A 230,686-nucleotide genomic window follows, 5' to 3' on the forward strand; every position below is an offset into this window, starting at 1 on the left:
TATCGTTCAAGAGTCTGGTGATGAGGGCGAAGAGGTCACACCCGTTCCCATCCCGAACACGGAAGTTAAGTTCTTCAGCGCCGATGGTAGTAGGGGGCTTCCCCCTGTGAGAGTAGGACGTCGCCGGGCTCAACCGCTTTACGGTTTTTGAAATGGTTAGAATTGATTAACTTTCATTTACTAGCAGTTCCTGAACTAGTTTCAAGAGACGTAAAGTCATACATAAAAGGTCCCGTGGTGTAGCGGTTAACATGCCTGCCTGTCACGCAGGAGATCGCCGGTTCGATCCCGGTCGGGACCGCCATTTACCTATAAACGTACCCGATTCCGCGGAGTTATCCCGGAATCGGTTTTTTGTATTGTTATCTTTGCTCCATTATACTTCATGCGGAAATTGGCTTTTCTTGCTTTCTTGCCTCTTTCGTCTGTACACTATATGTAACGTTCCCAGAAAGGAATTTGAATATGCTGAAGGAAATTGTAGTTCATGGCCCGCAGGAGACAGTTCGTCTGGCTGCCGCTTTGGCTTCTCATCTGACCCCTCCTGATGTGGTCACCTTAGAAGGTGATCTGGGAGCAGGAAAAACGACATTTACTCAAGCGCTTGCAAAAGCACTCGGTGTGACACGTACCGTGAATAGCCCTACTTTCACGATTATTAAGCAATATGAAGGCCGATATCCCTTTAATCATTTGGATGTTTACCGATTGGCTGACAGTGACGAGGATTTGGGATGGGATGAACTTTTCTATGGAGATGCCATTTCGGTAGTCGAGTGGGCGCACTTGATTGAAAACGATTTGCCAAAGGAGCGTCTGGCCATTACGATTCGTCATTTGGGCGGCGACTCGAGACAATTCGTCATCCAACCGTTCGGTACTCATTTTGAAGAGATTTGTGAGGCGATAGCGATATGATTTGGTTAGGGATCGATACAGCGAATACCCCGCTTTCTGTGGCTCTTGTGAGAGACGGAGCCCTCTTGGCGGAATATACATCTTCCATGGCACTGAACCATTCGCTGCGTGCCATGAAAGCGATTGAAGAACTATTTGAAAAGACAGATATGACGCCCCAAGCCATCGATGCCATAGCCGTTTCTGAGGGTCCTGGCTCTTATACAGGTGTCCGTATCGGCGTGACCATCGCGAAGACTTTGGCTTGGACACTGGGCAAACCGCTTGTCGGCATATCCAGTCTGCGTGTGATGGCCGGTAATGCCCTCTACTATGGAGAGCTGATTTGTCCATTGGTCGATGCGCGCAGACGGCATGTTTACTCTGCTTTGTACGAGTCGGATGGAACTGGACTGCAACAAGTTAAAGAAGATGGCCATTATGCCATTGAAACCTTGCTGGAATCCATTAAGACGATAGGTCGGCCCGTTCTTTTTGTCGGCACAGATGTCAAGTTGTATAAAGAGGAGATTGAAACGGCACTTGGTGAGCTAGCTTCTTTTGCCCCCCAGCCATTTCAATTGCCACGTGCCTCTCTTTTGATCCATTTGGCAGAGCAGGAAGAACAGGAAGCTGATCTGCATGCCTTTGTGCCGGAGTATCGCCGAGTTGCTGAAGCGGAGGCCAATTGGCTGGCGCAGCAAAAGAAGGGGACGCAGCCGTGATCAATACAGTAGCTTATCGAAAAATGACACGTGAGGATATTCCGTCTGTCGTGGAAATCGAAAAAGAATCCTTTTCCACGCCTTGGACAGAGGAAGTCTTTGAGCATGAAATGACGGGCAATGCCTATGCACATTATATTGTTGCCGAAGAAGAGGATCAGGTCATCGGGCATTGCGGCATGTGGATTGTGTTGGATGAATGCCATATTACCAATGTAGCGGTCCGCAAGCAGTACCGGGGTCGGGGAATTGGAGAAGGACTCATGCGAAAGGCAATTGCATTATGCAAGGCAAATGAAGTCAGGCTGATGACGTTGGAAGTGCGGGTCAGCAATGAAACTGCTCAAAACTTGTATCGGAAGCTCGGCTTTCAAGACGGGGGCATCCGAAAAAATTACTATACCGACGACCATGAAGATGCGCTCGTCATGTGGGTGGAATTCGAATGAACAAAGACCTTTATATATTGGGAATAGAAACAAGTTGTGACGAGACGGCGGCTTCGATTGTGAAAAATGGCCATGAAATCGTGTCCAACGTAGTCGCTTCGCAAATCCAGAGCCAGAAACGATTTGGCGGCGTCGTACCTGAAATTGCGTCGCGCCATCACGTCGAGCAAATTACACTTGTCCTGGAGGAAGCGCTACGGGAAGCTGGATTAACACCTGCAGACTTAGATGCTGTGGCAGTCACAGAAGGGCCCGGCCTGGTCGGTGCTCTATTGATTGGCATCAATGCTGCCAAAGCGTTCGCCTTTGCAAATGGACTGCCGATTATCGGTGTCCACCATATTGCGGGGCATGTGTATGCGAACCAATTAATGCAGCCGATGGAATTCCCGCTTCTCGCGCTCATCGTATCAGGTGGGCATACTGAGCTGGTTGTCATGAAGGAACATGGCCATTTTGAGCTGATCGGGGAAACCCGGGACGATGCAGCCGGTGAAGCATATGATAAAGTCGCACGTGTGCTTGGCTTGCCGTACCCAGGTGGGCCGCATATCGATCGTCTGGCTCTTGAGAGCGACAGTGCGGTTGAATTCCCACGTGCGTGGCTGGAGCCGGATTCCTATGATTTTAGTTTCAGCGGCCTCAAATCGGCTGTCATTAATTATCGGCATAACCTCGAGCAGCGTGGCGAGACAATTGATCCACACCATGTTGCTGCAGGGTTCCAGGAGAGTGTCGTGGAGGTGCTGACGGCAAAGACGCTGAAAGCCGCACGTCAATATAAGGTAAAGCAAGTGATTGCGGCGGGTGGAGTGGCAGCCAATAAAGGTTTGCGCTCGTCTTTGGAAGCTACGTTTGAAAAGGAAGGCATTCCATTTTACGTTCCGCCGATTTCATTATGCACGGATAACGCAGCAATGATTGCTGCGGCAGGATCTTCCATGTTTGAAGCGGGCATTCGCGGGAATATGGAAATGAACGGACGTCCGGGCATGCCATTAACATCATGGAATTCGTAAAAATAAGCACGGAAATTGTCCGAATGTGGCGATTTCCGTGTTTTTTTGTTAGGACGGTTTTTTAAGTTGTCAAGAGGGAACGTTCGTACTTATGCACACTTTGTGGACAACTTGTTCATAACTTTGAAAATAGCAAAAGATCAAGCACACAGTTTTGGATAACTTTGTGGGTAATAAAACATTTTTCTGTGGATAACGTGGATAACTATGTTCATATCCTATAAAATCAATATTTCTCATGTGGAAAAGATTGTGGAAAATGAAAACGTCGTTTCGACAGGATAATCGAAACGACGCTCTTTTTAGGAATATAGCGCTTCAAGTTCTTCTTGCCATACAAGCCATTGCTCTGCCAGCAGATCATGTTCTTCCTGAAGCTGGTCAATTCTTGCTTGCAAGTCCATCAGCTTTACGTGATCGTCTGCAAATTCCGGAATGAGCAATTCTTCTTGTAGATGAGCCATTTCCTCATCTAATGAGGCCATCTTTTTCTCCGCTTCCTCAATGTTTCGTGTCAGCTTGCGCTCTTGGCGCTTTAATTCCTTATCTGACTCGCTACGCCCGCTATTCGTTTGTCCCGTAAGTGGAGTCGCAGAAGTTGATTGCCCTTCTGCGAGCAGTTCGGCCTGCTCCGCTTTCTTTTCGAGGAAGTAATCGTAATCGCCGAGATACTCTGTCGCCCCAGATTCATTCACATCAATCACTTTAGTCGCAAGTCGATTAATGAAATACCGGTCATGAGACACGAAAATGATCGTTCCTGGAAAATCGTCTAATGCGTTTTCAAGCACTTCCTTGCTATCCAAGTCCAGATGGTTCGTCGGCTCATCCAATACGAGTGTATTCGATTTTTCGAGCATGAGCTTGGCCAGGGATAACCTTGCCTTTTCGCCTCCGGATAACGAAGAAACCGGTTTATCCACATCCTCACCCGAGAATAGGAAACGTCCGAGCAAAGAGCGGACATCTTTTTCATTCAAAAGCGGCCATTCGTCCCAAATTTCCTGTAGAACGGTCCCATTACCAATGATCGTCGCCTGGTTTTGGTCATAATAACCGAATTGGACATTCGTGCCGTAACGAATTTCGCCGTCTAAAGCCGGCTGTTTCTTAACAATCGTCTTCAGAAGGGTGGATTTCCCGATGCCATTCGGTCCGATAATAGCAATCCGATCTTCTTTATAGACGTGCAGATTGATATGGCGCGACACGGGGTGATCGCCATAGCCGATCGACACGTCCTGCAAAGCAAGCACATCGTTGCCGCTCTGCCGGTCAATATCAAAAGAAAAGGCAGCGGACTTTTCATTGCCCTCTGGCGCATCCATCCACTCCGTACGCTCCAACTGCTTTCGCCGGCTTTTCGCCATTTTGGACGTAGAAGCCCGGGCGATATTGCGCTGAATAAAATCCTCAAGCTTAGCCCGTTCGGTCGCTTCCCGTTCAAACAGCTTACGGTCCCGTTCATAGTTCTTCGCTTTTTCATCCAAATAGGCACTGTAGTTCCCGGCGTACTTCGTCACTTTTCTTCTTGAGACTTCGTAGACGACGGTAACGATCTGGTCAAGGAAATACCGGTCATGGGACACGATTAGTATGGCGCCCTCATACGAAACCAAATACTTTTCCAACCATCCGAGCGTCTCGATGTCAAGATGGTTTGTCGGCTCATCGAGGATCAGCAGGTCAGGCTTGCTCAAAAGCATTTTCGCAAGAGCCAGTCTTGTCTTCTGACCTCCGGAAAGCAAATGGACGCTCTTCTCATAATCCTCCGGATAAAAACGCATCCCATGGAGTACAGAGCGGCAATCGGATTCATATTGGTAGCCGCCTGAATCCTTAAATTCGATTTGCAGAGCATCGTATTCCTTCATGACCCGCTCATATTCCAAGCTATTTTCGTAAACAGCGGGATCCGCCATTTGCATCTCCAGTTCACGCAGCCGGCCTTCCAATTTCCGCAACGGTTCATAAACGGTCATCATTTCGTCCCAGACCGTCCGTTCTGAATCAATTCCAGCATGCTGTTCCAAGTAGCCGATCCGCACGCCTTTCGGAATGATAATATCACCCGAATCCGCACTCATTTCACCGGCAATGATCTTTAAAAGAGTCGACTTGCCGGCTCCATTGCGGCCTACGAGCGCCACTCTGTCCCGATGCTGGACTTCCAGACGGACGTTGTTCAATATATCGGTTCCAGAAAAGGACTTGGTCAGCCCGTTTACTTGTAAAATGATCATTGAAAACACCTCTATTCCATATAAGTGTAATGGAATGGGAGGAAGGGCGCAATGGTCGGCTTTACAACAGAAGCCAACTACTGTACGATAGAATCGGCTTCCGTTTATTTGAATGGAAGACTAGCATCAAGGGTATCGATTGCCTCCAAGGAGACGATTGGATATTCAGGAGGTTGAAAATGGCTGGCGAAATTCCGAAAATTCCACAGGCGACATCCAAGCGGTTGCCGCTCTATTATAGATTCCTGCAAAACTTTGCGAACGCCGGCAAGAAACGTGTTTCTTCCAGTGAATTAAGCGAAGCGATGAAAATCGATGCCGCCACGATCCGCCGGGATTTTTCGCATTTCGGTGCGTTGGGACGGAAAGGCTATGGCTATGACGTAAACTACCTCGTGAACTTCTTCCGCCGTACGCTCGACCAGGACGAGGAAACGGATGTTGCCTTGATCGGTGTCGGAAGTCTAGGGAATGCATTTTTAAAATATAACTTTCAGAAGAACCATAATACACGGATTGTCGTCGCCTTCGACCCGAAAGCGCCGAAAGACGGGAAAACGCTAAATGGCATCCCTGTTTTCCCGCCAAGCCGGCTCGAAGAGAAGATACAGGAGCTTGGCATCAATCTCGTCATCCTCACCGTGCCTTCCAGGGCGGCGCAGGAAGTGACCGATCGACTTGCGGCTATTGGCATGAAAGGAATTCTGAATTTTACGCCAGTCCGGCTGGCTGTACCTGAGTGGATGCGCGTCCATACAATCGATTTGTCTGTCGAGCTGCAGACACTCATTTATTTCATTAAAAATGACGTAAAAGATTCACAATTGGAATGATGCGTTCCGTGGTATTGGTGACGATTTTCGTGTAAAATAGACATATTACGAAGGAGGTGCCCGAAATGGCCCCAGGTATAGGAAGTTTACTTTTAATCGCAGTTGTGGCATTGCTTATTTTCGGACCGAAGAAATTGCCTGAAATCGGGAAGGCATTCGGTGCTTCATTACGTGAATTCAAGAATGCGACTAAAGGTCTCACATCCGATGATGACGACACGGTGAAGAAAGTGGAAGACAAGAAAAACGACGTGCAATAAGTAAGGATGTCTGTCCGATGAAAGAAAAAAACTTAACTGTCATTGAACATATAGATGAAATTCGAAAACGGCTGATGGTAATCGTCGTTTTCTTTGTTATTGCAGTGATCGGCAGTTTTATCATGGCCAAGCCGGTCATTAAATTTCTCCAAGCGCAGGCACCTGAACAGACGTTCAACGCATTTAATGTCGCCGACCCGATCATCGTTTATTTGAAGGTCGTCGTATTTTTGGCAGTTGTGATCATTTCCCCGATCATCATGTACCAGTTCTGGTCTTTCGTTTCGCCAGGATTGCATGAGACGGAACGAAAAGTGACACTGAGTTACATTCCCTTCACTTTTCTACTGTTCCTTGCCGGCGTCTCTTTTTCGTACTTCATTCTCGTTCCGTATGTGATGAAGTTCATGATTAATCTGTCGGGAGACTTGGGAATCGCTTCAACGTTTGGTATTAATCAATACTTCACGTTCCTTTTCCAAATTATCATCCCGTTCGGCATTGTATTCCAATTGCCGATTGTCATGCTGTTTTTATCGCGGCTCGGCATATTAAATCCGAAGTACTTAGTGAAAATCCGCAAAGTCGCCTACTTTGTCCTGTTCGTCCTTGCAGCTTTCATTACACCGCCTGATATTGTTTCGCATTTATTTACATCTGTTCCGTTGTTCATTTTGTATGAATTCAGTGTCATCATCTCCCGCTTTGGTTATAAAAAGTACTTGAAGGCGGAGAAACAGCGGCAACTGGATGAAGTAAAGGCAGAACAACAGCGGCAAATCGATGAAGTGATGGGCAACTTGGAGAAATAGAAAAATCCCGCAACCCTGTTTTTACGCAGGCAGCGGGATTTTTTTAGTGTTCGAATAAAATCAGCTCGGGGCGCAAGAAGTCTCCTACATGTAAGTTAATGAAGGAATAGTAAGGGACTCTGCGCTTGTCTGTCGGCGAACCGGGGTTCAGCAACAACGTGCGTTTTGCATAGCGGATGAGCGGAATATGCGAATGCCCAAAAACAATGGCATCCAAGGTTTCATCTTCAAAAGCATCGATGGCCCGCTTTTCCGTAGTTCCTTTATCACCATGGCCATGGACCATACCGATCTTAAACTTCCCAGCATGGATGATTTGCTTGTCCGGAAACATAGATTGAATGGCAGGGCTATCGACATTACCGTGCACGCCAATCACTTCCGCTAAGGATTGCAGCTGATCAAGGATGGCGAGATTCCCCCAGTCCCCTGCATGAAGAATGAGGTCAGCTGATGTACACTCCTCCAGAAGACGGGGAGGGAGCGCTTTGGCGTGAGTATCGGAAAGGATTATGATTTTCAAGGGTCCACCGCCTTTCATATGGGTAATTGTAACAAATGGGGCATAGGAATGAAACGGGGGATGATGTAAGATATAGGAAAAGAGAAGGAGGGATCTCATTGCCGTTTTTGTCAATTTGGTCACAGCCGACGAAGACAATTCATTATTTGCTGGAAAAGCGATCTGTGAAACTGACGCTTCTTATATGGTTTCTTGCCGCGGTCGCGAATGCGCCGACCGTTGTACCGAATCTGCTTCAATTATTTGAACTACAAGCAGGTACCGCACTTATCATTTCCTTATTCCTTTCGTTCATCAGCATGCTCATCGGGTGGTTCATTAATGCGGGTGTCTATTATGGGATTGGCCGGATGCTCGGGGGGAGCGGCCGTTATGATGAACTGCTATGGCTCGTACCTGTGGCGACATTGCCGCACATTTGGGTGGCACCAGTCAATTATATCGTATTTGCCATCACCGGCGGACAACAGCCGAATTTCATGTTAGACGGATCATGGACGCCTTATTTACCTTTCATAATCGGCAACTTGATTACTATAGGAGTTGGAATATTTAGCATCGTTGTCACAAGCATGGGACTTGGCATTGTCCACCGTTTCTCGGCATGGCGCGGTTTTGGTGTGATTGCGATTTTCATGGTGATTTTATTTGTGTTCATCTTTGCTCTGGTATTTTTCTTAATGTTCTTCGTGTTTACACCATATTAATGAATCGATAAAACCGGCTCGCATTCTACATATGTGAGTCGGTTTTTTGTCACGTTTGTGATGGATCAATCGCTATGGAAGAGATGAATGCTGATCCGCAGAAGTGTAATGTCTGTGAAAGGAAGCCTACAGCTTTATAATGGATAATTGTAACAAATGGAGTATGGGAACTAAACGGGAGATGATGTAAGATATAGGAAATGGTAGGGGGGATTGTATTGCCTTTATTGTGGATTTGGACAAAGCCGACAAAAACAATTCATTATTTACTTGAAAAAAGGTCCATTAAATTAGCATTGCTTATTTGGTTGCTGATGGCGATTAGCAATGCGCCGACTACTGCGTTAAATGTACAGCAAATGTTTGAGGTGCAACCAGGCAACGCGCTTTTAATTATGAACTTCATTTCATTCTTATTTTTCCTCATTGGTTGGCCCATTTGTGCTGGCTTATTTTACGTAGTTGGCCGCATGCTAAAGGGAAGCGGCAGCTATAAGGATGTATTGTGGGTTCTTCCTGTAGCTTCAATACCACATATATGGTTGGCGCCTGTCAATAATATAATGTACCTGATTAAGAATACACTAGGGTCGGATGTTGCGGTAGGTGGATTGTGGACGATTATGATTACCTCACTTATAGTAGGGGCAATCACGACGGGGGTATGGGTTTACAGTATATTCATAGCAAGCAAGGGACTTGAAATTGTTCATCGGTTCTCAGTGTGGCGAGGATTTAGCGTCACCATGATCATAGCTGGACTGCTGTTCATTATCTTCCTGATCTTGTCTCTATTCGCAGCATTTTTTATATTGTCCCCTATGTAACGAAAACCGGCTCGCAACAAGGACAGTGCGAGCCGGTTATTATTAGTATGGCAGGAGATGAATGAAGGCGTTCTTCATGTCCTGTAGTTTTTCGAGTTTATCCATATTAAATTGCAAGATTGTCACAAAGCCATTCATGAGCAAGTGCGCAAGCATCGAAGTCCAAATCCGTCCTGTATGGGAATAAAGGAAGGCAAAGATGAGACCAGGTGCCAGGTAAATGAGTAAATGTTGCGGCTCTCCGTGAACAAGGGAGAAGATGACTCCACTCAAAATCCCGGCAATCCAGAAGTTTGTTTTCAGATAGATTCCGCCGAACACCACTCTTCGGAAAACAATTTCCTCCAGTAGTGGAGCGAAAACTACGATGGAGAGGATGATAATAGGTGAAGCCTTCGCGATTTCTCCCAGCAGGGCTGTATTGTCCGAACCCGGAGCCACGCCAAACGCTGTTTCGATGATGGCGGCAATCATTTGTCCCGCCATGGCCATGAAAAACCCGAGAAAGCCCCAAAGAATCACTCCACCGATGGATGCCTTCTTTTTAGTTCCTTTGCTAATATCCCAGAACTTTTTATTAAGCGTCGTAAGCCACAGAATAATAGGAGCGGCAATCAAATTTGAAATGAACAATCCCCAGGCAACGCCTTGGAAAGAAGCCTGTTTCTCTGTCATTCCGCCTTCGTGGAAGTAGGTGATAAGCCATTTGCTGAGCGGAATACTGCCGAACTGCATGAGAATATATGTAAGAAGTATAAGCAAGTAAATCTTCCAGTTTTTCATTCATCTCGTCCTTTCTACTCCGTCCATTTTAACTTTTTCGTAGTTGAATGGCAAAGAGAAAAGAATACGAGTATTTTACTTGCAAATCTTGGGCAACTTTATTATGATAATAAATGTATTAGCACTCATGCTTACTGAGTGCTAAAAAGAAGATATTATGTCGAGGAGGTTGTTTCACTTGTTGAAACCATTAGGTGACCGTATCGTAATCGAACTAATCGAAGCGGAAGAAAAAACACAAAGCGGTATCGTACTACCAGATTCCGCAAAAGAGAAACCGCAAGAAGGAAAAGTTGTTGCAGTCGGTACTGGACGCGTTCTTGAAAACGGCCAGCGCGTTGACCTGGAAGTGAAAGAGGGCGACCGGATCATCTTCTCCAAGTATGCTGGAACTGAAGTAAAATATGAAGGCAATGAATATTTGATCCTGCGTGAAAGCGACATTTTAGCTATCATCTAATCAATCATCGATGAATGGCACATAGACAAATGTACGAGTAAAATCAGGAGGGAATTCATAAAATGGCTAAACAATTGAAATTCAATGAAGACGCACGCAGCGCAATGCTTCGTGGTGTAGATATACTAGCGGACGCTGTTAAAGTGACGCTTGGACCAAAAGGACGCAACGTCGTTCTTGAGAAGAAATTCGGTTCTCCGCTCATCACAAACGACGGTGTGACAATTGCAAAGGAAATCGAACTTGAAGATCCGTTTGAAAACATGGGTGCGAAGCTCGTAGCAGAAGTCGCTTCCAAAACAAACGAAATCGCAGGTGACGGTACGACAACTGCAACGGTTCTTGCGCAAGCCATGATTCGTGAAGGTTTGAAAAACGTAACAGCTGGCGCAAACCCTGTCGGTATCCGTAAAGGAATCGAAAAAGCGGTTGCGACTGCGATCGAAGAATTACAAGGCATTTCCGATGAAATTGAAAGCAAGCAAGAAATCGCGCAAGTAGCGGCTATTTCTTCAGGCGACGAAGAAGTCGGTGAATTGATCGCTGAAGCGATGGAGCGCGTTGGCAACGACGGCGTCATCACAATCGAAGAATCCAAAGGCTTCACTACAGAGCTTGACGTAGTAGAAGGTATGCAATTCGACCGTGGTTATGCATCTGCATACATGGCGACAAACACAGACAAAATGGAAGCGGTTCTTGACAACCCATTCATTTTGATCACAGATAAAAAGATTACAAACATCCAGGAAATCCTTCCTGTTCTTGAACAAGTTGTTCAACAAGGCAAGCCATTGCTTCTCATCGCAGAAGACGTGGAAGGTGAAGCACTTGCGACTCTAGTCGTGAACAAACTTCGTGGTACGTTCAATGCGGTAGCTGTTAAAGCACCTGGCTTCGGTGACCGCCGTAAAGCAATGCTTGAAGATATTGCAATCTTGACTGGCGGCCAAGTGATCACAGAAGATCTAGGTCTTGACCTAAAATCTGCTGACATCAGCCAGCTTGGACGCGCTGCTAAAGTGGTTGTCACAAAAGACAACACAACAATCGTAGAAGGAGCTGGCGAAACAGATGCAATCACAGCTCGCGTCGGCCAAATCCGTGCACAACTCGAAGAAACTACTTCTGAGTTTGATAAAGAAAAACTTCAAGAACGTCTTGCGAAACTAGCAGGCGGCGTAGCAGTCATCAAAGTCGGTGCTGCAACAGAAACAGAATTGAAAGAGCGCAAACTTCGCATCGAAGACGCACTCAACTCCACACGTGCAGCAGTTGAAGAAGGTATCGTATCCGGTGGTGGTACAGCCCTCGTCAACGTTTACAACAAAGTGGAAACATTGCTGGAATCTGTAGAAGGCGACGTCGCAACTGGCGTGAAAATCGTCCTTCGCGCACTTGAAGAACCAGTTCGTCAAATCGCGACAAACGCTGGCCTTGAAGGCTCCATCGTTGTCGATCGCCTCAAGCGCGAAGAAGTCGGCATCGGCTTCAACGCAGCAGACGGCGAGTGGGTCAACATGATGCAAGCAGGTATCGTAGACCCAACTAAAGTTACACGTTCCGCACTTCAAAACGCAGCATCTGTGGCGGCTATGTTCCTGACAACAGAAGCAGTCGTTGCCGATATCCCAGAACCACCAGCAGCAGGCATGCCTGACATGGGTGGAATGGGCGGCATGATGTAATAAGGGATATTCTAACCCCTTTTATGCCAACTCAAGAGGTCTCTCATTAATTCACTGAATTAATGAGGGGCCTCTTTTTCGTTTCATTAATATTTCTTCCCCAAGACCGAAACAAGAAGATCCATTAATGGAGAGTGTCAGGCTCTACTATTAGAACCTGAGTAAACTATAACTTTATTACTTATATAATAGTATTTGCGTCACAGTCTAGAGATAGGCGTGTTAGTCCGTATGGGTTATTTTCGGATTTTTTCAACTATATTCATAATCTTCTTGTAAAAAATGGAGTATTATTACTGGTAATATAATTGAAGACTGGAGGGGAAGAAAATGTTCACCTATAGTGAATTATTGTATAATAAAAAGAATTATAGCGTGTCTCTTTCTAACCGCTCGATGAGGCGGAGCCAATGAAAATATTGAGTGTCAGTCCATTTCAAGAGGGGCTTCAACGGAACATAACAATGATAGACAGGCTAAGCACGGAAATGGAAACGATTGACCGTGCCGTGCTCGATCTCGTTGAAATGGAGGAACAGCTGAAAGGAATGGGAGGCAGTGCGATTCGTTCCTTTTACCGGGAATGTCATTTACCCTTTCTTTTTTTCTTTCGGGTGTTTTCAAATCGGTTTAAACAAGTGCTTCTTCAGATGGAAGCTGCACTTCATTCTCTTGAACCTGATCCATCCGGGTACATAGATGAACAATTCCTTGAGGGTGAGCTAGAACAGGGTCTTACGCTAATTGGCCGTCTCACGGCTAGTTTGACGGATGAGGCAAACAGTATTATGGACAAAGTAAGTGATATTGTCGGCCTGCCCCCTTTAGATGATAGTGAAGTACAGGAGGGGGTCATTCACTCCAAACGGAAACGTGATGATACCATCGCCCAACTTTATGAATTTGATGCAGCGCAGACTTTCGCACTGAATGCCATTGAACATGACTTGCTGGCAATGGATAATTGGCTTGCGACTATCGAGGGACTTTTCCAATCAGGAGTGCAAGATATAAACTTCCAGTCGAGCCAATGGAATGTATTAACGTTCGGAAGTGAAATCAGGACGGAACTATTCCCAAAAGTGTTCTTAGACCCTTGGGGGAACGAGCATGAGAAGCTGCTCGGCACGATGCTTACTGCCGCTACTTTTAAAACTCTGGAAGGGAAGAAAGTAAACACGATCGATCAGAATGTGGACGAAAATGTGAAATACCATGTCTATAATAACGGTTTGATTATTAAAGAGTATATGGTAGGCTCAAGCGTTTTCTATGAGGTTGTTCCCCATGTAGAGTATAAGGAAGAAGAGATCATTACAGCTACCGTAGCCGAAGAAAACAACTGGGTGGATGATCTTCAGTTTGGCTTAGATCTGGTAGGGCTTATCCCCGTAATTGGTGAACCAGCGGATCTATTAAATGCAATTATCTATGCCGGAAGAGGGGATACAGTAAATGCAGCCCTTTCTCTCGGGTCAATGCTTCCTGTTGTAGGAACGGTAAGCACAGGTACAAGGATGGGCAAAAGAATAAATAATCTATATGAAGTTAGAAATGTGGTAAGCACAGATAAGATGAAGTCCATCTATACGCCAATCTACCAAGATGTCATCAACAGTCCGCTAAGTAAATCTCAGAATCACCTTGATTTATTGTCTAATAATTATTACCAATTAGGAAAGCTAGATAACGTTGCATTCAATATGGGTAAACCCCCACATCAATTTAATCCATTAACTTCAAAAAGTTATCAATTCAGCACGCCGAATAACTTTACATTCAATAAGCCGTTAGTAAAAACGGATATTTCTGCACCTAGTAAAAGTGGAGTTAGTGATGTTAAGGTTGATACGAAGAATGTAGGTGTTGGGGAGAAGGGGACAGATAAGCCTAAAAAAGAAAAGCCAAAACAACTTCATCACTATGCAACAAATAAAAGTAAAACGTATACTCACCAGCTAGAAAATGTGACTAAAAAGTATGGTCTGGAATTAGACGAAGCTTGGAATAAAGAACTATTGCCTCATCAAGGTAGACATCCGAACGCTTATCATGAATATGTGTTAGATAATATAAATGAATATGATGCTATAGCTCGAGGGGATAAAGAGATTTTTTTAGAGCTATTTGAAGGGCTGAAGAAAGAAGTCAGGGAGAATCCAGATATGCTGTACAAAGAGTATTGGCTAAAGAATAAATAGGTAGGGGATACAGATGAAATATTATAAACTAAGTATAGAAGTTTCAGATGATAATGACATAGTGTGTCATTATAGAGATGATTTCGGCATTCAACAATATGAATTTAAAATTGGACAGACTTTTGATAGATGGGACGGAAGTTTTAAGTTTTATTATGACAAAAGTGAGGGAGACCGCGCTACAGACTATCTTGCGAATGATATGGGATGGTTTGTAGTTTCTAGAAGAATGAAGAATTTGATGGAAACATTAAATACAAAAATTGAGTATTTTCCAGTTGAAGTTATTGAGTTGAACAGTGGAGAAAGTTTAGAAGGATATTTTATTGCTAATATACTTAAAGTCGTTGATGCGCTTTGCTTAAAAGAATCTGATTACCATGAAATGCAGACTAAAAGTGTCGGGACGATATATAATGTACGAAAGTATGCAGTTTATGAAAGTAAAGTTGACAATAGTGATATTTTCAAATTAGGTAATAGACAGGAAATTCCTGTTTTTGTTTCAGATATTTTTAAAAAAGAAGTTGAGAATAATAAATTTACAGGCATGGAATTTCATGAAATTAAAGTTATTTAATTTATGGCGGATTGTGTGAAAGTATTTTAGATGTTTTAAGACCTTGCTCAACTGAACTATACCTTGATGGACTCGACGTCTCTCAAGGTTTTTTATTTTATATTGAGCCATCTTGCTTTGAAAGTGGAGCTATTGCGAAAATATTAGAATTAGATGACCATATTTTAAAGGATGTTCCTTACTATCCATATGATATGGTTCGTTACCAAGAAGATTAAATTAAAAAATGAGTTTATTATGCAACTGATTGGCTGGTGTGAAGACGGTATTGTACCGGTCTCATGCCAGCCAATTTATATAAAGAAAACAACCTAATTTCATTCTGAGTTGAGCTAATTCTAGTATATGATAGGCTCAAGCATTTTCTATGAGGTTGTGCCCGCTGTAGAGTATAAGGAAGAAGAGATTGTTACCGCTACTGTAGCCGAAGAAAACAACTGGGTGGATGATCTTTAGTTTGGCTTAGATCTGGTAGGGCTTATCCCTGTAATTGGTGAACCAGCGGATCTATTAAATGCAATTATCTATTCCGGAAGAGGGGATAAAGTAAATGCGGCCCTTTCTGTTGGGGGGATGCTTCCTGTTGCAGGATGGTTCAGCATAGGCGGGAAATGGGTCTATAAATCAACAACCAAAGTAAAACAAGTTAAAAATGTGGTCAGCACAGATGCGATGAAGTCCATCTATACGCCAATCTATCAAGATGTCATCAACAGTCCGCTAAGTAAATCTCAGAATCATCTTGATTTATTGTCTAATAATTATTACCAATTAGGAAAGCTAGATAACGTTACATTCAATATGGGCACACCCCCACATCGATTTAATCCATTAACTTCAAATGGTTACCAATTCAGCACGCCGAATAACTTTACATTCAACAAGCCGTTAGTAAAAACGGATATTTCTGCACCTAGTAAAAGTGGAGTTAGTGATGTTAAGGTTGATACGAAGAATGTGGAGGTTGCAACTAAGGGTGTGGGTGAAGAAACTTATCAACATCTTAAGGACTATAGTGATAAAAAATATATTACTCGGAGTGTAGAGTATAATGCAGGTAAAGATGGCACAGGATTTACTTACAAAGTATATCAAAGAGAAGATATTTATTGGGATATGGTCCGAACAAAAGGTGCTAAAAAAGGCCGCGGGTTAACGAATGCTGAAGCAGCTGCGAAATATGGTCTTGCTCCTATTCTCGATGATGCAGGAAGTGTTGCAACTTTGCATCATTCACAACAAAAAGGTGTGGGACCATTATATGAAGCTTCTACGAGGTACCATAATATCAGTAATGCTAAAAAGGCTCAGTTGCATCCCTAAAAAGGAAAATTAAACCCATTTTATCCAATGGATGAGACAACTAGAAGTGCATTTCAAAAAGTAGATTCTATTAATTATTGGAAAATACGAGGAGAAGAAGCTTTAGGAGGAAAATAATATGAGCATTTTGCCGCAGAGATTAGATGAAATTTTAGGCGAAGAAATATATAAACGGGAAGATAGCAATCTAGTACAGGATGCTTTAATAAGGCTAGGTGTAAGCGTATCAGATACTTTCCAAGAATTTTATCTCCAGTATGCCGGACCTTTTTGGGAAGAACATGTACCCTTTGAATTACTAGATATAGCAGATGAAGAAAATAATATTGAATCATATACTATTATCTCTAGAAAAGAACATGGTTTTCCTAAGCAATATCTTGTTTTAAGTGAAATGTCAGCAAATGCCGTATTAGTACTGGATACTGAAACAGATAAAGTTTATATAGTTGATTTTGAGGGTGGAGATGAATTGCTTTTAAAAGGAGATTTAAAAGAAACATGGTCTTCTTTTTTTGATTTCTTGGAGGCTTATTTTAATTGTTAATTATTATTCAATAAAAGATAGTTCATAGATACTTAAAACCTTGATTGGTAATATGCCATTGAACTACACCACTAAAAGTTAGAGTTTTTATTACGCAGCTGATTGGCTGGTAAGAAGACGGTATTGTATCGGTCTCCTGCCAGCCATTTTTTTGATCAAACATTTCATACCGAAGAGGGTTATTGTTTAGAGACATATAGTAGGCTCATGCGTTTTCTATGAGGTTGTGCCCCATGTAGAGTATAAGGAAGAAGAGATCATTACAGCTACCGTAGCCGAAGAAAACAACTGGGTGGATGATCTTCAGTTTGGCTTAGATCTGGTAGGGCTTATCCCCGTAATTGGTGAACCAGCGGATCTATTAAATGCAATTATCTATGCCGGAAGAGGGGATACAGTAAATGCAGCCCTTTCTCTCGGGTCAATGCTTCCTGTTGTAGGAACGGTAAGCACAGGTACAAGGATGGGCAAAAGAATAAATAATCTATATGAAGTTAGAAATGTGGTAAGCACAGATAAGATGAAGTCCATCTATACGCAATCTACCAAGATGTCATCAATAGCCCGCTAAGCAAATCTCAGAATCACCTTGATTTATTGTCTAATAATTATCAATTAGGAAAGCTAGATAACGTTGCATTCAATATGGGCAAATCTCCACATCAATTTAATCCATTAACTGCAAATGGTTATCAATTCAGCACGCCGAATAACTTTACATTCAATAAGCCGTTAGTAAAAACGGATATTTCTGCACCTAGTAAAAGTGGAGTTAGTGATGTTAAGGTTGATACGAAGAAGAGTGTGGATGTTGAGACGAAGGGTATAGATAATCCAAAAACAAGGTTGCCTAGAACAGATGGGAAATGGGATGGGGAACCTGGTAATGGGAAATGGTATTCTGATAAACCTGAGGTTAAGAGTGTAACGAATGGAAAAGGTGTAGAGTTTATTGAGGGTAGACCCAACTTTACCCCTTGGAGTAAAGGTTCAATTAAATTTAAGGAAGGAATGTTAGATGGATCTAATAATGATTTTAGTTTAGTATATGAAAAGATTAAGCAATTAAAAGGATTTAAATCACAGAATCAAGCAAAGAACTGGTTAAAGGAAAAAGGCTTGACACCTCATCATAAAAGTCCTACTGAAATTGAGTTAATTCCAACCGATTTACACGCTAATATACCACACATAGGTTCGGCATCAGATTTAAGAGGAGGAAAACCAAAATGAACGAAATGTTAAAGCAATTATTACATGAAATAATTGATTCGGAAATGAATATTCCTAAAAAAGAAGATGCATATAAATCAATTGAAAAAATTGAAGAAATGTACGACATAGACTTACCGTTAGATTACAAGGAGTTTTTACTTAATTATGGAGGATGTTTTATTAAAGAAGATAGAATGTACCAACCAATCGAAGCTACTCCTGTAACACCAAAAGATGGTTTTGATACTATAGGTGGTTTTTATGGTATTACAAATAATGCATATGATATTGAACCGATTATTAATACGTATAAATCTACTTTAGGAGATATGTTAATGCCTATTGCAGATGCAAATGGTGGCGATATAATATGTCTTGGATTAAAAGGTAAATACCGGGGGCGGATTTATTATTGGTATCATGAAGGCGAACTGACTGGAGAAAACGGAAAAGAAAGGTATTATCTAATAGCCAATACTTTTTATGAATTCATTCATAGATTTTCACTTCATGAAAGAACGAATAATGTGAATATGGACGACATCGAGCTCTTTTTAGACGAAGATTTATTAAACGATTAGTATACGAGAAATAAAACATAAACCTGGATTGTGATTAGATTGCTCTAAGGTAGAGTTTTTATTACGCAGCTGATGGCTGGTGTGAAGACGGTATATTACCGGTCTCATGCCAGCCGGTTTTTGTTGATCCCACATAGAAGATTATCTGGCATAAAACTCATTTAATTCCTAAGAGTGTTTAATTTAGTCTATAAGGTTGTGCCCCATGTAGAGTATAAGGAAGAAGAGATCATTACAGCTACCGTAGCCGAAGAAAACAACTAAGTAGTGAGTTTACAATTGATGCTAGAAAATCCCCTTCGAAAGATGACGAAATTAAAGAACTTCAAGATTTTTCGACAATATATATACCTACAGATTATATAAATATAATTCAGCAAGCTTCAGATGTTGAAATTAATATTAGCAATCAAATGTATATCCGGATCTGGGGAGCATTAGGGTGTGGTTTTGGCATCTACTAGAATAGATTCGCAGATTTAGACATTGAAGAGGTAGTATTTATTGCACCATCTCTAACGGAATTGCTGGTAAATAATGAAGGTATTGATATTCTATTAGAGCAATAAATATTATCTTTTATTAAGCAGATTGGTGGTATGAACAAGGTATTATACCAGTCTACTTCTTAAGGATCCAAATAAATAAGGAAGGATGCTAGCTTTGAATAAAGAGGCAGTCATTAAATTAATAAATAACGCACCTAAAAAGTTTTTTGTTGGGGCTTTAGAGGATAGTAAAATTAGTGACATTGAGAAAAGGCTTAATGTAAAGTTGCCAGAAAGTTATAAATGGTTTTTGAGGGAATATGGAACTGGAGGAGTTTTTGGGATAGAGATTTTTGGAGGCGGACTTCGCGAGGTCCCAACTTGTGTAAGAGAAACAGAAGAATGGAGAGAATATGGTTTACCAATGGAGTTCGTTGTAATACAGAACTACGGATCCGGTGTTTATTGTCTTGATACTTCAAGATTAGCCAACAATGAATGTCCCGTTATAGACTGGGAGCAAGATGATGAGGATGGAATAAATGAATATGAAAATTTCTATACATTTTTAGTAGAACAGTTCTCAAAATAATTCACTAAACCATCAGGGCTCGAGAAAATGCATGATATAGAAAGTATGATAACAGAAGAAGGAATAAAAGATCATTTACTAGATTTTTTATGAGTTATTATAACAAGGATTGTTAAAAAAGAGTCGAAAATTTCAAGTTCGAAATACCACACAAATCATTATTTGGTGTAATCAATGCTTCTAATAAAGAAAAGGTATTATCTTAGAAAAAGCAATCCGTGAAGAACTAAATATACAATTCTAACATTTTCCTGATAGTTAGAGTTTTTTTACGCAGCTGTTTGGCTGGTGTGAGACGGTATATTACCGGTCTCATGCCAGCCAATTTTTGTTGATCCAGCATAAAAGATTGTCTAGCATTTAAGAGTGTTGATTTTAGGAGTATATGGTAGGCTCAAGCATTTTCTATGAGGTTGTTCCCCATGTAGAGTATAAGGAAGAAGAGATCATTACAGCTACCGTAGCCGAAGAAAACAACTGGGTGGATGATCTTCAGTTTGGATTAGATCTGGTAGGGCTTATCCCTGTAATTGGTGAACCAGCGGATAGATTAAATGCAATTATCTATGCCGTGCGAGGGGATACAGTAAACGCGGCCCTTTCTGTTGGGGGAATGATTCCTGTTGCAGGATGGTTCAGCACTGGCGGGAAATGGGTCTATAAATCAACAACCAATGTAAAACAAGTTAAAAATGTGTTCAGCACAGATGCGATGAAGTCCATCTATACGCCAGTTTACCAAGACGTCATCAAACACCCCGCTTAGCAAAACGCAATTCCATTTAGGAAAGATGGATGACTTGCCAATGGATATAGGCAAAGCTCAACCTCAATATGAATTATTAGTGGCAAACGGTTACCATTATAGTACGCCAAGTAACTTTACATTCAATAAACCGTATGTAGTGAAGGATATTTCTGCACCTAGTAAAAGTGGAGTTAGTGATGTTAAGGTTGATACGAAGAAGAATGTGGATGTTGAAATTAAGGGTACACTTAATCATAATCATAAGGAAATCAGATTTAGCCAGAATTCTGTAAATGGTTCTCAAGAAATAATTGAAAGTATGGCTAGAAATGGTTGAGTAGGAGATCCAATTGATGTTGTTAGGATGTCTGATGGTGGTCTTACGACTATAGATAATACTCGTGTTGTTGCAGCTAGAGCTGCTGGAATTGACGTTCAAGCAGTTGTTCGTAATGCTGATGACCTATTACCTGAACACTTGATTGAAAGATTCACTACAAGGAAAGGTGAGCCAACTACATGGGGTGAAGCAATAGAATTGAGAATTAGTAAGCAAAATTTATTGAATTTACCTATGCCTTTGAAATCAAACAGGGAAATTGGAAGAGAGAATTAATTCCATTTTATAGTATAGGTAATGGCGACTACTTCTGCCTTCTTTCTAATGAGTGTCCAAACACAGGAGTTTACTATTATTCACATGAAGAAAATACTATAGATAAAGAAGCTAATAACTTTGAAGAATGGTTGAAACAGTTGCCGGCTTTTTTGAGTTAATGAAAAATCTTAATTAGACTGATTGGCTGGTGTGAAGACGGTATTATACCGGTCTCCTACCAGCTATTTTTTTTGATCCAACATATAATAGTACCTAATATAAAATCTTTTTATACCGAGAAGGGTTATTGTGTTAATAAATATATGGTTTGATCAACAAATAGGGCATATACAAAACTAACAGTGACGAAGTAAATCGTATGCCTGTTATCTAATTCTAAGATTTACAGAGCAATCGATTGTCTGTTTAAGGACACGAGTGCTCTTTTGTTTAAGATTAAAATATACAAGTTATCTGCAATATATCGGAAGATGAAGGAGGATTAAAGATGGTATACAGTGAAATTAATGTTTTAGAGCCTTTTTTCGAAGAGATTACTAAGTATGCGAATCATGTTCATTCACTAAATCCTGGTGTAGATATTTATCATATCGAACAGGTAGAAAAAGTATTGAACATTAAATTCCCAAAAATTTATAAGGATTTTTTACAAGTTTGTAATGGTGGGGAACTATTTCTTCCTGGTACTGTACTTTCAGAGATTTATTATCCTGAGTTAGGCTCAAAGAAAAAGGGCGTTTCATACATCAATGAATCATTTCGGACAGACCGTAGACCCCCTGGTATGACAAAAAATTTGTTCATTATTGCAGATCTTAATTATGGTGATTTGATTTGTTTCGATTTAAACACAAGCAATGGTCAAGATGCTGTAGTGGTTCAATGGGACACTGAAAGCAAGTCCATTTCCCGCACTTGGAAGGGTTTTAAAGACTGGATTATGGATGTTCTGAAAGAAGGTTCATTGTTAGTAGATTATGAGGGAAATGAGATAGAATTCGATTTTTAATTGGTAGCAAACTGCAAAAATATATAAAGGTAAATGAAGATATTGTTCGGGGACATAATGTAGGATGCAAGATACTAACTCGGGACCAAGCAGGGGCTTCAGAACAGGCAATTTGGTATCCATAAAGGAGTGGTAATATTTGGAAATATATAACCACATGGAGATAATAGAACGACTAAAATCACCTCGAACTTGGATTGAAACATTAGGAAAATCAAGATGCAAAGCTAAGTGTTGATGAAATCGATTTTAGAGGCTTTGATTTATCAGGATACCCATTAAACCAAGAGAAGGTTTAAAAGATAAGTTAATTAAAAGCATTAATATAGGTACTACATAGAATTCAATAATCTTGTTTGGGGAAAAAGCTAGGGAGTGGATACAAAATAAAAGTCAGGTGTAGAGAGGAGTTTCAATATGAGTGTTTCCATCTATTACACAGCAAGGCGTACACAAAAACTTACTCAAGCGGATCAAGAGGCAATTAATCAATTACTGGTAACGTACTCCGTAGATGAGGAAATAGATGAATATGTAAATGGTGGAGAAGGTCATAATTGGGCAAGTTTTTCTATCTATGATCCAAAAAATCCGACGGAGCCTGATGTGATTTTTGAGGGTTCAACTGAACTGCCGAATAATAGTGAAGACGCCATTTTTGATGGGGTAGATCATTGGGCTTCATTACTTGCAGATATTCGAAATGTTTTAAAAGGTGCTGAATGGCATGTACATATAGATGATCACGACCTTGTTTGGGATGAGGAAAAATTAGAGTATGACTTATATAAATAGAGGATAGTTGAGAGAGGACCCTCAAATGGTATTAGATTGATAAAAGGATGAACGCAATGTTTATTAAGTATGATGTATATGATCTACTCGAACTTTTTCAAAGTGAGCCAGTGAGTGTAACAGGCAATATAGATGATGGAGTGTTAATTTATACTTATAAAGATGATCAAAATTTCAAGGTCATTTTAACTTTAGATGTTTATCAACAAACGAGCAGTTTAAGTATCACATTTAATGATTCTATCGTATTTACAGGTGATTTTAATAATGTAACTAGGATAAAAAGAGATGACAAAACGATGATCATATATGTGGGGGAAGAAGAGAGGATAAAAGTTAAATTTTATAAACAAGTTGGAGTGGAGTTGTTTTAAAAAGCTGGTGAGGGGACGAGCAACGATGACAGCAATAGGAATTGATATTGGCGGTACAAAAATGTTGATGCTAGCTGAATACAATGGTGAAAGAATCTCCAGACCCGTTCCAACGGGAAGAGACTGCACACCCGAGAAGATACAAAAGGAAATAGTACGCTTTCTCAACGATTTGCCTTTTAACGTGGATAGCATAGGCATTGCCGTACCCGGATTAGTTGAAAATGAGAACACGGTTGTTTTGTCAGATGTTCTCCCGCATCTTGCAGGGATGGATACTGATTTTCTACGATTCACTAACAAGCGTGTTTATATGATTAATGATGTAAAGGCAGCCCTTGTACGAGAGGCTTCTTTAGATGACAACCCCGATCTTGTGGTTCTGATGGTGGGGACGGGTATAGCGATGGGCATGAAGCTGAATGGGCAATTTATCAAAGGATGTAAAGGGTGGGCCGGCGAGTTGGGCAGTATGCCGATTCCTACTAATGAGGGCATTCGAAAGTTAGATGAGCTGGCAAGTGGAGCGAGCATTCTCGCGAGAGCCAAGGTCGATGCCAATACAGTACATACGCTGCTAGAGGAAGAGGATGAATCGATAAAAGAAATTATTCATTCAGCAGGTGGATATTTAGGGATAGGCATTTCTACGATTATTCACCTTTTGAATCCTAACAAGATTATTTTAGGTGGCGGAACCCTTCCATACAAAGGCTATTATGAAGCCGCGTTACAAGTTGCAAAAACGAATACTCTTCCAGATCTCTGGGACGCGTGCTCAATCCACAAAGCGCAGGAAGCTCCCTATATGGTTGCACAAGGTGCCATGCTTTTTGCGAGTTCAAAACAGTCAATGTGATTGTGAATCGTAGCAAGTCAGGATGCTTAGTAGAGAAAGGTGAAACTGGATAAAGGGGGATGGCTCATGAATATTCGTGTCTTGAACAAATCCGATGCCAAGCTGTACCAACAAGTACGATTGCGTGCATTACAAGTCAATCCGGAAGCATTCGGGTCAACATATGAGAGAGAAGTGAGATTCTCAATCGAAACTGTTGAAGAGCGAATAAAGCCAGCGATAGACAAATTTGTTTTAGGGGCTTTTGATGAAACCGATTCGCTAGTAGGGATTGTTACATTTATGCGCGACAATAACCTGAAAACGAGTCATAAAGGGAATATTTTTGGGATGTATGTTGCTCCAGAAGTCCGAGGGCAGGGTGTGGGTAAAGCGCTTCTGGTGGAGCTTATTCAAAGGGCGAAAAGCTGCGAGGGGTTGGAACAGATCCACTTGACGGTTGTATCTGCTAATGAATCTGCCAAGAGGTTATATAAATCGTTGGGATTTGAGGTCTACGGTGTTGAACGAAATGCGCTGAAATTCATGGGTGAGTATTTTGATGAGGATTTGATGGTTTTATTTATTGGTGATTGAGCTGGACGAACCTTTCACATAAAAAAGGTCTCTCGAAATTTAGGAGAGACCTCTTTCTATCCTTTGGTGTTGTACTGCGTTATCCATCACATCGTGCTTAATATCTCACTTCCAGCCGTGTGTGCGTCTTAAATAGTTCCTCGGTCGGATCAAAGTAATCTTCCGTATACTTCGGTATGAATGCATTCCCACTAGTATAGCCGGAGCCCCATGTAGGATCCATCGTAAGCCATTTTCCGTCCACTTTCACTTCCACCCAGGCATGATAATCCGTGGTGTAACCATTGAAAGCTGTTCCTACGATATACCGTGCTTCCATTCCGGACGCACGTAGCAAAGCTATAGCAAGGTACGAATAATCTCCACAAATCCCACTCTTCAACTGAAGTGTTTTTAAAGCACTGTCATCCCATTCATTCATTTTATCGTCCCATTTTTTCACATCATAAGAAATGTTCTTAGCGGTGTATTCGTAAACGGCTTTCGCTTTCTCACGATCGGACATCTCGTCGGTAATAAGTTCCCTTGCAAGTGCAATGATTTCCGGCGCATCGGATTGGACGCCCTTGGACGGCAAGAGATTGCGTTGATCTTCAGTGTCCTTACTTACTACCGAAAACTCAGCAATATTTACATAATACAGTTCTTTGCCTCTTGCTTCCGGCACATGGACCGTCACATTATATGTGCCAGCTCCGAATCTCAGAAAGATCTGATCGTCGAATGTATAATTGTCGATTGGAATAACGGAATATGCTAGTTCGTTGTCTTTCTCTATCTCAATAAAGAGGTGTGTCGTCTCCTTGGCAAGGGGGTCATCTTTGTCAATGGTGCCTGAAATGCGATAAGTTAAACCGGCTTCTTCGCCACTTTTAGCGGGTGAGGCAAAATGGACTCCACGCTCATCCGTCGTGTTTTGGATTGGCTCAAATGTGAGATCGGATTGATTGTCGATATAGACCACAGCACCTTGTTGATAATATTTCTCCTGGTTTTCTGGTGGTAGGTAAACTGTTAATCCATGAACTCCTTTTCCGTAAGGTAATGGCACGTCATACGAAAATTCACCATTTTTGACAGAGAGTATATGTGACCAGGATTGTTCGCCCTTGAAGAGTACGAGCATAATATTTTCGGCTGTATCAACCTTTCCTTTAAGTGTAAAGACTTCGTTTCCTTTTACGTACCTGCTATCAGGTGCCTGGAGTGAGAGATCCGCAGCTTGCGCGAACGGGGTGTAGACAATTCCATGATCCGTAGTTGGATTTACATTAATGACAGAGAAAGTAGTCATGTCATCAAATGATTCTTCGAAAATCGTACTGGGGAGCTGGACATTTACCAAGTAATCTCCCTTTCCATTGAACAGCCTCAAGTCCTGTTTAAATGTACCGTCCTCAATAGGTACATAATGAGAGACCAAATCGCCAAGTTCTTTTCCTTCGTTAAAGCCAATGTCAATTACTACATAGTCACCTTTCAATTTTTCATGCTGCTCAATTGTCCCTTCGACTGTCACGACTCCGTTAGATGCTATCTCCCTGTAAATAGGCTGTGTCAAAGATGCGCCTAATTTCCGGGCATAGGGTGACAGCTCCACCGGTTCTTTTTCCAGTTCATCGTTCTTCTTTTTTGCGGCCGCCTCATACGCCGCCCCCTGCTTCTGCTCTTCCGTAATAGCAAACCCGCTCGTGCAGGCGCTCAATATGAATAAACTCACCAAACTGACAAATGCTATATAAAATTTTTTCATAGATGTCAGATTCCCCCTAGTAAGTAATGTATATCAATAATAGCACTATTGCGATAGTTTAAAACAGAGTATTGTCTAAATCGGTGTGAGAAAAGGCCGTCCTGTATTATGCGGTCCTCGTTCAGGTGTATCATTAGAGTTTTGCTTTCATATTCTATAGTTGGAGGTGAAAGAATGCCGAGAGTGAAATACCGTGATGCCGATATTGCTTTAATGGCAAGAATGATGCGGGCGGAAGCTGAGGGTGAAGGGAAACAAGGCATGTTATATGTCGGCAATGTTATTGTGAATCGGGCAGTGGCGGATTGTTTAGATTTTCGGGATGTTCGATCCATCGAGGATGTAATTTTCCAAGTGCAAGGGGGGAATTATTCGTTCGAAGCAGTTCAAAAGGGCAATATGTTTTATCAAAGAGCGAGAGAAACTGAAAAGAGATTAGCCAAGCAAAATCTGGAGTATTGGAGAGAGCATCCAGCGAAATATGCTCTTTGGTACTTTAATCCGTATGCCCCTTGTCCACCGACGTGGTATGGGCAACCTTTTACAGGACAATTTAAGAATCATTGTTTTTATGAACCGGCGGCGGGGACTTGTGATGCTGTTTACAGTTAGTTAAACGAGAGCCTTTTAAACGGGATTACTTTGATTGGTCATGAAGACACATATCCGAAAAAGAGTTTCTCACTTGGGTGGGAAACTTTTTTATATCTCGAAAAAAATTATTTTACTATATTCACAAACCTCCTCAATTTGTGTTAACCTATATTTCGTTATGGTTAACACAAAATTTGAGGAGGGATTTTATGGCGAACTATTTTTGGGTAGTCGGAACCGATACTGATGTCGGAAAAACAATAGTGACGACAATTTTGATGCGTTATTTCCAAACCAAAGGGGAGGTGCTGCCCTATAAGCCGGTTCAGACAGGGCTAATTGAGGAAGAGGACCTCACGTATTACGGCGATACTCAGTTTTATCGGTCCTTCAGTGAAATGGAACTGGATGAACAGGACATCAACAGTTATTCCTTTAAGGAGCCTGCTTCTCCTCATTATGCTGCAAGATTAGAAGGAGCGAGCATTGATGAGAAACGTATCCTTGAGCATATCGAAAGACTGAAGAGGCAATATGGATATGTAATTTGTGAGGGGGCGGGTGGATTGTTTGTTCCGCTAGATGAGAAACGGAATTACTATTTTCATCACCTCATAAAAGAAACACAAATGCCTGTCGTACTGGTGACTCGCACAGCACTTGGAACCATTAACCACACGTTATTAACAGTCGAGGCATTGCAGGCAAAAGGCATTCCTATCGCAGGAATTGTCTGTAATGCATTTGAGGGTACTGAACTTGAAGTCGATAATGTCAATACGATCCGTCAGGCTACAGGGTTACCTGTAATTCTTATTCCGAAGCTGGAAAACGCAGCAGATTTGAAAGAGTTGCAATTAGAGGATGCGGATGCGTTTTTTGAAAGGTTGCGGAGTCTATGATCTCTAATATACAACGAAGGGATTTACGCCATGTGTGGCATCCTTGTTCCCAAATGAAAGATTATGAAGAGTTTCCGCCTATCGTAATAAAAAGTGGGAAAGGCATTTATTTATATGATGAAAACGGCAAATCGTACATAGACGCAGTGTCATCCTGGTGGGTGAATTTGTTCGGCCATGCCAATGAACGGATCAGCCATGCCCTTGCCGAACAGGCTAAACAGTTGGAGCATGTCATTTTTGCAAATTTTACTCATGAGCCTGCGGTGCGTTTAGCTGAAAAGTTAGCTGAAATTACGCCAGAAGGCTTAACAAAAGTGTTCTTTGCGGACAACGGATCCTCAGCGGTCGAAGTCGCCCTGAAAATGAGCTTTCAATATCATAAGCAAAAAAACAAACCGAACAAAACTCGTTTTCTTGCATTGTCCAATGCGTATCATGGTGAAACGCTAGGTGCTCTTTCCGTCGGAGGCGTCGGTCTATACAACGAAGTGTTTCAGCCGCTATTGCTGCAAACAATACGTGCGGAAGGGCCGGATTGCTTTCGATGCCCATTTCAGGAGAGACCCGAAAGCTGCAACACACCTTGCATTTCTGCTATTGAGGAAAAATTGAAGCGGCATCATGAGGAACTGTCGGCTGTTATTATTGAACCGTTAATCCAAGCTGCGGCTGGCATGAAAATGTATCCTCCGGGTTATGTAAGTCGGCTGAAGCAGCTTTGTTCGCAATATGATGTCCATTTGATTGCGGACGAAGTGGCAGTCGGTTTTGGGCGGACAGGGACGATGTTTGCATGTGAACAGGCGGGTATCACGCCAGATATCATGTGCCTTTCCAAAGGACTGACGGGAGGTTATCTGCCATTGTCCGTTGTCATGACGACAGAGGAGATATACGATGCTTTTTATGATGACTATGAAACGATGAAAGCCTTTTTGCATTCCCACAGCTATACGGGAAATCCGCTGGCCTGTAGAGTGGCGCTTGAAGTGTTGCAGATTTTCGAAGATGAGAAGTACATAAAGCAAATTCAGGACAAAGGAGCGTATATGAAGGAACTTGCTTCACAAGTTTTCAGCGGCCAGCCTCATGTCGGCGAATATCGACAAACCGGAATGGTAGGAGCGATTGAATTAATACAGGACAAAGCCACGAAAGAACCATTTCCATCTGAAGAGAGAGTGGGGTATCAAATCTATAAAATTGCGCTTGAAAAAGGGCTGCTCCTCCGTCCGCTTGGCAATGTCCTTTATTTTATGCCGCCCTATGTCATTTCAAAAGAGGAAATCCAGCGCATGATCATGATTGCGAATGAATCGATCCAGCAATACCTTGAGAGAAGACAGGACGAATTGAAGGTGCTGAAGAAGTGAAGAAAAATCTAACCTATTCATTGGCACTTGTCTCGTTGTTCGCTTCTCTAACGGCAGTCGGGGCGTTTATTAAAATCCCATTGCCTTATGTTCCGTTCACGTTGCAAACGCTCTTTGTGTTCCTGGCGGGAAGCCTGTTAGGGAGCAGGAGAGGAGGCCAAAGCCAGCTTCTTTACGTAGTGACCGGTCTGGCAGGTCTTCCCGTCTTCACGCAAGGTGGAGGAATCGGTTATGTCCTGCAGCCTACGTTTGGCTATTTGATCGGATTTGTCGTGGCGGCGTTCGTCGTTGGGTTGATTTCGGAACGTTTTAGGAAACCGAAGGCTTATAAGTTCATTTTTGCCAATCTTGCTGGGTTAGCAGTCGTATATCTCGTTGGCGTCAGTTATTTATATATGGCGCTTAATACGTGGATGGGGATTGACACTAGCTGGGGACAAGCAATTATGGTGGGAGTTGTTTATGGCATTGCCGGGGATGTAATCATTTCCGTTTTGGCAGGATTGTTGACGATGAGATTGTGGAAAGTTTTTTCTTCTATTAGAAAATGAGCTGGTAAGACTGGGTGTGTTTCACTGCCCAGTCTTTTATGCCTTAACCGGTTCAATCCACCAACCGATGCTTCACCGCATACAATGCAGCCTGCGTCCGATCGGCAAGCTCAAGCTTGGCGAGTACATTGGATACATGGGTTTTTACCGTTTTTTCGGTAATGAACAGGGAAGAAGCGATTTCTTTATTGCTCTTTCCTTTCGCAATTTCTTGCAGGACATCGAGCTCCCGCTTTGTTAATTCCTCGACACGTCCTTTGTCCTGCCTGCCTTGATTCGTGAATGTGTTCATGAGATGGGAGGTCGCTTTCGGGTGCAGCTGGTTTTCGCCGTTCATGATTTTCTTCAATGACGTGACAAGCTCATCCGGCTGGATATCCTTCAATTGAAACCCAGAGGCACCCGCTTCGAGTGCAGGAAGGACATGATCTTGGTCGGAAAAACTCGTGAGCATCATAATTTTCATGTCAGGATGTTGTTGTTTGATGTGTTTCGTCGCTTCGATGCCATCCATCTCCGGCATGACGAGATCCATAAGAATCAAATCCGGCAACAGGGAATTAGCGAGCTTAACGGCTTCCTTTCCATTTGCCGCTTCCCCGACGATTTCTAAATCCGGCTGAGTACGGAAAAAGAAGACAAGCCCTTTTCGGACAACATGATGGTCATCGACAATTAAAATACGGATGCTCATTCGCTTTTCCTCCTTCTCATAGAGTGGTTCCTTACAACGGAATCCGAATATGGATTGTCGTCCCGCTTCCAAGCCTGCTCGTTACTTTGAATTGTCCATTCAATGCTTCTGTCCTCAATTTCATATTGCGTAAGCCGAGCGAGAGGATGGGGGAGTTTTCATCATAATGAAAGCCGCATCCGGTATCCTGAATGGTCATCCTTACCTCATTTTCGCCCGCCTGGAAGGAGAGCACGGCTGCATTCGTGCTGGCATGCTTTTTACAATTGGCGAGCGCCTCTTGTCCGATTCGCCACAGTGCTTCCTCGACTTTGCCTGGTAAACTGACGGCCCCGGTCATCTTCGTTTCGATGGAAAGGCCGATCATTTCAGCATAACTGCCGAGAGCGCTCACTAAACCGTTTTCAAGTCCTTGCGGTTTTAATTGCCAGATCAATCCCCGCATTTCCCCAAGAGCTTCCTGGGTCAAGTCTTGTATGTACCGGAAGGTTTGCTTTACATCTTCCTCGGATGTCATCTCCACGCCTGCTCTTGCTGTCAGGCTCAAGGAGAATAGCAGCTGGTTCACGGAATCATGAAGATCTCGTGCCAGCCGGTTCCGCTCGGCAATCAATGCGGTTTCCTGTTCTCTATGCGTGAGCTTGATACGCTTCAAGGCTGTTCCTATTTGGAAAGCGACTGCCTCTAGCAATGCCAATTCATTTTTTTCAAAATGCGTCTTATAGGGAGAGCCGACATTTAAGATGCCGAACCGTTCCTCGCCAGCACGAAGGGGAACGGTGGCATGATAGGTAAGCCCGCATGTGTTGCCGGCCTCCTCTGCCATCGCATCCTCAATGCGTTTACATTCGATAATATTCGTCGCCTTATTTAGTTCATGGTTATTATATCGATTGACGCACCAGCACTTCCCCTGGCACAATCTCAATTTATTATGGTTCAGTAAAGCAGGAGGCAACGCGACATCTGCGATGAGCTCGTGCCTGCCGCGTACATCGATCAAAAAGATCCAGCCGGTTTGCAGTCCAGTGACCTGAAGAAGTTTTTGTAGAACGCCGGAGAGTACTGTCTTCGTATCCGTTCCTTCGTTTAAAAGCTCGGCGATTTCTTTTAAAACGGTGATATCTTCATATGGTGCTTCTCCAGACATTCCATTTCCCTCCAGCCGTCTTAATATACATCCATTATACTGTACTTGCCGTTTGAAGGAACTCTATGATTTCTCGATGGGGTCCTTCGTAAAAAACGGTTTTCCATCCGTTGTGAAGTTGATAGGGGCCTTCGATCTTTTTCATTTTATCCAACCGGCTCATCACTTCCTGAAGATTGGTCACTTCAAAACAAAAATGGATTGTATTCTCGTCTTCTTCTGTTTCAATCAATTCAATCCGGAAATCTCCTGAGGTTAGAAACACAATCGCTTCCTCCATAAAAGTGAATCGGGTTTCTATTTCAAAATCGAGTAGCTGTTGATAAAAGGCGATCGCTTCGTCAAGGTTTCTCACGCCGAACCCGTAATGATGGAAGTGCATACGACCAACCCCCTCAAATAATTAGATTCATGTCCCCGAATTCATGCCATAAGTAGCGTGATTTGATGGCTTCCGCGTAGGCAGCTTGTAAATGATTCTCGGAAACAAAAGCGGACAGCATCTCCAAGTGGCTGGCCTTTGGTTCGTGCAGGCCGGTTATCATCCCATCGACCAGCTGCAAAGGGTAATGGCGGTTAATATATAGATTCGTTACGCCGGACAGCGCGTTCGTCAGCGCAGCACTTTCAAGAGCTCGCACGACTGTTGTCCCGACGGCTATCACTCTGTTCCCGGAAGCCTTTGCCTGCAAAATCTTCTGCATAGTACCCTCGGAAATATGATAGTCTTCTTCATTGTCCTCCGGCGACTGCTCGTAATCGTCATCAAGCAAATAGCTCAATCCCGTGTGCAATTGAATATACTCGATTTCGACGCCTCTTTGCATTAAGGAAAAGAGGAGCTCCCAGCTGAACGCCCGGCCGGCTGACGGCATTTCAACCGATCCAGGATGGCTGCCGAACACGGTTTGGTAGCTATCCAATTCCCATGGTTCCTGAATGTATTCATACCGGATCGGCTCGCCGAGAGAATATATGTCTTGAAACAAATCCGATCCCTTTTTGGAAAACTGAATAGTGGTTAGCGGGGAAGCATCCCGGTTTTCGATAACGGTAGCCAATAAATCCGCTGAAAAATGCAAGGTATCACCGGGTTGGATAGGTCCCGCAATGATCAATGCATCCCATGTATCTTCATTTCTTCGGCGTGCCAATCGGACTTCCACTTGTGCTCCTAATAGCTCTTGCTGCCGTGACCATTTCCCTTGCAAGACGGCAGGTATCGTGCGGCTGTTATTTAAAATGACCAGATCGCCCGGTTGTAGATAATCCAGTACATGATCAAATCGGTCGTGTTGAATTTCTCCCGTTGTCCGATTCAGCACCATCATTCTGACATGATCCCTTCGCAAGCCCCTTTTTTCAGGAGGGTGGGAAGCATTTAGTTCATCCGGCAGGTGAAAATCCAATGATTTGACGGCCATCATGCTTCACCTTCCGGCTGGGATTCCAGACGCTGCCCGTGGATCTCAGACGAATCACTTGAAGCGAGGTGGAGAAACACATCCACGACATCTTCAGGGTTTGCTAATGGATAATCGCAGTCGGGAACGGCTAACCGATGCATGTCTGTGTTCATCTCCCCAGGGTCGACCATATTGACGCGCACATTCGTATGGCGCAGCTCATCCGCCCAAGTCTCCGTGAGTCCTTCCACCGCGAATTTGGAAATGCCGTACGCTCCCCAGCCGGCATAGCCCGTATGGCCAGCTTCCGAAGTGACATTGATGATGGAACCCTCGTTTCGCTCGAGCATGCCAGGTAGGACGCGTCTTGCGACTGAAAATACGGACACGACATTGACCCGCAGTACCTCGGCAAAATCCTCTTCAGGATAGTCAAGAAGCATCGGCATCGGGCTAGGCCCTAAAATGGATGCGTTATTGATCAATACATCAATCCGGCCGAACGCATTTTCCGTCGTGGCAACGAACCGTTCCACATCCCGTGCATTCGATACATCCGCGGTTATCGCCAGCACTTCCGCTCCAAACAGCTCCGCTTCTTTTTTTACCAGCTGCAGATTTTCTGAAGTTCGGGCGCAGATGGCCAGCTTTGCCCCCGCTTTTGCAAAGGCTAACGTCAATGCTCTACCTAACCCTTTTGATGCACCTGTGATCATGACAACTTTATTTTTCATATCAATCTCTCCTTTATTTGCTTGCTATCCAAAGTATATCGATGGCAAGAAATCTTTCCCTCGTAGAAAAGCTTGAACTTTTCTACGACTTTCGATGGAGGAGAGGGGCGGGGAGGCGGATATATTGTGCTATGATGAATTGGATAAATGTGTGTCCTTTTGGAAGATGAAGCAGCTACTTTTATATGAAATGTACAAGCTGTGAACAAACTCTAGATGAAAAGAGTTTGGTTACAGCTTTTTTATTGAACGTAGAGGATAAAAACAAAAAAACATTGTAACGAATTGATAGGTTTCATGATATATAGATGATTTGACTTTCAAAGTCTCAATTTTTCATAGAACAGATTGAACGTAAGTCTGAGAGTGAGAGGAGGTACATAGTGAAAAAAGAAGAGATCTATGAAGAATACGGAGACTTTATTTTTCGATACTTAGTGACCCTTACAAAGGATAGCGAGGCTGCGGAGGAATTAACACAAGAGACGTTTTACCAGGCCATTAAGTCAATCGATAACTTTCGTCCTGACGGAAAAGCGAAATTTTCCACCTGGTTATGCTCCATCGCCAAAAACATGTGGCTGCAAGAAGTGAATCGCCAGAAGAAAAAGAACCAGCTGCTGGGTTCACTCAAGGACGATAGAGTGTCACATACGTTGGAAGAGGAATATTTTCGAAACGAAGACAAAATACATTTCTTCAAACTGGCGCATCAGCTTGATGAAGTGAAACGTGAAATCCTGTATCTCCGGTTATTAGGGGATTTATCTTTCAAGGAAATCGGCTCTATTTTTGGAGAGACCGAAAACTGGGCGCGTGTCACATTCTATCGCGCAAAACAACAAATACGGAAGGGTGATCGGACAGATGAATCATCACGTTTTTAAAGATTTGGTACCGAGTTATATTGAAAACCTGACGAGTGACGAAACGAATCGGCAAATGGAAGAACATATGAGAGTGTGCGAGGATTGCCGTGAATATCTGAATGAAATGCAAGAGGAGTTGTCAGTGGAACAGACGGAGGAACAAATAAAAGAGAAGAGAAATATCGACTATTTTAAAAAGGTGAAGTCGAGAAATAAGAAGAAGATTTTTACGATTGTTGGATCACTGCTAGCTGTCTTCTTGACGATTGGGATTGGCTGTTACATCCTCTTTGTCCATATGTGGATTGCAGATGAAGACGATGTACAGCTAAACGTCAACCAGCATAACCAAACAGTGACGTTATCTTTTCAAACGAAACACGATAATCGGTTTCTCTTGCCAATCGAACACTCCGGAACGGACTATAATATGATCATTGTTTATGAAAAGTGGAATGATTTCTCGGAGGTTTCTACTCTCACGAAAGATGGCAGTAATGTATCATTCACCTTTGTGGATGAAAACACATTGTTACTTTACAACGGGAAAGAACGGAAGCTGACAGAGAAGGATAAACTATATATTAAGTATAAGGATAGAACGGAAGAGATTTTATTGAAGGATCTGTATAAGCCTCAAAACGCGAAAGACTAACCAAGGACTTGTCTCGGTGAAAGGATGTACGATTACAGCAGTTATCAATATACATTGTAAGGGCGTAATGTTAAAATATGTATAATTAATAATATTAAAAGAGAGGCCGCGATGAGAGAAAATATAGTAAGGAATATCGCATTCATAATCAGCGCTTGGTTTAGTGTGGCTATGTTTTTAATTACTGTCATTTTTCGGCTCATGATCACAGTCAACAGCCCTCCAAATTATACAGATGGAGAGGGAAGGTTCTTTGTTTTATTATGCATTCTAACTACCCTGCCCCTTACAATCACAGTACTATCAGCGAAAAAGTACATTTTACAACTCACGCTCATACTCGCCATTATTATGATACTGTTTTCCTTTCGCTTACTTCGTTCGTATATCTACTTCGGATCTGAGAATATCGATTTAGTGATTGATTGGAGTATGCCTATTCTGTTTTTGATTCCGTCAGCGATAGGTTTTGTTGTTTATTTGATTAAAAAAAGATGGGTAACTCACAGGGATTGGACATCAAATTGATTTCCAATCCTTTTGTTATTTGGTAGACAGTTCTTGAACCTGGCGAATAAAAAAACAGACTCGAGAATAAAGGATTCTGCCAATCAATGCGAAATACTAAGGTAGGAACACAATCAGAAGGAGCGATGAGTGATGAAAAAGCACCCTGCTGTACAAATGTATGATTACCATGTGTGGGCGAACAATCGCCTATTTTTTCGATTGAGGGAACTGCCGAAGGAGGTCTATGATCGAAAGATTGAAAGTGTGTTTCCGTCTATCGCGGATACGCTGGTCCATATTTTCATGACGGACACAATCTGGCTAGGAGTAATGCAGGGCAAGGCGATGGATGTCATTCAAGCTTCCATGCGGGAAGCGCAAGAGAAGATTGGCGATAAGCGATTGGATACGATAGAATCACTGTTTGGAGAATCGGCTACTACATACCGGGCATATTTCGCTGAAGTAGGCGACATGGAGAAGGAAGTCTTCCCGGAGCATCCCCAGTATGGCCGGCTGGAAACAAATCTCGCTGAGCTTGTTCATCATGTCGTCAACCATGGCACCTATCACAGGGGGAATATATCCGCGATGATTCGCCAGCAAGGAGAGGCGGGTGTCCCGACGGATTATATTTATTATCTGTATGAAATCAATTCAACGAACTAGCAGGACAAGCGCCATATTGTAATGGCGTTTTTTAATAAACCCTGATCATTGAACTTGTAAAGCACACTCTTTAGAATGTAAACAAGATCTCATCCTAGAAAAAGAAAGGTCGTTTTGCAAGTGAAAAAGAACCGCGCGTTTTCGATGATACTGTTGACAGTGAGCCTAGGGATAGTAACGGCATGCGGGGACACTTCGGAGGAGCCAACTGCAAAACCGGATGACACGTCGCTACAAACACAAAATGAACTTGACTCGATTTCGGACAATGCTTCCAGTGAAGAAGTAGAGTCTGAGACGAAACCGTCCAATGAGAAGCCTGATATGGAAAATAAGGAGCTGACGAAAGAGCAGTACCTTACGAAACTTAATGAGATGGAAGAGGAAGATCGGAACGGAGAAGCGGGTACGACGACTGTAGAGCTTGAGAACCAAGAAACGGAGCGGTTTGAAAAATGGAACAATGAACTGAACCATATCTACGGGTTGCTGCAGGAACAGATCAGATCTAAACAGATGGAACAACTACGAAAAGAGCAGCGGGAATGGATTCAACAACGGGATGAGAAAGCCAAAAAGGCATCGCTCGCTTATCAACGCGGCTCGATGGAATCCTTGGAGTATGTAGCGGTGCAAGCGAGTTTAACGAGAGACAGATGCTATGAGTTAGTGGCGAAGTATATGAAGTAATGTTCCAAATTTTAGTATTGCAGTAAAGGCCGAATGGGCTCGCCGATGTGCGGGCCTTAATGCGTTACCGAAGAAACTGGTTACACACGGTACAGCCGTCAACAATACGGTCCGTCAAATTGCAGGAGCGATCGGGACGGCGGTTGTCATAAAGATTTTTTTATCTGCAGGTAAGGCTGAGAAAAATGGTATAGCCAGACGTACACCTCGACTTACTGGCGTAAGTCTGGATTAATTGGCGTTCGTCTGGAGTGAATGGCGTTCAGTCCGAGTTATTGGCGTTCGTCCGGAGTTATTGGCGTTCGTCTGGCTTTAATGGCGTTCAGACTGAGTTATTGGCGTTCGTCTGGAGTTAATGGCGTTCAGTCCGAGTTAATGGCGTTCGTCTGGAGTTATTGGCGTTCAGACCGAGTTAATGGCGTTCGTCCGGAGTTATTGGCGTTCAGCCCGAGTTAATGGCGTTCGTCTGGAGTTATTGGCGTTCAGCCCGACTTATTGGCGTTCATGCGGTTTAATTGCGGTTCCCCCGAGTTACTGGCGTCTGACTGGGGCATGCGATTGGGAAAAGCCGTTTACAGGTTTTAGGGTCGGGATGTATACAAAGTCGAACATCGGTGTTACGCGTTGTTGATAGACGATAATCAGAAATGAAAGCATACTGAGGAAGGAGGTGTGAAATGTATGATAAGTATGAATTTGAAACGGCTGCGACAGCAGCATCATTTTACACAAGAGGAATTGGCGGAGGAATTGGGTGTGTCCCGCCAAGTCATTGCGAAGTGGGAACGAGGTGAGTCGACACCTGATTTGCAGTTTTGTATCCAACTTGCAGGATTGTATGATGTGACGCTTGATAATCTTGTGAACTACGACGAGCAAAAGGCGGGCGTGTCGGTGCCGCCGAAAGGAAAGCATTTCTTTGGAGCAACGACTGTGAGCGACCGGGGACAAATCGTCATACCGAAAAAAGCACGGGAGCTATTCCGAATCGAAGCCGGCGATACACTTATTATCGTAGGAGATGAAGACCGGGGATTAGCGATTGTTCCGCAACAATACATTCAAGGATTTTTTCCGCCGGGTGTCCTTGTTGATCCAGAGGAGGATACGCAATGAAAGCAATTGAATTGCGGCATCTAACCAAACAGTATGGTGATCAGCTTGTGATTAGAGACGTGTCATTGTCGATCAAAAAAGGGGAATTGTTTTCGCTGCTCGGTGTTAACGGAGCCGGAAAATCCACTCTGATTAAGATGCTGTCGGGGTTGTTGTTGCCGACCAGTGGGAAAGCGGTCATTTTAGGACATGATGTTGTAAAAGAGTCCGATCAAGTAAAACAGGTTATCGCGGTCTCTCCCCAAGAAACGGCAATTGCTCCGAATTTATCTGTCTATGAAAATTTGGATCTGATGGCGGGTGTGCATGGTTTTTCGAAAAGTGAGCGTAAGCGAAAAGTGGCCGACATGATGCAAGCATTCTCCCTTACTCCATATGCGAAGCAGCGGAGCAAGACGCTTTCGGGCGGCTGGAAGCGACGCTTAAGCATCGCAATGGCCTTGATTGGCGAACCGGAAATTTTATTCTTAGATGAGCCGACATTAGGACTGGATATATTGGCAAGGCGCGAACTTTGGCGCGTGATTTCAGAGTTGAAGGGAAAGGTCACTATCATTCTGACAACGCATTATTTAGAAGAAGCAGAGAGTTTGTCAGACCGCATTTGTATTTTGAAGGCCGGTGAAGTCAAGGCCACTGGAACAGCGGAGGAATTAAAATTGCTAACAGGTTCAACTTCTTTTGATGATGCCTTTGTCGCATTAGTCGAAGAGGTGGCGGTATGAGAACAATGATGTTTGCTTCCCGGACTACAAAAGAAATGATCCGTGATCCGCTGACGTTGTTTTTTGGCTTGGCGTTTCCAATAATTCTGTTGCTGTTGCTGACGCTCATTAATCAAAATATCCCGGACGCTGTTTTCTCTATCACCAATCTAACGCCTGGTATCGCGGTCTTTGGCTTGTCTTTCATGACTTTATTCTCTGCACAAATGATTGCAAAGGATCGAGTCAGTGAGTTATTAACACGGTTGTTCACGACCCCCATGACAGCCAAGGACTTCATCACCGGATACACGCTGCCCCTCATTCCCATGGCGATTATGCAGACCGTCATTTGTTATAGTGTTTCCCTGCTGCTCGGGATGGAGCTAACGTGGAAGATTCCAATCGCTATCATAACCATCTTGCCAGTTACTGTTCTGTTTATAGGGATCGGATTGTTATGTGGCAGCCTCTTCAATGAAAAAGCGGTCGCAGCAATTTGCGGGGCGTTGCTCACTAATCTGACTGCCTGGTTATCGGGGACATGGTTCAGTTTAGAACTTGTTGGCGGTTGGTTTGAGAAAATCGCATATGCTTTGCCGTTTGTCCATTCGGTCGAAATGGGGAAAGCCGTTATGCAAGGTAATAATGTTGGTCTGTTGCCTCATCTCTGGTGGGTGCTTGGTTACGGTATTGGCATAACAGTGCTTGCCATTTATGTTTTCTCAAGAAGAATTAAAGAATAAAACACTGATCTACAGGGTGTTGCTACTTGTCCAAAGGCTTTAAAAAAGAGAATCATCAAAGTTATAGGCCTTTACTTTTGTGTGATGTAGTGGCTCACCATACATATCCAAAGGGCAGGTTGTATCGATAACATATATTAATCAATCCAAAATAGAACGCCCGCAAAGCTATTGCAGCGGGCGTTTTTTGTACAAAAAATTCTATTAAGGAAGTTTGAAACTTTTTCTCATAATCTCCGTCTGTAGGTTGCTTACATGATGGCGGGGGTGGTTGTATGAGAAAAATATATAATAGCAGGCATATACTAGTTACTATTCTCTTATTAGGCAGCTTGCTTTTGGTTGTGTTTAGCGATTCTGCGCGATTATCCTTTCTAAATGGATCGCATGGTAAAGCATTTGCACAATTGATACAAGGTGATGCTTCAGTAAAAAAGATGAAAATGGAACGAGTGCTGACGTTGGATAAACGCTTGCCGATTTATATGCGAGGGGAAACACTCGTTCAAATCGGGGAGTTGGAAGCAAATCAGCCCGTAGCAATTGAAGGGGAAGATGAAGCGTACTATTCCATAAGAGTAGGAAAGATGATTGCCTTCATTCCGAAGGGGCACGGCACGGTGGATTCGATGAAATTGCTTGTATCCACGCATGTGGATCAGCTTGCTGCTGTAAAAACCGTGCAACGGACAGACGTGTATGAACGGGCTGACAAGCACAGTAAGCGTTTTTTGCAAATCGAAGAAGGATTCCGGTATCCGGTGATCCAGGAGACAGAAGAGTGGTATGTAATTAAACTGGGGGAGCGGCCGGGGTATATAGCGAAACAGTCCGTAGTGCCAGATGAAGGCTTGCCTGTGCTGGTCTATCACCATATTTTGCCCAGCGACTTGATGACTACGACTGCCAGTACGGTTTCCCTTGAATCTTTCGAACAGCAGATGTCCTATTTAGCGGATCATCGTTTCAAGACACTTTCAGCGGAGCAGCTTTATGATTATTTGGAGGGGCGGCTGATTGTACCAAGCCGATCTGTTGTCATTACGTTTGACGACGGCTTGCTGTCGTCGAAGGAATACGCATATCCTCTCTTGAAACAATATGGTTTCCAGGCGATGCAGCATATCATTTCCTCACGTACCGATCGGGCACAGGGAACGCAGCTATTTGATGCAAACGGGCCACTTCAGTTTTTGACCGTAGCAGAGATGGCAGACATGAGAGACGTTTTCCAATACGAAGCGCATACCCACGAACTCCATGCACTGGAGACGACAGAGGCAGGGAATGTCGGAATTGCACTAGGTCTTTCAAAAGAAACGATTATGGAAGATTTACAGAAAAACAAAGAACACTTGTCGTCCGCCATCACAATCGCCTATCCGTTTGGGCATTATGATGAGGCCTTCCTCGAAGCAGCGAAAGAAACCGGTTTGCTTATCGGATTTACAACAAATGAGGGGTATGCGGATCGACGCACGTCCAATTATGAAGTAAGCCGTTTCGGCATAACAGAGAAAAAGTCGTTCGCTCAATTTGTCCAGTATATAAATGGAGAGATGGAGTAGGAGTAGAGAGACATTCCTATGGGGTATCCGCAACTCCGGCCAGATCCAAACAAAAGTGAAGATGAAGAGACTCGCGGCCCCTACGGACGCTGGTCTTTTTTTAATTCTCCCAAAAATGGTAGGATGGATACAAGGGTACTAGTTGGAAGATATAAAGCTTTTATAAAGTTCCGAGAGATATAGAAAAACGATGATACATTGGAGTCAGGAGGTAAGGCGATGGAGGAACAGCTACTGTTAGTGGAAGATGATGCGGAAATCGCTCGGATTATCCGGGATACGCTTCGGCAGGAAGGCTATACAGTGACTTGGGCGACGACCGGGCTGGAAGGATGGGATGATTTCCAGTGGACTGCGTTCGACTTAGTGCTTGTCGATTGGATGCTGCCGGAAATGGATGGCATTACGCTTTGCCAAAACATCCGATGGAAGAGCGATGTGCCGATCATCATGATCAGTGCCCGGAAGGAAGATGAAGACAAAGTCGAGGGATTGGACACCGGGGCGGATGATTACCTTGCCAAGCCATTCAGCCTGGCGGAATTAAAAGCCCGTGTCGCTTCTCATTTGCGGAGGTGGCGGCGCTACAATGGCCAAGCGCAGGAGATGGAACACTCGTCATTTGCAAATGGATTGAAGGTAGATTGGAAGCGGGAACAGGTATTTTTGAACGGTGAAGAAGTGCTGGTGACCATTAAAGAATTTGAACTGCTTAAGCTGCTTGCCGGGAATCCCGAGCATATCTTTTCAAAGAATGAACTGTATCGTCATGTCTGGCAGCAGTCTGAAATCGGGGATTTGCATACTGTAACCGTGCATATTAAATCACTCCGGGAAAAATTGAACGATCCCGTGAAGACACCGCATTTCATCCAGACTGTATGGGGGAAAGGCTATCGCTTCATTGGTGAGCCGCAATGAAAATCAGGACATGGCTGCTTCTCTCTTTTTTCATCGTCATGCTTTTGCCGCTCGGCGCGGCATATGGCCTCTTCGCCTGGATTAATAACTATCACCAAGACCGCAATGTGGCCGAGCACGTGGATAATTGGATCGAGTTGAATGCGGTGCAGTCTGTCGTCCGGGAGCCTTCCCTCTATAAGAAGGATGCGGATTGGTCGGAGGTCGGACAGCTCGCCACGGATCGGCTTTCGATCACATTGTATACCAGCTCCGGGTTAATGCTCTATTCCTCCAACCCGCTCAAGCAGGGGAATTTGTTATTTGATAAAAAAGAAAAGCTCTATAAAGATTTTTATGAGCTTCAGCAATCCTTCGGCCGATACTCGTATAAGGAACCTGTCTGGGAAGGGAACAACATCGTAGGTGTCTATGAGATTATATGGATCCGGGATGAATGGGTAGCCGGTGTGGAACGGCGGACTTGGTTTGTGACCGCAATCTTTGGAGCCTTTTTCCTTCTGCTGTTTGGAGCTGTCGTCTGGCTCGTCAACCAGAAATTAAACAGGCCGCTTCATCTTTTGATGGGACAAATGAATTCATTTGCAAAAGGAGAGCCTGTCCAAACGATACCGAAACGCCATGACGAAATTGGGGAATTGGCCGATAGCTTTGAATCCATGCGGGCAGAGCTCCAAGAGGCGAACCGGAGGCTTGCGGCGGAACAACAGCAGCGGGAATTCATGATCGCCAGTATTTCACATGATCTGAAGACGCCCCTGACATCCATCCGGGCCTATGCAGAAGCACTGCAGGCAGGCTCTTCAACGCACGACCAGCAAGAATACCACGACATCATCATCGCAAAATCGAATTATATGAGACAGATGCTTGATGACCTGCTCATGTACACATTGCTGCAATCAAACACGTATGAAATGGAACTCGTGCCCGTAGACGGGGAAGAATTTTTCGAAATGCTTGTGTCCGGCTACGAAACGCTTTGCGCGGAAAAGCGAATTGACTTGCTGGTGGCATGTGACGTAACAGGCGACTACATTGTAAATTCCAAGCAATTGATGCGGGTTGTCGACAACCTGATGTCGAATGCCATCGCCCATACGGAGCCCGGCGGAGCCATCGGACTTGCTGCAGTTCAACCGGACAATATACCTGAATGGTGCTTGGACTTTGTAAAAAGTGAATTGACGAGGGATGGGGGCATGTATTTGATTGTCCAAAACGAAGGAGCGGGACTGTCCCAACAGGAAATAGAACAAGTCTTCCAGCCGCTCTATCAAGCCGACCAAGCCAGGACGAAAGCGGGAGAGCGCGGCACGGGTCTTGGCTTGAGCATTACGAAACAAATTATTGAAAAACATGGAGGCATCGTGCGAATGGCCTCTGTCCAGAACATTGGAACAGCAGTCATTTGCTGGCTGCCTGAAAGGAAAGGGGAAGAAGAAAAATGAATTGGATTAAGACAACTGTAACTATTGGTGTCCTGCTGTTTTTTGCCATCGGGCTCGCGGCATGCAGCTCGGAGGAAGGCCAATTTTCACCGAAGGAAGTCATCAATGAAGTGTTGAAGGAAGCAAACGGGCCACTCGAATACTATGGGGAATACGTAATGATTTCGGAAAATGAGTATGAAATAAAAGCGAAGGAATGGGCTTCAGCAGAAGGCAAGCGTCGTATTGAAATGAAATCGGGTGAAAATGCGGAAGTCATGACTGCTGTCAATGACGGCCAGAAACTATCCTTCTACGATGAGGCTAGCAACACGGCAATGATTATGGAAATGAACGAAGATAGTTTGCGCACTTTTAATCATCAATCACCACGCGAGCAAGCCGAAATGCTTCTTGAAACTGTCAAGGACACGCACGACCTCTCAGTAGGGAAAGAAGAGAAAATCGCTGGACGCAAAACGTTTCATATTATCGCGGAACCAAAAGATGACAAAATGATAATCGGCAAATATGAAATGTGGATCGATAAAGAAACATGGATTGTGCTAAAATCTTTCTCCGAAAGCAATGGCGTCTCCCTGACGCAAGAGTACACCCTGATTGATTTCAAGCCGGAAATAACGGACGATCTCTTTGTGTTGGATATTCCGGAAGACGCGACGATCGAAGCGTTTGATGAAGAAAGCATGATTCCAGATGAAACGACTCAGGAAGAAGTGAAAAAGGAACTTGGCGCGTACTATCAAATCCCGGAGACGGAAGACTTGCAGCTCGATCGGATTACCGTCGAGGATGGTTTAGAAGGCCGCCAGGAGTTTTCGTTCGACTATTCAAAAGAAGGTGAACCGGCTTTCTCCGTAACCGTCTTTAAGCTATCGTCGAACGTGACAGACTTCGGAGGTCTGCCTGCTGAAGAAGAAATTACGATTCGCGGACTGAAAGGCTCAAAAATAGATACCAAGGGATTCCGTACATTGGAATGGGAAGAGGATGGCTTGAAATATGTAATCCTGCTGGAAAACCCTACTATTGGGTTTGAAGAAGTGGAAGCATATTTAGATGAAATGGTCGTAGTGGAATGAACATGATTTGAATAATAAGCATAAGTAGGGACACACGCTTGGGGGCGTGTGTTCTTTTTTGTGTCGTGATAGGACTGCGCGAACCTGTTCGAAGTGGCTTAGGTGGCTAATTGAGAGGGAGAACGGAACCAGTAGGAGAGGCTTTCCGCCTCTTATGCAGGCACTTCTTTATTTTGCATGTCGGCAGCCTCTTGTTTTGTTATAAGACACTCTGTTTGTAACTATCGTGGTATAGAACTCGGGGTGAATTGTCAAAGGATTATGCGTGAAAATGAGTAGAAAAAAACTTTTTTCGTCACAAAATAGCCTTTTTTGGTTGCATAGCATCGATAGTTTTATTACAATAGCAAAGTGTTAAACAATTAGGCGCCTAATTATTAGAAGGTATAAATGATTTGGAGAAGTAGAAATTGCTCTGCTATCCACACTAAACGTAAGTGATATCATTTTTCCTTCGATTATTGCAATAGATCGTATTGATTTTTTATTGGAAAGAAAGCCAAGATGAGCTTTTGTTTAGTTCGTTGAAAGTGGGAGTGTTGGCTTACGAGATGGTTCGGTGACGAAATACGGAAAACATGATATCCGTTGTAATGGAGTTGCACGGGAATTACGATAGAGTCTGGAATGAAAGAATATTATATATGAATAGTATTTATAGTTTATGGAAATGAATTAAACAGCCTTGCCGTATAGAGGCAAATAGATTTTTGGGCAATGCCATTAAAAGTTAGTTGAGAAAGGATTAAAACAAATGAAACAATCATCTAAATTTCATTACGCATGGATCATCCTGATTGCAATCAGTTTGATCGTCGGGATTGGCAAAGGGGCTGTCAACAATACGGCTGGTCTTTTCCTGACGGCTGTTACCAATGATCTTGGCATCGGGATGGGGAAATTATCCCTTTACTTCAGTATTTCTGCAGTTGTGACGATGGTCTTCTTGCCGATTGCCGGAAAGCTTATGGCAAAGTATGACACACGTCTTGTCTTGTCCGCCGCTATCGTCTTGCAGGCAGGTGCATATGCTTTATTCGGTTTCATGAGTTCCGCGTGGGGCTGGTATCTATTGGCGATTCCTCTCGCGATGGGCGGCGTATTTATTACCGTTATCGCAGGACCTGTTGTCATTAACCAATGGTTCAGGAAAAGCAATGGATTGGCATTAGGCGTGCTAAGTGCAGTTGGCGGCGGGCTTGGTGCGATTGCACAGCCAATCACTGCAAGTTTAATTGGAAATCTTGGTTGGCGCACTGCTTATATGATCATTGGCGCCGCAGCCATTTTGATTGTCGTGCCGGTTGCCATGATGTTAATTAAACGCTCCCCACAAGCAAAAGGCATTTTGCCTTACGGTGCACAAGAGGCGACAACAATAGAGGGCAAACCGCAACAAGCAGGCGCAGAAGCTGGCATTGACTTGGCGACAGCCAAAAAATCAGTTGCTCTCTATGCACTGATGGTCTTCTTCTTCCTGATTACATCGGTTGCAAGTTTTTCCTTGCATATTCCGAAGTATCTAATCAATCAAGGATTTGATATGACGTTTGCAGGAAATGTAATGGGAACGTACATGCTTGGAATCTTGATTGGCTCGCTCATCCTCGGTTTTTTGGTCGATAAACTTGGATCCAAAATGACTGCTATTTTTGCCATGGTTGCGGGAGCAATCGCAATCAGTCTACTTCTTTTTGCAAACAACAGTACAACAGTCATCACAGTAGCTGTCGGGATTTTCGGATTGGTAAGTTCATGCATCGGTATCGTAGCGCCGGCACTTGCGACGGACCTATTCGGCAAGAAAGCATATAGTGAGATTTTCTCCACTGCTTCGTTAGGGCTTGCCGTGTCCTCCATCATTGCATTGCCAGCATACGGGTTCGTTTATGATGCTACAGGAAGCTACACGTCTGTACTATACGCGCTGCTCATCATGATTGTTGTAAATATCGGTTGTGTCTTCGTAGCATTCGCGAATAAAAAGAAATTGATTGACCGAGGTTTCTGGACGAATTAATTGCATGAACTGTGAAAAGGAGAGGGAATAGATGAGGTTACAAGGGAAAGTTGCCATCATTACAGGAGGCGCTTCAGGCATCGGAAGAGGAATGGCTCTTGCGATGGCGAAAGAAGGCGCGCATATTACAGTAGTGGATGTGAATGAAGAAAAAGGAAATGAGACGCTGAAAGAGTTAAATGAGATCTCAGAAAGCATGCTCATCATCCAAGATATTTCCAAACAAGAAAACATTCCAGGAATCGTCGAAGCAGTCGTGGCGAAATTCGGCAAGCTGGATATTCTAGTGAACAACGCCCATGCGTCCCGCCAAGCGCCGTTCGCAGAAACGACAATGGACATGATGAACTTATCGTTTGGGACTGGCTTCTACCCGACGTTCCATTTCATGCAAGCTGCTTACCCGGAATTAAAAAAGACACAAGGAAAAGTCATTAACTTTGCTTCTGGAGCAGGCCTTGAAGGACAAGTGACTCAAGCATCCTATGCAGCTGCGAAGGAAGCAATCCGCGCCATTTCACGTGTTGCGGCAAACGAGTGGGGTCCAGACGGCATCAACGTCAACATCATCTCGCCAATTGCCTTGACGCCTGGCGTAGAAGCATGGCGAGAAAGCGCGCCGGAAGCATACAATGGCATGATCAACCGCATACCGAAGCGACGTTTAGGAGATCCGGAGAATGATATCGGACGCACAGCAGTCTTTTTAGCGAGTGCTGACGCAGACTACATTACCGGCCAAACGATCATGGTAGACGGCGGATCAATTAAAATAAGATAAGACAACATAAGCCCAAATTAGGTTTTTCCTAAACTGGGCTTATTTTTATAGAAAAAGTTCTGTATGATAAAGGAACTTACATCTGGAAAGTAGGGAGAAGTATGAAGGAAGAAACAATCTTTGAGATCATTCATAACATGGATAAATTCACAAATAACTTAATCATCCAATGGAATAAAACATTCAACGAGGAGTTAGGCGTCTCCCATATTCTTTTGCTCGGTCACTTAATGGTACACGGGAAAAGCCGTCCTTCCGATATTGCAAAAGTACTTGGTCTGACGCCTCCTACCGTCACGCATCTGACAGAAAAACTCGTGAAAAAGAAACTCGCCGTCCGCTCCACAGACGAGGAGGACCGCCGTATTGTATATTTGTCCATTTCAGAGGAAGGCATCGAAATCGTGAAACGTGCCAATTTGGAAGGGCAGATCCTGCGCAAAAAGCTATTCGAAAAATTATCAACCGAGGAGCAGCAGCAAATGCTAAGGATATATGAGAAATTAAATTCGTAAGTACTCATGATGTTGTGGTAAGCTGCAAATGGTTACTCTCCTATTAGGTCATTCAATGAAGAGTTCCCTTCGAATACACATCCCTTGATAATCAAGTATATAGCTTTTTATACTAATATCTGCTTTTAAAATGTGTGTAAAAGAAATATTTAGTTTCTCAGGAAAGGCAAATTTTTTAAGCGCCATCCAGTAAGCAAGCAACAAAAAGAGGTGCTCCGTTTAAAAACGAAGCACCTTATTTATTTTAAAATTCTAGCCCTTTCACCGCATCAACACCGTCTTCGTAGTAATGCTTCTCGGCTTCGATGACGGAGACGAGGTCTGCAAGTTCCCGAACTTCCGGCAAGGCGTTTCGCCCGGTGATAACAAGATGGACGTGCTCGGGTTTATTCCGAATCATGTCTAATACTTCCTCTTTCGGCAGGACGTCGTCAATTGGGAACTTCTCAATGGATAGGGCATTGTTCAATTCGTCTAAGATGACGACATCGTACTCACCGCTCATGACAGCGTCACGTGCTACAGGCCAAGCTTTTCGCAAGGCTTCGCGGTGTTCTTCAGGTGTTTTCGTCCAAGTGAAGCCAATTCCTAATTGTACCATTTCGACACCTAATTTTTGCAGGGCGATTTTTTCGCCGTATGTCCGCTCTGGAGACTTGATGAATTGATAGATTTTCGCTTTCATGCCGCGGCCGGTGCTGCGAAGGGCAATGCCTAGTGCCGCGGTTGTTTTCCCTTTACCATCTCCTGTATAGACGAGCGTGAGTCCTTTTTTATTTTTCCCCATGTTGTACCTCCAATTGTGTATTTTGATAAGCAGTACATGCTTTTATCCAAGTATCTACCATGTCGAGACATGTTGCGAAATGGAATTGAGGGAAACCGGCGACTACGTTTTCCGCCGCGTAGCCATCCTCCTTCGTTCCTCGCATGCCTTTTGTTACATACGCGTACTGTAGCGGTCCGGTCGCTTCGAATGTAGAATAATGGTACTCATGACCCTTCGCCAGTCCGTCCGCAGGGAGCAAGTAGTTCTGGGCACAGCCTTTGATTTCCCGATAGCCAATCGCTTTTAAGGTTGTGTGCACTATTACGTTACCGGGAATGGCACCGGTCATTGGCGTTATTTCGCCGCTGGTCAAAGTGATGGACTGCGTCAAAAAACTAAAACCGCCACCTTCCGCGAATGTAGGCATCCCCCTTTCAATCGCTTCCCGAATGGATTGTTTTGTCCGGTCGCTGTTGCTTACCGCCTTCATAAATTCTTCTGGCAGCCCTCCCCCTATATACAGGCCGCTGCAATTATCCGGCACGGGCTCATCGGCCAAAGGAGAGAACGGTACAAGCTCAGCTCCGTGTGATTCCAGGAGCTCAAAATTCTCCTGATAATAGGAATTAAAGGCAGCATCTTTTGCAACAGCGATTCGGACAATGGGTTCTGCCGAATGGGAAAAGAGCGATTCTTCTTTTGGAAATGAAACCGGCTCTGCTACTGAAATTTCAAGGAGTTTTTCAAGATCCACTGTTTCCGAAATGATGTCGGCGAGATGATTGAAGAACGAATCTAGCTCGCCTCGTTCAATTGAAGGAATCAGCCCAAGACTGCGTTCTGGAATTTCGATTCCTTTTTCACGTTTCAAATACCCGATAACCGGAATGCCGCATTCCTGTTCAATTGCGGTTTTCACAATGTGATAATGTCCTTCGCTGCCGACTTGATTTACAATGACGCCGACGATATTTGGTTCGGATGAGAGCATTTGAAATCCTTTCACGATGGCTGCTGCGCTTCTTGCCATACTAGCGCAATTGACGATGAGCAATACCGGACTCTTCGTTAAGACGCTAATTTCCGCCGTGCTGCCTACATCGTTTTTTGGATCTTTCCCGTCGAAGAAACCCATAACCCCTTCCATGATTGAAATATCGGCATCCCGGCTTGCGTGCGTGAAAATGTCTAATACAGTTTTTTTGCCAAGCATCCAGCTGTCCAAGTTTCTGGAAATCCGCTTCGTCACGGCTGTATGATAGGACGGATCGATATAATCCGGACCACATTTGAACCCTTGTACGGTTAATCCCTTTCTCATGAATGCTGCCATTAGCCCAATTGTCAAAGTCGTTTTCCCGACTCCGCTTCCTGTTCCTGCAATAACGAGCCTATGCTTACTCATCTAACCCCATCCTTTTCTTTTACTGCAAGGACTTTTCTAGTTTCTTCTGAAACTCTACCTTGAGCGATGATAAAACGAATTGTCCAATCTGTTCTCGAGAGATCGCTATTCCAGTTTTGCTATTGTCGCCGTGTCGTTGGTTCGCAGCTATCGCGATACAATCCGTTCTGTCCATTTTCAAACCTATCCCGGCTTGTTGGAATGCTGTCATCTTTGCTTCTGTTGCGGCCATATAAAAATCAATTAATATCTGATCACTTAATGTGGCGTCGATGAAAAGTAGGATATGGATCGCTTCCCCGAAATGGAGGAGTAAGACAACATCCACACCGTCGACTTGCTGTGCGACCAGCGAAGCAGCTGTCCATTTCCCGTGGCACCCAATCCCTAATGCCTGTTCAGCTGGAATGCCGTGTGCCGATATCCATGTTGTTAGAAACTTATGGTCATTTTCCGGAAAGGGCTGATTCACCAAACAAAAATGGTTGAGCCATTGGATGCCATGTCCATAACGGGCATTGGAAAGCGTTCGTAACGATTTGTTAAAGTGAAGTGCTACACTTTTTTCTTTGCGATCGACAGTGAAACTTTCAAAAAAAGGAGTCGAATCGTCCGCGTCCTCAATGAAAGGCGTCATCAGCAACTGGGGTTTAGCGACAATCGGGTGCGCTTGTGTTTTCACATCGACTCCATAAACTGTTTTTAACTGTGTTTCGTTCCGCAATGTATTTACGTCACCCACTTTCAGGAAGGAGCCTTTGTGAAGCAGTGCGACCCGGTCCGCGTAAAGAGAAGCGACGTTCAAGTCATGAAGGATAGCGAAAATGGTCAGGCTTTTCGTGCGTTGCCATTCTTTCAGCATGTTTAACATTTGAAAGGTATGCTTAATATCCAAGTGATTCGTCGGTTCATCCAATAAAAGCACTTCGGGTTCTTGCGCTAGTGCTTTTGCCAATAAAACCCGCTGCTTCTCGCCGCCGCTTAGCGTCCGGAATTGGACATTACGGAATTGCTCGACTCGCGTCATGCTCATTACGTCGTCTATTACTTTTCGGTCTTCTGCAGATAGCCGTTTGATAAGTCCCTTCTGATGAGGGTACCGTCCAAGGCAGACAATTTCCTCAACGGTAAAATCAAATGTCACTTGACTCTCCTGCGCAAGAACCGCAATTTTACGCGCTTTCTCAAGCTTCGTCAGTTGGGCCATTGGTTTTCCGTCGATCAGGATTGATCCGGAGACAATCGGCAGTTGTCCTGTAATTAATTTAAACAACGTTGTTTTTCCGCTGCCATTCGGTCCTAACAGGGCGAAAAACTCACCTTTTTTGATTTCGAGCTGAAGGTCGCGGATGATCGGTGTCTTTCCGTATCCACCTGCGAGATGTTCGACTGTAATCATCGATTTTCCCCTCTTCCAATACGATCTCGAATTAATAGAAACGCAAACACCGGCGCACCGATCAGGGCAGTGATGACACCAATGGGCAACTCTTTCGGAGCAATCACGGTCCTGGCAAGCAAGTCAGCCAATACAAGGAACGAACCGCCGAGCAACATGGATAGCGGCAGGACATTTCGATGGTTAGGACCGGTCATAAGCCGCACGAGGTGGGGGACAACCAATCCGACGAAGCCAATTGATCCTGAAACGGCAACCGACGAGCCCGTTAAAAGCGATGCGCCAATCAAAACGAAGATTTTCCCCCGTTTTACATTAACACCTATGTGATCGGCCGCCTCCTCGCCGAGGGCTAAGGCATTTAGTTCCCGGTAATGGGCAAGCAGAATAATGGCACCGATTATGAGGAAGGGGATGATCAGCTGGACATGGCTCCATCCGCGCATCGCGACACTGCCGTACAGCCAGTAGATGATTTGCGCCATCGCATCACGGTCCCCTAAGGCAATCATCAAGGAAGTGAGCGCTCCGACGAAAGCACCGACAATAATACCCGCAAGGATGATCGTTTCAATCGCCAGGCTTCTGCTGCTTAGCCGGACGAGCCCGAAGACGATGAATAACGTAAGAAATCCGCTACCAATCGCTACGACAGGAAGTGTATATCCGCCCAGTCCCCAAATGGTGTATTGGAAAAATAAAACTGTCACAGCGCCTAGAGCTGAACCTGATGAAACACCGATGGTATAGGGATCGGCTAAAGGATTCCGCAAAAGCCCTTGGAAGGCGGCCCCTGCGAGCGATAGTGAAGCGCCTACTAAAAAGGCTAATAACACACGCGGGACACGGATGTTCCAAATGATCAGTTCTTCATTCTTAGGAACATCTGCCAGCCAGCCGAAGCCGAGTGTTTTCTCTGCAACGATATGTAGAATAGTGGCGATCGGAAATTTTACACTGCTGATAAATACGCCGAGAAGGGTTGCACAAAGTACAACCCCGATACTTGCGATATAAAGCCAACTGATTTTATTCCCCAAAAACTTCTGGATAAATAAGTTTCGCAAGCTGCTCGACTCCTTCAATTAAGCGTGGACCCGGACGTGTGACGGTATCACTGTCAACATCAAATACTTGTTTGTTTTTAACAGCATTGACTTCCTTCCAGCCATCACGTGCCAATACGCCTTCTGCAGGATTGTCGACATAATAGCCATACGTCGTAATAATGACATCAGGATTTAGTGCAACAATTTCTTCTTCCGTAAGTTTTACCCAACCTTCATGGTCTTCCGCGGCATTGGTAGCGTGAATGGTTTCCAGCATTTCATGCATGAATGTATTCGTGCCGGTCGTAAAGATGTCGGGACCAGGAGATACTTCGACCCACACTTTTTTCGACTCAGTGATTTCTTTCGCTTTTTCCTCTATCGCAGCACGGCGATCTTTCATATCCTGAATAATTTCTTCAGCCTTGTCTGGCGTGCCAGTGGCAGTTGCAAGCATTCTCATTGTTTGGTAGGCGTCCTCAAACGATGTGGCGCTGCCTGTCACAACGACTTTGATGCCCGCTTCTTCATATTGTTTCAAAATGTCTTCATGGTTGTCGAAATGGTATTTTGTAACGAATATAACGTCCGGCTGAAGGGTCATGATCAGCTCTGCATCCATATCTTGTCCGCCCACTTTTTGAACTTCGAGAGCTTCCGGTGGGTAATTGCAGTAATCTGATACACCGATAAGGCGATCGCCCGCCCCTAGTGCATATAAAATCTCCGTATTACTCGTTTGAACAGAGATAAGGGTTTCCGGTTCTTTTTCAATGGTTACTTCACGACCGGCATCATCGGTGAATGATGCTGGGAAAAGAGGAGTATCTTGATCTTCCCCTTGGGTTTGGTAGGTTGTTTCTGTAGTCGGTGTTTCCTCTTGAGTTTTGGGAGAGTCAGCCGAATTCGATCCGCAGCCTGCTAAAAGCGCCAAGGATAGAACGAAGATAAGACTAAACAAGCCCCAACGTTTCATCATGTTGTTCAAACTAATTTCCTCCTCTGGATTGTAAACATCAAAAAAGCGCTTTTCCTCGGAAGGAAAGCGCATGAAAAGGAAGATCGGCATGATCCGATCGTTACGGACGGCAAATCTGACACTTCAAGCAATCCCATTCCCGAGGAAGCTGATTATCGAAATAGGCAGGTCTCCTGACTTACGACGTAGCGGAAAGCCACTCCTTCCCATGCTTTTGGCACAGTGGACTCACGTGGTGTTCCTAGTCGATTACAGTGACGGGTTCGTGTTGGACTCTCACCAACTTCCCTCTTCGTCTCAATAGCATGGATGGTGCTGCTTGAGAAACCTAAATCTACTAATATTTTTTTGATGTTATGATTCATGCCAAGTATATAGAAAGTTATATAGTTTGTAAACTTAATTTGAAATAGAAGACTTATGCTTTGGAGGTTGCGTGATGCGGGGATTCCATAAGTTCAAGCTATTTAATACCCCCGATTTTTTCTGGCTCCTGCCGGCTTTGTAAACAAAAGAAGAATCCATCATGTGACTGATCACATGAAGCAACGAAAAGAAGAGAGGATTCAAATGCTGCAGAAAGAAAATTCGGAAAACAAATGATACAATATGGAGAGTGCAAAGAAAACAACGAATACTAAGGGAGCAAGCAGATTGTAATAGAGAGTTGCCACAAAAGGATACTAGAGTTTTTGTCCTTTTACAGATTGTTTATATAAAATCTATACGTTTCGGAGTGTAATACTCCAAGAATCACTAGTGTTTTTTATGATGTGTGTTTTGCTAAAAATGCATTGTCTCTGCTTAAGGTTAATCAAAAGATGTTCTACGCAACAAATGAGAAATGACGAGAAGTATATGAGGAGATATAGCTAGTGTGATGGTGTAACGAGAGCTATCTTACCGTCCGGAAGGGAGAAGTGGAGTTGCAAAGAAAATTTATGGAAATAAGCTTACTAATACTAACCATTTCTTTTTTGAATGGATGCAGTAAAGTGGAAAGGATCCAGCATATCGAAGCATTCTTCACTGAAACATCCGAAGAAAGAGAAAACGGTTTATTTGAAAAGAACGGTTATGTGAGGGTAAATGCGATCACTACAAATGAGGAAGGAAAGAACTATATAAAAACAGACAGTAAAACAATTGAAGACTTTTATGATTTACAGGGGAATTATTTGAATACCGAAGTGAAGCATATAACCTCTACGATATCGAAAGTAACCCAAACTGGGAAAACTAAAAATCGCAACAAGCAACTTCAAGAACCGTCAACGATACTGATTACTGATGAGAATGTAGAGAACTTTCAAGCACAGAATACGATGGTGTTAGAACATTTCAGCTTAACTCCTATGACGGATGAAGAAAAGGAAGCTGTCAAAGAACATGTCTTGTCGATAACGAAGGATTTCTAAGTTACTTGAAAGGATATCATTCTTAAATAAATTCTAGGAGGATTCGAATGAAACTAGGTGCATTTTCAGTAAGTCTACGTGTAAAGGACATTCACAAGTCAAAAGCATTTTATGAAAAACTAGGTTTCCAAACTCTAGGCGGGGATATAACACAAAACTGGCTCATCCTGAAGAATGAAGACACCGTTATTGGCCTATTTCAAGGCATGTTTGAAAAGAACATTCTCACTTTCAATCCAGGATGGAATCAAAATGCTGAAAACCTGGATGCTTTCACGGATATCCGAGACCTCCAAAAGCAACTCAAAGCAAAGGGGGCCAAGCTATTGACGGAGGCGGATGAAACGGGAGAAGGTCCTGCAAGCCTCACAATTGAAGACCCGGATGGAAATCTGATTTTGCTTGATCAACATAGATAAAGGGCTTCTAAACAGTAGCAGAATAAGATAGGTCCTCTTGCATGATCATTCCAATTATGGAAATGCGATTCATAAGAAATTAGAGTGAGAGACATAAAAATTTTGAAACTTTTTTCGAAAAACTCCGTCTGTACGGTGCTTACATAAACAGTGTAGGAATAGGAGGATTTTCATTGAATAAAAACAAAATACTAAGCATGGTGTTGGTGGCTGCAATTATGGTGCCCGCCGTTATCGCACCTATTCAGGCAGAGGCTGAAGTAGTAAGTCCTTTTAAGGATGTTTCCAAGAACAGCCCATACTACGAAATTATCCATGAAATGCGGGATCGTCATATTATTAGTGGCTATGAAAATGGGGAATTCAGGCCGACAGAAGTGATTACGCGGAAACACGCGGCAGCACTCGTCAACCGGGCGGTCAAATTGCCTGCCACAAAGAAGTTCGTTCCATTCAAAGATGTTTCCCCGAAGAACGCCTTCTACAATGACATCAAGAAGTTACAGCAAGCAGGGATCTTCGAGCCGGATGCAAAGGGAAATTTGAATCCAAACCAACCGATTACCCGCGCTGAGATGGCCAAGGTGCTGACGATTGCTTTTGACCTGAAAATAAAAGTGGATCTGGATTTTATGGATGTGCCGAAAACGCATCCTTCCAGCAAGTATATTAAAGCCCTCTATTCGAATGGCATCACGACAGGGGATTTCGGTTTTTATAACCCGGAAAAGCCAGTGACCAGAGCGCATTATGCGGTATTTCTGCATCGATTATTGCATATGAACGATCCAATTGATCCATCTGAACCAGCGCAAAGGATCCGGGGGCAGTTTGCTGGCATCTCAACGGAGCAGCTGGAACGCGACAGCTCTATGGTGGCGCAGGTCATGTTGTATATGCTCATGCAAAAAGTGACAGACAACCCGCCCGACTATCTGATAACAGATGTGCTGGAGGAGGGATGGAAAGAAGTGAACCGGTATTCGGCTGGTCACTCTCTCGGCCAAATGGCGAAAGAAAACATCCTCTACTTAAAACGATTTGCGAAGGAAGGTTCAAAGCAAGAAGCCATTTTGGATAAATGGCTCCAAGGGGATTTCTCACAAATTATCGAAGACTACGATGATCTACGATTCCTTTCCGATCCGGAATATGGAAATTGCGACATCTGCGATATCAAGCTCAACATTCGGACGAAGCGGGCAGAAGAGCATTTTATCCGGACGGTTTATGGAGAAGAAGGATTAAATCGGCACCGGGAACAGTGGGGGACGAAGGGAAAGTAAAGCTAGGTTCATTGTGAATCAACTACAAAGGAGAGGAGAATGAAGAAATGAAGAAACGACTACTTTCGATTGCAGGTGCACTTCTGCTCGCCGGAAGTATGCCGGCAGCCAGTTTTGCCGAAAGCTCGAAAAAGTTTTCTGATGTACCGCCAACGAAGCACTTTGCAGACGCAGTATACGATCTCGCTGACCGCCATATTATTGGTGGCTATCCGGATGGGACATTTAAACCAGGTAATCCGATTACACGAGGGCAGGCTGCCTCCATTATTGCAAAGATGACCAATTTAGATACGGCCAATGTCAAAAACCCTGGTTTTAAGGATGTCTCGACATCGAACGGTTCATACAAAGCGATCGCAGCATTGTCGGAGAATGGAATTATTAGCGGCTACGGCGATGGCCGATTTGGCCCGAATGATCCAATTAAGCGAGGACAGATGGCATCGATTCTCGTCAAAGCATTCGATCTGCCACGTGAATCAGTTACGAATAATCCATTCACCGATATTGAGAATTCACTATCTCACCGAGAGAACATCCTTGCCATTTATGCACTTGGCATTACGACGGGAACAACCCCAACTACGTTCAGCCCGAACGCGCCAATCACGAGAGGGCAGGCTGCGAAGATGCTGAAAGCAACGGAAGAGGCGAAACCGTCCATGCTGACAATCAAGGCGAGTGAGTTAAAATGGACATCCGTTCAGATTGGGCAAACGGACGCGGGTAATGGCGTCTTCAAAGTGTTTAAAGTGGCTGGCAAAGAAGGCTATACCGAGGATAAAATCCAGCTCGTCCCCTTGAAAGAAGGGACTGGTCTATTGAACTTGCTAGGAACTCCGATCAAAGGCTCTACTGTGAAGGATTACAAGAAGTACAATGTGCATGTGAAAAAGGTAAACGGCGAGCTGCAGCTGACGCTGGAAGAGACGGAGGAAATGGCAGCGACGGAAGCTAAATTATATGGCCATCAAGGAAAAGTCAAAACAATCGCCTTGTCAACGATGGAAGGGAAACAGCTGTCCGACCAAGTCCCATTTAAGGAAGACGAATTCTCTACTGTTTCCATATCGATCGATCAACCTGGCCAATATATTGCGACGCTGAAGCTTGAAGACGGGAAAGAAGTCCGATATGGCATTGAGGCACAATCGAAGAAAGAACAAACCTATTACGACATCAAAGTGCTCAAGGAAGAACTGTCAGCCGTGTACAAAGAAATAGCAGAGTACAAAGGTAAATACAAACTTAGTGTGAATTCCGCGGACATTGCAGAAATCACGTTTGACGCGGATACAAATACATTCCACATTAAGGCAACCGGCAAAAAAGCAGGTACCATCTACGTAGACTACGAACAGAGGCTGACCGAAAAGTCGTGCGATGATACGGAGTGCTACTCCTCTGCCTGGTCAGGCCTCATTGTTGGCGTCAAGCAGATGGGGTCCATTGTGAATGTGTTTGTAAAGCGGGACGCGGAGGTTGATCATTAAGGAATAGAGCAATAGTATCTTAAAACACCAGGCACTTATTCAATAGGTGCATGGTGTTTTGCAATTCTCGTACCACACTTGAAAGTTCGCACTGTTATATGAAAAGAATACTAAGATGACGACAGGGTGTGAGACATTGAAGCATGAAGGATACACGACAAGAGATCCGCAATTTTGGAAGATGGTCATGGGGCTCGGGTTCGCGTCGTTTTTTATTTTTGCATCGATGTATGCGATGTAGCTGCTTCTGCCTTTATTCACAAAGGAATTTAATATATAGGTGAAATTCGCGAGTATGGCGATGTCGAAGACGACGCTGGGGTTGATTGCGGGGCTGATTGTCCTCGGTTTCATGTCGGACTGGAAAGGCTGCCATGTCTTCTATATTTCCTTGCTCGGTTTGGTCATTCCGTTCCTTCTATAACATATATTCATTGTCGCATTGCGGTTCATCCAAGGCTTTGCGCTGGCTGGCGTGCCTGCCGCGGCTCTTGCGTACATAAGTGAGGAAATTCACCGGCAGTTCATGAGTATTGCTACAGCGTTGTACATCTCTAGCAATAGTCATGGAGGAATGATTGGCTGGTTTATGACAGGGTACATCGCGGAACAGACATAGTGGCATATGTCGCTGTATTTTCTATCGGGCTTCGGCGTGCTACTCTTTGCCGTCCTGATGTTCATGTTGCCAAAATCGCCACGCATTCCGGCGATAGACCTTCCGGTTTAAACAACAACAACGTTAAAAAGAATGAGACCTGTCCTAGAATCAATCCAACCAGCTGTGCTCGGTATATACCTGTGATATGATAAGAACAAATGTTTCTTGTTAGGAGGCGGTGTATCATGTTAGAGTTGTTTTCAAATCGGGAGATTGCCATGGGGATATGGCTGATTATCTTTCTAATCATTATTATGAAATTTCCAGACGTCAGAAGATCGATTACTAGTTTAATCAAGGTAGGAACAAATAAATATATCATTATCCCATTTTTAATTACCCTTGCTTATTCTGCAATATGGGTTTATATATCAACCACTATCCCTATATGGGAATGGAAGTATTTAAAGGAGATTATATTTTGGGTTTTATTTGTTGGAGTACCAATTTGTTTTAATGCGATAGGTGATAAAAAAGACACTTATTTCAGCGATACAATGAGGAGTAATTTTAAGCTAGTCGTATTTTTAGAGTTCCTAATTGGAACTTACACATTTAATATTATTGCTGAGTTGTTTTTAATACCCATTGCGACAATTTTAGTTTTACTTAATGCGGTAGCAGCAGCAGATGACGCTTACAAGAGTGCTGAAAGACTTTTATCATTCTTGCAGGTGAGTTTAGGGATTCTAATACTTTATTTCACATTTAAGACTGCTATTTATGAATTCGTCACAATGAACAAATTAGATATTCTTGTGGCTTTTATAATACCAATATTAATGACATTTCTTTTTATACCCTTAGCGTATATTTTTGCAGTATATGCTGCGTATGAAATTGTGTTTATCATGATGAAATTTAGATTGCCAAAAGACGATCAAATAAGAAGGAGTGCAAAGTGGAACCTTATAAAGAGTTGCAAACTTTCATGGAAGAGCGTACATGCGTTTAAAATGAATTATTTAGTGAAACTTTATGCAACAATGAAAGAGGATGCTATAGAAGATGTTTTCAAAGACTTTCGCCACTCTTTAAGAATAAAACGACCGTAAGTCTTAAAAAGTTAATAGCCTAATAATATGACGAGTGCCTTAAAGTTCATTAGTCTATTCTATGGAATAAAGGATTGTATTGAAGACAGGAAAATCCGACCATAATCAGTGAAATGAAATTACTATACGACAACTGGAGTAAAACCAATTGCAGCTTGAAGATCATGATGACTTTATACGTGGATGCATTCGACTTTACCTCCATACCGCCCGATAACGGGAACAGCACGAGTGGCAGCAACGACGTAACCGGCATCAGAATTGCCTCCGTAATCCACCACGTCGCGATCCATACCGTACTCGCCAAAATCGCCACGCCCTCCGGCGGATAGCTCTTCCGGTGTAAACAACAACGTTAAAAAGAATAAGAACGGCCCTAAAATCAATCCAATCAGCTGCGAGGGCGAATAACTCCGCGGATTACGTCCACCCCCCGAAATTTCGGCCCCAACCTGTTGCCCGCCTCCCCGGGACACTTCAACCGTGTCAGGCAGTAAAAGAAACGCAACCCCCTACACTTGATCATGCGTGTACCATAAACGACCCCATGTCGATGAGAACAATCAAAAACCCTCCTTTTATGTAATAGATTAAAAATCATTCTATTTGAAGTGTACTATTCTAGTTAAGTTCGTTCTAAGAATGGAATTTTGGCAATAAAGGTTTACCATTTAAATTTTGAAACGTTACGAATTAATTTTGATAAAAATGAACTTTTCAGCGACATGCTGACTCTTATAGGGGAGAGGTGAGATCGTGAAGGTTGTTCAGTTAGTGAAGAAAGCGAAAAAAGGGAACAAAAAAGCGTTGCTGGAGCTGATTATGGCGCAGCAGGATGACTATTATCGACTCGCCCTGACCTATATGGGAAATGCCCATGACGCCATGGATGCAATGGAAGAGATGATTGTCAGCTTGTACGCGAACATGGGCCAGCTAAAAAAGGAAGAGGCGTTCTATAGCTGGAGCAAAACCATTCTGGTGAATCGGTGCAAGCAAATGCTAAAAAAACAGCAGAAAGTAGTGCTCATGGATGAGTGGGAGCCCGCACCTGCAGAAGTCCATAACCCATATGAGCAAAAGGAACAGCGTATGGAACTGCAGGAGATGCTGCTGCTAGTGAATGAACATCAGAAAGAAGCCATCGAGTTGAAATACTTTCATGACTTGGATTACGAAACAATTGCCGGCATGACGAACGTGTCGATTGGAACCGTGAAGTCGAGGATCTTTCAAGGGTTGAAGAAAATAAGAGACCAGTATAGGGGTGAGACCCATGAATGAAATCGAAAAACGATTAAAGGAAGAGAAACAGCGGATGGAATCGGTAACGGCGCCGCCAGAATTGGAAGGGCGGCTCTGGCAGGCACTAGAAGCAGCTCCAGCTCCTGTCCAAAAGAAGCCGAAACCTAAATGGCCAATGGCAGTTGCCACGTTCCTCCTCGTCTGTCTCATTGGCTATAACTACAATGGATTGGCCTATTACGGAAAGAAAATCATCGGATTTGATGATCTCATGAGCGGCACACTGGCCGAACTGAATGACAAAGGAATGGGGCAGACGATCGATAAACAGATGCAACTTGAGGACGGCACAACGTTGAAGATCGATGGCATTATGACAGACGCCAATCAATTAATTCTCTACTACACACTTTCCAACGTGAAAGACATGGAGCACGACATCTCCTTTGGGAAAATTACAGGTTTCTTAACGCATTCCGACAGAGGGAATGGAATGTCGACCTTCAATGAAGAGAAATCGGAAATTAAAGGCCAGCTTTCTTTCGACCCGGTCAGCCCGTTTGCGAAGAAACTGACCTTGGAAGTTGAGAAGTCGACGGATGACGGCCAATGGGTAACGAGCACAATCACATTCCCCTATGATCCGAACCAAGCCATGCAAACCGAAATCAAACAAAAGCTAATGAAAAAAGTGAAGGTCGACAAAGGAACCATCACCTTTAAAACCATCACGGCCACCCCGACCATCACCATCATTAAAGGAACAGTGAACGTAGAAAATCTCGACAGGGTACAACTCCCGTTCGAACAAGTGGCCCTACGTGCCAACGGAAAAGAAGTACCACAAATAGGTACCGGAACGCACACGTCCATAGGCGGCACAAAATTCGAAATCAGTTTCGATGCGCTGCCAAAGAAAGTCGATTCCTTAGAACTAGTCGTCAAGGAATTCGTCGGCTACACAAAAGTCGACGAAACCATTCCATTACACCCGATTCAGGATCAAGCCTTTCAATTGAAAGGAGAAGATCTATGGGTGAAAGACGTGAAGAAAACGGAAGAAGGGGTTCAAATTACTATCGCCTCTGACGTAGATGTCCTCTTGGACGGCGTAACGATTGAGAGCGAGGGAGGGGAGGTTCCTCTGAAAACGACGATTCGTCAAGATTATAAGGAGCTTGACGATGGAAGGATGGTCAAGGAGCGGACGTTGTTATTCTCGACTGATGTTGTGCCGGATACGTTGAGTATTAAGGGGATGCATCATATGAAGCCGGTGGATGAGGTGGTTGAGATTTTGGTGGAATAGCGGAGAGCTTGTAGGCTAGTATGCGGGTACATGTGCCCGAAACATTCATGTTAATTCAACCAATTCGAATGAAAATAAGTCGAGTGTTGGGGAATATGTATAGGGCAATACGCTTTTGAGTTTCTTTGGGAAACAGTCGATGATGCACAAGCTGGGCTACAAAAAGGGAAAACGTTGAACAACTGATTGAGGATAGTAAGAAAATCGGCCGGTAACGGAAAGTCGGTCATCAAAAGTGCCAGGTTCTCAAGAAACAAAAGAACCTGGCACTTTTCCTGCTGATGCTGGGGGATTCAATTTTCTTCAATAAAAACAGGGAAGTCGAGTTCAAAAATCGATTGGAAGGAAGCAAGCTTTGCTTCAGCCTCTTCAATTGTTTCATAAGTACCCAGCTCCATATAAAAGCTGCTCTCCTCTGTATTAAAAGGAACACCGCTTTCACGCAAGTAGCGGATCCCTTCTTCTTCATAGACCCTCTCTTCCATATTGCCAAGTTCATGTCCCAATGGATAAGCGTCCGTCCGAATCGTATAGAAAGGATCGTTCTCTTCATCAACAGGCAGCGGCAGAATACTTACAACCACTTCTGCCGGATCTGCATATTCGCGGATCTGATAATGGACAGGTGAGTTGAACACTATTACAAAACGCCAAGCCGAGTCATCGTGCGTAACAACCCAATAGGCATCTTCAACCAAATCACTTTTTTGTAAAGCTGAAAAATCCCTAGCGTCAAACGCCCGTACGCCGTGCATCGTAAAAGACATGGTGTACGGATGTTCTTGTACGTTCACATTGAAATAAGGGGCAACGAGCTGTGGTTGCTGAGTTGCCGCATCACTTCGCTGCGTAAAACCGATCTGAATATGCTCGACGTGCTCATCTTTTTCTAACGCAATGGTACGAATGTTGACGTTATCTGTAATCGCTCCGCCAGACCCCTTGCCATCTTGGAAAGATACTTCTTTCACTACGATTCCAGTTATGTTCGAAGGCGGTAGCATATCTATAGTTACTTCCGAAGATTTATCTGAAACTGTGCTGCAACCCACGCATAGGAAAAGAACGGATAATAGGGTGAAGATCTTCATGTACCGCGCCCCTTTTTGAAATATTGGAAACGTTTACTAATATCTCTATCTTAGACGTTTACTATATGAATGACAATACGTTTCCTGCCTCCTGATGTGTGGTAGACCGGCAAAAATACATAAAGGAACCACTCAGCTGTCTTGTCGGGTAGTAGAGAGTGTTCAATGAGTAGTGAAACTATGATGCCTGTTGTCTCGTATGAAAAAGTAAAGGCAGAGCGGGGGAGGAGGAGATGAATTGAAGAAAGTAGGTTGCGTACTATGTTTGCTTCTTTTATTGACAATCGTCCGATCACCGGTTGCAAGCGCGAAATCATTTTCAATCGATCAGGTCGATATCAACGCATATGTGTTGGATAATGGTGATCTGTACGTTGAAGAATTATTCACATATACCTTTTCAGGTGCATATAACGGAACCACGCGAACGATCGGGAACGACAACCACGCGGGCGTCCAGTATTTCGAAGGCTATCTTGTACCGATGGATACGGACCTAGCGCATTATGACAATAGCACATTCGCACCGCTACAAGTGGAGCGGGAGGACTTGACGTTCAAAATCCATACCCCTTCCGAGAATGAACAAAAGAAAGTGTTTTATCGTTATTTGATCAGCGGGGCTGCCAAAAAATATCAAGACACGGGGCAACTGTATTGGCGCTTCTTTGACGATCTGAACGATACGGACTTACACAACCTTCGCATTCGATTCATATTATCTGGAGATAAGGATGCGACATTGGCAGGGAAGGCCTATCTTCATAGCTTCACAGGCGAATTAACAAAATCCGATGCCAAAGGATTCGTCTATACGACAGACGAATTGGAGGCCTACCGCAAGGTGGAAATCCGCTTTTTATTCCCTGAAACATTCTTGAAGAATGCCCCCTATACCCGTGACGAGCCCATGTTAGCAGAATTTGCGGCAGAGGAGGCCGCCTATGCGAATTGGATGATGAAAAGAGAAAAAGCCCTTCCGACGGTCGGAGGACTTAACATCTTCTTCTTAGGAACTTCACTTTTCCTATTGCTCATCGCTATTCTGTATCCACGGCGTCTGTACCGGCTATTATTATCAAAACCGCGGATCCATCAACTAGAAGAGATAGACTCGTTTCTTCTAGCGATCATCGAACGAAAAGGGAAAGTCAAACCGGACGCCATTTCCGCGGCTTTGCTGCGTCTTCGCCAAAAAGGGATTGTCACGATGGAGAAGGTTCCGTCAAACGCCATCTACAGAAGTGATGACAACGCTCCGGATTACACATTCCGATTCAAAGTAGTGACGGATACAAGCTCGCTGAATGAGTATGAAAAAGACATGATCGATTGGCTGTTTGATGAGGATGCGGAAGGGACACTCGCTTTCTCATTGGATCAATTCCCGTTCCTGACAAAACAACAGCGCGAAAAGAATTGGCGGCTCGAATCGGATTATTCCAGTCGCTCCAAACAGCTCACGAAGCGTTTCAAAGAGTGGCAGAAGATCGTGCAAAAAGACCCGGACGTAATGACGTATGTTGCCCCCAATCCTGTGCGCAAGTATCTCATGTTGCTCGGCGTTCCTTTGTGGATCGCCTTTGCATGTTTGAATCTCTGGATGGTCAACGAAGACACGTCGGACATAGGTGTCCTGCTACTTCTTGTGATAGCAGGAGCTATCGTTTTGTGGGTAAAGCGAAACTGGCGGATTGCGCTGCCAATCTATTTTGTGTGGGGAATTATTTGCATGGAAGGATTATCGGGAGGCACGGACGACGTGTACGCATTGTTCGCCATCGGCACCATACTACTATCCATAACGGTATTACTGCTGCCGCTGCGTGATATAAAACGGAAAGCGGCCCCGTATTATAAAGGTGCCAAAGCGTTCAAGAAGGACGTCAAGACAGGGGAGTTTGACTTCCAAAGCAGGCACTTGGCGGATAAGTGGTATGAGCATGCCATTTCCCTCGGCCTGTTCATCCCGCTCTTTGTAAAGTACACGAAGAACGTGCCGGAGGACTTGGCCACGCTACCACCAATGACAGCCCACCTGACTGAATTGTTGACCGCATTTCACTACACGCATCATTATTACTACATCCACATGCACTCGTCCTCGGGAACTGGCGGAAGCTCTGGCGGTAGTGGTGGCAGCGGATCGGGCGGTGGCGGGGGTGCGGGAGCGTTTTGAGATTTAGCGTAGGAGAAGAAAAGCTGGATTTATGGGAAACGTTTAGCTAATCACAGTCACATCCGCTTTGAAGAGCGGTTGACTAGGATTATTGAGATGTTTTTCTAGAAAAGAGTAACCACCACTAAATCCCTCGTCAGAGGTAGTAGGCGGTTACTTTTTTTTGTTGGTTAAAAGGACAAGGCTATCGGACAACCGTTCTACATGTTCTCGCAAAGCAGCCACGTCGATTGAGTGGCGTTGATGGAGTTGAAATAGCTTGGTGCAATGGTTTTGTGTATTTTAGTTGAATAGTGGATTGTGTATTATGTTCCCGCAGACTAATGGTCCGGGGGATTTTTTGACCGCCTGGGTCTACTTTTACGCGGAAATGAATTGGTTTTAGAGGGAAAGTTTTTCCTGAAGTAAATAAGTGCAAAGTCATAAAATAAGTACAAGAAGAGTAGCGATTAGTTTGCAAACTCGAAAGAATTATTTCGATTGCAAAAAATATAGGGTATAATTAGGTTACTAGATATAGCACAAATAAAGGGGAGAAATAATGGACATTAACTATAAACCGTTATGGAAGTTATTAATTGACAAAGAAATAACAAAATCAGAACTAAGAGAGAAAACTGGAATTGCACCGAGCACATTTTCAAAAATGACTCGCAATGAATATGTATCTATGGATATTCTGGTAAGGATTTGTAGTGTATTAAAATGCCAGATGAGTGATATTGTTGAGGTGGAATTTGGGATTATCTCATAAGAAAACTAGAACAATTAACAACGTGTCACAGACTTGAATCGCTTGTTAATTCTATGTTTATTAGTTTCAATGTACTTTCACATTAACAAATAAAAGGGCAAGAAAATTAAAAATGAGGTGTAAACATGTTGCGGGATAATATAAATCACAACGAGAAAGTAAAATCAAATACAGTATTTTTAAAGGAATTAAAAGAAAAACTACCAGAGTTTTTTACAGCAAATAGATTCGATGACGAAGGAAACATTGTTGAAGATGGAAAATTTGATTTAGAAAAGTTCCAAAAGATGTTACGAGAGCAAAACATCGAAGAATTAACCAGTGGACATCAATTGAATTTTATTGGGAAGGACTATGCAAAAAAACAAGCTGGTGAATTTGCTAAAACTGTCATTGTTCCAGATCTTGAGCATAACCAACTAGAAGAAAATAAAAATAGTAAGAACTTATTTTTCACTGGCGATAATTTAGAAGTTTTGCGTCATTTGCAAAATAATTATAGTCGATCTATTGATATGATCTACATTGACCCGCCTTATAATACTGGAACAGATGGATTCGTTTATCCAGATAAATTCGAATATAGTGATCAAGAATTAAAAGATATGTTTGGTATGAGTGATACAGAATTGGTACGTTTAAAAAGTATTCAAGGGAAAGCCACGCATTCTGCATGGTTATCATTTATGTATCCACGATTATGGCTAGCTAAAAGGCTTCTTACAGAAGAGGGTAGAATTTTCATTTCTATTGATGATAATGAATCAGCAAATTTAAAACTAATATGTGATGAAATTTTTGGTGAAATATCATTCGTAGGAAGTATCGGATGGGAATCGAAAACAAAATCGCAAAATACAAAAACATCATTTGATAAATTACAACCTAAAATAGAAACAATATTAGTATATTCAATGATTGAAACAAATCATTTTAATTTAATCGTCACTGGAGAAAAAGAATATCCTTTTGAAGATAAACAAGGAAAGTATAGAGAATACGAGTTGGAAGTAATGAGTGCAGATGGTGTGCGTGGCAGAAACACTATGATCTTTGATATTGAAGGAATTAGCCCTCCAAATGGAATGCAATGGAAATTAGGGAGGGACACAATAAAAGCATATCAACAAAATGAAAGTTTAAGCATTCGAAACGGAAAAGTTATTATTAAGATTAGACCAGATGAAGAAAAGACGGAGAATACTGAACCCTTTTGGGGATTTTTCTCAAAGACAATTGGAACAGCAGAAACTGCAAAAAAGGAACTGAATAATTTAATGGGAGTCAAAGGAGTTTTTGACACCGTCAAGCCGTCTGAATTGATAAAGCGTCTTATTTTTCATTCGACCAATAAAGATGGTATTATTTTAGATTTTTTTGCTGGTTCATCTACAACAGCAGACGCAGTAATGCAATTAAACAGTGGTGATACCGAAGGTTCAGGGAAAAGAAAGTACATTATGATTCAAATTCCAGAAAAAACATATGACTTTAATGAAGAAGGTGAAAAAGTGCTACGCAAGGGAAGTGAGGTAGCATTTCGTGAGGGATATATGTCTATCGACGAGGTAAGCCGCGAGCGTATTAAAAAGGCTAGTAAAAGAATTCAAGAAGAAGCAGGATTAGCTTTACCCAAAAACTTTGATGGTGGGTTTAAGCATTATTATGTTGTGACTCCTGAGCAACCGACACTAGATGATATCGAGTCATTTGATATAGAATCTGGATTATTTAAAGATAACAGTGGACAATTAGTTAACTTATTAGAAAGCGGTTTTGATGATATGATTCAACCATTTTCTTCTAAAGGCTTAAAGGTAAGTGGGAATGCAACTGGTGTGGATACAATTGTGACAACGTGGCTAGTCAAAGATGGTTACAAAATGGATGTTCAGGCTGAAAATATTGACCTTGATGAATATACTGCAATTTACGTGGATGATAGCCGCTTGTATTTAATCCACGAAAAATGGAATGCCACACAAACAAAGGCCCTCTTAAATTTAATTGGAACCAATCAACTAAATGTTCAAACCATCGTGCTATATGGCTATTCCTTTAACCTAGAGAGCATTCAGGAACTTGAGATAGGATTAAAACAACTCGATAGCAAAGTTAATCTGATAAAAAGGTATTAAGGAGGTGGGCATCAATATGAAAATACTATTAGAGGAACTCCCCCACCAAGAAGACAGTTTGAAAGCCATTATGAAAAGCTTTAAAGGTGTAGATCGTACTTCCACGGATCCTAATGCAGGAGATGTATATGCCAATCCTTTAATTCAAGGAAGGTATGATGAATTATCCAATATTGATGTGAAAATGGAAACGGGGACAGGGAAAACATATGTATATACAAGATTGATGTATGAGATGCACCAACAGCACGGTATTTTTAAATTTGTAATTGTAGTCCCAAGCCCAGCTATTAAAGAAGGAACGAAAAATTTCATTCAAAGTGATTATGCAAAGCAGCACTTTACCCAATTTTATGAGAACACGAGAATCGAATTAAACGTCATCAATGCGGGTGATTTCAAAGCGAAATCCGGAAGGAAGAACTTCCCGGCGCACTTACTTAATTTCGTTGAAGGAAGCAGACAAAATTCCAATACAATTCAAGTACTATTGATTAATGCAGGTATGTTAAATTCCTCAAGTATGAAGAAAAATGATTATGATCAAACATTAATGGGCGGCGTGACAAGCCCGATAGAAGGAATTCAAAATACCCGACCGATCGTTATTATTGACGAACCGCATCTTTTTCCACGTGATAAGGCGAACTATAAGGCAATAGAAGCTATTAATCCTCAAATGATTATTCGTTTTGGGGCTACTTTTCCCGAGATAACGATAGGTAACGGGAAAAATAAAGTTACTAAAAAGGATTATTATCGTGGAAATCCGCAATTTGATTTGAATGCTATTGAGAGTTTTAATAATGGTTTAGTTAAAGGTATTGATATCTATTATCCTAATTTAACAGAAGAACAGGCAAGAAATCGTTATGTTGTCGATAGTGTCACTGCCAAAGAATTAGTGCTTAAACAAAATGGTAAGCTTTGGACGCTGCGTGTCGGGGATAATTTAGCGGAAGTGGATTCAGGGTTTGAAGGGAATATTGAATATGCAGGTTCCAAATTTTTGAGCAATGAATTGGAGCTTGATAAAGGGATGAGTTTAATCCCAGGTACCTACCGTTCTTCTTATCAAGAGCTAATTATTAGGGATGCCATTGATAAGCATTTTGAAATTGAACAAAAAAACTTCCTTAGAAGTGGTGAAAGGGATAACAATGAGCCTAAGATTAAAACATTAAGTCTATTTTTCATTGATAATATTGATAGTTACCGTCAGGAAGACGGTTGGTTAAAACAAACTTTTGTGCGTTTGTTGAAGGAAAAACTATCACGCCTAGTATCTGAATATGAATATAAACGTTTACCAAGAGAAAAGGAGTATTTGGATTTCTTAAGGGCGACACAAACAAGCTTAAATCTTGGCGACAGTGATCAAAATGTACATGCAGGTTATTTTGGTGAAGATCGTGGTTCAGGTGACGAAGCAATTCAGGAACAAGTAGATGATATTTTAAAAAATAAAGGAAAATTACTCAGCTTTAAAAATGTAAAGGGGGACTGGCAAACAAGAAGATTCTTATTTTCAAAATGGACGTTACGCGAAGGCTGGGATAATCCTAATGTATTTGTAATCGCTAAATTACGTACATCCGGTAGTGATAACAGTAAAATTCAGGAAGTTGGTCGAGGATTACGATTACCTGTCGACGAAACAGGGCATCGAATTCACCAGGATGAATGGCCTTCTAGACTTGCCTTCTTAATTGGTTATGATGAAAAGGATTTTGCTAAACAATTAGTTGGGGAAATTAATCGAGACGTTAATATTGAATTGAATGAAGAAAAACTTACAGAGGATATGATTCAATTAATTGTTAAAGAGAGACGGAAAATAGATCCAGCGTTTACCGATGAAGTCTTACTAGAAAGTTTAGATGAGTTGGGCATAATCAATCGTAAAAATGAATTTAAAAAAGCTATTGAAATAGATGGTGTTCAAAAAGATGGTTTTTTATGGTTGGTTGAACTGTATCCTGAATTGAACACAACACAATTACGGGAAGGTAAAGTAGTCGAGCCACAAAACTCCCAAAACAAAATACGAGTGAAATTAAGAAAAGAAAACTGGGCAAAAGTAAAGGAACTATGGCAGCAATTTTCCAATCGCTATATGTTAGAGTTTGAACGCATTCCTCAAACGATTCAACTCATGGCCGGTGAAATAGTTGGCAATGCAGAATTATATGAGCGAGAAGTGCCTATACAATTGCGAGAATCTGTATATGCTAGCGAAGACAATAAAGGTGTTATTTTGAAAGAACAAGAGAGGGAATATGATCGAACTTACTTACCTGGAATGCCTTATGGAAAGTTTATTAAAGCCATTCATGCGGCAACAGGAATTCCTGTAAAAGATATTCATGGGAATTTACTCTACTTGATGAAATCCGATTTACGAGGAGATTCAAGATATTTAAGTGAAGTGTCGCTTCAAAATATTATACGTGAATTTAAAAAAAGATTTGATGAGGTATTTGCACAAACATATGAATATAAAAAATTGGATTTTCAGGCGCGTACATCTATTTATAATCCTGATACAGATAGTTTTGTAGATGATCTTAATGCAGAAATTCTTGGTGTCAATATAGATCACCAAGCACTTGAAGATAATCGCAACCTATATGAGGTACCGCCAATGAGATACGATAGTGTAACGCCTGAAAGAGAATTGTTGAGGCATAATTACCCTGAAAAGGTAACCGTTTTTGGGAAACTACCTAGAAAGGCTATCCAAGTTCCCAAATATACTGGTGGCTCTACAACACCTGATTTTATTTATCTGATTGAAAAAGAAGACGACACAAGCGTGTATTTACTTGTAGAGACTAAAGCAGAAAACATGAGAATTGGAGATAAAAGCATTATCAAAATTCAGAAGAAGTTTTTTGATAATTTGAAAGAACATGACGTTGAATTTGAAGAAGCGACAAGTGCGCAACAAGTATATTCTGTGATTAGAAAACTAGCTGAAGAATAAGAGGGGAAACATTGTGGAGAAAAGTGGATTTTTACTGACGTTGATTCAAAATGGACAATTGATTAAGACGGGTGCAAAACCTAAACTACCTATTCAAATACCCAAAGTGACGGATGGGATGTTAGATGTTTATCGCATTCCTTTGGAACACCTTTATTATAACGACGAAAATGGCCGTATAGCTTCGGCCATTTCACGTTTGGAAAATCGACCAGCACCGGCAAAGGATATTGACAGCCCTGACTACAATCTTCTAATTGAAAATATGGTTGTAGAGGATAACCCTGCAAAATTAAAACAAACAAAGAAGTCTATTAAGGAGTCTGGACAAAAAGTATTTGGCTATGTTTTAGCAGACGGTCGTGTCATTGATGGAAACAGAAGATACACCGCTTTGAGACAGTTAGCGAAGGAAACAGGTGAATCTTATTTTTTTGAAGCGGTTATCTTACCGTTTACATATGAATTGAAAACTGAAAGAGCTGAAATCAAAAGGCTTGAATTAGCTATTCAAATGGGAACTGAAGAACGCCAAGCGTATGATCCCGTCGATTTATCAGTGGATATTTATCAAACAGTTGTTGTTGATCAATTAATTAGTGTAGCGGATTATTCCAAAGAAGCGAAAATTAATAAAAAAGAAATTACTGATCGTATCGAAACGGTATTATTAATGCAAGATTATTTAAACTTTATTAATGCAAAATCTAATGCCTTCCATATTATTAAGGACACGAAACTTTATACACCGCTTTATGAGCTTTCAAAAAAGCTTTCCAGACAATTTCCTAAAAAGGGGCCTGTTTATGAACAGTCAAAAATTACGACGTTCGCTCTTTTAAGTAAAATGTTATCTGTGGGGGATGATATAGGACGGGATATTCGGGAATATTACAAAAACATCTTAACCACTGGGGAAAATACCGATTTTAATGAGTCGGTTGAGGATACAATTAATGATTTACAAGATAAATTAGAGGAAAATACAATACATTCAGCTGTGGAACTTCGAAGGGCGTTAGAAAAGACAACGCCGGAATTGAGGATTATTAGCTCAGAATTTATTCAGACCATAAATAAACATAATCGCGGGAAAAACATTGAATCTTTTATTGGTGACATAAAAGAAACTTTAAACGTTTTAAAAGACATGGAAAAAGGTGACGGTCTAACTGGTCATCTAAACTTCAATAATTTTAGTAAGGATCAAATTAACGAAATTCGTGAATATTTAATCCAGATAAATTTATTAAGTAAAGAGTTAATTGGGATTTATGACGATGAAATCTAATCCTAAAATGGTTTCCGTAGTTTACGACAACGCGGCTTATTTTCAACTTCTGGATAGTCCTGAAGGATATTTTAAACAAGGCAGAGTGAAGCGCATCTTGGAGCGTTATCGGAGTTATTTTACTAATTTTGATGAGTTGTTAATTGATGGTGCCACCAATTATATATCTTTACAAGAACTCATTGAAAAAGTAAGCAATGCTTTAACAAAAAGTTGTGGAACAACTTTGGATTTGAGCGATGACATCCTGCTACACCTTCAACAAAATAAGTATGCGATTAATGAGCAACGTATAGCTGGGAGCACGATTAAATCTTCCGATGACCGATGGACAGATGAATTGGATATATTTGAACGGTTTTTGGAAAAGGAAATAACTCGTCCGTTAAAGAAAGAGCAATTGCAAGCAAGTTTTTACTTAGCCGCGATGAAAAGAGCTGCAAACTTTTCCGTCCCCGGCGCAGGTAAAACGGCAATGATGTACGGAGCATATGCTTATTTAAGTAGTAAGGATATCGGAGAAGTACGACAGTTATTAGTTGTTTCACCTATTAATGCTTTTGAAGCGTGGCGAACAGAATTCATTGAAGTATTTGGCAGTAAACGTCCTTTAAATTACATGAATTTAAAAGATACCAAATATCAAAATGCGGGCAAGATTAGAACCGATTGGGGAAATAGTAATGTCATTGTTATAAACTACGAAGCGCTTGAAGGCAAATTGGCCGTTTTAAACGAACTAATCGATGAGCAAACAATGATTGTTTTTGATGAAGTTCATCGTGTAAAAGGTATAGGGGGGAGGCGAGCAATTGCGGCCTTAAACCTTGGATTGAAGGCCAGGTATCATTATGTTTTAACAGGAACGCCGATACCTAATAGCTATAAGGATATCTACAATTTTCTACATTTATTATATGACAATGAATACGATTCTTTTTTTGGTTGGGAAGTACGCGATTTAGAAAACCCTAACATCGAAGAAATAAATAATCGTGTTCAACCGTTCTTTTGGAGAACAAATAAAGTTGATTTAATAGTACCTGCTGCCGAACCTGATAAATTAATGATTGTTAAACCATCTGAAAGACAGCAACAGCTAGTTCAAACAATATATGAAAATGAAGGGAATATTTTATCTCTTTATTTAAGATTATTGCAAGCCTCTACAAATCCTGCTTTACTCTTGGAAAGAATCGAATATAGAGATTTAGGATTGATAGATGATGAACTGGACTTATCACAATTGAATGCTTTAAACGATGAGGAAAAGGAACTGGCTAGAAAAAAAGCTTATCAAAAACTTCAGGTAGATTCAATTCCTTCCCAGAAATTCGAAAGAGGGTTACAACTGATTACAGAGTTAGTGAGAGAAGGAAAAAAAGTTATTGTATGGGGAATGTTTGTAAAAACAATGCAAAAGATTCAATTCGAGTTGCAAAGAAAGGGGATTTCCGTAAATTTAGTTTACGGGGGGACTCCGAAAGATGAACGAGTCAATTTAATCAATGATTTTCGCGATGGTGATGTATCAGTAATGATATCTAATCCTAACACATTAGGAGAGTCCATTTCTTTACACCAAACTGTTCATGACGCCGTTTACTTCGAATATAACTTCAATTTAACATTTATGCTGCAGTCAAGAGACCGCATTCATCGACTGGGGTTAAAAGAAGGTCAATATACAAGATATTACTACCTAATGACTGAAGGGGATCGAGCACACGGCGGCTTCATTGATCAAGCGGTTTACAAGCGATTAAAAGAAAAAGAACAAATAATGCTTGATGCAATTGATGGTGAATTGTTAATTCCAGAGGTAACGGATGATTATTTAGATGATGTAAAGAGAATAATTCGAAACTATCCCTGATTAGTATTCCGAATATTGGGGTCTAATATTAACTAGTTGAAGGATTAATATGGTAGGTCTTGTGAAGACAATTACTCAGAAAAAATTGGAGGAACTCCGCTACTTCCCTATATTTGAACTTAATCGGGGTCAATTTCATCCGAATTGAACTTCGTTATTGTAAAACCTGTAAATACGTAATTGAGTGTGAAAAAGTAGGGAATGCCAAGAAACAGAATGGAATGAAAGCTGCTGGACTCACTCCGAGGGTTGGAGCCGTAAAGATAGAATGTATACTCCAAGGAAATAATGGCGCACTTTGCGTTCCGGTATCTTCAACAAATATAGAAATCGTTTATTGACCTTCCAATCTAAACTTGTTATAATTCATCTATTATTTTTTAAAAAAGAATAGAGATACCTTGTATAATTTCAAGAATACGGCTTGAAAGTTTCTACCAGCTACCATAAATGGCTCGTCTACAAGGAATGTGAAATCAATGCAATTTTATATTCCTTTTTGTAGAAAAAACTTTGTCCTAACTAAGGCCAAAGTTTTTTTATATTATTGGGCAATACTAGTATGAACTGGCTGAAAAATGATTCTTGAAACCATGACCATTCATTCTTTAATCTAGCAAATAGGAGATTACAACATGAGAAACTTTTTTAAGTTTGCTGAACGAAATACTTCGTATAAGCAGGAATCACTAGCAGGTGTGACAACCTTCCTATCCATTGCGTATATATTGGTCGTCAATCCACTTATCCTCAGCCAAGCTGGGATGGATAGTGGGGCTGTATTTACTGCAACCGCACTTACGGCGATTATCGGTACACTCCTTATTGGGGTGCTTGCGAACTTCCCAATTGGCATTGCACCAAGTATGGGATTGAATTCATTTTTCACTTTTTCGGTCTGTATTGGGATGGGCATACCATGGGAAGTCGCGTTGACCGGCGTTTTTATTGCAGGCATTATTTTTATGATTTTAAGTTTATTGAAAATCCGGGAGAAGATTATTACTATCATCCCATTGAATTTAAAATATGCGATCGCTGCTGGAATTGGATTCTTTATTACATTTATAGGGATGAAAAATGGAGGGCTTATTATTGCCAATCCTGATACATTTGTTTCGATTGGAAACTTAACATCCGCTACGACCCTGCTGGCCATTTTCGGCTTGGTCATTACGATTGTCATGTTAGTACGTGGAATACGTGGAGGAATTTTTTATGGAATGATCATTACAACGATTATTGGAATGATTGTTGGATTAATAAACACTCCTACAAAAATCATCGGAAGTATACCAAGCTTGGAGCCAACATTTGGCGTCGTGTTTTCCCATTTAGATCAGGTGTTCACCCCTGAATTACTGGCAGTGATTTTCACTTTTTTACTTGTTGCCTTTTTTGATACGGCAGGAGCTTTAATCGCACTGACCAGTCAAGCGGGAATGATGAAAGATAATACTGTGCCAAATATAGGAAAAGCATTGCTTGCTGATTCTACCGCTTGTGCAGTTGGGGCGATACTCGGAACATCCACACCTGCGACGAGTGTTGAATCTTCTGCGGGCATTGCAGTCGGTGGCAGGACAGGCTTTACGTCTGTCGTTATTGCTGCTTGCTTTGCGATTGCTATGTTCTTTTCGCCGATTTTATCTGTTATTACATTGGAAGTAACAGCCCCTGCGTTAATTATTGTAGGCGCATTGATGGCAATGGAAATAAGAAAAATTGACTGGAGCAAGCTGGAAATTGTGATTCCATCCTTTTTCACCATCATCATGATGCCCCTCACTTCCAGTGTGGCAATCGGTCTTGCATTTGGTTTTATTCTTTATCCAATTTGTTTACTAGCACAAAAGCGGTATAAAGAAATTCATCCAATTATGTATGTGATTTGTTTGTTATTTATACTGTACTTTGCGTTTATCGTGTAGCTTTAGGTAAGGAAATTATTATTAAAATACTAAATGCCATAAACCCTTTACTCTTAAAGGTTTATGGCATTTTTAACTACGATTTTGATAGTTCTTGTGCATTAAAGATTCTTTATATAGTTTTAGAAAGTATTTTAAGATCTGATAGTGCCTGCTGCAAGGTTCCTTTTGTAATTTGCTCACTAAAGTCCAATCCCAGGCTTACTGCAGTTTGAGCCACTTCAGGCCTAACACCTGTTAGTATCGTTTTAACTCCTAACAATTTTAAGGTAGAGCTCAAATTAAAGATATGATGTGCCACCATTGTATCGACAATCGCTACTCCGGACAAATCGAGTATTAGGTAAGATATTTTTAATCTCCCTACTTCTTTCGTCGTATTCTCCATCAACATTAACGCCCGTTCCGTATCAATATCTCCGATTAAAGGCAGTATGGCGACATCATTAGAAATCGAAACAATCGGAACAGATAATTCAATAAATGCTTTTCTTGCATTATCGAGATTGACTGTGTAGAAGTTAACAAAGGTCAAGCTAAAACAGTAAACAGCGTAATCCAGCAGTGGGTCTATAATTTTGAATGTTGCTAACAATGTTTTCACTGACATATCATGTGCGATGACCATGTTTTCAATTACTTCATTGATGTAAGTTCGATAAAGCGTCGTATCTTTCAAAGCTTCATCTAATGGTATTCCAAGTTTGAATACATACTCGGATGTTTCATTTGCCCATTTTTCGATCAGCTCATAGGCCATTTCTTTCTTTTCTGGTTTCCCTAAGAATTCTCCAAAGAGATCTACAAAGCTTGCTCTCATCCTTACTATTTCCTCTTCAATATGTGTAGGGATTAATTGTCTTTGATCTTCCGGAACCTCTGATAATCGCACGTCATGAATTTTATGTGCAATCGTAATCTTTTCTTCTTGGAGAGTTTTTCCGAGTAGCTTCATTTCATTTATCACAAGTCATACCACCTCAATAGAATTATATATTAATTTGCCTTTTATTTTATTGTATTCAAAGGATTCCTGCAAACTAATAGGAGTACAAAGGATTGATAGCTCACACTAAAATTGTGCTAATGAATTATCTATCTTAAAGTGATGTACGTGTTAATGTAAAGCTACTATTTCAAAACTTTAAGCGCATTCAGAACAAATAGATTGATTCCTTTCTTTCGTAAAGGTAAGGTGAGAAATAAAGCATAGGAGAGGTTACGATGAAGTATATGAAATTGAATAATGGCATTGAAATTCCGATGGTCGGTAGTGGTACGAATACGTATGGTAAAGAGGGGAACCAATATTCAGGTGCGTTAAGAGAAGATACGCAGGAAGTCGACTGGGCCATTGAAAACGGCTACCGTCATTTTGATGCAGCTCAATTGTATCGTAATGAAGAAGTTGTGGGAACTGGAATACAGAAATCGTCTCTTCCGCGGGAAGATTTCTTTGTCACATCCAAGCTGAATACATTTGACGGTTTCCATGGAGCCGATTGGGCCCATGCGGAAATTGAAAAAAGCTTAGAGAAATTACAAACTGACTATATTGATTTGTTCCTGATCCATAAACCTTGGGATAACGATGCAGAGATGGTGGAGGCATGGACTATTTTAGAAGACTGCTATAAACGCGGTGTGTTTAAGTCAATTGGTGTTTCTAACTTTGAAAAAGAACACCTTGATTTACTTCTTGAGAACAGCACCATCACACCAGCCGTCAATCAAATTAAATCGCAAGTCGGACATTGGAATGACACACTGATTGCTTATAACAACAGCAAGGGGATTGCAACGGTCGCTTGGTCTCCATTAAAAGGAATCGATGAAAATGCCCAACAGATTTTAGAGGAAATCGGTCACCAATATGGAAAAACGTACGCCCAAGTTGTATTGCGCTATCAAATTGAACGAGATGTTATTGTGATTCCGAAGTCTCATAATAAAGAGCGCCAAGCCCAGTGCTTAGACCTTTTCGACTTTGAACTGACTGCCGGCGATCGCGATCGTATTGCTGCTTTGTAATCGATTCCGTTTGCATTGAACCATCCATTATAGCCGTTGCTGCTATGATGGATGGTTTTATTTTGGAGTGGATTTGTACTCTTTTTATGTAGCGGGTCTTCAAGAGAGAATTGAAAAAGAAGTAGATTGCTGGTAATCACGTTTTCATCACTTGAACCATCCATATGAAAATGCCTGATACAGCAGCAATTGCCGCCGTACCAGGCACCCGATTCAAGCTCTGTATGTTAGAGCTAATCCTTTTAAAAAGTTTCTAGCGTATCGATCGAGGCACGGTTTATAATTCTTGTGCCCTTCTTTTCTCAACACAGCGCTTAATTCGCCTTTTGAGATGCTGACTCCTGCCTTCTCTAAAATAGCAAGCATATCCTCACTTGTTAACGCGAGGGCTATCTTCACTTTCTTGAGCAGGATATTATTAACAGATTCATTTGTGACGGCAGCACTTGCCGGATCCGGAAGTTGTTGTCCTGGTTTAGGCTCTTGTTTTCCTCTTTTATAAATAATCAAACCATTTAAAAATGAATCGAGCATTCGATTCGTACACGTCAGCTGCAATTCATCTTCAGCTTCGTCATTTGACTTTGTAAGCAATCGGAGGACATCCTCTTTTGTCACTTCACTGCCACCCAGCTTAAAAATGTCGACCATCTCAGCGTCCGAAAAATTCAATGCATATCGTAATCGAATCAATCTATCATTATTATTCATTTATAGTCCTCCTGTGTAAAATGCTGTATGTGCAAATCAACTTCGTCTAACGTACCGTGATTTTCTCGTGTGGATTGAAACGAGTTAAGCCTTATAATAGCACACTCCAGCCTTCCAGGCATGCGTTGATGCGTGAACAGAGTGGTAACTAAAACTACTCGGCGTTATAAGTCCAAGCCGTTTTTCATTCATCGACTGATGATTACATTTTCTGGAATGCTCTACTGAACAGCTGTCTGATGAAATACGACCAACCATTTGATGGGACAAAGAGTTAGCGGGAATTAATGATTATTAGAATGATTCACCGACCAATTAGAATGTTTTGGATTGGCAGAAGGAAAAGAGAATGGAGCATAGGATGAAGCACGAAGTTGGACGGTCTTCCTCCATAAGTGTTCACTAACAACTCTCGAAAGTCTATCTGGCGTTTCGCTGTTCAAGTTCCAAAAATAATTTGAAACTTTTTCCGGAAATCGGCGTCTGTACGCTGTTAAGAGAATCGCATGACATCATAGGAGGAAGTTGGATGAAGAAGAAACTTTGTAATTTTGTATTGGCAGCGGCACTGATCGTGCCTGTCATAAGTATGTCGGACGAGGCGGAGGCCGCTGTCGCCAATCCGTTCAATGATGTGTCGAAGAACAGCCCGTACGTGGACATCATCCATGAAATGCGTGATCAGAAGATTATTAGCGGGTATCCGAATGGCGAATTCAAGCCGAACGAAACGATCAGCCGGAAGCAGGCGGCGGCTCTCGTCAACCGTGCGGTGAAACTACCGGCGCGGAATAAGTTTGTGCCGTTCAAAGACGTTACCACGAAAAACCCATATTATAACGATATTAAAAAACTGCAGCAGGCTGGCATTTTTGCGCCAGACAAGAAAGGCAATTTGTATCCGAATGAGCCGATCACCCGTGCCGAGATGGCGAAGGTGTTAGCCATTGCATTCAAATTGGACGTGCAGTCGGATCTGCATTTCAAGGACGTGCCGAAGACCCATCCGGCGAGTGAATATATCCGTGCCCTTTATTCGAATGCGATCACTACAGGCGACTTTGGGAAGTATTATCCCGATAAACCCGTTACACGCGCCCACTATGCCGTATTCCTGCACCGGACCCTGCATATGAACGACGCCGTGGACCCGGCGGAACCGGCAAAGCCGCTTCGTGGACAGTTGGGCGCTTTCACGGAAGAGCAACTTGAGAAACGCGGTGATTACCTTGCGTATCAGATGATGCGGCTGCTCGATCAGAAGGTGACGCGCTACCCTGCCGATTCGCTCATGATGGAGAAGATGAATAAAGCGCCATATTGGGATGACCGTGAAATCGATCTGTATCCTGCGGGTTCCGGCTACGGGCAGATGACGAAGGAGAACATTGCGTATTTGCAACGGTTCGTCAAAAAGGACTCCAAAATGGAGCAGATATTGAACCGGTGGGCGGCAGGCGATTTCTCAAAGGTGCAGGAAGAATATATTACACTGAAGGGCATCTATGACCCTGAGTACTATGTATGGTGTCTGGAAGAGCTCTGCCTGAACAGCTCCGATCTGCATGTGCGGACAAAGCGCGCGGAAGAGTTCTTCATCCGTACCGTATTCGGGCAAAAAGGGTTGGAACGCCATTATGAACAGTGGGGGACGACTGGCAATTGATCATGGGTAGAGAGGAATTGGATAACCACCCAGAGTGAATTGGCGTGGAAGGTGGCGACTCGGGGAGGATTAGATAGACAGGTGAGTCAACTAAGAGAGCGCAGCGAACAGTTGGCTCACCGTGGAGCCTCCTGAACACAACCGCCTTAAACACAAATAAACCTGCAGCCCAGTAAAAATACTTCTAAGAGTGCAGGTTTGAACGGTTATTTTTGAGTTTTTTTCCTATTCTTTATCTTTTACTGAGAAGGGAATCTCCTCATCGTTATCGACAATATGAGATTTAATGACTTTATACGTGGTGGAAGTTGAAGTGGATATGGAATCTGTAAGTTTCTTACTACTGGACAAGGCATCGCCAATAATTCTCTCCAGATATTGTGTTTCAGAGTATTCATCAATTGAGGCCATTACAAGGGCGGCACGAAGATAACTTGAATTTTGAGATAACAATTGGTCATTAAAAGATAACTGATGGGATTTTGAAAATAATTTCATGTAGACAGAAATTGTACGAGTGTTACCTTCCCTAAAAGGATGAACTCGCCAAAGTCTCGCCATTAGTTCTGCAAAACAGCTTGTTAAACTGGGGTTGGTATAATCCCAGTTAATTGTAAATGCCCAATCTAACGTTTTGGTTAAACTTTCTTTAATTGACTTGGCGCGGCTATACATTACGCTTTGTCCGTCTAATACTTTTTCTTCCTTGAAAATATCTACAGTACGGAAATCACCAGCCCAGTCATAGAGGTCCCCGAAAAGATACTTGTGAATCAGTCGAATTGCATTTACATCAAAAATGTTGTCTATTTGAAGTGCTGTATCAAAATTCAACAAATTTGCGATCAATATTTGAGCTTCCACCGTAATCAGTTCAGATTCATCTTTTATGCCTAATCGATTTCTCAATACAGGTACGTCACCATATAAATATGGATCCATTTCGTTACTGAAAATCTCCAATATATTTATTCAGAACGGCTTTCCGTAAGTCTGCAGCTGATATTTTTCCATTCTCATACTGATCTAATAAGTCCTTGGTGAATGGAGTAGGTTTCCCGCCATCAATTGCAGCCATTCCAACGGCAAAGTTTACATTTTTGATACGAGTAGAACGATCGGGTTGCATACCATGCATATCACATCACACTCCTCACTAGTATATGTATATTATATCATATTTTGAAATGCTCGTCAGTCTGACCTTCTGCATACTCCTTAGTAATTCTTCCACCCAATCTTCCATGGTATACTTCAATCAATAAACCATCCCAACCACAAGTCGCAAAAGCCATACATAAAACACAAAGGGGGCCCGACATGATCACGACGCAATCATTTTTAGAGACATTCGTCTGCAAAACAGGAGAATCTGTCTATCCTCTCGGAAATCAGGAATGGGATATTCAGAAATGGTCTGCGCGGACATACCGGACGCTTGGGAATGTGCTGGCGCCGGTCGACTATGATTCTATGCCGCCTGAAGAGGTCGCCAAGCTGGGCTTGAAACCGAAGTCTCGCAGGAGCACGCTTCCGATTTCAAATTCATTGTTGAGCGAGGCTTTGCGGAAAGGCTGGCTTGTCCAGGAGGTCCGGTTCAAGGCGGATGGAAAGACGCCATCTTCCATCCATTATCGGATGGGACCAGGGCTATATGAATTTGAGTTGCGGAAGAAAGAGGAGGCGGCTGCGACGGATCAGGAGCTTCGACAAACCTTGCTGCAAGAAATTCAAATTTCGTCGGACGAGCTGCCTTCATTGTTTCTGGCAAGAATGAATGAATTTGCTTCTGCGGCTGTTGACGAGGAAGCATGGTCGAACGAACGGGTGCGGAAGTTCATACATTTTCTGATTGCGTTTCTCCGGTTAAAACAGCGGCAACAACATATGGAATATAAGGAGATCGGGGCGACGTATTACCGGAGGATCGGCGGGTCGAAAGTGTTCGATGCAAATCGGGATGTGTTTATCCAACGTCTTGAGAAATGGCTCGGTGCACCGGTCCATGAGCTCGGGATTGTGAGTACGGGGTCTGTTGTTCCGATGCTTTTCACGGGAGATTTGCAAGGGAAGTTCTCGGCATATCACATAGGTGCCGTGCATGCGACGACGGATCTTGCGGTTGCATTGGACCAGTACTCCACTTCCGCCAACATCTTGTGGCTTGTTGAGAACCGCGCCGTCTTGACGAGGATGGCGACGGAGGTAGAATTCCTGAATGACACGTCTTCGTTTGTCCTTGGTGTGGACGGGCAAATCAGGGGTGCCCATAGAAAACTGATCCGGCAGATTTGCCAGAACTCCAACATTCAACTTGTCATCATCTGGGTGGATGCTGATTTTGCGGGTACGGTCATCGCAAAGGATTTGGCGGATTTGGCAGGGGGGGTAGCTGTTCGGTTTGTTGGAACAGCGGACCAACTATTCACTGATTTGGATGCGTATCAAAAATGGTCGGAAGGCAAAAGTACAGAACAGGAAATGACATTAGGAGGTCCCGCCGAATGGAAAAAGATATGCAAACAGTAGTTTCGATTTTCGGTGCCGATCATCAGCAGCCTGAAGTAACACGCGCCATGCGGGATCTCATTTCGCTGGCGGGTGTGATGAAGGATCTTTCAGGGGAGGCGATATTCGATTCGCCGCTTGAGATGCTCCGTTTCTTGCGGATCATTGAATTAATCCATCAGGAAGCATACGGGCTTGCAGATCCCATTGATAGTGCGGAGACGTTGTATTACCGGTATTTGAACAAGTTCAACGACAACGAGCCGCCGACGAAAGCGAGAGTCGGCCAGATCCTCAATGTCTTGACTGCAAATAACTGGATCAGCAAGCAATCCAGTCACTTCAAGATGATGAGTGTCGGCAAACGGATGATGAATGCGCTGACCCGCCTTGCAAATGATTCCCTCGCGTATTACCTGGAGGATGATATCGGCCGTTCCTTGTTCCAGGCGAGGCGTGACGCGGAAATCAGTGAAGCTTACGATGACAAGGGCGTCTCGGGCGGTAATATCATCGGCAGCATGATCCGGAATGTGCAGGATGCGATCGACTTGCTGAAGGAGCGGGAGCTTGAGCTTCTCGCGGAACGGAATGCGTTGCCTCAGCTGGAGATCATCCACACGCTCATGGAGGATCTCGACCAGAAGCTGCATGACCGTTTGAAGCAGTTCGCCACAATCGAAGACAGCCTTGTCCTCAGCCGGCATGTGCAGCGTGGAACGGCGGCGCTTGCGGAAGGGACGAGCCTTTCGATCGGGATGATCAATAAATATCTCCAGTTCATGAACGTGCAGAAAACCCCTCTTATAACCGCCATTTCACCTGAAAAAGTCCGTGTATTCATCACCAAAATGTTCAATCCGCCTCTCGAATCCGAAATCCCAAATGCGTATCAATTATTCAGCTTCATGGAACAGGGTCAATATGAAGGAGAAGAGCTGGACGGATTGTGGCTTCCTGTGAAGTATGCAAGCCCTCTGTCACCGGCGGGGATCGAGGAAGGGCTTCATTTTCTTGAAAGTTATGAGCCGGTCATCGCTGAGATTGAGGAGGAAGAAGAGGTTGAGTTCGAGGAAGTGCTAATTGACGCGCAGGCGGTCGGGACGGTCATGGACGAAGCGAGTTGGCTTATGACAAAAGCAGCCATCGACACGGAGAAGATTGAGGACTACTTGAAAACGAAAGAAAAAGCGGGTCTGGAAGAGACCGTAATCGCGACGGGTTCGGAGTCATGGGGAGATGCAATCCGTCAGCTTCTAGGCGTGGCGGCACTTGAGGCGAATAAAAAAGTGAAACTTGCGCATGACGAAGATGTACCAGAACTTGCGAAGGAATGGAGGTGGATTGAAGATGACGACCGAGCATACAACATCCGGCGAAGAGATGACCGATAATATGTCCTTGAACAGTCTTCATTCCTTGCGGAGTGTGTTATCGAGCCGAGAAGAGATGGCATTCATGTCGATCCTTTTTTCATCCAGTGCGACGGTGCGTGCGACGAATTTTGGTTTGTCTCGAAAGGAAGTGGAACGGCTGCTTGCCGATGTGTCGGGGGATGATGGGTATTTCTTTTCATTCCTGTCGCGTGTCAATCAGGCGGTCGGCAGGTATTACCGTCTCATCTATGACGAGGAGCGGGATCAGGTGGTCGCAATGTTGAGGGTGCCAGCACGATCTGCGCGCCAGACGTTGTCAGCGGAAGCACTTGCAGTTTTGCTGTTCATGTTTTATCAGCAGGAAGTATTAAAACATGAGTACACATTGGTCTCCCAGCTGCTGGACGCGTTTGGGCACGAAGTAAAGAAAGGGAGCAGGCGCATCCAGCTTGCAATAGATGCGCTCAAGAAAATAGGAGCCGTCATGCCGCACCAAGTGACGGGGCAGGAAGAAGCCTACCGGATCACGGCGATCGGTGTCCATATGTTCTCGGATTCGTTCTTGAGACGCATGGTCGAATTCAGTCATTCCAGCCAGTTGTCGAAAGAGGATGTTATGAAGTTCTTTAACCGTTATAACCTATATGAAGGAGAGGATTTCTCTTGATACCTTGGCGTTTGCAATTCACAGGCATCCGGGATTATGGGCATGAGAAGATGATGCTGGATCAGGCAGAGGAACATGTTTTGATCACGGGGCCGAACGGGGCAGGCAAGTCGACGATCTCCTTCTGCATGGGGGCTGTCCTCCGTTCCGCGAAAGTCGACATTGAAGGGCTGAAATCGCAGAATTTGGCGGAGGACGAGACCTGGCGGGCAGCCATCCATCTTCTATTTAAAAATGAAGGGCCGTCCCGCGTGGATGCGCCGCTTTTCATCGAGTTTCGCTTGATCATTGAACAGCCGCCGAAAGATTTGATCAAACTGCGGTATGAGATACATGACGGCGAGACCTTCGACGAATTGGAACTACGGCAAGCGTTCCGGTCAGGCGATGTGAATAAGAATAATTTCACGGCGTATAAACGAGAACTTGAATTCAAATATAAGATCCATCCCGATTTGTATTACCTCATCTGGTATCAGCAGGAAGTCAATCAATTCTCCGTCATGGCGCCAGAGGAAAGGTTCCGTATCTTCAGCGAAATGCACAAGATCGACCGCATCCAAAAAGACTGGGAAGTATCCTTGGAAATCGTGAAGGAAGCGCAAGAAGCGTTTCGGATGGCAACTACCCAGCAGAAGCTACTTGAGATGGATCTTACCTTGAGGCGTGATAAGAAAGACCGTTTCGAGAATAACCGGATGCGGCTACTGGAAAACGGGAAAGACTACGCGCAAGCTGTGTACGGTCTCCGGACTTTGCTTGTGAACAATGTGAAAGAAGCAGAAGAATATATTAAAGCAAGAGAGCAGGAACTGGAAGCGGAGCAGGACGTTCTGCAGCAGTATGCTGAAGAGCTAGAACAGGTGAGCGAACGGCTGATTGCGGTGAAATCGGACCAAGAGGAGCAGCAGAACTTTCTTGCTGCGCAGGAAGACGAGCTAAGTGTCAAAGAAGAGCAGCTCGGGAAGGCAGAAGACGAACTTGCGGGCTTGCGGAATGAATTGAGTGATCTGCAAGAGGAATATGCGCGTCTTCCGTACACAGAAACGGAGACGAAGGCGAAACTGGCTGAAGCGGAACGGAACTTGGAGCAGTCATCGCAAGAGGAACAGGCGATCAAAGAGCAGTTGGAAGAGGTCGCTAAAGCGATCGAGAAAAACCGTAATGCACATGCCACTGTGAAGGCAGCTGCAGGGCAATGGGAAAAGCAGCGAGTTCAAGCGATGCAGTGGATCGACCGGTATCGTTCCAGCCATCAGCTGCAAGCAGATTTGAAAACGTTGGAATCAAAGACCGACAAAGTCAAAGAAAATATATCGGACGCAAAGAAGGAACTCATGAAGCTGACAGAGGAGTACGAACTGCTCAAAGAGAATCGTGTGCAGTCGAGAAGGCAGACCGAAGCGATCAGCCACTTGAAGAAGCAGGGGATTACGGCATACCCGCTCCGGCACTTCATCAAGCTCGCCGATCATCTGCCAATTGAAAAAGAGCGACTCTTTGACGCCGTGAAATATACGATCTTCTATCAGGCTCCTTCCTGCATGCCGCTAAATGACCTGTACCATGTGTCGCTGGAAAAAGTGGTGCCGGATCGCTCTGTCATCAATCTACCCGCGTATGGCCTTTACATGCGGGAAGGGCTTACTGTTCAAGAAGAGAATCATGCATCCCGCGTGCTCTGGTGGATGGAGCAGTTCTTCCTGAAAGAGCAGCCGCGCATTCTGAAAGGGCTGCTTTGGGATTCACAAGGAGTAAGAGGCCCTGCGGAGCTGAATACGTTCATCCTCAGCAACAAGGCGGTCGAAGAGAGAAGAAAAACGCTAGAGACACTTATTTCCCGGTTGTCTGATGAGGTAGAGCAGTTGCAAGCACGACTCTCGCAGGATACGGATACATTACGTGTGTGGAATGCCGACGTGCAGAAAGTGAAAGAGGCGGAAGCGTTCTTATCTGACGAAGCGAGCCAGCGGTATCGGTTGGAGCAGATTGACAGAATGTCCATCGAGTATCAAGAACTTACGAAGTCCAAAGGGTTGCTTGAGAACGAGAGACAGGTCCACTGGAAAATACAGATGCGTGAAGAGGGAGCGATCAACGAGCTGGGAGGCTATCTCGCGGTTTTTGCCAAGTTTGGACAACAGGCGCAACGGATTGCGGACTTACAAGCGCTCGAGATGTCCGTCAAGCAACAAAACCAAGAGGTGCACGCCATCCGGAGGTCCATCACGAGCTTGAGTAAAACCTTGGATGATCTGTTTGTGTCTTTGCAGAAATACAACCGTTCGAAAACGGAGATCGAGGATCGTTTGACGGCTGCCAAGCGGAACATGGAACACATTAAAATACAGATAAGCGGCAAAAGAGAAGAACGCCTGAGTATGCATAAGGAAGCGGTGGCCTATGAAGAAGAACTGGAGGCGCTCAGAACGCTGATTCCTCACGTTGTGGAGGAAGCACTGAAAGAGTCGTCTCAAGGCGTATCCATGTATGAATGGAATAGCCGTCTGAACAAAGCGAAGATCGGATTCGAGCAAGCTCGCAATGAAAAGGATATCGACCCGCATGCCGTAGAGAACTTCCGGACACTCGAAAGCGAAGTCTTGCGGAAAAAAGACGAACTGGAATCGGCCAAGAACCTGCTCGACGAAAATGAACAGCGCGCCAACCAGAACGAACAGCGGCTCGAAACCGCCATCAACATGCAAGTGACGAAAATCAACCTGCTCTTCCAGGAGTATATGGGTGAATTTCAATTTGAGGGGCGGATCGACTATGAAAAGCTCACGGATAAGAAAGGCAGGCCTGTCTTCAAGCTATTCATCTACGTACGGAAAGAGGGGCACCGTGGCAAGTTCGAGGATGTCAGTATAAAGGCGAGAGGCGGACGAGTCGGAAAAGGCGTCTCGGGCGGCGAAGAATCACTAAGTTCCCTGTTATTCGCTCTGGCGCTGCTTCAGAACCTTGAGAACCAGGCTGGTTTCATTGTCTTAGATGAATTTGACAGTGCATTGGACGAAAACCGGAAATCGACGGTTTTCAGGCTATACGCCGAAAAGCTTGAACGGAAATTAATCATTCTCTCTCCGAAAGCCCATGAAGATCAGTACTATCAACAGTTCTCAAAGGTGTTTATCGTGTCGCATGATCCTAAAGAAGTGAAAAGCAGAATTAGAGGAATTCGATCTGGACAGTCGTGATGGTATTTAATTGAGCATCTGATAGGAATTTTTTCTGGTTTACAAAAAGTAATTACTCTGCTTATTAGGCCGGTAGCAGAGGGTGGCTACTTTTTCTATTGATCTTTGTAATTGATTTTAATCATTGCATCAGGCACCGATCTTTGGGTGCCGAACAGCATAGAGGGCTGAGCTAGAATAATACAAAATGCAGTCCGATACCTGCACCCTTCATGCAAGCAATACCGTCCCATAGCATATAGTGGAGTGGATTCATCTCACAGATACTAAAAAACATGAAGTAGAGGGAATGTAGTATGAATGTTAGATTACAAGAAAATGCCGATACAGTGTATGAGCTTGCTGAGAAGAAGGCCGCGGAATATTTTGCAACACTTTCTGGACAGCTTGCAAATCAGATTTATGCTACTACCTTAACGAAAGATATTCAGGCATGGAAACAGAATCATATCCATCATTATTCACTGTTTTCGCGTGGAAAGAGAAAATCCCAGTCTCACGGATATCACAAATATATTCTATGGCTTAACAGCTCTGGAAAACTTAATAGTTATTTGGATAGAAGCATTTCCTACATTTTTTTACGGGATCTAGGCAAATCGCTTACTTCACCACAAACACAAAACCGGATTCAGCTTATCGTTGATGATTTAAAAGAACATCTTATCCATTCGGTGAAAAATGGCGGGAAAGCAGAGTTGTTCAGTATGGCGGGGTTATATCGTTGGGCACAGAAGGAAGGCGTTGAGACGACCATCATCTGGTTACTGAACAAGTTGAAGTTAGTATCCTCCATAATTCCAGAAGGGATGAATACAGACGAAGCGAAGCGGAAGCTCATTAAGATAGTGGCTGGAGTCGTCTTGCATCAGATAGAAGAGATGGGAGAAGAGATTCCAGATGAAGAGCGGGCCAGGCGATTGGATGGGGCACTCCGTTTGGGCTATTCGTATGGACTGACGTATCCTTTCATTGATGATCTGTTGGACTCGGATGTTTTATCCGGTGAAGAGAAAGGACAATATTCCGATTTGATACGAACCACCCTTGTGACAGGATTTGTACCCGAATTAGAGGGCTGGGCAGGAGAAAACGAGGAGCTGATTCGTTCCATCCATTCGGAGCTTCGGGCTGCTTTTGCTTATATAGAAGGCCATTTACGGCAGGAGACAAAGGCCGACTTTCTCGAGCAATCCTATGTGTTTTTTCATTCTCAGGAAGTGGACCGGGAAAAGAATTTACTTGACGCAACCTATACGAATGAAGAGCTCTATATTCCGGTCATTTTAAAATCTGCTTCTTCTCGGCTGATGGCTCGTTCGGTTCTTAGCGTGAAAGAAGATGACGGGTTTAATAAACGAACATTCTTTTACGGTATCTATAATCAGCTGGCCGACGATTTTGCGGATCTATTTGACGACCTCGAGGCTGGCGCGGTAACTCCGTACACGTATTACATGAAATACCATCAAATGCGGCCGGATCTCATCAATCCTTTTGAACTCTATTGGACGGTCATCTACCATTTGATTCATAACGTGTATGATTCGGATAAGAAGACATGTGACGTCATGCTGAACCGTGCAGTGAATGGATTAAAACGATTTAAAGAACGAATGGGAGACGAAACATACAACGAAGTGATGCAAGTATTTGCAACTGGACATTCTAAATTCGATCGGGTTATCCAAAAGATGGTGCGAAAAGCAGATGATGTCGAGTTCTTTGATAAACTGCTGCGTGATCAAATGATTGCTAATTTCAAAGCTAAAGCCAAAGAAAAGGATGCCTTTTTAGAAACGATTGATACGGTACGCGGCCAAATCAATGCAGCTTTACATATTCCAGAAGACAGAAGCGAATCTTTTTTAGAGGAAGCGGTCATCGAGGCTGCGAATTACAGCCTGCAAGGGGATGGAAAACGACTTCGGCCCATCATGACATGGGTTATGGGCGTTTATGAATATGGGCTTAATCCATCTGCCATCATGCCTTTACTAAAATCATTGGAATACATGCATACAGCATCCCTTATCTTCGATGACTTGCCGTCCCAAGACAATTCGTCCTTCCGCAGGGGACGTCCGACGGTACACCAAGTATATAACACGGCCGTAGCTGAATTATCAGGTCTTTACTTGAGCCAAAAGGCGGTGGAGGAACAAGCGTCCCTCGACCAGTTTGATTCGCAAGCTGTGCTTCGTTTGATCCGCTATTCGGCTGGAGTGACAACGGAAATGTGTAAAGGCCAAGCGATGGACTTGAGTTCAAAAGGCAGGCAATTGAATTTAGATCAGTTGCATACCATGTGCTTTTATAAAACCGGCCTGGCATTCGAGGCTACACTCGTCATGCCTGCAATCTTAGCAGGGAAGCAGGAATCTGAACTGGAAGAGTTAAAACGATTTGCCTATCATGCCGGAATTGCTTTTCAAATCAAGGACGACTTGCTCGACATTGAAGGAGACACGGCTTCACTCGGAAAGCCAACCGGCAAAGATGCCGAAAACAATCATTCGACCTTCGTATCGGTCCTCGGAGCTGACGGAGCCCGGAAAGCGATGTGGGATCATTACTGCACCGCTATGGAGATGTTGCAACAGATGCAACACAAAGCAACCTATTTGGAACATTTTTTAAGTTATATTGTTAACAGGGACAACTGAATGAAGCGCGAAAAAAGCCGGATTGACCGGCTTTTTTACTTTGTCGAATAGTACAAAGGCATTGACTCAAACCACCACCTCATTCATTCCTGAAAAAATAGCGGTTAATAAAAGATTACATCCTTGGACGGACGCCGTTATCGACAGTCATGCTATTCCTACACCAATTCCTTCAAATACCACCGATCCATCGTCGAATGCTCCGACCCATCAAGCGGACGTTCCAGACGCTGGAAGCCGAGTTTTGCATATAGGTGATTTGCCATTTCGAGTTTATCCATCGTCTCCAAATAACAGTGAGTGTAATGTTCCTTGGCAAATGCCAGCGCCGTTTCCATCAGCTTTTTTGAATAGCCCATGCCTTGGGCTTCGGGTTTGATGTAAAGCTTCTGCAATTCGCAAATCGTACCAGTCTTTCCGAATCGGGCAATTCCCACACCGCCCGCCACTTGCTCTTCTTCATCCACCAACACCCAATACTTAGCGTTCGGCTCGTTTTTGTAGTAATCGGCGAGATTTCCGAGCTGTGGATCGAAATAAGCTGTTCCGGGGATATCCAGCTGATAGGATTCCAATGATTCTTTAATGATTCGCTCAATGGTAGCATTGTCTTTCTTCTCAATTTCACGTATTTGCATGATTCATCCTCCGAATAGGTTAATAGGTACCTCAATTATAGCCAGCTCTTGCAGTGGACTGCAATTTCACTTCATTTTAAGAGAAGGCTCTCTACTCATTCCTCAATCGCTTAAAAATCCGATAATGTCCTTTGCCAGGCAGATAGCCTAATCCTCGATTAATGGCTTGCATTGGCGCGTTCGTTTCCTCTGCATCCGTCGTCAAGGTGTGAGCCCCTTCCTTCAGCGCGCATTCAATTGACAGCTGTTTCAGCGCTTTTGCGATGCCGCGTCCTCGATTTGCCTTTCGAACACCCGTGTAATTCGTATACAGCACGCCGGCTTCGTCTGTCGTGAATAATTGAGTCACCCCTATGAAACGATCTCCGTCCCGTGCGATGAAAATCCAGTCGTCGCGCGAGGTATCTTGTGGCAGGAACTCGTTTCGCCATTGTTCAAATGGTGGTAGGCTTCCGTATTGGCCTGGATTATCTTTCGCTGTTTCGACGCACAACTCGTACAATTTTTGTTCCGAATTCTCCCCGCTTACTTCCGCGAATGTGCTGAATTGAATACCTGACCTCTTCACCTGTTCTATGGCGTCTTTCTGTTGCACCGGGTCATAAGAGTGAAGTTCGAGAAGTAGATCAAACACATGCGCATCGAGTTGGAATCCTTTCTTTTTAACAAATGGAAGGGAGGCATCGATCCAGTCATGGACAGTGGATAACAGGATGGAAGCCTGCTGTTCGTTCGCCCAGTTTTCGATATGGGCCAGAATCTTGCTGCCTACCCCTTGTCTGCGATAATCGGGATGCACACAGAACGTACTTCCGACCTGGCCGGGGTCGGTCCATGGAGCACGGAACGCTGCACCATACCCGATGATTTCCCCTTCTTCGTTCTCTGCTACGACTCTCGTTCTGCCGAAGCCGGCCAAGAGGCCATGTTCATTAAGTGTCAGATGGGATGTTGCCGGGACATGCCGATCTTCTTCCTCAAGGGATTGAGCGGTTGTGGAATCGGGTTCAATCGTGTTGAACAGCGCAGCGACATGCGGATAATCATCCGGATAATCATCCGGTACTTTCATGTCTCGAAGACTGGCAATGCTGGCCATTTTATTTGTTTCGTTCATCGTCATAGTGATCTTCCTCTTCTTTGGATTTGGTTTGTTTAGTCATCAATCCATGCACTTGCTTAACTATAATTATAGCAATTTTCCTAGTAATGGCACATCTTGTTTGATTGAAGGGATGGACATGCGAGGAAGTGAATTGCCATGTTCTCATCTAGTATAGAAAAGACGTGCATTCACCAGCCAATTCTCGGCAAAAAGAACGTCTTGTATTCTTTCTCATTTTCTTTGAAACTTTTCCTGAAATCTCTCGTCTATACGGTAATTCCAGGATTAGTATGTAAACAGAGAGGATGGAAAACATTGAAGAAACTAATTGTGTTACTAGTTGCATTGTTGCTTGCGGTGAGTTTGCCAGTAACCGGAACTGCAGCGGGTGCAACGCAATTTTCTGATGTGCCGCAGTCGAAGCATTTCGCGGAAGCGGTGTATGAGCTGGCGGGACGGAATATTATCGGCGGGTATCCGGATGGCACGTTCAAGCCGGGCAATCCAATTACGAGAGGACAGGCCGCAGCCATCATCGCGAAGATGCTTGAGCTGAATACGGATCAGGTGAAGAATCCTGGTTTTAAGGATGTCTCACCGGAGAATGGCTACTACAAAGCGATTGCTGCGCTGGCGGAGAAAGAAATCATTGGCGGCTATGAGGATGGTCGATATGGTCCGAATGATCCGATCAAGCGGGGACAGATGGCGTCGATTCTTGTCAAAGCGTTCGATTTGCCTCGGTATGCTGTAGAGGATAAAGATAACCCATTTAAAGATGTGAAAAATTACTCTTACGTTTCGCATAGCCAGAACATCTTGATTATTTACCATCTCGGCATTACAACGGGAACATCGCCAACGACCTTTAGTCCGAATGCTTCCATTACGAGGGGACAGGCGGCTAAACTTCTCAAGGCGGCAGAAGAGTCAAAGCCACAGATGAAGACACTACAGGCAAGTGAATTTGGTTGGAAGAGAATTGAGTGGTTCAATGATGGGGAGAAAAACCCGGGCGTTTTCAAGGCTGCATTGGTGACAGGACGAAAGACGTCTGCTGGTTACACGGGCGACCGTCTTCAAATTGTGCCATTGAAAGAAGGGACCGGCACGCTTAGCTTTGGAGAAGGAAGTGACTTTTTCCCAGATGACACGAATTTTAAGAAGTACTATGTGCATGTCAAGAAAACGGATGGCGAATGGAATGTGACACTGGAAGAGACGGACGACCATTTTCCGACTGCAGCTGGTCTCGAAATGACGCAGGAGCAGACAAAGCAAGTGGAACAAGTCTCTCTCTCGACGATGGAAGGAGAGCCGCTGTCAGATAGCGTGGCATTCAAGTATTGCAAAAAGGGCATGATTGACAATCTTTGCATTGATATTGATAAACCGGGCCAGTACATTGCCACTGTACGCTACAAAGGCGGCGAGAAAAACCGGTATGGGATTGAGGTAACAGAAAAAACGGCTCATTTCTATTATGGTATCCGGACGTTGCAGGAAAGGACATCTCACTTGGTTGACTTAAGTAATGATAAGTATTACTCCGTGAAACCTGGACATAAAATCGGAAAGCATATTATCCCGAAAGATTCCGAGCAGATTGCTGTCGTTACAAGGGAGAAGGGCACTAATATTTTCCGAGCTGAAGCGAAGAAAAGCGGTAATTTCATAGTGGAATTCCCGGATGACCGCGTGAAGGTCTACTCTGACGGCCATGTTTTCTTTGAAGGTATTGCAATTGATGTACAGCAGCTGGGAACCATTGTATATGTAACGGTTAGGCCGTATCTCCATGATTACTGGATGTGATGGAGTACTTGCTAGACACTTACTTCATTAAACTGTTGTAATTCAATAATAGAGGTTGGCCAAACTAAATGTGGCCAACCTCTATTTATGTTTTTATTCGAATGTCACGTCTTACAATGTCCGTGTAATGGTTAATTTTCTGTACATCGCAGCAATCTCCGGGTGCTCCCTTGTCCATGCTTCACTTACAACAGGGGGGATCTTGAACTGCTTCACCATTTCATTCATCAATTCGGCCAGCAGGATCCCCCTTCTAGGTTGATCGGCATGGATGATTTGTTCATATGCTATCTGATAATCGGCCAATGATTTCTTAGCTGCCAATGGAACTCCTCCAAGGTTATTGTTATTTTCTGCTTATCTTCCATCAAGTTCTGAAGAAGATAAGTTAGGATTCATTTAGATACTTTGATTTTATCGGCTTCCCGGCAAGGCATCAATCCTTAAGTGGAAGGAGGAATTAAAATATTCGAGAAGGGATGTACCTCCCTTGATGTATCAACGCCTGCAGGGGACATTCCCCGTGCGGGTGTTTTTATGCCATAATCATTCTAGGTACAAGTTACATAAAAGGAGGCATAGGGATGACGAACCATTCCCAACAGATCCTCTCACTCATAGAGGATTCCCAAGACTTCACCACGTTGGACAATCATTTTAATCGGTTTAATCCTTTCAAGATCCTGCAAGTGGACAACTATGAAATCCGCCATTCCAATGTGTTGGCGTGGTTGCTGGATCCAAGGCAAAATCATAATTTGGGATCGTATTTTATTAAAAAGCTATTGGCAAAGGTTTTTGTCAATCCGGCTAATTACGAGGACGAGGATAAGCTTTCCAATTATAATGTGCTGGAGCTGTGCAGCCATTCGTATCATGATCTCGCCGTTTACAAAGAACTTGCCACATCCAACCGGAAACGCATTGATGTGCTGGCGGTTTCGGCTGTGAATAAAACCGTCGTGTTAATTGAAAACAAATACTGGGCGAGCGAATCGGAAGGGCAGTTGGAGGAGTATATTGAGTTTGCGCGTTCTACCTATGAAGGATATCGAATTATCCCGATTTTTCTCACGCTGCTAGACGAGGAGCCGACCCACGAGGATTATTTGATGCTCGGTTATTCCGATGTGCTGGGGATCTTGCAGAACTTGCTGAGTTCCCAGGTCAACTATATGAATTCGCATGTGCATTCGTTTCTTTCCTATTACGTGGATATCTTGGAGGATCAGCTCGTTCAGAATGAGGAATTGAATGAAATCGGCATGGCGCTTTATAAGAACCATAAGGAAGCGGTCGACTTTTTGTATCAGCATGGACAGGCTGCGAATTTCAGAGAAGTGGAAGATTCGGATGCGGTACTACATACATATGTACGTCATAAGGAGACCATCGATTTTATAAAGAAGGTTGGGGACAGTCTTCTGAAGGAAGCTTTCTTGCGGTTTGCCCGTAAGATGAACTGGCCCGAGCATTTAATTACGGCGCATTTCCGGGTTCCTCATTTTCTGGAACAATCGTGGTACGATCATTTCGAGGAAGAGGATTTGCGTAAACCATGGTGGATGAACCGGGGGCTGATTGCTTGGTTTGAACGGGCAGATGATCGGATGAAGCTGCGCGTAGAGGTTGGCCCGCTTGAGCACGGAAAACGAGTGAAGCTACTGAAGGCACTTCAGGTGAAGGGAATAGATGTGAAGGAGCAGGCGTTTGAAGAGGGACGCCAATACACGCGGATATATATGGATGCCGAGTGTCCGGCCTCATGGGATGACGTGGATTCGCTTATTCAAACGATGGAGCGGTTGTATGAGAAAGAGGCATTTCAGGTTGTATTGAAGCAAATTGCAGAGGCTCTTCACATGGATACAGAGCAGGAGCCGGCTGCTCTCCCAATGCCTGAAGCACCATTGACCAAGGCGTTTCAGTCCTTTGCAGTGGAACAACATATCCAGCCTGACCATTTCTTCGTTCATCCGAGCCTGCCATGTTTTATTGAACCGGAATGGACGAACTTTCCCGCGAACTATGAAGTGACCGAAAGATATTGGCTCGGCCATCCGCTCATCGCCTGGTTCAGCAGAAGAAGTACCGCAGTCCGTTTGATTGTCGAAGTCGGGCCGTTGCCGTCTGAAAAGAGGAACGCCTTCCTGCAGAGACTTGAGGAGCAAGGCATTCCGGTACGGGCGCTGGCTTATGAAGAGGGAAGGAAATATACCCGAATTTATTCGCGTGCGGTACCGGTGGAGAATTTGGAAGATGCGGATGAGTTGAAAGGGGCTATGGAGCAGTTAGTTCGGAGCCGAGAGTTTCAGATGTTGCGTGGGCAGGTTGAGAGAGCGATTGAGAAGTTAATCTAATATGGTTACGTGTTTTAAAAGAGTGCGAGTCCTGCGAGGATTCAGCACTCTTTTTCTTTACTGATTTTAGGGGAATGAACTTCTTCTTTAATAAAAGGAACTTATTTCATATTATATGATACTATTGAATTAATTAATCTAAGTGCCTATTGGGGGGATTTCATGAAAGTTGAAAATAGTATGATGGCAGAGTTTTATGAGGGGTTTTTTGTTGCCATTAAGTTGTTTCTTGCTTCAAGTGTATTTCCTTTCCTCGTCATATTCATCATACTGTCAGTGTTGATACAATGGAAAATGCCGGTTATCAAAGGAACAGTAGGGGAGTGGAAGGTCAAGTCAAAGCTCCGCAGCTTAGGTGATGGATATAAGGTTTTTCATAATATCTATATTTCAAACGGGGAACATGGACTGACCCAAGTAGACCATATTGTGACATCTGCATACGGCCTATTTGTTATTGAAACGAAGCATTACAGTGGTTGGATTTTTGGTGATGAATATAAACCGTTTTGGACACAAGTGATCTATAGACGGAAATCAAAGTTTTACAATCCGATTCGGCAAAACTACGGACATATCCAGGCCATAGCAGCATACATAGGAAAAGAAAATACAGAAGATATCCACTCCGTCATCGCATTCTCATCTAATTCCACTTTTAAATTCAACAAGAAATTTACAACAGCTCATGTAATACAGTTTCCCGAATTAATAAGAACGATTTCACACTACAAAGAACATCGAATTGGCGAAATGGAACTCAAGCACATCAATGACAAACTAACTGAACTGTCCTCAATAGAAAAGCAGGATAAGAAAGAGCGTAAAGCTGAACATATGAAAAAGGTGAGACAAGTAAAGAAAATCAGGTCAGTGGAACCTATAAATATGGCTAAAACTCAAAAACAGGGTGCTGCAGACAACCCGAAAAGGTGTCCCAAATGCGAAGGACATCTAACTTTAAAGTCAGGCAGGTATGGAAAGTTTTATGGTTGCAGTGGATTTCCGGGTTGTCGGTATACGGAGAAGCTAGGATAGATTTTAACCAAAATTTGAGACTGAGCCAAAGCTCAATCTCAAAGTGTTCCAAATTGACAAACAATCCAATGGCCATGCCGATTAAGACTGCAGCTATTAATTCCCATGGTTTACTTTTCAATTCAAAAGGAGAAAATGAAATGGCTAAAGGCGATGCATATAAACAATTAGGAGAGTACTTGAAAAGAAGCAATAAAAAACGAATTATACTTTCTTTTGAACAAATAGAGGGTTTAATTGGTCGAAGTTTACCCCAGTCAGCATACAAACATCCTGAACCTTGGTGGTCAAATAATTATGATCATTCCCAGGCGATTGCTTGGATGGATGCAGGCTATGAAACCGATTTTGTTACTGACACATATGCCCTGCACAAAATAATATTTTGTAAAATTACTATGTAAATGATTAGATGGATAACAGTGCGCTTCATTTATTGGTATAGTTTGGAAAGTAATTCTGTGTAAAGATTTTTCACGAAGAAAGCAGGCAGAAATCATGAATGAAAAACAGCAGCTTATTGATGAAGTAAAGAAATCTTTAAACGGTTTTGGAATTGGTGATTTTTATATGGGGCCAAGCTTTCCGAAGTTACCCTATTATGAGCACTTTAGTGACTCGGACAAGGATGTCAGACGGTATTCGTTTACTGTGTTTGTGATTTATTTAGGAAGTTGGGAAGCAGGGTGTAGTTATCCGTTTCATAATAGAAAAGCAGAATTGAGAAAGTATATGAGAGCTTTCCTAGATTCCCATGAGGATTTAAAAAGAGATTTTCCATGTTTAACTGAGTATGGTATTCGGTTTATAAAGCATTTATTAAAAGAATCATCAGCTGAGTATATCTCTGAATTTCAAAAATTTGATATTGGAGCTTCCTTGCGTAATGAATTGAAAAGAGGAGTTCTTGCCACTCATACGGAAAAGAAGTATGCAATGAAGGATTTTCTACAAGAAATACGGGTAGAGCCATTTAACTTGTCTGATAATAAATTCAAATAATTTCTGTTGGGTTCTGGAGTACATTTTTGACCGGATACAATATAATCTATACTTTTACGTCCTTTCCTGATGAACGTAATAATAGTTTAAAATAGAAGTGAATGATTCGGGAGGATGATTAAGATGGCACTGAAAGAGTTTGCATCTAGCTTGTTACTCATAATCAGTTGGTTGTTATTTGCTTTAAGTGCCTACGCTCTTTATTGGTCGATCGTAATTCCTGGACTTGCAATTATTCCTTTTGTGATTTTAATCATTTCTGCTTCGTCATGTATGTATGGGTCAAAGAAACTTGGCGTTAGAAAGAGAGACTAGGTGATGACTTCTGGTTAACTTATTACGATACCAGGCACTGTTCGAGTGCCTGGTACTTTTTTAATTATGAATCAAAATCTGCTCCACATAATTCTCAATACGACTCGCTTGGCTAACAGAGCCTAATTCCGTAAATAGTTGAATGGCCTTGCGCATGGTGGCAAGCCCCTCTTCTTTATTTCCCAATCGCCATTCATAGGCGCCTTTCAGATGGATTAGGTTTGCCCGCTCAAATAATTTGTTCTCAGGGAGCGCGATCTTGTTCAGATAGGTAAAGAACTCGGCCAGTTCATCCTTAAATTGCATCTCTCTGGAGAAATGATGGATAGGTCCCAATAGATATATGATGGTATTCATAAGAATGGTGCCGATGATTTCATTCACCTTTTGGTATTCCTGGTACCGGATGCTTTTTTCGTATGCGGTACGAGAAAGATGGAGCACCAATTCTGGCTCCAGAAATAGCATCGTTGCATTATAGAGCAAAAACTCATAATGGCCCCACACTTCAACGCCAAAGAAGTAATCGGATAGCTTTTGAATGTCCTCTTCTTGTATTTCTTCCTCACCCATCGTTTTGTTGTCGATGATGCTTTCATACACATCTAACATCAAGACATGATATCGGTACATGTCCACGCCGGATTTCTTCCACTTTTTCATTTCCTGCGCTCTTAATTTCCGTAACCCCGCTGAATCGCTCTGCTTATATGCAAGGCTGACCGCTTTGAAAAACTGTTCGAGCCGGCTTGGCTGGAATTCATTGTGTACGAATAAAAACTCATCAAAACTCATCATCAATTTTTCCAATATCCTCGAAAACAGCCCAAGGGTTATATCAGAATCGCCCCGTTCAAATTTAGACAGGAATGAGATCGAGCAAATCCCCTCTGCCAATTCCTTCATCGTCAAGCCTTTTTGTTCCCTGATTTGCCGTAGTGTTTCCCCGTATGCTCGCATTTGTCTCCCTCAATTCCACTATATGAAAATTAAATAAATCCCTTTAAAGATTCACTATACAATGACCTTAAGATAATTCCATTATACAGAAGGAGGCGGCTACAATGGCTGACGCACATTACATTGTTAAAAACGGTACGATTATAGATGTGGAAAATGGGGGAACTTTTCTCGGGTCGATTGAAATTAAAGGGACGAAGATTAAGAGGATATACAAGGCGGGTGAAAGTTTGCCAGAAAGCATTCAAGTCATCGATGTGACTGGGAACTATATTATTCCTGGTCTGATCGATATGCATTGTCATATCCAAGAGAGATTTGCACCTCATTTCTTGGCGTCCGGTGTGACGACGGTACGAAATCCGGCGAGTAATGTGTTCATGATCGAAGACTTGATCAAGGCTCCGTTGGATGCGCCGACGCCACGTGTCTTTTCCGCAGATCGAATGATTGACGGGGAACCTGGCCTTTGGGGGCCGACAAGCTTTGGGAACATGGTTACGGAAGATCCGGAAGAAGCTAGACAGGAAGTGAGAAGACAGGCCGCTGTAGGTGCCAAATTTATTAAGGTCTATGGCTTGGCGAATAAAGAAGTGATTGAGGCAACTGTGGATGAGGCGAGAAAATTTGATTTAGAAGTGGCCTGCGACTTGATTCATTCCCAAAAAGTAAGCGCGTTGGAGGCGGCGAAGCTAGGTGTGACATGGTTTGAACATGCTTCTGGATTTGCACAGGCGATCTATCCAGGGTGGTATCCATCTGCTGACCAAGGGGAATGGAGCCATATCAATTGGGAACAGCCCGATGAGGAGAAGATTAAAGATCTGTGTGAGCAGATGCTGCGATATAATGTGAAAATCTGTCCGACACTTGTCCTGATGGATCAGGCGAATCTGTATCCAGATATCTGGCATCCGAACAATGCGATAACCAAATCACTTGAAGAACATGATATTTTAATGAGCCATTGGAACACTATGGAGGAGCATGCAGAGTTAATCAAACAGCAGCTTGGCCAACAGCATACACTCACAAAGATGGTCGCAAAAACCTATTTTGACCTGGGCGGCACGGTTGTTGCGGGGACCGATACGCCCGCGCTCCTCTACACCTTCCCAGGAATGGCGCTCCATCGAGAGTTGGAACTGTTCCATGAGATCGGGATGACTGAAATGGAAGCGCTCCAGGCGGCGACAATCCAAGCGGCCCGTTCCATCAAACTCGACAACATGGGAGCAATCAAAGAAGGGTACATCGCCGATTTGCTCGTGTTGAATGAAAACCCGCTGGATGCGATCCAGCATACGAAAAGTATCCATCGCATCATGAAAGGTGGAAAAATGTACACCCAAGAAGAGATCCTGCAGCATGTTCCAAGCAAAGAGGTGGTAGAGAAGAAGATGGCAGCATTCCAAGAGAGGTGGGATGCTGTGATGGGGCAGGTGGAAATGGTTGATTAAATAAGCTTCCGCAACTAAGAATACGTAAGCGCCTTAGGAAGCTAATAAAAGTGATGAAGAGCCAAACGGAACATACCCGTTCGGCTCTTCCTATTTGTCAGCACCCTTACAAGATCGCCTCAGCAATAATACGGTCGAGCTTCCGAATATCCACTTTTCGATTCAAGTTCAACTTCAGCTTTCCAGCCTTTGTCCACAATTCTATTTCCGCGTTCATGTCGAGCTTCCCAGCATTCTCTGTCGAATACATATGGATCGAGCTGAACGGAATTGTGTAGATCTCTACTTTTTTACCCGTCAGTCCTTGCTTGTCCGCGATGATAAATCGTTTGTTTGTCACGACGGCAACATCGCGAATCGTTTTGTAGGCGACTTCCGCCGTTTCCCCTTCAATCAATAGTTCCGTAATTTCATTCGGCACAGGCACTTCCTCCGTGAACGTCCATGCCATGATGGCTGTTAGATCGGCCATATCCACCACTCCTTTTTCATTATCATCCCATAGGAGTAAATAAAAGTATAGAAGTAAACTATGGTAGTTAGTCGGTTGATAGAAAGACAATTTTGCATGACGCAGATTTTCATCAAAACCTTCCATCCGTAGAATGGACAAATGGTATTTCATTAGTTATCATAATGACGATATCGGACTTTTGGTAATAGACTGGATGCCATTCTATTAGAAAAGAGGTGTCTTTATTTTTTTCATTCTTCATGAGGGGAGCACCTATTAGTTTTATAGGTTGGGGTACCACCGTTTCTCGGAGGATTACCACCGACTCAGCGAAGTTTACCACCGTCTCGGAGGAGTTTACTACCGAGCTAGGGGAGTTTACCACCGACTTAGGGGATTTACCATCGCCTCGGAGGTTTACCACCGACCTAGAGGAGCTTACCACCGACTTAGAGGAGTTTACCACCGACCTAGAGGAGCTTACCACCGACCTAGAGGAGCTTACCACCGACCTAGAGGAGCTTACCACCGACCTAGAGGAGCTTACCACCGACCTAGGGGAGTTTACCGCCGCCTCGGGGGGGTTACCACCGACCTAGAGGGGTTTACCACCGACCTAGAGGAGTTTACCACCGAGCTAGTGGAGCTTACCACCGCCTCGGGAGTTTACCACCGACTCTAGTAACAATACGCCATACTGCTATCCATACATAAACCTGAAAACCCTGAAAGGAGGGGGCTACATGTACACAGACATTCAAGAGCCGTCCAAACAATTGGCGAAGGAAGTAATCAAAGTATTGCGGTACAGTTCCATCATCAGCCATCTCATAGAAGTGGCGTTTTTAGTCGCCTTTTACTTGTTGTCCCGGCATTTTTCGTGGGGTAGCTGGTCAACCTGGGTGCTGTGGATTGCCGCTATTCTAATCAGTATTTCCGCCATTTGGGGCATTGGCTTGCGGCCGTTATTTATTTACCGGAATACGCGTTATGAGATCAATGAAGACTTTTTGCAGATTAAGACGGGGGCATTTCATGAGCATCATGAGTTGGTGCCGATGACGAAGATCCAAGCGGTGTCCACTAATCAAGGGCCGATATTGAGAAGATATAACTTGTATTCAGTTGCTATCCAAACGATGGGGTCTACCCACGGCATTGTGGGTCTGCCGAAACAGATTGCACTGGATTTGCGGAATCAAATTGCTTATTTTGCCAAGATCCGTGAGGTGGATGAAGGATGAACATGAAGCGTTATCATCCGCTCACTCTCGTTTTTGACTTGTTTATGTTTGTGAAAAACATGGCGATTTTTGCAATTGTTCTTTTTGTCGTGAACTATGGATCAAAGTCTTTTCTATTCGTTTGGGGACGGCGGGTCTTTGCTGGCATCGTTGTGCTGACGTTACTGCGCCTCGTGTTCAAATGGCTGACAAACCGTTATGCAGTGGATCATCAGGCTTTTTATATGAAATCTGGTCTTTTTACCAAAACAGAGCGAACGGTCTATTTTGATAAAGTACAAAATGTACAGCGCCGTACTTCCTTTATTCATAAACTCTTTCGAATGACGTCAATCACCTTTGAAACAGCTGCAGATGCATCGGATTCCAATGTGGAGTTCAAGATGATCACGAAGCGGGAAGCAGACCGGCTGGAATCACTTGTGAAAGCACAGCATGAAGAATTGTCAACGGAGAACGAGCAGCAATCTGCGGTTCGAGAAGTTGAGTTACGCACGATTCATTTCTCACCGACCCATCGGGATATCATAAAAGCCACGTTTACGTCATTCAATTTTTTAGTACTCATCGCATTGGCGGCTTCTATATTTTCAAAACTAGATACAATATTTGATCTGGAGGATAAGGTGGAAGGATGGGTCCTTTCCGTACTGACCTCCGGCTGGCTTATTGCCGGCATTGCGATTATCCTAATGGCCGTTTCTGTGCTGGCGGGGTTTGTTTGGACGTATATTAAATACGGAAAATATGAGATCGCCTCTGATGAAAAGCGAATTATGATCCGGAAAGGCTTGATTGACGAAACTGAATTTACCATCTTAAAAACGCGCGTGCAGGCAATCGAGATAACCCAGTCGTTGATTAAGCGTGTGCTCGGACTCGCTGAAGTCAAGCTGATCAGTGCGGGCGGGTTAGGAGAGGAAGAGCAGGAGATCAGCACGCTGTATCCATTCCTTCCTAGGGAACGAGCCTATTCAATGATTGAAGAGATGCTGCCGGGCTATAAAGTGTTACGAGAAACGAAACGCCTTCCCTTGAAGTCTCTGTTAGTCCGTCTTGCCAAGCCATATTGGTTTTGGCTCATCGTCACGGCAGTTCTTGCGTATTTTCGTCCGGAGCCGTGGTGGATTGTTTCGTTATCATTGCTGGCAACAGCGGTAGTTATTCGAATCGTAAATTATTCCAACACAACATACGCGATGACGGATGGGTTTATTCAAATCAGTGCAGGCGTACTTGAAAAAGCCACCTATCTCTCACGAAGAGATAAGATCGTTGAGGTCAAGGTGAATCGAAGCAAACTGCAGAAATGGACAGGCCTTGCGACAATCGGCATCGTTAACCGTGCCAAGCCGGTTCGGCACGAGATGCTGGAAGATGTGTCCCTTCAGGAAGCTGGCCGATTTTACTCCTGGTATGCGGGACGAGTCACCGAAATAAAGACAAAGTGAAAAGCACGGGGTGAATTTTGGAGAGTGGGATGCTAGGATAGCTAAATGGGGATATTAGAAAGAATGAAATACGAAAGAAGGAACCACGTATGACAAAAAGCATCGAAGAAGTAGCGATCCGCCATGCTCGACCTGAGGACGGAGCAGCCATTGTTGAGTTTTATAATGAAGTCGGCGGGGAAACGGATTATTTGTCTTTCGGACAGGGGGAGTATCCTCAAACTGCCGATGAAGTCGTTCGTTCGATTGAAGGAATGGATAACTCAAGCGGAAACTGCATGCTTCTCATGATGGAGGGGGAACGGATTATAGGCATCGGAACGATCCATTCCAGTCCGAAATTCCGATTTAAGCATGTAGGTGTCCTCGGTATTGTCATCCGTCTATCCCATTGTGGCAATGGACTTGGCCGCCAGTTGATGAATGCTTTGATTGATTGGTCAAAAGGAAATGGTGTGACGAAGAAAATTACCCTCGTCACGCGCGCCGACAATGACCGTGCGATCGCGCTGTACGAAAAACTTGGGTTTCAGCAGGAAGGCATCTTCCGTCAGGAATCGTTTGATGGAGAGCGGTATTATGACAGTCTTTCCATGGCGCTTTTCTTGTAATGGGGAGTTTTTAGAAGGAGTTTCTGATTCGGATTGTAGAAGTTGAGGAAATCATTCAGTGTATGCATCCTTCGCATGATCTTGCCTAATCAAAAGAACTAAGAGAAAAAGCCAATCCACTTAGCGGATTGGCTTCAGAGCGTAGACAAAAGCATATTAATTTGTTGTGGCGTATAAAAATAATATACACCCGCTACTTACATTTAGATTCCTAGTAAAGTTGATTTACGCTTCTGGCGTCGCTTTCCGGGGGGCGGGCGGTGAGCCTCCTCGTCCGCTGCGCTCCCTGTGGGGTCTCACCTGTCCCGCTGATCCCCCAGGAGTCGACGCCTTCCGCTCCAATCAACGGATGTTCTGCTAACAAGGTATGTTGTTAATAATTAATATGATAGACCTCGTATAAAAGAAGTTTAGAGAGTCTTCATGTATTTACTCAACAATTAAGAAATTGTATTAAAGGCAGGGAGCGCAACGAAGACTCCTATGGGAATAGCTTGAGCTGAAGCCAAGCCCATGGAAAGCGAAGTTGCGCTCACTGCCGATTGGTATATGCAATTCTATTCATCTCAAAGTGACTTTGTCTACAGTCTGAAGCCAATCCACTTAGCGGATTGGCTTTTCGTTTATACTAGGCTCCATCAGTTGTTCTTACTTTCATTGAAGTGGAATCGAAACCTCATATTCTTTCAGCATCTTCAGTTCATGCATTTCGAACGTAACAAGGGTAAGTGGACCATCAGCTTTATTGAACTGTTGTTCATAAATATTCGGCCGGATGCGCTCTGGAAGTGCCTTCTTGGATGAGGTTAAATTGTTGCCGTCCTCGTCTTCCAGCCAAAGTGTGTTGTACTGGAAAGACCCATCAAATGGAAATTCACTGTCGGCTTCAAATTTCAGCACCATCCCGTCGTCCTCATGTCGGATGGAGTGCACGATAATCGAGCCCATCTCTCCTTGATCGACTGTGAGTGGTAGATGATCCGGTAGTAGTTCTTGTTCAATTTTCACAGGGGCCCCTGTATTAACAGGCATGAGGTACGGACTGACTGTCAATGCTTTGACGTCATCAGATAGCGGTTCATAGCGGAATTCCATCTCAATTATATGTCTGCCATCCTTCGAGTCATCCCCTGTACCATAAGCGTCGAGTAATGTGAGTGCATTTCCCTGTTCATCGAGTAAGTTGAACTGTAGAAGGTGATCATCGACCATCATAAACGAAGAAGCATCCGGGGCAGAGATAGACAATGACAGCTTCGTGCCTGCGGGACCAATCTTCACATCCTTTACAGTAATGATCTGGTCCTCGTACGTTACGGTTTCTCCAGACGAAATAGTCTTCACAGCTTCCTTTGCTTTCTTCACAGGTATTGTGAAATTCCATGAGCCTGACACGTCGCCTATATGCCGTGCCCCTATCTTCAGTTCAAATGAATCTGGCAGGCTTTCCACCGCGTGGATGTTGATAACCCCGGCATATTGTGTGTCGCCTAGTTGCTTTCCTGTCCTGCTGTCGCCAAAATTGATTTCCTTGCCGTCTACGAATAATTGCAATTCCCCTAGCTGGTCAATTCGGCCGGGCTCATTGGTACCTTCTTGAAGGTAACTTAGGGACAGACGAGTTCCGTCATAGTAAACATCCTCGATTGTTAGGCTAATTCCCTGATCCGTGACAGTCTGGCCAATGCCTTGCGAAAGCCCTCTTTCACTGGCAATGACCAATCCTAAATCACCAGCGAACTCGAAAATGGAATCGAAGACAGGCACCGACGACAGCATCCTCGCCATGGCGGGGGAGACGAACGCTGAACCGACTGTCAGGAATACCGCAGCGGTTGCGGCGATAAAGAAGGGATAAAGCTTCTTAGATGGTCTTTTCTGTTGGTCTTTCGCTTTACCTATTCCTTTTAGAATGGCCAGATCCAATTTTCCTTCCGGCACCTCAATTTTCTCAATTGCTCGTTTGACCTCGTGTCTTGGTTCATTCATTGCTGCAAACCTCCTTATATGTCATTCTTAATTGGTTGATGGCGCGATGTAGATTTGTCTTTACCGTGCCTTCTGGACAATCCAGCACATCCGCGATTTGCGGGACAGTTAAATCCTGATAGAATCTCAGTAAGATGACCGTCTTGTATTTTTCCTCCAACTGCCCAATTGCTTCTTGTAAATCGAGTGCATCTTCCCGAGACGTAGGGGTTGCGGCTTCGATCCTTTCCAGCGTGTCCTTTTCGATGGGTATCACTTTGCTGTTTTTTTGAATGAAATCGAGTGCGTTGTTAATTAGGATTCTTGTTAGCCATGTTGAAAAATAGGCTGATTCCTTTACACTCACGACTCCCCGGTAAGCTTTATAAATCGTCTCTTGCACGATATCGAGAGCATCTGTTTCATTTCGTACGTAAATAAACGCCATACGATATAATTTTTCCTTTTCCACTTCAATCAGTTTCAAGAAAGCCTCTTCATCGCCTGCCTGGGCTTTCTTCAGTAGTTTTTCATACTTCATGAGGCCACTCCTTTCGTCCGGACACCAGTTAGACCCGCAACGGACTGTTTTCGTTTCAAAAGAATTTGGTTATTCTCTGCCAAAGTGATTACTTCAAGTATCTGGCTTTTTACTTCCTTAATCTATTGAATAGCATCTGATGTCAAATCAACGTATCGCCAGTGAACATTACTTGAATTGCAATTCCAAAACATTTAAACGTTAAACCTTTTTGATATAATGAAAGAAGTAGTACATCAAAAGGACAGGTGATCATAATGGAGCGTTTACAGGACAAAGTAGCTATCATTACGGGAAGTGCGGCAGGCATCGGGAAAGAGATTGCCAAAGCGTTTGCGAAAGAGGGCGCGAAAGTCGTCATTGCTGATTTCAATGAAGAAGCGATGAAGGAGACGGTGGAAGAATTTAAGGAAAACGGGTTTGCGGTGCATGGTGTTGCGGTGAACGTAGCAAAGCGGGAAGAAGTGGAGCGCATGGTGCAGGAGACGATTGAAACGTTCGGCAAAGCGGATATTCTCGTCAATAACGCGGGTGTTGGCGACAATATGCAGGCAGCTGCAAATGTCGAGGATGCGACATGGAACCGTGTAATGGACATTAATGTGAACGGTGTCATGCATGGACTTCGCAGTATCATCCCTCATTTCATTGAAAACGGGGGCGGCACGATTTTGAATATGGCTTCGATTTCCGGTTTGACGGGCGGCCGCGGCGGCCTTGCATATACAGCAGCAAAGCATGCAGTTGTGGGGATGACGAAAAACGTGGCATCTCAGTACGGACCGCAAAACATCCGCTGCAACGCGATCGCACCTGCGAATATCGATACAGGATTCGCGCAGACGATGACGAACGTCGATCCGTTTGGAATGGAAGTCGCTATTCGCGGACTTAAGCTGCTGCCGAAGTCTGGACAAGTTCAGGACATTGCCAACATTGCTTTGTTCTTCGCATCCGATGAATCGGCTTATATTAACGGTGTGGCGCTGGCTGCAGATGCGGGCTGGAGTGCATATTAAGTTCAGCTAGAAAAAATGAAAGCTTTTCGGAAACCGGAAATGTTCGGTTATCCGGGAAGCTTTTTATTATAATGAAAGTACATTTAGATTAAGAAGTGTCATTTCATTTCAAGGAGGTATGGAATTTGAAAATTAATAGAATAGATCATGTGAGTATAAACGTACATGATCTGTCAGCAGCGAAAGCGTTTTTCGTTGATTTAGGGCTCGAGGTGCAAGCGGAATGGGAATTGGATGGGGAACAGTTGGATCGGATTGTTGGACTGACAGATGTGAGAACGGCGTGTATAGGTTTGGGGACGTCGGATGGTCAGACGTGGATCGAACTCGTCAAATTTTATTCGCCGCCGGACGAACAAAAGATGCAGCAACCATTAGCCAATACACTGGGCATCCGACATATTTGCTTTTCTGTCGAGGATATTGAAGGTATGATTACAAAGCTGAAAAAGAAGGGCACGGAAGTCTTTAGTGAGATCGAGCAATATGAAGAAAGCTATAAATTATGCTACGTTCGTGGTCCCGAGGGCATTATTTTGGAACTGGCAGAGAAAATTAAGTAAACAGATAAAAAGACACTTGGCGACTAACAGGCCAAGTGTCTTTATCTGCGTTCTGCCTCCTTGTCCCAATTATTCTGCAGGCAAAAAAAGGAACAGACAGCTGTCTCTCTCACTAGGGCGAGTCTGCAAGTTGCTTCGCCGACTCTCAAATTTCCTAAAAAAGATTTGAAACTTTTTCTGAAAAACTCCGTCTGTAGGGTGCTTAGATGTTCGGAGTGACTTTATTATGGTTTAATTGAGGAAATATGCCGGTATGGCGTGACAGAAAAATAGGGACCTGCCATGGCCATAGAAATGAGTGAGTAACGAAAATGCATGAAATGGAGCAAGTGATGAATGAGCATACGCGCTATTTGGTGCGGATTGCTTATTTGTATGTGAAGAATTGGTCAACTGCCGAGGATATTGTGCAGGAAGTGTTTGTGACTTATTTTCAAAAGAGCGACCAGTTTCGCAAGGATGCGTCTCTCAAAACATATTTGACAAAAATGACGGCCAATCGGTCAAAGGATTATTTGCGTTCATGGAAGCATAAGAAAGATGTTCTTCTCAGCGCAGCTTTCTCTACTACTAAAGGGGCGGAAGATGAATTGCTTGAACAGGAGCAGCTGATGTCTCTCCGGAAGCATCTTTTCCAGCTACCGCTGAAGTACCGCGAGCCGTTGATTTTATATTATTACGACGAGCAGTCCATTGCGGAAATCGCGAGTTATTTGGAGCTGAATGAGAATACCGTGAAAACGAGATTGCGGAGAGCGAAACAGCAGCTGAAGGAGTTCTTTGAAGAGGAAGACGAGGAGGTGATGAGCAATGAGTGATATGAAACGCAAATTGGATCGGATGATGGGAGATACATCCGAGCAGGAAAGGCGCATTAAACAAGGTGTGCAAAATAGATTACGGCCGTCTGCCAGAAAGTCTTCGTGGAAGGTGGCGATGGTCTCCATAGCGCTTCCGGCCGTCGCGCTATTCCTATTCTTTTCAATGAATTCAGCCAATCTGTTTTCTTCTGACCAGGGGCCAGGAACGCCGTATGATCCGTTGGACGATTTGGCTCAGATATCCGCCTTCCAAAAAAAGCAGCAGTTATCTGCTGTCGACGTTGAGGAATTTGCCAAGTTGCCGAATTTTGATGAAGTGGATGGCCTGTATTACGTGGATCCCGAACCTTTCATCAGGAAAGGAAGTTCTGAAACGTTCCATACAGTTATTGAGCGCAAAGCCGATATATACGATCGTGCAGCCTACCAGGCGGGCGATGTAGTGCGGACGATGACCGATACGACAAGTCATTTGCCGACGTATAAAGATGTTTATTATGAAGTGGTTGCGGTACCGGGAGACCGGGTTAAGTTGCAGGACGGGGTGCTGAAGATTAATGGAAAACCTCTCCAATCCGAACTGATGGATCGTTACAAGGAGCAGAACGTGCGAATTGCAGGGGGCTATGATCAAGTGTTGAATGCACGGGAGTATCTGCTGCTGAACCATTTCCCGGCGGCTCGGACAGTTCAGGGAGCGACCATCACGCCTGTACATAAAATTTATGGACAAGTGGCCGGCATCGCAACAGAAGAGCGAACGACTTCGATATATATGGATTATCTGGCAGGACAGCAGGATGGCGTCTACTCGCCCGAGCAATATTTTGATCTCTATTTGTATGATGCGCTGCTGGGTGACAAGAGATGGCCGCAGCCAACTGCATTTGCGAACACAACCCGGTTAGGTGAATTGTTTGTGGAGGCGTCTTATCGGAACGCGACGCAAGCTGGCGATCATATTGAAATCCGCTATCAGTATGGACGGGAAGGTGTCGCGGATCGCACGTTTTCTATGACGCAGGATCCAGGCTCTGGTCAGTGGATGATCGAACAATAGGAAAGGAACCGGAAAGGGGGTGGTTGTCGTACTGGCTTCCGAGTGTCAGGATCTTTTGTAAACCAGTTTGGCGCTGTCCAGTAGAACAAGCCGTCAACCAACCGCTCATGATATGGGCGTGTCAACCTGGTTTGCAACGTTTACTTGTGTGATTCGTAACACGATACGCAGTATTTCGTTAAGGGAAGCTGCTCATGGGAGTTATGTTACGATAATTCGCAGGAAGCCACGCAGTCTGCCTTGCAAGGAACATTGGAATAGTTGTATGTCCGTTAAGACATTGGATACTTGAGAACCTCATACCACGGTTTTATGATAGTCCGCCGGCTTTGTTCATGAGAAATGGAACAAGCTGGCGGAATTTTTGTTTGGTTCAAACTGAATTGGGGGAGCCGCCGTAGTAATGAAACTAAATTATTCCGCACGATTAAAGCACGCAAAGACCTGAATCATTTCCGCGAATTCTTTCACCTTTCGATTTACCCTACCCGCGCATAAATCACCGGTACCCGCGCATAAAACTCGCCAGGCGCGCATACCCCCTCCGAATTCGCGCATAAGCCTGCTCCACCCGAGCATAAGAAGCTGACACCCGCGCATAAGTCACCGGCAGCCGCGCATACCCTCTCCAAATCCGCGCATAATCCTTCACTTCCAAGCTTGCTCTGCCTCCAGTTCAGCGGGCAGACTAGCGGCAGTCCTCTTGTTCCAAAAAAACGAACGTACAACTCTTCGTGAAGAATATTTGCCTGCCCTGAAATATCAGCTTTTGTACGCTGCCGAATGAACTTTTAGCAGGAGAAATGTAGCATTTGAACTGGTATCTCCTACTACTTTCGATGCGAATTCCCCTCTGTTTGTCAGGATTTTCTATTGTAAAATATCGAAATTAAGATAAAATAATAAACTATGTTCAAGCTACGAATCATGTCGAAATGAAAACGGATTCATACTTGAATACAACATTTATTCTGATTATAGAAAGCGAAGTGTTTCAACATGTATGACATCTATGAGAGTTTTATTGGCAGTTTCAGTACGTGGTTGTATAGTTACATTCTCATCATCTTGTTAATTGGTGCAGGTTTGTACTTCACAATCCGTACAAAGTTTGTCCAGTTTCGTTTCTTCAAAGAATCCATCAAACTGGTAGCGGAGCCGAAAGAAGACAAAAACTCGATTTCCGCATTTGAGGCACTGATGGTATCCACTGCTTCCCGTGTAGGTGTCGGGAACATTGCAGGGGTTTCAACTGCAATCGTGTTAGGGGGCGCAGGCTCTGTATTTTGGATGTGGATGATCGCCATTATCGGAGGCGCTTCGGCATTTATTGAAAGTACGTTGGCTCAAATTTATAAAGTTCGTGATAAGGATGGAGGCTCGTTTGGTGGGCCGGCTTATTATATCCAAGCGGCGCTGAAGAGCCGTTTCTTAGGCGTTGTCTTCGCAGTTGCCTTGATTTTGACGTATATGGGCGGTTTCAACATGGTTGCCGCTTTTAATATTTCTTCTGCATTTGAAGGTTTTGGATTTTATAATTCTTCTACGCCATTGATTGTTGGTGCTATTTTGGCGGTTCTTACAGGATTGAGTATTTTTAGAGGCGGCAAAACGCTGAGCAAGATTACAAGTATCCTCGTACCTGTCATGGCGATTTCTTATATTGTTGTGGCATTGGTCATCGTAGTGACTCACTTGAACCTTGTGCCAAGCATGTTTGTCTCCATTTTTGAACAAGCATTTGATTTTAAATCCGCATTTGGTGGTTTTGCAGGTTCTGCAATTATGTACGGTATTAAACGCGGTCTTTATTCAAACGAAGCGGGGGTAGGTTCTGCTCCGAACGCTGCGGCGTCTGCAAGTGTATCTCACCCGGCAAAACAAGGACTTGTACAAATGCTATCTGTTTTCATCGATACTTTGTTAATTTGTACAGCTACAGCTTTCATGCTTTTAAGCTCAGGGGTTACACCGACAGAGGAATTGAAAGGTGTGCCATTTGCGCAGGCGGCAGTTTCTACGACATTTGGTGATTTCGGTATTTGGTTCATTACTTTTGCGTTATTCTGTTTCGCATTCACATCGATTATCGGGAACTTCTTCTATGCGGAATCGAATCTTAAGTACCTGAACAAGAAGAATGTAGGGAAAACAGGGCTCATGATCTTCCGTTTAGCTGCTGTCGTTATTGTATTCTTCGGAGCACAGCTCGACTTCTCCATTGCGTGGGATACTGCAGATGTTTTGATGGGGATTATGGCTTTGATCAATATTCCAATTATCTTGATTCTCGGACGCACAGCCTTCAAATGTTTGGATGATTATACGAAACAGAAGAAGGAAGGCAAAAACCCGGTCTTCAAAGCGAAATCAATCGGGCTTAAAGAGAAAACAGATTTCTGGAATTAAATTCGGATTAGAGGGTTTGTACCATGTATCCATTGGTTTGTGTGAATAAAAAACATCTGCTTGAAAATGTCCGTGCCGTTACGGCACTTTGTGCAGAGAGAAATATAGAAGTAACCGGTGTAACAAAAGTGTTTGGCGCTGATCCGGAAATTGCACGTGTTTATGTGGAAGGCGGCGTGAAGCGGCTTGGTGATTCTCGAATCGAGAACTTGAAGCAGCTGCAAGGCGTAGATGCGGAGAAATGGCTGATTCGCCCGCCGATGCTGTCGGAGGTCGAAGATCTAGTTGCCTTTGCCGATGCTTCACTGAATTCGGAGCTTGTAACCATTCAGGCGATTAGTGAAGCCGCGATGAAAAAGGGCACACAGCATCGTATCATTCTTATGGTCGATCTTGGCGATATTCGGGAAGGCTTTATTGATCATGAAGAGCTCCTCGAAGCAGCGGCAGAGACTGAAAAGATGCCGGGCGTCCATCTGTACGGCATTGGTGTGAACCTGACTTGTTTTTCATTCGTTCAATCCGATGAAGAAAAGATGGGGACGCTTGAGAAGTTAGCGGCTGCCATTAGTGAACGGATCGGCAGAGAGTTGGAAGTGGTCAGCGGCGGGAATTCGGCTACGCTGGATCTGATGTTGAGAGATGGCATTCCAGCCGGCGTCAATAATTTGCGGCTGGGCGAGTCCCTTCTATTCGGCAAGGAACGGGCCAAGTATACGTATTTGCCCGGAACTCACCGAGACGTTTTCACTCTTCAATGCGAGATTGTGGAAGTGAAAGAGAAGCCTTCTATGCCATGGGGAGAAATTGGTGTTGATTCGTATGGAAACACGCCGTCTTTCATTGATAGAGGTTTAAGAAAAAAAGCGATTTGCGCAATTGGAAAGCAAGACTTTGACGTGGAAACATCGACAGCCACCGATCCTGGACTTATTGTACTGGGAGCCAGCTCCGACCATCTGATGGTAGATGTGACGGACAGCGAAAAAGACTACCAGGTCGGGGATCTCATCGAGTTTCAATTAGGGTATTTTTCCACGATGCGAGCCTTTACTTCCAAGTATGTGACAAAGCAATATATGGGGTAAGCGGAAGACACCAGACGACAAGTGAGCGTCTGGTGTCTTTTATGGTGGAATGCCTTACAATAACCTGCACGTAAAGTTCCAAGATAGTGGAACATACCTGCAGGATTTTTGTATAATAGGAAGGCTGGCACTTGCCATGAACGTAATTGTGCAAGGACAAGTCAACTAGGAGAGGGTTTATTATGACAAACGATAATTTCTGGCTCTATTTACCGAAGCCGTTTTTTATATTGGCACCTATGGAAGATGTGACGGATGTGGTGTTTCGCCATGTTGTAAGTGAAGCGGCGCGTCCGGATGTGTTTTTCACAGAGTTTACGAACACGGAGAGCTTTTGCCACCCGGAAGGGATTTTCAGCGTTCGCGGCCGTTTGACATTCACAGAAGACGAGCAGCCGATTGTGGCGCATATTTGGGGGGACAAGCCGGATCATTTCCGTGACATGAGTATCGGGATGGCGGAGATGGGCTTTAAAGGCGTAGACATCAATATGGGCTGTCCGGTGCCGAACGTCGCATCGAAAGGGAAGGGCAGTGGATTAATCAATCATCCGGAGACGGCAGCCGCAATCATTCAGGCCGCGAAAGCAGGCGGATTGCCGGTCAGCGTGAAAACGCGTCTGGGCTACACGGAAGTGGACGAGTGGCGGGATTGGCTGACGCATGTGCTGAAGCAGGATATCGCCAATCTGTCGATCCATCTACGGACGCGAAAAGAAATGAGTAATGTCGATGCGCACTGGGAATTGATTCCGGAGATTAAGAAACTGCGGGATGAGATCGCACCGCACACCATGTTGACGATCAATGGAGATATTCCGGACCGCGAAAAGGGCATGGAACTCGCATTGAAGTATGGTGTGGATGGCGTCATGATTGGGCGGGGGATTTTCAAAAACCCGTTCGCCTTTGAAGTGGAGAAGCGGGAGCACAGCCCGGAGGAATTGCTGGATCTATTGCGGCTGCATCTTGATTTGTTTGATAAATACTCAGACGAACTGGAGCCGCGTCCATTTAAACCGCTGCGCCGCTTTTTCAAGATTTACGTGAAAGGATTCCGGGGAGCGAGTGAGCTGCGTCATCAATTGATGGATACGAGCTCGACGGATGAAGTGCGGCAGATGCTTGCGGAGTTTCAATCTAAGGTCAATCTGGCAGAGCAAACAGAAGAATAATTAACATACAAGAAGCCAGGCACTGCATGAAGGACAACTCATGGAGTGCCTGGTTTCTTTATCACGTTGAAACTTTGCCGGCCTCAATTCGTATCCATTACTACGGAGGGAGGGATGAGATGAAGAAGAAACGCGTAGCAGTGACAGAAGCCGATAACAAAAGAAGACAGCGGGTGTCGTATGGCATTCTAATTGTCACTGGTGTTCTTATTTTGCTGGCAGCTGGTTTTATTACATGGAATTGGTTTATTGAAAAAGATTTATATCGAGCGTTCGTCATCAATTTCATTGGCACGTCTCTTCTCATTGCAGGAGGGGTAGCCCTTTGTACATTTTTCCTCCATCTCATTACCATCATCGTCTTTAAAAATCCGCAACGTATCCCAAAGTCTTCGGTTGCCAAGTTTGCGGTTGGCGGGATCTTTACGTTATTCTTTGTCACCTTTCTTCTCTTGTGGGGTGTCAATGAAGCGAGAAAGTCGGCTGAGGACATCAAAGCGTATGCAAATGCTGACTGGCAAGTGAAGGACTTGGTTGTGACGGATGTCTATAGGGGATCGAATCCGGCTAAAATCATCCTTATTGATACGACGGAAGGTGAAATGGTCCTCCATTGGGAGAGGTTTAGGATCCAAAAAGGACAGACTTACCGTTTTACTTATTTGGATGCGACAAAAACGATTATTAGTGTTGATTTGATTCAAGAATAACGAAATGCCAGGCACATGATTCAGTGCCTGGCATCTTTTATATCTTCCCAATGAAGCGGAGCTTATTAAACTTGAACGTTTTAGTTATTGAAACAAATTAATAGTCGTAATAATGATCGGCATCGCAAATACGTCTATGAGAAACGCGCCAACGATTGGAACGACAAGGTACGCTTTGCGCGAAGGTCCAAACCTTTCGGTAACGGCTGCCATATTAGCCATGGCATTCGGCGTCGCGCCAAGTCCGTGTCCCGTAAATCCGGCTACCATAACAGCGGCGTCGTAGTTTTTGCCAAGCAGGCGGAACAAGACGAAAATGCCAAACAAGACAATAAAGACGACTTGTACAAAGACGATAACGAGCAACGGTAGAGCAAGTCCAGCAACTTCCCAAAGCTTGATGCTCATGAGAGCCATGGAGAGGAAAATACCTAATGTAATGTCTCCAATCAACCCGACGCTCTTCATATGAATAGCCTTTGGGTTGAACTTATCGACAATATTCCGTACGATGACGGCGACAAACATAGCGCCAACATAACCCGGAAGAACAAATCCGGTAGCAGAAGAGAACAGGTCACCTAAATATGTGCCAAGTGCCATACAGAACGTGATTAACAAGATTTGCGTAAAGAACGTGTTCGTTTGGATTTCCGCCTCATCTTTTTCAACGGAGAATTCTCCAGCTGCGTCTTCTGTTTCTGTTGGCTTCAAATTGTACTTAGAGACGAGAAATTTGACGACAGGCCCACCAACGAGTCCGCCGGCTACAAGTCCAAATGTCGCGGCTGCTACCCCGATGGAGAGAGCCGAATCAATGCCGAGATCTTCTACTGTTTGGCCAAACGCAGTAGCAGCGCCGTGTCCGCCCTCCATGGAAACAGCCCCTGCCATCATTCCGATAAGTGGATGAATGTTAAAGAGAGAGGCCATGGAAACGCCGATGACGTTTTGCATAAGGGCCAAAAAGCCGCAAGCGAGCCAGTAAATAATGAGCAGCTTCCCGCCAAGCTTAACGAGTTTAAAGCTTGCCCCAAGTCCGACGGTCGTAAAGAACGTCAGCATGAAAAGGCTTTGCAGAGATGTATCTAATGAAAACGTAACAAGTCCAGCTGCTTTACAAATAGTTGCGAGAATGGCGAAAAGGAGCCCCCCGACAACAGGAGCCGGTATGCAGAACTTCTGCAGTACACCAACTTTATTAACTAATAAACGGCCTAATACAAGCAAGGCGATGGCTAAGAAGATGGTCGTTACTTGGTTCAATTCAATTGTCATCTATTCATTCCTCCCTAAAAAGGCCATGATGGCTTCATTTACAAAATATGCACCGAGTTTAACGGTACGGTTGTTTTCATCTAGAAGCGGGTTGACTTCCGAAATATCGAATGAAAGCGCATTCTTTTTGGAGGTAACGGTACGAATGATAGTGCGAACGACGAAAGGATCCAGCCCGAATGGAGAAGGAGCACTGACACCTGGTGCAAACGCAGCGTTTAATACATCCGTGCACAATGTCAGCATGACATAGTCGTGATTTGCTATGAATGACTCCAACGTGCGAATGGTGTCTTCCATTGAGTTATTCGTCATATCCTCTTCATGCACATACGTGACACCGAGCTGATCCGCTGTATCGAACAGTTCTTGCGTGTTGCCGTAGCGCTGAATGCCGAGCACTAAGTAATCGCTGTTTTCATCATGCTCCAAAATTTGCTTAAACATCGTTCCAGATGAAGGCTGTTCATCATAGGAACGCAAGTCGAAATGCGCATCGATATTAATGATACCGAGTGTCGCTTCGCTTCCAATGAACTTTCGAATTCCAAGATAGTGGCCGTACGCTGTTTCATGTCCGCCGCCAAGAACAATCGGAATGGAACCGTTCGATAGCACCTCTGCTACAGCATCGCCTAACTCGCCTTGTGCTTCTTCCAATTTTTCACCTTCACAGATGACGTTACCCATGTCCGCAACGCTTTTTCTTTCATCCATCCGCAAAGGCAATTTCGCAAGCTCAGCACGCATTGCATTCGGTCCAGCAGCTGCACCTAAACGTCCTTTGTTCCGACGAACGCCTTCTTCGCATACAAAGCCGATGAGGGCACATTGTGAATCCGCTTTCTTTACACCTTCAAATTCAATGACTTGATGATAACGGAAACTTGCTCTATTCGAATCATGGTCAGTACGTCCTGTCCAGATTGTTTTATCCACTTTACTTCGCATTGTATATTCACATCCCTTTCAAAGGCTGAAAATTCCTTCTTGAATCAATTATAAATGGTATACTTATAAATACTAATATGAAATTTCTATGATACGATAGCTTGAAACTATAAATAGGTAGGCGAGAAATGAAAATGGATTTGAAACAGTTAACGTATTTTGTCACAATCGTCGAGCAGAAAAGCTTTTCGAAAGCTGCGAGTGTTCTTCATATATCTCAGCCCTCTCTCAGTAATGCCATAAAAAATCTGGAAGATGAGGTAGGATTTAAATTGCTGGAACGCAATACACGGAACATCGGGCTAACAGAATCTGGACAGCTGCTATACGAACGAGCACTCCACATCTTACTGGATATGAGTATTTTGGAGAAAGAAATGCAAGAAGCGGGTCTAGTCGGGAAAGGGGAGCTACGGCTGGGGATGATCGAGTCTGTGAAACATTGGATCCCGAAAGTCTTCCGAAAGTATGAAGAAAAATTCTCCGAGATGAATCTGTTTCTAACAGAAGTGCTCAGCGGGGAAGACGTAAAACGCTCCTTGAGGCAATACAACTGCCATGCGATTATTACGAATCAATTAATTAATGAGGATGATATTCAAACGATGCCCCTATACAAGGAAAAGCTCGTACTCGTCCTGCATGAAACCCATCGGCTTGCCAAACGGGATACCATTGAGTTGAGTGACTTAGTAGACGAACCATTTATTATTACGAGCCTGGGGTTCCAGACGAGGGAAAATGTCTTGGAGACGTTCATGGCTCAAGACATTTCTCCTTATATTAAGTTTGAAGTGGAACGCTTCGAAACTGCCTTGAGTCTGATCCTCGAAAATCTTGGGGTTTCGCTGATTCCTGAAAATTACTTGGCGGACCGCCATAATGCCAGTCTCGTCCATAAAACCATCGCCTCGCCTTCGCTGGAGCGGACGGTCTATTTAACCTACTTGAAAGACCGATATATGGCGCCAGCAATTGAAGCTTTCATTGAAGAAACCATTTCCTTTTTTCGCTGAGGGTTCGTAGCCATACGCCTGAAATCGCCAAGAGGCCAACTAGTTTGATACAATTAAGTTTCGAGTTAAATTATGGTAGTTCTGCAAAGGCATATGACGGGATCAATTAAGCCAAAGGAGGGGTTGGATGTTACAGCGAGTCATTCAACAATTTAAATTGAATGTGGTCTCAATTAACGGGGTTGAAGATTCCCATAGTTCAACAGTATATCGATGCGAGTTGCATAACGGTGAAACTATCTTTTTGAAACTACCTTACACAAAGTCGAAGTGCCAAATTGAGTTGGAAGCCTATGGAATTTTAAAAGATAGAGTTTCCATTCCTCAGATGTTGGATTATTGGCCAGGTGATGAAGAGTGTCCCGGTGCATTCGTTTTATCTGAATTAAAAGGGCGGCCGCTAACAAATAACGATGCTCCCACAATAGCTTATCAGGTTGGGATTCTTCATGCTTCTATGCATCAAATACAACCGCCTGCTGCCTGTAAATTAACCGGTATCCAAAATGAATTTCCGAACTGGACCCATTTTGTGGAACGCCTATTTTATAGTTTTGCAGAGGATGTAAAGAAAGTTTTGAATGAAAATTTATACCGGCAGGCCATTGAGAAGTTTGAGAATATGAGGCTCCAGCTTCCACCTTCAGATGGCCCAAGTTTTGTGCACATGGATTTTCGGCCGGGCAATATAATTGTGGATGAAGATAAAGTGTCAGGCATACTAGATTTTGAAAGTGTTCGTTTTGGCTCTACAGAAATAGATTTCACTAAACTGTATCGTGATTTTTTGAGCTTCGATTCTACTTTGTATCAGGCCTATCAAGAAGGGTATAACACCGTCAGACCATTGATTGATCTAGAAGCTGTGTTGCCTTTTTATCGATTTACAGATGCTTTTAATAGTATTGGTTGGTGTAAACGCCGTGGAATTGAAAAGCATGCTTCCTTTTTTGAAGAAAATCTTTCAATTCTCAAGAAAGCACTACTATAAATCACAGAAAGCTTTAGCGAGGGGAGACTCAATTGAAAGTCAGGCTATCGGCGTATGATGAACATTGGAGTAGAATGTTTGAGGATGAGGTTCGATTTTTAAGTAAAGTGTTCGGGGATGAAATAATCAGGTTTGAACATTTCGGAAGTACCTCTGTTAGGGGTATGTCCGCAAAGCCTGTTATCGATATGATGTGTCTAGTTAAAGATATTGAAACAATTGATCGGTTCAATGACGAAATGCGTTTGCTTGGATATGACGTGGCTGGAGAATGGGGCATTCAAGGCAGGCGATTATTTCGCAAAGGTGGAGAGAACCGAACACATCATATTCATGTCTACCAAATTGATAACCCCCAAATTAAACGACATTTAGTTTTTCGGGATTATTTGAAGAACCATCCCGCTGAAGTGGAACGATACAAATGTTTGAAAGAAGAATTGGCTCAAAGATATGATGATACGGCACTATACAGTAAAGCAAAAAAACCTTTCATAACTGAAATGGAACAACGGGCATTGAAATGGTTTGAAGGACAGGTAGAATAGGGTGATAACACCTGAAAAGCGAGTTTGCGGGGTACGTCTATAACCAAAATACTCCTCGTCTCTACCTGGCATTTCGGTCTGGTGAAGCCAACTAGACTCCGCTATAATAGGTCAGTGCTCCAATTTACAAAACAGGTGAAGCCTTGTATAACGGCAGCCGATGAATAGAGAATGACAGATGTTTAGGAGGTAATTATGTATGACCGTTACTATAGGAGAAACGTTAGTCGCAGATGTCCACCGTCTGGATAAGAAGGGGAACGGACAGGCCGTACTTTGGCGGGAGAGCGAGCAGGGCAGCAATCCGAAAAAGCTGAAGCTGACGATTCCGCAGACTTTGCCGGGCGAAACGGTACAAGTAATTGTGGACCAGCCGGAAAAAAGAAGACGAAAGGCATTGCCAGATGCGATTTTGAATGCAAATCCAGAACGCGTTGAAGCACCTTGTCCGCATTTCGAGCTTTGCGGGGGCTGTGTTTGGCAGCATTGGTCGTATGAAGGCCAGCTGAAGCATAAAACGGGACATGTTCAAGAGGCGCTGGAAAGTGTCGGATTAGATCCGTCTCTCGTGCAGGACACAATTGGCATGGAGGAACCTTGGCATTATCGCAATAAAATGGAGTTCACCTTTTCGCCGGAAGGGGATCTCGGTCTCCATGAACAAGGTAATTTCCGCAAGATCATTCCGCTTGAAACCTGCCTGATCGCAGGACGGAATATGGTAGACGTGACGATGGAAGTAAGCAAATGGGTAAAAGAGCATCAGCTGAATGGTTACAACAAAGACACACACCAGGGGCTGCTTCGTCATTTAATGGTCCGCGAGTCATTCGCGACAGGCGAGGTCATGCTGGCATTGTTTGCAACGGAAGCGCCAGACGGGGATCTCTCGAAAGCAGCGGAGGATCTAATTGCTAGAATTACGGCAAACTATTCGAACGTGAAAAGCCTGCTTTGGCTCGTCAACACCGATTGGGCGGATCGTACGCAGTCGGAAGAAACGTTTGTCTTAACAGGAAGAGACTTTATTTACGACGAACTGGGAGGCTATCGCTTTCGTCTATGGTTTGATACCTTCTTCCAAACGAACCCGGTTCAAGCGCAGAAACTCGTGGATTTAGCGCTCGAGATGGGCAAACCCCAGGAAGATGAAAAGATGATTGATCTATTTTGCGGCGTCGGAACGTTCTCCTTGCCATTTGCTGCTCGCGTCAAGGAGCTCGCTGGTATTGAAATTGTGGAGACATCGATTGAATCCGCAAGAAGGAATGCACTTGATAACGATTTGCACAACACGACATTCCTCGCTCGCGACGCTCGACGGGGCATCGACGAAGTGCATGAAAGCTGGGGTCTCGCGGATCTCTTGCTCATCGACCCGCCGCGTAGTGGAGCCGGCGGCAAAGTAATGCGCCGAATCGGACGCGCCCAGCCGAAACGGATTGTCTATGTATCATGCAACCCGGATACATTCGCAACAGACGTGGCGGAATTACTGCCGTTTGGCTATACGCTGGAGACGGTGCAGCCGGTAGATTTATTCCCGCATACAGTGCACGTTGAGTGCGTAGTATTGATGTCAAGGATGGAGAAATAAGACTGCTCAAAACAATGATAAATAAAGGATTTCCAAGGTTGGAGGATTTTCTGCCCGATGTCTGGCATTGCCTTTTAACCTTGGAAATCCTTATTTTTGTTTATGAGGAAATAGGTCAACTGTAAAAAATGGGTGTAGGGTTGAGTTGACAGGTTAGATTTTTTATTGGGGTTGAGGAGATAGGATAGATGTATAAAAAACAGGCTTAGAGGGTAAAGTCTGTATTTTGACTTTTACATATAAATATTCGAGAAATCAAAATAACTATTGAAAAGTCGAAAGTTGTGTGGTATAATTAATAATCGTATGACTTTACCATGTAAACGAGAGGTGCAAAATGGGAGTTAACTATAAAAAACTCTGGAAGAGACTGATAGATGAAGAGTTATGTGTATCGGATTTGCATCTTGCCACTGGCATTGCCCCTAGTACATTTTCCAAGATGCGTAAAAATGAATACGTCTCTCTTGATGTACTGGTGCGTATTTGTAATGAGTTAAATTGCCAGTTGAGTGAGATTGTTGAGGTTGAGCTCGACAATCGGTCATAAGTACAACAACAAAATTTAAAGCAGAGGAAATGAGTTATGGCTGATTCTATATTATATAATGAAGACTGTATACGTTCTATGAAGCGTCTCGCTAATGGTTCTATAGACCTTATATTAACTGATCCACCATATAACTTAGGTAATTTCATGAAAGGTAGAGATACAAATCTAAAAAAGATGCGTGATAACTTTTTTGGTGATGCTGGTTGGGACGATCTAAGTTTTGAGGATTGGGAAAAATCAATGGATAACTTTTTCGAAGAATCCGTTCGAGTGCTTAAAAAGGGTGGAGCTATGATTGTATTCATGGCTATTATTAAGGTAGAGAGTATTATTAAAATAGCAGAACGACATGGACTATATTATAAGACTACTGGTATTTGGCATAAATTAAATCCTATGCCACGTAACATGAATCTACATTTTGTTAATTCGACTGAAGCGTGGATTTATTTTACATATAAGAAGAGAACAGGCACATTTAATAATGACGGCAAGGTGCTACATGACTTTATTGAAACAGGTGTTGCGGCAAACGGAGAAAGAAAGTTTGGTAAACATCCAACGCAAAAACCAGTACAATTGATGGAGTTTTTTGTTAAAGTGCTAACCAATGAAGGAGAGACAGTTCTAGATCCTTTTATGGGTAGCGGTAGTGTGGGCGTGGCTGCCAAAAAAAACAATAGAAATTTCATCGGTGTAGAAATAAATGAAAATTATTTTCAAATTGCTACACGGCGTATTCAAGAGGTGAAAGAATGAAGCCGACAGTGATTGATTTGTTTGCGGGTGTTGGTGGTCTTTCACTTGGGTTTGAAATGGCCGGATTTAACGTTGTGCTCGCAAACGAATATGATGAGTCTATAGCTAAAGCATATGAATTAAATCATCCAGGTACAAAAATGATTGTTGAGGATATTACAAAATTACCTATTGAAAAAACATTTTATGAGTATCGTAAAAAGGTGGACGTTATTATTGGGGGACCACCATGTCAAGGCTTCTCCCAGAAAGGACAAAGAAAGACCATCAATGACGAACGGAATTTTTTGTTTAAATACTTTGTAGCTGTTGTTGATTTTGTCCGCCCTAGATACTTTATAATGGAAAATGTACCGAATCTTCTAACTGCTGAGAATGGCTATTTTAAGGAAGAAATTATTGAGTTATTTGAGGGGTTAGGGTATAAGTTGTCAAGTGACACACTTAATGCCGCTGATTATGGTGTTCCTCAAAACAGAAGGAGAGCTGTAATTATTGGTAAACAAGGGAATTCTGCAATAGAAATGCCTAAACCGCTTAATTATAAAGTTACAATTTGGGATGCGATCAGTGATCTTGCGTACTTAAATTCAGGTGAAGGTGTAGAATGTGATATATATAGGTACCCGCCGCAAAGTGAATATCAACGTATGATGCGCGAAGGTAGCTACCATCTGTATAATCATAAAGCGACCAAACATTCAGATCTGGCAATAGAGAGACTAAAAATGATTCCTCCAAATAAAGGTAAAGAAGTATTACCTGAGGAACATTTAACTAAATCAATCTATAGTGGAACTTGGACTAGAATGGTCAAGGATGAGGTTTCTGTAACTATAACAACTAGATTTGACACTCCTTCTTCTGGTAAATTCACTCATCCATTTTTACATCGAGCAATAACTGTGCGAGAGGCTGCAAGAATTCAATCGTTTCCTGATACATTTCGTTTTATCGGCACAAAAGGTTCACAGATGAAACAAGTTGGAAATGCTGTTCCGCCATTGCTTGCTAAAGCTATTGCAACGGTTGTTATGAATGATATAACAGGAGGATAAAAAAATGTTGAGACCAGATAATATGGTGAAATATCCTGAAGTGGATTTAAAACTGGGTATTAAATCTTCTTTACCAAGTGTAAAGGCTACCTTGGGATTATTAATGATGTTTTGGAAAGCATCAAATAATCCAGATGAACTTGCATATTCGAAAGCGGCAGGTAATTCAATAGAAGTTTCAGATGATCTAGGTGCTAGATTGATTGAAAAGTATAGCCCTATTTATTCTTCTGTTGGAATTTCTGATGAACAATTTCTTGAACGTGTGAATGATAACCAGTTGTTCAAATCACAACTAGAGTCATTGATTGTTGCCTTTGAATTGATTTGGCGAGTTGCAAAAATTAAGTTTGACAACGATATGCCTGCATCATCTGAGAGAACTGGTGGTAGAAGGTATCCAAAAACGCTCTTATTCACAAAAAATATGGATATTCTTGATGCAGTACTATCTTCTGATGATGAACAGTATTCAAAAGTCCTCTTGTCATGGATAGGCTTTAATATTACAGTTGAATCTAAATTTGAAGCTACTTTGTTACAGTTGCTTGTTTATATATCCGAGGAAGCGGTTTACAAACTAGCTGATGGTGAGCAAGATATCATTTTTAATATGAATAGTGTATATTTGAAGTTGCTTGAAGAGCAAGATTCTGCAGTAGATATTAATGATAGTAAAGAAGCAAAGGGTTCGCTTCGTATATTAAAATCTGCACTTTCAGACAAATTAAATCCATTTTTGACATATAGCAATGCCAACGGAGTTGCTATTAAAGATGGATTAGAAGATAAGTTGAGAGCATATCAGAAAAGGGTCGATGCATATCTTAGTTTATCAAATACGAAATATGTTTTAGAGCCAGAGGTTGTTGACACAGAAAATTTATATACTCAGGAAGGATTAAATGAATATGCTCACGAAGTAGCAAGGGAGACGGGGGGTAGGAATATACTTCTTTATGGTGTTCCAGGTTCCGGAAAAAGTTATACAATAGAGACTAATTACTGTAATGACTTTAGTTTAATGGAACGAGTGGTCTTTCATCCAGACTATATGAATACTGATTTTGTAGGACAGATTCTACCAACCGTTAAAGGTGAGGGTGACGAAAAAGAAATAACTTACGATTTCACACCTGGACCTTTTACTAGGGTACTTAAGAAGGCGATAAATGACCCAGGGAAACATTACTATTTAGTGATAGAAGAAATAAATAGAGGTAATGCTCCTGCAATTTTTGGAGAAATATTTCAACTGTTGGATAGGGAATCTGATGGGACAAGTTCTTATAAAATAACAAATTATAATATTGCAAGTGAAGTATTTGGAAATAAAGAAACTCCAGTTTTCATACCATCAAATCTAAGTATTCTAGCAACAATGAATACTGCAGATCAAAATGTGTTCACTTTAGATACGGCATTCCAGAGACGATGGGATATGAAAATGATAGAAAACGATGTAACAAAAGCAGAACATGCTAAAACAAAAATTTTAGATACCACAGTAACTTGGGAGAAATTCAATACAGTTGTTAATGAACAAATAATTACTAGTGGAGCTACTACTTTATCATCTGAAGATAAACGCTTAGGATCGTATTTCGTAACAGAAGATGTCCTAAAATATTTTACTATGGAAACAGATAAAAACGAAATAGCAGAGAAATATAACATCGATCTTGAAAATGGTCAGGAACTAGAAAGAAAGATTAAAGATTTAAACTCTAGGTTTGGGGATAAAGTTATTAAATATCTGTGGGATGATGTGTTCAAATTTAGCAGAGATGATTTATTTGAGTCAACCTATAAGAGTTTAGAGAAAGTATTATACGACTTTAACAGATATGACGGCGATAGAAGATTCGATATTTTCAAACAAGATATTAAAGATAACTTATTCTCAGGAAATAATATAGAGGAAACTAGAAATGAGTAATGAATTTAAAGAGGTCATTTTATCTAAGTCTTTAAGTGAATACTGTAGAAATGCTACAAATCAAGAGGGAGATACATTTGTTGGAATAAAATCCGAAATTGTAGGTGATAGGCATGAAATAAGTGTCCACTTTCCGATAGGTTATAAAATATCTGAAAAGGAAGAAGATGTCCGAGATGAGATTTTAGACCTATTTAGTGTGCTACAGGCATATAACGATAAACAATCCAGAGTTTCTCAGATTACAGCCAACCAAGTTCTAAAAACTGTGAGGTTTCCTGTTCAAGCTTATCTTAGAGTTATTCATTATTATTTGCAGCATGATTACTATAAAGAGAACGAGGAAGTATATGTGCCGGGCATGTCTGGCCCTGTTAACATGAGAGAAACCATAAGCAAAATAAGGCCTATAGTCCAAAAGTCTGGATTTGTATTTCCTAATTTAATGATACGAAAAAATAATGATACAGATAAGCACTTAATAACTGAAATTAATAAGTTTTGTGTTTATGAAAGTTTCATAAAACTAGGATGGATCTATAAATATAAACTTCCCCAACCAGCTAAGGTGAAAAATCCCAATTTAAAAGTGTATAAAAGTATATTGCAACAAAAATTAGAGCAGGCTAACAACGATACTATTAAGCAATTATTTCAAAGTATGCTAGCTATAATTGATTTTAGAAATAGCGCAGATGATCCAGAAGAGTTTTATTTTGGAACTAATAATTTTGAGTATATATGGGAGAAGCTGATTGATGAAACTTACGGTATACGTAACAAAAATGATTATTTTCCGAAAACAAGCTGGAGGTTAAATTTTGGTGAAAGATATAATCCGGCACTAGAACCAGATAGTATCATGATAACTAAAGACCACATATGTGTGCTAGATGCAAAATATTATAAATATGGCCAATCAGGAAAGCATAGTGATTTGCCAAGATCAACCGATATCAATAAACAGATAACTTATGCTGAATATATAGCCGAAAACAGTAAATTTAAAAAAGAACGTGACGAAGGTAAAGTTGTATTAAATGCATTTCTTATGCCTTTTAGCAAAGTTAGTAATATTTTTGGTACCAGCGATAATTACTTCTCTATAGGAGAGGCAGTAGCAGAATGGAAAGATTCCACTAAGGATTATGAACGTGTTCAAGGTATACTTGTAGATGTAAAAACATTAATTGCAAATTCCACTAGGCCTAATAGGCAAGAGATTAAGAATCTATCAAAAGCGATTGAAGAAAGTCTAAAAAAGAATAAAAGAAAAGGGAGTGAAAGATGAGATGTATCAATCACTCCCTTTTTTTATGTTTATAATTTCTCTGTGAAACAGCATTAGTGCAATAAACACAACAATATTTTTTTATTGAATTGGTTCTTGAGACAAGAAAAAACTGGCCACAATTAATATTTTGACATGCCCTATAAGATTCTTGTCTCGAGTCTAAGTAAAATAAAGAAAGGTACATTGCGGAGAGCAAAGAGGGGAGGTTCCAATTGGGTTGCATGGTTTCTACATTATAAACGGGTCTAATTTCTGACAAATGATAGTTAAGTTCTCTTTCAATTAAGAACTTAGTTTTTTACCTAAGGCTTCAGTCAAAATCATGGATTCTTTTGCTTCTAGTTTGGTATAGCATTCATCGTGGAAAAGCATGTCTAAAGATACAAATCCCAGATTGATTAGAGATACCTGTTGAATAAAATGAAATAGAAACTCTATGATTAACCTTTCGTTATTGGTAAAAATAGGAGAGTCTTTTATTACATATGCTTTAAATATTTGCCTAGCAAATTCTAAATCTTGTTGGTCATCTTCTAAAAACTCATCATAATCATATACATTTATGTCATGGTAGCCGTTTTCTGAAATAGAGTCTTTAACCCTATAAACTATGTCATTCCCCCCATCACTCTTTGGTATATGAACTATATTATCTCCTTCCATCAAATTGACTTTAGTAGCACTTTTAATTTTATTTAGTAGTGCATTGTCAATTGAAGTATATACAGTTTCACCGTTAATTTTTATTTCTCGATTTTCTTTAAGCAATAAATACAGCACTGAATTTAAGAATTTCTTGTAATTGATTTTTCTGGAGTCCTGGGCATTTAATAAGTTTATTAAGGCTTCAAGATTATCCTTCAAATAGATTATATCATCTATATTTACATTAACATATTGGTCATAACCACTTAAGTCAAATAAAAACCCATACTTATTAAAAAACGACATGACAGAGTTTATGTCGTTTTTCTTTATGCCCAAAAATTCGCCTAGAATATTATTTTTATAGTTAACTCGTTGCTTTTTTATTTCTTTTAAGCCTTCGCCATAGATATAAGCAGCTCTAAAGTTTTGTGAAATATCATTTCTAATTACCAAGCTTTTAGTTTTATATCCTGTGTGTAAGTCAACTGTCTCATTGTAATCAGTGATACATTTGTAGCTTTCAAAAACAAATGCACTTTTAAAGGTATCAGTTATGGTCATGAATATATCCTCTAAATAATAATGGGAAAATTTATAATATCTAATTACTACTAGTAAATTATACCACAAATAAATTATAAAAGTAATTACTTAAAAAATAAGTAATGAGAAATATAGAATATTCTAACAGTAGACAAAAAAATGAGAGAATATTTCCAGAAAGAAAACACGGGACAACTCCCCATTTGTTCTTTCTAAATTGAGATAGTTTTTATCTCTAAAAAAATATCGAATGCCTGATTTGCAATAAGGGCAGAGGATACATATTGTTTCGCTCCAATCCGTAAGGATTGTTGCGGTGCAATAGAAGTACCTTACCTTATTGCGCTCATTTTCAGGATAAAAAGGTCTGTGTACTTCTGGTACAGGCCTATTTTTGTATCCTTTGCCGCCAATGCAATCCGGCGGAAAGGATGCAAAATGAAAATTAGAATTCAGCACGAAAACAAATCTATTTATCTGGAGGTACCAGACGAGGACTTTACCTTAATGATTGAGGCGGATTATGAGGACAGGCTATCTTCTGCAGAGGACAAAGAAACTGTGACTCGGTGTTCTCCACAGGAGATAATGGACGAACGTTTCAACAAGCCGGAATACAATAACTGGCACAAATTTGACAGACACAGAGGTATGCCAAAGAAACCATTCCGCAAGGATGACCAAGAGGTTGATGAAACCGACCATATGGACTACTTCCCTGATTACTCAGATGAAATGGCTAGAGAGAAAGAAGAAGAGTATGAACATATTTGTGAAATTATCCGCAAGGCTCTCAAGGAAAAACAAGCAGAGCTACTGATAGCTATAGTCTTGGATGGTGTTTCGGTAACAGAGTATGCAGAACGTGAGGGAGTAAGTGTAAGTGCCATTTCCCACCGTTTAGATACAGCTAAAAAGAATTTCAAAAAAATCTATCCCAAATCCTCAACTTTCCCCTCTTACCATGGCTAATAGTTAGAGGGCAGCACATAAACGCTCTCGGAAAGAGGTGAATACATGAAGCACAACTTGAAAATCAGTGTTTCAAAAAAACCACAGTCTGGCGGGATTGTTTCCTGTCGAAACATCACCATTAGGGAGCGTTTCCTTCGCTTTTTACTTGGTGATAAGCAGAAACTGACCATCCTTGTTCCGGGTGACACCGTACAGGAACTCGCCATCAGTGAGATTAAGGAAGGAGGAATGAGCCATGAGCAAGATCAAGCTACTCCTTGATGTGGTTTCCGATATGCGCTCTTTGGCAGACAGCATACAAGCGGTTGCGGATGTAATGGCGGGCAATGAACTTGTCCAAACAAAAGAACCGGCTACAACTGTAAAAGAGCCTGAAACAAATAAAAAGGAAATCACTCTGGAGGAAGTCAGAGCAAAACTCGCTGAAAAAAGCCAAGCCGGTCTTACTGCCCAAGTAAGAGAAATAATCCAAAAATACGGTGGCTCTAAATTAAGCGAAGTTGACCCGAGCTATTATGCAGATATGTTAAAAGATGCGGAGGGACTTGGTAATGAGTGATCATGCAGTTCTTTCCGCATCAGGAGCCCATAGGTGGCTGAATTGCCTTCCGTCTGCACGATTGGAACTGGAATTTGTAAATAACGAATCCAGTGCAGCTGCCGAAGGCACCGCCGCCCATGCTCTCTGCGAACATAAACTTAAAAAAGCACTTCATATGAGAAGTAAGCATCCTGTCTCAATTTATAACTCCGATGAGATGGAAGAACACACTGATGCCTATGTGGAATTTGTAATGGAGCAGTTGGAGCTGGCAAAGCAGAGTTGCACAGACCCTTTAATACTAATCGAGCAGCGTCTTGATTTTTCCTGCTATGTTCCACAGGGGTTTGGAACCGGTGACTGCATCATTATTGCTGATAGGAAACTTCACATTATCGATTTCAAGTATGGCATGGGAGTATTGGTAGATGCGGTGGACAATCCACAGATGAAGTTGTACGCACTGGGTGCTTTGGAAATTTACGATAGTTTGTACGACATCGAGGAAGTTTCCATGACCATTTTCCAGCCACGTAGAGAGAATGTCAGCACATGGACAATACGGGTAGAGGATCTAAAAGCTTGGGCTGAAAAAGAACTAAAACCAAAGGCTAAAAAAGCTTATAACGGCGAAGGCGAGTATCTTCCGGGTGAGTGGTGTACTTTCTGCCGAGCGGCTGTTAAATGCCGTGCTAGGGCTGAAGAGAAACTGAAATTGGCACAATCGGAGTTTAAACTACCTCCTCTACTTACGGACTCTGAAATTGAGGAAATTCTATCTAAACTATCCGACCTTACGAAGTGGGCAAATGAAATCATTGCATATGCCACTGATGCAGCTGTTAATCACGGTAAAGAGTGGCATGGTTTTAAGATTGTTGAGGGCAGATCTGTCCGTAAATACAAGGATGAAGATGCTGTGGCTGAAGTAGCCAAAGCAAACGGTTATAAAGATATCTTTCGTCAGAGTCTCATTCCCCTTACGGAAATGGAAAGGCTGATGGGCAAAGCAAAATTTGAGAAGATTCTCGGTGATCTCATATATAAGCCACCGGGAAAGCCGACTCTGGTCCCGTTATCGGATAAGCGTCCGGCTATGAACGTATCAAACGCAATAAACGAATTTAACGAAATAACGGAGGAATGTGAATATGAATAATAAAAACAGAACGAAGGTTATTACTGGTGTAAATACACGTCTCAGCTACTTCCATGGCTGGGAACCGGTATCCATCAATGGTGGGGCAGAAAAGTATAGTGTATCGGTATTGATTCCTAAATCGGATAAGGAAACCATTAATGCCATCAATGCAGCAGTTGATGCAGCTATTGAAGAGGGCATTGCAAAGTTTGGTGGTAAAAAGCCAAATAAGGCTGCCATCAAGCTGCCACTTCGAGATGGTGATGTAGAACGAGATGATGAGGCTTATAAAGGACATTATTTTGTAAATGCCAACAGCACTACTCCGCCTCAGATTGTAGATAAAGCAGTCAAGCCCATTCTGGATCGCAATGAGGTATACAGTGGTTGCTATGCAAGAGTGTCACTTAATTTTTATGCTTTCAATTCTAACGGCAACAAGGGTGTGGCCTGCGGACTTGGTAACATCCAGAAGATTAGAGATGGAGAGCCTTTAGGCAGCAGAACCACAGCGGCTGATGATTTCACCACAATTGAAGATGATGATTTCCTAGCATAACAGCTAAAGTATGAATACAAACGGGGTGGTGGAAGTTGTTCTTCTGCCACCCTCGTTTGCATTGGAAAGGGTGGTAATACATGAATTCTATTTCAATTGATATTGAAACATTTAGTAGTGCCAATCTTCAAAAATGTGGAGTTTACCGTTATGCCGAGAGTGATGATTTTGAAATTCTACTATTTGGTTATTCGGTGGATGGCGGTGAAGTACATGTGGTTGACCTTGCCAGTGGGGAGGAAATCCCCGATGAAATTATAAACGCACTTATGGATGATTCCGTTACCAAGTGGGCTTTCAATGCAATGTTTGAGCGTGTGTGTCTATCAAAATGGCTTAACCTTACTGAATATCTTAACCCCGCATCCTGGAAATGTTCCATGATATGGTCGGCATATATGGGATTACCTCTTTCTTTGGAGGGAGTCGGTGCAGTTCTAGGTTTGGAGAAACAAAAGCTAACAGAGGGTAAAGACCTCATCAAATATTTCTGTACACCTTGCTCCCCTACAAAATCTAATGGTGGTCGAGTTCGTAATTTACCAGAACACGACATGGATAAATGGGAGCGGTTTAAAGTATATAACATTCGCGATGTGGAATCCGAGATGTCAATACAACAGAAATTATCCAAGTTTCAAGTACCAGAGAACATCTGGGAGGAATATCATCTCGACCAGGTAATCAATGATCGTGGCATTGCCATTGACATGACTTTCGTAAAACAGGCTGTAGAGATGGATGAACATTCTCGTGAAAAGCTAATGGCTACGATGCAAGATATAACTAATTTGGAGAATCCAAACTCTGTACAACAAATGAAAGACTGGCTTGCCGACAATGGGCTAGAAACAGATACCCTTGGTAAAAAAGCGGTTGCTGAGATGTTAAAGACGGCTCCTGAACCACTAGGCACTGTTTTGGAACTTCGCCAGCAGCTTGCAAAATCATCGGTGAAAAAATACACGGCAATGGAAAATGCGGTATGTAGTGACGGTCGTGCAAGAGGAATGTTTCAGTTTTACGGGGCCAACAGAACTGGGAGATTCTCTGGCAGGCTGATTCAGTTGCAAAATCTCCCCCAAAACCATATGCCCGATTTGGAACAGGCTCGTGCTTTAGTTCGAAGCGGAAACTTTGATGCTCTTACTTTACTCTATGATTCAATCCCAGAGGTACTGTCGGAACTTATCCGTACTGCTTTTATACCGCGAGAAGGTATGAAGTTCATTGTGGCAGATTTTTCAGCGATTGAGGCTCGCGTCATTGCTTGGCTTGCAAGTGAAAAATGGAGAATAGATGTATTCCAAAACGGCGGTGACATCTACTGTGCCAGTGCCTCTCAGATGTTTAATGTACCTGTTGAAAAGCATGGTGTGAACGGTCACCTTCGTCAGAAAGGGAAAATAGCCGAACTTGCCCTCGGTTATGGTGGATCTGTTGGAGCATTAAAATCAATGGGTGCTTTGGAGATGGGAATTGAAGAAGAGGAACTTCAGCCCCTTGTAACGGCTTGGAGACAATCCAATCCCAATATCACAAAACTTTGGTGGGATGTTGACCGTGCAGTAAAAACTTGTGTTAAGCAAAAAACTCCTACAGAGACACACGGCATTAAATTTATCTATCAAAGTGGAATGCTCTTTATTGTCCTCCCCTCTGGTAGACGGCTTGCCTATGTGAAACCTCGTATGGGAGAGAATATGTTTGGCGGTGAGTCGGTTACTTACGAAGGGGTCGGTGGGACGAAGAAATGGGAAAGAATCGATAGCTATGGACCCAAATTTGTAGAGAATATTGTTCAGGCAATCAGTCGTGACATCTTGTGTCATGCCATGCAGACATTAAAGAATTGTTCCATTGTGGCTCATGTACACGATGAAATTATCATCGAGGCAGATATGGGGACGTCACTTTCCGCTATCTGTGAACAGATGGCTAAGATACCAACATGGGCAAATGGCCTGTTGCTTAGTGCTGATGGTTATGAGTGTCAGTTTTATCAAAAAGATTAAATTAATTGGTAATCGGATAATCGTGTGGGAGGAGGTTAAAAGACCTTCAATTTTTAAATAATGAAAACAGGATAGCACTTATTTTATGACCGGTACGTGCTATCTTGTTTGTTTAATAAACGCTCCATTTTTGTGGAATAAAGGGTTAAAATTCTAATCTTGAAGAAATATAGTGAAAGAACCGATTTTGACTCCTCTCTCTATAAAGTTAATGGCTCTGTTAAAGGTTGATGTTGAAAATTGATTACCTTCAAAAAAGTGGTTATAATAAGAACAAACATTCTTATTTGGAGGGTCCAAAGGATGAGTAAAGCGTTTAGCAATTTATTAAAACATATCGATAAATTATCGCATACAGATAAAGAACGAGTGTTTCAATGGGTAAAACACTATGTTGAACCTTCTTTAACTGTTGATGGTCGCTTAATCGATGAAATGCGGGAAGTACGTTATAAAGAAGGTTTTGAATGCCCTCATTGCACTTCAGAACACATTAATCGATTCGGTAAAGTTAATGGTCGCCAACGATATCGCTGTAAGGCTTGTCGTAAAACGTTTATGGATACTACAAATACAATTCTTTATCGCACTCGAAAAGGTAATGAATGGATTACTTTTGTTGAATGTATGTTTAAAGGATATTCCTTGCGTAAATCAGCAAAAATTGTGGGCGTTACTTGGGTTACATTATTCTATTGGAGACATAAGCTGTTATCAGCTCTTAAACAAATGGATTTTGAACAATTTGATGGTATCGTTGAAGTGGACGAGACTTATTTTTTGTATTCTCAAAAAGGTCAACGTGGCATTAGTGAACGTAAACCACGTAAGCGAGGCGGTAAATCAACACTAAGAGGAGTTAGTAAGGAACAAGTCTGTGTTCTAGTTGCTAGAGACCGAACAAAAGCAACAGTTTCAAAGGTAGCCTGTATGGGGCGTGTTGTTAAAACCAAAGTTGATGGTATGATTGGGTCTAAACTAACACCTAATAATGTACTTGTAACAGACGCTTGGAGAGCCTATAAAACCTATGCAGATGAAAGAGGGATAGAACATTATCGGGGTCTGTCAATAATTTTGTGTAAACTCATTTATAGAGAATCTCCCCCGAGGGGGAGATTGGCCCTCACGGTAAATGCTGACCAATCCGGTCCGGAAAGAAGACAGAGAGCTGGAGAAGCATTTGCCCCCAATTTTGGACCCTGCCCGTCCATTTGCGGGTGACATCCATTGTGACCAGATACAGCATCTTTAGGAGCGCTTCGTCGGTCGGGAAGATGCTCTTGCCCTTGGTTACCTTACGAAGCTGACGGTGATAGCTCTCGATCATGTTTGTCGTATAGATGAGCTTACGGATTTCTGGTGGATACTTAAAGAACGTAGCCAGCTCGTCCCAGTTGGTACGCCACGATCGGATGATAAGGGGGTACTTAGCCCCCCACGTTTCTTCAAAACGATCCAGCTCCACAAGCGCCATTTCTTCCGTTGCAGCCTTGTAGATAGGTTTGAGATCCGCTGTCACTTTCTTGAGATCTTTGTAGGATACGTAGCGCGTCGAATTGCGGATTTGGTGGATTATACACTTCTGGATTTCAGTCTTCGGGTAGCAAGCCGTAATTGCTTGGGAGAAGCCGGTTAGGTTGTCGACACAGGTGATAAGGATATCTTGAACGCCGCGGTTTTTGAGATCGTTCAGCACGCTCAGCCAGAACTTCGCAGACTCGTTCTCACCGATCCACATGCCCAGAACGTCCTTATTGCCGTCCAAATCGATGCCGATGACCATGTAAGCCGCCTTGTTCACGATCGCGCCGTCCTGCTTCACTTTAAAGTGGATGGCATCAAGAAAGACAACGGCGTAGACGGCTTGCAACGGGCGATTCTGCCACTCCTTGATGAGGGGAACTATCTTGTTCGTTACGTTCGAGATCATCGTTGGCGAGACGTCAACGCCGTACAGTTGGTGCAGATGATCCTGAATTTCACGGGTGCTGACACCCTTGGCGTAGAGCGCGATAATCTGATCCTCGATGCCCGTTACATTCGATTGGTGCTTCCGAACGACGAGCGGTTCAAACTCGCCTTGACGATCCCGTGGAACTGCGATTTCCTGTTCACCATATTCGCTTATGATCTTCTTCTTGCTCTTCCCGTTGCGACTATTGCTCGTCTGCTTGTTCTGCACATCGTGCTTCTCGTAGCCCAGATGCGTGTCCATCTCGGCCTCGAGCATCTCCTGCAACGTTTCTGCAAACAAGTCCTTTAAAGCATTCTGTGCATCCTGAGCGGTGACAAGGTTATTCTCCTTGATAAACGATCTAAGCTGCTCCTTCGACCATAATCCCATATGTGCTCCCAACCTTTCTATTAATTCCATTTTAATAGGTTTGAGAGTTTACACAATTTATTCTACAGACTCCATTATCGCATTAAGTCTGACGATGGAAAACACGTTATTAAAGGCTTATACCATATCCAAAATGTAAATGGACTCCATTCACGTTTAAAACATTGGATACATCGTTTTAAAGGTGTTGCTTCTAAATACCTTGATAATTACCTTGCTTGGTTTTTATTTGTAGATAGTCATAGCAATGAAAGTACAAAACACAATATCAAAGAATTACTTTTGACATCCTTTGTTTTTGAAATGACAGAAACCTATCGAAGTTTAAGGCTATCGAAATTCAATATGTAATGCTTATTTGACTGTTAGGGTGACTAAATCAAAATAGAGTTCTGGCAAATTTTTGCGGATTTACAACGTTAAACAATAAAGTTTACAAACGACACTTTGGGAATATTTTTGAAGGTGTTTTAGTAATGCATCGAGAAAAAAATATCACAATAGCTCTCAATTTCAAAAGGTAGAGTGCTACTGTGATTTTTATTTAACTTGATTTTACAACTGGTTCCTCTTGATTTGAAAAGTTTAAAATCACAACGCCCACGATAATTAGTAGAATCGCAGACACCTTTAACAATCCTAATGGTTCATCCCAAATAAGGAATCCAACAAAGGCTGTAAGAGCTGTACCTACACCCGCCCACACCGAGTAAGCAACGCTTAGCGACATTCCTCGTAAGGTTAACCCTAAAAATGTGAATGATAATAAATAACCAGCAACTGAGCCTATTGATGGTAATAAGACTGTAAATCCTTCTGAATATTTCATCATTGTTGTGCCAAATACCTCTGTAACAATCGCTAATACTAAATATATATATTTTGCCACGAATACAACCCCTTACTTACTTAAATTTAGCAGTACAACACCTAAAATGATGATTGCAATACCAATTAGTTTTTTTCTGTCAAATCCTTCTTTAAATATGACGACACCTATCGTAGCAGCTAAAGCTGTACCGACCCCTGACCAAATGGCATATGCTACACCAATCTCAAGTTCTTTTAAAGTTAAAGATAGAAAATAAAACGCTGCTGCATAGCCAACTGCAACACCAATGTATGGACCATAGTTCTTTGTCATACTTGTCACTTTTAACATCGCACTTCCAAAGGCTTCAAAAAGAATTGCAATACCTAATAAAACATATGTCATTTCCTTATTCTCCTTCTGCTAAACGGTATAATTTTTGCTTGATTTCATCCATTTCGACCGCTGTTAAGGGTGCGATTGTTGAAAATTTGTTGTAATAAACACCATCGATTGTTAGACGAATTAAATTGATTGTTGTCTCATCTAATTCATCTTTTTTCAAATGTTCTAGGATGTTTTGGTAAATGTCCTGCACCTGTTTATTTTCTAAAAATGGTACAACCATCGAACCAACATATAAGTCGCTGTGTTTACTTAAATCATTGAAGCATAACTCAATGAATGCTTTTGTATAACGATTTCTTGTTTCTTTTTCAACTAGAATAAAGAATTCCTCCGAAAACTTTTCGTAAATATCTTGCACTATGCCTTCAATCAATGCTTGTTTATTTGGAAAATGATACAGTAGCCCACCCTTACTTGTGTTCGCTTTTTTTGCAACAGCATCAAGTGTTAGAGCATTTACACCTTCTTCTTGCAATAATTGAATTGCACTATTTATTAGTGTTTCGCGTTTTTCTTTTGCTTTTTGACTCATACAAAACCTCCTTCTCCAATCTCTATAATACCGTCTGGACGGTCTTTTTTCAAGCCTTTTAAATCATCCGTATTCAAAATAACGTTCCCAAATCAAAGTTTAGGGACAGTTTAAAAAGGCACGAACGTTGATTTAACATCGTTTCGTGCCTTTTCTTGTGAACATTGTTTATACCGTATTTTATACAGATGGCTCAAATTGTTGATGCAACTGTATTTGTACTTGATGGGTATTTTCGCTATCTTGCATAAAATTGTGTATATTCCTTATTGTTGTAAATACATATTTCTCTTACTATACCTAAAATGGGGGAACCACAATAAATCAAGTTCCCCCAATTATTTATTTAAAAAACAACAATTAAATTTAACAGAGCCAAGTTAATAATAAATCAAGGGGTAAGACTAAATCTATTAAAAACAAATGGGACAATAATTGATACATCGACCGATTAGCTTAATTGATTTTATTGCAGAGTGTCTCTAAATGATAACGAATAACTTCCTTCACCTTTTCTGGAGAGTATACATCAGGTCTTAATAAAGCATGAATCGACAATCCCTCTATTAATGCCGTTAACCTACTCTTTTCTAATTCTGCATTCATTGAATCTGATAATACGCCTTTTAGAGCTAAGATTTCAATCATTGAATTTGCTAATTCATATGTACCGTCCGTCATTTCATCTTTTTTGTCCTTTATTGTATCACTTGTAAGTGAACGTAATGCAAGAATCCACCAAACACTCGTTTCAATTTTCTTTTCTTCATCTATTGGTACTAGCTCTAATAAAACTTCTTCTACTGCCTGCACTGGGTTTTCTGACCATTCTTTATTTTGAGAACGTTTTTTCCCTTCTTCTAAGTAGTAATTCATAATAAATAATAACATTTCATCTTGAGTTGAAAAATAATGTCTTAACGCACCAGAAGACATCCCTGCCTCAGCTGCAACTCTTCGTATAGACGCTTTCTCAACCCCTTCTTTCCTAATAATATTCCATGCAGCCTCAGCAATTTGTTTGCGCTTTTCATCATGATCAACAATTTTTGGCATTATAAAAATCACTTCCTTTATTTAGCACAGTGTGTTATTATCTTTTTATAGCACGGTGTGTTAAATAGATAATACCACAACATTTAAAGGAGGACTAGTTTGTTTGATCGAAACTATTGAAGCATTGATGCCTTCTTCATCATTAGACATTTCTTCAGCATTAATGATTATTTCTTTGTGTGCTTTAATTGATATTTTAAGTCCCGGTGTACTGACTGTAACAGCCTATTTATTACTGACACAACCGAATCAGTTATCTTCTCGTTTATTTGTGTTTTTATTCATCACGCAGTTAGGCTATTTCATCACGGGTTTATTACTCTACTTTGGTGGAAATTCATTATTGAAGAGAATAGAACAATTGTCTCAGTTTGACTTTATCAATTGGTTTTATATCCTACTTGGAGCAGTTCTTGTTCTAATAAGCTTCAGTAAACCAAAAGAGACTACAAAAAAACGTTTAATTTCATTTATCCCCAAAAATACAACAATTAAAGGGATGATTATACTAGGAATCATTGTTTTCCTAATTGAATTTGTAACGGCATTGCCTTACTTTTATTCAATCTTTTTAATGAATCATCAAACAATTGAGACTACACCTGCTATCTTAATAATAATTGGATACAATCTAGTAATGGTGCTTCCTTCTCTATTACTGTTAGGGGTTAATATTATATTTAAAGAAAGATTGCAACAATTTCTTATTAAAATCAGGTCAAAATTAAATGAAGCTCCAATCTCTTCGCTCTTGGTAGCGACAGGAGTCATAGGTGCAGTTTTTTTTAATATCGGTCTTAGAGGCATTTTAAATTAGAAAAAATATTAAAGAGGTGTTCATCATGAAAGAAATTATCAGTGGTCTCAGTCTACTTTTTATTATTCAGGGAATAGGCGGATTAATCAATCATTTGACTAATGGGGGAAAAAGTTGGTTTTTAGTAAATTATATTGATGCGTTTCAAGGGTTTGAAATCGTTTTGGACATTGTATTTATTGCAGTTGGTGGAATCATAGCTTTAGCCACTCGTAAAATAACATCAAGTAAAAGCAATAAGTGAATGATGTAAAATAAAAAATACAGAGTGAGAATTTCTCGCTCTGTATTTTTTATTTTAATTGATTCTCCTCGAGGCTCTACCAACCTTACTCATCCAGGTCATAGATAAAATATGATACCAAAATGATTGTTTTCCTCTTCTCTTATTAGCTCCAAATCCTATAGGCCTATTACAGTTTACGTTACCATTTTTTGTTCATCAATCTAGTCCGTTTGTAAAAGTAGAAAATTACTGAATCAGCTTTTAAATCTATTTTACATACACAAATTTCGAACAAAAATCCGGATGTATAATTTATTTTTTCAAAATCCTCAACAATTATTACCTCCTGTGGCTATTAGGTAGAGGGGTTTCCTCTCTGACTATATTGCAGGAGGTAATTCGTATGGACGAATTAGTAAAAATCAATTATGAAAATCAACGACCAACCGTACTCGGTCGTGATTTACATGAAGCCTTGGAAGTAAAGACCGCTTATAAAGATTGGTTTCCAAGAATGTGTGAGTACGGATTTGAGGAAGGATCAGACTTTAGCTCATTTTTGAGCGAAAGTACTGGAGGCAGACCAAGCATTGACCATCAGTTAACAATTGACATGGCAAAAGAGCTATGCATGATACAGCGTACTCCAAAAGGGAAAGAGTGTCGCCAATACTTTCTTGAAATAGAAAGAAGATGGAATTCCCCAGAAGCAATCATGGCAAGGGCACTTCAGATTGCCAATCAACAGCTAACTCAAGTAAGGAAACAAAATAAAGTGCTTGAAGGTACGATTGCCGTTCAGAATCAGCAAATTGCAGAAATGAAACCGAAAGTCTCCTATTACGATGTAGTTTTAAATTGCAAAGACCTCATTTCCACCTCAGCAATTGCCAAAGATTACGGCAAGTCAGCTATTTGGATGAATCGCTATCTTAATAAAAAGGGTGTCCAGTTTAAACAAGGCGGCATCTGGCTTTTATATCAGAAGTATGCGGAAAAAGGCTACACCAGCACCAAGACACATAGCTATCTTGGCAGTAACGGCCAGCAACATACAAAGGTCCATACATACTGGACTCAAAAAGGCAGACTCTTCATTTACGAACTGATGAAGGCAGACGGTATTTTGCCACAGATAGAAATGGAGGGTGTGTAATGGGAATCAACAAATTCAATCATGAAGGATACCATGATCCAACTCCCCATGAAGCACTGACCAACATAATGAAAAAGGAAAAGGCAGAGAAAAAATCTGCCTTTAAGCCGCTTGTATATATCTGTTCTCCCTATTCCGGTGATGTAGAAGGAAACATTAAAAAGGCTCGCAGTTTTTGCAGGTTTGCTCTAGACCAAAACTGTATCCCGATTGCTCCCCATCTTATGTTTCCTCAGTTTATGGATGATGAAAACCCAGAGGAACGGGAGCTTGCCATATTTATGGACATCGTGCTTATGGGCAAATGCTCCGAGGTGTGGGTGCTGGGCAATACCATCTCAACCGGTATGGCGAGGGAAATTGAAGTAGCCAAGAAACGCAGACAAACGGTTAGATATTTTAGTCCGGAGCATGAGGAGGTTGAAAGCTTATGAAAATTGCAGTGGGCAATAGCCGGATGGATAGAAAATGGAAAAACAAAGATATCTCCTGGGAGGATTTTTGCTCCCGTGTAAAGACGACGCAACGCACCACGGAAACAGTAGAAGAATATCGGAAGTTAAAAAGAGGTCAACAAGATGATATCAAGGATGTAGGCGGCTTTGTCGGAGGACATTTAAAAGAAGGAAGGCGAAAGAAGGGCAATGTTCTGTGTCGTTCTTTGCTCACCCTTGATATGGATTACGGTAGACCAGATATTTGGGAGCAAATCAGTATGCTTTTTGATTTCAAATGTTGCGTTTACTCCACCCATAAGCACACACCGGAAAATCCAAGACTCAGGCTTATTGTTCCCCTTGCTCGTGAGATCAGCGAAGAAGAATATGCAGCTGTTGGACGTATGGTGGCAAAAGAAATCGGTATTGACCTTTTCGATGATACGACATATGAAGCCCATCGCCTTATGTATTGGCCATCCACTTCCTCTAACGGTCAATTTGTCTACGAAGAGCAGGATGGAGCATTACTTGACCCAGATATTTATCTTTCAAAATATGAAAACTGGCGAGATACAACAACTTGGCCCGTATCAAGCAGGCAGTCTGAAGTTATTAATCGCAGTCTTAAAGAACAAGCAGATCCTCTTTTAAAGGAAGGTGTGGTAGGAACTTTCTGTCGCGCTTATTCCGTTCGTGAAGCAATAGAGAAATTCTTAGGTACAGTTTATGAAGCATCTGCTATGGAAGGGCGCTATGACTATATTCCAGCTGACAGCAGTGCGGGTGTGATTATCTATGATGATAAATTTGCATACAGCCACCATGCCACCGATCCAGCAAGCGGCCTGCTCCTCAATGCTTTTGATCTAGTTCGTATTCATAAATTCGGCTCTTTAGATGATAGAGCTTCCACTACTACGGCTCCTGACAGGATGCCGTCTTTTGTGGCAATGTGCGAGTTTGCTATAAAAGATGAAGCGGTAAAAGCCGAGTTCGCAAAGGAAAGACAGGTCCAGGCTGAAGAGGAGTTTAGTGATGAGGATTGGCAGACAGGTTTGGAACTAGATAAGCAAGGTCGGATAAAAGACACACTGGATAACATCGTCTTGATTATTCGGCATGATGAGGAATTACAACATATCGCTTTCAATTGCCACCGTGATGGGATCGATGCCAAAGGTGGTCTGCCTTGGGAACAGATCAAGGCTGGTTGGAATGATTCGGATAACGCGCTTCTTAAGGTGTACTTAAGCAGTAAATACGGAGTCTATTCCCCTACCAAGACCAAAGATGCTGTGTTAGCTGTAGCGTCAGAACGAGCCTACCACCCTGTTAAGGAGTATCTCGACTCACTGCCAAAATGGGATGGTATTAGCCGAGTAGAAAATCTACTTATTGATTATTTCGGTGCAACAGATAATTCCTATACAAAAGCAGTGATTCGTAAAACGATGGTTGCAGCGGTGGCCCGCATTTATAGACCTGGTACAAAGTTTGATAGTGTTCTAATCTTAAACGGGCCTCAAGGTATCGGTAAGTCAACCTTCTTTGCTAAGCTTGCCGGAGATTGGTTTTCAGACAGTTTGACCATTACGGACATGAAAGATAAATCAGGTGCTGAAAAACTTCAAGGATATTGGTTGTTGGAACTCGGTGAGCTTGCAGGAATGCGTAAGACGGATGTGGAGATTGTGAAGTCCTTTATTTCGAGGGCTGATGATAAGTACCGTGCCAGTTATGGTGTCAACGTGGAAAGCCATCCCCGTCAATGCGTAATTGTAGGTTCTACCAATGCAGAAAGCGGATTTCTTCGTGATATAACAGGTAACCGCAGATTTTGGCCAGTCCGCATTAGCGGTAACGGTAAAAAGAAAGCGTGGCAGATGACCAAAGGGGAAGTACAGCAAATTTGGGCAGAGGCTCTAGTTCTTTACGAGAAGGGCGAAAAACTCTACCTTGAAGGTGAAGATGTAACCATGGCAACCAGTGAACAGGCAGATGCTATGGAAACGGATGAACGAGAAGGACTGGTTCGTACCTACTTGGATACGCTCTTACCTGATGATTGGGACACGATGTCTTTGTACGAGCGTAGAAATTTCCTCGGCGGTAGCGAATTTGGCGGCGGCACCCGTGTTGGAACAGTAAAAAGGACCCTTGTCTGCAATATGGAAATTTGGTGTGAGTGTTTCGGTAAAGAGGCATCAATGCTAAAGCCTTCAGATTCCTATGCCATCGGTGCCATTATGAGAAAGATCAGTGAGTGGAACAAGTACACTGGGAACAAGAATGGTGTTGTAATGTTTCCTGTCTACGGAAAGCAACGAGCTTATTCCCGAGTCGAGGAACAACGCTAAGTTGTACCTTACCTTGTTCCCATACTTGTTCTTTCCCTAAAGTTAGCAATGATAAGGAAAATCAACGGTTCGGAACAAGTGGAACAAGAAGTAACCTATTTATTTATAAATAGTAAAAAGAAGTAATAGTAGCCTGTGCGTACACGCATACACGCGCGTATAGGAAAATTGGTTCAAAGTTGTTTTCTTGTTCCGGCCTTTTTATATGGGAGGTATTTATGCTTGAAAAATATATCGAAAAGAAACTGGTGGCTGAGGTAAAAAAGATGGGAGGCATCGCTGCGAAGTTTGTTAGCCCAGGTTTAGATGGAATGCCAGACCGCCTAGTGCTTTTACCGCATGGGAAGATGGCATTTGTGGAATTAAAGGCTCCCGGAAAGAAACCCCGCCTGTTACAGATTAGAAGAATAAAGCAATTACAGAAGTTAGGCTTTGCCTGCTATGTCATTGATGATGTTAAGCAGATTGGAGGGATGCTGGGTGAAATACAATCCTCATAAATATCAGACCTATGCAACGAACTTCATTCTAGAGCATCCCATTGCTGCGGTGTTTTTAGAAATGGGTCTTGGCAAAAGCGTCATTACTCTAACGGCTATATTCGACCTATGTCTTGATCGTTTTGAAATTGGAAAGGTTCTGGTCATTGCCCCACTTCGAGTAGCTAGGGATACTTGGCCAGCTGAGATAAATAAGTGGGAGCATTTAAAAGGACTCAAGTTTTCGGTAGCAATCGGTACAGAGCAGGAGCGATTGGCGGCTCTAAGGAAACCTGCAAGTGTCTATCTTATAAACAGAGAAAATGTTGACTGGTTGGTAAATAAAAGTGGCATACCTTTTGATTATGACATGGTGGTCATTGATGAGCTTTCATCTTTTAAGTCCTATGGAGCAAAAAGGTTTAAAAGTTTACTAAAAGTAAGACCAAGGGCAAAACGGATTGTGGGTCTTACGGGTACACCTTCCAGTAATGGATTAATGGATTTGTGGGCAGAGTTTCGTATTCTCGACATGGGTAAGAGACTCGGCAGGTACATTACTCACTACCGCAATTCCTTCTTCACACCAGATAAACGCAATCAGCAAATCGTATTTTCATATAAACCATTGCCAGGTGCTGAAGATGCTATATATCGGCTCATTTCGGATATTACCATTTCCATGAAGTCGATAGATTTTCTAAAAATGCCTGAATGCGTGATCAATGAAGTGCCTGTGTATCTAAATGAAAAAGAACAATCAGTATATGAACACTTTCGTGAAGAGATGGTCCTTGAGTTTGGCGATGAAGAAATAGATGCCATGAATGCAGCTGTCCTTTCAGGCAAACTTCTGCAAATGGCAAACGGTGCTATCTATGATGATGATAAAAACCCCCATATTATCCACGACCGCAAGCTAGATGCTCTTGAGGATTTAATTGAAGGTGCTAACGGCAAACCTGTGCTTATTGCCTATTGGTATAATCACGATTTAGAGCGTATTAAGGCAAAATTTAATGTCAGAGAAATTAAAACTTCCAAGGATATTAAGGATTGGAACAACGGTGATATTTCTGTGGCAGTTATCCATCCTGCATCAGCGGGACATGGTCTCAACTTACAAAGTGGAGGTTCAACGCTTATCTGGTTTGGACTTACTTGGAGTCTAGAACTCTATCAACAAACAAATGCGAGACTTTGGAGACAAGGACAAAAAGAGACAGTGGTAATCCATCACATCATTACTAAAGGCACAATCGATGAAGATGTGATGAGAGCCTTGAAACGAAAGGAAAAGACACAATCCGATCTTATTAATGCGGTCAAAGCAAATCTTGGGAAAGCGAGGGATGTTGTATGATGGATGCATTTGAAAAACTGGCAAATGCCATTATTCTACAGGCGGTCAAAGATTATCGTTTTGCTCTGAAAAGACTAGCAAAATACCCTCGCAATGATTCTGCTAGATATACGAAATGTGAGATTGAGCGTTTCTTTCATTCTGAATTGTTCAATGTCCTTACCTCTCTCAACCCTGACATGTTAATTCAACAGCTACAAGAGGAGGTGGTGCGATGATGACAGCTAAGGAATTCTTAAAACAGGCTTACCGTTTGAATGAATTGATTAACTCAGACCTTGAAGAGTTGCAAAACTTAAGGGATTTATCAAGAAGTGTTTCATCCCCTGTGCTTGATGAGAAAGTCAGTCGAACCAAGAGTACTGACCCACCCTTTGAAAAATATGTGATTAGGATAATAGATTTGGAACAACAGATACAACATGAGGTTGAACGATTAATAAAGCTGAAATCAGATATCCGTGAAGCGATTAACCAGATGGAAAACGTGGATGAGAAGCTGCTCCTTCGCTACCGATACATTAACTTTCTTAACTGGGAAGAAATCTGTGTCAACCTTAATGTTTCTATGAGAACCGTGCATAGACTCCATTCATCCGCTTTGCAACATTTAAAGGTTCCAAAATAAAAGTTGGCACACTTTGGCACAGTTTGGCATAAGATGACACTGTTTGTCCGTAGTGAAAGTTATATAATGGTAGTATGGAATATTAATAAACAGAAGCCTTCACGGGAGCATTTCTCCTGCGAGGGCTTTTTCTATGGGAAAAAGGAGGTGCAGTATGCCAAAGAAACCTAAGCGACCGTGCTCTTACCCTGGTTGCCCAGAGCTAACCGACAAGCGCTTTTGTGAAGAGCATAGCAAGAAGGAAGCTGCACGGTATGAGAAGTATCAGCGTGATCCAGCAACCCGTAAACGTTATGGTCGTGCTTGGAAAAGGATACGTGACCGTTACATTGCAGCCCATCCTCTTTGTGAGGAATGTAAAAGACAAGGAAAGCTGACCCCAGCAGCCGAAGTGCATCACATTCTTCCTCTTGCAAGAGGAGGGACTCACGATAGAAGTAATCTGATGGCTCTTTGTACACCTTGCCACTCTGCAATCACTGCAAGAGATGGAGACCGTTGGGGAACCCGGTAGGGGGAGTCAAATCTCCACAGCTTTTTCTTTGTGTAACGGGCGTGGGGCAACGCGTGAAAATTCGCGGTTTCAAACGGGGTAATAGACCCATCGATGAAAAGAGGTGAGTGAATGGCCAAAGATGGAACAAATCGAGGCGGCGCCCGTATAGGCTCCGGTCAAAAGAAAAAACCACTTGCTGACAAAATTGCAGAGGGAAATCCCGGTAAAAGAAAGCTTGAAGTTGTCGAGTTCAAGAATACTGCTGACCTGAAGGGGCAGGAAATGCCAAAGCCAAGGGCCATGCTCTCCGCAGTGCAAAAGGATGGGAAAACCCTAGTAGCGAGTGAAATCTATGAAATTACATGGAAATGGCTTGAGGAGCGAGAATGTGCCCATTTGGTACTTCCACAGCTTCTAGAACGGTATGCCATGAGTGCGGCCAGATGGATACAGTGTGAGGAAGCGGTAACCGAATTTGGTTTCCTAGCCAAGCATCCAACAACCGGCAATGCAATTCAAAGTCCTTATGTAGCAATGAGCCAAAGCTTTATGAGTCAGACAAACAGGCTATGGATGGAGATATATCAAATCGTTAGGGAGAATTGTGCTACAGAGTATTCTGGTTTAAACCCACAGGACGATGTGATGGAGCGACTGCTATCTGCCCGCAGAGGAAAATAAAGATGAGGAGATATGTAATGAGTAAAAGATATTTAACAGCTGAAAGTGTATGTGCTGGACATCCTGATAAACTATGCGACATCATAGCAGATAGCATTTTAGAAGCATGTTTACGTAAAGACAAAGCATCACGTGTCGCTTGTGAGGTAATGGCAACCAAAGGGAAAATTATCGTGGCGGGCGAAATTTCCTGCAGCGAGAAAATAGACATCCGATACATTGTTAGGAATGTCCTTAAAGAGATTGGATACAACCCTCTTAAATTCTTAATTTATGTATTCGTACACAAACAAAGTGTAGATATTGCAACTGGCGTGGATACTGCACTGGAAGTAAGGAATGGAATAAATGAACAGTATGGTTCAATAGGTGCTGGAGACCAAGGAACTGTGTATGGCTATGCTACAAAGGAAACAGGAGAAATGCTTCCCCTACCCCTTGTACTATCTCACAGAATCGTAAAGAGACTGGATGATTGCCGCAAAGGGAAACTGATAAAAGGGATTCTTCCCGATGGTAAAGCACAGGTAACAGTAGAATATGAAGATGACACTCCAGTGAGAATAAAGACGATTGTGATATCGGTACAGCATGATAAGAACAAAACACAGGAAGAACTTAAGGCAGATATCCTTAACAATGTCTTGTGGCCGTGCTTTGAGGACTTCCCTTTTGATGATGAAACAGAACTTCTCATCAATCCATCTGGTCAGTTTGTTCTTGGTGGTCCTGCTGCGGATACTGGCTTAACTGGTAGAAAAATTATGGTTGATACTTATGGAGGACTTGCACCCCATGGAGGTGGCGCTCTTTGTGGCAAAGACCCCACCAAAGTTGACCGAAGTGGTGCTTATATGGCCCGGTACATTGCAAAACATATCGTCTGGTGCGGTTATGCAAAGAGATGTGAAGTTAGTATATCCTATGCCATTGGTAAGGCAAATCCTGTAGCCTTTTCTGTAAATACCCTTGGCACAGGTATTGTTTCTGACGAAATACTAACCCTTGCTGTACAGGAGGTTTTCAACTTAAGACCTGCGGCAATCATTGAGAAGTTGCGTCTAAGGAATGTGATTTACTCTGATACAGCTGTTTATGGTCACTTTAATAGTTGTCTATTCCCGTGGGAGGATGTAAATAAGTACAGTGAATTTAGAAAGGCGGTGGAAAAGTATGTTGATAGAGAAGATAAAAACTAAACAGCTCATCCCCGCTGAATATAACCCAAGGAAGGATTTAAAACCGGGTGATCCGGAATATGAGAAACTTAAACGCTCCCTTGAGGAGTTTGGATATGTAGAACCCGTAATATGGAATAAGACCACAGGCAGAGTCATCGGAGGTCATCAGCGTTTGAAAATCCTGCTGAGTATGGGCATGGATGAGATAGAATGCGTAGTTGTTGAAATGGATGAGCAAAAGGAGAAGGCGCTGAACATTGCACTAAATAAAATAAGTGGTGATTGGGATAAAGACAAATTAGCACTTCTCATCACGGACTTAAATGCTTCAGACTTTGATGTGTCTTTGACAGGTTTTGACCCAGGAGAGTTGGACGATCTTTTCAAGGATTCCCTTAAGGATAATATAAAAGAAGATGATTTCGATGTAGACGGCGAGCTGAAAAAGCCCGCTGTTTCGCATTTAGGGGATATTTGGCTACTTGGACAGCATCGATTAGTCTGCGGAGACAGTACAAAGAAAGACACCTTTGATGTCTTGATGGATGGGAAAACTGCTAATTTGGTAGTTACAGACCCTCCATATAACGTCAACTATGAAGGAACAGCTGGAAAAATCAAAAATGACAATATGGCTAACGAAGCGTTCTATGATTTCCTGCTTGCAGCATTTCAGAACACCGAAGCAGTAATGGCGAAGGACGCTTCTATTTATGTATTCCATGCGGATACGGAAGGACTCAATTTTAGAAGAGCATTCTCTGATGCGGGGTTTTATCTTTCAGGCACTTGTATTTGGAAAAAGCAGTCCCTTGTTCTCGGACGCTCCCCTTATCAGTGGCAGCATGAACCTATTCTCTATGGGTGGAAAAAGAAAGGCAAGCATAACTGGTATTCAGATCGAAAGCAGACCACCATCTGGGAGTTTGAGAAACCGAAGAAAAACGGTGACCATCCAACCATGAAACCAGTGGCACTAGTGGCATATCCTATTTTGAATTCAAGCCTTTCTAATTGTATCGTACTTGATCCCTTTGGTGGTTCAGGAAGTGCATTGATTGCCTGTGAGCAGACAGATAGAATCTGTTACACCATTGAACTAGATGAAAAGTACTGCGATGTCATTGTGAAAAGGTATATTGAGCAAGTTGGAAACTCAGACGGTGTGTTTCTTTTAAGAGATGGTTCGAAAATAAGATATTGTGACCTGCCAGACGTTGCTACCGCCGATTAATGGAACAGTATTTTCTACAGAAAGATGCTCTATATGACTTGATATTAACAGCCTTTAGAGTGATATATGTATGTACCGAAAATTGAAAGGCGGTATAAAAAATGCAGATAAACTATAATGTCACAGGAGAAAAAAGAAAAGAGCTAGTCAATGCAATCAGCCAAAAACTGAATGCTCCTGCAAGATATCTTGGAGCGCCTACATTTGCATATGAGGTGGCAGATTACAACATTGACAAAAACGGGGTGGTCAGAGGACCAGATAATTCTGAACTGGTTAATGATCTATTAGGCCTTCATGACTTTAAGGCGGTTACAGTAGAATTTGCCACACCACTTCCAGCAGCAGAGCCTGTTCTTGAAAATATTCAAGTTCCCAATGAAGCGGCTCTTGGGGGTAGGGTAAGTCCAAATAGTGATTACGAAGAACCTCCCGTATACAGGGAATCAAATGAAACCGAAGAAGCTATTAGTTTGATTATTCAAATGCCGAAGGAGGGTTTTAGCGAAACCGCACTTGATAACCTAAAAGGATTGGTAGAAAGCAAAGAAATCCTTATAAAGAAAGCACTTGATACTGACTCTATTCCCATTATCGTAAATGAGGAATTTGTAACCTTCCCTTGGTTCCAAAGTGAATGCTCCGCAGAAGAGGTTAAAGCTTATACCCACTTTGTAACAGCACTTTGTGAAATGGCAAAGAAACAGACCCGCGTCAACTCGACTGAGAAATCAGTGGAAAATGAAAAGTACGCTTTCCGTTGTTTCCTTCTAAGACTTGGCTTTATCGGGCCAGAATACAAAACAGAACGAAAAATTCTCCTCTCAAAACTGTCGGGTAGCTCTGCCTTCAAAAGCGGAAGTGCCAAGCATGAGGAGGTGAGTGAATAATGAATATCATTCACCCAGAAATGCTAAAGCAACTTAGAAGTTATTACACTCCAGGAACTCGTGTCATGCTACTTAAGATGAATGACCCTTATACCAAGCTTCAGCCAGGAGATAAAGGTACGGTTACTAGTGTTGATGATATGGGAACTATCCACATAAGTTGGGATTCAGGCAGTTCCCTTGGAGTGGTCTTTGGAGAGGATTTATGTAAGAAAATTGAAGAGTAAACAAACACATTTTAAGCCCAATATGGCAGTAAATATGTAGATTTATATTGCAGAAATGTCTTGCTATATAAGCCTTTTAGAGTGATATATGTACATGCCGAAAGGACAAACACACTTTAAAAGGAGCGAGATACGATGTTAAGTGCAAAATTCGGGATTGAGATTGAATTTACCGGGATTACAAGGGAAAGGGCGGCTAGAGTCGCTGCAGAGTTTTTGCAAGGCATTTACAGTGAAGGCGGGACATACTACGACACCAAGAAGGTAAAAACTCCAGATGGTCGAGTGTGGAAGTTTATGTACGATGGGAGCATCAATTGCCAAAGAAAAGAAGGTAGAAGAAAAGTAGCTGCAGGTAGAGATTATAGCGTTGAGTTGGTTAGTCCAATCCTAACCTACCGGGAGGACATTGAAACTTTGCAGGAGCTAGTAAGAAAGCTTCGCAAAGCTGGATCCTTTACAAATACATCATGCGGAATTCACATTCATCTAGACGGTGCTGAACATACCCCACGAAGCATTCGAAACTTTGTAAATATCATTGCAAGCAAAAATGACTTGTTTTATAAAGCACTTCAGATTGCACCGCAGAGAATGAATTACTGCAAAAAGATGGACAGCATTTTGGTTGAGAAGATGAACCGTAAAAAGCCTAAAACGATGAGACAAATTGAGGACATTTGGTACGAGGGCTACAGCGAGAGCAGAAGCACTCATTATCACAACAGCCGCTACCATTTCCTCAACCTTCACAGCTTTTTTACCGGAAACCATACAGTTGAACTTAGAGGATTCAATAGTGAGCTTCATGCAGGAAAGATAAGAAGCTACATTGTTCTAGCACTTGCCATTAACCATCAAGCCTTGACGCAAAAGTGTGCATCAGCAAAGAAACCGCAGGTGGAAAACGAGAAGTTTGCCATGAGGACCTACCTAAACCGGATTGGTTTCATTGGAGATGAATTTGCAAACTGCAGAGAGCATTTGACCGCAGCACTTTCGGGTTCAGCTGCATGGCGGTTTCGGGCGGCCTGAGCTGCCCCTAACCCACAAAGCTGAGAAGGAGGATTACAATGAAGAATAAATTATACCTTGCCTATGGCTCCAACCTTAATCTAAAGCAAATGGCCGACAGATGCCCCACAGCGAAGGTGGTAGGAGCAAGCCAAATCAATGACCACCGCCTATTATTTAGAGGGGCACACGCGAGCGCTGTGGCGACAATCGAGCCTTTTGAGGGTGGCAACGTACCAGTTTTAGTGTGGGAGATTACACCGACCGATGAAGCGGCACTTGACCGTTACGAGGGATGGCCGTTCCTTTATCGAAAGGAAACAATAAAAGTGAAGTTGGGAAGCAAAACCGTCAAGGCGATGGTCTACATCATGAATGATGGTAGACCGCTTGGACAGCCGAGTTGTTATTATTACAGTACAATTTTAGAAGGCTATAAAAGTGCGGGCTTCGATGTGGATATCCTGCGCAAGGCGACAACCGATTCAGTCGAATCGGAGGAGGCAGTCAATGAATGAAATAATCAAGGAACAAATCCTTTCCATTCGAGAAAGCGGAGTCACAAATATGTTTGATGTGGACCGGGTACAGTATGAGGCAAATGAACGAGGGTTTTATGAATTGGTAGTCTATTTAATAGACCATAAAGCGGAATATGCCCATTTCATACTGACGGGGGAAGTGGATGAAAATAAGTAAACAAAATTAAACAGGATAATGAGAAGGGCTTCATCTATAGGATTGAGGCTCTTTTCTTATGTCCTTTTCCATAAAAGGGGCGGTGTTTATGCGGAAACTGAAGAAATATAAGCCGACCGCCTTTATAGCTGAAGGGTCATATTACGATAAGGACGCTGCTGATTACGCTGTGGCTTTTATCGAAGCACTCTCCCATACGAAAGGTTCATGGGCAGGTAAGCCTTTTGAACTTATCGACTGGCAGGAGCAAATTATCCGTGATTTATTCGGTATCTTAAAACCTAATGGATACCGGCAGTTTAACACGGCTTATATAGAAATACCTAAAAAGATGGGAAAAAGCGAGCTTGCAGCAGCAATCGCTCTTCTCCTCACTTGTGGAGATGGTGAAGAACGAGCAGAGGTATACGGTTGTGCCGCAGATCGCCAGCAGGCATCAATTGTATTTGAAGTAGCAGCCGATATGGTGCGGATGTGTCCGGCACTGAATAAACGAGTGAAGTTGCTGGCTTCAACTAAACGACTGGTGTACCTGCCGACCAACAGCTTTTATCAGGTATTGTCGGCTGAAGCCTACTCAAAACACGGCTTCAATATACATGGTGTTGTTTTTGATGAACTTCATACTCAGCCAAATAGGAAACTATTTGATGTTATGACAAAAGGGTCTGGTGATGCGAGGACCCAACCGCTATATTTTCTTATCACCACTGCAGGGACGGATACTCAGAGTATCTGCTATGAAACACACCAAAAAGCGGTTGATATTATTGAGGGCAGAAAATACGATCCTACTTTTTATCCCGTAATCTACGGTGCCAAAGAAGAGGATGATTGGACTGATCCTAAAGTATGGAAGAAAGCAAATCCAAGCTTAGGAATTACAGTAAGTATCGATAAAGTTAGAGCCGCTTGTGAAAGCGCAAAGCAGAACCCTGCTGAGGAAAATAGCTTTCGACAACTGCGTCTGAATCAGTGGGTTAAGCAATCTGTCCGTTGGATGCCAATGGCAAAGTGGGATGCCTGTGCGTTTCCAGTAAAACCAGAGAGCCTTGAAGGTCGAGTATGCTATGGAGGACTTGATTTATCATCCACCACTGACATTACAGCCTTCGTGCTGGTGTTCCCACCGGAGGATGAAACAGATAAATATACCGTTCTCCCATATTTTTGGATGCCGGAGGATAATATTGACCTCCGAGTCCGAAGAGACCATGTACAATACGATCTTTGGGAGAAACAGGGATATATTCTAACTACAGAAGGCAATGTAGTGCATTACGGCTACATTGAGCGGTTTATTGAAGAACTTGGCGAAAAGTATAACATTCGAGAAATTGCATTTGACCGTTGGGGAGCAGTTCAAATGGTTCAGAACCTTGAAGGAGCAGGCTTTACTGTCGTTCCATTCGGTCAAGGCTTTAAAGATATGTCACCGCCAACCAAAGAATTAATGAAATTGACATTAGAAGAAAGAATAGCGCATGGTGGACATCCAGTGCTTCGATGGATGATGGACAACATCTTTATAAAAACTGACCCAGCAGGTAACGTTAAACCGGATAAGGAAAAAAGTACAGAGAAGATAGATGGTGCGGTAGCGACCATCATGGCACTTGATCGTGCTATCCGTTGCGGCTCAGGTAATAGCGGAGATTCAGTGTATGACGAGAGAGGTTTGATTGTCTTTTAAGGCTTAATGGTTAACACAATGTTTATATTCGGAGGTGACGCCTATGAATCTAATAAAAGGACTGTTTCGGTCAAGGGACCAACCGCAAAACCGTGTGGGTAGTGCATTTTCCTTCCTGTTTGGTGGTACGTCATCCGGCAAAACAGTGAACGAGCGTACTGCAATGCAAGCAACAGCAGTGTATGCCTGCGTAAGGATACTAGCTGAAGCGATTGCAGGACTACCACTTCATGTATATAGATATCGTTCTGATGGAGGTAAAGAAAAGATTCCTTTCCACCCGCTGTATTACCTTCTTCATGATGAACCAAATCCAGAGATGACTTCATTCGTGTTTCGAGAAACACTGATGAGTCATCTTTTGCTTTGGGGAAATGCCTATGCACAGGTGGTCAGAAACGGTCGTGGGCAGGCACTGGCGCTTTATCCCCTACTCCCCAACAAGATGGAGGTTAGTCGAGCAACAAATGGTGAACTGGTCTATACCTATTACCGTGATACGGACGAAAGTGGTCTAAACCCAAAGGGTGGCTATGTCACACTCCGTAAAGATGAGGTTCTTCACATTCCTGGCTTAGGTTTTGATGGACTCATTGGCTATAGCCCAATCGCTATGGCGAAAAATGCAATCGGTATGTCACTTGCTACTGAAGAGTACGGTGCGGCATTCTTTGCCAATGGTGCTAATCCCGGAGGTGTGCTGGAACACCCAGGAGTAATCAAAGATATACAGAGGGTCAAGGATAGTTGGAATAGTGCCTACCAAGGCACAGGAAATGCTCACAAAATTGCTGTGTTGGAAGAAGGCATGAAGTTTCAAGCCATTGGTATCCCGCCGGAACAGGCGCAATTTCTTGAAACACGGAAATTCCAAATTAATGAGATTGCGAGGATTTTCCGAGTACCGCCTCATATGGTGGGTGATCTTGAGAAGTCTAGTTTTTCCAATATTGAACAGCAGTCTTTGGAGTTTGTAAAATACACCCTCGATCCGTGGGTGGTGCGATGGGAACAAAGTCTCCAGCAATCGCTTATTTTGCCTTCTGAGAAAGCTTCACTGTTTATCAAGTTCAATTTGGACGGTCTGCTTCGTGGTGATTACCAAAGCCGAATGAATGGCTACGCTACAGGTCGTCAAAATGGCTGGATGTCAGCCAACGATATCCGTGAACTGGAGGACATGAACCGTATCCCAGCTGAGGAAGGTGGCGATTTATATCTGGTTAACGGAAATATGACGAAATTGGCTGACGCAGGAGCGTTTGCCAAAACCGAAGGAGGTCAGTAAATGAAGAAGTTCTGGAATTGGGTGCGAGATTCTGATGAAGGGCGCACTCTCTATTTAAATGGAGTGATATCCGAAGAAACGTGGTGGGGTGATGAGGTCACACCTAAGATGTTCAAAGATGAACTGCTGGCTGGCACCGGTGATATTACAGTGTGGATTAACTCTCCTGGCGGGGATGTGTTTGCAGCAGCTCAGATTTACAACATGCTTATGGACTATACAGGAAAGGTCACTGTAAAAATTGACGGGCTTGCGGCAAGTGCAGCTTCTGTTATTGCAATGGCGGGTGGAGATGTATATATGTCGCCGGTATCCATGATTATGATTCATAACCCTTCGACCATTGCCATCGGTGATAGCGAGGAAATGCTGCGAGCTAAAGCTCTATTAGATGAGGTTAAGGAAAGTATTATTAATGCCTATGAGTTAAAGACTGGTCTTTCCCGAACAAAGCTTTCTCATCTGATGGATGCAGAATCATGGATGAATGCAAACAAAGCCATAGAACTTGGTTTTGCAGATAAGATCATGTTTATGGAAAATGAAACACCGGATTTGACGGATAGCCTTATCTTTAGCAGGATGGCGGTTACTAACTCTCTTATTAGCAAATTACCTAAAAAACAAAAACGAAAAACAGGTACACCTATAGAGTCGCTGGATAAGCGGCTTTCTTTAATTTCTCACTAATTTAAAGGAGGAAATAACAATGAGTAAAATTCTAGAATTGCGCGAGAAACGTGCTAAGGTATGGGATGCGGCGAAAGCATTCCTTGATTCGAAACGTGGCGGTGATGGATTGTTATCCGCAGAGGACACAGAAACCTATGAAAAGATGGAAGCCGATGTTGTTGCACTTGGTAAGGAAATAGAACGTTTGGAACGTCAGGCGGTTATCGACTTAGAACTTTCCAAAGCCACTAGTAACCCTATTACAAACACTCCATTCAAAGGTGTTGAAGAAAAGACGGGTCGTGCATCCGCAGAGTACAAGAAAGCATTCTGGAATGCTATGCGTACTCGTGCAGGGGAAGGCCTTGACCCGGTTGTAAAAAATGCTCTTAAAATTGGCACAGATTCTGAGGGTGGATACTTAGTTCCTGATGAGTTTGAGAGAACACTTGTCGAGGCTTTGGAGGAGGAGAACATCTTCCGTAGACTGGCTAAAGTTATTACCACCGCTTCTGGCGATAGAAAAATTCCAGTGGTAGCATCTAAGGGCACAGCCTCATGGATTGACGAGGAAGGTGCAATCCCAGAAAGTGATGATAGCTTCGGTCAAGTATCTATAGGAGCATATAAGCTAGGTACGATGATTAAGGTTTCTGAGGAACTTCTAAACGATAGTGTATTTGAACTTGAACCTTATATTTCTAGGGAATTTGCAAGACGTATCGGTAACAAAGAGGAAGAAGCGTTCTTTACTGGTGATGGATCTGGAAAACCGACAGGTATACTTGCTTCTACAGGTGGTGCCCAAATTGGTGTGACTACTGCAGGTGCTACGGCAATTACTATGGACGAGGTACTTGATCTGTTCTATTCATTAAAGGCACCTTACCGTAATAAGGCTGTATTCGTTATGAACGACGCCACTGTAAAAGCAATCCGTAAACTAAAGGATGGTCAAGGACAGTACCTATGGCAACCTTCCTTACAGGCAGGTACACCGGATACTATCCTCAATCGACCATTGTATACTTCTGCATATATGCCAACTATTGCTGCAGCTGCGAAGAGTATCGCATTTGGTGACTTTAGTTATTACTGGGTAGCTGATCGTCAGGGTCGTGTATTTAAGAGGCTTAATGAACTTTATGCTGTTACTGGCCAAGTAGGCTTTGTTGCTACTCAGCGTGTGGATGGAAAATTGATTCTACCTGAAGCCATAAAAGTACTTCAGCAGAAAGCTTAATGGAGGTGCATTATGAGCTATAACACTAAGAATTACACCGAACAAGGCGGAGAGAAAACTGTTATAGGCGGAACGCTTGAAATCAAGGAAGGAGCCTCGGTAACGGGGCTCTCCGCCGATCCACTACTCGTGGCAACAGAGGAAACTCTTGGCGGTGTAAAAGCTACTGCCGCAGGTGAGGGTGACACCGTCGAAGTAAAAATTGGTGAAGATGGTAAGCTGTATGCTCCAGCATATCCTACCGATGCTACGGAGTCAGTCTCTGGGTTGGTAAAAATGGCTGTAAATCAAGCCGACAGCATAGCCGAGGATACAGCCACTCTTGTCACGGATTTTAATGCTCTGCTCGCTAAACTAAAAGCGGCTGGGTTAATGGCAGCAGACGAAGAATGACCGGAGGGAGGCGGACGGCATGACAACTGATAATCTTCTACCTAAAGTAAAAGCAAATCTGATCCTGACGCATGACGCAGACGATGGACTTCTGCTGCATTACATCAAAGCCGCCGTCTCTTATGCGGAAAGTTATCAGCATGTTGCTGAGGGTTATTACACTGAAAACATCATGCCCCCAACAACTGAACAGGCAGTAATCATGCTGTCGAGTCATTTCTACGAAAGCAGAGATGGCTCGACGGCTGGTTTCTTCGCCGATAGCGTACAGGCGGGGCAGCAGGTTTGGAACACGGTGAACCTACTTCTTAGACTAGACCGGAATTGGAAGGTGTAAATTATGAGTTTTGGAAAGATGAACACCTTTATTGATATCATCAGTACAGAGCCTATTAAAGACAAGGATGGTTTCGCTGCTATAGGCGATAACATACTTGCTAGTGTACGTGCCTACAAGGAAGATCGGCATGGCAGTGAGCGGTGGGCGAATAGAGCATCATTTTCTTCTGCAACTTCCCTATTTAGGTTTAGGAAAATTTCTGGCCTTAGGGTGACAAATGAAATGGTCATCGTTTGTGATGATGGCAGATATCAGATTTTAAGTGTTGATGATGTAAGAAAACGAGGCATGTATGTCGAGGTTTTAGCAGAAAAGATAGAACCAACTGTGAGGTGATGGATATGGCAAAAGTAAATATAAAGATGCCAGAAGAATTCCTTTTAAAGGTATCACGATTAGCTGACCAGACCGATGTAATTCTTCCTAAGGTTTTGGAAGTTGGCGGTGAAGTGGTACTGGATAAAGTTAAGGGAAATTTAAGTAAAGTGATTGGTAAGAACACAAAATATCCATCCAAAAGCACTGGTGAGTTGCTATCTTCACTGGGTCTTTCTGGAGCAAAGCAAGATAGAAACGGAAACTTCAATGTAAAAGTTGGCTTTGCCGAGCCACGTTCTGATGGTGAGAGCAATGCTAAAATTGCCACAATCATTGAATATGGTAAGCATGGTCAGCCTGCAAAACCCTTCCTAAAGCCTGCGAGAACTGCATCTAGGAAACCTTGCATCAATGCGATGATCGCAAAGCTAGAGGAGGAGATTGATAAAATATGAATATCTTAGAGGAGCTAAATACACTTCTGACAGCAATACCTATCCCCGTAGAAACCGGGGTTTTTTCAGGTTTGGCACCGGATGAGTACGTGGTGATACTCCCACTTTCGGATGTTTTTGAAGTTCATGCGGATAACCGCCCTGGCTTTGATGTGCAGGAAGCACGGATATCACTATTTTCCAAGAGAAATTACTTAGAGAGAAAGAGGCAGATTACAACGGCTTTGTTAAACGATGATTTTACAGTGACTGAGCGTAGGTATATTGGTCACGAGGATGATACTGGATATCATCATTACGCCATCGACGTGGCGAAAAACTATGGAATGGAGGAATAACATATGGCAACTATCGGTTTGGATAAACTGTACTATGCAAAAATAACCGAGGATTCAAATGGCGAGGAAACCTATGGTGTGCCTTCGGTACTCGCAAAAGCCATTACTGCCGAACTTTCGGTAGAATTGGTGGAAGCAATTCTGTATGCCGATGATGGTGCTGCCGAGGTTGTGAAGGACTTTAACAGCGGTACACTCACTCTCGGTGTAGATGACATTGGCCCGACGGTCGCAGCAGATCTAACTGGTGCGTCCACCGACGACAACGGGGTATTAATTTCTGCAAGTGAGAGTGTAGGTACACCTGTTGCAGTGGGGTTTCGTGCGCAAAAGGCCAATGGAACATACCGATATTTTTGGTTGTATCGTGTTAAGTTTGGACTGCCAGCAACCAACTTACAGACAAAGGCGGATTCCATTACCTTTTCTACACCTACTATTGAAGGAACAGTTATGCGTAGGAACAAGCTGGATGGGTTGGGCAAGCACCCATGGAAAGCAGAAGTCACAGAAGGTGACCCCGGTGTTTCATCGTCCACCATAACAGGCTGGTTCACTGAAGTTTATGAACCCGTATATACACCTGAACCATAGGAGGAGAAATGATGCATAATGAGAGAAGTGCCACAATCAACATAGGTGACAAAGAATATGAACTGGTTTTAACTACACGTGCAACAAAGGCAATTGCTGGTCGTTACGGTGGTCTTGAAAATCTTGGAGAAAAACTGATGAAATCAGAAAACTTTGAGATGGCACTGGACGAGATAGTTTGGCTCATCACGCTGCTTGCAAACCAGTCCATTTTGATTCGAAACCTAAAGAATAAGAATGCACCAGAAGAATTACTGACAGAGGAAGAAGTAGAGCTTCTTACCTCACCGCTTGACTTGGCGGCATATAAAACTGCAATTACCGAGGCGATGTTCAAAGGTACAAAGCGAAATGTCGAAAGTGAGGAGGAAGCTCCAAAAAACGTGGAAGTCGGGTAACGGACGATGAGGTCTTTACCCGACTTCTTTATTATGGAACAGTTCAGATGGGCATGGAGACAGAGGAATTCTGGCTTATGCCAATTGGGCTGTTTTTTGATTTATGGACTTGTCATAAACAATGGCATGGTATCGAAAAGCCAAAGAAAACACGGACCATTGACGATATTATCCCACCAGGTATTTAGGAGGAGGTGAAGGCATGGCAGATAATTTTGGTTTAAAAATAGGTGTTGAAGGCGAGCGTGAATTCAAGAACGCACTGCGAGAAATCAATCAATCATTTAAAGTATTGGGCAGTGAAATGGCTCTTGTAACGAGTCAGTTTGATAAAAACGATAAATCCATTCAGTCAGTTACCGCTCGTAATGCTGTTCTAAATAAGGAAATTGACGCACAGAAGGAAAAGATTTCTACTCTTAAGGCTGCCCTTGATAATGCCTCCTCCTCTTTCGGTGAAAATGACCGCCGCACCCAAAACTGGCAAATCCAATTAAACAGGGCTCAGGCTGAACTGAATCTTATGGAGCGTGAACTTGAACAGTCCACAATTGAAGCGGATAATCTCGGTGAAGAGTTAGAGGATTCAGGTAAAAGTGCAGAGGATGCTGGTGGCAGGTTTGAAAAGCTTGGCGGTGTACTCAAGGGAATTGGTGTGGCGATGGGGGCGGTTGCTGTTGCAGCCGGAGCCGCTGCTATTAAGTTAGGTAAAGAAGTAGTCACTCAATTTGGAGAGCTGGAACAAAACCTAGGCGGATCAGAGGCGGTTTTTGGAGCATATGCTGCATCGATTCAGAAAACTGGTGAGGAAGCCTATAAAAATCTTGGTGTTTCCCAAAGTGAGTATCTTGCGACCGCCAACAAAATGGGTGCATTGTTACAAGGTTCTGGTATACAGCAACAGAGGAGTCTTGAGCTAACTGAAAAGGCCATGCAACGTGCGGCAGATATGGCATCTGTTATGGGTATTGATATGTCCTCGGCATTAGAGGCAGTCACTGGGGCGGCAAAGGGTAACTTTGATATGATGGATAACTTAGGTGTTGCGATGAACGCTACAAACATCGAAGCCTACGCTCTTGCAAAGGGTCTGGATTTTACTTGGAATACTGCAACACAAGCGGAAAAAGCCGAAGTAGCAATGCAAATGTTCTTTGAGAACACAGAGCAGTATGCAGGTAACTTTGCAAAAGAATCAACCGAGACAATCTCCGGTTCTATTGGGTTACTACAGGCCGCACTTGGTTCATTTACAGCTGGACTCGGTAATGCCAATGCTGATATGACGAATCTGACTGAGAATCTTGTGGAGGCTTTTGAGGCAGTTGTTACTAATATCGTACCGGTCTTGGAAAATATCGTAGCCGCCTTGCCAACAGCGACAGGCGCAATATTAGCGGCGGTTGCAGACTTGCTACCAATGCTTCTTGAATTGGTTACAAATATATTCGCGCAAGTACTGGAAACAATTTTGAGCCTTTTACCCGAACTTATTCCAGCGACGGTAAGTGCTCTAATGACGATTGTCGGTGCATTAATTGATAACCTTCCACTGCTAATAAATGCAGCAATTGAATTAGTAACAGCACTTGTGGAGGGAATCGGCATAGCGTTACCACAACTCATCCCTGCGGCAGTTTCTGCAGTTATGCAGATTGTCCAAGGATTGATGGATAACCTACCACTCATTTTGGATGCCGCTTTGCAGTTGATTATAGGATTAGCACAGGGATTGGTAGAGGCAATACCTCAGCTTATTTCTGCCTTACCGGTCATCATCAAAGCAATAGTGGATTTTATCATTGCATCTATTCCACAGATTATTGATGCGGGTATTCAATTATTGACCTCACTGGTCACAGCTTTGCCTACCATTATTACAGCAGTTGTGGAAGCAATTCCGCAAATTATCGATAGTATCATCAGTGCTGTTATAGGGTCGATTCCTTTGATTATTGATGCAGGTATCCGGCTTCTAATATCACTCATACAGGCATTGCCACAGATTATAACTACTGTTGTAGGTGCTATTCCCAAGATTGTTAGCTCGCTGGTCAATGCCATTATTGGTAACATCGATAAGATTATCTTAGCGGGTGTACAACTGTTTGTGGCACTGATTGCAAATCTGCCAAGGATAATCGTGGAGATCGTAAAAGCCGTACCGCAGATTATCTCTGGACTGGTTAGGGCCTTTACTGGCTATATCGGTCAAATGGCACAAGTGGGCGGCAATTTGATTAAAGGGTTGTGGAAGGGTATATCAGACGCAGGTGCATGGTTATGGGGTAAAATATCCGGGTTTTTCGGAAATGTTGTATCGAGGATAAAAGACTTTTTCGGTATCCGCTCCCCTTCAACTCTATTTGCTGGAATTGGCCACAACATGGGTGAAGGTATCGGTGTAGGTTTTGAGGATGCAATGACAGCAGTTTCAAGGGATATGCAAAATGCAGTACCAACTAGCTTTGATTTTAATTACAGAGGTGTATCTGGGCAAGGGAATGCTACAGGTGCAAGTATTACTCAAAATATTTCAGTTGTGACACCTAAGGCTCTATCAGAAAAAGAACTAGCACGGGAGTTTAAGAACCTATCCCGTAAACTGGCACTGGAATTGTAAGGGAGGTACGGCAATGGAACTAACATATACAAATAGAGATGGAGAGAGCATTACGCTTAAGCAAAGCCGACCGTACTTTCTTACGAAGGTAGACGGCACTGGCAATATGCGTCAAACCGTCAACACTTTCAAGGCGCCAGATCAGGATGGCGCTTTTTATATTTCCTCCACGTTAGATATGCGAAACATAACGATTGAAGGTACGGTTGTTGCTGATACTCCCGATGAAGCCTTTAAAAGGAGGCAACGATTCCTTAAAATATTCAGCCCAAAGCTACTAGGGACCCTTCAATACCGTGACCGACAGATATCCTGCGTGGTGGAGGAGGCAGGTTTTAGTGTTTCTAATCGGCAACGAATACCAAACTTCTTTGTCAGTCTACTCTGCCCATCCCCTTTCTTCGAGACATTAAATGAGGTGCGAGAGGAACTGGCATCATGGATACCGCTATTTGAGTTTGAATTGGAAATTCCTATGAGTGGGATGGAATTTGGAATGCGTCAGCCAAGTCAAATCATTACGGTGGAAAATATCGGTGATGTGTCCTGCGGATGTGAAATTGTATTTCGAGCTCTGGGTACTGTTACGAATCCTGAACTCTTAAAGATAGACACTGGTGAATACATTCGGCTTCTTACGACAATGGATGCCGGAGACGAGCTGCGTGTATATACTCATTTCGCCGGAAAGCGTGTAGTAAAAGTGGAGGGTTCTTCGATTACAAATGCTTTTTCGTTATTAGATACCACTTCGGCGTTCTTTCAACTTTCCGCTGGTCTTAACACACTGCGCTACGATGCTTCAGTCAATATGGAACTGTTAGAGGTTAGTATTTACTTTCGTCCGCAGTTTCTGGGGGTGTAAAAATGGAACTGTATATCTACAACTCAAACCGAGAGCTTGCGGGCATTGTGGAATCCTTCGAGTACTTGCGCTGGACGAGGCGCTATTCCCAGTGTGGCTCATTTGAATTAAAAGCGATTGCAACTCCGGAGAATACAGAACTCTTAAAGGAAGGGAATATCATCTGGAAAAATGATGATGAGGAAGCCGGGATCATTGAGCATCTGGAACTTTCTCAAACCGAGCATGAAATTATTACTGCAAGTGGTCGCTTTGCAACTTCCTTCCTTTCCCGCCGCATTGTATGGCAAACGGAGAAACTCTCTGGTGACATTTCTGTATGTGTAGAGCAGCTGATAAGTAATAATCTTATCAATCCTTCTGATGTAGCAAGGAAGATTTCGAACATAACCTTTTCTGCTCCAAACTTAAATGTTCCCATTAGCACACAGGTATCGTACCGAAATTTGATGGATGCTGTGACGGAACTATGTGTTGCATCGGATGTTGGCATTAAGACTGTGTTCACTCCTGCTACAGGGGTTTTTACCGTAGTGTTATATATGGGAACGGAATCACAAGCTGTATTTTCTAAGGAATATGAAAACCTTACAGAACAGATTTATACAATAAGTGCTGGAGATTATGCCAACACCGCCCTTGTTGGTGGTGAAGGAGAAGGTTCAGACAGAACTTTTGTTGCAATTACAAGTGGCTCTGGTGAGACAAGGCACGAAATGTTTGTGGATGCTAAGGACTTGCGGGCAGAAGACTTTGGTTCAGAATACATTGATACACTAATCTTTCGAGGTCAAAGTAAGCTGAGTGAGCAAGCCATACGCTATTCATTTGATACATCTATCAATCCACACGGCAATTTAACATATAAAGTAGACTTCGATCTTGGGCAGACTGTCAAAGTCATTTCCAAAGCCTGGGGTGTATCCATGACGACGCGCATCACCGAAGTCGAAGAAACCTATGACGCAGATGGACAGAGCATCAGCGTAGTGTTCGGAAAAGCGGAGTTGACAATCGCCCAAAAAGTCCGCTCTGAGTTAAGTGAGGTAAAAACAGCAATATCCGCTCCAACGGGCATATCTGAAATTGCACAGGCTTTAGGAGCCGTGGAGGATACGCTAGTAACAGTTGAGGAAACCTTAGGCGACTTGACGGAGGTAGATTCAGAGATTCAAGGAGACAACGTTGCATCTACTATTAACAATCTATATGGAAAATTACCTGCACTGGAGATTAATGTGGGTGGAGGTACTATATCGATTGGCCAATATGCGTTGTACCATATGAACCCTGGAGATGCCTTTTATTTCACTTCATGGAGCGGAAATAAGTTTAGTGACCAGCCAAGTGACGATGGGCATGTCTTTTTGATAAAACATAACGGTGACGATACGGGAAATGGCTATCAGAGGGCAATGGGTTTCTTCATTTCTCGCAATACCATGACATTCTATGTGATTTCCGTTTTCGTATTTGATAATCCTTCTGGTCAAGCAAACTGGCTTAATATCAATAACGAACCTGTAACTACTGCAAGAATTGCAAACGGAGCAGTTACAGGTTTAAAAATTGCAGACCGTACAATTACTGCTACTAAACTGGCTTCTTCCTTTAGCGATTATTCAACTACAGAACAAAACACAGGGCGACTATGGATAGATGGCAAGACGATTTATCGTAAACAGATAAATCTCGGTTCCCTTACAGATACAACACCAAAACATGTACCTCATGGTATAGCAAACCTCAGTACTGTTGTCAGTTTATCCGGCTTTGTCACGAACGGAAGTGTTTTCTTGCCACTGCCCCTTGCTCGGTATAACAACTTCGAATCGCAAATTGGTCTCTTCGCAAATAAGACCGACATTGTAGTCGAACCAGGCAATGATAGAACCGCGTATACAGGCTATGTAGTAATAGAGTATACAAAAACGATATAGAAGGAGGAGTGATTAATGGAGAAAAGTGGATTTTTCAATTCATCCGATGGGGATAGAGTCTATGATGCAACGGACTTCGCTGCATATTTTGGAAGCCTTGTTTCGAATGGTGTATTTTATGCGACACCAACAAACCTACTGGTATCTCCTGGGATTGGATTAGCAGTAACCATAGCACCAGGCAGTGCATGGATTAATGGTTATAGATATGAAAACACAGATGATTTAAACAAACCTCTTGCTACAGCAGATGGGAGCAATCCACGCATAGACCGAGTTGTGGTTCGCCTAAGCCAAATTACAAGAAGTATTCAGCTTGCCATTGTTACTGGTACTCCAACAGCATCGCCCATAGCCCCAGAACTGACAAGAACAAGTGATATCTATGAACTTGGTATTGCTGATATTTTAGTACCTTCTGCTGCTACGTCGATTTCAGCAAATAACATTGTTGATACCCGATTGAATACTAGTCTTTGCGGGTTGGTAAACTCGCTAGTTTCTGCGGTTTATGAATAGGAGGTGAATATAAGTGGCGGATATTAACGGCGTTACTCTGCAGGCGGGTTCCAGCCCAGCCGTTTATTACACGATTACTTATACTAAAAGTCGACCTAATAATAGTCAAATGACATACAACTTCACCATATCCGCTGCGTTGGGTTCATCAGGTTCCTTTATCCGTAGTGGTTATGCATTGCTTTGCACGATGACTGTAAATGGATCTTCTTCACAGGTGCGTATTAAAGCAGCGGACGGCGATAACTGGGAAGGGACCACACCAAGGATCAGATATGTTTCGGTGACCTGTGCTTCCACTACAGGTAATGCAAACCAGCCAGTCACATTTAAAGTAGTATCTGATGGACGATTGTCATTAACCTCAGGTGTGATTACCAATTCAAGCTATACGGTATTAAGCTCTCCATTGCTCACTACAGCTTGTGGAGCACCAACAACTTGTACGGTTTCTCCAACACTTGCAGAAGGGAATGTGACTCTTTCTTGGAGCGGGGCTTCTGGAGGTATTAATAATACGATTTCCAGTTATGAGATTCAATATAGTGATTCCGCCGATAACATCACATGGGGTGCATGGACTGCCCTGTCTACGCTGACCACCACAGCAACAAGTGGTAGTGTATCTGTTGCATCACCTCCTACCCGAGGTAATTACCGTAGATTTCGGGTGCGAACCCGTGGTTCAGCAGGTGCTAGTTATTACTCTGGCTGGAAAGTATCCACAAACAGCGTCCGCAGAAACACTGTACCAAAGCCAGCAACCACCGCTGTTGCCTCCCCTGCAGCATATAGTGATGAAACGATTACACTGACTTGGAGTGGAGCATCAAGTGGTACGAGTCCAATTAAGGGATACCAAATTGCCAGCCGTACTTCAACGGATAATAGTACTTGGAGTGCGTGGAATGTGTTGACTACGTTGACATTGGCGGCAAGTGGTGGCAGTTATAATCCAATAGTATCGAGGACTTCGGGAACATATACACAATTTGGTATCTGGACAATTGATTCATTGGATGTTTATTCAATAGAGAAAATCAGCAATAGCATTTATTGTAACGTCACAGCTTGTACAGCACCGACCCTTTGCACGGTAAGTGCAACATTATCCGAAGGAAATGTTACTCTCTCGTGGAGTGGGGCATCTGGTGGTGCAGGTAATGCCATCACATCCTATGAAATACAATATAGTGATTCACCCGATAACAGCAACTGGGGTGCTTGGTTGGCATTGGCTATCGTCAATACTTCAGCAACAAGCAGTATTTTAAATGTCAGTCCACCTACCACACGTGGTCATTATCGTCAGTTCCGAATAAGAACCCGTGGTACGGCTGGAGAAGATTTTTACTCAGACTGGGCTATATCAAGCAACACTGTTCGTAAAAATATACTGCCGATCCCGCCGACTACTTTTTCAGCAAACCCTCCTATATATGAAGCTAACACAATAAATCTTTCATGGAGTGGAACAGTACCTGGGACCAGTGCCATTAAGCAATATGTCATACAACAGGCTACATCGACAGATAGTGTGAATTGGTCGGCATACGAAGCACTGGCAACTATTGTTTCAAACAATTCTTCAGGTAACCTTCAGGTAAATGCCACACAGATAGCCGGTAGGTATACCCGTTATCGAATAAGTGTTACGGATGCACTTGATGCAGTTTCTGCTTTTGTAGTTAGCAACACGGTAAAGAAAAACAGCCCACCTGCAGCACCGGTAGTGGACTGTCCAATGTCTGGTAATTTTACTTATAACACCACACCACGTTTTATGATCACAACAGGTATTGAACCAGATGGACAAACACAAATAGTGGAGGTAAGGATTGATTCTGGTCCATGGCAAAACAGCGTAGATAATCCTGAGAGGTTTTCCATAAGCGGCTACCTTGGTAATGGGGTCAGGACCGTTTACCAAGCTGAACCGCTTTCAGTAGGAAGCCATACAGTTACTTTCCGTTGTCTTGACAGTGATATCGAATCGGCAAGCGCAGAAGTTGTTCGTACCTTCACGATTTTAGCATTACCTTTTGAAATCATCATTGCTAATGTAACACACGTAAAGGCATCGCATATTCAGACGCTTCGAACTGCTATAAACAGGGTGCGTAGCTATTACAATCTGTCCCCTGCAACTTGGAAAGAAGAGATTATCGCAGGAAAGACTACAATTAAGAATTGGCCATTTCATATCGTTGAAATACGTAAAGCAATAGATGAGATTATTTTGATGATTAATAGTTTTGATTCTTCCCAGGTATTCGATATACCACCTGTCACGTGGTTGCCTATCGGTTCAGGACGACCCAAGGCAGACGTAATGCAACAAATTCATGACCTAATAAAAATAATGTAAAGGTAACATTCAGCGCTCTTGTAATTGCAGGGGCGCTTTTCTATATGGACATACACGAAATGGAGGTGTCTTGAATGAAAGAAATTTGGAATTGGCTACAACTGGCTATTGCAGCTATAGGTGGATTTCTTGGGTGGTTTCTCGGAGGTTATGATGGATTTCTCTATGCATTGATAGCCTTTATTGTCATCGATTATGTCACGGGAGTACTCTGCGCCATTATAGATAAAAAGCTGTGTAGCGAAATCGGTGCTAAGGGAATTTTCAAAAAGGTACTCATCTTTGCAATGGTAGGTATCGCTCATATTATCGATACACAAATTTTAGGAAGCATTGGAGACAATAGTGGCGCTTTGCGCACAGCAGTAATCTTTTTCTACCTTAGTAATGAAGGAGTATCTATTTTAGAGAATGCTGGTCATATTGGACTGCCCATCCCAGAAAAATTAAAATCGGTTCTTCGGCAACTACATGGACGTGATGAAGAGCCACGTAAGCCAGGTGATGGAATATGATTGGCTCAGAATGTCTAATTAGAGGTGATTATAATGAATTTACGTAAACTAATACTTACAAAAAACGCTTGTTACAAGGCGGGCAGAACTATAAAACCCAAGGGTATCATGGTTCACTCGACCGGTGCCAATAACCCATGGCTCAAGCGATACGTTGGCCCAGACGATGGCTTGCTCGGGAGGAATCAATACAATAACCATTGGAATCAAGATAAACCTGGAGGCCGTCAAGTTTGTGTCCATGCCTTTATTGGTAAATTAGCAGATGGTTCCATTGCTACCTATCAAACATTGCCTTGGAATCACAGAGGTTGGCATGCTGGAGGAACTGCAAATAATTCTCATATTGGATTTGAAATCTGCGAGGACGGTTTGACCGATGCCTCGTATTTTAATGCAGTTTATAAGGAAGCTACGGAGCTTTGTGTATATCTTTGCAAACTCTATGGGTTTAGTGAGAAAGATATCATCTGTCACAGTGAAGGCTATAAACTGGGCATTGCCAGTAATCATGCGGATGTGATGCATTGGTTTCCTAAGCATGGAAAGAGTATGAATACCTTTCGAGCAGATGTGAAGAAGTTACTTATCACAGAAAATAAACCATCAGAGCCAGTGAAAAAGAAATATTATCGTGTGCAGATCGGTGCATATTTGGACAAAGCAAATGCTGAGGCACAGCTTGCCAAAGCTAAAAAGGCAGGCTTTAAGGATGCATTTATTAAGTATGACTAATCAATTGGCAAGCTAAAAAGCGGTGCTCCTAGAATTTCATCGGGTTCCCAAATAAAATATTAAACTATTAGATTTATCCAGCCTGTGGGGGTTCTTCCCTTGCAGGCTCTTTTTTTATGCTCTGATTCACGTTAAATTTTACAAATCCTCAACTTCGACCTGTTCCCACGGCTATTAGGTAGGAGGTGTTTCCTAGTGAATCAGCACGAGGATAAAAAAGTTACAAAAATTTCAGACGAGATTATAGACAAAAGTATTGAATTAAAGAGGGTATCACAGGAACAGCTACAGCGTGAGTTTGATTATATCCAGGCAGAAAACATGCTAAGAAAGATGCTCGGAAAAGGCTTAATAACAGAGGTGGAATTCAACAAGATAGACGCTCTAAATCGCCAAACTTTCTCCCCCTTTTTAGCGGAGATAATGCCATGAAATCGTTGATATATAAGGGTTTCAGAGGTAATATGTGACCTACCAAGAAGGAGGTGAGAGGATGAAAAAGATAACGAAAATAGAAGGAAATACGGCCAATTCTTTTATTAAGCCAAAAATACGAGTAGTTGCCTACTGCCGAGTTTCTACAGGCAGTGATGAACAACTTGTCAGCTTGCAAGCACAAAAGGCCCATTATGAGAGCTACATAAAGGCAAATCCAGAATGGGAATACGCAGGCTTGTATTATGACGAGGGAATCAGCGGCACGAAAAAGGAAAACCGCTCTGACCTACTTAGAATGTTATCAGACTGTGAAACTGGAAGAATTGACTTAATCATTACAAAGTCAATTAGCCGATTTGCGAGAAATACTACAGATTGCTTGGAGATGGTTCGAAAACTGATCGACCTTGGGGTTCATATCTATTTTGAGAAGGAAAACATCAATACGGGTTCAATGGAAAGTGAATTGATGCTCTCCATTTTAAGTGGACTTGCTGAAAGTGAGTCAATTTCAATTTCTGAAAATACGAAATGGGCAATTCAAAGACGATTCCAAAACGGAACCTTTAAAATTTCCTACCCACCGTATGGATATCAAAACATTGACGGTCAGATGATAGTAAATCCCAAGCAGGCTGAAGTTGTAAAGTATATTTTTGCAGAGGTATTATCGGGCAAAGGCACACAGAAGGTTGCTAATGATCTTAATCAAAAGGGTGTCCCTTCAAAAAGAGGAGGTCGTTGGACGGCTACTACTATTCGAGGGATTCTAACCAATGAAAAATATACTGGCGATGTTATTTTGCAAAAGACTTATACTGATAGCCATTTTAACAGGCACACCAATTATGGTGAGAAAAATATGTATCTAGTAGAAAACCACCATGAGGCAATTATCAGCCATGAAGATTTTGAAGCTGTAGATGCCATTCTCAATCAGAGAGCAAAGGAAAAAGGCATCGAAAAGCGCAACAGTAAATATCTAAACCGATATTCTTTCTCTGGCAAAATTATCTGCTCGGAATGTGGCAGTACCTTTAAAAGACGGATTCATTCATCTGGTCCAAGAAAATACATTGCTTGGTGCTGCAGTAAGCATATAAGCAATATAACGGAATGTTCTATGCAGTTCATTCGAGATGAAGATATAAAGACTGCATTTGTTACGATGATGAATAAACTCATATTTGGTCAGAAGTTCATATTAAGACCACTTTTGCAGGCGTTACGTAACCAGAACAATGCAGCGAGTTTTCGTAGAATTGAAGAGCTGGAAACTAAAATTGAAAACAACATGGAGCAGAGCCAGGTACTGACAGGTTTAATGGCCAAAGGGTATCTGGAACCTGCTCTGTTTAATAAAGAAAAGAATGCACTGGAGGCAGAAAGAGAAAGGCTTCTTGCCGAAAAGGATCAACTTACTCGTTCCGTCAATGGCAATTTTGCAAAAGTAGATGAAGTTGACCGTCTGATTAAGTTTGCCACTAAGTCCAAAATGCTCACAGCTTATGAGGATGAGTTGTTTGAAGATTACGTAGAGAGGATTATGGTCTTTTCACGGGAGAAAGTAGGTTTTGAATTAAAATGTGGAATCACATTGAAGGAAAGGTTGGTGAATTAGATGGGTCACACACCCTATGGATATAGAATTGAGGATGGAAAGGCTGTTGTGGATGAAAAAGCTTCTGAGCAGATAAAAGAATTATTCTCAGGTTACTTGGCAGGCCTTTCTTTGAAGGAAGCTGCTAAAAAAGCTGGGATAGATTGTTATCATGGCACAGCAGGTAAGATGTTACAGAACAAGCACTACCTTGGCGATGAATTTTACCCTCCCATTATTGATGAGGAGACCTTTGAAAAAGCCAGGGTGGAAAAACGAAAAAGAGCAGAAAAGCTCGGAAGGATATGGGAACCTAAAGATGTGCCGGAAACGACCTACCCTGTAAAGTTCAAAGCAAAACCTCTAGTGCAAAAATATGAAGATCCATACAAGCAGGCCGAATATGCCTACAGTTTAATAGAAAGTGAGGTGTAACAAGTGGCAGTGAGTAGGAATGTCACAGTAATTCCGGCAATTAAACGAATCGGAAACAATAATAATAATAGTGAAAGCAAACCCAAAACACGAGTAGCTGCTTACTGTCGTGTTTCAACGGATAGTGAAGAGCAGGCTTCAAGTTATGAAATTCAGATTGAACATTATACAAACTATATTAAGAAGAACAAGGAATGGGAATTGGCAGGTATTTTTGCGGATGACGGTATCACAGGTACAAATACCAAGAAGCGTGAAGAGTTCAACCGTATGATTGAAGAGTGTATGGCAGGAAAAATAGACATGATCATCACAAAATCCATCAGCCGATTTGCCAGAAACACGTTGGATTGCCTTAAATACATTCGTCAATTAAAGGATAAAAACATCGCCGTATTCTTTGAAAAAGAGAATATTAACACCATGGATTCTAAGGGCGAAATCATGCTGACCATTATGGCTTCTCTTGCCCAACAGGAGAGCCAATCCTTAAGCCAGAACGTAAAGCTAGGTATTCAGTATCGCTATCAACAAGGTGAAGTTCAGGTCAACCACAAGCGTTTCCTTGGGTACACCAAGGACGAAAACAAGCGACTAGTCATCGACCCAGAGGGTGCGGAGGTTGTTAAACGGATTTATAGAGAGTACCTTGAAGGAGCTAGTCTTTTACAAATAGCAAGAGGACTAGAAGCAGACGGTATTCTTACAGCGGCAGGCAAAGCTAAATGGAGACCAGAAACACTGAAAAAGATATTGCAGAATGAAAAGTACATCGGTGATGCCCTTCTACAAAAGACTTATACGGTTGATTTCCTTTCTAAAAAACGGGTCAAGAATAACGGCATCGTTCCCCAGTATTATGTAGAAAACAGTCATGAGCCGATTATTCCAAGGGAGCTTTTTATGCAGGTTCAAGAAGAAATGGTTCGAAGAGCCAACCTGCGTGGCGGTAAAGGCGGTAAAAAGAGAGTCTATAGCAGCAAGTATGCTTTATCGAGTATTGTGTACTGCGGTCATTGCGGCGATATTTACCGACGGGTACATTGGAATAACCGAGGATACAAGTCTATTGTTTGGAGATGCGTCAGCCGATTGGAGGAAAAAGGGTCTGAATGCATGGCCCCAACCATAAACGAGGAAACATTGCAGACAGCAGTGGTCAAGGCCATTAACGAACTTTTGGCTAACAAAGAACCCTTCCTCTCAACCTTGCAGAAAAACATAGCTACTGTATTTAATGAAGAAAATGATAATGCCACTGACGATATTGATGGCAAATTGGAAGAATTACAGCAACAGCTTCTTATACAAGCAAAATCAAAGAATGACTATGAAGAAGTGGCTGACGAAATTTATCGACTTCGGGAGTTAAAGCAAAATGCACTTGTAGAGAATGCAGAGCGAGAAGGGAAAAGGCAACGAATCGCTGAAATGACTGATTTTTTGAATGAGCAATCCTGTGAGTTGGAGGAGTATGATGAGCAATTAGTAAGGCGACTTATTGAAAAAGTAACGATATATGAAGAAAAGCTCACTGTAGAATTCAAATCAGGTGTGACGATTGAGGAAATGATATAGATTATTGGGTCAACCGCAATTAAGGAAAATATCGCCCTTTGGCGGTTTTTCCTGCTTTTATATTTTTTATATTGAATATATCACCTTATTGTGTTAAAATGTACGATGATACAAATAAGAATTTAGGAGGAACCGAAACTATGACAGCCTCAATGCGTTTAAGATAAGCTGGCAATAAAAAAGGCAGAATCTATCCCCGATGATAGGCTTTTTTGTTGTGCTTATTTATACGATATTGAGCATTCATTAGTTACGGTGAGGATATAGGCTATTTAACTATACCTTTATTTAGCTATGTCTTTAATATGAATGTTTCCAAGTTGTATGTATGCAGACCAAAAGCCACATTGTGGATTTAGGCCTGCATTTTTTATTGCCTAGAATGCTATTCAAAATAGAAATTCAAGCAAAATAATATGCAGGAGATAATATAAATGGAAAACAACAACAATTGGAAACTTAAGTTTTATACAATATGGGCAGGGCAGGCAGTATCATTAATCACTAGTGCTATCCTGCAAATGGCGATTATTTTTTACCTTACAGAAAAAACAGGATCTGCGATGGTCTTGTCTATGGCTTCACTAGTAGGTTTTTTACCCTATGCGGTCTTTGGACCTGCAATTGGTGTATTAGTGGATCGTCATGATAGGAAGAAGATAATGGTTGGTGCTGATTTAATTATCGCAGCAGCTGGGGCAGTGCTTGCTATTGTTGCATTGTATATGGAGCTACCTGTCTGGATGGTTATGGTAGTATTGTTTATCCGCAGCGTTGGAACAGCTTTTCATACCCCAGCACTCAATGCAGTTACGCCACTTTTAGTACCAGAAGAGCAGCTGACGAAATGCGCAGGCTATAGTCAGTCTTTGCAGTCTATAAGCTATATTGTTAGTCCGGCGGTTGCAGCATTGTTATATTCTGTTTGGGAATTAAATGCTATTATTACCATCGATGTATTAGGTGCTGTGATTGCGTCTATTACGGTGGCAATTGTACGTATTCCTAAGCTGGGCGATCAAGTGCAAAGCTTGAAACCAAATTTCATAAGAGAAATGAAAGAAGGAATTGTCGTACTGAGACAAAACAAAGGATTATTTGCCTTATTACTCTTAGGAACACTATATACGTTTGTTTATATGCCAATTAATGCACTATTTCCTTTAATAAGCATGGAATACTTTAATGGAACACCTGTGCATATTTCTATTACCGAAATCGCTTTTGCATCTGGAATGCTAGTAGGAGGCTTACTATTGGGGAGATTAGGAAGTTTCAAAAAGCGTGTACTACTAATAACAGGTTCGTTTTTTATAATGGGGGCCAGTTTAGCCGTTTCAGGAATACTTCCTCCAAGTGGATTTGTTATATTTGTAGTTTGCTGTGCAATAATGGGGCTTTCGGTGCCGTTTTATAGCGGTGTGCAAACAGCTCTTTTTCAGGAGAAAATTAAGCCTGAATATTTAGGACGTGTATTTTCTTTGACCGGAAGTATCATGTCACTTGCAATGCCAATTGGGTTAATTCTTTCTGGGTTCTTTGCTGATAGGATCGGTGTAAATCATTGGTTTTTACTATCAGGTATTTTAATTATTGGCATTGCTATTGTTTGCCCCATGATAACTGAGGTTAGAAAATTAGATTTAAAATAAACAATATTGGAGGGATATTTATGTATCTTATTTTCATGTAATTCTTCCTGCTTAAATCGCAGGGTTTTCCCTGCGTACAAGCAAATGAAAACATGCGATTATAGACAGGAGGATAATGTTATGGAATTGATATTAAAAGCAAAAGACATTCGTGTGGAATTCAAAGGACGCGATGTTTTAGATATAGATGAATTAGAAGTATATGATTATGACCGTATTGGTTTAGTGGGAGCAAATGGTGCAGGGAAAAGCACTCTACTCAAGGTACTTTTAGGAGAATTAACTCCCCCAGGATGTAAATTGAATCGTCTGGGTGAACTTGCCTATATCCCTCAGTTAGACGAAGTAACTTTGCAGAAAGAAAAAGATTTTGCACTTGTAGGAAAGCTTGGTGTTGAACAATTAGATATACAGACCATGAGCGGTGGTGAAGAAACAAGGCTTAAAATAGCACAGGCTTTATCAGCACAGGTTCATGGTATTTTAGCGGATGAACCTACGAGCCATTTAGACCGTGAAGGAATTGATTTTCTAATTGGACAGCTAAAATATTTTACAGGTGCACTGTTAGTTATTAGCCATGACCGTTATTTTCTTGATGAGGTAGTAGATAAAATATGGGAACTGAAAGATGGCAAAATCACTGAGTATTGGGGAAACTATTCTGATTATCTTCGCCAGAAAGAAGAAGAACGCAAGAGCCAAGCTGCAGAATACGAACAATTTGTTGCAGAACGTGCCCGATTGGAAAGGGCTGCAGAGGAAAAGCGAAAACAGGCTCGTAAAATAGGACAGAAGGCAAAAGGTGCTTCAAAGAAAAAAAGTACTGAAGGCGGAGGGCGTTTAGCTCATCAAAAATCTATAGGAAGTAAGGAAAAAAAGATGCATAATGCCGCTAAATCCCTAGAACATAGGATTGCGGCCTTAGGAAATGTAGAAGCTCCAGAAGACATTCGCAGGATTCGTTTCAGGCAAAGTAAAGCATTGGAGCTCCACAATCCATATCCTATTATCGGTACGGAAATTAATAAAATATTTGGAGATAAGGTATTGTTTGAAAAAGCATCTTTTCAAATTCCGCTTGGCGCAAAAGTAGCATTAACTGGTGGTAATGGAACCGGAAAATCAACTTTAATCAAAATGATCTTAAACCATGAGGATGGAATATCTATTTCACCTAAGGCAAAAATAGGCTACTTTGCACAAAATGGTTACAAGTACGACAGTAATAAGAAAGTATTGGAGTTTATGCAGGAAGATAGTGATTACAATGTTTCAGAAATTCGTTCAGTGCTAGCCTCGATGGGGTTTAAACAAAACGATATTGGGAAAAGTTTATCTGTTTTAAGCGGCGGAGAAATTATAAAATTGTTGCTAGCTAAAATGCTTATGGGCAGATATAACATCCTACTAATGGATGAACCAAGCAACTTCCTTGACATACCAAGCTTAGAGGCTTTGGAAATTTTAATGAAGGAGTATGCTGGAACTATAGTGTTTATCACCCATGACAAACGGTTGCTTGATAATGTGGCTGATGTGATTTATGAAATTAGTGATAAGAAAATAAATCTGAAACATTAAACGTAAGGTAGTCGCTGGTCAGAATAGGCTTCTCTGGCTGGCGGCTTCATTGTTAAAGTAAAAAGACTTTTTTCTTTGGCAAACATTACATTAATGAATATTAAAATAATTTAAATAAGGGAGGTTGGTAACAAACCCTTTACCAAGCAACGCAAGAAAGCGTGAACTAAGACTTTGGGCAATGACAATTGAAGATATATATTTAGGTTGGGAGCAAAATGCAATCGTTAATATTAATAAATGGAAAGAGCAATTAATGAAAAACTTTTAGACTCGGGCCTTTCTACCACGGCGGAAAAGGGAACTTAAATCCGAGGCACTCTTAAATAGAGTGTCCCTTTCGTAAATTGAGTGGTTGCTTGGGTCGATATGTTCCCGTCTACCGATAGCTCTAAAAATGAAGTAGATATGTTTCCGAGAACAGGCATACTCAAATGACATTCATTCTGTCCTCTCGAGTCATGTGGAGTGTGTGGCGTTGCTAAATTTAAATGAAACAAAACAGGATTAACAAAACATATCCTCCCGAAATTTTTTCGGGGGGATTTTTTTCTACTTAAAAAGGAATGTGTTGTTTTGGCTTGCACCGCAAACCCCCTATAATAACAATCTTCCGCCGCCGACATCTTCGCTGTATGTCGCTCGCTTTTTGATTTACCTTTTCAATAGTTCCTGCTGTATTGGTTCTGCAGGATTGTATCCTAATTTAGGAATAGTGACAAATACGGGATAAGAATATGAAAGTAAAGCGAATTTTATTTTGCTTGCAGTTGAATATGTTCACTTTGATCATCCCAATCAATTGTTATAGTGATTACATCTTCCGAAGTAAATGAAGGGCTGTTTGAACTCAAATCTTTGTTTTTATATCGTCCTTCAATATCCATGGTAACGTTTCTTGCACCAAATGAATTACCATCAGTCGTATTGGTATGAACTGTATAATTAAACGATTCTACCGGTTCTGTTCCTTTATAATCAATTTGAAGCTGTTTTTCTTCGGAACCATTTAGAATATCCACCACTAATTCTACTGACCAGTTTGTACTAGAACCATTGAATTGAAGGGATGAATCTTCGCTTTGACATGCTGCTAGTAGTAAAGTCAGTGCAGTGAGTATAAAGAACTTTTTCAAGTCATTCTCCTTCCCCCATAACAGAACGCATGGATTGTTTTAATGTCAGCCCTAGGTAAACCTATTGTTAACTATAGCATTATTCTAAAAACAGTCCGGTATTTCCTTCACAGTTTTCTTCAAAAACATAACTAAATGAAACGCTGGTCCCTTCCTTATGTTTCAACTCTTTCCTCAGATGCTAATGGGTATTTCAAACGAAAAAAGATCGATCTATATTCGTACTGTTTTCTTCAGAGTTATAGTACTAGAAAAGTATGGAATCTATATAATCAATATGGCATAATTATTTGTATTATATTAACTTTTACGAAAGAGGTATTTTATTGAAAATAAAATTTTTATTACTACTGAAAGGGAACGATACTGAATCCCGCCTAGAAAAAAGGAGGAGCATATGACGCGAAACGAAGTTGTCCCAACTTGTGATGAAATTTTGCTTTCAACCATTTCAAATTTATATGGGTTGGAAGAATATCAAACTGAACTGATTTCCCCGCACGAGGGAGGGAGAAATGTAGTTTATAGCTGTGAAAAAGAGGGGGAAGAAACAAAAATAATTAGGGTTTCTTGCTTAAACGATCGAAGCCTGGAGGATTATCTCGCTGAAGTAGAATATATGAAATACCTATTCTATCATGGTGGCAGTGTATCAAATGTTGTCAGTTCATTGGATGGGAATATGGTGGAACCAATTCACTCTGAAGGCAAGACGTTCTTTGTCAGTGTATTTGTAAAAGCTAAAGGAAAATTGTTAGTGGAAAACAATTATAGATACCGGGATGGCGTAGATATAACGGAGTACTATTATAATTGTGGCAAGGTCCTTGGTAAACTCCATCAGTTATCCAAAGAATATACTCCTGTTCATCGCAGATATGATTTTTTTGACAAATACAATGAAGCCTACATCGATGAGCTGATTCCCGCCACACTGCCCTTGCTTAAGACCAAACTGAAAGAACTGATTCAATCAATGAAAAACATCAGCCGAACTAAAGAAAGTTACGGTATGATTCATTTTGATTTTAATGACGGGAATTATTCGATTGACTTTGATACCGGGCGAATTACGGTGTATGACTTTGATAATTCCTGTTTTGGCCATTATATGTATGACCTTGCTGATCTTTGGACCCTAGGGGTGGGGTGGATCCAATTCGAGCCTGATCATCATAAACGTAGAAAGTTTATGGAGGATTACTTCAAGGTCATTCTTGACGGGTATAGGTCCGAAACTGAAATTACTGATGCTTTGCTACATGAGTTGCCAGTATTTATTAATGCAACAATTATGGAGAATATCCTAGATGCGTTTCAGGTAATGAAGAATAATAAAATGAATCCAGTGTGTGATGAGGAGTTACTGTATCTTATCAAGTGTGTGGAGGAAGACATTCCGTACAGGGGTTTCTTCGATGAGATCTATTCATGCGAGGCACCCTTTGAAATTGAAGAACAGAATGTATAAATAAAGTGGCGCTATAAGTAACGCACAAGCAAAAAAAAGCAGAGGCATCCGAGAATTGCTGGTGAATTCTTCGGACTACCTTCTGCTTATTTGATTACTTGGGTATGGAATCATCTTCATTGAGGTTCAAAAAACGACTCACGGTCTTTACATAGTCACTCTTCGGATACTTTTTATATAAATCGCTCGCCAAACGAATCGGATCGCCGAAAAAGTACCGTTCGTATTGGGTTTGTCTTGTTCCGAATGAACTCATCGTCAGATCCCACGCTAACCGAAAGATTTTGACCCGTTCCTCTGCGGTCTTCGTGGCTCCTTGGAGATATAAATGGAGGTCACTTCGTATGGCCGAATGAAAGGCGTTTTCGGTTGGCAGGTTAATCATTCCGCTTGCACCGATCAGCTGGATAATTTCGCTGAACCGAGGATAGATTTTAGGAAAAATGGTTCCTGCAACTTGAAGCGGGAAAATTTCAGGGCGCATATACCCCCATTCATCTACCGATGCATTGTTCTCCGACTTCTCCAACAAGGCTCTCATTGTTTCGAGTCCCGTGATGATTTCTGACATCTTTTCTTGAATATGCGGATATTCGCTAATTTTGATTGTTTGGATCAAATGCTCAGCAATCCCTAGGATGAACTCTGTTTTAACAATTTGGCGAGTGACAACCTGGTGCTTGGCAAAAGGATGGAACGAGCTTTGAGTCGGAAACTCTTCAGCTGCTATGGCATTGTTGTAATAAAATACTCTATTCCAGGGTACTAAGACATGATCAAAGACAACTATGGAATCCATCTCCTCAAACCGCGAGCTTAACGGGTGATCAAAGGAAGATGTACCGCCTAGAAAGCTGTCCCTGCAAATAAACTTCAGACCTTTCGTATTGGAAGGGATTGAAAAAGCGAACGCTTCGTCTTCATTAAATAGAAACTTCCCAACGCTGAATACTAATACCTCATCTGTTAATCCGCCTTGCGTCGCTAGCAGGCGAGCCCCTTTAATAATGAGTCCCTTTTCATTTTTCTCAATTACTTTTGCAGCGATGGGCTCATCGGTATTTTCCATATAGATCGCTGAACGATTCACTTGTGGAGAAATGAAGGTGTGAGTAAAGGATAAGTCATTTTCCCGGGCCATTTCATAAAATGCTTGCAGGTGATTTGGGAAACAGTAGTCTTTATTAATGAAAAAAGAGGCTGAGGAAGCAAAGCTCATAAGCACCGTGTTTAAATAGTCTGGGGTTCTCCCCATAATCCCGCCTGAATACCGAGCCCAATGTTCCATCATTTTTCTTCGTTTGAGTAGGTCCTCTTTCGTTTTTGGCTGCAAATAGGAAAGGCCAATGCGTTCTCCGGATTCCGCTGAAATATAAGTCATTTCATCAATGAATCTCGGGTCAAGCTGCATATCATAAAGAGCCGCTTTTGACTGAATCAGTCCCTTGAAGGCGGGATGTTCAGAGACCGGCCCCTCCACTTTTTTACCGTCATACCAAATCTCATTATGTAGCTGATTTAATCGGTTTATATAATCTTTCCCGTTAATTGCTCCCATATTTCACTCCCCAATTTTAAACAAATGAACAAGATTTTATAAAGTTAATCTATGTATATAGAGCTTGTACATATACCTTTGTTGCAGATGCTGGCATTTCGCCACATTCTATATTAGTTGAAGTTCACGGTTTTACAGAGGGGTGATGTAGAAGAAGCCAAGCAACGTTTCCTGTGCCTATATGCGCGGTTTACCGTCTGGTATGCGTTTCTCGGGTTGATAATTGCGCGGTTGTTTGGCTGTTATGCTCGCTTTGGCTGGTTTATGCGCAGCTGTGCGAGATTATGCGTGCTTGGTTATGTTTAATGCGCGGCAGCTGTACGAAGAGCTGTAAATGGAGTATTCTTTGTATGAGCTGCCAATCCGTGGTAAATGGGTTGGTGATCATAGGAGGGCTGGAAGGGGAGGAAATGGGATGGAGCAATGGCTAAATGTCCAAACGTTGATTTGGCTCTTTCCGATTGTGTTTGTGCTTCATGATTTGGAAGAAATCATACTGGTTGAAAAATGGATGGTTAAAAATTCAAATGTTTTTTATGATAGGTTGCCCAAAAAGTTGGCTGATCGGGTAATAAAACAGTTTTCCATGACAACGGCTCAATTTGCCGTAGCGGTCGTTGTTATTTTTCTATTTGTCAGCAGCTCCACTTATATGGCAAGTCAATATGTGAATGAAGGGCCGCTTGGCAACATTTATTTTTTTACCATCATGATCACTGTTTTCTTCGTTCATGTTTTTACACACATTGGCCAGTCCGTTCTTCTCAGATCCCTGACACCTGGCGTGGTTACTTCTATTTTCATTGTCCTTCCTTACACGTTGATTTTGTACATATCCTTGTTTGATCATCAAGTGATTACTTGGAACACCATTTATATCAGCCTGCCTTTCATCCTATTCATCATTCCAGTTGTGCTGTTTGCTCATTGGGTTGGGAAAAAAGCAGTCTAGAATTGCGGTATTGACAGACAAATAGAACTTTTTATTTCGCCGTAATTTCCAGTAGTAAAGGACCATGCTTTTCTGCTACACTATAAAAAAATACTTTAAGCCGGTCCTGTGAGGCCGAAAAGAGTAGCTGAATAGCCGTGTTGATTTGTACTCGGGATGGTGGATGGAAGATCGTCTGCTGAGTTCAAATGTCGATATCTTGTTTATTCATGCCCTTTTGTCCTTGCAGACGGAAGGGTATTTTATTTTGCCTACACCTAGAGGCAGCTCTTTTTAAACCGGTTCTGTGAGGCCGGTAAGGGGAATTGGATCAATCCATTCTTTCAAAAAGAGGCGCAGTACATCTTGAGTACACTGGAGGAATACGGAATGGATTATCGGAAGAAGACGGTAGTGGCGTCTGTTACAGGTTTGACGCTGGAAGGCATGGACATTATGTTTATCTCGTTTGCCATGTCGTTGATTATTGCAGAATTTCACATTGACCTTGCAACAGGCGGGTTGATTTCATCTATTACGAATATCGGCATGCTTCTCGGTGGAGTTGTGTTTGGGATATTGGCGGATAAGTATGGCCGCGTTAGAGTGTTTACGTATACGATTATATTATTTGCAATCGGCACAGCGTTGACAGGACTTGCGACAAGCATTGAGCAAGTGTATGTATTCCGGTTTATCGCGGGAATCGGTGCAGGCGGTGAGTATGGAATCGGGATGGCGCTTGTAGCTGAGGCGTGGCCGAAGAATAAGCAAGGCCGTGCATCTTCTTATGTTAGTGTCGGCGCGCAATACGGCGTCATTTTGGCAGCGTTGCTCAGCGCGATCATCTTGCCGACTTTAGGATGGAGAGCGCTATTCTTTGTTGGTGTTCTGCCTGTCATCTTCGCGTTTATCGTCCGCAAGAATTTGGATGAGTCGCCGGAATGGATTGCTGCACAGAAAATGAAAAAGACGGCAAAAGCGGATAAAGGAAAGCTTCTTCAGTTGTTTGAAAATCCAAGAACAACATGTACAACACTTGCGTTGATGCTCATGGCGACAGTTCAAATTGCAGGCTACAACGGCTTGATGATTTGGCTGCCATCCATGCTGCAGAAGTCACAAGGCTTATCGGTTTCCGGTTCTGCGCTTTGGACAATCAGTACAGCAGTCGGCATGATTATCGGGATGCTGACGTTTGGCCGGATCATGGACCGGTTTGGGGCGAAGCGAGCGTATGGCATGTTCTTACTTGCTTCTGCTTGCGCGGTGTTTCTGTATGCCAGTGCGACAGGGGCTGTCATGGTGCTCTTAGGCGGAGCCATTGTCGGTTTCTTCTCCAACGGAATGTTCGCAGGGTACGGCGCGTTGATCGGCAGCTTGTATCCCGTTGAAATCCGGAGCACAGCGACAAACACGATTTTCAACATCGGACGGGCAGTCGGCGGATTTTCCCCGCTCCTGGTCGGCTATATTTTGCAAAGCTACGATATGAAAGTGGCAATGCTTTACCTAGCAGGCTTGTATTGTATCTCCTTCGCAGTCATGCTGACGGTAAAGAGAGCAAATGCGCAGAAGGTTACCGAAGCGGTTGCTTAACAAATAAAAATGCCAGGCACTCATCATAAGATTTGAGTGCCTGGCGTTTTTTATTTCAGTTCTAAAGTAAGGATTGTAAGGACCAAATATTGTGTAGCTATAGCGGCCTTCCTATATTCCAGGAAGGCCGCTATTACGTTAACATCTTACATATTTTCGCTTAAAACCAAGTCTTCCCTTCTCCACATCTTTTTGTATACTCTCATAAGGATTCAGCAGGCTAGGTTTTTTGTTCTCCCGTTTGATTTCTACAATACCGACTTCCTTTGCCGTTTCGAGTGCCTTTTCATGCAAGGGTACATAAGAAATGCCAACTGTATTGAGAAAGTTATTCATAGATGATTTCGTCCGTTCAGGGGAATCGTGAATCGTCTCTTTCACGATATCGAGCATCTTAGAGATTTTACTCTCCGAAAATTCATGGTCCTTCCGGTTCCCTAACAGCCAGCAGTAACAGCTCCAGCCAGCTGACATTCTGAGTTCATCGCCGCTTGCGATCCATCGGTCTGCAACCTCTTGTGCAATCTCCGATTCAGATAAAGTGACCGCTACGACATAGTCAGAAAGCATATAAAAATACGCGCCGTCGATCCATCGATTATAGTCCGCCTCTGTCATGCCATTCGGGTCTGCGATAATGCCTGCGAAGTACATGGCATCATAGTTTCCGGTCGCATACAGTTCTTCAGCTAATGGCTGATTGATTTTTATTTTCTTGGCGATCGGCTTCATTGCCCCGGTAGCTACGCCGAAAACAGGCTCATGTGCCCCGTTGGATAGATATATTTTTTTCGTTCGCTCCTTGCCGAGGGCTTCCAGCTCCTGCATCACAGTCTCAAAGTCCAATGCCCACACTCCCTTTCTAACAGTTGCTCCCGATTATATACGTACTATTTTATCATTAAGAATGGCGAAATGCGTACACGTCAAGCATAATAGTGATACGTAATAAGAGAAAAAGGAGCATATCGCATGAAAAACAATTTATCAACTGAAGAAATTGGGGAACTGCTTCAAACATTGCAAGCCCGTTTTGATCAAAACAAAGAGCGTCATGAGGAACTGGAGTGGGCGGTGGTCGAAGCGAGATTGAAAGCAAATCCCGAAAAACTGGGGTCCCTTTATGGAATGGAAAGAACCGGCGGGGAGCCGGATGTAGTAGGGCAGGACCCAGCATCAGGCGAAATCATTTTTTATGATTGTTCGAAAGAAAGCCCTACGGGTCGCAGAAGCCTTTGTTATGATCGCGAAGCGTTGGAAGCACGGAAGAAAAATAAACCGGAGAACAGTGCGATGGATCTGGCGGCTGCCATGGGGATCGAAATCCTTTCGGAAGAGGAATATCGGGAACTGCAGGAACTTGGGGCATTTGATTTAAAAACATCAAGCTGGGTACAAACTCCACCGGCGATTCGAAAACTGGGCGGGGCGCTATTCTGTGATCGTCGCTACGATACGGTCTTTGTTTATCATAATGGGGCGGACTCCTATTATGCTGCAAGGGGCTTCCGTGGTTCGTTGAGAGTGTAAATTAAGGCTGAATGGATTGGGGGAAATCATGAAAAGGGCTTTTCTTGGGGGAGTTGTTTTATTCATAAGCCTGGGATTGTTGAGTCTTTTCTATTACAGATATGGTAGTGTCGCCTATGTTTTAAAAGACGAGGGCTTCTCGAAAGAAGATATTTTACAGCAAGAAAAGTATGCTGTGCTGAAAGATGAAACGGGAACGCTTTTCATGGTGGCCAATTCAGACAGGATCGGACTCATTTATTCCAAATCAAAGAAATGGGGCATTCGGGAAGAAGGGGTTACCAGTTCAGTAGCAGAACGGCCGGCCGCTGAACAAATCATTACAGTAGCATTTGCAAGACCAACAGAAGAGCTGGGCCGTTTTGAAAAACATAGCATCGTCGCTTATTATCTAGCGAATGATGAGAAATTGGATATAGGCAGTCCAGACGATTTTGATTTGACTGTTGATTATTTCTCGGTTAATAATCGAGTTTTATTAGTGGCACATGCCGTAAGTACAGATCGTGGTAGTTTAGGATCTGATGATGTAATGGCGTATTTAGAATCCTATGGAAGATAGAAAGCTCTTACTTTCATTGATTCAGGAGTGATTGGATGAACGACCTAGCAAAGAGACAGCAGCGATGGAGCCGGGAGAAATATCGTGTCATGTTTCATAGCCAGAAGCATTATAACGAAATTAGAGAAGTCTTGAAGCAGGGAACGGACATAGAGCGGTTCGATCAACTCATTGAGGAAGCGGGAAAGATCAATCCGACAAAGGGCTCCGTCTGTAATGCGTATCAGCATATGTGGGGCTACTTCAAGAAAAAAGCGACTGAGGAAGAAAGGGAGGCGTACAGTTCGAAGCTGGATGCCTTCATGGATGGTAAATTGGGCAGTGACGATTTGCTAGCTTATTTGAAGCGGCTTGCTGTCAAATATGAAGTAGAGTATTTATTGCAGAGCACGATTTTGATGTAAGGATAGGCGGTTGTGGAAATGAGTGTGTGCGTGGCGTGTGCGTCGGTGGTAAATGGCCACAAACTATAATAAGCCAATAAAAAGAGTTCAATGGCTGCTGTGTCAATGAACTTTTTATTATTGGCATGTAGGGAAGTAATAGGTGTTTTTGATTGGAGTTTACCACCATTTTCGATGATAATCCCAAATGAATTATCCTATAAACAGTGTATCAAGGATGCAATTAAAATGAAAATTACGTCAATGAAAAATCATGTTGTTATTCCGTCACAACATCGGTTAAATAAACTGAATAGTGTATTTCGGTTTATTGTGAAATTAAGATTTGAAAAATACTTAATCAATAACTTTCCGTGAAGATATTTAATGATACGACCGCCAAAATAGTTATCAGTAGGATTGAAAAAGCGAAAACTTTACTTGACTTCCAATTGAATATCATTGAAAAAGTTGCGGCTATAAGAAGCAGAATCTGTCCTAAGTAAAAAAGAATAATTATCGCTAGTGATACACTTAATATCAATAAAAACATTGATATAACAAAGAGACCTGTAGTAGCTATTCCTTTTAAGAAAGAGTCTTTTTTTGATTGATTATTACTGTTCCTATTAGTATTTTTTACATATCTGAGAACAATATCACCTATCATCAAAATAAAAAGTAGTATGTAGACTTCTATATTTTCAACTCTCATAATTCACCATCCGATTATAAGAAAAACCACGTTACAGAGTTATAACGTGGTTTTAAGTTTTGTATACCTGAAATAAATGTTACTTCATAATACATTGGGCATAATAGACGGCTAATGTTACGCTCAATGCTGCTACATTAGTTCTAACCCCTCTTTTAATAATTATTTCTGCAGCTGTCCTATATCTTGCAGCCCTCACTGCTTCGTATGCTGAAACAATTGCGTTAATAGTCAAGAAATCTCCCCAGTTGTCAGCTAACTTTTTTTCAAAACACTGCTTAGTTTTTTGCACGGTTTCCCAGTCTTCAGGAAACTCACCGCCTGGATTTAGTTTTATTTCCATGTCGGGTTCTAGACTGCATTCCTTTTGATAATCATTAACTAGTACCTTAACTTCATCTAAATCAGCTGAAGCTCCATATTTTTCTTCAATTAAATCAAAATCTACAGAAATGAGTTTCCCAGATTCATCAAAAATTATCGCTTGCTCTAATACAAAGTCGATAGTCTCCTCTAAATCGTTTGAGAGTTGATTCTCATCTACAAGCCTTTCTATATCAGAAATGTTCTTCATCGGTTTTTTAAAACCCGCCTCAGCAATAGGAGCTGATATTGTGCCTATTGTGAAGAAAAATAAAAAACAAGAAATAATAAACTTCTTCAAAAAAATAACACCTTCCAAATATTATGAATTGTGGCCACGTCGCAATACTAACATTAACAAAATTATTATCAAGTTCTTAACGGTTAATATCTTATAAATGATAAAAAAGTAATTTAAATCCTGGGGTTAAAAGTACTAGATTTTAATACTTAAATAAAAATATTACTACTAAATAACTTTTTGATTTTAGTAAAAGGTTGATATCATGTTGTTATCATTTATCATTCCAACTTAAAGTCAGAGGAATGTATCCGGGTTTCGGTTCGGAATATTTATAATAAAAGAAAAAAAGGAGCTGTGGAGCTTGCGAACTCTTTAATGGCGACGGATTTCCAGAGTGTCCATATGGTACACTTATAGAAATTTAAGATTATGAAAATAGTAGAAAGGAGGACAATCTATGAAAGAGACCAAAATCATTTCTCTAACACCGTTTGCCGATTTGGCGGAAGAGATGCAATTGTATATGCCTGTCTCCATTTCCATCGGACCGCGCGGCGAGCCATGTTTGTTATTGACGAAAGAACGTCCGCCGCTCCATCAAGGCATGTTTCCGCAGACGGTTACGGAGGAGGCATATGACTACAAGACCGTGATATTGCGAAAGGCGGATAAACAGGTTCTTCATCTGCCAAACGAGCATTGGAATTACCATTTTGTGCAGCCGTTAGATCAAGATCAGATCCTTCTTGCAGGGGCACGGTCGGAATATCACAGCGCAGATCATATTGAACAGAATGCGCGTGTGTGTACGATGGAGGGGGAGTGTCTCCGATCGTTTTGCTTGGGGGACGGAATTGAAGATTTGTATGCTGCGCCGGACAATTCCATTTGGACGAGTTATTTTGATGAAGGGGTATATGGGAATTTTGGTTGGGATACCCCGATCGGCAGGCATGGATTAATTCGTTGGGATGATATGGGGAGACAGCTGGAGCACCATAATTCCTCTGGGGATCATCATATCAGTGATTGCTATGCGATGAATGTCGTGTCAGATGAGGAAGTTTGGTTTTATTATTATATGGATTTTGAACTAGGGGTTCGCAAGGCGGGGCAGACCGTCTATTACAAGCCAGACGTGGAAGGTGCCAGCCACTTTGCCGTATATGGGGAGAGACTGCTCATGAATGGCGGCTATGGCGACCAAGAACAATTTTTTGAATTGGAGCGGGACGGCTCGCGCTATGTGACGAAACGGCTTGTCCAGTTCCGCAAACCGAACGGTGCCCCGCTTCGTCCGCAAGCTACGAGCAATCGGGGCAGGCAGCTGTTATTCTTGGACGGCACAGAATTATATCGGTATGAGGTGGGGAACTAAACCTCAGGCATAAGTCTATCAGTGAAAGAGAACAGAAAGGGGTGTTGGATTGTGAATCAAACCGAAATGCTTGATTTATTCGATAAGGAACTTCGAAAGAATTTACGATCACCAGGCAGTCGGCGGGAGGAAACAGAACATGTCGTTCGGCATGTATCGCTGAATGGGGAGAGAGGTTTCATCAGTTCATCCAACGTGAATGAAGAGAATGCCAAGCGGGTCATCCGGGAGGAAATGAACTATTTCCGGCAACTGGGTGTTGGGTTCGAGTGGAAAGTGTACAGCTATGACAAACCCGAGAACTTGGTCGAGTTATTGGAACAAGAGAACTTTGCCGTTGAGCCGCGGGAAGCTCTGATGGTGATGGAAATCAAAGAGAATCATACTTTTGTCAGTTGGGGCGATTCGTCGCATCTCAGAGAAATCGTTGATGAGACGGGCATACGAGAGATGATTGCATTAATCGATTTCATTTGGGATGATTCGCATGAAGAGCTCGGGAATCGTCTTTGGCGGGACAAACAGAATGATCCGGAGTCGCTGTATATATACGGAATGTACGATGGAGATCGGCTCGTCAGTGCAGCTTGGATGTATTTCGAGGACAACTCGTCCTTCGCAAGTCTATGGGGCGGGTCTACACTCCCTGACTATAGGGGTAGAGGCTATTATACTGAGTTGCTGGCGGTACGTGCTAAAAAGGCATTCGAGAGGGGATATTCATTCCTCACGGTGGATGCCAGGCCCACGAGCCAGCCGATTTTAGAGAAACACGGCTTTTCGCGCCTCGCGTATTGTTACGGCTGTCAATCACCTGAGTTAGAATAAAGGTTCCATTCAAAAGAAGTGGAATGATGGGGGATAGGGATGGAATTAGTTATTATCCGACATGGACAATCAGAAGCCGATTTACTCGGTGTACACGAGGGGCGAGCGGATTTTCCCTTAACAGAATTGGGGAGGAAACAAGCCGGAAAGATGGCTGTCTATCTTGCGGAAAATCTTCCGCCGGATTTGATTCTCGCCAGTCCGCTGAAAAGGGCAAGTGCCACAGCCCGGATCTTGCAGAAAACGATTGGATGCGAAATTCAATATTATGATGAACTCAAGGAATATAACAATGGCGTGTTGGCGGGATTATCGAAAAAAGAAGCGGCAATTACGCATCCCTTGCCTAAAGGGGGAAGGCCCGCCCACATCCCTATTCAAGACGGGGAATCAGAACTGGAATTCCGCTATCGGGCGGAATGGATGCTCCATCATGTTTTATACGAATATCGGGATGTCCGGCGGATCGCCATCGTGTCTCATGGGGGACTCATTTCTAATCTAATCAAAGCATTTCTCCATCAGCCGAATGGCAAGTTCGCATTCTCCACAGGCGATACTGGAATTCATTTGCTTGAGCAGCAAGAAGATATGCGTTTTGTGCGGTTTCTGAATCGGCAAGATCATTTGTTATAACTGCATAACCAAAAAGGGCACATGCGAAAAGCGTATGTGCCCTTGTAGTAGATCCTTAAAAATAAATGGTGGATGAATCATGGATGGTAATCCATTTTCCATCTCTAAATTGAATGAATGGATCTTCCCCGCTAATTTGTAGTTTTCCATCATGATAAAAGGCGGTCTCGTTATAATCAAATGTGCTGCCATTACGCTCAATTGTAATAAAGATATCATGCCAGAAAGAATGTCCATCTTCATATTCAATATCCTCTATTTTAAAATCCACTAGTCTATATTTTTCTTTTTCCAAGTTCTTTGTTTTAGAAAGACGGCCTTCGCTTCTTTAATGGACAGTGAAGTTTCTCCTTCTGAAGGATCTTTGTCAAACAAATATAGCTGCATAAAAGCTTCTTCATAATCTTGGTCTTTTAGAGCTTTGTAATATTTATTAATACTGTTCTCAGCTTGTTGTTCTAGAGGATTATTGCAACTGGCCAAAATGAAAACTACAGTTACTAACATAAGTATTTTCTTCCTCATAAGACCTCCAATTTTTAATTTTCCTTTAATATACATCTTTTGGAGACAGGAAAATTTAATAATTGTGTTTATCGGATAACTTTCCGCCTGATCGCATAAAGTGAAGTGGAAGAATCATGTATCACACTGGGGGAATCATATGAAGACAATCTTCTATGGCCTTCTGCTTCTTGGGGTCTGTTTGCTGGGTGCTTGTTCATACGACAGTGAAAAGGCGCTCAAAAACGGGGACGTCATTAATATGCATGGGCCGATCTACAATTTTGTTCACTTTGAGGAGTTTATGGAGCGGGTCGAGGCAGAAGACTCTGCCTTCGTACGGATAGCGAATTTTACCCTAGAGGGCAACCCGACTTTATACACTGTGTCCTTTGATGGAACGAAGTTTGATTTGGAAATTGATCGATCGAAGAATAAGGAACGGGGGGACAAGCCAGCAAAAGAGAGCTTGTCCTGTTCAGAACTAACGCGTGAGGAAGGACAGCAATTGTTTATGTACTCGCTGCAAGGCTGCGAGTCAGACTCCAGCTTTACCTTGCTGAATATCTTAAAGGAGCAAGAGCTGGACCATGAGCATTAGGCTGATCAAAGCTTATTATGCTAATGCGTTTTGATAGGCCATCTTCTTTCTCTTATGGAGCATTTCCATTCTTGCCACGAAAAAAAGATAGCAGTATGATAGAGGATGTAGCCCGGGAAGAGACAGGGCGAATCATCGGGAGGTGATGTGAAGATGGCAAGACAAATGGCATTGCCAGCTTCAACAAGGACTCATGCAAAGCCAGAAGATGAAAAGGCGATACTTTGCATGGGGCGAACGATAGGTTAATCGCTTGATGGGAGTTTCTCCATTTCTGAACGGAAGGCTTTGCGCTTTGTTTTAGAACAATCAAAACAGAGGAGCTGACAGAAATGAAAAGAGAACCCTTTATTCGAAACGATCAATTCAATTTAATTAAACGGCAAGTACTTCACTTGGTGAATGGCCATGCAACGGTGAATGACCCACATGTAATCGACGCGATAGAATCACTTTCGGTTGAAAAAGTGGTCGAATCGTTCCCCGTGTTGACGGATGTGCAACGGGAGATTCTCAACCAAATGGTACAAGTCGCAGATAAAGAGACGGCCGAACAATACCTGATGGAGTTGGAGAAATGCATCATTCCATTTCAGGAACCTTCGGAGCAAAAGTTGAAAAAGCTTTTCCCGAAAGTGAAGAAGATGAAGCTGCCAAAGGAAAAATTGAACTTTCGACGAATGACATTTATTAGTTTTGACGATATTGGAACAAAAAAGAGATATATGGTTGTGCCGACTTCGAAGGGCCTGGTTGGACTGACAGGCACGTATGAAGAAACAAAGACCAAGCAAATTTGTTCCATTTGCAACCGGCTCACACCTGTTTGTATGTTTATGACGAAAACAAAAGGCGAGAGCATCGGTACCTATACGAAAAAAGGAAATTACATTTGCCAAGACGCGGATGATTGCAACCAGCATGTACAGTCGCTGGAAAAAATCGAAACGTTTGTTGAAAACATAAAATAAGTAAGCTTGGAAGCCCCTTGCCACATGTTCATATGTGGCGGGGGTTTTTGTTTTTCGAAAAGTATGACATTTATTCTCTTGACGTTCAAGTTAGTTGAAGGTGTATGATCGTGAAAAGGAGGGAGATGGGTTGGAGCAGTTCATGACAATTCAGGTGTTTTCGCAAAAAGTCGGTATTGCAAAAAGTGCAATCCGCTTTTATGAAGATGTCGGCTTGCTTGGGGAAGTGAAACGGAATGCGAGCGGCTATCGGCTGTATGAGGAAAGTCATATTGAAAAGGCGAGATTGATTACGAGTTTGCGCATGGCAGATATACCCATTGAAGAGATTCAACAGTATTTCAACGAAAAGGATAATAAAGAGCGCCAACGCATGATGGATGAATGGATTGGTACACTCCGCTCCAGACGCGAGGTGCTAGACATGAGTCTGCGCTATTTGGAGAGTGGCCCTTTCCAAGAAAAGATTTATTTCTTGGAAAAAACTGAAGAGACGATTATTTGGTTCTCAGAGACAGCGCCCATCGGCAAATTTGGTGAAGCCTTTAGGTTAAGAAGCCAAGAAGTGAAAAAGCGAAACATCCCGATTCTTAATAGTTATTTGCAATATGAATCAGGTTCGGAATTGATTCAGGCGCGAATCGGATTTGCCGTGCCAGAAGAGGTGCAGGTTGCAGAGCTGTTTGAGGAAGGAGTGGTTGAGAAGCGATCGGCGTTTCTTTGTATTGTGATGCCACATACGCAGGGGTTTCAAAACATTATGTTAGGATATGAAAAGATGGGGCATTATGCAGTTTCGCATGGTTGGCGCCCTGCTGGCCCTTTGCTGGAGTGGTATCGAGGTGGAGATTTGACGAGGGTGGAACTTTTGTTGCCTGTAGCACAAATCAAGGGGAGGAATGGTTGGGGATGAAGAGAAAGCTGATTGTACGGATTGTCGACTTACAGGGGGATGCCTACCACATTGGAGTTTTGCAAGGAAAAGAAGTCCTAGCGTCTCCGTTGCGGGATCAACAAGATTTTCTTCATTTCATGGCACGCGAAGCGAATGTGGAGGAATCCAAGGCGGAACTCCAACGCTTGGCGCCAGCCTATTTACGTGAACTGGAAGGGATGGGGGAAGGACTGGGAATGGATGTAGATACAGCGATTCACTTGTACTCTGGGTATGATATAGCGTTTCCTGAGATGGGATGTACAGTTTTGGCTCAAGACAATTTATATGTTCGTAATTATGACTTCAGTCCTGAACTATATGATGCAAGGCTCGTATTCATGAAGCCAGAGAATGGTTTTGCTAGTGTCGGTTTGAGTCAACAAATAACAGGGCGGCTGGATGGAATGAACGAAAAAGGGCTGGTCGTCGGTTTGCATTTCGTGAACAGCGGCTATCGGGGTAAAGGTTTCATGGCTACCACAATTGTTAGAATGCTATTGGAGCGGTGTGCTACTATCGGCGAGGCATTGGAGCTGATAAAGAGAATACCTCATGGATACTGCTACAATTATTCGATGTTAGATTCAAGCGGACAGACGGTAATCGTTGAAGCAACACCAGAAAGACAAGTGGTTCGTTCTGCGAGTAGACTTGCCTGTACGAATCATTTTGAGTCTCAAGAGTTGCAAGGGATGAACAGAGGAACAGCTGCAGGTTCTCTGCAAAGGAAACAGCTTGTGGAAGAATTTCAGAACCATAACATAACACCCAATACTGCCTATCAAAAATTTAATGACAGGACGTCACCCTTATTTTTCGAAGATTATCAAGGATTCTTTGGAACACTGCATACGGTCGTTTATTCGCCGAAGGACTTAACCGTGCTCCTTGGCGTAGGGGCGGATTGTCAGCCGAGTTTATTTTCTTTAAATGATTATTTAGCTGGTAAGCAGCCTTTGCCAGAAATGATTTGCGGCAGCATTAATGTCTGATACGTGGGTCAAGTGATCAAAGCCTATAAGTTTGCTTGAAGCGGAATAGTGTGTGTGGTAGCCTAAAGTTTATCTTCCTAAGCTAATTTCCTATCAAGAAAAGGAGGCGTCTGATTGAAATTGTTACTCATCGCCATCGGAATTCTCATAGTACTTTTCGTCACCATGATTATCTTCATCTCCAAGCGCTATCAAAAGGAACTGAGAAGTGCAGAATGGTATGATGAATTTCAATATGAATTCGAATCCGTTGATTGTCCTCATAAGAAGGCAATTAAACTATCGGACACAAATTGGAAATTTCATTTCACAATGAAGAAGGAGCAGAGTGCCACGGTCAAAGCAGGCCCAGCTTCTGTCACGGTCCATAAAACACGCTATAACTTTTATTGCGAGGAATGCGGGAAAAAGCAATGGTTTCGGCAAACTAACTCGGTTCGGGACCATAAAGGCTTGTTTCAATTGCGGCTAAAATATTTACTGATTATGGGCACATCAATCATGCTGTTCTTCATGGTCTCCATGGGACTGATCTTTAATGTGTTTGTGAAATAAAATAATAGAAATAAGCCCTTGGAACGCTTCACAGTGAAGTTTCCAAGGGCTTATTCGATGGTCAATCAACGATAGTGATTTTATGATCCGGAAGTTTTCCGGTTAGACAGGAGTTTCTCAACAAATCCCTGTTGGATGTGTGCTATTCAATTGTGTTAGTTGAACAATCTTACTTTTTCAATGAACCAAATAGTGAGCTGTATGCAGAAATAACTTGCTGGTAATATCCAACTAACTTGTCCCATACCGTTGTTTGGACAGCTTCTGTGCTTGGAACTTCAATTGCATCTTCTGTATCCACAGGTGTTTCCGTTACGCTGTCATCAGCAGTAGCTTCATCGTTAGCTGGTGTTTCAGTGGCGTTTTCCTCAGCATCCGGCTTTTCAGCAGTAGCTTCATCGTTAGTTGGTGTTTCAGTTGCATTTTCCTCAGCATCCGGCTTTTCAGCAGTGGCTTCATCGTTAGCTGGTGTTTCAGTGGCGTTTTCCTCAGCATCCGGCTTTTCAGCAGTAGCTTCGTCGTTAGCTGGTGTTTCAGTTGCATTTTCATCATCAGCTTCGCCGTTAGCCGGAGTTTCAGTTGCATTTTCATCGTCAGCTTCGCCGTTGGCCGGAGTTTCAGTTGCGTTTTCATCAGCAGCTGGCTCTTCAGCAACGACTTCATCGACAGCCGGCTTTTCGTCAGCGTTTTCCTCAACATCCGGCTTTTCAATAACGATTTCATCGTCTGCAGGTGTCTCAACTACACTGTCCTCAGCAGCTGGTTTGTCAGCCGCCGCTTCATCGCCAGCCGGCGTTTCCGTATTTGCGTCGTCAGCAGGGACTTTCTCATCCTCTCCTTTTGGCACTTCGATACCTAAATGGTCTTGGATGAGTAGGTTATAATAATCAATTAAACTTACATAATTTTGTAAGATGGTTCTATATTCATTGACATGCTCGTCTGATATAATAGAGTTGGTTGATGAGTCAGTTGTCGAAGTATCTTCATTGATATTTTCGTCAGCTGGCTTTTCTGTTTGATCTACAGCTTCTTCAGCCGCAGGAGTATCGGCAGTCACATCTTCGTCCGCCGGTGTGTCCGCAGCTTCTTCTTCATCTGCAGGCGTATCAGCAGTTACTTCCTCGTCTGCAGGAGTTTCCGCTTCTTCTTCATCTGCAGGCATATCGGCAGTTACTTCATCGTCTGCTGGAGTGTCCGCAGCTTCTTCTTCATCTGCAGGCGTGTCGGCAGTTGCCTCATCGTCTGCAGAAGTGTCCGCAGCTTCTTCTTCATCTGCAGGCGTGTCGGCAGTTACTTCATCGTCTGCTGGAGTGTCCGCAGCTTCTTCTTCATCTGCAGGTGTGTCGGCAGTTACTTCATCGTCTGCAGGAGTTTCTGTAGCTTCTTCTTCATCCGCTGGGGTATCAGAAGTTACCTCCTCGTCTGCCGGAGTGTCCGCAGCTTCTTCTTCATCCACAGGTGTGTCTGCAGTGGCTTCATCGTCTGCCGGTGTTTCCGCAGTTTCTTCTTCATCCCCAGGAGTATCCGCCGTTACCTCATCGTCTGCAGGAGTTTCCGCCGTTTCTTCCTCATCTGCTAGGGTATCAGAAGTTACCTCGTCGTCAGCAGGAGTTTCCGTAGCTTCTTCTTCATCTGCAGGCGTATCCGCTGTTACCTCATCGTCAGCAGGAGTTTCCGTAGCTTCTTCTTCATCCGCAGGCGTATCGGCAGTTACTTCATCGTCTGCAGGTGCATCTGCCGTTACATCCTCATCACTTGGTGTATTCGTAGCTTCTTCATCATCTGCCGGTTGATTCGGCTCCTCTTCGTCTGGTGTTGCGGCTACAAGGTTCTTGTTAGCGATGGTGCGCATGAATTTACCTTTTTCAGGGGAGCCGGGAATGCTGGTCGCGTAATGGGACACTTCCGCTCCGTGATTCTTAAACTCCTGATCCTGTTTTTCAGCCGCAAAAGCTGAGCCGCCTGCACCAAAAACAGCTGCAGTTAGCATGGAAGTGGACATGACAAATGGCAAGATCTTTTTTGTGCGTTTTTCTGTTGGGTTCGTTTCTTTAACCAAGAATAATCAAACTCCTTTTCACATTTTTTGGATCTGGACGATTACATCAAATGAACAGCTCGGAATCAGTATGTCGGTATATCTATCTGCCTCCTTCGACTGCAAGCTGAGAATCTGGGGTCATGTTCGGCTAACCAACTTGCGCAGCAGTGCCCCTTCTGCCTGTACATAACGATACCAAATGAAAATGACAGTGGTGTGACAACCAATTAACAAGTAACGGAGGAAATATTAACCGTTGTAATAAAATCAGAAGACAAAAAAAGGATGGGATCTAATCTATTGGATGGTGTAATGCCAATTTATTCCTCGCTGATATTGTAGGTCATGAAGGCAACGCATTACTTTTTGATGGCAGGAGAAAGTGGTCAGAATGATCTAGCAGTTTGTATTACAACGTATTACAATCTGAAGGCAAAAAATAATCCATCCTCGAGAGGGTACTCGAATTGGATGGATTACTTTCGTAAAGGGGCATGTGGCTGAATACCAGAAACTCAGTCTGAACGCCAGAATATCCGGGTGAACGCCAGAAAGCCGGTCTGAACGCCAGAATATCGGGACGAGCGCCAGAAAGCCATTCTGAACGCCAGAATATCGGGCCGAACGCCAATAACTCGAGCCGAACGCCAATAACTCGGGCCGAACGCCAATAACTCGAGCCGAACGCCAATAACTCGGGCCGAACGCCAATAACTCGAGCCGAACGCCAATAACTCAAGCTGAACGCCAATAACTCAGGCCGAACGCCAATAACTCCTGGTGAACGTCAATAAATCAAAATGAAAAAACCATTAAAAGTGGTATCCTCCCCTCCAATTACTCCTGTTCTACGGCCTTCTTCTTCCGAAACAGATCGTAGACATTGATCCAGGCGGTAATCGGGATGACGAGGGCGATTCCGGTGCCGGCGCACAGGATGAGTGCTAGTTCAGAGCTGAATATTTTGGAGTTGACTATGTCGCCGAAAGAGTAATGCAAGTCTTTAAACCAGATGAGCAGCGCCAAGTAGCCGCCGAAGAATGCGAAAAATAATGTGTTGGTATCCGTGCCTAAAATATCCCGGCCGATATGGACGCCTGATGCAAAAAGTTCTTTTTTGCTGATAGCCGGGTTATGGCGAAACATTTCATGCATGGAGGAAGCGATGGAGATGGCGACATCCATGACTGCGCCAATGGTGCTCATGATGATGACGGACACGCCAATTTTCATGAAGTCGACGCCGATGTAAAGGGACAGTCCGCTGAGGGCTTCGGTCTCCTCTTCGCCGAACCCTTGGATCATTAGGGTTTCCGATACGATGACAATGAAAAACAGCAAGATGCATATGGTGATCATCGTAGAGAGGAAGGCTGTCACTGTTTTCCGGTTCACTTCATTAATATAGAATAAATTGATGCATCCGATCAGAATACTTGCGATGAAGGTAATAAGAATTGGATTAACGGTCGGGCTGAGCATGAAAAACATCGCAATGAAGAGCACGCCAAAGTTGAGAAAGAGCGAGATGAATGAGCGCACGCCATTTTTTCCACCGATCAGTACCATCAATAACAATAGAATGGCTCCTAGCCAAGTGATTGTGTTCATACGCCCGCCTTCTTTCGTTTAATGAAAAATAGGGTGGTGTACAGGCCAATCGGAATGGTAAGAACAATGCCGATGCCGCCTGCTAATGCACGGGCAATCTCGAGCGAGAGATTCATCGACAGGGTATAGCCGAGAGCGGAGGCGTTCCGTAAAAACAAGATGAGCATTGGGATTGACCCGCTTATATAGGCGAAAAATAAGATGTTTGTAATAGTACCCATAATATCTCGCCCGATGTCCAGACCTGACTTTTTAATGGCTTGGACAGAGATGTCCGGGTTCCGTTCATACAGAGCGAACAGAGAGGACGACATCGTGATGGCGACGTCCATAATGGCGCCGAGTGAGCCGATGAAAAGGCCGCCCATAAACACGATCTTGTAAGGACGCGTTACGAATTGCATTTCCTCGTATCGCAAACCATTGCCTGATGTGAGCCAAATGACTACAAACGTGATGGCCAGCGAAGCGAACGTCCCGAGCAGTGTCGCTACGATGGCAGCATATGTTTTTTCGGTGAAGCCGCTGACGAACAACAAGGAGATGGCAGTAAATAATAAAATACAAATTCCGCACACAACGAGCAGATTAACTGAAGAGTATTTTACGTACACATCCAGTGCGAAGGATAAAATCAGTACATTGATTACGAAACTTGCGATGGCAAACAATCCTTGCCGTTTGCCGACGATCAACAATGCAAGGATGAAGATCCATGCGAGGAGAACAACGTACTTGTCCCGTTTGACATCCATGATGATCGCTGGGGATTTTATTTTTCCTGCTGGATCCTTTTCCAGAAGTACGAATAATTCATTGCCTACCTTGTATTCTTGGTCAAATGCGCCGGAAGCGGAGTACTCGTTTACCAATTGAATTGATTGCCCTTTTTCTTCTCCATTTTGCAGAACGGCGACGAGCTGCTGTTTATATAAAATATCTTTGTTTTGAACTGGATCTTTTATGTTTGTTTCTTCCAGTAAAGTAGCCTGAACGACTTTGGCGATCGGACGGTCATAAAAAGAGTAATTGTGATTAACGAATAGGATGGAAACGATAAAACAAATGAACAGGACAGCGTAAAATGAAATCTTTTTTCTCCCGGGTTTATTGCGATTAGGCAAAAATCCATTCAAAAGGGGACACCTCCTTGGGGTCTGCGTGAACCGTTTGTACGCACGGGCACCGACTAAAAGGATAGACCATATGGTTTTCTTCCGTCAAACGTTAGAAAGAAGAGAAGGGGATTGCTCATGAATTCAATCTTTCTAAAATCCTTCTTTTGCGGTACAGCATCTTCCCGGTTTCTGCAAGATCTTGCAAGGCAGCACGATTTGTGAAGGCGCCGAAGACAAGTCCTGCAATGGGAATCATTTGAAACAGCTTCTTCCAGCCGAATTGATCCCGGTAGGAAAATACGACTTCCCGCCATCCTTGCAATTCTGAAAGGACTTCCCGCTTCATCTCATCTTGCGAATCAAATTGGGAGAGTTGAGCCAAGATAGCTTCCTTTCCGACGATGTCAGCCGCAACGAATTGCATGCATTTGACGACAAATACACGTTCCTCTTTATCATTTGGATCAAAACCGTAACAAATGGCGATGTCCTGCAAGGTTTTAATTTGCAGTCCAAGCAATAGCGGGATATCGATGGATAAGGTAAAGATGCCTCCGACACCTGTGCTCGCTCCTTGAAGAGTCGCTATCTTTTTTCTGTTTACCGTAATTTTATCTACCGCATCATCCATAGTAGCGATAGGTAAATGCTTTACCTGTTCCAGTGTATCCACGGACAGATTCGGATAATAAGAAGGGAGCTTTGAAACGGAGCTTAAATAGCTGCCCCCGGTTTGAATATATTGCCCAAGTTCGTCAAGCAGCGTTCCGATTTTCGTTTGAATGAAAGCGGGTGTCCATTTGTCCAAAAGTTTAAATGGGAGCCTGCCGAGCTTCTCCCAAAACCATAAATCCTTCTGATCCTTTTCCCAGTCCTCTATTTTTACTAACTCATTTGCCAACCACTCTTGTGATTCAGTCACTGCGCACTCCTCCGATTTCTATGAATAATAGTAATACGTATTTGCTTTCGTAAAGGTTCATTTTCATTAAGAGAGGGCAAGAGAAAGTAAATAAAAGGACGCCATGGGGAAATTAATGTTATAGTTAGCAGGTGAATTTTAAAGTTAGGCGGGTGAACAGCATGATTGAAGTGAAAACATCTACGATAAGTGATGGAGAATTTAACAGGGGAGTATTCGCGACTTGCGATATTAAAAAAGGGACCTTGTTGCATGAAGCTCCTGTAATTGCTTATCCAAACGACCAACATCAACATATTGAACAAACGATATTGGCTGATTATGCTTTTGAATATGGCATTAATCATACCGCCATTCTTCTTGGTTACGGAATGCTTTTCAATCATTCCTATCAGCCGAATGCGACCTATGAGATTCGATTCGACAAGCATACGTTTGATTTTTTTGCGTATACGGATATTAAAGCGGGCGAAGAGATTTTGATTAATTACAACGGTGACGAAGAAGATCAAGAAAAATTATGGTTTGACAAGGAGTAAGCTGGTGTTCTGAATGAATGCTGCTTCGATGTAAAGCTTCTTTATGAAAAAACGTCAACTTCATTGTATAAGTTGACGTTTTTCTCTGTCTTGCTGCTCAGGCTGAAAATAACGAAGACAGCCCTTTTTAGCGAAGAAAATTAGTACTCTACACCGTGCCGAGTGTGCGTTTTAAATGCTTCCTTATTCGGTTCAAAATAATCCTCACTATAGTGTGCTACAAATTTATCCTTTTCAATGTACCCCGAACCCCATGTGGGATCCATAGTCAGCCATTCGCCATCTACCTTTACTTCTACCCAAGCGTGGCGGGAATAATTAAAGCCGGCTCCTGCAGTCCCTGCAACATAACGTGCTTCCATGCCGCCTGCTCGAAGCAGGGCAATAGCAAGATACGTGTAATCTTGGCAAATCCCTGTTTGCAATTCGAGCACTTTCAATGCACTATCATCCCACTCAAATTCGCTATTCTTCATCTTATCCACATCATAGGCTATGGATTTGGCAGTATACTCATAAACTGCTTTGGCTTTTTCTCGCTCTGTCATCGATTTCTTCATCAGGTCATTGGCAATTGAAATGATTTTCGGAGAATCAGATTGAACCCCGCGAGATGGCAATAAATCACGTTGATCCTCCGCTGTATTGGTTACGGAGAACTGAGCTACATTATAATAATAAAACCTGTCGCTATTCTTTTCTTTTATTTCTGGAACACTTACAGTTACTTCATATGTTCCTGGACCGAAACGTAAATAAAATTCGTCATCAAATTGATAATGTTCGACTGGAATCACGTCGAGTGCCTCTTCGCCATCCTTTTTCGTTGAAATGTAAAGATGCGTTGTTTCTTTTGCAAATGGAGCATCTGTATCGATGGTTCCCTTTATTCGATATGTCAAATCGGTTTCTTCACCACCATAAGCAGGAGAGATGAGGTTGACCCCACGTTCTTCATAGGTGGTCATATAAACGATAGGCTCTGTCACAAGGTCTGACTCGTTATCGATATATAGGACGGTACCATCCTGGTAATAGTTATCTCTTTCCTTGTCCGGAACATAGACTTTTAATTTGTGTACGCCTTTTCCATAAAATAAAGGAATATCATATGAGAACTCACCATTTTTAATGGGGATAATATGTTTCCAAGTTTGTGTGTCCTTTGTGAGTTCTATCATAAGCAGATTTTTATCTTCGTTAATAGGATCGATTGTTCCTGTGAGTGTAAAAACTTTATTCCCCTTCATGTATCCACTATCCGGATCTTTTATCTTCAACCCGGCGTCTTGAGCAAAGGGAGTAAACGTCATGTCTCGTTGTATCTTTGGATTTACGTTGAAAACTTTGAAGTCTGCTAGGTCATAGTAGTAATTAGATTGAGTTCTACTTGGAAGGAGTACAGTTACGCGATATTCTCCTTCTCCATTAAAGAGCCTTGCCTCTTGTTTGAATATCCCATCTTTTATTGGAACAAAGAATTCTTGGTAGGGGTCTGTAATGGAGTCTCCCAAAAACTGAATCTTGATCCATACATAGTGTTCTTGTAATTGCTCATGCTGTTCTACACTTCCTTCAATCGTGACAAATTCATTGACTGCAAAGTTAGTATGAGTGGGTTCTGCTAACGTCGCACCCACTTCTTCGGCATAACTTGTCAATTCCAACGGTGTGGATTCAAGTTCTGTATTTTTCTTTGTCACCGCAGCCTCAAATTCATTTTCCTTCTCGTTTTCCTGCTCTTTCTGTTGCTCGGCTGTTGGTTGCGTATCCTTTTCAGGAGGTGCAGACTCCTTTGTACATGCCCCTACTAATAGTAAAAAAAGGAGTGAGATAAGCCAACCGCGAGCTTGGCGTTTAGACATTGGATTCCTCCTACGATATTTATAGATAGACTCATTATATCAGTATTTTCAATTTAATTCTCCGAGAGATTAGTTTGGTATCTGTGAGATGGAAGAAGATAAACGTTTGAAAAGAAGAAAAGCTTATAATTCACAAATTATTCAAATGTAAGCGTTTGAGTTTGAATGAATTGTGAATTCCTTCACAAGGGCATTTATTTTCGAAAAAAAGGGTGTATGATGAAGATAGCAAGTGACATTGACAACAGGTATCCATGAAACGCAAATAACTATACTCTAAAAGGAGCGAACTATCATGTGGGTTATCACATTGTTCGAGCAGAAAAGCGTACGGATCTATGAATATGCACAAAAAGTAGAAGCTATCCAAGCCATGAAGCATTTTGGCAGAAACGCCATCTTGTCTTACACAAATTAAAACCGAGCGAGCCGCAACGAATGTAGTTGCGGTTTTTTGTTTCTAGGGAATGAAATTTATTGCGGATGGTCTATCGGCTAAGGGATCAGAATAATTGAAGAAGGAGTGTTAGTAAAGAAAAAATGGAGGGAAGGCGGAGTAAAAGAAATCTGCAAGTCCCTCTTCATTAGGCGTACAATTTGAATAGAATGACTGGTGTCTGCTCTTTTCTGGCACATTGTCATCTAGAGTAAAGCTCCCGAATAATTGTGGCATTTTTGGAGAAGTAAGACGTAATTATTTCTTCAGAAGGTACCCTAGAAACATGAAAAGGAATATTCTTCTTTTGAAGGAAGTGGTCAATTTCTTGAATTACTGAAATCTCTCCTTCCAACGTGCCTTGCCAAAGATCGATCTTTTTACCGTCATTCAGATGAAGAATGTATTTTCCGTTAAACGTACTGCGATGATTCGACTCCCGAGTGATTGAATAGCTAATCTCTACTGCTTTGACCCCGTCATTCCAAGAATATTCTTTGGACGTTAAGCTCCAAAATGGATTGAAAGTAAGGTGTTCGTCCTTAATGACAATGGAATTGGTGAATGCTAGATAGAGAAATGGCAAAGTAATCAGTAGTGGAACCCAGGTAAGCTGAATTACACCGAGTGCGTTCACTTTAAATTCTTGAAAGGATTTCATAAGGAAAGCCTTCTTGATAAAAATATAAATTCCCCATGTCGTGATTCCGAAGATGAGGGCACTGATAAAATACACCCAATAAGCACTTGCTGGCGTGCCAAAATAGATTGCTTCTTTTGCACCGTTCACTTGCCGGTTAATAAAATAGAAAATAAAGAACCAAATCACAGCAAATGTCCCAAACGAAAGAAAGAACATCCACCACTTTTTCTTCTCAGACTTCTCTTTTTTCAATTGTCATCACCTATCATTGAATTTGACATGAGTTGCTTTATTCAGCAGCAGCTAACTTCTAATTGCTATCCTAACGCAATAGCTATACAGCTTCAATAGCTCTCGTAAAGCTTTAGATCAAGACGGAATTAACCATAATTAGGGTAAATGGATGGCCACCAAAAGAGAGGACTCGAAATTTCTGTTATAATGAGCCCGATACATAAGCAAATCAGTTCTTTGCAGTTCGGAGGGATACAATGATTTTTTTACGAAACCGGCTTCTAGGATACGGAGTGGACCCGGCTTGGGCTGACCTGCTCGCTGCGGTACTCCTCGTTTTGATTGTTACACTGCTTTGCATTCTGGCCAATTTCATTTCAAAGCAGGTAGTCATCCGATTGATCACCCACTTTGTGAGAAAGAATAAATTCCGTTGGGATAATGTGCTGTTGGAGCGGAAGGTGTTCCATAAGCTGTCTCATTTTGTGCCTGCGATTATTGTCTATTATTTTGCGTCCGCCTTCCCAACCTATCAGAAGGCAATTGAAACATTGGCGATCACCTATATGATGATTGTGGCATTCAGCGTAATTAATCGTTTGTTGAGTGTCTTTAACGATATTTATCAAACGTATGAGATATCAAAATCCAAGCCGATCAAGGGCTATATTCAAGTAGCTAAAATTATTGTGATCATTATTGGCACCATTTTGGTCATTGCCAATCTGGTAGGAGAAAGCCCGATAATTCTGCTAAGCGGAATCGGGGCGCTGTCGGCTGTGTTCATGTTAGTATTCAAAGATTCACTATTAGGGCTAGTGGCGGGCGTTCAGTTATCCGCGACGGATATGGTCCGGGTCGGGGATTGGATTGAAATGCCGAAGTACGGGGCCGATGGGGATGTCATTGATATTTCATTGAATACGGTGATGGTGCGGAATTTTGACCGCACGGTAACGATGATTCCGAGCTATGCGCTTATTTCGGACTCCTTCATCAACTGGAGGGGGATGCAAGAATCCGGGGGCAGACGCATTAAACGTGCATTGTACATCGATACATCCAGCATCATGTTTTGCACTGACGAAATGATTGAGCATTACAAAGGCATTCACTTCTTGAAGGATTATCTAGTAGAGCGTGAAACCGAAATCAAGGAATACAACCGGATCAATCAAGTGGACCGCAGCAACCGGGTCAATGGGAGAGCATTGACGAATATCGGGGTATTCCGTGAATACATCCAGCAATATCTCCGGCGGCATCCAGGCATTCATCAGGAAATGACATTAATGGTCCGTCAGCTCGCGCCGGGAGAGAACGGGCTGCCGATTGAAATTTATGCGTTTGCGAACAGCACCCAATGGACGTATTATGAAACGGTGCAAGCCGATATTTTCGATCATTTATTTGCCGTCGCCGGTGAATTCGGATTGCGCGTCTTCCAAAACCCGACAGGCAGCGATTTCAAATGGCTTCCGGAACGGGCAGAGAAAGTAGGGCCAATCCACGAAGGAGAGTAAGGAGTGTAACGAAGATGTTCTGTAGGTAGGGAAAAGAGTTGCAAGTTAAAAATGAATCAGTTATTCTTTCCTTAGGGAAACTTTTTCTATTGTGTATCCATTCCTATTCCTATATTGAAAACTCCCAGTTGTGGTGGCCGGGAGTTTTCGTGTTTTCTCAAGAGTTTTCAGAAGGCGAATTATTATATTATATGCCTTTTATTAGTCAAAAAAAGCCATCATTCTTCCTCCGATAAATTCTCCTTCATCTGCAGCAGCATCCGCCGCATCAGCAATAATTCCTCCGGCACCATGCCGCTGAACATCGTCTCTTCGTGCTCGCGCCAAATACGATGGACCGGCTCCTCCAATTGCCTGCCCTTCTCAGTAAGATACACGTTGGAAATGCGGTGGTCCGTGTCGTCGGGCTTCCGATAAATGATTTCATCTTGCTCCAGTTTGCGGAGCATATTGCTGATCGTTGAAGCTTCGGATCCGGTTTTGTGCTTCAACTGGGATTGGGTAATGCCATCTTGCTCCCATAGATGAGCCAAGGCCAGTTCTTGGCCGATATGCAATCCAATCTCGCGGAGTGCTTGGGTATACCGTTTTCTTGTTTGGATTGCAATCGATTGCAGTAACAGCCTGATTTCACTTTCGATCATGGGAAGCGTCCCCCTTGTCACTTAGTTGGTAGGCTAATTATAGCAGACTTTAATTTATCTTTGTATCATCAGTTAAATAAATAAGTTGACTTAAAATTTCATATCCTGTTTAATTAGCATGCTAACTATTTTTTTGTAGTATGTGAACTAATAATTTTTGGGGGTTTTATGAATGAATCGAATGTTGAAGCCGACGATCATCTCGATCGCAATGGCGACTGTTATGGCTGGAGCGGCGATTTCGCCGGCACTCGGGCTGATTGCGGCTTATTTTCCCGATGCGGATCCTGTCCTGATTAAACTGGTATTGACGATTCCGTCTCTCATGATCATTCCGTTTTCGTTCTTTTCGAGTTACTTGACGAAGAAGATTTCAAAACGATCGATTGTCCTGATCGGGCTGGCAATTTATGTGGCAGGCGGTGTCGGCGCACAGCTTGCGAATACGATCGGCGTGCTGCTAGCGTTCCGCTTAGTGCTTGGTGCAGGTGTTGGACTTGTGATGCCGCTGTCTTTCACACTGATCAGTGATCATTTCAGAGGGAAAGAAATGACGAAAATGATGGGCTATAATACAGCGTTTAGTAATGTGGGAGGGATCATCACAATGCTGCTGGCTGGATACTTGGCGTCTTTCAACTGGCGGGTGCCGTTCAATGTGTATTGGCTGGGTCTCGTGATTTTCCTTCTTGTACTATTCTATTTGCCGAAAAATAAGCCGTTGAAGCCGCGTAGCGGGGAAGCGAAAGCGAAAATGCCGCTATCTGTATACGGCATTGCACTTGGAGCATGCGGCATCATGCTGGCTTATTATGCAGTCGCAACGAATATGGCGTTATACTTAGTGCAGAGTGAGCTCGGGAGCTCGCAGACAGCGGGATTAGTCATGTCGTTTACTACGGTCGGAGGGATGATTACAAGTTTGATTCTCGTCCGATTGCAAGTCGTATTTAAAAAATTCCTCATGCCAGTCGCGTTGCTCGCGATGGGTGTCGCTTTTGGAGTGCTCTCCATGAGCCACTCGATCCCTGTAATTTTAATAAGTGTTTGCTTTGTCGGGTTCGGGCAAGGTATCGTCTTTCCGCTCATCAATGACAAAGTGCTGCGGGGAGTCGACCGATCCCTTAGCGACCGTGTGATTTCAATTGTATCGAGCATGATTTATATCGGGCAATTTCTATCACCGGTTGTGCTGGATTCCATTGGGAGAATGGCGGGCGTTGCGTCCATCCGTTTCCAATATAGTGTAATCTCAGGAAGTCTTATCGTTTCTGTTGCCATCATGTTGTTTGTGCTGCTAATGAAAAAGAATCCGGCTATAGCGCGGGACGCTGAGACGCAGTCTTCATAAATAGTATCGACCTTTCCTCATGGAGGAGAGGTTTTTCTTTGGAAACACTCTCCTTTCATTGGTAAACTACTAGCATATTGGACGACATGCTGGCGTTCTTCAAGGGGGTTGGGAATTATTTCTACAAAGATGACACAATTGCTAACGGGGATTGGCTGCTTGCTTCCTATTTTTGCGATAGGCTTCTCCATATATGCATTCATAAAAGGATTTGGCTTTATCGGATTTCTTCTTTCTGTTTTGATTTTTTTTATTGGACTTGGATTCCTCGGACATTCGAAGTCAGTAGAGGATCGTAATATAGAAAAACAAAAGGAAGCCCTACTTTCATTAAATAGAGAAATAGCAAATGTGGAAAAGATGCCGACGATCATCGCATCTGATGTATTGACGAGACTTGCCTTAGATTATGAACATAAGCGTGTCTATGTATGGATTGCAGAAGATGATAATGGACAACCGTTGAAAAAACCAAAGATCGGGATGCGGTATAAGCTGCTTACCTATGTATTCTCAGATGTTATAGCGGCGGCAGTAGTGGAAAATCGTTCAGTCGAAATGTCCACATGCAAATCTGTGAAAGAGCCTTTGCATACATTCATTGCGGAGCTTCCTCCCATTCAGATGAGTGAAGGGCAAAAAAATCATGTAAAACTCTTGGAATTGGTGATTCAACTGGCAGATGAAAAGTACCCATTCATCCCAATCCATTTTTTCAATGAACCTTACAATCCACTATCCAAGAAATTGCCTAAATACAATGTGCTCTTGAAAGACATGCACTTGTGGTATGCGGATTTGGAGGGGATTATTAATCAAAGCGGCACGCCTGCTGAACAGCAAGTATCAGGGAGAACGGCTAGTGTCCCGATTAAGAAAGATGTGGAGTCGAAGGAAGTAGCCAGTATCCCGATCAAGAAAGAACCAGAGCCGCAGTTCATGGCCAGTGTGCCGCTTACGAAAGAGCGGAGGCCGCAGGAAGTAGCAAGCGAACGCCTTAAGAAAGAGCCGGAGCCGCAGGTCATGGCAAGTGTTCCTCTTAGGAAACAGTCGGTGCGGCAGGAAGTGGCAAGTAAACCGCTTATAAGACAGCCAGAACCAGTCGGAACGGTAATTGTCCCGAAAGAGCCGGAGTCACGGAAAATGGCAATTAACCCACTTAAGAAAGAGTTGGAATCTCAGGAAAGGGCAAGTGCCCCTCGCAAGAGAGAGAGGGATTTGCAGCAAATAGAAGTCCCTCTTAAGAAGGAGCTGGATTCTCAAGAAATCAAAAAGGTAGAGCCACTACAGGAACCTGTGAGACGAGAAGAAACAGTTCAAATGAAAGCAATGGGACCAACAACAACATCTGTGAATACAGAACCAGAAGAAACAAAAGAAGAAGCGGAGTTATCCTATTTCGAACGGATTGTTGCTGAGAACCGAAGACAATTGAGGGGAGACCCGGGAAAAAGAAAATGAGCTGGATGGAAAGTGCAATCACAACTCCAGTGCGGAAGGCATAAAGTAAGGCATCATTTAAAATTGGGTGGGAAGCTCGAATGGTGACCAATACACAAATGCAAAGTCCACGAATTATCGCTTTCGCGCGGGGGGATGTCAGCGGAGACCGGATTCCCGACAATGTCTACATCACGGGGGTGCCTCAGAGTGATGCCGCGATCATCCGGCAACTGACTCTGGTCATCCAGGATGGGGCGACCGGGTATCTATATAGGATGCCTCTAAAGGAAAATTTGGGGTATGACCCGTCTTTGTTTTTAGGAGATTTTACGGGCGATGGGGTAGATGATATTTTCATTACCATCCAGTCGGGCGGCAGCGGAGCCACGACTTTTGACTATATCTATTCCTTCATTTCAAACATGCCCCGTCTTTTGTTTGATTCAGACGTGGTTAATTCGCAGTACCAGTACGAGGTAACATATCAAGATCAATACAAAGTGGAAGTCATCAGCCACTTCAATAAAACCAAATATCTTATCGATTTGTCGTTGCGAGATCCGGAATACTTGAATGAAATTTATGATGCGAATGGTAAGTTAAAGATGCCAATCAGCGGTTGGGTGGATCCTATCAGTGGCTTATATCCAATCGACTTTGATGGAAACGGCGTATTCGAGCTTTATGCCTTTCAAAAGATAGCAGGACGCTACCATGCGGACGGTCTCGGATATATCCAAAATATATTGAAATGGAACGGCCAACAATTTGGGCTCCAAGATCAGACCTTGGCCATTTACGGTTCTTCATTGTAGAACTTTTACAGCCCCCTTCTCTGAGGGGGTTTTTGTATGCCGTGGAAAGCAAGTTCACAGCTTTTAGTTGGCAGAATTGCTAGACTAGTTATAGTACAAGCAAGGGGGAGAAGGATATGGTAGAAACATTGAGCTGCAGTAAAGTCATTTATTCATTTAGCAAAGAACATGCACCAGTCATCCGAGTGAAGCCGGGAACGACCGTGGAGATCGAGACCTACGACTGTTTCCAAAATCAAGTACAAACCGCCGATACGAAAATTGAGGGAATTGACTGGGACGCTATCAATCCAGCGACAGGACCGATACATATTGAGAGCGCCATGCCGGGGGATCTGCTAAAGGTGACAATCGAAAAATTAAAGATTGGAGAGCAAGGCGTCATGGCGACAGGCCCTGAGTTAGGAGTGATGGGACATCGGCTGGAAGAGCTGGTTTCAAAAATCATCGCGATCCAAGATGGCAAAGCCCATTTCAATGAAAAGCTCGCGCTCCCGCTGAATCCAATGATCGGCGTCATCGGTGTAGCGCCAGAAGCGGAGGCTATTTCTTGCGGAACTCCAGGTCGACACGGAGGCAATATGGATACGAAGCTCATTACAGAAGGAGCAACCCTCTATTTCCCGGTATTTGTGGAAGGCGCATTGTTTGCGCTAGGGGACTTCCATGCCGCGATGGGAGACGGAGAAATCGGGGTATCCGGAATCGAAGTGCCAGGCAAAGCAACCGTGACACTTGATGTTGTGAAAGGCCATTCGATTGCCCATCCATTGCTAGTGAACGATGAAGGATTCACCTTCCTCGTGTCCGCGAAGACACTAGACGAAGCAGTGAAAGTGGCCGTGGAAGAGACGGCGGATTTCTTGGCAGCCCGCATCGACCTCAGCCTCGCCGAATTGACGATGCTGCTCAGCGCCGTCGGCCAAGTCCAAGTGAGCCAAGTCGTCGACCCACTTCTGACCGTCCGCTTTTTCGTGCCGCATCAGGTGCTGGAGGCGTACGGTGTGAGATTATTTGAGAATGAATGAGTGGACTGGCAGACGTTAGTGAAGAGTGGCGGGTGCTAGTTGTGGATTTCCTGGCGTTTGGTTTGATAATCTGCCGTTCGTTTTGATATTCTGGCGTTCGTGAGAATTAACAGGTGTTCACTCGAACTGTCCGTCAATCTGTCCGTTTCTAATTAAACTAGTAAATGAACAATAGCAATTAATACAACACCTCTTGGTCTTTAATATGCCAAGAGGTTCTTTTTATGATCAACCCTTATTGGTAACTATTATCTTTAAATCAAACTATTTAATTATGCGAATTTGTGAAAAATGGTACAAAAGCTACATATTTCTTTAGAAAATCACTGATTTTTGGAGATTAGTTCCTCTTTTTTTAGTGGTAGACCTGTGGAAACTCTTGCATGTTGCGGGGAAATAGAACGCGGTCTATGATTGCAGTCCTATCTAGCTTAAAACTATTGTTGCATAATTTTGACATTAGAGACGCTACATGATATTTATGAAGATAACTATTTAAAATTTGAAACTAGGATTAGTTTGTAATAGAGAAGGATGGCTTGCACAATGGAAGCGTCACTTCTGGAAAATCCGTTACGTTCGATGAATGACCACCATAGGTTTGTGGCAGAGGGGTATAGGCATGTTGAAAACCATGACCTCCCACAAAACCAGTTAGCGGAGAACATGACGTACACAATAGGGAGATCACATTATGAAAAAAAGGCATGTTTTTTGTTCGGCAATATTGATTCTTTTATTAGGGGCGTGTACAGGAATGAAGGAAGAAGAGAAAAATACGAACAGTACGCAAGATAAAGAGACGGGTGCCCAGACGGATGTTGCGTCAGCTGAACATGAGGCGCTTCAGGACCACTATACTCGGACGTTCCTCGTTTCGGATCAAGAAAAGGAAGATGGATTTTACGAGATGAGGACGTGGACGGATGCTTATTCCGTTTGGATTCCGGTGTCCGCAACATTGGATGAGACGTATTACATGAAACGTGACGATGGGTGGGAGCAGTTCCTTTATTCCTGGATTGACGAGAAGGCCAACATTTCGTATGGCGTGCAAGGTCAATTTGAGGATGGCGAGGGAGCTGAGTCTGGTTTAAGGCAGTTGACGAGGTATATGAAGTTTGAAGGGGACTATGATAAATCGGAAGACGATCATCATACGTATTATTTTGGAAAAGCTGTTACGGAGGTTGGCGGGAAAGATGGCAAGGAGAAAGTTCCTGTTTATTCCTATTTGGCTTTCATCGAGGACAAAGAAAGTGAAAAGACGTTGTCCCTCATCTATGAGCACAATTGCAGTGATTGGACCAATACCTGCAAGGCCGATACGAAAGAAATTGAGGATCACTTTTGGAAGATTGTCAAATCCGTTAAGTTTGATAAGTAATTTTCGACCGGGAAAGGGGTGGTAGGTGATGGCGGAGAAGGATGAACAGCGGGAGGTTCTGGATTCTGAGATTCTCAAGGCACGAATTACTAAATTAGAATATGGAGAAAAGGATAAGGACGGAAATTTTGTTCCGATTTCCGAGGAGGATATCCGAAGGATCTATATTGAGGAAACGGGTCAAGAACCGCCCAAAACAATCAATTTGTATCATTCGGATGGCATCATGAGTTGTAAAGCAAGGGATAGCGGCTTCGATGGAACGGTTATTCACTTTTATGATCCGGACAAAGGGATTAATCAAAGTTATACCATCACCAGGGGTTCGGAAGGTTCTGAGATTGGCGGCCGATCCGACGGCAAGCCGATGGACTGGAGCTATAATGGCATTGGTATTTTTACTGGAAAGGTGAATGACCAGCTTCAGGATGCAATGGAATTTGAAGAATGGGCGAACAAGGAGATCAATCAATTTGTAGATAAGCAAAGCGGAAAAAAGGAGATCCCCTCTTTGAAAAAATATGGACTCGGCCATTCCCTGGGCGGCAATCATATTCAGATGATGTTGTTGCTTGGTGTCCCGTTTGACAATGTTGTCGTCATGAACGATGCGGCACCTACTGTGTACCAGCTGGCAGCCAATGATCCTGCATTTTTTAAAGAGATACGCGCAGAGTTCGGGTTGAAAGGGTATAAGATTGAGGATCTGTACGACTTGGACCCAAAGAAACTACAAGATTTCGCACTGGAACATTACAAAAACATGGGCGAGAAAATCCACCATGTCACATCTGAAGAAGATGCTCTTTATCCCCTTAATCTCACAAGAGGCTTCATCCGCCTCGGCACCGAAGATATCATCGATACGAATCCTGACTTGGCCAGCCTTCATGATGTGCTAGGCAGGATACCCGATAAATCACTGCAGTCCCTCCAAAAATATCTTGCAAAAGCTGCCCCTTATTACGAGGAGGCAGGGATGGACGGTCTCTTTCATTTTGCCACAGGAATTGACAACAAATTTTTAGAGAACTTGAGTCTGTTATTGACCGGCGATCCGGAAGTAGAGTTAAAACTTGATTTAAAAAATATCGCCAAATATTGGTTAGGCGATCGAAATAAAAAGATGGTAGTCCGAGCTACCGCTTTTGAAGAAATAAAAGCCCATCTTCCGGTAATCAAAGAGCGACTGGAAGAATTGGTGAAACAACTGCCAGTCCTTATTACCATTGCGGATTCTATGAGTGGTGAAGAAGGGAAACGGATTTCTGACTATTTACGGAGAGTTCAAGAAAAGTCGGAGAATATCCTGAAGCTGATTGCTGTGATCAGCGAAGCCGATCTCACTTCATTGCGAGGTTTCATTACAGCTTGGAAAGCATTGAAAGCCCTCATCAGCCAGTTGCAAGGTTTAGCGGAAGATATGTATCTACTATGGGAAACGGGCAAGGATCTGATCAATGCGCTAGGAGGTTCCTTCGAAGCTCATGGCCTGGAAGCGTTGATCAATGGCTTAGCAGATCCGTCACGACAATATGCCGGCAAGGATTTGATCATGACAGCGAGTGGTGGAGGAGCCGAAAAAATTGAGATTAATATTTCGTCTGCCAGCCGGTTATATCGTATGGGAATTACGAATTACGAGGAGAAAAGGTTGTTGCTGACCCAGATTCAACGCACCTTTGTGGAACGGTTTGAGCAACCGTTCGAATGGAGAAAGCGGGATTTGATGAATAAAATCAGTGAGATGGAGTCCAATCCTCATGCCTATTCTTACCTTCTCGGCAGCAGTGACCGTGAAATGGTCAGCATTTCGGTCAATGAAAAAATTCCGCCCATGCCTCCCGGAATCGTCAATGACATTGATGGAATTCAGAGCTTTTTCATGGAGGATATAGAAAAGGGCAGACGCCTTTTTGAAAATATGAAAAATGGAATCATCGAGTTCTTCGCGGAAGATGAACTTGTGGCGGCCATTTTCGAACTAAGCTGACAGGGAGGGTACCATGGGACAAATCTATATGGATTTTAAGTTTTTAGAGGATGAGGACATGATTCCGAGCGGTGAAGCGATCAATGCACTACTGGATCAAATGGGTGCCTTATCCACACAACTTAAAATGCAAGTCGAGGAAGAGCTGAACTATGCGAAAGGGGAGATTGTGGAGACATCCATTCGGGAAGTTACCTCTCAAATGACAAAGCAGCTTCTGGCCATTCATTTTCAACAAATGTCTGTCGCCAATTCCACGCTCCAGTATGACATGGTGTATAACGCGATGGGTACGCAGCCAATTACGATTACGTATCGGATTCGCAAGCCGGATGAGATTGGCATCTAATAGCTGAATAGACGAAAAGCAACCCTTTCGCCTGCGAAAGGGTTATTGTTATTTGATAAATAAAGCTGAGACACTCATGATGAATACTATTTTATCAAAAACCGTCTTTTCCCTTCGATGGTCGATAGGTGATAAGATTCAGGATCCTTGACGAAACGTTTGAGAAGATCAAAGGCCTCTTCGTCTGTCAGTTCTTCGGGCACACTGATCCCACGGAAAGCGACAGAATCGATTTTTGCATGAAAGTCATGGCGGAATTCAGTATCGCCCACGTAAAAGAGTGCGATTTTTCCTTTCCAGTCAATATCGTACGCTTGTCCCTCCGCCTTTTTGAAGCGGATTGTATGAAAGGCGGTCGCGTCATGGCCGAGTAAATAAATATCGAATGCAGTGCGTTCGATATCCAGTTCTTCTTGTTCCTCCTCATTCAGATGATCCACTTTGTAAACGGCCCCGTCCAAATGGGCCCAATCAAAAGGTGATTCGTCACATCCTACACGAAAGCCTTTGAAATCCCACTCCTCTGAAGACAATGTGCAGCTATGATAGTTATTCCAGACGATCTTGGCTTGCCAATCTCCTATTTCCTCGTTTTCGTCGTCCTCGTCCTCTTCCTCATCCACGTCTTCCTCGTAATAATCTGCAGTTTCCAAATGCAAATCAAAGTAGAGACCCGCTCGGCCGTCCGTTTCCTCCTCATCCACTTTAAAATGGGCTCCCCATTCGAAATGAATGATCCGATGACCGTTTGGCCAAGGATTGTCTGCAAAATAGATTCGATTCATGGTTTTCGCTCCTTTCGTACTTCATACGTCGCTCTGGGCTTTACCACCGATTTTAAAGGGTTTACCACCGACTCTCAAGGGTTTACCACCGATTCTCTGGGCTTTACCACCGATTCTCGAACGTTTACCACCGACTCTCAAACACTTATCGTAAGCGTTAAAGGAAACACCTTAGGTCTACTTTGTTAAGAAGGCATAACATAGACAACTTGAAAGGAAAGGGGAGCTTTTCAATAGAAGAGTTGGCCATTTTTACCATTCCTCTTTTGGTCCTGTTTCAACCTAATTCAATAATAATTTTACACAACACGATATTAATTTATTGTAAAACGATAAATTATAAGGTAAACTCATCTCATATTAACCAAGTGAGGTGCTTGTGATGAAACGAGGTTCCACTCTCTTTTTAAAAATCGCCGTTATTTTAATGGGCATACCAGTTCTTGCGCTATGTATCTTTTTTGTTCCTCATATGGCGGATTTTGCGGCAGAATTATATCCGGATCATGGATACTTGAAGTATTTGGTCCTCATCGATCTGTATGCGGCGGCCATTCCGTTTTACTTTGCTCTTTACCAAGCGTTTCGATTGTTAGTGCTGATTGACAGAAACTTGGCTTTCTCGGATCTAGCTGTTCGCGCTTTAAAAAATATTAAATACTGTGGCGTTGCCATCTGCTTGATCTATATCATCGGTCTCCCCCTGCTTTATTTGATTGCTGAAAAGGACGATGCCCCTGGCCTGATTGTCATAGGCATGGTCATTGCTTTCGCATCCGTAGTGATCTCAGTGTTTGCGGCTGTCCTTCAGAAGCTGTTGAAAGAAGCCATTCATATCAAAACAGAAAATGATCTGACGGTCTGAGGTGAATGATATGACAATTATTATTAATATCGATGTAATGTTGGCGAAACGGAAAATGAGTGTGACGGAGCTTTCCGAAAAGGTCGGGATTACGATGGCAAATTTGTCCATCTTGAAAAATGGCAAGGCAAAAGCAATCCGGCTGCAGACACTGGAGGCGATTTGCAAGGCGCTCGATTGCCAGCCGGGCGACTTACTGGAGTATCAGCCGGATGAGGAGGATGCAAATGATTAGGGGAGTTGCTTTCAATCCCACTAAAGGAAACCGTCTAAGCAGGGCGATCCGGCAGCTTGTTCGTTTTGGGTGGGAGCAGGCGATGTCTTGTTTGTTCCCGGTCGTCATTTTCGGATCGCTGGCCGCTACTCAAGTCATTCCACTTCCTTTCTTGCCGAGATATGACTGGCTGCTGCTCATCTTCCTCCTCATGCAGTGGTGGATGGTGCGATCGGGTCTGGAAACTAAGGATGAGTTGAAGGTCATAACGCTCTTTCACTTAATTGGACTAGCCTTAGAAATATTCAAGGTGAATATGGGGTCATGGTCGTATCCGGAAGAAGGCTATTTTAAAATACTGGGCGTGCCTTTATATAGCGGATTCATGTATGCCAGTGTGGCCAGTTACCTATGCCAGGCCTGGAGGCGATTGGAAGTAAAGCTGGTAAAATGGCCGCCGTCGTTTCTAGTCATCCCATTAGGAGCGGCAATCTATTTGAACTTTTTCACGCATCATTATTGGGTGGATATCCGCTGGTGGTTAGCCGGTTTGGTCATTGCCGTCTTCTGGCGCTCGTGGGTGACGTACGAGGTGAATGGAACGTCATACCGGATGCCTATCGCATTTTCATTTATATTAATCGGCTTCTTCATCTGGGTCGCTGAAAACATCGCCACTTTTTTCGGGGCATGGCAATATCCAAATCAAACCGAAGCATGGAGTCTCGTCCATTTAGGGAAGGTCAGTTCATGGCTGTTGTTGGTCATTGTTAGTTTTTTAATCGTTGCAACGCTGAAACGAACGAAGGAAAAGATTGCAAGATAGCAAACACCCCCTCAAGCACATGACTTGAGGGGGTGAACTTATACATTGCGCCCTATTCTTGTCAGCTCAGCAATATCCTTTATTGCCATAAATGCAATTTGGAGAATGGCGAGGACAGTCAGTAAGCGATATACAAAATTCTCATAGAGCGAGATCCAGTCTAAAAAGAAGAGGTTGCCTGCAATCTTCTTTGCAAAATTACCTGCATCATTTAGATTCAATTCTAAAAATGTTCCATCTGTAACAATGAAAATACCTTGTGCTGCAATAAATCCACCGATGATCAACAGCCATTTTTGCAGGGGGGATCGTTTTGCGTGTTTCATTGTTTACCTCCTTAATTTTATTACAGGAATTCCTTCGCCTTGTAGATCTGTAAGGACACCACCCAAGAGAGGGCATAACAAATGAGCGAACCTAATGCCAGCAAGGCCCAATACATACCGATACCGATGGAATGGATGAAAGATGTGTTCTCAATTAAATACTTATACACATAATAAACAGCATACACCCCAGCGATGGCGGTGGCGATGTACAGAATAACGAATGTGAAAATCGTTTTCTTTTGCGCAAACTTATAGACTAACGGAAAGAATAGGCTGGCGGATACCATCATGACGACAAAACTGCCGATCACTTCTTCCCAAATCGCGAGCCGGGAGAAGGCGGAACTCCATTCTCCGTTAGTAATTCTGGCAATTGCCATCACAGCTCCGGTTACCAACACTAACACGACTAGCAAAGTGGAATAACGCGCGCTCACTATTTCTTTACGAGTAAAGGGCAAAGAGTTCCAAAGCTTATTCCCATGGGCAAGTTCGTCAAAATGAAATGTATTCATGGTGACAATAGCGGTAATGATAGCCACGACAAACATAACGTCTTTGTTAAAAACCATAAAAAACAACAGCATGGCAAAATAGAGCAGCCACGATAATTTATGAATCGCCAGATCCTTTTTAATTAACAACAGCAACATTCTTACCTCCTTGCATGTAGTACATGATGTCCTCCAGGCTTGCTTTTTCAATGACAGCTTCGGTGCCGAAGAGGGATTCTGCTGCATCGAAATTTGCTGATAACCCTTCAAAACCCGTGTTGGTTCTTTTTATGGCGAGGAAGCATTGTTCTGTATCGCGGTCGAGCAGCTCGATGCCGCCACGGACGACTGCATAGTTTTCTTGGAGCTCGTGTATTTCCTTCGAAAAAACAATTTGCCCTTTTTGGACATACGTAATATAGTCTGCGATAGATGATAAATCGCTCATAATATGGGTCGACAGGACGATCGATTTTTCCCCATCCAGCATGATGTCCTGCATAATATCAAGAAATTCTCTCCGGAAAACGGGATCTAGCCCTGCAGTCGGTTCATCCATGATGAATAGTTCGGCTTGGTGGGAAAGTGCGATGGCAAGAGTGGCTTTCACTTTCATTCCCTTTGAAAAAGATTTCAGTTTTTGTTTCAACGGCAGCTCAAACGAGTCGCAATACTGGTGGAACAAGGCATCATCCCACTTGGAATAACAAGGGGCGATGAGCTTCTTCTGATCGTGCAAGGTCAATTCATCGTACAGTACATCTTCGCTGAAGATAAACCCGATGCGGTCTTTGATGCTTTTCTCGTGTTTGGCATAGTCCATTCCGAACACTTGGACCTCGCCGGAATCAGGCTTCAGCAAGTTCAAAATCATTCGCATGATCGTCGATTTTCCGGCACCATTCGAACCGATAATACCTGTAACGAACCCTTTTTTTATTTGCAGGGATACGTCTGAAACGCTGAAGTGATCATATGATTTGTTCACATTTTTCAACTCGATTACATGTTCCATTGTTATCTACTCCTCGTATAGTATCGTAATCCATTCCTTTAACTCTTTTAGAGAAAGTCCAATTTCCTTGCTATTCGCAATTACTTCTATCAACTTCTCTTCCACGGCGGTCAATTTCTTCTCTTTGATCATGTCGACATTTTGCTCTGCGATGAAGGAACCCTTGCCGATAATCGAATAAATATATCCCTCTTTTTCAAGTTCTTCATAGGCCCGTTTCGTTGTGATAACACTAATATGCAAATCCTTAGCCAGCTGCCGCATAGAGGGCAGGGCATCGCCTTCCTGCAATTCACCTGACAACACTTTTTGCTTTATCTGATCTTTAATTTGATTGTAAATCGGCTCTTTGGAGCTGTTGGAAATTAAAAGCTGCATGCCGGACCTCCTATCATTCTTGATATATAAAATTATTCTTGTGTATATACATTATATACAATATATACACATTGTCAATTGAGTTATTTCATGTTGACCATAAAAATCTATATAACTATCTGTAGAGTAGAGTTCACAATAAAATCGTTTGCGAATGGCTTTTTTGATGAAGGAAATAAGCGGACTTTCCAGTGCTTTTGATTCTTATTGAGAAATTAAGTTGACAATTGAGAATGAGAACGGTTATCATTTGTTTAATGAAATTGAAAATCATTATCAATTGGAGGAGAACGAGATTGAAGAAGTTATTCGGTGTTTTATTAGTAGGAGCTTCACTGGCATTAACGGCTTGTACGTCTGATAAAGGAGAGACTGAAAAGGCTGATCAGGTGTCCGCTCAGGCGGAAGAAGAGCAACAAGAGACATCTAACGAAAATACATATGGAGTGGATGAGAAAAAGCTCGAAGAATTGATGAAACAATTCCCAGAGACAGAAGTGGACAGGATTATTACGACGTCAGTGCCGTTAGCGGAATTGTTGAATCTGCTGGATATTACACCGGTTGGCGTTCCGACTTCAACAAATCCTTTGCCAAAGGAGTTTGATTCAATTGATCAGATCGGCTCCCCAATGGCGCCTGACTTAGAGGTAATTACAAGCCTGCAGCCGGATTTGTTGCTGGGCGCAAAGTCACTACAGAGCTCCTTGGATGAAAGCCTGAAAGGGATGAATTTACAAACTGCTTACTTGCCTACAGATTCATTCGATGACTTAAAAACGAGCTTTTCCGCATTAGGAACCTATTTCAATAAAGAGCAAGAAATGCATGCGGTATTGGATAAGTTGCAAAAGAAAGAAGAGGAACTGAAAGAAAAAGGAGCAGGCAAGGAACTGCCAAGTGTCATGCTGATGATCGGCACTGCGGATTCCTTCATGGTCATGAATGAAAAGTCGTATATCGGCAGCCTGATAGATAAATTGGGCGCTGAGAATATTGCGACCACCATCCTGCAAGCGAAGGATACCTATTCGGCCTTGAACTTGGAAGATGTAGTGGCAGCGGACCCGGATCTCATTCTAGTATTGGCTTCAGGCGATCACGGGGCATCCGAGGACATGTTCAAAAAAGAAGTGGAGAAAAACGAAACATGGAAGAAGCTTTCGGCTTATCAGAACGACAACATTCATATTTTGGATTATGAAGTGTTTGGCGTAACGTCCATTCAAAATGCCGAACGTGCTTTGACGGATATTGCCACATACTTCTATGAATAAAGAGAGAGGGCTGTAAGGAATGATGACAAAGGCTCGAAACGGGATGACAGTTAGCGTTACATTCGCACTGGTTGCCGTGGCTGCTATCCTTGCGATCGGTGTCGGGAGCGTGACAGTCCCTGTGCCTGACATCTTGCAAACGCTGTTCAAGACGGCTGCAGATGCCGTGAATGACACGATCATCTTTAACATCCGGCTGCCGCGCGTCCTATTGGCGATGATCATTGGAGCGAACATTGCAATCTCCGGTGCCATCTTGCAAGCAGTGATGGGCAATCCACTCGCCGATCCAGGATTGACAGGAGTAACAAGTGGAGCTGCGGTTGCTGTGCTAGTCATTATGCTGGCCTTTCCGGAGTATCTCGGGTTCGTCCCGATTGCCGCATTTCTCGGCGGGATTTTGGCTGCGACCGTTGTTTATGGATTGGCATGGCGTAGACGAGGGATTTCGCCGATTACGATTATTTTGGCAGGAGTCGCCGTGAATGCATTATGTGGAGGTGTTGTTGGATATCTGTCCATCATGTATAGCGACCGGCTGCCATCCGCTGTGCAGTGGATGAACGGAAGTTTAGCTGCAAAAGGCAATAACGTCGTATGGATGGTGCTTCCTTATTCCATTGTTGGCTGGATCCTTTCCTTATTTGCAATCCGAAAAGCCAATGTCATCCGGCTCGGTGATCAGGTGGCCATGAATCTCGGTGAGAACGTCAACCGGATCCGCATCTGGTTATCGGTACTTGCTGTATTTTTGGCTGCCATCTCTGTTGCCGCCATTGGAATGATCGGTTTTGTAGGCTTGATTGTACCGCATATGGCTCGATTTATTGTCGGGTCGGATTATAAGTATTTATTGCCGATGAGTATGGCACTCGGGGCACTTGTCTTATTAGTTGCTGACACAGGAGGGCGTACGTTGTTTGCGCCGCTTGAAATTCCCGCGGGGATTGTCATGGCTGTCATCGGCGGGCCGTATTTTTTGTATTTGATGAGAAGGAGTGTTTTCTAATATGTTGCAAGTCGACTCCATTTCCATCCGTTATGAACGGAAGACGGTCATTCATGATTTTTCCTTCTCCGTGAACAAAGGGGAGATCGTCTCCATTATCGGTCCAAACGGTTCGGGAAAATCAACCTTATTGAAAGCGATTGCCCGTCAGACAACAGTTAGTGAAGGGAAAATTGAATTGGAAGGTATCAATGTCAAATCGATGCATCCGAAGCAGACAGCGCGCAAATTATGCATGCTGAGCCAGAGGAACGTGGCGCCTGACGATATGACGGTAGCTGATCTGGTCGCCTACGGAAGATATCCCCACAAGAAATGGTTTGAGAAGCTAGGGAAAGAGGACGAAGAAATCATCGGATGGGCTCTCGAGAAGACTCATCTATCAAACTACAAAGAACGGCGAGTGGTCTCCTTGTCAGGCGGAGAATCCCAGCGTGCATGGATTGCGATGGCACTGGCACAGCGGCCGAAAATCCTGTTGCTCGACGAACCAACGACCTATTTGGACATATCCCATCAGCATGAGGTGTTGGAGTTGGTGCAGGAGTTGAATCAAGAGATGGGGATGACCGTCATCATGGTGCTTCATGACTTGAATCAGGCTTCCCATTATAGCGATCGCATCGTTGTAGTCAGGGAGGGGAGGAAGCAGATGTGCGGCAGTCCTTCCCAAGTAATGACGACAGACATGGTTCGCGATGTATATCGGATGAATTGTGAAATTCAGTGTGATTGCAAAGAGAAAAAGCCGCGCATTCATTTGCTGCATACGGCTCGATTATAAGGAGGACATGGGAAATGGTAAAAACAATTGATTTGGATAAAAACAAAGAAAAATATATGGCATTCATAGAAGACAGGAAGAATCTCATTTTGGCTACGTTAGATGAAGACGGAATTCCGTTTACGAGCTGTGCGCCGTTCATTCAAAAAGACGGCAAGCTTTACATCTATATAAGCCAAGTGGCAGAGCATTATCGTTTTATGGAAAGCGCAGAGATGGTGGATGTATTCCTTGTGGCGGATGAGTCTTCCGTTGCGAATGCGTTTGCGACTGAACGTGCTAGATGGAGATGCGTCCCTCGTAATATCGGAAATGAAGGGCATGAGGAGATTTTCGCTGTATTCAACGAGAAGTTTGATTCCAAGATGTTGAATATGCTGAGAGGTCTTGATTTTTCTTTATTCGAACTGACACCAACAGAAGGCCGCTACGTCGTTGGTTTCGGTATGGCTTTCGATGTCAGCCTCGATGGAACGAAATTCAAGCATGTTGTTGTTGACAAATCAAATAAACCGGGGGCATAAGCTGATGACAGATCAACTACAAACATACAATCAGGCACCGGTACTTGCAATGTGGAATGCACTTCGCCAACGGTTCGTCAAAACTGCGGAAGGCCTGACAGAAGAGCAACTGGATTTGGCACTTGGTGATACAACCATCCGTTTTTTACTGCACCATACGGCGGAAGTTGAGTTCTTATTCGCAGAATGGTTTTTAGGAAAGAAGCAACCGGCAAAGCTTCTGCCTTTTCGGACAAGGGCCGAATTGCTCGCATTGCTGCAGGCTTCCGATCAGCATGTGATGGAGGCGATCCGCGATTTACCGGAGGAAAAGTGGACCATACCAGTTGAGTCTCGCATGGGTGCTTCTACGCCGCTCGAGGCAATCGGCAGGCTTATGTACCATGCTGGTATTCATGCGGGGCAGATAGCATTGATTAAAAAACAGCATGATATAGGTGTTTAATACATGAAGAAAACAGGAAGCCACATTAATGTATTATGGCTTCCTTTTTCATTACATATCACCTTCTACGGCTGCTTCGGCACATGAAAGAAGATAGTCGTTCCTTTATTCACATGGCTTTCTATAACCAATCCTTTTCCGAACAGCTGGATCAGACGTCGGTTTGTATTCGCAATCCCTATGCCGTGCTGGTGGTAGTTCGGTTCTGTTAAAAGTTCCGTTACTTTGTGTGCAGGCATGCCGACACCATCGTCTTGGATCGTGATCGTAGTGAATTGCTCGTCATGAGTAACCGAAATTTTGACGGTTCCCCCTTCTGTCTTCTTGAGCACTCCATGATTGACCGCATTTTCCACGATGGTTTGGATGGAGAGGGGAGGGATGTAAATTCCGTGGATGTCCTCCATATCCCAGATGATTTGCAGCCGGTCTCCGAACCGTTCGCTTTCGATAAACAAGTACGAACGGACCAAGTCGATTTCATCTTTTAGCGGAATCAGGCTTTGTGTATTGGCCACGTGGAAACTTCGATTCAAATAGTTTCCGAACTCATGCAACAGTTCCACCATGCGGGACGGATCCAGCTCACCGAGCGACGCAATTGTGTTCAATGTGTTATATAGGAAATGCGGTTTAATCTGTGCCTGTAAATAGGCGGCTTCCAGTCTGAGCTGTTCTTGAATCGCTTTGTTTTGCGTTAAGAGCGCATGAACACGGGCTTTCAGTTCAATAGCATTTGCGGGCTTCGCTACATAATCGTTTGCCCCTGCCTGAAAACCGGCGTAAATATCCATTGTCTGGTTGCGTGCCGTCAGCAACAGGATCGGCAGTTCTGCGATTGTGTAGTTCTTTCGAATTTCCGCACACAACTCATAACCGGACATTTCCGGCATCATGACGTCAGAAATGATTAGATCGTACATTTCGGTTCTGATCAAGCCGAGTGCTTCCGAGCCACTTTCGGCTGTTGCCACAGTATATTGCCCTTCGAGAATACTGCTGATTACTTTCAGGTTGACTGGATCGTCATCGACAATCAGGATAGAACCTCCCGATGGAGCGTCTTGTTCTGCAGCCTTTTCGTTGGTTGCTTGGAAAGATGCCTTATAGGAATTAACTTTTGCTGGCAAAATCGTTTCCTGTTGTACGCCTTCCGATAAGGGGATCGTGAACGTGAATGTAGTTCCTTTTCCGAACTCGGATTCAACGGTAATCCTTCCACCATGCAATTCCACTAATTGCCGGGAAATCGTTAAGCCAAGACCAATTCCTTCTTGACCTGTGTCCGTGGCTTGTTCATACCGATCGAAAATCCGGTCCATCACGTCTTTCGTCATGCCCATTCCTGTATCTTCAATTGAAATCGCGGCTTCTTTTTGATTATGGCTGGCACGAATGGTTATCCTGCCTTCATCCGTAAATTTCACCGCATTATGGAGCAGGTTAAATAAGATTTGGACGAGCCGGCTTTCATCCGCATAAACGGAAGGAAAGTTTGTCGGAATGGTGGAAGTGATCGTCAATTTACTCGTATTTTTAATGAAATGAACCATGTCAATGACCCCGGACGTCAGGTTTTGGATATCGAGTGGCTTCTGATGTAATTTGATTCGACCATCCTCCAACTTATCCAATTCAAGCAAGTCATTCAGCGTATAGGACATCCGATTCCCGATTTGCAGAAGGAGTTCAAGATTTTGTTTCTCGCGCTGGGAAAGGGTCGACGAATTATCTTCCAGTATAGAATGCGCGATATTGAGAATTCCGTGCAATGGATTGCGAAGTTCATGCGACGTATTCGCAAGAAAGATATCTTTTTGGATATCCGCTTTCGCTAATTTCCTATTTTGCTCATTGTTCAAGCGGATGACCATCATATGTCTTCGGAATAAAAGCAAGGCGATCACCATGATTGAGACGAGATAGTCGAACGGGTAGTACGGAATATTGACGACAGCCGTTTTTATGGCAGTTCCCCAGGCGCCATTTGAAATGAAACAAAGAATATAGAATAAGATGAAAATCCCATCGACATTTCCTTTTCGGATCGATGAAATGGTCGGAATAATAAGCAGTACGGCAATAGAAATACTATAGATCATCAAAAACCCTTGCATCGGTGCTGTATATAAAAGTGACGTTGTCAGCAATAGGACGGCAATGGGGATGAATAATATGTACAGGATGTTTGAAACCTTCGACTGGATGTGAAAAAGAACATTTATGAATTTCAAAGTAACTATCAATAGGCTGATGAGCAATACAAAGAGCACTTTTATGTACAGATCGTTGACAATGGGCAGCTGGAGCAGTACATGATCGTCAATTAAAAGAATAAAGCCGTTCAATGCTAACAAGAGACTGAAGTAGAGCAGTTCTTTTTCGTAGTATCCTTTTCCAATGAGGAAAATGGCCAATGCATAAATGCTATGCAGGAAAAATATCATACTCACGAGCATCTGGATCCCTTGCGAGAAGGACGCCTCTTTGACAATAGCTGTCTGAAGACCAAAGCGGATGGAATCATTCAAACCGCCAGACTCGAGATTATCAAAGTTGGATACTTGGATCACAAGGTCGATCTTTTTGTCCGTCGTTGAAAAAATAGCCGTCATGGGCCCTTGTTTTTTTATTTTTTTTTCAGGCTGTGAGGCTGCGATATTCTCTTTATTAATTAACTTTCCGTTGACATAGATACTTGCGAACGTTTCAAATCCACGCAATTGAATGCCATAGATCGTTTCCTCCTGTTCCGGAAGAAGAATGGTCAATTGATAGGAGCCGTATTCGATTTCAGCATCCCGTGAAGAATCCAAAATCGTGCTCCAATTCTGCGGTACTTGGATATATTTTGGTTTCTCGTCTTTTAATGTACTTTTTGTAATGAATTCCGAAGGGTGAAAAATCCACTCCCCATTCAAAGAGACTGTTTTATTGTCTTTCAAGGTCTCTTCCCGAAGATCGGCAACCCCTTTAACAGCCGTTTGATGTTCAGGTGCATTGAAGTACAAAAACCAACCTATTCGTAAAGCGATTAGACAAAATACAAAACTGCTAATTGTGAGTACAATATTCCGAGTCTTCATCCGGCTTGTCATCATCAAAGCTTGTCACCCTTCAGTCCACATATTTCCTAACTGGAACCATTGTCTCAAAATGCTTGCATTTTCACAATGTGATTCATGGTATCTTTTAGTATACTATGCCACTTTTAAGTGCGTACTTCCTTTTTAAGCTGCGTTCCGGCATACTATGTATAGGCGATAGATGGCAGGGAAATGCTATCGAGAGCCTAAGTTACAAACAAAGGAGTTCAGCAGCATGACAATCAAAGTAAAAGCGATTATCGGAAGCACAAGCCCGACCTCATACAACTTGAAATTAGTTGAATACCTCCGCACAAAATATGCGGGCCAATTGGACATCACACCTGTATTTATCAATGATGTCGACATGTTCTCAGTGGCTAAAGAAAGCAATCCATCTGAGTCTGTAAAAGCATTTATGGAAGATGTGCGCGATTCTGATGCTGTTCTGTTCGCAGTGCCAGAATACAATTTCTCTATACCAGGTGCATTAAAAAATGCCGTGGACTGGTTGTCCCGCAGCAATTTTGCCATTAAAGACAAGCCGGCGTTTATCATCGGTTCGTCCATGGGTGTTCTAGGAAGCGTGCGTGCGCAAATCCACTTGCGCGAAATCCTATCTAATCCGATGCTTTCTCCGGCTATCCTGCCGAATAACGAAGTGTACATCGGTTCTGTTCATCAAAAGATGAATGAAGAAGGCGAATTGACAGATGCTGCAACGATCGATTTCTTAGACAGCGTTGTTCAGAACTTCATTGCGTTCTACAATAAAATGAGTTCTTTGAACTGATTGAAATAGGAAGAGCCATCCCGTCTTGAAAAAGACAGGATGGCCTTTTTTATGGCAGTATTGATTGAAGATCCGTCAGATCATTGATGACCCGATCCGCGTGGACCAGTTCTTCCTCTTTAGCAAAATCAAACCGGCATCCAATTGAAAGTAATCCGTTGTCTTTTGCTGCATAGATATCAGACAGCCGGTCTCCAATCACAGCTCCATCTTTGATTTCATATTTCTCAAGAATGCTTCTGACTAAATCACTCTTGTTCAAGGAATCGACTTGCTCTATGCTACACGTTTCCGTCACCCATTCATCCAAGCCATAATAACGTATAATAGCCTCCAAATAGTCCGGCAATCCGTTGCTTGCAATAAAAATGACAATCCCATTCTCTTTCAGGTAGCCAAAAACTTTCTTGACGTCAGGATAGAGAGCCCCTTT

The 230,686-nt window shown here is 42.9% G+C and carries 233 protein-coding genes, 1 tRNA gene, 1 rRNA gene, 4 pseudogenes and 2 riboswitches (1 of these 241 cut by a window edge); of the genes and pseudogenes, 183 read left to right on the forward strand and 56 right to left on the reverse strand.

All coding sequences use genetic code 11. The features are described 5' to 3' along the window. Window positions 1–13: 13 nt before the first annotated feature. The 6 genes from rrf to tsaD all read left to right on the forward strand — a co-directional run bounded on the left by rrf (window position 14) and on the right by tsaD (window position 3,090). Window positions 14–129, forward strand: a 5S ribosomal RNA gene (rrf, locus tag ACSW3C_RS12275). 99 nt (window positions 130–228) lie between these two features. After that, window positions 229–304 (forward strand) — tRNA-Asp (locus ACSW3C_RS12280). 161 nt (window positions 305–465) lie between these two features. Next, window positions 466–918: a tRNA (adenosine(37)-N6)-threonylcarbamoyltransferase complex ATPase subunit type 1 TsaE gene (gene tsaE, locus ACSW3C_RS12285; RefSeq protein ID WP_486562897.1), complete on the forward strand. Its 453-nt coding sequence runs from the start codon at window positions 466–468 to the stop codon at window positions 916–918. Then, window positions 915–1,622, forward strand: coding sequence for a tRNA (adenosine(37)-N6)-threonylcarbamoyltransferase complex dimerization subunit type 1 TsaB (gene tsaB / locus ACSW3C_RS12290; RefSeq protein ID WP_486562898.1), 708 nt, complete (start codon window positions 915–917; stop codon window positions 1,620–1,622). The genes tsaE and tsaB overlap by 4 nt, the downstream gene beginning before the upstream one ends. Continuing rightward, on the forward strand, window positions 1,619–2,071 hold the full coding sequence (rimI, locus tag ACSW3C_RS12295) for a ribosomal protein S18-alanine N-acetyltransferase (RefSeq protein WP_486562899.1): 453 nt from the start codon (window positions 1,619–1,621) through the stop codon (window positions 2,069–2,071). Before tsaB ends, rimI begins: the two co-directional genes overlap by 4 nt. Continuing rightward, window positions 2,068–3,090, forward strand: coding sequence for a tRNA (adenosine(37)-N6)-threonylcarbamoyltransferase complex transferase subunit TsaD (tsaD, locus tag ACSW3C_RS12300; protein WP_238080748.1), 1,023 nt, complete (start codon window positions 2,068–2,070; stop codon window positions 3,088–3,090). The genes rimI and tsaD overlap by 4 nt, the downstream gene beginning before the upstream one ends. A 302-nt stretch (window positions 3,091–3,392) precedes the next feature. On the opposite strand, the gene ACSW3C_RS12305 is transcribed toward tsaD, so the two are convergent. Further along, window positions 3,393–5,333: an ABC-F family ATP-binding cassette domain-containing protein gene (locus ACSW3C_RS12305; protein WP_486562900.1), complete on the reverse strand. Its 1,941-nt coding sequence runs from the start codon at window positions 5,331–5,333 to the stop codon at window positions 3,393–3,395. Window positions 5,334–5,384: 51 nt separating this feature from the next. Here ACSW3C_RS12305 and ACSW3C_RS12310 point away from each other — a divergent pair, with 51 nt between their 5' ends. The 4 genes from ACSW3C_RS12310 (at window position 5,385) to tatC (ending at window position 7,238) form a co-directional block, all read left to right on the forward strand. After that, a complete protein-coding gene (locus ACSW3C_RS12310) occupies window positions 5,385–5,510 on the forward strand; it encodes a hypothetical protein (protein ID WP_269135946.1) in 126 nt (41 codons plus the stop codon). A 2-nt stretch (window positions 5,511–5,512) separates the two neighbouring features. Beyond that, entirely contained in the window at window positions 5,513–6,166 is a 654-nt protein-coding gene (locus ACSW3C_RS12315) for a redox-sensing transcriptional repressor Rex (RefSeq protein WP_486562901.1), read from the forward strand. A gap of 65 nt (window positions 6,167–6,231) precedes the next feature. Further along, on the forward strand, window positions 6,232–6,426 hold the full coding sequence (gene tatA / locus ACSW3C_RS12320) for a twin-arginine translocase TatA/TatE family subunit (protein WP_238080751.1): 195 nt from the start codon (window positions 6,232–6,234) through the stop codon (window positions 6,424–6,426). Window positions 6,427–6,443: 17 nt separating this feature from the next. Then, on the forward strand, window positions 6,444–7,238 hold the full coding sequence (gene tatC, locus ACSW3C_RS12325) for a twin-arginine translocase subunit TatC (RefSeq protein WP_486562902.1): 795 nt from the start codon (window positions 6,444–6,446) through the stop codon (window positions 7,236–7,238). Between the two features lie 43 nt (window positions 7,239–7,281). Here tatC and ACSW3C_RS12330 read toward each other — a convergent pair whose 3' ends face one another. After that, on the reverse strand, window positions 7,282–7,761 hold the full coding sequence (locus tag ACSW3C_RS12330) for a metallophosphoesterase family protein (protein ID WP_486562903.1): 480 nt from the start codon (window positions 7,759–7,761) through the stop codon (window positions 7,282–7,284). A gap of 98 nt (window positions 7,762–7,859) precedes the next feature. Between ACSW3C_RS12330 and ACSW3C_RS12335 the strand changes: the two genes are divergently transcribed. Both ACSW3C_RS12335 and ACSW3C_RS12340 read left to right on the forward strand, forming a co-directional pair. Beyond that, window positions 7,860–8,468, forward strand: coding sequence for a Yip1 family protein (locus ACSW3C_RS12335; protein WP_486562904.1), 609 nt, complete (start codon window positions 7,860–7,862; stop codon window positions 8,466–8,468). 218 nt (window positions 8,469–8,686) lie between these two features. Beyond that, window positions 8,687–9,295 (forward strand): YIP1 family protein, encoded by a 609-nt coding sequence (locus ACSW3C_RS12340; protein WP_486562905.1) that lies wholly within the window; start codon window positions 8,687–8,689, stop codon window positions 9,293–9,295. Window positions 9,296–9,337: 42 nt separating this feature from the next. Here ACSW3C_RS12340 and ACSW3C_RS12345 read toward each other — a convergent pair whose 3' ends face one another. Beyond that, window positions 9,338–10,078: a CPBP family intramembrane glutamic endopeptidase gene (locus ACSW3C_RS12345; RefSeq protein WP_486562906.1), complete on the reverse strand. Its 741-nt coding sequence runs from the start codon at window positions 10,076–10,078 to the stop codon at window positions 9,338–9,340. Between the two features lie 178 nt (window positions 10,079–10,256). Here ACSW3C_RS12345 and groES point away from each other — a divergent pair, with 178 nt between their 5' ends. From groES to ACSW3C_RS12445, 20 genes and pseudogenes are all read left to right on the forward strand, one after another. After that, a complete protein-coding gene (gene groES, locus ACSW3C_RS12350; RefSeq protein ID WP_207958873.1) occupies window positions 10,257–10,538 on the forward strand; it encodes a co-chaperone GroES in 282 nt (93 codons plus the stop codon). Between the two features lie 62 nt (window positions 10,539–10,600). Next, a complete protein-coding gene (gene groL, locus ACSW3C_RS12355; protein ID WP_486562907.1) occupies window positions 10,601–12,226 on the forward strand; it encodes a chaperonin GroEL in 1,626 nt (541 codons plus the stop codon). Window positions 12,227–12,636: 410 nt separating this feature from the next. Then, window positions 12,637–14,427 carry a T7SS effector LXG polymorphic toxin gene (locus ACSW3C_RS12360; RefSeq protein WP_486562908.1) on the forward strand — a complete coding sequence of 597 codons (1,791 nt, stop codon included), beginning with the start codon at window positions 12,637–12,639 and terminating at the stop codon, window positions 14,425–14,427. Window positions 14,428–14,440: 13 nt separating this feature from the next. Continuing rightward, entirely contained in the window at window positions 14,441–15,007 is a 567-nt protein-coding gene (locus ACSW3C_RS12365) for an imm11 family protein (RefSeq protein ID WP_486562909.1), read from the forward strand. 116 nt (window positions 15,008–15,123) lie between these two features. Further along, window positions 15,124–15,225: pseudogene (locus ACSW3C_RS12370) on the forward strand (PoNe immunity protein domain-containing protein); the annotation flags it as partial. A 355-nt stretch (window positions 15,226–15,580) separates the two neighbouring features. Continuing rightward, complete coding sequence (locus ACSW3C_RS12375; protein WP_486562910.1) at window positions 15,581–16,330, forward strand: hypothetical protein; 750 nt, start codon at window positions 15,581–15,583, stop codon at window positions 16,328–16,330. 118 nt (window positions 16,331–16,448) lie between these two features. Beyond that, window positions 16,449–16,877 carry an SMI1/KNR4 family protein gene (locus ACSW3C_RS12380; RefSeq protein WP_486562911.1) on the forward strand — a complete coding sequence of 143 codons (429 nt, stop codon included), beginning with the start codon at window positions 16,449–16,451 and terminating at the stop codon, window positions 16,875–16,877. A gap of 226 nt (window positions 16,878–17,103) precedes the next feature. Next, the gene (locus tag ACSW3C_RS12385; RefSeq protein ID WP_486562912.1) at window positions 17,104–17,448 is read left to right on the forward strand and encodes a hypothetical protein; all 345 of its coding nucleotides are present in this window, start codon (window positions 17,104–17,106) and stop codon (window positions 17,446–17,448) included. Between the two features lie 26 nt (window positions 17,449–17,474). Then, a complete protein-coding gene (locus ACSW3C_RS12390) occupies window positions 17,475–18,110 on the forward strand; it encodes an HNH endonuclease family protein (protein ID WP_486562913.1) in 636 nt (211 codons plus the stop codon). Beyond that, window positions 18,107–18,673 carry an SMI1/KNR4 family protein gene (locus tag ACSW3C_RS12395; protein ID WP_486562914.1) on the forward strand — a complete coding sequence of 189 codons (567 nt, stop codon included), beginning with the start codon at window positions 18,107–18,109 and terminating at the stop codon, window positions 18,671–18,673. Before ACSW3C_RS12390 ends, ACSW3C_RS12395 begins: the two co-directional genes overlap by 4 nt. A gap of 663 nt (window positions 18,674–19,336) precedes the next feature. Then, window positions 19,337–19,753 carry an SMI1/KNR4 family protein gene (locus tag ACSW3C_RS12400; protein ID WP_486562915.1) on the forward strand — a complete coding sequence of 139 codons (417 nt, stop codon included), beginning with the start codon at window positions 19,337–19,339 and terminating at the stop codon, window positions 19,751–19,753. 385 nt (window positions 19,754–20,138) lie between these two features. After that, window positions 20,139–20,519 carry a hypothetical protein gene (locus ACSW3C_RS12405; RefSeq protein ID WP_486562916.1) on the forward strand — a complete coding sequence of 127 codons (381 nt, stop codon included), beginning with the start codon at window positions 20,139–20,141 and terminating at the stop codon, window positions 20,517–20,519. Window positions 20,520–20,559: 40 nt separating this feature from the next. Then, window positions 20,560–20,838: a hypothetical protein gene (locus ACSW3C_RS12410; RefSeq protein WP_486562917.1), complete on the forward strand. Its 279-nt coding sequence runs from the start codon at window positions 20,560–20,562 to the stop codon at window positions 20,836–20,838. A 27-nt stretch (window positions 20,839–20,865) separates the two neighbouring features. Then, window positions 20,866–21,117 (forward strand): hypothetical protein, encoded by a 252-nt coding sequence (locus ACSW3C_RS12415; protein ID WP_486562918.1) that lies wholly within the window; start codon window positions 20,866–20,868, stop codon window positions 21,115–21,117. After that, window positions 21,063–21,278: pseudogene (locus ACSW3C_RS12420) on the forward strand (SMI1/KNR4 family protein); the annotation flags it as partial. The gene ACSW3C_RS12415 and the pseudogene ACSW3C_RS12420, both read left to right, overlap by 55 nt. Window positions 21,279–21,607: 329 nt before the next feature. Continuing rightward, window positions 21,608–22,129, forward strand: coding sequence for an SMI1/KNR4 family protein (locus ACSW3C_RS12425; protein ID WP_486562919.1), 522 nt, complete (start codon window positions 21,608–21,610; stop codon window positions 22,127–22,129). 417 nt (window positions 22,130–22,546) lie between these two features. After that, window positions 22,547–22,924, forward strand: coding sequence for a hypothetical protein (locus tag ACSW3C_RS12430; protein ID WP_486562920.1), 378 nt, complete (start codon window positions 22,547–22,549; stop codon window positions 22,922–22,924). A 56-nt stretch (window positions 22,925–22,980) separates the two neighbouring features. After that, entirely contained in the window at window positions 22,981–23,298 is a 318-nt protein-coding gene (locus tag ACSW3C_RS12435; protein ID WP_486562921.1) for a hypothetical protein, read from the forward strand. A gap of 25 nt (window positions 23,299–23,323) precedes the next feature. Beyond that, entirely contained in the window at window positions 23,324–24,157 is an 834-nt protein-coding gene (locus ACSW3C_RS12440; protein ID WP_486562922.1) for an ROK family protein, read from the forward strand. Window positions 24,158–24,223: 66 nt separating this feature from the next. Next, window positions 24,224–24,733 carry a GNAT family N-acetyltransferase gene (locus ACSW3C_RS12445; protein ID WP_486562923.1) on the forward strand — a complete coding sequence of 170 codons (510 nt, stop codon included), beginning with the start codon at window positions 24,224–24,226 and terminating at the stop codon, window positions 24,731–24,733. Window positions 24,734–24,830: 97 nt separating this feature from the next. Here ACSW3C_RS12445 and ACSW3C_RS12450 read toward each other — a convergent pair whose 3' ends face one another. Then, entirely contained in the window at window positions 24,831–26,486 is a 1,656-nt protein-coding gene (locus ACSW3C_RS12450; RefSeq protein WP_486562925.1) for a transglutaminase domain-containing protein, read from the reverse strand. A 174-nt stretch (window positions 26,487–26,660) separates the two neighbouring features. Here ACSW3C_RS12450 and ACSW3C_RS12455 point away from each other — a divergent pair, with 174 nt between their 5' ends. From ACSW3C_RS12455 to ACSW3C_RS12470, 4 genes are all read left to right on the forward strand, one after another. Then, window positions 26,661–27,098: a cell wall hydrolase gene (locus tag ACSW3C_RS12455; RefSeq protein ID WP_486562927.1), complete on the forward strand. Its 438-nt coding sequence runs from the start codon at window positions 26,661–26,663 to the stop codon at window positions 27,096–27,098. A gap of 191 nt (window positions 27,099–27,289) precedes the next feature. After that, entirely contained in the window at window positions 27,290–27,982 is a 693-nt protein-coding gene (gene bioD, locus ACSW3C_RS12460; RefSeq protein ID WP_486562929.1) for a dethiobiotin synthase, read from the forward strand. Continuing rightward, window positions 27,979–29,358 carry an adenosylmethionine--8-amino-7-oxononanoate transaminase gene (gene bioA, locus ACSW3C_RS12465; protein WP_486562930.1) on the forward strand — a complete coding sequence of 460 codons (1,380 nt, stop codon included), beginning with the start codon at window positions 27,979–27,981 and terminating at the stop codon, window positions 29,356–29,358. The genes bioD and bioA overlap by 4 nt, the downstream gene beginning before the upstream one ends. Next, window positions 29,355–29,909, forward strand: coding sequence for a biotin transporter BioY (locus tag ACSW3C_RS12470; protein WP_486562932.1), 555 nt, complete (start codon window positions 29,355–29,357; stop codon window positions 29,907–29,909). Before bioA ends, ACSW3C_RS12470 begins: the two co-directional genes overlap by 4 nt. Before the next feature lie 52 nt (window positions 29,910–29,961). Here the strand turns inward: ACSW3C_RS12470 and ACSW3C_RS12475 are convergent, their stop codons facing one another. From ACSW3C_RS12475 to ACSW3C_RS12495, 5 genes are read right to left on the reverse strand one after another with little or no spacing between them, the layout of a single operon-like run. After that, complete coding sequence (locus ACSW3C_RS12475) at window positions 29,962–30,603, reverse strand: response regulator (protein WP_486562934.1); 642 nt, start codon at window positions 30,601–30,603, stop codon at window positions 29,962–29,964. A 31-nt stretch (window positions 30,604–30,634) separates the two neighbouring features. Continuing rightward, a complete protein-coding gene (locus ACSW3C_RS12480) occupies window positions 30,635–31,753 on the reverse strand; it encodes a GAF domain-containing sensor histidine kinase (protein WP_486562935.1) in 1,119 nt (372 codons plus the stop codon). Between the two features lie 34 nt (window positions 31,754–31,787). Beyond that, a complete protein-coding gene (locus tag ACSW3C_RS12485) occupies window positions 31,788–32,135 on the reverse strand; it encodes a VOC family protein (protein WP_486562936.1) in 348 nt (115 codons plus the stop codon). A gap of 13 nt (window positions 32,136–32,148) precedes the next feature. Further along, window positions 32,149–33,177 (reverse strand): S-adenosylmethionine:tRNA ribosyltransferase-isomerase, encoded by a 1,029-nt coding sequence (locus tag ACSW3C_RS12490; protein ID WP_486562937.1) that lies wholly within the window; start codon window positions 33,175–33,177, stop codon window positions 32,149–32,151. Next, entirely contained in the window at window positions 33,177–33,893 is a 717-nt protein-coding gene (locus ACSW3C_RS12495) for an SDR family NAD(P)-dependent oxidoreductase (protein WP_486562938.1), read from the reverse strand. Before ACSW3C_RS12495 ends, ACSW3C_RS12490 begins: the two co-directional genes overlap by 1 nt. Window positions 33,894–34,276: 383 nt before the next feature. On the opposite strand from ACSW3C_RS12495, the gene ACSW3C_RS12500 reads away from it, so the two are divergent. The 15 genes from ACSW3C_RS12500 (at window position 34,277) to ACSW3C_RS12570 (ending at window position 48,190) form a co-directional block, all read left to right on the forward strand. Next, window positions 34,277–34,780: an RNA polymerase sigma factor gene (locus ACSW3C_RS12500; protein WP_486562939.1), complete on the forward strand. Its 504-nt coding sequence runs from the start codon at window positions 34,277–34,279 to the stop codon at window positions 34,778–34,780. Continuing rightward, window positions 34,761–35,417 (forward strand): zf-HC2 domain-containing protein, encoded by a 657-nt coding sequence (locus ACSW3C_RS12505; protein WP_486562941.1) that lies wholly within the window; start codon window positions 34,761–34,763, stop codon window positions 35,415–35,417. Before ACSW3C_RS12500 ends, ACSW3C_RS12505 begins: the two co-directional genes overlap by 20 nt. Before the next feature lie 660 nt (window positions 35,418–36,077). Then, window positions 36,078–36,596, forward strand: a complete 519-nt coding sequence (locus tag ACSW3C_RS12510; RefSeq protein WP_486562942.1) for a DinB family protein — start codon at window positions 36,078–36,080, stop codon at window positions 36,594–36,596. Window positions 36,597–36,716: 120 nt separating this feature from the next. Beyond that, a complete protein-coding gene (locus ACSW3C_RS12515; RefSeq protein ID WP_486562943.1) occupies window positions 36,717–37,286 on the forward strand; it encodes a lysozyme inhibitor LprI family protein in 570 nt (189 codons plus the stop codon). A 255-nt stretch (window positions 37,287–37,541) separates the two neighbouring features. Then, window positions 37,542–37,742 (forward strand): hypothetical protein, encoded by a 201-nt coding sequence (locus ACSW3C_RS12520; RefSeq protein ID WP_486562944.1) that lies wholly within the window; start codon window positions 37,542–37,544, stop codon window positions 37,740–37,742. Between the two features lie 225 nt (window positions 37,743–37,967). Next, entirely contained in the window at window positions 37,968–38,402 is a 435-nt protein-coding gene (locus tag ACSW3C_RS12525) for a helix-turn-helix domain-containing protein (RefSeq protein ID WP_486562946.1), read from the forward strand. Continuing rightward, entirely contained in the window at window positions 38,399–39,127 is a 729-nt protein-coding gene (locus ACSW3C_RS12530; RefSeq protein WP_486562948.1) for an ABC transporter ATP-binding protein, read from the forward strand. Before ACSW3C_RS12525 ends, ACSW3C_RS12530 begins: the two co-directional genes overlap by 4 nt. Next, window positions 39,124–39,852 carry an ABC transporter permease gene (locus tag ACSW3C_RS12535; protein ID WP_486562950.1) on the forward strand — a complete coding sequence of 243 codons (729 nt, stop codon included), beginning with the start codon at window positions 39,124–39,126 and terminating at the stop codon, window positions 39,850–39,852. The genes ACSW3C_RS12530 and ACSW3C_RS12535 overlap by 4 nt, the downstream gene beginning before the upstream one ends. 275 nt (window positions 39,853–40,127) lie before the next feature. Next, window positions 40,128–41,420, forward strand: coding sequence for a polysaccharide deacetylase family protein (locus tag ACSW3C_RS12540; protein WP_486562952.1), 1,293 nt, complete (start codon window positions 40,128–40,130; stop codon window positions 41,418–41,420). 219 nt (window positions 41,421–41,639) lie between these two features. Next, window positions 41,640–42,341, forward strand: coding sequence for a response regulator transcription factor (locus tag ACSW3C_RS12545; protein WP_486562954.1), 702 nt, complete (start codon window positions 41,640–41,642; stop codon window positions 42,339–42,341). Then, complete coding sequence (locus tag ACSW3C_RS12550) at window positions 42,338–43,792, forward strand: HAMP domain-containing sensor histidine kinase (protein ID WP_486562956.1); 1,455 nt, start codon at window positions 42,338–42,340, stop codon at window positions 43,790–43,792. The genes ACSW3C_RS12545 and ACSW3C_RS12550 overlap by 4 nt, the downstream gene beginning before the upstream one ends. After that, window positions 43,789–44,874: a LolA family protein gene (locus ACSW3C_RS12555; RefSeq protein WP_486562958.1), complete on the forward strand. Its 1,086-nt coding sequence runs from the start codon at window positions 43,789–43,791 to the stop codon at window positions 44,872–44,874. The genes ACSW3C_RS12550 and ACSW3C_RS12555 overlap by 4 nt, the downstream gene beginning before the upstream one ends. 754 nt (window positions 44,875–45,628) lie before the next feature. Next, window positions 45,629–46,894, forward strand: coding sequence for an MFS transporter (locus tag ACSW3C_RS12560; protein ID WP_486562960.1), 1,266 nt, complete (start codon window positions 45,629–45,631; stop codon window positions 46,892–46,894). A 31-nt stretch (window positions 46,895–46,925) separates the two neighbouring features. Further along, a complete protein-coding gene (locus ACSW3C_RS12565) occupies window positions 46,926–47,675 on the forward strand; it encodes an SDR family NAD(P)-dependent oxidoreductase (RefSeq protein ID WP_486562961.1) in 750 nt (249 codons plus the stop codon). Between the two features lie 101 nt (window positions 47,676–47,776). Then, a complete protein-coding gene (locus ACSW3C_RS12570; RefSeq protein ID WP_486562963.1) occupies window positions 47,777–48,190 on the forward strand; it encodes a MarR family winged helix-turn-helix transcriptional regulator in 414 nt (137 codons plus the stop codon). A 244-nt stretch (window positions 48,191–48,434) separates the two neighbouring features. Here ACSW3C_RS12570 and ACSW3C_RS12575 read toward each other — a convergent pair whose 3' ends face one another. The 5 genes from ACSW3C_RS12575 to ACSW3C_RS12595 are packed head-to-tail and all read right to left on the reverse strand — an operon-like array spanning window position 48,435 to window position 53,788. After that, window positions 48,435–48,977: a cob(I)yrinic acid a,c-diamide adenosyltransferase gene (locus ACSW3C_RS12575; protein WP_486562965.1), complete on the reverse strand. Its 543-nt coding sequence runs from the start codon at window positions 48,975–48,977 to the stop codon at window positions 48,435–48,437. Then, entirely contained in the window at window positions 48,964–50,364 is a 1,401-nt protein-coding gene (locus ACSW3C_RS12580; protein ID WP_486562967.1) for a cobyrinic acid a,c-diamide synthase CobB, read from the reverse strand. The genes ACSW3C_RS12575 and ACSW3C_RS12580 overlap by 14 nt, the downstream gene beginning before the upstream one ends. Window positions 50,365–50,383: 19 nt before the next feature. After that, window positions 50,384–51,763, reverse strand: a complete 1,380-nt coding sequence (locus ACSW3C_RS12585) for an ABC transporter ATP-binding protein (protein ID WP_486562969.1) — start codon at window positions 51,761–51,763, stop codon at window positions 50,384–50,386. Then, window positions 51,760–52,830 carry a FecCD family ABC transporter permease gene (locus ACSW3C_RS12590; protein ID WP_486562971.1) on the reverse strand — a complete coding sequence of 357 codons (1,071 nt, stop codon included), beginning with the start codon at window positions 52,828–52,830 and terminating at the stop codon, window positions 51,760–51,762. Before ACSW3C_RS12590 ends, ACSW3C_RS12585 begins: the two co-directional genes overlap by 4 nt. Continuing rightward, window positions 52,793–53,788, reverse strand: coding sequence for an ABC transporter substrate-binding protein (locus ACSW3C_RS12595; protein WP_486563378.1), 996 nt, complete (start codon window positions 53,786–53,788; stop codon window positions 52,793–52,795). The genes ACSW3C_RS12590 and ACSW3C_RS12595 overlap by 38 nt, the downstream gene beginning before the upstream one ends. A 149-nt stretch (window positions 53,789–53,937) precedes the next feature. After that, a riboswitch (cobalamin riboswitch) is annotated at window positions 53,938–54,138 on the reverse strand. A gap of 648 nt (window positions 54,139–54,786) precedes the next feature. Between ACSW3C_RS12595 and ACSW3C_RS12600 the strand changes: the two genes are divergently transcribed. The 6 genes from ACSW3C_RS12600 to ACSW3C_RS12625 all read left to right on the forward strand — a co-directional run bounded on the left by ACSW3C_RS12600 (window position 54,787) and on the right by ACSW3C_RS12625 (window position 60,126). Further along, on the forward strand, window positions 54,787–55,209 hold the full coding sequence (locus tag ACSW3C_RS12600) for a hypothetical protein (RefSeq protein ID WP_486562973.1): 423 nt from the start codon (window positions 54,787–54,789) through the stop codon (window positions 55,207–55,209). Window positions 55,210–55,256: 47 nt separating this feature from the next. Next, window positions 55,257–55,628: a VOC family protein gene (locus ACSW3C_RS12605; RefSeq protein ID WP_486562975.1), complete on the forward strand. Its 372-nt coding sequence runs from the start codon at window positions 55,257–55,259 to the stop codon at window positions 55,626–55,628. 173 nt (window positions 55,629–55,801) lie between these two features. After that, the gene (locus ACSW3C_RS12610) at window positions 55,802–56,914 is read left to right on the forward strand and encodes an S-layer homology domain-containing protein (RefSeq protein ID WP_486562977.1); all 1,113 of its coding nucleotides are present in this window, start codon (window positions 55,802–55,804) and stop codon (window positions 56,912–56,914) included. A gap of 47 nt (window positions 56,915–56,961) precedes the next feature. Further along, window positions 56,962–58,410 (forward strand): S-layer homology domain-containing protein, encoded by a 1,449-nt coding sequence (locus ACSW3C_RS12615; RefSeq protein WP_486562978.1) that lies wholly within the window; start codon window positions 56,962–56,964, stop codon window positions 58,408–58,410. A 280-nt stretch (window positions 58,411–58,690) separates the two neighbouring features. After that, window positions 58,691–58,834: a hypothetical protein gene (locus tag ACSW3C_RS12620; RefSeq protein WP_486562980.1), complete on the forward strand. Its 144-nt coding sequence runs from the start codon at window positions 58,691–58,693 to the stop codon at window positions 58,832–58,834. A gap of 422 nt (window positions 58,835–59,256) precedes the next feature. After that, complete coding sequence (locus ACSW3C_RS12625; RefSeq protein ID WP_486562982.1) at window positions 59,257–60,126, forward strand: hypothetical protein; 870 nt, start codon at window positions 59,257–59,259, stop codon at window positions 60,124–60,126. Between the two features lie 49 nt (window positions 60,127–60,175). Here ACSW3C_RS12625 and ACSW3C_RS12630 read toward each other — a convergent pair whose 3' ends face one another. Continuing rightward, window positions 60,176–60,433 carry a hypothetical protein gene (locus tag ACSW3C_RS12630; RefSeq protein ID WP_486562984.1) on the reverse strand — a complete coding sequence of 86 codons (258 nt, stop codon included), beginning with the start codon at window positions 60,431–60,433 and terminating at the stop codon, window positions 60,176–60,178. Between the two features lie 449 nt (window positions 60,434–60,882). Here ACSW3C_RS12630 and ACSW3C_RS12635 point away from each other — a divergent pair, with 449 nt between their 5' ends. Together ACSW3C_RS12635 and ACSW3C_RS12640 are read left to right on the forward strand one after the other, a co-directional pair. Continuing rightward, window positions 60,883–61,410, forward strand: coding sequence for an RNA polymerase sigma factor (locus ACSW3C_RS12635; RefSeq protein ID WP_486562986.1), 528 nt, complete (start codon window positions 60,883–60,885; stop codon window positions 61,408–61,410). After that, entirely contained in the window at window positions 61,403–62,680 is a 1,278-nt protein-coding gene (locus ACSW3C_RS12640) for a DUF4179 domain-containing protein (protein ID WP_486562988.1), read from the forward strand. The genes ACSW3C_RS12635 and ACSW3C_RS12640 overlap by 8 nt, the downstream gene beginning before the upstream one ends. A 293-nt stretch (window positions 62,681–62,973) precedes the next feature. Here the strand turns inward: ACSW3C_RS12640 and ACSW3C_RS12645 are convergent, their stop codons facing one another. Then, window positions 62,974–63,771, reverse strand: a complete 798-nt coding sequence (locus ACSW3C_RS12645; protein ID WP_486562989.1) for a hypothetical protein — start codon at window positions 63,769–63,771, stop codon at window positions 62,974–62,976. A gap of 238 nt (window positions 63,772–64,009) precedes the next feature. Between ACSW3C_RS12645 and ACSW3C_RS12650 the strand changes: the two genes are divergently transcribed. The 7 genes from ACSW3C_RS12650 (at window position 64,010) to ACSW3C_RS12680 (ending at window position 76,926) form a co-directional block, all read left to right on the forward strand. After that, window positions 64,010–65,950, forward strand: coding sequence for a DUF2207 domain-containing protein (locus tag ACSW3C_RS12650; protein WP_486562990.1), 1,941 nt, complete (start codon window positions 64,010–64,012; stop codon window positions 65,948–65,950). A 541-nt stretch (window positions 65,951–66,491) separates the two neighbouring features. After that, on the forward strand, window positions 66,492–66,704 hold the full coding sequence (locus tag ACSW3C_RS12655; protein WP_486562991.1) for a helix-turn-helix domain-containing protein: 213 nt from the start codon (window positions 66,492–66,494) through the stop codon (window positions 66,702–66,704). A 125-nt stretch (window positions 66,705–66,829) separates the two neighbouring features. After that, a complete protein-coding gene (locus ACSW3C_RS12660) occupies window positions 66,830–68,842 on the forward strand; it encodes a DNA methyltransferase (RefSeq protein ID WP_486562993.1) in 2,013 nt (670 codons plus the stop codon). A 16-nt stretch (window positions 68,843–68,858) separates the two neighbouring features. Beyond that, a complete protein-coding gene (locus ACSW3C_RS12665) occupies window positions 68,859–71,828 on the forward strand; it encodes a type III restriction-modification system endonuclease (RefSeq protein ID WP_486562994.1) in 2,970 nt (989 codons plus the stop codon). Between the two features lie 13 nt (window positions 71,829–71,841). Beyond that, a complete protein-coding gene (locus tag ACSW3C_RS12670; RefSeq protein WP_486562996.1) occupies window positions 71,842–73,119 on the forward strand; it encodes a hypothetical protein in 1,278 nt (425 codons plus the stop codon). Next, window positions 73,109–74,995, forward strand: coding sequence for a DEAD/DEAH box helicase (locus ACSW3C_RS12675; RefSeq protein ID WP_486562998.1), 1,887 nt, complete (start codon window positions 73,109–73,111; stop codon window positions 74,993–74,995). Before ACSW3C_RS12670 ends, ACSW3C_RS12675 begins: the two co-directional genes overlap by 11 nt. A gap of 381 nt (window positions 74,996–75,376) precedes the next feature. Further along, a riboswitch (purine riboswitch) is annotated at window positions 75,377–75,477 on the forward strand. Window positions 75,478–75,630: 153 nt separating this feature from the next. After that, window positions 75,631–76,926, forward strand: a complete 1,296-nt coding sequence (locus ACSW3C_RS12680) for an NCS2 family permease (protein WP_486562999.1) — start codon at window positions 75,631–75,633, stop codon at window positions 76,924–76,926. A 112-nt stretch (window positions 76,927–77,038) separates the two neighbouring features. Here ACSW3C_RS12680 and ACSW3C_RS12685 read toward each other — a convergent pair whose 3' ends face one another. Next, window positions 77,039–77,893 (reverse strand): STAS domain-containing protein, encoded by an 855-nt coding sequence (locus ACSW3C_RS12685; RefSeq protein WP_486563001.1) that lies wholly within the window; start codon window positions 77,891–77,893, stop codon window positions 77,039–77,041. Window positions 77,894–78,150: 257 nt separating this feature from the next. Between ACSW3C_RS12685 and ACSW3C_RS12690 the strand changes: the two genes are divergently transcribed. Beyond that, complete coding sequence (locus ACSW3C_RS12690) at window positions 78,151–78,957, forward strand: aldo/keto reductase (protein WP_486563003.1); 807 nt, start codon at window positions 78,151–78,153, stop codon at window positions 78,955–78,957. 213 nt (window positions 78,958–79,170) lie between these two features. Here the strand turns inward: ACSW3C_RS12690 and ACSW3C_RS12695 are convergent, their stop codons facing one another. Continuing rightward, complete coding sequence (locus ACSW3C_RS12695; RefSeq protein ID WP_486563005.1) at window positions 79,171–79,668, reverse strand: YehS family protein; 498 nt, start codon at window positions 79,666–79,668, stop codon at window positions 79,171–79,173. 529 nt (window positions 79,669–80,197) lie between these two features. Between ACSW3C_RS12695 and ACSW3C_RS12700 the strand changes: the two genes are divergently transcribed. Then, window positions 80,198–81,334, forward strand: coding sequence for an S-layer homology domain-containing protein (locus ACSW3C_RS12700; RefSeq protein WP_486563006.1), 1,137 nt, complete (start codon window positions 80,198–80,200; stop codon window positions 81,332–81,334). Window positions 81,335–81,559: 225 nt separating this feature from the next. Here the strand turns inward: ACSW3C_RS12700 and ACSW3C_RS12705 are convergent, their stop codons facing one another. Together ACSW3C_RS12705 and ACSW3C_RS12710 are read right to left on the reverse strand one after the other, a co-directional pair. Next, the gene (locus ACSW3C_RS12705) at window positions 81,560–82,276 is read right to left on the reverse strand and encodes a Fic/DOC family protein (protein ID WP_486563008.1); all 717 of its coding nucleotides are present in this window, start codon (window positions 82,274–82,276) and stop codon (window positions 81,560–81,562) included. Between the two features lie 4 nt (window positions 82,277–82,280). Beyond that, on the reverse strand, window positions 82,281–82,472 hold the full coding sequence (locus tag ACSW3C_RS12710) for an antitoxin VbhA family protein (protein ID WP_486563010.1): 192 nt from the start codon (window positions 82,470–82,472) through the stop codon (window positions 82,281–82,283). Window positions 82,473–82,654: 182 nt separating this feature from the next. Here ACSW3C_RS12710 and ACSW3C_RS12715 point away from each other — a divergent pair, with 182 nt between their 5' ends. From ACSW3C_RS12715 to ACSW3C_RS12735, 5 genes are all read left to right on the forward strand, one after another. Beyond that, window positions 82,655–83,863, forward strand: coding sequence for a hypothetical protein (locus tag ACSW3C_RS12715; RefSeq protein WP_486563012.1), 1,209 nt, complete (start codon window positions 82,655–82,657; stop codon window positions 83,861–83,863). Further along, a complete protein-coding gene (locus ACSW3C_RS12720) occupies window positions 83,839–85,236 on the forward strand; it encodes a hypothetical protein (RefSeq protein WP_486563014.1) in 1,398 nt (465 codons plus the stop codon). The genes ACSW3C_RS12715 and ACSW3C_RS12720 overlap by 25 nt, the downstream gene beginning before the upstream one ends. After that, window positions 85,193–85,885 (forward strand): hypothetical protein, encoded by a 693-nt coding sequence (locus tag ACSW3C_RS12725; RefSeq protein ID WP_486563016.1) that lies wholly within the window; start codon window positions 85,193–85,195, stop codon window positions 85,883–85,885. Before ACSW3C_RS12720 ends, ACSW3C_RS12725 begins: the two co-directional genes overlap by 44 nt. Next, window positions 85,882–89,085 (forward strand): AAA family ATPase, encoded by a 3,204-nt coding sequence (locus tag ACSW3C_RS12730; RefSeq protein ID WP_486563017.1) that lies wholly within the window; start codon window positions 85,882–85,884, stop codon window positions 89,083–89,085. Before ACSW3C_RS12725 ends, ACSW3C_RS12730 begins: the two co-directional genes overlap by 4 nt. A gap of 296 nt (window positions 89,086–89,381) precedes the next feature. Beyond that, window positions 89,382–91,751 (forward strand): polyprenyl synthetase family protein, encoded by a 2,370-nt coding sequence (locus ACSW3C_RS12735; RefSeq protein ID WP_486563019.1) that lies wholly within the window; start codon window positions 89,382–89,384, stop codon window positions 91,749–91,751. A gap of 158 nt (window positions 91,752–91,909) precedes the next feature. Here the strand turns inward: ACSW3C_RS12735 and ACSW3C_RS12740 are convergent, their stop codons facing one another. Beyond that, on the reverse strand, window positions 91,910–92,389 hold the full coding sequence (locus ACSW3C_RS12740; protein ID WP_486563020.1) for a GNAT family N-acetyltransferase: 480 nt from the start codon (window positions 92,387–92,389) through the stop codon (window positions 91,910–91,912). 91 nt (window positions 92,390–92,480) lie between these two features. Beyond that, window positions 92,481–93,512 (reverse strand): GNAT family N-acetyltransferase, encoded by a 1,032-nt coding sequence (locus tag ACSW3C_RS12745; RefSeq protein WP_486563021.1) that lies wholly within the window; start codon window positions 93,510–93,512, stop codon window positions 92,481–92,483. A 297-nt stretch (window positions 93,513–93,809) separates the two neighbouring features. On the opposite strand from ACSW3C_RS12745, the gene ACSW3C_RS12750 reads away from it, so the two are divergent. Further along, window positions 93,810–95,309 carry an S-layer homology domain-containing protein gene (locus ACSW3C_RS12750; protein ID WP_486563022.1) on the forward strand — a complete coding sequence of 500 codons (1,500 nt, stop codon included), beginning with the start codon at window positions 93,810–93,812 and terminating at the stop codon, window positions 95,307–95,309. Window positions 95,310–95,420: 111 nt separating this feature from the next. Here ACSW3C_RS12750 and ACSW3C_RS12755 read toward each other — a convergent pair whose 3' ends face one another. Further along, complete coding sequence (locus ACSW3C_RS12755; protein ID WP_486563024.1) at window positions 95,421–95,633, reverse strand: hypothetical protein; 213 nt, start codon at window positions 95,631–95,633, stop codon at window positions 95,421–95,423. Between the two features lie 260 nt (window positions 95,634–95,893). Here ACSW3C_RS12755 and ACSW3C_RS12760 point away from each other — a divergent pair, with 260 nt between their 5' ends. The 4 genes from ACSW3C_RS12760 to ACSW3C_RS12775 all read left to right on the forward strand — a co-directional run bounded on the left by ACSW3C_RS12760 (window position 95,894) and on the right by ACSW3C_RS12775 (window position 99,709). After that, complete coding sequence (locus tag ACSW3C_RS12760) at window positions 95,894–97,669, forward strand: PDDEXK-like family protein (RefSeq protein WP_486563025.1); 1,776 nt, start codon at window positions 95,894–95,896, stop codon at window positions 97,667–97,669. A gap of 162 nt (window positions 97,670–97,831) precedes the next feature. Beyond that, window positions 97,832–98,707, forward strand: a complete 876-nt coding sequence (locus tag ACSW3C_RS12765; protein ID WP_486563026.1) for an NERD domain-containing protein — start codon at window positions 97,832–97,834, stop codon at window positions 98,705–98,707. Between the two features lie 140 nt (window positions 98,708–98,847). Beyond that, entirely contained in the window at window positions 98,848–99,111 is a 264-nt protein-coding gene (locus tag ACSW3C_RS12770; RefSeq protein WP_486563027.1) for a DUF7662 domain-containing protein, read from the forward strand. Between the two features lie 94 nt (window positions 99,112–99,205). Continuing rightward, window positions 99,206–99,709 carry a hypothetical protein gene (locus ACSW3C_RS12775; RefSeq protein ID WP_486563029.1) on the forward strand — a complete coding sequence of 168 codons (504 nt, stop codon included), beginning with the start codon at window positions 99,206–99,208 and terminating at the stop codon, window positions 99,707–99,709. Between the two features lie 375 nt (window positions 99,710–100,084). On the opposite strand, the gene ACSW3C_RS12780 is transcribed toward ACSW3C_RS12775, so the two are convergent. Then, the gene (locus ACSW3C_RS12780) at window positions 100,085–100,984 is read right to left on the reverse strand and encodes a helix-turn-helix domain-containing protein (RefSeq protein ID WP_486563031.1); all 900 of its coding nucleotides are present in this window, start codon (window positions 100,982–100,984) and stop codon (window positions 100,085–100,087) included. 104 nt (window positions 100,985–101,088) lie between these two features. On the opposite strand from ACSW3C_RS12780, the gene ACSW3C_RS12785 reads away from it, so the two are divergent. Then, window positions 101,089–102,444, forward strand: a complete 1,356-nt coding sequence (locus tag ACSW3C_RS12785) for an amidohydrolase family protein (RefSeq protein ID WP_486563033.1) — start codon at window positions 101,089–101,091, stop codon at window positions 102,442–102,444. A gap of 106 nt (window positions 102,445–102,550) precedes the next feature. Here ACSW3C_RS12785 and ACSW3C_RS12790 read toward each other — a convergent pair whose 3' ends face one another. Then, window positions 102,551–102,916 (reverse strand): PH domain-containing protein, encoded by a 366-nt coding sequence (locus tag ACSW3C_RS12790; protein WP_486563035.1) that lies wholly within the window; start codon window positions 102,914–102,916, stop codon window positions 102,551–102,553. A gap of 725 nt (window positions 102,917–103,641) precedes the next feature. Between ACSW3C_RS12790 and ACSW3C_RS12795 the strand changes: the two genes are divergently transcribed. The 3 genes from ACSW3C_RS12795 (at window position 103,642) to ACSW3C_RS12805 (ending at window position 106,204) form a co-directional block, all read left to right on the forward strand. Next, window positions 103,642–104,142, forward strand: a complete 501-nt coding sequence (locus ACSW3C_RS12795; protein ID WP_486563036.1) for a PH domain-containing protein — start codon at window positions 103,642–103,644, stop codon at window positions 104,140–104,142. Next, a complete protein-coding gene (locus tag ACSW3C_RS12800; RefSeq protein WP_486563037.1) occupies window positions 104,139–105,593 on the forward strand; it encodes a PH domain-containing protein in 1,455 nt (484 codons plus the stop codon). Before ACSW3C_RS12795 ends, ACSW3C_RS12800 begins: the two co-directional genes overlap by 4 nt. Before the next feature lie 89 nt (window positions 105,594–105,682). Continuing rightward, window positions 105,683–106,204: a GNAT family N-acetyltransferase gene (locus tag ACSW3C_RS12805; RefSeq protein ID WP_486563038.1), complete on the forward strand. Its 522-nt coding sequence runs from the start codon at window positions 105,683–105,685 to the stop codon at window positions 106,202–106,204. 654 nt (window positions 106,205–106,858) lie between these two features. Here the strand turns inward: ACSW3C_RS12805 and ACSW3C_RS12810 are convergent. Continuing rightward, the gene (locus ACSW3C_RS12810) at window positions 106,859–108,193 is read right to left on the reverse strand and encodes a DUF4179 domain-containing protein (RefSeq protein ID WP_486563040.1); all 1,335 of its coding nucleotides are present in this window, start codon (window positions 108,191–108,193) and stop codon (window positions 106,859–106,861) included. Next, window positions 108,186–108,713 carry a sigma-70 family RNA polymerase sigma factor gene (locus ACSW3C_RS12815; RefSeq protein WP_486563041.1) on the reverse strand — a complete coding sequence of 176 codons (528 nt, stop codon included), beginning with the start codon at window positions 108,711–108,713 and terminating at the stop codon, window positions 108,186–108,188. Before ACSW3C_RS12815 ends, ACSW3C_RS12810 begins: the two co-directional genes overlap by 8 nt. A 257-nt stretch (window positions 108,714–108,970) precedes the next feature. On the opposite strand from ACSW3C_RS12815, the gene ACSW3C_RS12820 reads away from it, so the two are divergent. The 8 genes from ACSW3C_RS12820 (at window position 108,971) to ACSW3C_RS12855 (ending at window position 117,558) form a co-directional block, all read left to right on the forward strand. After that, complete coding sequence (locus ACSW3C_RS12820) at window positions 108,971–109,732, forward strand: glucose 1-dehydrogenase (RefSeq protein ID WP_486563042.1); 762 nt, start codon at window positions 108,971–108,973, stop codon at window positions 109,730–109,732. 125 nt (window positions 109,733–109,857) lie between these two features. Further along, entirely contained in the window at window positions 109,858–110,295 is a 438-nt protein-coding gene (locus tag ACSW3C_RS12825; RefSeq protein ID WP_486563045.1) for a VOC family protein, read from the forward strand. A gap of 311 nt (window positions 110,296–110,606) precedes the next feature. Continuing rightward, complete coding sequence (locus ACSW3C_RS12830) at window positions 110,607–111,113, forward strand: sigma-70 family RNA polymerase sigma factor (protein WP_486563046.1); 507 nt, start codon at window positions 110,607–110,609, stop codon at window positions 111,111–111,113. After that, complete coding sequence (locus tag ACSW3C_RS12835) at window positions 111,106–112,176, forward strand: S26 family signal peptidase (protein WP_486563047.1); 1,071 nt, start codon at window positions 111,106–111,108, stop codon at window positions 112,174–112,176. The genes ACSW3C_RS12830 and ACSW3C_RS12835 overlap by 8 nt, the downstream gene beginning before the upstream one ends. A 999-nt stretch (window positions 112,177–113,175) precedes the next feature. After that, entirely contained in the window at window positions 113,176–114,585 is a 1,410-nt protein-coding gene (locus ACSW3C_RS12840; RefSeq protein WP_486563049.1) for an alanine/glycine:cation symporter family protein, read from the forward strand. A 23-nt stretch (window positions 114,586–114,608) separates the two neighbouring features. After that, complete coding sequence (locus ACSW3C_RS12845) at window positions 114,609–115,673, forward strand: alanine/ornithine racemase family PLP-dependent enzyme (RefSeq protein ID WP_486563052.1); 1,065 nt, start codon at window positions 114,609–114,611, stop codon at window positions 115,671–115,673. Between the two features lie 182 nt (window positions 115,674–115,855). After that, complete coding sequence (locus ACSW3C_RS12850) at window positions 115,856–116,848, forward strand: tRNA dihydrouridine synthase (protein ID WP_486563072.1); 993 nt, start codon at window positions 115,856–115,858, stop codon at window positions 116,846–116,848. Between the two features lie 119 nt (window positions 116,849–116,967). Beyond that, entirely contained in the window at window positions 116,968–117,558 is a 591-nt protein-coding gene (locus ACSW3C_RS12855) for a hypothetical protein (protein ID WP_486563074.1), read from the forward strand. Window positions 117,559–117,642: 84 nt separating this feature from the next. On the opposite strand, the gene gltS is transcribed toward ACSW3C_RS12855, so the two are convergent. Together gltS and hutG are read right to left on the reverse strand one after the other, a co-directional pair. Next, on the reverse strand, window positions 117,643–118,836 hold the full coding sequence (gene gltS / locus ACSW3C_RS12860) for a sodium/glutamate symporter (RefSeq protein ID WP_486563076.1): 1,194 nt from the start codon (window positions 118,834–118,836) through the stop codon (window positions 117,643–117,645). Continuing rightward, window positions 118,837–119,787 carry a formimidoylglutamase gene (hutG, locus tag ACSW3C_RS12865; RefSeq protein ID WP_486563077.1) on the reverse strand — a complete coding sequence of 317 codons (951 nt, stop codon included), beginning with the start codon at window positions 119,785–119,787 and terminating at the stop codon, window positions 118,837–118,839. A gap of 134 nt (window positions 119,788–119,921) precedes the next feature. Here hutG and ACSW3C_RS12870 point away from each other — a divergent pair, with 134 nt between their 5' ends. The 9 genes from ACSW3C_RS12870 to ACSW3C_RS12910 all read left to right on the forward strand — a co-directional run bounded on the left by ACSW3C_RS12870 (window position 119,922) and on the right by ACSW3C_RS12910 (window position 129,539). Then, entirely contained in the window at window positions 119,922–120,803 is an 882-nt protein-coding gene (locus ACSW3C_RS12870; protein ID WP_486563380.1) for a LysR family transcriptional regulator, read from the forward strand. Between the two features lie 127 nt (window positions 120,804–120,930). Further along, window positions 120,931–121,794, forward strand: a complete 864-nt coding sequence (locus ACSW3C_RS12875) for an aminoglycoside phosphotransferase family protein (RefSeq protein ID WP_486563079.1) — start codon at window positions 120,931–120,933, stop codon at window positions 121,792–121,794. Window positions 121,795–121,826: 32 nt separating this feature from the next. Beyond that, the gene (locus ACSW3C_RS12880; protein ID WP_486563081.1) at window positions 121,827–122,342 is read left to right on the forward strand and encodes a GrpB family protein; all 516 of its coding nucleotides are present in this window, start codon (window positions 121,827–121,829) and stop codon (window positions 122,340–122,342) included. A 199-nt stretch (window positions 122,343–122,541) separates the two neighbouring features. After that, on the forward strand, window positions 122,542–123,939 hold the full coding sequence (rlmD, locus tag ACSW3C_RS12885) for a 23S rRNA (uracil(1939)-C(5))-methyltransferase RlmD (RefSeq protein ID WP_486563083.1): 1,398 nt from the start codon (window positions 122,542–122,544) through the stop codon (window positions 123,937–123,939). Between the two features lie 337 nt (window positions 123,940–124,276). Continuing rightward, the gene (locus ACSW3C_RS12890) at window positions 124,277–124,489 is read left to right on the forward strand and encodes a helix-turn-helix domain-containing protein (protein ID WP_046058007.1); all 213 of its coding nucleotides are present in this window, start codon (window positions 124,277–124,279) and stop codon (window positions 124,487–124,489) included. 36 nt (window positions 124,490–124,525) lie between these two features. Continuing rightward, window positions 124,526–125,251 (forward strand): DNA-methyltransferase, encoded by a 726-nt coding sequence (locus ACSW3C_RS12895; protein WP_082076433.1) that lies wholly within the window; start codon window positions 124,526–124,528, stop codon window positions 125,249–125,251. Beyond that, window positions 125,248–126,309 carry a DNA cytosine methyltransferase gene (locus tag ACSW3C_RS12900; RefSeq protein ID WP_046058008.1) on the forward strand — a complete coding sequence of 354 codons (1,062 nt, stop codon included), beginning with the start codon at window positions 125,248–125,250 and terminating at the stop codon, window positions 126,307–126,309. Before ACSW3C_RS12895 ends, ACSW3C_RS12900 begins: the two co-directional genes overlap by 4 nt. 4 nt (window positions 126,310–126,313) lie before the next feature. Beyond that, a complete protein-coding gene (locus tag ACSW3C_RS12905) occupies window positions 126,314–128,248 on the forward strand; it encodes an AAA family ATPase (protein ID WP_046058009.1) in 1,935 nt (644 codons plus the stop codon). Then, window positions 128,241–129,539: an LlaJI family restriction endonuclease gene (locus tag ACSW3C_RS12910; protein ID WP_195923629.1), complete on the forward strand. Its 1,299-nt coding sequence runs from the start codon at window positions 128,241–128,243 to the stop codon at window positions 129,537–129,539. The genes ACSW3C_RS12905 and ACSW3C_RS12910 overlap by 8 nt, the downstream gene beginning before the upstream one ends. A gap of 285 nt (window positions 129,540–129,824) precedes the next feature. Here ACSW3C_RS12910 and ACSW3C_RS12915 read toward each other — a convergent pair whose 3' ends face one another. Continuing rightward, entirely contained in the window at window positions 129,825–130,751 is a 927-nt protein-coding gene (locus tag ACSW3C_RS12915) for a hypothetical protein (protein ID WP_486563085.1), read from the reverse strand. Window positions 130,752–131,171: 420 nt separating this feature from the next. On the opposite strand from ACSW3C_RS12915, the gene ACSW3C_RS12920 reads away from it, so the two are divergent. From ACSW3C_RS12920 to ACSW3C_RS12950, 7 genes and pseudogenes are all read left to right on the forward strand, one after another. Continuing rightward, window positions 131,172–131,705, forward strand: a complete 534-nt coding sequence (locus tag ACSW3C_RS12920; protein WP_368975108.1) for an RNA polymerase sigma factor — start codon at window positions 131,172–131,174, stop codon at window positions 131,703–131,705. A gap of 45 nt (window positions 131,706–131,750) precedes the next feature. Next, complete coding sequence (locus ACSW3C_RS12925; protein WP_368975110.1) at window positions 131,751–131,969, forward strand: hypothetical protein; 219 nt, start codon at window positions 131,751–131,753, stop codon at window positions 131,967–131,969. Next, the gene (locus ACSW3C_RS12930; protein WP_368975111.1) at window positions 131,944–132,267 is read left to right on the forward strand and encodes an rRNA biogenesis protein rrp5; all 324 of its coding nucleotides are present in this window, start codon (window positions 131,944–131,946) and stop codon (window positions 132,265–132,267) included. Before ACSW3C_RS12925 ends, ACSW3C_RS12930 begins: the two co-directional genes overlap by 26 nt. Next, window positions 132,260–133,408, forward strand: coding sequence for a DUF2800 domain-containing protein (locus tag ACSW3C_RS12935; protein ID WP_368975113.1), 1,149 nt, complete (start codon window positions 132,260–132,262; stop codon window positions 133,406–133,408). Before ACSW3C_RS12930 ends, ACSW3C_RS12935 begins: the two co-directional genes overlap by 8 nt. Next, window positions 133,401–133,949: a DUF2815 family protein gene (locus ACSW3C_RS12940; protein ID WP_044036310.1), complete on the forward strand. Its 549-nt coding sequence runs from the start codon at window positions 133,401–133,403 to the stop codon at window positions 133,947–133,949. Before ACSW3C_RS12935 ends, ACSW3C_RS12940 begins: the two co-directional genes overlap by 8 nt. Window positions 133,950–134,029: 80 nt before the next feature. After that, the gene (locus tag ACSW3C_RS12945) at window positions 134,030–135,964 is read left to right on the forward strand and encodes a DNA polymerase (protein WP_340704917.1); all 1,935 of its coding nucleotides are present in this window, start codon (window positions 134,030–134,032) and stop codon (window positions 135,962–135,964) included. Window positions 135,965–136,267: 303 nt separating this feature from the next. After that, window positions 136,268–137,026: pseudogene (locus ACSW3C_RS12950) on the forward strand (IS1595 family transposase); the annotation flags it as partial. Window positions 137,027–137,090: 64 nt separating this feature from the next. Here ACSW3C_RS12950 and ACSW3C_RS12955 read toward each other — a convergent pair. Beyond that, window positions 137,091–138,311, reverse strand: a complete 1,221-nt coding sequence (locus tag ACSW3C_RS12955) for an IS256 family transposase (RefSeq protein WP_340704918.1) — start codon at window positions 138,309–138,311, stop codon at window positions 137,091–137,093. A gap of 72 nt (window positions 138,312–138,383) precedes the next feature. Here ACSW3C_RS12955 and ACSW3C_RS12960 point away from each other — a divergent pair. Continuing rightward, window positions 138,384–138,662 (forward strand): annotated as a pseudogene (locus tag ACSW3C_RS12960) (IS1595 family transposase); the annotation flags it as partial. Window positions 138,663–138,855: 193 nt separating this feature from the next. On the opposite strand, the gene ACSW3C_RS12965 reads toward ACSW3C_RS12960, so the two are convergent. The 4 genes from ACSW3C_RS12965 to ACSW3C_RS12980 form a co-directional block, all read right to left on the reverse strand. Then, window positions 138,856–139,200: a DMT family transporter gene (locus ACSW3C_RS12965; RefSeq protein ID WP_082169273.1), complete on the reverse strand. Its 345-nt coding sequence runs from the start codon at window positions 139,198–139,200 to the stop codon at window positions 138,856–138,858. A 12-nt stretch (window positions 139,201–139,212) separates the two neighbouring features. Beyond that, a complete protein-coding gene (locus ACSW3C_RS12970; RefSeq protein ID WP_340704919.1) occupies window positions 139,213–139,527 on the reverse strand; it encodes a DMT family transporter in 315 nt (104 codons plus the stop codon). Between the two features lie 4 nt (window positions 139,528–139,531). Then, window positions 139,532–140,062, reverse strand: a complete 531-nt coding sequence (locus tag ACSW3C_RS12975; protein WP_340704920.1) for a TetR/AcrR family transcriptional regulator — start codon at window positions 140,060–140,062, stop codon at window positions 139,532–139,534. Window positions 140,063–140,518: 456 nt separating this feature from the next. Continuing rightward, window positions 140,519–141,118 carry a TetR/AcrR family transcriptional regulator gene (locus tag ACSW3C_RS12980; RefSeq protein WP_015926218.1) on the reverse strand — a complete coding sequence of 200 codons (600 nt, stop codon included), beginning with the start codon at window positions 141,116–141,118 and terminating at the stop codon, window positions 140,519–140,521. 103 nt (window positions 141,119–141,221) lie between these two features. On the opposite strand from ACSW3C_RS12980, the gene ACSW3C_RS12985 reads away from it, so the two are divergent. From ACSW3C_RS12985 to msr(D), 43 genes are all read left to right on the forward strand, one after another. Beyond that, on the forward strand, window positions 141,222–141,935 hold the full coding sequence (locus ACSW3C_RS12985) for a GAP family protein (RefSeq protein WP_015926217.1): 714 nt from the start codon (window positions 141,222–141,224) through the stop codon (window positions 141,933–141,935). Between the two features lie 25 nt (window positions 141,936–141,960). After that, a complete protein-coding gene (locus ACSW3C_RS12990; RefSeq protein WP_000658732.1) occupies window positions 141,961–142,179 on the forward strand; it encodes a hypothetical protein in 219 nt (72 codons plus the stop codon). 385 nt (window positions 142,180–142,564) lie between these two features. After that, window positions 142,565–143,317: a phage antirepressor Ant gene (locus ACSW3C_RS12995; protein ID WP_000344037.1), complete on the forward strand. Its 753-nt coding sequence runs from the start codon at window positions 142,565–142,567 to the stop codon at window positions 143,315–143,317. Next, a complete protein-coding gene (locus ACSW3C_RS13000) occupies window positions 143,317–143,751 on the forward strand; it encodes a DUF7768 domain-containing protein (protein ID WP_000512442.1) in 435 nt (144 codons plus the stop codon). Before ACSW3C_RS12995 ends, ACSW3C_RS13000 begins: the two co-directional genes overlap by 1 nt. Beyond that, entirely contained in the window at window positions 143,748–146,114 is a 2,367-nt protein-coding gene (locus ACSW3C_RS13005) for a virulence-associated E family protein (RefSeq protein WP_340704921.1), read from the forward strand. The genes ACSW3C_RS13000 and ACSW3C_RS13005 overlap by 4 nt, the downstream gene beginning before the upstream one ends. A 218-nt stretch (window positions 146,115–146,332) precedes the next feature. Further along, window positions 146,333–146,614: a VRR-NUC domain-containing protein gene (locus tag ACSW3C_RS13010; RefSeq protein ID WP_044037705.1), complete on the forward strand. Its 282-nt coding sequence runs from the start codon at window positions 146,333–146,335 to the stop codon at window positions 146,612–146,614. Continuing rightward, window positions 146,595–147,956, forward strand: a complete 1,362-nt coding sequence (locus tag ACSW3C_RS13015; protein WP_340704922.1) for an SNF2-related protein — start codon at window positions 146,595–146,597, stop codon at window positions 147,954–147,956. The genes ACSW3C_RS13010 and ACSW3C_RS13015 overlap by 20 nt, the downstream gene beginning before the upstream one ends. Next, on the forward strand, window positions 147,956–148,174 hold the full coding sequence (locus ACSW3C_RS13020) for a hypothetical protein (RefSeq protein WP_340704923.1): 219 nt from the start codon (window positions 147,956–147,958) through the stop codon (window positions 148,172–148,174). The genes ACSW3C_RS13015 and ACSW3C_RS13020 overlap by 1 nt, the downstream gene beginning before the upstream one ends. Then, window positions 148,171–148,584, forward strand: a complete 414-nt coding sequence (locus tag ACSW3C_RS13025) for a DUF1492 domain-containing protein (RefSeq protein WP_042357512.1) — start codon at window positions 148,171–148,173, stop codon at window positions 148,582–148,584. The genes ACSW3C_RS13020 and ACSW3C_RS13025 overlap by 4 nt, the downstream gene beginning before the upstream one ends. A 254-nt stretch (window positions 148,585–148,838) precedes the next feature. Then, window positions 148,839–148,961: a hypothetical protein gene (locus ACSW3C_RS13030; RefSeq protein ID WP_486563397.1), complete on the forward strand. Its 123-nt coding sequence runs from the start codon at window positions 148,839–148,841 to the stop codon at window positions 148,959–148,961. Between the two features lie 14 nt (window positions 148,962–148,975). Then, window positions 148,976–149,098: an HNH endonuclease gene (locus tag ACSW3C_RS13035; RefSeq protein ID WP_268761089.1), complete on the forward strand. Its 123-nt coding sequence runs from the start codon at window positions 148,976–148,978 to the stop codon at window positions 149,096–149,098. Window positions 149,099–149,209: 111 nt separating this feature from the next. Then, window positions 149,210–149,761 carry a P27 family phage terminase small subunit gene (locus tag ACSW3C_RS13040; RefSeq protein ID WP_042357509.1) on the forward strand — a complete coding sequence of 184 codons (552 nt, stop codon included), beginning with the start codon at window positions 149,210–149,212 and terminating at the stop codon, window positions 149,759–149,761. A gap of 17 nt (window positions 149,762–149,778) precedes the next feature. Beyond that, complete coding sequence (metK, locus tag ACSW3C_RS13045) at window positions 149,779–150,960, forward strand: methionine adenosyltransferase (protein ID WP_340704924.1); 1,182 nt, start codon at window positions 149,779–149,781, stop codon at window positions 150,958–150,960. Then, window positions 150,935–152,176 (forward strand): site-specific DNA-methyltransferase, encoded by a 1,242-nt coding sequence (locus ACSW3C_RS13050; RefSeq protein WP_340704925.1) that lies wholly within the window; start codon window positions 150,935–150,937, stop codon window positions 152,174–152,176. The genes metK and ACSW3C_RS13050 overlap by 26 nt, the downstream gene beginning before the upstream one ends. A gap of 101 nt (window positions 152,177–152,277) precedes the next feature. Next, window positions 152,278–153,066 carry a virulence protein gene (locus ACSW3C_RS13055; protein WP_340704926.1) on the forward strand — a complete coding sequence of 263 codons (789 nt, stop codon included), beginning with the start codon at window positions 152,278–152,280 and terminating at the stop codon, window positions 153,064–153,066. Then, window positions 153,066–153,293 carry a DUF4314 domain-containing protein gene (locus ACSW3C_RS13060; RefSeq protein WP_340704927.1) on the forward strand — a complete coding sequence of 76 codons (228 nt, stop codon included), beginning with the start codon at window positions 153,066–153,068 and terminating at the stop codon, window positions 153,291–153,293. The genes ACSW3C_RS13055 and ACSW3C_RS13060 overlap by 1 nt, the downstream gene beginning before the upstream one ends. Window positions 153,294–153,428: 135 nt before the next feature. Next, window positions 153,429–154,328 carry an amidoligase family protein gene (locus tag ACSW3C_RS13065; RefSeq protein ID WP_340704928.1) on the forward strand — a complete coding sequence of 300 codons (900 nt, stop codon included), beginning with the start codon at window positions 153,429–153,431 and terminating at the stop codon, window positions 154,326–154,328. Window positions 154,329–154,366: 38 nt separating this feature from the next. Next, entirely contained in the window at window positions 154,367–154,825 is a 459-nt protein-coding gene (locus ACSW3C_RS13070) for a gamma-glutamylcyclotransferase family protein (protein WP_340704929.1), read from the forward strand. Next, the gene (locus ACSW3C_RS13075; RefSeq protein ID WP_340704930.1) at window positions 154,818–155,006 is read left to right on the forward strand and encodes a DUF5049 domain-containing protein; all 189 of its coding nucleotides are present in this window, start codon (window positions 154,818–154,820) and stop codon (window positions 155,004–155,006) included. The genes ACSW3C_RS13070 and ACSW3C_RS13075 overlap by 8 nt, the downstream gene beginning before the upstream one ends. Before the next feature lie 88 nt (window positions 155,007–155,094). Continuing rightward, window positions 155,095–156,699: a terminase large subunit gene (locus ACSW3C_RS13080; protein WP_340704931.1), complete on the forward strand. Its 1,605-nt coding sequence runs from the start codon at window positions 155,095–155,097 to the stop codon at window positions 156,697–156,699. A gap of 43 nt (window positions 156,700–156,742) precedes the next feature. Next, window positions 156,743–157,987 carry a phage portal protein gene (locus ACSW3C_RS13085; RefSeq protein WP_340704932.1) on the forward strand — a complete coding sequence of 415 codons (1,245 nt, stop codon included), beginning with the start codon at window positions 156,743–156,745 and terminating at the stop codon, window positions 157,985–157,987. Continuing rightward, the gene (locus ACSW3C_RS13090) at window positions 157,988–158,677 is read left to right on the forward strand and encodes a head maturation protease, ClpP-related (protein WP_340704933.1); all 690 of its coding nucleotides are present in this window, start codon (window positions 157,988–157,990) and stop codon (window positions 158,675–158,677) included. It begins immediately after the preceding gene. Between the two features lie 19 nt (window positions 158,678–158,696). Continuing rightward, on the forward strand, window positions 158,697–159,902 hold the full coding sequence (locus ACSW3C_RS13095; RefSeq protein ID WP_340704934.1) for a phage major capsid protein: 1,206 nt from the start codon (window positions 158,697–158,699) through the stop codon (window positions 159,900–159,902). Between the two features lie 12 nt (window positions 159,903–159,914). Next, window positions 159,915–160,295 carry a head fiber protein gene (locus tag ACSW3C_RS13100; RefSeq protein ID WP_340704935.1) on the forward strand — a complete coding sequence of 127 codons (381 nt, stop codon included), beginning with the start codon at window positions 159,915–159,917 and terminating at the stop codon, window positions 160,293–160,295. Between the two features lie 19 nt (window positions 160,296–160,314). Next, window positions 160,315–160,632 carry a head-tail connector protein gene (locus tag ACSW3C_RS13105; RefSeq protein ID WP_340704936.1) on the forward strand — a complete coding sequence of 106 codons (318 nt, stop codon included), beginning with the start codon at window positions 160,315–160,317 and terminating at the stop codon, window positions 160,630–160,632. A gap of 3 nt (window positions 160,633–160,635) precedes the next feature. Further along, a complete protein-coding gene (locus tag ACSW3C_RS13110; RefSeq protein ID WP_340704937.1) occupies window positions 160,636–160,971 on the forward strand; it encodes a head-tail adaptor protein in 336 nt (111 codons plus the stop codon). Window positions 160,972–160,976: 5 nt separating this feature from the next. After that, on the forward strand, window positions 160,977–161,408 hold the full coding sequence (locus ACSW3C_RS13115) for an HK97 gp10 family phage protein (protein ID WP_340704938.1): 432 nt from the start codon (window positions 160,977–160,979) through the stop codon (window positions 161,406–161,408). Further along, window positions 161,405–161,746, forward strand: a complete 342-nt coding sequence (locus tag ACSW3C_RS13120) for a hypothetical protein (RefSeq protein WP_340704939.1) — start codon at window positions 161,405–161,407, stop codon at window positions 161,744–161,746. The genes ACSW3C_RS13115 and ACSW3C_RS13120 overlap by 4 nt, the downstream gene beginning before the upstream one ends. Before the next feature lie 3 nt (window positions 161,747–161,749). After that, complete coding sequence (locus tag ACSW3C_RS13125; RefSeq protein ID WP_012102978.1) at window positions 161,750–162,340, forward strand: major tail protein; 591 nt, start codon at window positions 161,750–161,752, stop codon at window positions 162,338–162,340. An 11-nt stretch (window positions 162,341–162,351) separates the two neighbouring features. Further along, window positions 162,352–162,738, forward strand: a complete 387-nt coding sequence (locus ACSW3C_RS13130) for a hypothetical protein (protein WP_340704940.1) — start codon at window positions 162,352–162,354, stop codon at window positions 162,736–162,738. 202 nt (window positions 162,739–162,940) lie between these two features. After that, window positions 162,941–165,361, forward strand: coding sequence for a phage tail protein (locus ACSW3C_RS13135; protein ID WP_340704941.1), 2,421 nt, complete (start codon window positions 162,941–162,943; stop codon window positions 165,359–165,361). A gap of 13 nt (window positions 165,362–165,374) precedes the next feature. Continuing rightward, entirely contained in the window at window positions 165,375–166,226 is an 852-nt protein-coding gene (locus ACSW3C_RS13140; protein WP_340704942.1) for a phage tail family protein, read from the forward strand. A gap of 2 nt (window positions 166,227–166,228) precedes the next feature. Next, entirely contained in the window at window positions 166,229–168,166 is a 1,938-nt protein-coding gene (locus tag ACSW3C_RS13145; RefSeq protein ID WP_340704943.1) for a siphovirus ReqiPepy6 Gp37-like family protein, read from the forward strand. Window positions 168,167–168,181: 15 nt separating this feature from the next. Next, on the forward strand, window positions 168,182–168,685 hold the full coding sequence (locus tag ACSW3C_RS13150) for a hypothetical protein (RefSeq protein WP_340704944.1): 504 nt from the start codon (window positions 168,182–168,184) through the stop codon (window positions 168,683–168,685). Between the two features lie 13 nt (window positions 168,686–168,698). Beyond that, a complete protein-coding gene (locus ACSW3C_RS13155; RefSeq protein WP_340704945.1) occupies window positions 168,699–171,053 on the forward strand; it encodes a phage tail protein in 2,355 nt (784 codons plus the stop codon). 74 nt (window positions 171,054–171,127) lie between these two features. Further along, entirely contained in the window at window positions 171,128–171,568 is a 441-nt protein-coding gene (locus tag ACSW3C_RS13160; RefSeq protein WP_340704946.1) for a phage holin family protein, read from the forward strand. 33 nt (window positions 171,569–171,601) lie between these two features. Beyond that, complete coding sequence (locus ACSW3C_RS13165) at window positions 171,602–172,303, forward strand: N-acetylmuramoyl-L-alanine amidase (protein WP_340704947.1); 702 nt, start codon at window positions 171,602–171,604, stop codon at window positions 172,301–172,303. Between the two features lie 195 nt (window positions 172,304–172,498). Next, entirely contained in the window at window positions 172,499–172,735 is a 237-nt protein-coding gene (locus tag ACSW3C_RS13170) for an SHOCT domain-containing protein (RefSeq protein ID WP_486563087.1), read from the forward strand. A gap of 61 nt (window positions 172,736–172,796) precedes the next feature. Continuing rightward, window positions 172,797–174,362 carry a recombinase family protein gene (locus ACSW3C_RS13175; RefSeq protein ID WP_340704949.1) on the forward strand — a complete coding sequence of 522 codons (1,566 nt, stop codon included), beginning with the start codon at window positions 172,797–172,799 and terminating at the stop codon, window positions 174,360–174,362. Further along, complete coding sequence (locus ACSW3C_RS13180; protein ID WP_340704950.1) at window positions 174,363–174,776, forward strand: recombinase family protein; 414 nt, start codon at window positions 174,363–174,365, stop codon at window positions 174,774–174,776. It begins immediately after the preceding gene. 3 nt (window positions 174,777–174,779) lie between these two features. Further along, the gene (locus ACSW3C_RS13185; RefSeq protein WP_340704951.1) at window positions 174,780–176,354 is read left to right on the forward strand and encodes a recombinase family protein; all 1,575 of its coding nucleotides are present in this window, start codon (window positions 174,780–174,782) and stop codon (window positions 176,352–176,354) included. 434 nt (window positions 176,355–176,788) lie between these two features. Beyond that, the gene (gene mef(A) / locus ACSW3C_RS13190) at window positions 176,789–178,006 is read left to right on the forward strand and encodes a macrolide efflux MFS transporter Mef(A) (protein ID WP_340704952.1); all 1,218 of its coding nucleotides are present in this window, start codon (window positions 176,789–176,791) and stop codon (window positions 178,004–178,006) included. A gap of 120 nt (window positions 178,007–178,126) precedes the next feature. Beyond that, on the forward strand, window positions 178,127–179,590 hold the full coding sequence (gene msr(D), locus ACSW3C_RS13195; RefSeq protein WP_340704953.1) for an ABC-F type ribosomal protection protein Msr(D): 1,464 nt from the start codon (window positions 178,127–178,129) through the stop codon (window positions 179,588–179,590). A 755-nt stretch (window positions 179,591–180,345) separates the two neighbouring features. On the opposite strand, the gene ACSW3C_RS13200 is transcribed toward msr(D), so the two are convergent. After that, complete coding sequence (locus tag ACSW3C_RS13200) at window positions 180,346–180,726, reverse strand: hypothetical protein (protein ID WP_486563088.1); 381 nt, start codon at window positions 180,724–180,726, stop codon at window positions 180,346–180,348. A gap of 397 nt (window positions 180,727–181,123) precedes the next feature. Between ACSW3C_RS13200 and ACSW3C_RS13205 the strand changes: the two genes are divergently transcribed. After that, window positions 181,124–182,197 carry a phosphotransferase enzyme family protein gene (locus ACSW3C_RS13205; protein ID WP_486563090.1) on the forward strand — a complete coding sequence of 358 codons (1,074 nt, stop codon included), beginning with the start codon at window positions 181,124–181,126 and terminating at the stop codon, window positions 182,195–182,197. Window positions 182,198–182,291: 94 nt separating this feature from the next. On the opposite strand, the gene hpaB is transcribed toward ACSW3C_RS13205, so the two are convergent. After that, a complete protein-coding gene (gene hpaB / locus ACSW3C_RS13210) occupies window positions 182,292–183,755 on the reverse strand; it encodes a 4-hydroxyphenylacetate 3-monooxygenase, oxygenase component (RefSeq protein ID WP_486563092.1) in 1,464 nt (487 codons plus the stop codon). A 415-nt stretch (window positions 183,756–184,170) separates the two neighbouring features. On the opposite strand from hpaB, the gene ACSW3C_RS13215 reads away from it, so the two are divergent. Further along, window positions 184,171–184,707, forward strand: a complete 537-nt coding sequence (locus ACSW3C_RS13215) for an HXXEE domain-containing protein (RefSeq protein WP_486563094.1) — start codon at window positions 184,171–184,173, stop codon at window positions 184,705–184,707. Between the two features lie 369 nt (window positions 184,708–185,076). After that, window positions 185,077–186,285 carry an MFS transporter gene (locus ACSW3C_RS13220; protein WP_486563096.1) on the forward strand — a complete coding sequence of 403 codons (1,209 nt, stop codon included), beginning with the start codon at window positions 185,077–185,079 and terminating at the stop codon, window positions 186,283–186,285. 138 nt (window positions 186,286–186,423) lie between these two features. On the opposite strand, the gene ACSW3C_RS13225 is transcribed toward ACSW3C_RS13220, so the two are convergent. Next, window positions 186,424–187,131: a DNA alkylation repair protein gene (locus ACSW3C_RS13225; protein WP_486563098.1), complete on the reverse strand. Its 708-nt coding sequence runs from the start codon at window positions 187,129–187,131 to the stop codon at window positions 186,424–186,426. 126 nt (window positions 187,132–187,257) lie between these two features. Here ACSW3C_RS13225 and ACSW3C_RS13230 point away from each other — a divergent pair, with 126 nt between their 5' ends. From ACSW3C_RS13230 to ACSW3C_RS13240, 3 genes are read left to right on the forward strand one after another with little or no spacing between them, the layout of a single operon-like run. Beyond that, window positions 187,258–187,815: a DUF4256 domain-containing protein gene (locus ACSW3C_RS13230; protein ID WP_486563100.1), complete on the forward strand. Its 558-nt coding sequence runs from the start codon at window positions 187,258–187,260 to the stop codon at window positions 187,813–187,815. Between the two features lie 28 nt (window positions 187,816–187,843). Beyond that, window positions 187,844–188,377 carry a hypothetical protein gene (locus tag ACSW3C_RS13235; RefSeq protein ID WP_486563102.1) on the forward strand — a complete coding sequence of 178 codons (534 nt, stop codon included), beginning with the start codon at window positions 187,844–187,846 and terminating at the stop codon, window positions 188,375–188,377. 35 nt (window positions 188,378–188,412) lie between these two features. Further along, window positions 188,413–188,781, forward strand: a complete 369-nt coding sequence (locus ACSW3C_RS13240; protein ID WP_486563104.1) for a YbgA family protein — start codon at window positions 188,413–188,415, stop codon at window positions 188,779–188,781. Window positions 188,782–189,554: 773 nt separating this feature from the next. On the opposite strand, the gene ACSW3C_RS13245 is transcribed toward ACSW3C_RS13240, so the two are convergent. Beyond that, window positions 189,555–190,139 (reverse strand): hypothetical protein, encoded by a 585-nt coding sequence (locus ACSW3C_RS13245; protein ID WP_486563106.1) that lies wholly within the window; start codon window positions 190,137–190,139, stop codon window positions 189,555–189,557. A 400-nt stretch (window positions 190,140–190,539) separates the two neighbouring features. On the opposite strand from ACSW3C_RS13245, the gene ACSW3C_RS13250 reads away from it, so the two are divergent. Genes ACSW3C_RS13250 through ACSW3C_RS13260 form a run of 3 tightly spaced genes read left to right on the forward strand, consistent with a single transcriptional unit; the run spans window position 190,540 to window position 192,924 of the window. Further along, the gene (locus tag ACSW3C_RS13250) at window positions 190,540–191,460 is read left to right on the forward strand and encodes a hypothetical protein (protein ID WP_486563108.1); all 921 of its coding nucleotides are present in this window, start codon (window positions 190,540–190,542) and stop codon (window positions 191,458–191,460) included. 51 nt (window positions 191,461–191,511) lie between these two features. Then, window positions 191,512–192,288 (forward strand): GNAT family N-acetyltransferase, encoded by a 777-nt coding sequence (locus tag ACSW3C_RS13255; RefSeq protein ID WP_486563109.1) that lies wholly within the window; start codon window positions 191,512–191,514, stop codon window positions 192,286–192,288. A gap of 39 nt (window positions 192,289–192,327) precedes the next feature. After that, window positions 192,328–192,924: a histidine phosphatase family protein gene (locus ACSW3C_RS13260; protein WP_486563111.1), complete on the forward strand. Its 597-nt coding sequence runs from the start codon at window positions 192,328–192,330 to the stop codon at window positions 192,922–192,924. Between the two features lie 55 nt (window positions 192,925–192,979). Here the strand turns inward: ACSW3C_RS13260 and ACSW3C_RS13265 are convergent, their stop codons facing one another. Together ACSW3C_RS13265 and ACSW3C_RS13270 are read right to left on the reverse strand one after the other, a co-directional pair. Beyond that, the gene (locus tag ACSW3C_RS13265; RefSeq protein WP_486563113.1) at window positions 192,980–193,195 is read right to left on the reverse strand and encodes a hypothetical protein; all 216 of its coding nucleotides are present in this window, start codon (window positions 193,193–193,195) and stop codon (window positions 192,980–192,982) included. After that, a complete protein-coding gene (locus ACSW3C_RS13270; protein ID WP_486563115.1) occupies window positions 193,195–193,431 on the reverse strand; it encodes a hypothetical protein in 237 nt (78 codons plus the stop codon). The genes ACSW3C_RS13265 and ACSW3C_RS13270 overlap by 1 nt, the downstream gene beginning before the upstream one ends. Before the next feature lie 157 nt (window positions 193,432–193,588). On the opposite strand from ACSW3C_RS13270, the gene ACSW3C_RS13275 reads away from it, so the two are divergent. From ACSW3C_RS13275 to ACSW3C_RS13295, 5 genes are all read left to right on the forward strand, one after another. Beyond that, window positions 193,589–194,029, forward strand: a complete 441-nt coding sequence (locus ACSW3C_RS13275) for a DUF4362 domain-containing protein (RefSeq protein WP_486563116.1) — start codon at window positions 193,589–193,591, stop codon at window positions 194,027–194,029. Window positions 194,030–194,361: 332 nt separating this feature from the next. After that, complete coding sequence (locus ACSW3C_RS13280; RefSeq protein WP_486563118.1) at window positions 194,362–195,000, forward strand: FusB/FusC family EF-G-binding protein; 639 nt, start codon at window positions 194,362–194,364, stop codon at window positions 194,998–195,000. 130 nt (window positions 195,001–195,130) lie between these two features. Next, entirely contained in the window at window positions 195,131–195,913 is a 783-nt protein-coding gene (locus tag ACSW3C_RS13285) for a MerR family transcriptional regulator (protein ID WP_486563120.1), read from the forward strand. Next, window positions 195,910–196,929 carry a C45 family autoproteolytic acyltransferase/hydrolase gene (locus tag ACSW3C_RS13290; protein WP_486563122.1) on the forward strand — a complete coding sequence of 340 codons (1,020 nt, stop codon included), beginning with the start codon at window positions 195,910–195,912 and terminating at the stop codon, window positions 196,927–196,929. Before ACSW3C_RS13285 ends, ACSW3C_RS13290 begins: the two co-directional genes overlap by 4 nt. Before the next feature lie 114 nt (window positions 196,930–197,043). Further along, the gene (locus ACSW3C_RS13295; protein ID WP_486563124.1) at window positions 197,044–197,484 is read left to right on the forward strand and encodes a hypothetical protein; all 441 of its coding nucleotides are present in this window, start codon (window positions 197,044–197,046) and stop codon (window positions 197,482–197,484) included. 169 nt (window positions 197,485–197,653) lie between these two features. Here the strand turns inward: ACSW3C_RS13295 and ACSW3C_RS13300 are convergent, their stop codons facing one another. The 5 genes from ACSW3C_RS13300 to ACSW3C_RS13320 form a co-directional block, all read right to left on the reverse strand. After that, the gene (locus ACSW3C_RS13300) at window positions 197,654–199,546 is read right to left on the reverse strand and encodes a hypothetical protein (protein WP_486563125.1); all 1,893 of its coding nucleotides are present in this window, start codon (window positions 199,544–199,546) and stop codon (window positions 197,654–197,656) included. Window positions 199,547–200,043: 497 nt separating this feature from the next. Next, window positions 200,044–200,259 (reverse strand): hypothetical protein, encoded by a 216-nt coding sequence (locus ACSW3C_RS13305; protein WP_486563127.1) that lies wholly within the window; start codon window positions 200,257–200,259, stop codon window positions 200,044–200,046. A 106-nt stretch (window positions 200,260–200,365) separates the two neighbouring features. Next, complete coding sequence (locus tag ACSW3C_RS13310) at window positions 200,366–201,139, reverse strand: YibE/F family protein (protein WP_486563129.1); 774 nt, start codon at window positions 201,137–201,139, stop codon at window positions 200,366–200,368. Then, window positions 201,136–202,275 carry a YibE/F family protein gene (locus ACSW3C_RS13315; protein WP_486563130.1) on the reverse strand — a complete coding sequence of 380 codons (1,140 nt, stop codon included), beginning with the start codon at window positions 202,273–202,275 and terminating at the stop codon, window positions 201,136–201,138. The genes ACSW3C_RS13310 and ACSW3C_RS13315 overlap by 4 nt, the downstream gene beginning before the upstream one ends. Window positions 202,276–202,390: 115 nt before the next feature. Beyond that, window positions 202,391–203,179: an EcsC family protein gene (locus ACSW3C_RS13320; protein WP_486563131.1), complete on the reverse strand. Its 789-nt coding sequence runs from the start codon at window positions 203,177–203,179 to the stop codon at window positions 202,391–202,393. 161 nt (window positions 203,180–203,340) lie between these two features. Here ACSW3C_RS13320 and ACSW3C_RS13325 point away from each other — a divergent pair, with 161 nt between their 5' ends. Further along, window positions 203,341–203,718, forward strand: a complete 378-nt coding sequence (locus ACSW3C_RS13325; RefSeq protein ID WP_486563132.1) for an SET domain-containing protein — start codon at window positions 203,341–203,343, stop codon at window positions 203,716–203,718. A 140-nt stretch (window positions 203,719–203,858) separates the two neighbouring features. Here the strand turns inward: ACSW3C_RS13325 and ACSW3C_RS13330 are convergent, their stop codons facing one another. Continuing rightward, window positions 203,859–205,583 carry a transglutaminase domain-containing protein gene (locus tag ACSW3C_RS13330; RefSeq protein WP_486563134.1) on the reverse strand — a complete coding sequence of 575 codons (1,725 nt, stop codon included), beginning with the start codon at window positions 205,581–205,583 and terminating at the stop codon, window positions 203,859–203,861. Between the two features lie 295 nt (window positions 205,584–205,878). On the opposite strand from ACSW3C_RS13330, the gene ACSW3C_RS13335 reads away from it, so the two are divergent. Continuing rightward, a complete protein-coding gene (locus ACSW3C_RS13335) occupies window positions 205,879–206,001 on the forward strand; it encodes a hypothetical protein (protein ID WP_269135950.1) in 123 nt (40 codons plus the stop codon). A gap of 220 nt (window positions 206,002–206,221) precedes the next feature. Here ACSW3C_RS13335 and ACSW3C_RS13340 read toward each other — a convergent pair whose 3' ends face one another. Beyond that, entirely contained in the window at window positions 206,222–206,914 is a 693-nt protein-coding gene (locus ACSW3C_RS13340; RefSeq protein WP_486563135.1) for a hypothetical protein, read from the reverse strand. Window positions 206,915–207,153: 239 nt separating this feature from the next. On the opposite strand from ACSW3C_RS13340, the gene ACSW3C_RS13345 reads away from it, so the two are divergent. After that, window positions 207,154–208,419 carry a mechanosensitive ion channel family protein gene (locus ACSW3C_RS13345; protein ID WP_486563137.1) on the forward strand — a complete coding sequence of 422 codons (1,266 nt, stop codon included), beginning with the start codon at window positions 207,154–207,156 and terminating at the stop codon, window positions 208,417–208,419. 218 nt (window positions 208,420–208,637) lie between these two features. Here ACSW3C_RS13345 and ACSW3C_RS13350 read toward each other — a convergent pair whose 3' ends face one another. Then, window positions 208,638–209,063 carry a MarR family winged helix-turn-helix transcriptional regulator gene (locus ACSW3C_RS13350; protein WP_486563139.1) on the reverse strand — a complete coding sequence of 142 codons (426 nt, stop codon included), beginning with the start codon at window positions 209,061–209,063 and terminating at the stop codon, window positions 208,638–208,640. A gap of 172 nt (window positions 209,064–209,235) precedes the next feature. Here ACSW3C_RS13350 and ACSW3C_RS13355 point away from each other — a divergent pair, with 172 nt between their 5' ends. From ACSW3C_RS13355 to ACSW3C_RS13385, 7 genes are all read left to right on the forward strand, one after another. Beyond that, window positions 209,236–210,414 carry an MFS transporter gene (locus ACSW3C_RS13355; protein ID WP_486563140.1) on the forward strand — a complete coding sequence of 393 codons (1,179 nt, stop codon included), beginning with the start codon at window positions 209,236–209,238 and terminating at the stop codon, window positions 210,412–210,414. 108 nt (window positions 210,415–210,522) lie between these two features. Beyond that, the gene (locus tag ACSW3C_RS13360) at window positions 210,523–211,875 is read left to right on the forward strand and encodes a hypothetical protein (RefSeq protein ID WP_486563142.1); all 1,353 of its coding nucleotides are present in this window, start codon (window positions 210,523–210,525) and stop codon (window positions 211,873–211,875) included. Between the two features lie 80 nt (window positions 211,876–211,955). Beyond that, window positions 211,956–212,672: a VCBS repeat-containing protein gene (locus ACSW3C_RS13365; protein ID WP_486563144.1), complete on the forward strand. Its 717-nt coding sequence runs from the start codon at window positions 211,956–211,958 to the stop codon at window positions 212,670–212,672. A 116-nt stretch (window positions 212,673–212,788) separates the two neighbouring features. After that, window positions 212,789–213,700, forward strand: coding sequence for an acetamidase/formamidase family protein (locus tag ACSW3C_RS13370; RefSeq protein ID WP_486563146.1), 912 nt, complete (start codon window positions 212,789–212,791; stop codon window positions 213,698–213,700). Window positions 213,701–214,394: 694 nt separating this feature from the next. After that, window positions 214,395–215,087 carry a hypothetical protein gene (locus tag ACSW3C_RS13375; protein ID WP_486563147.1) on the forward strand — a complete coding sequence of 231 codons (693 nt, stop codon included), beginning with the start codon at window positions 214,395–214,397 and terminating at the stop codon, window positions 215,085–215,087. A 28-nt stretch (window positions 215,088–215,115) separates the two neighbouring features. Further along, window positions 215,116–217,080 carry a DUF6792 domain-containing protein gene (locus ACSW3C_RS13380; protein ID WP_486563150.1) on the forward strand — a complete coding sequence of 655 codons (1,965 nt, stop codon included), beginning with the start codon at window positions 215,116–215,118 and terminating at the stop codon, window positions 217,078–217,080. Between the two features lie 13 nt (window positions 217,081–217,093). After that, window positions 217,094–217,429, forward strand: coding sequence for a hypothetical protein (locus tag ACSW3C_RS13385; protein WP_238080908.1), 336 nt, complete (start codon window positions 217,094–217,096; stop codon window positions 217,427–217,429). An 86-nt stretch (window positions 217,430–217,515) separates the two neighbouring features. Here ACSW3C_RS13385 and ACSW3C_RS13390 read toward each other — a convergent pair whose 3' ends face one another. Continuing rightward, window positions 217,516–218,214, reverse strand: coding sequence for a hypothetical protein (locus ACSW3C_RS13390; protein ID WP_486563151.1), 699 nt, complete (start codon window positions 218,212–218,214; stop codon window positions 217,516–217,518). A 382-nt stretch (window positions 218,215–218,596) separates the two neighbouring features. Here ACSW3C_RS13390 and ACSW3C_RS13395 point away from each other — a divergent pair, with 382 nt between their 5' ends. From ACSW3C_RS13395 to ACSW3C_RS13405, 3 genes are read left to right on the forward strand one after another with little or no spacing between them, the layout of a single operon-like run. Continuing rightward, window positions 218,597–219,079, forward strand: a complete 483-nt coding sequence (locus tag ACSW3C_RS13395; RefSeq protein ID WP_486563153.1) for a DUF2975 domain-containing protein — start codon at window positions 218,597–218,599, stop codon at window positions 219,077–219,079. A gap of 10 nt (window positions 219,080–219,089) precedes the next feature. Further along, the gene (locus tag ACSW3C_RS13400) at window positions 219,090–219,314 is read left to right on the forward strand and encodes a helix-turn-helix domain-containing protein (protein ID WP_486563155.1); all 225 of its coding nucleotides are present in this window, start codon (window positions 219,090–219,092) and stop codon (window positions 219,312–219,314) included. Continuing rightward, window positions 219,307–220,119 carry a DUF817 domain-containing protein gene (locus ACSW3C_RS13405; protein WP_486563157.1) on the forward strand — a complete coding sequence of 271 codons (813 nt, stop codon included), beginning with the start codon at window positions 219,307–219,309 and terminating at the stop codon, window positions 220,117–220,119. Before ACSW3C_RS13400 ends, ACSW3C_RS13405 begins: the two co-directional genes overlap by 8 nt. Window positions 220,120–220,157: 38 nt before the next feature. Here the strand turns inward: ACSW3C_RS13405 and ACSW3C_RS13410 are convergent, their stop codons facing one another. From ACSW3C_RS13410 to ACSW3C_RS13425, 4 genes are read right to left on the reverse strand one after another with little or no spacing between them, the layout of a single operon-like run. Next, window positions 220,158–220,445, reverse strand: a complete 288-nt coding sequence (locus ACSW3C_RS13410) for a YfzA family protein (protein WP_486563159.1) — start codon at window positions 220,443–220,445, stop codon at window positions 220,158–220,160. Window positions 220,446–220,465: 20 nt separating this feature from the next. After that, window positions 220,466–221,101 carry an ABC-2 transporter permease gene (locus ACSW3C_RS13415; RefSeq protein WP_486563161.1) on the reverse strand — a complete coding sequence of 212 codons (636 nt, stop codon included), beginning with the start codon at window positions 221,099–221,101 and terminating at the stop codon, window positions 220,466–220,468. Then, window positions 221,082–221,957 carry an ABC transporter ATP-binding protein gene (locus ACSW3C_RS13420; protein WP_486563163.1) on the reverse strand — a complete coding sequence of 292 codons (876 nt, stop codon included), beginning with the start codon at window positions 221,955–221,957 and terminating at the stop codon, window positions 221,082–221,084. Before ACSW3C_RS13420 ends, ACSW3C_RS13415 begins: the two co-directional genes overlap by 20 nt. 6 nt (window positions 221,958–221,963) lie before the next feature. Beyond that, entirely contained in the window at window positions 221,964–222,335 is a 372-nt protein-coding gene (locus ACSW3C_RS13425) for a GntR family transcriptional regulator (RefSeq protein WP_486563164.1), read from the reverse strand. Between the two features lie 296 nt (window positions 222,336–222,631). Here ACSW3C_RS13425 and ACSW3C_RS13430 point away from each other — a divergent pair, with 296 nt between their 5' ends. From ACSW3C_RS13430 to ACSW3C_RS13450, 5 genes are read left to right on the forward strand one after another with little or no spacing between them, the layout of a single operon-like run. Beyond that, complete coding sequence (locus ACSW3C_RS13430; RefSeq protein ID WP_486563166.1) at window positions 222,632–223,612, forward strand: ABC transporter substrate-binding protein; 981 nt, start codon at window positions 222,632–222,634, stop codon at window positions 223,610–223,612. A 19-nt stretch (window positions 223,613–223,631) separates the two neighbouring features. Continuing rightward, window positions 223,632–224,621: a FecCD family ABC transporter permease gene (locus ACSW3C_RS13435; protein ID WP_486563168.1), complete on the forward strand. Its 990-nt coding sequence runs from the start codon at window positions 223,632–223,634 to the stop codon at window positions 224,619–224,621. 1 nt (window position 224,622) lies between these two features. Beyond that, entirely contained in the window at window positions 224,623–225,405 is a 783-nt protein-coding gene (locus ACSW3C_RS13440; protein ID WP_486563169.1) for an ABC transporter ATP-binding protein, read from the forward strand. A 14-nt stretch (window positions 225,406–225,419) separates the two neighbouring features. Beyond that, window positions 225,420–225,929: a heme iron utilization protein gene (locus tag ACSW3C_RS13445; RefSeq protein WP_486563171.1), complete on the forward strand. Its 510-nt coding sequence runs from the start codon at window positions 225,420–225,422 to the stop codon at window positions 225,927–225,929. 4 nt (window positions 225,930–225,933) lie between these two features. Beyond that, window positions 225,934–226,374, forward strand: a complete 441-nt coding sequence (locus tag ACSW3C_RS13450) for a DinB family protein (protein ID WP_486563173.1) — start codon at window positions 225,934–225,936, stop codon at window positions 226,372–226,374. Window positions 226,375–226,439: 65 nt separating this feature from the next. On the opposite strand, the gene ACSW3C_RS13455 is transcribed toward ACSW3C_RS13450, so the two are convergent. Then, complete coding sequence (locus ACSW3C_RS13455; RefSeq protein WP_486563382.1) at window positions 226,440–229,475, reverse strand: ATP-binding protein; 3,036 nt, start codon at window positions 229,473–229,475, stop codon at window positions 226,440–226,442. A gap of 220 nt (window positions 229,476–229,695) precedes the next feature. Between ACSW3C_RS13455 and ACSW3C_RS13460 the strand changes: the two genes are divergently transcribed. Further along, entirely contained in the window at window positions 229,696–230,253 is a 558-nt protein-coding gene (locus ACSW3C_RS13460; RefSeq protein WP_486563174.1) for an NADPH-dependent FMN reductase, read from the forward strand. Between the two features lie 49 nt (window positions 230,254–230,302). Here ACSW3C_RS13460 and ACSW3C_RS13465 read toward each other — a convergent pair whose 3' ends face one another. After that, a protein-coding gene (locus ACSW3C_RS13465; protein ID WP_486563176.1) for an HAD family hydrolase crosses the window boundary here: on the reverse strand, window positions 230,303–230,686 show its 3' portion. Its footprint extends 264 nt past the window's final position; only the last 384 of its 648 coding nucleotides appear in the window; its start codon lies beyond the right edge, outside the window — the gene reads right to left on this strand; the stop codon is at window positions 230,303–230,305.

The sequence above is a fragment of the Sporosarcina sp. AD_1 genome, assembly GCF_057373025.1.

Bases quoted from the DNA above. Each gene is read 5' to 3' on its own strand.
- tsaE (WP_486562897.1), top strand. From the start codon at position 466: ATGCTGAAGGAAATTGTAGTTCATGGCCCGCAGGAGACAGTTCGTCTG.
- tsaB (WP_486562898.1), top strand. From the start codon at position 915: ATGATTTGGTTAGGGATCGATACAGCGAATACCCCGCTTTCTGTGGCT.
- tsaD (WP_238080748.1), top strand. From the start codon at position 2,068: ATGAACAAAGACCTTTATATATTGGGAATAGAAACAAGTTGTGACGAG.
- ACSW3C_RS12305 (WP_486562900.1), bottom strand. From the start codon at position 5,333: ATGATCATTTTACAAGTAAACGGGCTGACCAAGTCCTTTTCTGGAACC.
- ACSW3C_RS12310 (WP_269135946.1), top strand. From the start codon at position 5,385: ATGGTCGGCTTTACAACAGAAGCCAACTACTGTACGATAGAATCGGCT.
- ACSW3C_RS12315 (WP_486562901.1), top strand. From the start codon at position 5,513: ATGGCTGGCGAAATTCCGAAAATTCCACAGGCGACATCCAAGCGGTTG.
- tatA (WP_238080751.1), top strand. From the start codon at position 6,232: ATGGCCCCAGGTATAGGAAGTTTACTTTTAATCGCAGTTGTGGCATTG.
- tatC (WP_486562902.1), top strand. From the start codon at position 6,444: ATGAAAGAAAAAAACTTAACTGTCATTGAACATATAGATGAAATTCGA.
- ACSW3C_RS12345 (WP_486562906.1), bottom strand. From the start codon at position 10,078: ATGAAAAACTGGAAGATTTACTTGCTTATACTTCTTACATATATTCTC.
- groL (WP_486562907.1), top strand. From the start codon at position 10,601: ATGGCTAAACAATTGAAATTCAATGAAGACGCACGCAGCGCAATGCTT.
- ACSW3C_RS12360 (WP_486562908.1), top strand. From the start codon at position 12,637: ATGAAAATATTGAGTGTCAGTCCATTTCAAGAGGGGCTTCAACGGAAC.
- ACSW3C_RS12365 (WP_486562909.1), top strand. From the start codon at position 14,441: ATGAAATATTATAAACTAAGTATAGAAGTTTCAGATGATAATGACATA.
- ACSW3C_RS12375 (WP_486562910.1), top strand. From the start codon at position 15,581: ATGCTTCCTGTTGCAGGATGGTTCAGCATAGGCGGGAAATGGGTCTAT.
- ACSW3C_RS12380 (WP_486562911.1), top strand. From the start codon at position 16,449: ATGAGCATTTTGCCGCAGAGATTAGATGAAATTTTAGGCGAAGAAATA.
- ACSW3C_RS12395 (WP_486562914.1), top strand. From the start codon at position 18,107: ATGAACGAAATGTTAAAGCAATTATTACATGAAATAATTGATTCGGAA.
- ACSW3C_RS12405 (WP_486562916.1), top strand. From the start codon at position 20,139: ATGGTAGGCTCAAGCATTTTCTATGAGGTTGTTCCCCATGTAGAGTAT.
- ACSW3C_RS12410 (WP_486562917.1), top strand. From the start codon at position 20,560: ATGGATATAGGCAAAGCTCAACCTCAATATGAATTATTAGTGGCAAAC.
- ACSW3C_RS12415 (WP_486562918.1), top strand. From the start codon at position 20,866: ATGTCTGATGGTGGTCTTACGACTATAGATAATACTCGTGTTGTTGCA.
- ACSW3C_RS12425 (WP_486562919.1), top strand. From the start codon at position 21,608: ATGGTATACAGTGAAATTAATGTTTTAGAGCCTTTTTTCGAAGAGATT.
- ACSW3C_RS12430 (WP_486562920.1), top strand. From the start codon at position 22,547: ATGAGTGTTTCCATCTATTACACAGCAAGGCGTACACAAAAACTTACT.
- ACSW3C_RS12435 (WP_486562921.1), top strand. From the start codon at position 22,981: ATGTTTATTAAGTATGATGTATATGATCTACTCGAACTTTTTCAAAGT.
- ACSW3C_RS12440 (WP_486562922.1), top strand. From the start codon at position 23,324: ATGACAGCAATAGGAATTGATATTGGCGGTACAAAAATGTTGATGCTA.
- ACSW3C_RS12445 (WP_486562923.1), top strand. From the start codon at position 24,224: ATGAATATTCGTGTCTTGAACAAATCCGATGCCAAGCTGTACCAACAA.
- ACSW3C_RS12450 (WP_486562925.1), bottom strand. From the start codon at position 26,486: ATGAAAAAATTTTATATAGCATTTGTCAGTTTGGTGAGTTTATTCATA.
- ACSW3C_RS12455 (WP_486562927.1), top strand. From the start codon at position 26,661: ATGCCGAGAGTGAAATACCGTGATGCCGATATTGCTTTAATGGCAAGA.
- bioD (WP_486562929.1), top strand. From the start codon at position 27,290: ATGGCGAACTATTTTTGGGTAGTCGGAACCGATACTGATGTCGGAAAA.
- bioA (WP_486562930.1), top strand. From the start codon at position 27,979: ATGATCTCTAATATACAACGAAGGGATTTACGCCATGTGTGGCATCCT.
- ACSW3C_RS12475 (WP_486562934.1), bottom strand. From the start codon at position 30,603: ATGAGCATCCGTATTTTAATTGTCGATGACCATCATGTTGTCCGAAAA.
- ACSW3C_RS12480 (WP_486562935.1), bottom strand. From the start codon at position 31,753: ATGTCTGGAGAAGCACCATATGAAGATATCACCGTTTTAAAAGAAATC.
- ACSW3C_RS12485 (WP_486562936.1), bottom strand. From the start codon at position 32,135: ATGCACTTCCATCATTACGGGTTCGGCGTGAGAAACCTTGACGAAGCG.
- ACSW3C_RS12490 (WP_486562937.1), bottom strand. From the start codon at position 33,177: ATGGCCGTCAAATCATTGGATTTTCACCTGCCGGATGAACTAAATGCT.
- ACSW3C_RS12495 (WP_486562938.1), bottom strand. From the start codon at position 33,893: ATGAAAAATAAAGTTGTCATGATCACAGGTGCATCAAAAGGGTTAGGT.
- ACSW3C_RS12505 (WP_486562941.1), top strand. From the start codon at position 34,761: ATGAATCATCACGTTTTTAAAGATTTGGTACCGAGTTATATTGAAAAC.
- ACSW3C_RS12510 (WP_486562942.1), top strand. From the start codon at position 36,078: ATGAAAAAGCACCCTGCTGTACAAATGTATGATTACCATGTGTGGGCG.
- ACSW3C_RS12520 (WP_486562944.1), top strand. From the start codon at position 37,542: ATGGCGTTCAGTCCGAGTTATTGGCGTTCGTCCGGAGTTATTGGCGTT.
- ACSW3C_RS12525 (WP_486562946.1), top strand. From the start codon at position 37,968: ATGATAAGTATGAATTTGAAACGGCTGCGACAGCAGCATCATTTTACA.
- ACSW3C_RS12530 (WP_486562948.1), top strand. From the start codon at position 38,399: ATGAAAGCAATTGAATTGCGGCATCTAACCAAACAGTATGGTGATCAG.
- ACSW3C_RS12535 (WP_486562950.1), top strand. From the start codon at position 39,124: ATGAGAACAATGATGTTTGCTTCCCGGACTACAAAAGAAATGATCCGT.
- ACSW3C_RS12540 (WP_486562952.1), top strand. From the start codon at position 40,128: ATGAGAAAAATATATAATAGCAGGCATATACTAGTTACTATTCTCTTA.
- ACSW3C_RS12545 (WP_486562954.1), top strand. From the start codon at position 41,640: ATGGAGGAACAGCTACTGTTAGTGGAAGATGATGCGGAAATCGCTCGG.
- ACSW3C_RS12550 (WP_486562956.1), top strand. From the start codon at position 42,338: ATGAAAATCAGGACATGGCTGCTTCTCTCTTTTTTCATCGTCATGCTT.
- ACSW3C_RS12555 (WP_486562958.1), top strand. From the start codon at position 43,789: ATGAATTGGATTAAGACAACTGTAACTATTGGTGTCCTGCTGTTTTTT.
- ACSW3C_RS12560 (WP_486562960.1), top strand. From the start codon at position 45,629: ATGAAACAATCATCTAAATTTCATTACGCATGGATCATCCTGATTGCA.
- ACSW3C_RS12565 (WP_486562961.1), top strand. From the start codon at position 46,926: ATGAGGTTACAAGGGAAAGTTGCCATCATTACAGGAGGCGCTTCAGGC.
- ACSW3C_RS12570 (WP_486562963.1), top strand. From the start codon at position 47,777: ATGAAGGAAGAAACAATCTTTGAGATCATTCATAACATGGATAAATTC.
- ACSW3C_RS12575 (WP_486562965.1), bottom strand. From the start codon at position 48,977: ATGGGGAAAAATAAAAAAGGACTCACGCTCGTCTATACAGGAGATGGT.
- ACSW3C_RS12580 (WP_486562967.1), bottom strand. From the start codon at position 50,364: ATGAGTAAGCATAGGCTCGTTATTGCAGGAACAGGAAGCGGAGTCGGG.
- ACSW3C_RS12585 (WP_486562969.1), bottom strand. From the start codon at position 51,763: ATGATTACAGTCGAACATCTCGCAGGTGGATACGGAAAGACACCGATC.
- ACSW3C_RS12595 (WP_486563378.1), bottom strand. From the start codon at position 53,788: ATGAAACGTTGGGGCTTGTTTAGTCTTATCTTCGTTCTATCCTTGGCG.
- ACSW3C_RS12605 (WP_486562975.1), top strand. From the start codon at position 55,257: ATGAAACTAGGTGCATTTTCAGTAAGTCTACGTGTAAAGGACATTCAC.
- ACSW3C_RS12615 (WP_486562978.1), top strand. From the start codon at position 56,962: ATGAAGAAACGACTACTTTCGATTGCAGGTGCACTTCTGCTCGCCGGA.
- ACSW3C_RS12625 (WP_486562982.1), top strand. From the start codon at position 59,257: ATGTTAGAGTTGTTTTCAAATCGGGAGATTGCCATGGGGATATGGCTG.
- ACSW3C_RS12640 (WP_486562988.1), top strand. From the start codon at position 61,403: ATGAATGAAATCGAAAAACGATTAAAGGAAGAGAAACAGCGGATGGAA.
- ACSW3C_RS12645 (WP_486562989.1), bottom strand. From the start codon at position 63,771: ATGAAGATCTTCACCCTATTATCCGTTCTTTTCCTATGCGTGGGTTGC.
- ACSW3C_RS12655 (WP_486562991.1), top strand. From the start codon at position 66,492: ATGGACATTAACTATAAACCGTTATGGAAGTTATTAATTGACAAAGAA.
- ACSW3C_RS12660 (WP_486562993.1), top strand. From the start codon at position 66,830: ATGTTGCGGGATAATATAAATCACAACGAGAAAGTAAAATCAAATACA.
- ACSW3C_RS12665 (WP_486562994.1), top strand. From the start codon at position 68,859: ATGAAAATACTATTAGAGGAACTCCCCCACCAAGAAGACAGTTTGAAA.
- ACSW3C_RS12675 (WP_486562998.1), top strand. From the start codon at position 73,109: ATGAAATCTAATCCTAAAATGGTTTCCGTAGTTTACGACAACGCGGCT.
- ACSW3C_RS12680 (WP_486562999.1), top strand. From the start codon at position 75,631: ATGAGAAACTTTTTTAAGTTTGCTGAACGAAATACTTCGTATAAGCAG.
- ACSW3C_RS12690 (WP_486563003.1), top strand. From the start codon at position 78,151: ATGAAGTATATGAAATTGAATAATGGCATTGAAATTCCGATGGTCGGT.
- ACSW3C_RS12695 (WP_486563005.1), bottom strand. From the start codon at position 79,668: ATGAATAATAATGATAGATTGATTCGATTACGATATGCATTGAATTTT.
- ACSW3C_RS12700 (WP_486563006.1), top strand. From the start codon at position 80,198: ATGAAGAAGAAACTTTGTAATTTTGTATTGGCAGCGGCACTGATCGTG.
- ACSW3C_RS12705 (WP_486563008.1), bottom strand. From the start codon at position 82,276: ATGGATCCATATTTATATGGTGACGTACCTGTATTGAGAAATCGATTA.
- ACSW3C_RS12710 (WP_486563010.1), bottom strand. From the start codon at position 82,472: ATGCATGGTATGCAACCCGATCGTTCTACTCGTATCAAAAATGTAAAC.
- ACSW3C_RS12715 (WP_486563012.1), top strand. From the start codon at position 82,655: ATGATCACGACGCAATCATTTTTAGAGACATTCGTCTGCAAAACAGGA.
- ACSW3C_RS12720 (WP_486563014.1), top strand. From the start codon at position 83,839: ATGGAAAAAGATATGCAAACAGTAGTTTCGATTTTCGGTGCCGATCAT.
- ACSW3C_RS12725 (WP_486563016.1), top strand. From the start codon at position 85,193: ATGACGACCGAGCATACAACATCCGGCGAAGAGATGACCGATAATATG.
- ACSW3C_RS12735 (WP_486563019.1), top strand. From the start codon at position 89,382: ATGAATGTTAGATTACAAGAAAATGCCGATACAGTGTATGAGCTTGCT.
- ACSW3C_RS12740 (WP_486563020.1), bottom strand. From the start codon at position 92,389: ATGCAAATACGTGAAATTGAGAAGAAAGACAATGCTACCATTGAGCGA.
- ACSW3C_RS12745 (WP_486563021.1), bottom strand. From the start codon at position 93,512: ATGACGATGAACGAAACAAATAAAATGGCCAGCATTGCCAGTCTTCGA.
- ACSW3C_RS12760 (WP_486563025.1), top strand. From the start codon at position 95,894: ATGACGAACCATTCCCAACAGATCCTCTCACTCATAGAGGATTCCCAA.
- ACSW3C_RS12765 (WP_486563026.1), top strand. From the start codon at position 97,832: ATGAAAGTTGAAAATAGTATGATGGCAGAGTTTTATGAGGGGTTTTTT.
- ACSW3C_RS12770 (WP_486563027.1), top strand. From the start codon at position 98,848: ATGGCTAAAGGCGATGCATATAAACAATTAGGAGAGTACTTGAAAAGA.
- ACSW3C_RS12775 (WP_486563029.1), top strand. From the start codon at position 99,206: ATGAATGAAAAACAGCAGCTTATTGATGAAGTAAAGAAATCTTTAAAC.
- ACSW3C_RS12780 (WP_486563031.1), bottom strand. From the start codon at position 100,984: ATGCGAGCATACGGGGAAACACTACGGCAAATCAGGGAACAAAAAGGC.
- ACSW3C_RS12785 (WP_486563033.1), top strand. From the start codon at position 101,089: ATGGCTGACGCACATTACATTGTTAAAAACGGTACGATTATAGATGTG.
- ACSW3C_RS12790 (WP_486563035.1), bottom strand. From the start codon at position 102,916: ATGGCCGATCTAACAGCCATCATGGCATGGACGTTCACGGAGGAAGTG.
- ACSW3C_RS12795 (WP_486563036.1), top strand. From the start codon at position 103,642: ATGTACACAGACATTCAAGAGCCGTCCAAACAATTGGCGAAGGAAGTA.
- ACSW3C_RS12800 (WP_486563037.1), top strand. From the start codon at position 104,139: ATGAACATGAAGCGTTATCATCCGCTCACTCTCGTTTTTGACTTGTTT.
- ACSW3C_RS12805 (WP_486563038.1), top strand. From the start codon at position 105,683: ATGACAAAAAGCATCGAAGAAGTAGCGATCCGCCATGCTCGACCTGAG.
- ACSW3C_RS12810 (WP_486563040.1), bottom strand. From the start codon at position 108,193: ATGAATGAACCAAGACACGAGGTCAAACGAGCAATTGAGAAAATTGAG.
- ACSW3C_RS12815 (WP_486563041.1), bottom strand. From the start codon at position 108,713: ATGAAGTATGAAAAACTACTGAAGAAAGCCCAGGCAGGCGATGAAGAG.
- ACSW3C_RS12820 (WP_486563042.1), top strand. From the start codon at position 108,971: ATGGAGCGTTTACAGGACAAAGTAGCTATCATTACGGGAAGTGCGGCA.
- ACSW3C_RS12830 (WP_486563046.1), top strand. From the start codon at position 110,607: ATGCATGAAATGGAGCAAGTGATGAATGAGCATACGCGCTATTTGGTG.
- ACSW3C_RS12835 (WP_486563047.1), top strand. From the start codon at position 111,106: ATGAGTGATATGAAACGCAAATTGGATCGGATGATGGGAGATACATCC.
- ACSW3C_RS12840 (WP_486563049.1), top strand. From the start codon at position 113,176: ATGTATGACATCTATGAGAGTTTTATTGGCAGTTTCAGTACGTGGTTG.
- ACSW3C_RS12845 (WP_486563052.1), top strand. From the start codon at position 114,609: ATGTATCCATTGGTTTGTGTGAATAAAAAACATCTGCTTGAAAATGTC.
- ACSW3C_RS12850 (WP_486563072.1), top strand. From the start codon at position 115,856: ATGACAAACGATAATTTCTGGCTCTATTTACCGAAGCCGTTTTTTATA.
- ACSW3C_RS12855 (WP_486563074.1), top strand. From the start codon at position 116,968: ATGAAGAAGAAACGCGTAGCAGTGACAGAAGCCGATAACAAAAGAAGA.
- gltS (WP_486563076.1), bottom strand. From the start codon at position 118,836: ATGACAATTGAATTGAACCAAGTAACGACCATCTTCTTAGCCATCGCC.
- hutG (WP_486563077.1), bottom strand. From the start codon at position 119,787: ATGCGAAGTAAAGTGGATAAAACAATCTGGACAGGACGTACTGACCAT.
- ACSW3C_RS12870 (WP_486563380.1), top strand. From the start codon at position 119,922: ATGGATTTGAAACAGTTAACGTATTTTGTCACAATCGTCGAGCAGAAA.
- ACSW3C_RS12875 (WP_486563079.1), top strand. From the start codon at position 120,931: ATGTTACAGCGAGTCATTCAACAATTTAAATTGAATGTGGTCTCAATT.
- rlmD (WP_486563083.1), top strand. From the start codon at position 122,542: ATGACCGTTACTATAGGAGAAACGTTAGTCGCAGATGTCCACCGTCTG.
- ACSW3C_RS12890 (WP_046058007.1), top strand. From the start codon at position 124,277: ATGGGAGTTAACTATAAAAAACTCTGGAAGAGACTGATAGATGAAGAG.
- ACSW3C_RS12895 (WP_082076433.1), top strand. From the start codon at position 124,526: ATGGCTGATTCTATATTATATAATGAAGACTGTATACGTTCTATGAAG.
- ACSW3C_RS12900 (WP_046058008.1), top strand. From the start codon at position 125,248: ATGAAGCCGACAGTGATTGATTTGTTTGCGGGTGTTGGTGGTCTTTCA.
- ACSW3C_RS12905 (WP_046058009.1), top strand. From the start codon at position 126,314: ATGTTGAGACCAGATAATATGGTGAAATATCCTGAAGTGGATTTAAAA.
- ACSW3C_RS12910 (WP_195923629.1), top strand. From the start codon at position 128,241: ATGAGTAATGAATTTAAAGAGGTCATTTTATCTAAGTCTTTAAGTGAA.
- ACSW3C_RS12915 (WP_486563085.1), bottom strand. From the start codon at position 130,751: ATGACCATAACTGATACCTTTAAAAGTGCATTTGTTTTTGAAAGCTAC.
- ACSW3C_RS12920 (WP_368975108.1), top strand. From the start codon at position 131,172: ATGAAAATTAGAATTCAGCACGAAAACAAATCTATTTATCTGGAGGTA.
- ACSW3C_RS12925 (WP_368975110.1), top strand. From the start codon at position 131,751: ATGAAGCACAACTTGAAAATCAGTGTTTCAAAAAAACCACAGTCTGGC.
- ACSW3C_RS12930 (WP_368975111.1), top strand. From the start codon at position 131,944: ATGAGCAAGATCAAGCTACTCCTTGATGTGGTTTCCGATATGCGCTCT.
- ACSW3C_RS12935 (WP_368975113.1), top strand. From the start codon at position 132,260: ATGAGTGATCATGCAGTTCTTTCCGCATCAGGAGCCCATAGGTGGCTG.
- ACSW3C_RS12940 (WP_044036310.1), top strand. From the start codon at position 133,401: ATGAATAATAAAAACAGAACGAAGGTTATTACTGGTGTAAATACACGT.
- ACSW3C_RS12945 (WP_340704917.1), top strand. From the start codon at position 134,030: ATGAATTCTATTTCAATTGATATTGAAACATTTAGTAGTGCCAATCTT.
- ACSW3C_RS12955 (WP_340704918.1), bottom strand. From the start codon at position 138,311: ATGGGATTATGGTCGAAGGAGCAGCTTAGATCGTTTATCAAGGAGAAT.
- ACSW3C_RS12970 (WP_340704919.1), bottom strand. From the start codon at position 139,527: ATGACATATGTTTTATTAGGTATTGCAATTCTTTTTGAAGCCTTTGGA.
- ACSW3C_RS12975 (WP_340704920.1), bottom strand. From the start codon at position 140,062: ATGAGTCAAAAAGCAAAAGAAAAACGCGAAACACTAATAAATAGTGCA.
- ACSW3C_RS12980 (WP_015926218.1), bottom strand. From the start codon at position 141,118: ATGCCAAAAATTGTTGATCATGATGAAAAGCGCAAACAAATTGCTGAG.
- ACSW3C_RS12990 (WP_000658732.1), top strand. From the start codon at position 141,961: ATGAAAGAAATTATCAGTGGTCTCAGTCTACTTTTTATTATTCAGGGA.
- ACSW3C_RS12995 (WP_000344037.1), top strand. From the start codon at position 142,565: ATGGACGAATTAGTAAAAATCAATTATGAAAATCAACGACCAACCGTA.
- ACSW3C_RS13000 (WP_000512442.1), top strand. From the start codon at position 143,317: ATGGGAATCAACAAATTCAATCATGAAGGATACCATGATCCAACTCCC.
- ACSW3C_RS13005 (WP_340704921.1), top strand. From the start codon at position 143,748: ATGAAAATTGCAGTGGGCAATAGCCGGATGGATAGAAAATGGAAAAAC.
- ACSW3C_RS13010 (WP_044037705.1), top strand. From the start codon at position 146,333: ATGCTTGAAAAATATATCGAAAAGAAACTGGTGGCTGAGGTAAAAAAG.
- ACSW3C_RS13020 (WP_340704923.1), top strand. From the start codon at position 147,956: ATGGATGCATTTGAAAAACTGGCAAATGCCATTATTCTACAGGCGGTC.
- ACSW3C_RS13025 (WP_042357512.1), top strand. From the start codon at position 148,171: ATGATGACAGCTAAGGAATTCTTAAAACAGGCTTACCGTTTGAATGAA.
- ACSW3C_RS13030 (WP_486563397.1), top strand. From the start codon at position 148,839: ATGAGAAGTATCAGCGTGATCCAGCAACCCGTAAACGTTATGGTCGTG.
- ACSW3C_RS13040 (WP_042357509.1), top strand. From the start codon at position 149,210: ATGGCCAAAGATGGAACAAATCGAGGCGGCGCCCGTATAGGCTCCGGT.
- metK (WP_340704924.1), top strand. From the start codon at position 149,779: ATGAGTAAAAGATATTTAACAGCTGAAAGTGTATGTGCTGGACATCCT.
- ACSW3C_RS13050 (WP_340704925.1), top strand. From the start codon at position 150,935: ATGTTGATAGAGAAGATAAAAACTAAACAGCTCATCCCCGCTGAATAT.
- ACSW3C_RS13055 (WP_340704926.1), top strand. From the start codon at position 152,278: ATGCAGATAAACTATAATGTCACAGGAGAAAAAAGAAAAGAGCTAGTC.
- ACSW3C_RS13060 (WP_340704927.1), top strand. From the start codon at position 153,066: ATGAATATCATTCACCCAGAAATGCTAAAGCAACTTAGAAGTTATTAC.
- ACSW3C_RS13065 (WP_340704928.1), top strand. From the start codon at position 153,429: ATGTTAAGTGCAAAATTCGGGATTGAGATTGAATTTACCGGGATTACA.
- ACSW3C_RS13070 (WP_340704929.1), top strand. From the start codon at position 154,367: ATGAAGAATAAATTATACCTTGCCTATGGCTCCAACCTTAATCTAAAG.
- ACSW3C_RS13075 (WP_340704930.1), top strand. From the start codon at position 154,818: ATGAATGAAATAATCAAGGAACAAATCCTTTCCATTCGAGAAAGCGGA.
- ACSW3C_RS13080 (WP_340704931.1), top strand. From the start codon at position 155,095: ATGCGGAAACTGAAGAAATATAAGCCGACCGCCTTTATAGCTGAAGGG.
- ACSW3C_RS13085 (WP_340704932.1), top strand. From the start codon at position 156,743: ATGAATCTAATAAAAGGACTGTTTCGGTCAAGGGACCAACCGCAAAAC.
- ACSW3C_RS13090 (WP_340704933.1), top strand. From the start codon at position 157,988: ATGAAGAAGTTCTGGAATTGGGTGCGAGATTCTGATGAAGGGCGCACT.
- ACSW3C_RS13095 (WP_340704934.1), top strand. From the start codon at position 158,697: ATGAGTAAAATTCTAGAATTGCGCGAGAAACGTGCTAAGGTATGGGAT.
- ACSW3C_RS13100 (WP_340704935.1), top strand. From the start codon at position 159,915: ATGAGCTATAACACTAAGAATTACACCGAACAAGGCGGAGAGAAAACT.
- ACSW3C_RS13105 (WP_340704936.1), top strand. From the start codon at position 160,315: ATGACAACTGATAATCTTCTACCTAAAGTAAAAGCAAATCTGATCCTG.
- ACSW3C_RS13110 (WP_340704937.1), top strand. From the start codon at position 160,636: ATGAGTTTTGGAAAGATGAACACCTTTATTGATATCATCAGTACAGAG.
- ACSW3C_RS13115 (WP_340704938.1), top strand. From the start codon at position 160,977: ATGGCAAAAGTAAATATAAAGATGCCAGAAGAATTCCTTTTAAAGGTA.
- ACSW3C_RS13120 (WP_340704939.1), top strand. From the start codon at position 161,405: ATGAATATCTTAGAGGAGCTAAATACACTTCTGACAGCAATACCTATC.
- ACSW3C_RS13125 (WP_012102978.1), top strand. From the start codon at position 161,750: ATGGCAACTATCGGTTTGGATAAACTGTACTATGCAAAAATAACCGAG.
- ACSW3C_RS13130 (WP_340704940.1), top strand. From the start codon at position 162,352: ATGCATAATGAGAGAAGTGCCACAATCAACATAGGTGACAAAGAATAT.
- ACSW3C_RS13135 (WP_340704941.1), top strand. From the start codon at position 162,941: ATGGCAGATAATTTTGGTTTAAAAATAGGTGTTGAAGGCGAGCGTGAA.
- ACSW3C_RS13140 (WP_340704942.1), top strand. From the start codon at position 165,375: ATGGAACTAACATATACAAATAGAGATGGAGAGAGCATTACGCTTAAG.
- ACSW3C_RS13145 (WP_340704943.1), top strand. From the start codon at position 166,229: ATGGAACTGTATATCTACAACTCAAACCGAGAGCTTGCGGGCATTGTG.
- ACSW3C_RS13150 (WP_340704944.1), top strand. From the start codon at position 168,182: ATGGAGAAAAGTGGATTTTTCAATTCATCCGATGGGGATAGAGTCTAT.
- ACSW3C_RS13160 (WP_340704946.1), top strand. From the start codon at position 171,128: ATGAAAGAAATTTGGAATTGGCTACAACTGGCTATTGCAGCTATAGGT.
- ACSW3C_RS13165 (WP_340704947.1), top strand. From the start codon at position 171,602: ATGAATTTACGTAAACTAATACTTACAAAAAACGCTTGTTACAAGGCG.
- ACSW3C_RS13175 (WP_340704949.1), top strand. From the start codon at position 172,797: ATGAAAAAGATAACGAAAATAGAAGGAAATACGGCCAATTCTTTTATT.
- ACSW3C_RS13180 (WP_340704950.1), top strand. From the start codon at position 174,363: ATGGGTCACACACCCTATGGATATAGAATTGAGGATGGAAAGGCTGTT.
- ACSW3C_RS13205 (WP_486563090.1), top strand. From the start codon at position 181,124: ATGACGCGAAACGAAGTTGTCCCAACTTGTGATGAAATTTTGCTTTCA.
- hpaB (WP_486563092.1), bottom strand. From the start codon at position 183,755: ATGGGAGCAATTAACGGGAAAGATTATATAAACCGATTAAATCAGCTA.
- ACSW3C_RS13215 (WP_486563094.1), top strand. From the start codon at position 184,171: ATGGAGCAATGGCTAAATGTCCAAACGTTGATTTGGCTCTTTCCGATT.
- ACSW3C_RS13220 (WP_486563096.1), top strand. From the start codon at position 185,077: ATGGATTATCGGAAGAAGACGGTAGTGGCGTCTGTTACAGGTTTGACG.
- ACSW3C_RS13230 (WP_486563100.1), top strand. From the start codon at position 187,258: ATGAAAAACAATTTATCAACTGAAGAAATTGGGGAACTGCTTCAAACA.
- ACSW3C_RS13235 (WP_486563102.1), top strand. From the start codon at position 187,844: ATGAAAAGGGCTTTTCTTGGGGGAGTTGTTTTATTCATAAGCCTGGGA.
- ACSW3C_RS13240 (WP_486563104.1), top strand. From the start codon at position 188,413: ATGAACGACCTAGCAAAGAGACAGCAGCGATGGAGCCGGGAGAAATAT.
- ACSW3C_RS13250 (WP_486563108.1), top strand. From the start codon at position 190,540: ATGAAAGAGACCAAAATCATTTCTCTAACACCGTTTGCCGATTTGGCG.
- ACSW3C_RS13260 (WP_486563111.1), top strand. From the start codon at position 192,328: ATGGAATTAGTTATTATCCGACATGGACAATCAGAAGCCGATTTACTC.
- ACSW3C_RS13270 (WP_486563115.1), bottom strand. From the start codon at position 193,431: ATGTTAGTAACTGTAGTTTTCATTTTGGCCAGTTGCAATAATCCTCTA.
- ACSW3C_RS13275 (WP_486563116.1), top strand. From the start codon at position 193,589: ATGAAGACAATCTTCTATGGCCTTCTGCTTCTTGGGGTCTGTTTGCTG.
- ACSW3C_RS13280 (WP_486563118.1), top strand. From the start codon at position 194,362: ATGAAAAGAGAACCCTTTATTCGAAACGATCAATTCAATTTAATTAAA.
- ACSW3C_RS13290 (WP_486563122.1), top strand. From the start codon at position 195,910: ATGAAGAGAAAGCTGATTGTACGGATTGTCGACTTACAGGGGGATGCC.
- ACSW3C_RS13310 (WP_486563129.1), bottom strand. From the start codon at position 201,139: ATGAACACAATCACTTGGCTAGGAGCCATTCTATTGTTATTGATGGTA.
- ACSW3C_RS13325 (WP_486563132.1), top strand. From the start codon at position 203,341: ATGATTGAAGTGAAAACATCTACGATAAGTGATGGAGAATTTAACAGG.
- ACSW3C_RS13330 (WP_486563134.1), bottom strand. From the start codon at position 205,583: ATGTCTAAACGCCAAGCTCGCGGTTGGCTTATCTCACTCCTTTTTTTA.
- ACSW3C_RS13335 (WP_269135950.1), top strand. From the start codon at position 205,879: ATGTGGGTTATCACATTGTTCGAGCAGAAAAGCGTACGGATCTATGAA.
- ACSW3C_RS13345 (WP_486563137.1), top strand. From the start codon at position 207,154: ATGATTTTTTTACGAAACCGGCTTCTAGGATACGGAGTGGACCCGGCT.
- ACSW3C_RS13350 (WP_486563139.1), bottom strand. From the start codon at position 209,063: ATGATCGAAAGTGAAATCAGGCTGTTACTGCAATCGATTGCAATCCAA.
- ACSW3C_RS13355 (WP_486563140.1), top strand. From the start codon at position 209,236: ATGAATCGAATGTTGAAGCCGACGATCATCTCGATCGCAATGGCGACT.
- ACSW3C_RS13365 (WP_486563144.1), top strand. From the start codon at position 211,956: ATGGTGACCAATACACAAATGCAAAGTCCACGAATTATCGCTTTCGCG.
- ACSW3C_RS13370 (WP_486563146.1), top strand. From the start codon at position 212,789: ATGGTAGAAACATTGAGCTGCAGTAAAGTCATTTATTCATTTAGCAAA.
- ACSW3C_RS13375 (WP_486563147.1), top strand. From the start codon at position 214,395: ATGAAAAAAAGGCATGTTTTTTGTTCGGCAATATTGATTCTTTTATTA.
- ACSW3C_RS13380 (WP_486563150.1), top strand. From the start codon at position 215,116: ATGGCGGAGAAGGATGAACAGCGGGAGGTTCTGGATTCTGAGATTCTC.
- ACSW3C_RS13385 (WP_238080908.1), top strand. From the start codon at position 217,094: ATGGGACAAATCTATATGGATTTTAAGTTTTTAGAGGATGAGGACATG.
- ACSW3C_RS13390 (WP_486563151.1), bottom strand. From the start codon at position 218,214: ATGAATCGAATCTATTTTGCAGACAATCCTTGGCCAAACGGTCATCGG.
- ACSW3C_RS13395 (WP_486563153.1), top strand. From the start codon at position 218,597: ATGAAACGAGGTTCCACTCTCTTTTTAAAAATCGCCGTTATTTTAATG.
- ACSW3C_RS13400 (WP_486563155.1), top strand. From the start codon at position 219,090: ATGACAATTATTATTAATATCGATGTAATGTTGGCGAAACGGAAAATG.
- ACSW3C_RS13405 (WP_486563157.1), top strand. From the start codon at position 219,307: ATGATTAGGGGAGTTGCTTTCAATCCCACTAAAGGAAACCGTCTAAGC.
- ACSW3C_RS13410 (WP_486563159.1), bottom strand. From the start codon at position 220,445: ATGAAACACGCAAAACGATCCCCCCTGCAAAAATGGCTGTTGATCATC.
- ACSW3C_RS13415 (WP_486563161.1), bottom strand. From the start codon at position 221,101: ATGTTGCTGTTGTTAATTAAAAAGGATCTGGCGATTCATAAATTATCG.
- ACSW3C_RS13420 (WP_486563163.1), bottom strand. From the start codon at position 221,957: ATGGAACATGTAATCGAGTTGAAAAATGTGAACAAATCATATGATCAC.
- ACSW3C_RS13425 (WP_486563164.1), bottom strand. From the start codon at position 222,335: ATGCAGCTTTTAATTTCCAACAGCTCCAAAGAGCCGATTTACAATCAA.
- ACSW3C_RS13435 (WP_486563168.1), top strand. From the start codon at position 223,632: ATGATGACAAAGGCTCGAAACGGGATGACAGTTAGCGTTACATTCGCA.
- ACSW3C_RS13440 (WP_486563169.1), top strand. From the start codon at position 224,623: ATGTTGCAAGTCGACTCCATTTCCATCCGTTATGAACGGAAGACGGTC.
- ACSW3C_RS13445 (WP_486563171.1), top strand. From the start codon at position 225,420: ATGGTAAAAACAATTGATTTGGATAAAAACAAAGAAAAATATATGGCA.
- ACSW3C_RS13450 (WP_486563173.1), top strand. From the start codon at position 225,934: ATGACAGATCAACTACAAACATACAATCAGGCACCGGTACTTGCAATG.
- ACSW3C_RS13455 (WP_486563382.1), bottom strand. From the start codon at position 229,475: ATGATGACAAGCCGGATGAAGACTCGGAATATTGTACTCACAATTAGC.
- ACSW3C_RS13460 (WP_486563174.1), top strand. From the start codon at position 229,696: ATGACAATCAAAGTAAAAGCGATTATCGGAAGCACAAGCCCGACCTCA.